Raw genomic sequence first — 221,530 nt, 5'->3', positions numbered from 1 at the left:
TGTCGCCGATCTCGTCGAGGAACAGCGTCCCGCCGTCGGCCAGCTTGAACTTGCCGTCGCGGCCCCTGCGGTCGGCGCCGGTGTAGGCGCCCGGTGCCACGCCGAAGAACTCCGCCTCCAGCAGCGTCTCCGGCACGGCCGCGATGTTCACGCTGACGAAGGGCCCGCGCGCGCGCGCCGAGGCGGCGTGGATCGCGTGCGCCAGCAGTTCCTTGCCGGTGCCCGTCTCCCCCAGCAGCAGCACGGGGCTGGAGGACTGCGCCGCCTTGCGCGCCTGCCGCTTCACCTCCACCGCCGCCGGGCTGTTGCCGACGAAGCTGGCCAGCGTGTGCTTGCTGCGGCGCTGCGTCGCCAGTTCGCGGCGGGCGTCGTCCAGGTCGCGCTGCAGGTTGGCGAACTTCTGGATCAGCGGCTGCAGCGTCGTCTCGGGATGGTCGAACAGCACGATGCCCAGCACGCCGATCACCTCGCCGCGCTCGTCGCGCAGGGGGATGCGGCTCACCACGAAGGTGCCGGCCTTGTTGGACAGCAGGTCGATCAGGATCGGCTTGCCGGTCTCCAGCACGCGGTCCATCAGCGTGTTGTGGATCACCTGCGAGACCGGCTTGCCGACGAAGTCCTCCTCGCGCGCGTAGCCCAGCGCCGGCAGGAAGCGCTTGTACTGCTCGTTGATCCAGACCACCCGCGCCTGCCGGTCCACCAGCACCATGCCCTCGCTCGCATTGGCGAACAGCTCGAACATGGACCGCGCGGCCAGCGCGAGGATGCGCTGGCCGTCCAGGGGCAGCGTGGCGTCTGTACTCATGCGGGGATGGTAACTGGCGCGTGGCGCGCAGAGAGAAATCGGACTACCGGACGCAGAGGTCGCAAAGGTTACGCAAAGGACGCAAAAAAGAAAAAAGCCTTTAAAGGTCTTCTTTTGCGACTTCTGCGCAACCTTTGCGACCTCTGCGTCCGGCTGTCCGCCTTCGGCTGTCCGGCTTCGGCTGTCCTACGCCGCCGCCATGGCACCCCGCCTCGCGGCGAAGTACTTCCAGGCGCGCGGCAGCACCAGCACCGCGAGGATCACGACGATCAGGCCCAGCGACATCGGGCGTTCCACGAAGACGCGCGGGCTGCCTTCGCCGATGGCGATGGCGTTGCGCATCTGCGCTTCGGCGAGCGGCCCCAGGATCATGCCCACCACCACGGGCGCCGTCGGGAAGTCGAAGCGGCGCATCAGCACGCCCAGCAGGCCGATGCCCCACAGCAGCACCAGGTCGAAGGCGCTCTGGCGCATGCCGTAGGCACCGACCGTGGCGAAGATCAGGATGCCGGCATAGAGCTGCGGCTTGGGGATCTTCAGCAGCTGCACCCACAGCTTCACCATCGGCAGGTTCAGCACCAGCAGCATCACGTTGCCGATGTACAGCGACGCGATCAGCGCCCACACCAGCGCGGCGGAGTTGGTGAACAGCTGCGGCCCCGGCTGGATGCCGTAGTTCTGGAAGGCGCCCAGCAGGATGGCCGTGGTGTTGGAGGTCGGGATGCCCAGCGTCAGCAGCGGGATCAGCGCCGCCGTCACCGTGGCGTTGTTGGCCGCCTCCGGCCCCGCCACGCCCTCGATGGCGCCGGCCGTGCCGAACTCCGCCTTGTCGCTGCCCTTGGCGAGCTTCTTCTCCACGGCGTAGCTCAGGAAGGTCGGGATCTCGGTGCCGCCCGCCGGGATGCAGCCGAAGGGCGTCCCGATGACCGTCGCGCGCAGCCAGGCGGGCACCGAACGACGCCAGTCGCGCTTCGTCATGTACACGCGGCTCATCGCGTTCTGCGTTTCGCGCACGCGGCCCTCGTACATCGCGAAGTACAGCACCTCGGCGACGGCGAACAGGCCCACGGCCACCAGCACGATCTCGACGCCGTCCAGCAGCTCCGGGACGCCCAGCGTGTAGCGCGGCTGCCCGGAGATCTGGTCCATGCCCACCAGCCCCAGCGCGAGGCCGAGGAACAGCGCCGTCATGCCGCGCAGCGTGCTCTGCCCCAGCACTGCGCTCACCGTGGTGAAGGCCAGCACCATGAGCAGGAAGTACTCCGGCGGCCCCAGCTTCACGGCGAAGTCGGCCACCACCGGCGCGAACAGCGTGACGAACACCGTCGCGATCGTGCCGGCGACGAAGGAGCCGATGGCCGCCGTGGCGAGCGCCGCGCCGGCGCGGCCGCTCTTGGCCATGCGGTTGCCCTCCATGGCCGTCACCATGCTGGCGGTCTCGCCCGGCGTGTTCAGCAGGATGGAGGTGGTGGAGCCGCCGTACATCGCGCCGTAGTAGATGCCGGCGAAGAAGATCATGGAGGCGGTGATGTCCACCTGCGAGGTGATGGGCAGCAGCATGGCCACGGCCACCGCCGGACCGATGCCGGGCAGCACGCCGACGGCGGTGCCCAGGATGCAGCCGACCAGGGCCCAGACCAGGTTGATCGGGCTGATCGCCGTGGCGAAGCCCTGCAGGAGCGCGGCGAAGATGTCCATGTCAGATCCAGCCGGTGCGCGTGAGGCCCGGGAGGTTGATGGCGAGGAACTGGGTGAACATCCAGAACACCGGGGCGGCGATGACGGCGCCGGAGACGGCGTCCACCGCCAGCGTGCGCGCCGCGATGGACTGGCCCTGCGCGCGCCGCAGCCCCTGCACCGCCAGCAGGTAGCACAGCGTGCAGCTGAGGATGAAGCCGATGGTCGTGATCAGCGCCGCGTTGGCGAGCAGGCCCGCGGTGACCCAGGCCAGGCCCGGCCACCAGGCCTTCTCCGCGCCCGAGGGCGGCTCCATGTCGCGGAAGCCGCCGGTGCGCGCCTCGCGCACGATCATCACGCCGCACACGAGCAGCACCACCGCCACCAGCCAGGGCAGGAAGTTGGGGCCGACGCCGCTGTAGCCGGCGGCGCCCGGGATCTGGAGTGCGCCCGCGCCCAGCGCGATCCCGGTGAGCGCGACCAGCGCGCCCACCAGGGTCTGGACCGTGCGCCGGGAAGATGCTTGTGTCATGGTTCTGGCCTCCGCAGGCACTCGGGAAAACAAAAAAACCGCCCGGCGCACCGGGCGGTCGGCGCGTGGCCGCGCAGGGTCAGACCATGCCGGCCTTGACCATGGTGGCCCGCAGCATGGCGAATTCGTTGTCGACGAACTTCTCGAACTCCGGGCCGTACATGAGGGCCGGGGTCCAGTCGTTCTTCTCCACGGCTTCCTGCCAGGTCTTCGTCTTCACGGCCTTCACCACCATGTCGGTGACGGCCTTGCGCTGGGCGGCGGTGATGCCGGGGGCGCCGTACACGCCGCGCCAGTTGCCCAGCTCGACGTTGATGCCCTGCTCCTTCAGCGTCGGGATGGCGATGCCCTTCAGGCGCTGCGGCGAGGTCACCGCGATCGGGCGCATCTTGCCGGCCTTGATGTACTCCTGGAATTCGCTGTAGCCGCTGCCGCCCACCGTGACGTTGCCGCCCAGGATGGCCGCGGTGGCTTCGCCGCCTCCACGGAAGGCCACGTAGTTGATCTTCGCCGGATCGACGCCGACTTCGCGGGCGATCATGCAGGCGGCGATGTGCTCGGTGGAGCCGCGCGAGCCGCCGCCCCACTTGACGCTGCCCGGGTCCTTCTTCAGCTGGGCGATCACGTCGGCCATCGTCTTGAAGGGCGAGTTGGCCGGCAGCACGTACACGTTGTACTCGCTGATCAGGCGCGCGATCGGCGTGGCCTGCGACAGGCTCACCGGCGGCTTGCCGGTGATGATGCCGCCCAGCATCACGGCGCCCATCACCATCAGCGCGTCCGGGTCGCCCTTGCTGGCGTTGACGAACTGCGCCAGGCCCAGCGCGCCGGCGGCGCCGCCCTTGTTGGTGTAGGTCACGCTGTCGGCGACCTTGGCGTCGACGAGCGCCTTGCCCAGCGCGCGGCCGGTGGTGTCCCAGCCGCCGCCCGGGTTGGCGGGGATCATCATCTTCAGGTCCTGGCCCGCGCGGGCGGCGAGCGGCAGCGCCCCGGCGGCGGCCAGGGCCGCCATCGACTTCAGGAATTCGTCACGACGCATCTCGTTGTCTCCAGTGGTTGGACCTGCGGATGGTGGACCGGCTCCCTGTCAATCGGCTGTCGCGGCCATCAGGGAAAATGCGGATATGGCGGTCCGTTTATCGTCGCGGGCATGAAGCTGCTGCTGGTGGAGGACGACCCGTCGATGCAGACGGCGCTGAAGCGCACGCTGCAGAACCGCGGCATGGCCGTCGAGGTGTGCAGCGACGGCCGCCAGGCGCTGGAGCGCTGGAAGGCGGCCCCGCCGGACGTGGTGCTGCTGGACCTCACGCTGCCCGGCATGGACGGCCTGCTGGTGCTGGAGCACGCGCGCCGCAGCGGGCTCGCGACGCCCGTGCTGATCCTCACGGCCCGAGGCACGGTGGGCGACCGCATCATGGGCCTCAACACCGGCGCCGACGACTACCTGGCCAAGCCCTTCGACCTCGACGAACTGGAGGCGCGGCTGCGCGCGCTGCACCGGCGCGGCGGCGGGGGCGGCGCGCCGGCAGCGGAGCCCACGCTGGGCGGCCTGCGGCTCGACCGGCAGAGCGGCGCCGTCCACTGGGGCGACGCGATCCTGGAGCTGGCGCCGCGCGAGGCGGCGCTGCTGCAGGCCCTGCTGGCGCGCCCCGGCCACGCCGTGCCCAAGGAGCGCCTGTTCGAGCTGGTGTTCCCCGGCGAGGCCGAGGTGCAGTACGAGGCGATCGAGGTGGTCGTCTACCGGCTGCGCAAGAAGCTCGCGCCCACCGGCGTGAAGCTGGTGACGCTGCGCGGCCTGGGCTACCTGCTCAAGGCGGGCGATTGAGCCGGGCGATGCGACTGCGCTCCGTCTCGCTGCGCACCTTCCTGCTCGCGGGCATCCTGCTGCCGGTGGGCGTGTTCGTGGCGCTGAACGCCGCGACCCTGTACGGCAAGACGCTGCAGGCGCTCAACACGGCCTACGACCGCACCCTGCTCGCGTCGGCCAAGTCCATCGGCGAGCAGCTGGACGTGCACGGCTACGACGAGGCCGCGGTGCTGCGCGCCACCGTGCCCTATTCCGCCCTGGAGGCCTTCGAGGCCGACGCGCAGACGCGCATGTACTACCGCGTCTCCGACCTGCGCGGCGAGCTCGTGTCGGGCTTCCAGGACCTGCCCTTCTGGCAAGGCCGCATCCCGCCCCAGCCGCCCTATGCCGCGCTGGTGGACTTCTACGACACCACCTTCCGCGACCGCGACGTGCGCGTGGCCGTGCTGCTGCAGCCGGTCGCCAGCCCCGTCGGCCGCGGCATGGCCGTGATCCAGGTGGCCGAGACGCTGGAGCTGCGCCGGCGCGCCACGCGCCGCGTGCTGATCGACTTCCTCTGGCAGCAGGCGCTGCTGGTGGCCGTGATCGCGCTGGTCGTGGTGCTGGTCGTGCAGGGCGCGACCCGTCCGGTGCGGCGGCTCAGCCGCGAGCTGCAGGAGCGGCCCGAGGGCGACCTCACGCCGCTCACCAGCGCCGATGCCCCGCGCGAGCTGCTGCCGCTGGTGGAAGCCACCAACGAGGTGATGAGCCGGCTGGCCCACCTGCTGGACAACCAGAAGCGCTTCGTGCGCGACACCTCGCACCAGCTGCGCACGCCCCTGGCGGTGCTGAAGGCGCAGGTGCAGTCGGCGCTGCGCGGCGACGTGGAGCCGCGCCAGGCGCTCGTCGAGATCAACGCGACGGCGGAACGGGCGACCGTGCTGGCCAACCAGATGCTGTCGCTCGCGAAGGTGGAGCAGCTGCGGCAGCAGGCCGACGCCGAGGTCACCGACCTCGCGGAATCCGTGCGGGCGGTGGCGCTGGACCTGGCGCCGCTGGTGGCCGACAAGGACATCGACTTCGACATCGAGACCGAGGCGGCGCCGGTGCTCGCGCACGAGTGGATGCTGCGCGAGCTGGCGCGCAACCTGCTGCACAACGCGGTGCGGCACACGCCGGCCGGCGGCGCGCTGTCGGTGCGGGTGCGGCGCGAGGGCGATACCGCCGTGCTGGTGGTGAGCGACAGCGGACCGGGCGTGCCGGCCGAGCTGCAGCCGCGCCTGTTCCAGCCGTTTTCCGCCGGCGACGTCCGAAGCGGCTCCGGGCTGGGCCTGGCCATCTGCCACGAGATCGTCCGCGCGCTCGGCGGCAGCATCCAGCTGGAAAACCGTGAAAAGGAACGGCGCACGGCCGGGCTCGACGCCACGGTTCGCCTCCCGCTGGCAGAAAATCAGGGCTGAATGGACCGGTTGCGGATCGACAAGTGGCTGTGGGCGGCGCGCTTCTACAAGACGCGCAGCTTGGCCACGGACGAAATCGACAAGGGCCGCGTCGCGATCAACGGCCAGGAAGCGAAGCCGGCGCGCGAGGTGAAGGTGGGCGACACCGTGGCCGTGCGCCGCGAGGGCGTCACGCGCACGGTGAAGGTGAAGGCCTTGTCGGACATGCGCGGGCCGGCGCCGGTGGCGCAGGAGCTCTACGAGGAAACGCCGGAAAGCGTCCAGGAGCGCGAACGCGCCGCCGAACAGCGCCGCATCGCCCGCGAGCCGGCGCTCGCCATCGAACATGGCCGCCCCACCAAGCGCGGGCGCCGCGAACTGGACCAGGCCCGCCAGGGCTGGGGCGACCGCTGGAGCGCGTCGCTGGACGACGAGAAGTAAGGAGCCTGTCAACCGGGTTCGGGCTTCCACTAGGCGACGCCGCACCGCCGCGATGGTCTACTCCCTCCCTCGTACCAATGTCGTACTGAGGAGAATTCCATGAGCATCCAGAAGTGGGGCGTCGCCCTCGCCGCGGCGGTGGCCTTCGCCGGCGCCGCGCACGCGCAGCAGTTCTTCCGCATCGGCACCGGCGGCACGGCCGGCACCTACTACCCCGTGGGCGGCATGATCGCCAACGCGGTGTCGCAGCCGGGCAAGATCATCGCGACCGCGCAAGCCAGCAACGGCTCGCTCGCCAACGTCAACGCGGTCGCCAGCGGCTCGATGGAAGCGGGCTTCTCGCAATCCGACGTCGCCACCTGGGCCTACACCGGCACCGGCGCCTTCGAGGGCAAGCCCAAGGTCACCGACCTGCGCGCCATCGCCAACCTCTACCCGGAGAGCATCCACCTGGTGGTGAAGAAGGGCTCCGGCATCAAGAGCGTGGCGGACCTCAAGGGCAAGCGCGTCGCGCTCGACGAGCCGGGCTCCGGCACGCTGATCGACGCCCGCCTGGTGCTGGCCGCCTACGGCGTGAAGGAGTCCGACATCAAGCCGGACTACATCAAGCCGAACCAGGCCGGCGACAAGCTCAAGGACGGCTCGCTCGACGCCTTCTTCTTCGTGGGCGGCGCGCCGGCCGGCGCCATCGCCGAACTCGCCTCCAGCGGCACCGGCATCGAGCTGGTCCCGCTCGGCGGCCCGCAGGCGCAGGCGCTGCTGAAGTCCAGCCCCTGGTTCGCCGCTGACCACATCCCCGCCGGCACCTACAAGGACGTCCCCGCGGTCGACACGCTGGCCGTCGGCGCGCAGCTGGTGACCAGCGCCAAGGTGAGCGCGGACACGGTCTACGAGATCACCAAGGCCATGTACGGCGAGAAGGCGCAGAAGGCGCTGCAGGCCGGCCACGCCAAGGGCAAGTTCATCACCAAGGAGAATGCCGTCAAGGGCATCGGCATCCCGTTCCACCCGGGCGCGGAGCGCTTCTACAAGGAAGTGGGCCTGCTGAAGTAGGCCCGCTTCCCGCCGCGAGGCGCACCGGCAGGGAGGCAGCGCCTCCCTGTTTTGTTTTGGAGGGGAATGCATGACCACGACCGCGGCGCTCGACGAGCGCAAGCTGCAGGAGCTGGAAGAGAAGTTCGACCCGGAGATGCGCTTCCGGCCCACGGTGCAGCCGGCCACGGCGATCGTGACGGTGCTGCTGGTCGCCCTCTCCTGCTTCCACTACTACACGGCCGGCTTCGGCCTGCTGCGCGAGACGACGCACCGCGGCGTCCACATGGCCTTCGTGCTGGGGCTGATCTTCCTCGTGTTCCCGCGCCACAAGCGCGCGTTCGCCTCGCCGGCGCGCGTCGGCTGGCATTCGCCCGGCGGCGTGCCGTTGACCGATTGGCTGCTCGCCATCGGCTGCGCGGTGAGCGTGCTCTACATCCCGTACATCTTCGACGACCTCGCCTTCCGCGTCGGCAACCCCGGCGTCGTCGACGTCGCGATGGGCTCGATCCTGTTCGTCACGCTGATCGAGGCGACGCGCCGCTCCATGGGCTGGCCGCTGCCGCTGATCGCGATCGGCTTCACCGCCTATGCGCTGGCCGGCCCGCTGTTCCCGGGCCTGCTGAAGCACGCCGGCTCCAGCTGGAGCCAGATGATCAACCACCAGTACCTCACCAGCCAGGGCATCTACGGCGTGGCCATCGGCGTGGTGGCGACCTACGTCTTCCACTTCGTGCTGTTCGGCGTGATGGCCACGCGCATCGGCCTGGGCCAGCTGTTCCTCGACATCGCGGCGAGCATCGCCGGCCGCTACGCCGGCGGCCCCGCCAAGGTGAGCGTGTTCGGCTCGGCGATGTTCGGCATGCTGTCCGGATCGTCCGTCGCCAACGCGGTGACGGTCGGCTCGCTGACCATCCCCGCGATGATCCGCGTCGGCTACCGGCGCGAGTTCGCGGGGGCCGTGGAGGCGGCCTCCTCCACCGGCGGGCAGATCACGCCGCCGGTGCTGGGCGCGGCGGCCTTCCTGATGATCGAGTTCCTGAACGTCCCCTACCAGACGATCATCGCGGCCGCCGTGGTGCCGGCCTTCATGCACTTCTTCGGCGTGTTCATGCAGGTGCACTTCGAGGCCAAGCGCTACGGGCTGCGCGGCCTGACCGACGAGGAAATGCCGAAGCTGCGCGAATCGCTCAAGCAGCGCTGGCCGACGCTGATCCCGCTGTTCCTGCTGGTCGGCATCCTGGTGTCGGGCCGCACGCCCTACCTGGCGGCCTTCACCGGCATCACCTCCTGCGCGATCGTCGGCCTCACCACGCAGGTGAGCGGCAACCGCCCGGCGAACTGGGCGGTGTGCGCGCTGCTGCACGCGATCCTGACGCTCATCGTCTTCTTCGACCTCGGCACGCACAGCGACCAGATCCGGCTCGGCCTGTTCGCCGCGGGCGTGGCGATCGCGCTGGGCGCGTGGAAGTTCGGCGGCGTCACCGGCCGCATCCGCCACGGCGTGCTGCTGGAAGCGGCGGAGACCGGCGCCAAGTACGCGCTGGCCGTCGGCGCGGCCGCGGCCACCGTGGGCATCGTGATCGGCGTGGTCACGCTCACGGGCGTCGGCTTCAAGATCAGCTACATCATCACCGGCTGGGCGCAGGCGATCGCCGGCGGCCTGGCCAGCGTGCTGCCGGCCGCGCTGACCGACATCAAGGCGCTGACGCTGTTCGCGGCGCTCGCGATGACGGGCGTCGTCTGCGTGCTCATGGGCTGCGGCATCCCGACGACGGCCAACTACATCATCATGGTCACGGTGGCCGCGCCCACGCTGGTGCAGCTCGGGGTGGAGCCGCTGGTGGCGCACTTCTTCGTCTTCTACTACGGGGTGCTCGCGGACATCACGCCACCGGTGGCCCTGGCCGCCTACGCGGCCGCGGGCATGGCGGGCAGCGATCCGTTCAAGACCGGCAACATGGCCTTCCGCCTCGGCATGGCGAAGGCGCTCGTGCCCTTCGTCTTCGTGTTCTCGCCGGCGCTGCTGATCGTGGCCAAGGGCTTCACGCTGCAGGACTTCGCCATCACCTTCGCCGGCTGCGTGCTGGGCATCGTGGTGCTGGCCGCGGCGCTCAGCCGCTTCTTCCTGGTCGAGATGAAGCGCTGGGAACAGCTGCTGTGCCTGGCCTCGGCGCTCTTGCTGATCGCGCCCGGCCTGTGGGTGTCGCTCGTCGGCGTGGCGCTCGCGGTGCCCGTGCTGCTGCGGCAGGTCGCCGCGCGCAAGCTGCAGCCCCCGCCCGTCGCGGCCGGGCTGGATGTCAGATACCGCTGACTTCGCGTCCCGCCCGGGGCTGGCAGATCGGCTGCCGGGCGCGTCCCATACTCCCTGTGTTGCGTCACACAGCAAGCAGTACAGGGATACGAACAATGAGCGAAACGAAGACGACGGAGATGCTGGAGCGCCTGCCGCGCATCCTGGCGGTCACCGCGTCCTCCTACGGCCTGAATCCGCAGGCCGCCGGGACGCGCAGGCCGGGAGTGGCAGGGGAGCGGCGCCAGCACGCACGCGAGCAGGGCAGCAAGCCCGCCGCGCAGAAATAGACAGGGAAGGATGTCCAGGGAGCGAAAGGCCGCCGCGAGGCGGCCTTTCTTTTTTGGCCGCTACTTGCCGGCTGCGCGGCGTTCGCGCGCGCGGCGCACCTGACGGCTCTCGCCGGCGCGGCGCTGCGCCTCGTCGCGCTGGCGGCGCTTCTCGCGCCACTTGCGCGAGAGCATGCGCGCGACGGTGAAGGTGACGGCGGAAGTGCCGACCAGCAGGAGCAGGCTGGCGAAGTCGGTGGGCATGGGCGCCTCACGGAAGAAAAAGGGCCGCTGCGCGAGCGGCCCGGGGATCCTGGCGGAGCGAGAGGGATTCGAACCCTCGATGCAGGTTTTGGCCCGCATACTCCCTTAGCAGGGGAGCACCTTCGGCCTCTCGGTCATCGCTCCGAAGTAGGTGGGATTATGCCTGAAGACGAGTTCGCATCGAGGTCCCGGCCTGCGCCGGGACGGCCGAGTACGCGCCGCAGGCGCTTTACTCGGCCGGCTGGTCGAGGTCGAACGCCTTGTGCAGCGCCCGCACCGCGAGCTCCATGTACTTCTCGTCGATCACCACCGAGGTCTTGATCTCGCTGGTGGAGATCATCTGGATGTTGATGCCCTCTTCCGACAGCGCGCGGAACATCTTGGAGGCGATGCCCACGTGGCTGCGCATGCCGATGCCGACGATCGACACCTTGCAGATGTGCGTGTCGCCCTCGACGCGTTCGGTGCCCAGCGAGGGCAGCACCTTCGTCTTGAGCACGTCCACCGTGCGCGCGTAGTCGTTGCGGTGCACGGTGAAGCTGAAGTCGGTCTTGCCGTCGTGGCTGACGTTCTGGATGATCACGTCGACCTCGATGTTGGCGTCGGCCACGGCGCCGAGGATCTGGTAGGCGATGCCGGGGCGGTCGGGCACGCCCAGGATCGAAACCTTGGCTTCGTCGCGGCTGAACGCGATGCCGGACACGATGGCTTGCTCCATTTTCTCGTCTTCCTCAAAAGTGATCAGCGTGCCCGAGGCCTCTTCTTCCTCCAGGGGGATGTCCCAGGGCGTGAAGCTCGACAGCACGCGCAGCGGGACCTTGTACTTGCCCGCGAATTCGACCGAACGGATCTGCAGGACCTTGGACCCCATCGAGGCCATCTCCAGCATTTCCTCGAAGCTCACCGTGGCCAGGCGCCGCGCCTGCGGCACGACGCGCGGGTCGGTCGTGTAGACGCCGTCCACGTCCGTGTAGATCAGGCACTCGTCGGCCTTCAGCGCCGCCGCGATGGCCACCGCCGAGGTGTCGCTGCCGCCGCGGCCCAGCGTCGTGACGTGGCCGTGGTCGTCGATGCCCTGGAAGCCGGTGATGATCACCACGCGGCCGGCCTCGAGGTCCTTGCGCACGCGCGCGTCCTCGATCGACTCGATGCGCGCCTTCGTGTAGGCGCTGTTGGTGCGCACGGGCACCTGCCAGCCGGCATAGCTGATGGCCGGGACGCCCTCGGCCTGCAGCGCCAGCGCCAGCAGGCCCACGGAGACCTGCTCGCCGGTGGACGCCAGCATGTCCAGCTCGCGCTGCGCGGCCGCGTCGGCGCGCGCCGGCTGCAGCTCCTTGGCCAGGCCCAGCAGGCGGTTCGTCTCGCCGCTCATGGCGCTGGGCACCACCACCATCTGGTGGCCGGCGCGGGCCCACTTGGCGACGCGCTTGGCGACGTTGCGGATGCGCTCGGTCGAGCCCATCGACGTGCCGCCGTATTTGTGAACGATCAATGCCATCGGAATGGGGAAAAGTCGCGGCCCTCGGAAGGGTGGCCCGTGGCGGGCCGGGGCGCGCGGAAAGGCCGGATTATACCGGCCGGGGTTCAGGCCGCCTCGTAGTGCAGGCGCTCCCCCCGCCGCTCCACGAAGCCCTCGCCCACCTTGATGCGGATGCGGTGCCCGCGCGTCGTGCAGTCGGCGACCTGGTCCAGCAATTCCTCCAGCTGCGCGGCACTTGCGCTCGCCGCGTGGGCCGTGCGCAGCCAGTGGCGCAGCACGTTGGCCTGGCGGGCGCGCGGCAGCATCTGCAGCGCCGTGAGCGCCGGCGTGCCGCCCATGCGCACAAGGTCCTCCTGCGCCACCGTCTCCAGCAGCTGCTGCGCCTGCGCCGCATGGCGCGCCGAGCGCGCGAAGGTCTCGCGGTACTGCGGGAAGCACTCCTGCAGCGCCGGCAGCAGCAGGTGCCGGATGCGGTTGCGGGTGAAGGCGACGTCGGCGTTGCTCGGGTCCTCGACGACGGCTACGCCCTGCTCCGCCACCCACTCGCGGATCGCCTCGGCCGGCAGCGCCAGCAGCGGCCGCACGAAGACCATGCCTTCGCGCTGGAACACCGGCGCCATGCCCGCGAGCCCCGGCAGGCCGGCGCCGCGGCTCAGGGCCAGCAGCAGGGTCTCGACCTGGTCGTCGGCGTGCTGTCCCAGCAGTACGGCCTTCAGGCCGGCGTCGCGCGCGGCGCGGGCGAGCGCCTGGTAGCGCGCCTGGCGCGCGGCGTCCTCGGGGCTTTCGCCGAGCGCGTTGCGCGCGTGCACGCGGCGCACCTGCAAGGGAATGCCGAGCGCGTCGCAGGTCGCGCGGCAGTGCGCCTCGAAGGCATCGGCCGCGTCCTGCAGCCCGTGGTGCACGTGGATGGCCTGCACCTGCCCGGGCCAGCGGCGGGCCGCGGCGAGCAGGAGCACGGTGGAATCGGCGCCGCCGCTGTAGGCGACGGCCAGGGGCAGCGGCAGCTCCAGCCCCGCGAGCGCGGCGGCGGCCGGATTGCCCGGCGGGTCAGCTGGCGTCGGCCTTGGTGTCGCTGAAGCGGCCATAGCTTTGCAGCCGCTCGTAGCGCCTCTCCAGCAGTTCGCGCACCTTCAGGTCGCCGACCTGGCGCCACGCGTCGTTGAGCGCGCGCTTGAGGAACGCGGCCATCTGCTTGTGGTCGCGGTGGGCGCCGCCGACCGGCTCGGTCACGATCTTGTCGACCAGGCCCAGCGCCTTCAGCCGGTGGGCCGTGATGCCCATCGCGTCCGCGGCGTCCTGCGCCTTGTCGGAGGTCTTCCAGAGGATGGAGGCGCAGCCCTCGGGGCTGATCACCGAATAGATCGAGTACTGCAGCATCAGCACCTGGTCGGCCACCGAGATCGCCAGGGCGCCGCCGGAGCCGCCCTCGCCGATGATGGTGGTGATGATCGGCACTTCCAGCTGCGCCATCTCGTAGATGTTGCGGCCGATGGCCTCGGACTGGCCGCGCTCCTCGGCGTCGATGCCGGGATAGGCGCCGGGCGTGTCGACGAAGGTGAACACCGGCAGCTTGAACTTCTCGGCCGTCTTCATCAGGCGCAGCGCCTTGCGGTAGCCCTCGGGCCGGCTCATGCCGAAGTTGCGCAGCGCGCGCTCCTTGGTGTCGCGGCCCTTCTGGTGGCCGATCACCATGCAGGCGTTGCCGTTGAAGCGGGCCAGGCCGCCGACGATCGACTGGTCGTCGGCGAAGTGGCGGTCGCCGTGCATCTCGACGAAGTCGGTGAAGATCTCGTTGACGTAGTCCAGCGTGTACGGCCGCTCGGGGTGGCGCGCGATCTTGGTGATCTGCCATGGCGACAGCTGGCTGTAGATGTCCTTGGTGAGCTGCTGGCTCTTCTTGCCCAGCTGCTCGATCTCCTCGGAGATGTCCACCGCGGATTCGGTCTGCACGTAGCGCAGCTCCTCGATCTTGGTCTCGAGCTCCGCGATGGGTTGCTCGAAGTCCAGGAAGGTCCGTTTCGCCAAGCGCTTTCTCCTCGGTTTGCCGCCTGCCGCGCCGTGCTCAATAGGCCACGGGCAGCGGGTCCAGCGATCTCCAAATATACCAAGTCGCCACCGAGCAGAAGGGATTCCAGGCGGCCGCGACCTCCCGGGCGTCGCTGCGGGACACGGGGTCGCCCGAGAAATAATTCTTGCTGATGCCCGTGATGAGCCCGACGTCGTCCAGGGGCAACACATTGGGCCGCATCAGGTGGAAGATCAGGAACATCTCGGCGGTCCAGCGGCCGATGCCCCGGATGCCCACGAGCTCGGCGATGATCTCCTCGTCCGGCATGTCGCGCCAGGCGTCGACGTGGATCGCGCCGGAGTCGAAGTGCAGCGCCAGGTCCACCAGGTATTCGATCTTGCGCGCCGACAGGCCCGCCGCGCGCATGTCGTCGACCTTGAGCTTCAGCACGCTGGCCGGCGTCATGCGGCGCGGCAGTGCGGAGAAGCGGTCCCACACGCTCTGCGCCGCCTTCACCGAGATCTGCTGGCCGACGATGCTGCGAGCGAGCGTGGTGAACGCGTCGCCGCGCGACTGCAGGCAGGCGCTGCCGAACTGCGGGATCAGGCGCTTCATCACGCGGTCGCGCCGGGTGAGGTGCTTGCGCGCCTCCTCCCAGTACTCGGGCGTAACGAGCTCGATCTCGTCGCTCACTGCTTCGCCTCCCAGGTCGTGCCGGTGGGCGAATCCTTCAGCACGATGCCCTGCTCCAGCAGTTCCTTGCGGATGCGGTCGGCGGCGGCGAAATCCTTCGCCGCCTTGGCGGCGGCGCGCTCGGCGATCCTCTGCTCGATCGACGCAGCGTCCAGCCCGGCGCCCGCCTGCAGGAAGGCCCGCGGGTCGCCCTGCAGGATGCCCAGCGTGCCGCCCAGGGCCTTCAGCAGGCCCGCGCGGTCGGCGGACTTCGTGCGGTTCACTTCCGCGGCCAGGTCGAACAGCACGGCGACCGCCTCGGGCGTGCCGAAGTCGTTGTCCATCGCCGCCGCGAAGCGCGCCGCGTACGGGTCGGCCCAGTCGATCGCCACCTGCGCGGGCGCGACGGCGTCGAGCGCGGTGTACAGGCGCTTCAGCGCGCCGCGCGCGTCTTCCAAGTGCACGTCGCTGTAGTTCAGCGGGCTGCGGTAGTGCGTGCGCACGATGAAGAAGCGCAGCGTCTCGGCGTCGAACTTCTCCAGCACCTCGCGGATGGTGAAGAAGTTGCCCAGCGACTTCGACATCTTCTCGTTGTCGATGTTGACGAAGCCGTTGTGCATCCAGACCTTCGCCAGGGGAACGCCGTTGGCGCCCTCGCTCTGCGCGATCTCGTTCTCGTGGTGCGGGAACTGCAGGTCGGCGCCGCCGCCGTGGATGTCGAAGGTGTTGCCCAGGAGCGCGCACGCCATCGCGCTGCACTCGATGTGCCAGCCCGGACGGCCGCGGCCGTAGTCGCTGTCCCACTGCGCGTCCGCGGGCTCGCCGGGCTTGGCGGCCTTCCACAGCGCGAAGTCCAGCGGGTCCTCCTTGCCTTCCAGCACCGCCACGCGCTCGCCCGCATGCAGTTCGTCGAGCGACTTGCCCGAGAGCTTGCCGTAGCCGGGGAAGCGCCGCACCGCGTAGTTCACGTCGCCGCCGGCGCGGTAGGCGAGGCCCTTTCCCTCCAGCTGGCGGACGATGGAAAGCATCTGCGGGACGTAGTCGGTGGCGCGGGGGTCGTGGGTCGGACGCTCGATCGCCAGCGCGTCGAAGTCGCGGTACATCTCGGCGATCATGCGGTCGGTCAGCGAGCGCACAGTCTCGCCGTTTTCCAGCGAGCGGCGGATGATCTTGTCGTCGATGTCCGTGATGTTTCGCACGAACGTGACGCGGTAGCCGCGCGCCTTCAGCCAGCGCTGCACGACGTCGAAGGCCACGTTGGCGCGGGCGTGGCCCACGTGGCACAGGTCGTACACGGTGATGCCGCACACGTACATCCGGACGTGCCCCGGCTCGAGCGGGGAAAAGTCCTCCAGAGCACGCGTGAGCGTGTTGTAGATGCGCAGGCTCATTGAAATTCTCGGTGCGCCGTCGGCGCCGCCAGCCGCGTGCAGGTGTTGTTCTGGGGAGATCGCTTGAGCCGCGGCGCGGCCCCACGGCTACAATCGGCACGCAGTATATCGCCCCCCTTTGCCGCATTGGCGGCAAGCGTTGGAACAAGAGGCCTCATGAAGCTCGCGCGCCCGAACATCCACAAGACCTTGGCCCTCGCGGTCCTCGCCGTCGCCCTCGCGGCGTCGGGCACGGCGCGGGCCGATGAGTACGGGGACGTGAACCAGTTGCTGCGCACGGGCAAGCTCACCGACGCCCTGAACAAGGCCGACCAGTACCTGGCCGCCAAGCCCAAGGATCCGCAGATGCGCTTCCTCAAGGGCGTCGTGCTCACCGAGGCGGGCCGCACCAACGAGGCGATCGCCACCTTCCAGAAGCTCACCGAGGACTACCCCGAGCTGCCGGAACCCTACAACAACCTGGCGGTGCTCTATGCCGGGCAGGCGCAGTTCGACAAGGCGCGCGCCGCGCTGGAGATGGCGATCCGCACCAACCCCAGCTACGCCACGGCGCACGAGAACCTGGGCGACGTCTACGCGAAGCTCGCGAGCCAGGCGTACAGCCGGGCGCTGCAGCTCGATGCCGGCAACACCGCCGTGCAGCCCAAGCTCGCCCTGATCCGCGAGCTGTTCTCCACCGGCACCCGCGCCGCCGCGGCGCCGCGCCCGGGCAGCAGCGTGGCCGTCGCCGCCGCGCCGGCGGCGGCCGCCCGTCCCGCGCCTGCGCCCGCTCCGGCCGCCGCTCCCGCTCCTGCGGCGCGCCCTGCTCCGGCACCGGCGCCCGCCGTGGCCGCCGCTCCCGCCCCGGCGCCCGCGGCCGCGCCCGCCGCATCCGCTTCGGCCGACGCCAGCAAGGACGTCGAGCAGGCCGTGCGCGCCTGGGCCGCCGCCTGGTCCGCCAAGGACATGGCCGCCTACCTGGCCGCGTACGGCAAGGACTTCGACCCGCCCGGCCGCCAGTCGCGCAAGGCCTGGGAAGAGGAGCGCCGCGCCCGCATCGTCAACAAGTCGAAGATCTCCGTGAAGATCACCGACCTGAAGATCACCGTGGACGGCAACAAGGCCACCGCCCGTTTCCGCCAGGACTACGACGCCGACACGCTGCACGTGAACAGCCGCAAGACGCTCGAACTGGTGAAGGCCGGCGACCGCTGGGCGATCGTGCGGGAGAGCACCGGCGCCTGACGGCGCCGCACAGGTCGAAGGTCTTGCAGTTGAACCTCACTCCTGGCTCCTCCCTCCTGACGAAGGCCCTGCTGGCGCTGTGCTGCGCGGCCGCGTGCGCGGGCGCCGCCGACGCCGGCCCCCGCTCGAAGTCCCGCCACACCGCGACGCAGAAGGCGCAGGCGCCGCGCGACGGCGAGGCCGAGGCCCGCCTGATCGCGATCTACAAGCTGATCGGCCAGGCGCAGACGCGCACCGCGCTCGCGCGCGCCGAGGCGCTGGTGCGCGACCATCCCAACTTCGCGCTGGCGCAGCTCGTGTACGGCGACCTGCTCATGGCGCAGCAGGGCCCGGTGCGCGCCTTCGGCGACGTGCCGGAGAGCGCCGCGCGTGACGCCGGCCAGGTGCTCGCCGAACTGCGCGAGGAATCGCAGCTGCGCATGCGCGCGCTGCGCGAGCGCCCCCCGGCCGGGGCGGTGCCGGCCCAGTTCCTGCAGCTGTCGCCCAGGAACAAGCACGCGATCGCCATCGACACCTCGCGCGCCCGCCTGTACCTGTTCCAGAACGGCCCCGAAGGCCTCAAGCTGATCGCCGACTACTACATCTCGGTGGGCAAGTCGGGCTGGGAGAAGGTGGCCGAGGGCGACCTGCGCACGCCGGTGGGCGTCTACTACATCACCAGCAACCTGGACCCGAAGTCGCTGAAGGACTTCTACGGCGTCGGCGCGCTGCCGATCAACTACCCCAACCCGTACGACGCGCGCCGCGGCAAGACCGGCCGGGGGATCTGGCTGCACGGCACGCCGCCCGACCAGTTCTCGCGCGCGCCCAAGGCCACCGACGGCTGCGTGGTGCTGGCCAACCCGGACCTCGAGCGCATCATCCGCACCGTCGAGATCCGCACCACGCCCGTGGTGATCGCGCCCTCGCTGCGCTGGGTGCCGCCGGCCAGCGTGCAGGCCGAGAACCGCCACTTCCACGACGTGCTGCAGGCGTGGCGCCAGGCCAAGGCCAGCGGCGACTTGAACCGCCTGCTCTCGTTCTACACGCCCGACTTCAGCGTCGACGGCAAGGCGCTGGCCGACGCCGCCCCGCTCATCAAGGTGGAGCTCGGCAAGATGCGCGGCCGCGCCATCGAGCTGAAGGACCTCTCCTTCCTGCGCTGGACCGACAGCGCCGACACCATGGTGGTAACCTTCGGCGAGGTGGCCGAGGGCGCCCGGGGCGGGCCGGTGAAGCGGCAGTACTGGGTGCGGCAAGGCCCGCAATGGAAGATCTTTTTCGAAGGAGTGATCGGTTGATGCCTGCCCTCACGCGCCGCCTGGCCGCCGCGACCCTGCTGCTCGGCTGCCTCGCCGGCGGCGCCTGGGCCGCCGACGCACCCCGCGTCAAGCTGGACACCACCGCCGGGGACATCGTGATCGAGGTCTACCCGGACAAGGCGCCCAAGACCGCCGCGAACTTCCTGCAGTACGTGCGCGACAAGCACTACGACGGCACGATCTTCCACCGCGTGATCGACCGCTTCATGATCCAGGGCGGCGGGTTCGACCGCAACATGGTCGAGAAGAAGACCCGCGCGCCCGTGCCGCACGAAGGCCGCGCGGCCTTCGCCAAGGGGCTGAAGAACGAGATCGGCACCGTGGCCATGGCGCGCACGAACGATCCCGACTCCGCCACCTCGCAGTTCTTCATCAACGTCGCGAACAACGCCTTCCTGGACCCGAAGGCCGACAATCCGGGCTATACCGTCTTCGGCCGCGTCGTCAGCGGCATGGACGTGGTCAACCGGATCAAGGGCGTGCAGACCGGCAATGCCGGCATGCACAGCGACGTCCCGCTGGCGCCGGTGGTGATCAACTCGGCGACCATCGTCAAGTAAGAGAGGCTTTCCCATGAACCCCAAGGTCGAACTGCACATCGCCGGCGGCGGCGTGATCACGCTGGAACTGGACGAGCAGAAGGCGCCCAAGACCGTCGCCAACTTCCTGAACTACGTGAAGAAGGGCCACTACGACGGCACCGTCTTCCACCGCGTGATCGACGGCTTCATGATCCAGGGCGGCGGTTTCGCCCCCGGCATGACGCAGAAGCGCACCGACGCGCCGATCGAGAACGAGGCGAACAACGGCCTGAAGAACCAGAAGTACAGCGTCGCCATGGCGCGCACCTCCGACCCGCACTCGGCGTCGGCGCAGTTCTTCATCAACGTCGCCGACAACGACTTCCTGGACCACAAGTCGCCCACGCCGCAGGGCTGGGGCTACGCGGTGTTCGGCAAGGTCGTGGGCGGGCAGGACGTGGTGGACCGCATCAAGGGCGTGGCGACGGGCAACCGCGGCGGCCACGGCGACGTCCCCAAGCAGGACGTCGTGATCGAGAAGGCGGTCGTCGCCTGAGCGCGGCCGCCGTGCCGGCAGCGCAGGAACTGCGCGCCGCCCCCGGCTGGCGCAGCGTCGAATGCATCTCCGACCTGCACCTGCAGGCGGCGGAGCCCTCCACTTTCGAGGTCTGGCGGCGCTACATGGGCGGCACCGGCGCCGACGCGCTCTTCATCCTCGGTGACCTGTTCGAGGCCTGGGTCGGCGACGACGCCGCGCAGGCCGAAGGCTTCGAGCGCGAATGCGCCGAGGTGCTGCGCGCGACGGCGCAGCGGCTGCCGGTGTTCTTCCTCGCGGGCAACCGCGACTTCCTGGTCGGAACCGGGCTCGCGCGGCAGACGGGCATCACGCTGCTGGAAGATCCCACGGTGTTCAGCTTCGGCGCGCGGCGCTGGTTGCTGTCGCACGGCGACGCTCTGTGCATCGCCGACACCGACTACCTCGCCTTCCGCGCGCAGGTGCGCGACCCCGCCTGGCAGCAGGCCTTCCTGGCGCAGCCGCTCGCGCGCCGGCAGGAACTCGCGCGCGGCATGCGGGCCGAGAGCGAGGAGCTGAAGCGCAGCGGCCGCGACTATCCCGACGTGGACACGGCCACGGCGCTGGACTGGCTGCGCGCGGCCAACGCCGAGGTGCTGGTGCACGGCCACACGCACAAGCCGGGCGACCATGCGATGGACGCCACGCACCGGCGCATCGTGCTGAGCGACTGGGATGCGGCCGCGGCGCCGCCACGGCTGCAGGCGCTGCGCCTGCACGCCGACGGCCGCAGCGAGCGCGTCGCCCTGGCCTGATGTGGGCCTGGCTGCGCCGGCGCCGCCGCGCGCCGGAACTGCCCGACGCGCTGTGGCGCGCGACGCTCGCGCGCTATCCCTTCCTCGCCGAACGCGCCGGGGCGCATGTCGACCGGCTGCGCGCGCTCGCCGCGGAGTTCCTCGCGCGCAAGGAATTCCATGGCGCCGGCGGACTGGCGATCACGGATGAAATCGCGCTGGCGATCGCCGCGCAGGCGGTGCTGCCGGTGCTGCACCTGGGGCTCGCCTGGTACGACGACTTCGTGACCGTGGTCGTGCACCCCGACGAGGTGGTGGCCCGGCGCACCGCGATGGACGAAGCGGGAGTGGTCCACGACTGGGACGAGGTGCTGGCCGGCGAGGCCATGGAGGGCGGCCCCATCATGCTGAACTGGCGCGACGTCGCGCAGGCGGGGACGACGGCGGAAAGCGGCTTCAACGTGGTGATCCACGAGTTCGTCCACAAGATCGACCTGCGCGACGGCGCGCCGGACGGCTGCCCGCCGCTGCGCTCGCGCGCGGCGCGGGAGCGGTGGTTGGGGGTGATGCAACCGGCGTACGAGCGCTTCCGCGAGCAGGTGACGATCGCCGAACGCTTCGGCGGCGAGCCGACCTGGCTCGACCCTTACGGCGCGACGGCGATCGACGAGTTCTTCGCCGTGGCGTGCGAAGCGTATTTCGTGAACCGCGGGCGGTTCATGCAGGAGTTTGCGGAGCTGACGGCGTTGTTCGACGGGTTCTATCTGCCGTCGGTGTGATGCTGGGGTTCGCCTTCGGCTCACCGCCAGCCTACCCGAGGGGCGGCGGGGCTTCGTAGGCTGGCGGTGAGCCGACAGGCGAACCCCAGCGCCGCCCCCTCACCGCCGCAACAGCGCCTTCAACGCATTCTGCAACCGCCGCGCCGCCCCGGCCTCGTGCGCCGTCGCGAGCACCTTGGCGACGTCCGCGCCCCAGGTCTCCTGCGGCGACGGCTCGTGCCGGCGCGTGAGCAGCTGCAACTGCATCTGCCGCCGCGCCGCGATCTGCTCCGCCGGCGTCGGCACGTCCGCGGCGATCTCCAGGCGCAGCAGCGCTTCCGAGGCGTCGCCGGCGCCCGGCTGGCCCAGCGCCTGCGTCCACCCCTGCCGCACCTGCGGGCTCACCACCTTGCCCAGCTCCTGGTGGCTGGGCACCTGCTCCGCGGAGCGCTGCTCCCAGGCCGTCATGAGCTGCGTGATCGCCTCGCCGTGCGCCTGCACGGCGAGCTTGCGCAGCGCGGCCTGCGCGTGCTCCAGCGCCTCGCGCTGCGCGCGGAAGGCGGCGTCGCCCAGGCGCGGGCCCCGGTCTTCACGACGGTCGTCGCGGTCGCCGCGGAAGCCGCCGCCGCGGCGGTCGTCGCGCGCATCGCGGCCGCCCGGTCCGGGACGGCGCGCGTCGAAGCGGCCGCCGCGCGCGGGCGCGGCCACCTCGGGCCGGCGCGCGCCCGGCCGGTCGTCGCCGCGCATGGCCACGACGGGCTTGGGCGGCGCCTTGGGCGCGGCGGCCGGCGCCGGGGCGGCTTCGCCCTCGGCCGCGGCCGTTTCGCCTTCGCCCGGCGCCGCGGCTTCGGCCGGTGCGCCTGCCGCTTCGGCCGAAGCGCCGTCCGCCGCAGCGGCGGGAGCGGGCGCGTTCGCCGGCGCGGCAGCCGCCGCATCGTCGCGGGCGCGCAGCGCCTGTTCCAGCGCCGCCATCGCCGCGCGGATCTTCTGCGCGTCGCCGCTGCGCGTGGCGTCCTCCACGGCGCGCGAGGCATCCAGCACCGCGCGGTCGCGCGCGCTCATCGAGGCGGCGGCCTTCTCGCGCTCGGCCGTCTTGCGGTTGAAGGCGTCGTCGATCGGCTTGCGGAACGTGTCCCACAGCTTCTGTTCCTGCTTGCGGTCCAGCGGCACGGACTGCGCCTCGGCCTGCCAGCGCTGCTGCAGCGACTTGACGGCGTCGATGCGCAGCACCGGCGCCTCGCCCAGCTGGCGCGCTTCCTCGATCATCGCGTTGCGCCGCTCGACGCTCTGCTTCTGCGCCGCCTCCAGCGGCGCGCCCGCGAGCGCCATCGCTTCCTTCCACTGCGGCTGCAGTTCGGCGAAGGCCTTCTCGCTCAGGTGCCCCGCCTCGCGCCAGCGGTCGGAGAACTGGTGCAGCGCGCGGTTGAAGGCCTTCCAGTCGCCCAGCGCCGGCTGCGGGTTCGCGGCCGCCCAGGCCTTCACTTCCTCGATCAGCGCCAGGCGCGCGGCGCGGTGCTCCGCCGCCTCGCTCTTGACCTTGTCCAGCCACTCCTGCACCACCTTGTAGGCTTCGTTGCAGGCCTCGTCGAAGCGCTTCCACAGGGCGTGGTTGGGCGGGCCGCCCTGGTCGACCTGCTTCCACTGCTCGCGCAGGCTGCGCAGCGTCTCCTGCATCTTGCGGCCGCCGTAGCGCGGCTTGCGGGCAGGCGGCGTGGCCGGCGCGGCGGCGGGCGACACCGCCTGCGCTTCGGCTTCGGCCGCAGCCTCGGTGCCGGCCGTCGCGGCCGCGGGCGCCGTCGCCGGCGGCAGCGGCTCGAACAAGGCCTCGGCCTTGGCGACGAGCTCCTGCCGCAGCTGGTCGGCGCGCCAGCGCTGCCAGCCCTCCAGCTCGGTGGCGGCGCCGAGCGCGGCGTGCGCCTGCGCTTCCAGCTTGTCGTCCACCAGCCGGCCGTGTTCCTTCAGCGCGTTGCGCAGCGCGTTCGCGGCGCCGGCGCTCGCCTTGCCGTGGCCCTGCCCCACTTCCTGTTCCAGCTTCGCCAGCGCCTCGCCGACCACCTGGTTGGCGCGCGCGCGCTGCTCGGGATCGACCTTGGGCCTGGCCGGCTTGGCCGGCACGTTCTCGGCCGGCAGGCCGCGGGCCTGGCGCAGTTCGTCGGCCCACACGGGCACCGGCGGCAGCGGCGCGTTCGCGTCCGTCGCGGCGGCGCTGGCCTGCGCCACGGCGCTCTGGAAGGCGTCCCACACCACCTGGAGCTGCCCGCGCGAGGCTTCCAGCAGCGGCGGGAAGCGCGGGTCCACGCTGCTCCAGTTCGGGTCTTCCAGCAGGGCGGCGGCCTGCGCCTGCCACTGCGGCACGTCGGCGCGCAGCGCTTCGGCGGCGGCTTCCGCGTCCTTCCAGGACTTGGTGGACAGCACCTCGATGCGCTGCGCCAGCAGGACGGCGGCCTCGCGCTGGACCTGCACCCGGTTCTGCAGGTCCTCGATGCCGCGGATGCGTTCGGCCAGCTGCGTCTTGACGGTGGCCAGCGGCTCGCGGCTGAGGGGCGCGCCCGCCTTGGCGGCGTCGCGCTGCCAGGCCATCGCGTCGGCAATGTTCAGGCGCGGCTGGGCGAGCAGGTGGCGGGCCTTCTCGGCCCATTCGGCGGCGATCGCCTCCTGGCCGCGCGCGCGCTTGATCTCGTCGAGCTTCTCCCGCAGCGGGCGGGCCGCCCCCTTGTCGCGCGCGCTCAGTTCGCGGAACACCTCCTGCATCTGGTCGGCGCTGGGTTCGGCGGCCAGCCATTCGCGCACGCGGGCGGCGCGTTCGCCGGAGGTCGGCGCGGAAAAGGCACCCCCGGTCAGCGCGTCCAGCGCCTGGGTGTCGTGGGTCTTCAAGGTGCTCACTGCAGGAATCGTCGTCGGAATGGAAAGCCCCCGGAAGGGGGGCGAAGACCCTATTCTCACCGCGATTCGCGGCGCGGCGTGCGCCGCCCCAAATGGAAAGCCCGGCCAGGAGCCTGAAGCTGCCTGCCGGGCTGGACGGTCCGACCCGATGTCGCTGCCGTCTGGGTTCGCAACACGGACCGGGTGTCCGCATTGCGCCGGAAGCAAAGATTGCTTCCAAGAGGGGCCGGGGCTGCCACGGGATGTGGCCCTACCGGCTGACACCCGATCACTCGGGTGCAGACAAGTTAGGTCAGGGTCCCCCGCTTTTCAAATGCGCGTTTTCAATCGCGCGGGGCGCCATGATTGGGCGCCGGGCGGCGGTCCCCGCCATTCCGGACAGGCGGCGGCCCGCCGCCCGCCGGCCGACGAGCGGCCGCCGAGCACGCCACCAACGGCGGGGCGCTACCGATTTGCTAGCGACGGACCGCTGTCAGCCCCCGCCTGACACGGGACGGCGGCCTCCTCCGACGCCAGGGCGCGATGGCTCAGCCTTAAATTTTCCCCATTCAACAGAACCACGACGAATAAGAAACCATGCAAACATCCTTGACCCGGCATTTAGCGCCTGCCTAGAATCCGCCCCGTTCCCGGGCCGCCGCCCGGGCCAGACCAGAACCCGCTGCCGAACCCGGCGAGCCGGGCCGTGACAGGACCCCTCGCGAACGAGGCCCTCCGGTCCGACGGCGTACCAATCCAAACGGGGAGCCGAGGTGACCTGCCGCCCCAGCGCGGCACCCCACCCGGATCCACGCGTAGAAAGGAAGTGCTATGACAGCGCTAGGAAAACTGGGCCGGGGCGTGCAGACCTTCGTCAGCGACGTCGCCCAGGGCTTTTTCGAGATCACGCACAACGGCTTCGCGGTGGTGGGGCTGGCGGTGGTGTTCTCCGCGCTCACCCTCCTCGCCCGGCCCGACCTGCGCCAGGCCAGCGAATCGCACCTCATGACCTGGCTGCATGCGCGCCAGGCGCAGGCGCTCGGCCTCGTGCCCGAGCTCGATGCCATCGACCGCGCCACGGCCCTCAACCCCAAGGACCTGCCCAAGCAGCAGGCCGCCGTCGCCTACTGGCTCAGCAAGAAGTACCGCGTCGCGCCCGAGCCCCTGAGCGCCCTGGTGGCCGAGGCCTACGAGATCGGCGGCCGCACCCGCATCGACCCGCTGCTGCTGCTCGCCGTGATGGCCGTGGAATCCAGCTTCAACCCCTTCGCCCAGAGCCCGGTGGGCGCCCAGGGCCTGATGCAGGTCATGACCGGCATCCACAGCGACAAGTACGAGAGCTTCGGCGGCAAGCTGGCCGCCTTCGACCCGGTGACCAACCTGCGCGTCGGCGCCAAGGTGCTGCAGGAGTGCATCCAGCGCGCCGGCTCGGTGCAGGCCGGCCTGAAGTTCTACGTGGGCGCGGCGCTGCTGCCCGAGGACGGCGGCTACGCCGAGAAGGTGCTGGCCGAGCACGCCCGCCTGCAGGCCGTGGCCGGCCTCCGCCCCATCCCGCTGCCGGCGCCCCAGCCGCTGCGCACCGTGGCGCCGGTCGAGACGCCGCCGGCCAAGCACGCCGACGCCGCGGCCCCCGCCGTCTGAACGGGTAAACTATCCACGTACGCGACTGGCGATAGGCGCGCCGCCGCAAGGCCGGCGCGCTGACGTGGATTCCCCGGGGCATCGCGCCCCGCCAAACCACGGGGGAGCGTGCCTCGTGTTCCGCCGTTCGCCTGGGCAGCCCTTGTCATTGCACAGGGACATCTTCAGGACTGCCACATGTACGACCGCCGCATCCTCATCGAACAGACCGACCCCGAACTCTGGGCCGCCATCCAGGCCGAGAACCGCCGCCAGGAAGAGCACATCGAGCTGATCGCCAGCGAGAACTACGCCTCGCCCGCCGTCATGGCCGCGCAGGGCACCCAGCTCACCAACAAGTACGCCGAGGGCTACCCCGGCAAGCGCTACTACGGCGGCTGCGAGTACGTCGACGTCGCCGAGCAGCTGGCGCTGGACCGCGTGAAGAAGCTGTTCGGCGCCCAGGCGGCCAACGTGCAGGCGCACTCCGGCGCCCAGGCCAACGAGGCCGTGTTCCTGGCCTTCCTGAAGCCGGGCGACACCATCATGGGCATGAGCCTGGCCGAGGGCGGCCACCTGACCCACGGCATGGCGCTCAACATGAGCGGCAAGTGGTTCAACGTGGTGAGCTACGGCCTGGACAAGGACGAAGCCATCGACTACGACGCGATGGAGCGCAAGGCCCACGAGCACAAGCCCAAGCTGATCATCGCCGGCGCCTCCGCCTATTCCCTGCGCATCGACTTCGAGCGCTTCGCCAAGGTGGCGAAGGATGTCGGCGCGCTCTTCATGGTGGACATGGCCCACTACGCCGGCCTGATCGCCGCGGGCGTCTACCCCAACCCCGTCCCGCACGCGGACGTGGTCACCTCCACCACCCACAAGAGCCTGCGCGGCCCGCGCGGCGGCTTCATCCTGATGAAGCCCGAGCACGAGAAGGCGATCAACAGCGCCATCTTCCCCGGCCTGCAGGGCGGCCCGCTGATGCACGTCATCGCCGCCAAGGCGGTGGCCTTCCAGGAGGCGCTGCAGCCCGAGTTCCGCGCCTACCAGCAGCAGGTGGCGCGCAACGCCCAGGTCGTCGCCGAGACCCTGGTCGAGCGCGGCCTGCGCATCGTGAGCGGCCGCACCGAGAGCCACGTGATGCTGGTGGACCTGCGCTCCAAGGGCATCACCGGCAAGGAAGCCGAGGCCGTGCTGGGCCAGGCCCACATGACCATCAACAAGAACGCGATCCCGAACGACCCGGAAAAGCCGATGGTCACCAGCGGCGTGCGCGTCGGCACGCCCGCCATGACGACCCGCGGCTTCAAGGAAGAGGAAGCGCGCCTGACCGCCAACCTGGTGGCCGACGTGCTGGACAAGCCGCGCGACGCCGCCAACATCGCCCGGGTGCGCGAGCAGGTCAGCGCCCTGACCCGCCGCTTCCCGGTCTACAAATAGGCCTGCCATGAGGTGCCCGTTCTGCGGCCACGCCGACACCCAGGTGGTGGAGACGCGCATGGCCGAGGACGGCGGCTTCATCCGCCGGCGCCGCCAGTGCGCGCACTGCGAGAAGCGCTTCACCACCTACGAGCGGCCCGACGTGGCCTTCCCGGCGGTGGTGAAGAAGGACGGCCGCCGCATCGAGTACGACCGCACCAAGCTGCTCGGCTCGATGAAGCTGGCGCTGCGCAAGCGGCCGGTCAGCACCGAGCAGATCGACAACGCCGTCGAGCGCATCGAGGAAAAGCTGCTCAACCTGGGCGTGCGCGAGATCCCCAGCTCGCGCATCGGCGAGCTCGTGATGCGCGAGCTCAAGAAGCTGGACAAGGTGGCCTACGTGCGCTTCGCCAGCGTCTACCGCAGCTTCGAGGACCTCGACGACTTCAAGCTGGTCGTCGACGAGATCCGGCGCTAGCCGCACGATTTCAATTTCACCTGCTGCGTCCGCGGCCGCCCGGTCGCGTTGATCACCACCTGCCGGCCCGTTCCGGGCTCGGGCGAAGCGCTGCACAGGGTCAGCGTGCCCGCCTGGAAGCCGCCGCCCGCCAGCTTGGTCGCGCCGCTGGGCGCATAGCTCACGTACTTCGCGACGCTGGAGGTGCCCGTCAACCTCAGCGAGCCGGCGAGCGCCGGCTGCACGTGCAGCAGGGGCTCGGCAGCGGACCGCTGGCCGTTGCCGTTGGCGTCCGCGAAGACGATCCAGCCCTGCTGCCAGCCGCCGGCGGCCGCGCACGACTGCCCGTCGGCGGACTTGCACATCACGACGCGCACGCGGCGCTTGATCGCCTCGCTGCGCGTGAGCAGCAGGCCCCCCAGCAGGTCGCTGCCGGCCGTGGACAGCTGCATGCGGCGCACCAGGAAGCCGAACGAGGGCACGGCCGCCGAAGCCAGCAGGGCCGCCACCGCCAGCACGATGACGCATTCGACGAGGGTGAAGCCGCGGGCCCGGTCCATGGCCGCCAATCTAGGCAGGCGCGCCGGCGGCCGGAAGCAAATCAGGCCGCCCGGTGGGCGGCCTGATTGCGCGGCGAGGATGCCGAAGACCGCACTAAACCGCTGCGGCCCCGGCGCGGAGCGCTACTTGCGGTACCAGTAGGTGCGCTTGAGGTTCTTCGGGATCACGGTGCCGATGTTGCAGTTCTCCAGGGCGGAGGTGCAGGGCGCGGTGTTGGTGCCGCCCGCCTGGGTGCCCGACATGCCGCAGCCGATGCAGAACTTCTCCTGCGTCTCGGTCTTGTTGCCGTTGGCGTCCGTCTCCGTGATCGTGATCAGGCCCGTCACCGCGCTGGGCGGCAGGCCGCCGCCGGACAGCTCGTTGCGCGTGATGCTGCCGGTGAAGGGGCTGATCGCGTACGCCCGGGCGGCGCCGAGGTTGGCCACGCAGGTGTTGGTCTTGTCCTTCGGCTGGTTGGTCGAGAAGAAGATCTGCCCGTTCACCGCCACCGGCGCGTTCACGCCCTTCTCGCCCAGCGTGGCCGTCTTGCTCGCGTCGGGCTTGTTGGTCGCGTCGTTCCAGCCGGCGCCGACGAAGTTGATGTAGAAGCCGTTCTTCGTCCCGTCGTAGGTGAGGTACGTGGCGTTGAACAGGTCGGTGTCGCTGGCCGTGACGTTCTCGGTGACCGTCCCCGTGCCCGACGTCGACGTCATCACGCTGGTGTTCACGTCCTTGACCATGAAGAACCGGTCCTGGACGTGGTACGCCGAGAAGGTGTTCGCCTCGTCGCGCAGCGGGTGCTCGCGGTCGCCGGACACGATGGACAGCGCGTCGTATGACTGGGGCGCGCCCGCGGCCCGCACGCTCAGCACCGCCGGCGGGAAGAAGAACTTCCGCGGCGTCGCGCCGGCCGCGCACTCGCCGGTGTTGCACCCCAGCTGGGCGATGCGCGTGACCTTCCAGTCGCCGACGGTGCCCATGCTCACGTCGGCGCGCCACAGGTTCCCGCCCAGGTCGCCCCAGTAGAACTTGTCGGTGAAGCCGTCGAGGTCGCGGTCGACGAAGGCGATGTCCGCCGGCGTCGCGTACTTCATGCCGCTCACCTGCCGGCAGTTGGCCGTGCTGGCGGGGCAGGAGACGCTGGCGCTGAACACCTTGGCGCCGGTGAGCGCGTCGATCACGAAGATGCCGCGGCCCATGGTGTCCCCGCTCGGCGGCTCGGCGTCCTGCGCCGGGTCGTAGCCGGCGCCGAAGACCAGCACCGGGGTGCGCACGAGCTTGCCGGCCACCATGGTGCCGTAGTTCTGCAGCAGCGTCAGGCGCGGGCGCGACCAGGTCTGGCCCAGTTCCTCGAAGCCGGTGGTCTGCTGGCTGATCGACCACAGCACCTTGGGCTGCAGCGGCTGCGTGACGTCGATCGCGTACATCAGGCGGCCGCCGCGGCGCATCGTCAGGTAGATGATCGCCTGCTCGATGCTGTTGTCCGGCTTCAGCTTCTGGTACACGCCGGTCGGCCCGTCCACGAAGTAGTCCTTGGGCTGGGCCGTGGACAGGAAGGAGCCGGGGAACTTCAGCTCCGGCGCGTTGGCGCGGTAGCGGTTGATCAGCTGGAAGTGCTCCGGCAGGATCAGGCCCCACAGCTCGCCGCCCGCGGGCACGGTGACGTCGCTGGTGACCGTGCCGGAGGTGACGGTGCCGGTGATCGCGTTTTCCTGGTTGCCGTTGACGGCGCGGTAGACACCGTCGTTGGAGCCGTAGAACACCACGATGCCGCGCGAGTCGCCGTAGTTGATCACCAGCGGCCGCGAGTGCAGCACGTCGCCGTGGACGGACGGGCGGACCGTCACGCCGTTGCCCGGGCCCTTCTCCTCGCCCTGGTTGTCCTGGCCGCGCAGCCACCGGATCATCACGTCCTTGTCGGGGGACGTGTTGCCGCTATAGGCCTGGATGTTGTTGCCCGTCGCCGGCGAGGCGGGGGTCAGCGGGATCGGGCCGTAGGTGAAGCTGCTGCAGCTCGTGTCGGCGCCGCAGTTGATCTGGAAGGTGCCGACGTAGCCGGCCTCGCTGGCCGGGGCGGCGCCCGACGCGGCGCTGATGTCCACCGTGGCGCCGTTCACGAAGGAGCCGCCGACCGTGACCATGCCCGTCACCGACGCCAGGTTGCCCGTGCGCTTGAGGTTGCCCGTGGCGATCGTGCCCGTCGCGCCGGCGCCCGGGACGCTCACGCTGCCGAAGCCGGTGGCGGCCTCGGGCGGCGTCGCCGTGATGTCGAACTGGAACGTGTTGCAGGTGCCGGTGCAGCGGATGGTCGCGCCGCTCACCAGGTAACCCGCTTCGTTCGGGAAGCTGCCGGTGCTGGTGATGTCCACCTTGTCGCCGTTGGCGAACCACTTGTCCGGGGCGCCGGTGGCGGTCGCCGAGGTGGCCGCCGTCGTGCCGTCGCGCTTCAGCGAGATGCTCTTGCCCGTGGTCGACGGCGCGACGCTGCCGGCGCCGCCCGACTTGGAAGCGTTGCCCGAGGGCGTGGCGATGGTGAAGCTCCGCAGGCCGGTCACCGAGGTGATGACCTGGGCGCCGACGTAGCCGCCGGTGTTGCCCTTGTAGTTGGACCCGGAGATCGTCACCGTCTGGCCCACGTGGAAGCCATGGTCCTGCGCCGTCTGGACGGTGTACGTCCCGCCGGAAAGGTCGATCGAGTTGATCGCCACCGACCGGGGCGAATGCACGGCCGTGTAGCTGTTCAGCGCCGGGCTGACCGGGTAGACGGGGATCGAGAAGGTGAACTTGTTCGCCGCCGGCTTGGTGGCGATCACCCAGGTGCCGTTGAAATCCGCCGGGGTCACGCCCGAGATGCGGATGGTCTGTCCCGCCGTGTACGGGGTGTCGACGGAGGTCGTCACCGTGACCGTCTCGCTGTTGGAGCCGGTGGTGGTGCTGGTCGTGCGCTTCAGGTCGGTGATCGTGTAGGTGCCCCCCGAGCCCGGCACGCTGACCGTGTACGGGATGGTCGACACCGGGTTCGGGTAGTCCGGCAGGCCGTCCATGGTGAACTGGGTTCCGTTCAGCACCGTTACCGTCTGCGTGCGGTTGTATTCCGGCTGCCCCGCGTTGCGGATCGTGACGATCGAGCCGGTGCGGAAGCCGTGGTTACCCACGGTGGTGATGGTGGCGGTCGTTCCGTTGCGCACGATGGACGACACAGGGACCGTCAGCGCCGAGCCGAAGGAGGCGGCGGCGATGTTCGTGTTGGTCGTCGAGAAGTCGTTGTCCGGGTGCGCCAGGTCCTTCTCGCACGGGTTCGTGATGTCGCCGTCGCCCTGCGGGCAGTAGGTGTACACCCGCCGCGGGTTGACGCTGGTGCCGCTGGCGCCCGCGAAGGTCGCCGTGAGGTTCTGCTTGCGCAGCTGCTGGGCGACGCCGCCCTTTTCCACCACCTCGCCGTCGGCCATGTCGTAGCCGTGCGGCGGCGTGCCCTTGGGGTCGTTGACGAAGAAGCCGCCCTTGCTGTCCGGCAGGGTGGCCGTGTCCTTGTAGGTCCAGAAGCTGATCGCGTCCGGCGCCAGGAAGCCCGTGCCGCCGGAGGTGATGGCGGGCTTCGGGCAGCCGGTGCCGGTGCAGGCGTCGCCCATCACCAGGTTGCCGGAGCTGTTGCGGATCAGCTGGTACTGCTTCAGGTTGCCCAGCCAGCGCGGCGCGCCGGAGGAGTCGGGGCGGAACATGCCCAGGAAGATCTGGTTCAGGTAGCTGCCCTCGGCGTTCACCGACACCGGCAGCGAGGCGGACGAGAACACGCTGTTGACCGCCTGCACCTCGTTCAGCGCCGACGCCAGCGCGGCCGCCATCTCGGACGCGTTGCCGACGCGGAAGTTCTTGCCGCCGCCCTTCTCCGCCATCTTCGACAGCAGCGCCGGGTAGTCCGCCGTGCACTGGTTGCTGTTGTTGTCGATGATGCCGATGGAGTAGGTGGTGATGTTCTGCATCCCCTCCTGCGTGCTGGTGCCCGCGTCCTGGGAGAACATCAGGCGGGCCCACTCGTCCGCCCAGTTCTCGGACCAGTCGTTGCTGTTGTTGGCGGCGGGCTTCGAGGTGATGTTCTTGGAACCGCAGATCGCCGGGTTGAAGGTCACCGTCTCCTTGATCTTGGCCTGCAGGGCGGTGCTCGCGCCGGCGGCCGCCAGCGCGCCCGTGCCGGAGTCGTTCTCGTTGGCCGGCGTCTTGTCCGTATTGCCGATGTAGATGATGAAGTTCTTCTGGCAGTCCTGCAGCAGCGAGGGCGAATAGGACTTGCCCGAGAGGCCGGTGCGGCCGTTGTAGTAGGCCCAGGCCTCCTGCATCATCGCGCCGGAGGCGGCGCTGTTGACGGTCACGTTGAAGGCGTTGCTGCCGCCGCTGTTGTCCTTCTGCCACTGCTTGACGAAGTTCGTGAGGCTCGCCTTGTTGTTGGTGTCCATCAGCGCGAGCTTGCGCAGCAGGCAGCCGCCGGTGCCGCCCTGGCAGACCTCGTGCCAGCCCAGGTTGGTGGTGGGCCGCGACTCGGTGGCGAAGTTGTTGGCGTTGCCGACCATGATGCCGATGTTCAGCGCGCCGTTGGGCAGCGAGTTGATCGCGTCGACCAGGGCGCACTGGATCACGCCGCCGGCCGTGCCGCTGCCGAGGGAGGGTGCCTCGTTCGTGCCCTGGTAGCCGCTGCAGCCGCCGCCGCCCCAGGTGGAGGCGATGTTCGAGCTGTTGTCGATCACGAACAGCACGTTCGGCGTGCCCGACGTGCCCGCGTTGTCGACGTAGATGTCGATGTCCTCCGCGCGCAGGTTCGTCGAAACGGCGGCCAGCCCGAGCGTGAGCAGCATCAGGAAGGCCTGGAAGATGGTTCGTAGTTTTTTCATGACAGCTCCTGCGCCCTTGCGGGCCTGCAAGATCACGGGCATTGCACCTCGGCTCCCACACGCACGGAGACGCCTTGCAGCAGCGTCGCCTTGCTCCCTGACCTGTCGTCGTCGACATCCGCCTGGATGTCCCATTGCTGGTCCTTGCAGGCGGTGGGGCTGGTGGTCAGCGTGTTGTTCGTGGTCACCAGCTTCTCGGTATCCGCGGTTTCGAAGCAGGCCAGGTCGCCCGTCTTGGTCGGGTCCAGGTCCGCGTTGTTGATCGGCTTGTTGTAGAGGCAGCCCGGCTTGCTGACGGCCACCGTGTAGGTGCCGCCACCCGTGGAGATGGTCGGGCTCTGGCTCGTGATGGTGCTGATGTTCGGCGACGTGTTGATCGTCTGGATCATCGACTCCAGCGCCACCTGCGCGGCGGAGACCGCCTCGGTCTCGGCCTGCACGTTGCCGGTGATCTTCAGGTTGATGTTGCCGAAGCGGATGGCCGACGCGACGATCAGCGTCAGCACCACCAGCATCACCAGCGCGACGACCAGCGTCATGCCCGCCTGGCGGCGTTGCCCGTTCATGGCTGCCTCCTGCCGCTGGGATTGACCAGGCGCACCGACTGCACGAAGGCGTGGCGCTTGTAGGCGTCGTTCTTGGGGCCGAACGCGGGGGAGGTTCCCATGTCGTAGGTCTTGTCGTCCGTGTAATCGGGGGACTTCTCCAGGCTGCGCGCCACCAGGTGGATGCGCAGGGCCATCACGTCGCCCATGTTCAGGTGCGTGAGGGCGCTGCCGTCCACGTCGCTGTCGGGGGCGCCGTCGCTGTCGGTGTCCAGGCCGTAGTCGATCTGCAGCGTGTCGATGCCTTCGGCGATGGTGACCGGGTCCGACCAGGCGGCGGCGCCGGACTCGGCCGCCAATTCGATCATCTTGAGCGTCGGGATCGGGTTGCCGTTGTCGCCGGCCGTGCAGCTGCCGGAGACCTGCACGCTGCATTTCGAGACGTAGTAGATGTGGGCCAGCACCCGGCGCACGGTCGCGGTGGTCACCTTGTCCTTGCGCTTCAGCGGGAAGTTGGTCGCGTTGGTCGTCGCGTCGGCGCCCAGGTGCATGGTGGACGCGAAGGCGGTGCCCGCGGTGTTCAGGCCCGTCTGCAGGTACGGCTGGCCCTCCACCAGCTTGCCGAGGTCCGGCAGGCCGCCGGTTTCCAGGGCGCTCGTGTCCGGGTCGGCGTGGCGGATCACCAGGATGTCGGTGCCGGGCAGCTGCTCCTTGACGCAGGAGGGCACGGCGCCGGAGGCCGGCGCGTCGAAACCCTGGATGTGCAGCTGCGTCGCCGCCTCGATGTCGGCGAGGGCCAGGCTGCACGGATCCGGCAGCGCCGTCAGCGCCGCCGTGGTCGGCACGCCATTGAGTTCGCCCCAGTAGCCGGCCAGCTGGATGTCGTCGGCCATCGCGCGGATCGCGTAGCGGCCGTTCTCGATCATGCGGCCGGCCCGGTCCACTTCGGCGCGGTTGCCGCTCTGCGAGGCGATGAGCGCGGCGATCGCGGCCACCATCAGCAGGCCGATGGTGATCGAGACCATGAACTCGATCAGGGTCAGGCCGCGCTGGCGGCTGCGCAAGGTCGGCTGGGAGGTCCGGAAGGAATTCATGATCAGCTCGCCACCGCCGGCAGGACGGTGATGCTCACGGCACGGCGCTGCGCGTCGTCCGAACCATAGGAACCGGTGCCGCAGGTGATGCCGGCCGGCGGCGCGCCGGCGGCCTGGCTGCCCTGCCACGCCACGCTGACCTGGAAGATCCCGGTGGCCGCGTCCTTCTGGATGCAGCCGCGGGCGCCCAGCATGGCGCCGACGTTCGAGCCGCCGCCGCTGGTTTCGGCACTGCCCTTCAGCAGGCTGTCCCACGCCTCCAGGTCCTCGTCGGCACGGGCCTGCTGGGTGCCGCTGCCGACGCCGCACGGCGGGATGGTGGGAGAACCCGTGCCCAGCGTGACCGCCACCGCGTAGCAGTCCGCCGCCACGCGGTTCGAGTTGATCCGGGCGGCCATGTCCTGCACCAGCAGCATCGCCTGGGCGCGCTGGTAGGACTCCAGCTGCGCCCGCTGGCTCTGGATCATCACGCCGATGAGCCCCAGCAGGCCGACCATCAGGATGATCAGCGCGACCAGGATCTCGATCAGGGTGGCGCCGCGCTGCCCGTGCAGCGGGCGGGGAGAAGGCGTGCTCATGGTGTCGGGCAGCTGGTGCTGGTCGTGTTCGGGACGCCGTCGCTGCGGATCGTCAGGCAGCGGACCTGCTTGGTATGGGCCGTGGCGAACTCGAAGCTGAGCGTCGTCGCCGGATCCAGGCGGCCATTGCCCTGGTACGACACCGCGGTCGTCGTCGACGGGTCGATCGGGGTGATGTCCACCGTCCCGAGCGAGCCCTGGGTCGACAGCGTCGTGCCCCCGCTCGCCACGGTCCAGCCGTTGCTCCAGCTGCCACCGGTCTGCGCCATCGTGACCGTCGCGTTGCGCTTGACGGCCTCGCTGCGGGCCAGCAGCAGCGCCGCGGCGAAGTCGAAGGCGGCGCCCTTGACCTTCTGGGTGGCCGTGAACTCGCGGAAGGACGGGATCCCGATGCCCATCAGGACCGCCGCGACCGTGAGCACCACGATCAGCTCGATCAGGGTGAAGCCGGACTGCCTGCGCACGACGGGCTCCCTCACCAGCAGTCGGCCGCGCCGCCGCTGGCCTCCTTTTCGCCGGTGTTCTTGAGCGTCAGCGTGCCGCACTTGCTGTCGTTGCCGATCTGGGCTCCCTTGGGGGTCGCCGTGAAGGAGTAGGTCGGGGGCGTCGCGGCGCTGTCGGCCGTGACGGTGATGTCGTAGGCGGAGGCCACGTCGGGCGGAACGGCGACCTTCAGGTCGGCCAGGGAGGTGGCGTAGCTGCGGGCGTTGAGCATGTACTGCTCCTGCCGGCTCGCCGCGGTCTGCATGATCGCCTGCGCGGCCGCGCGCTTGCCGCGGGCCACGTACCGGGTGTACGACGGATACGCGATCGACGCCAGGATGGCCACGATCGCCACCGTGATCATCAGCTCGATCAGCGTGAAGCCGCGCTGGGTTTTCAATGCTCTCTCCTGGTCCCGGAATGCTCGAATGGTCGCAACCTTATCGGACCCCCAGTTGGCATGCCATCGGGTGGGGACAACCGGTCGGATACGCAGCCCGAAAGGTGGAGCGGCCGCCGCATGGATGAGAATGGGGGGATGAACGCGCACGATCGCTGGCTCTGCAGGGCGCTCGAACTCGCGCGCCGCGCCGTCGGCCACACCGAACCGAACCCTCGCGTCGGCTGCGTTCTCGTGTCCGCCGACGGCACGCGCGCGCTGGGCGAAGGACACACGCAGCCGGCGGGCCAGGCGCACGCGGAGGTCGCGGCGTTGCGCGACGCTGCGGCGCGCGGCGAAGACGTGCGCGGCGCCACCGCGTACGTGACGCTCGAGCCCTGCGCCCACCACGGCCGCACCGGTCCCTGCTGCGACGCGCTCGTGGCCGCCGGCATCGGCCGCGTCGTCGCATCGCTCGCCGACCCCAATCCGCTGGTGGCCGGACAGGGCTTCGCCCGCTTGCGCGCCGCCGGCGTCGCCGTGGAGGTGGGGCCCGGCGCGGCCGAGGCACGCGCCCTCAACATCGGCTTCCTCAGCCGCATGGTGCGCGGGCGCCCTTGGGTGCGGATGAAGATCGCGGCATCGCTCGACGGCCAGACCGCGCTGGCGAACGGGCAGAGCCAGTGGATCACGGGCGAGGCGGCGCGCGCGGACGGCCACGCCTGGCGCGCCCGCGCCGGCGCGCTGCTCACCGGCATCGGCACGGTGCTGGAGGACGACCCGCGCCTCGACGTGCGCCTGGCGCCGGTCGGCAGCCAGCCGCCCCTGGTCGTCGTCGACAGCCGCCTGCAGTCCCCGGCGACGGCGGCGCTGTTCGACGTGCCCGGGCGGCCGGTGTGGATCTACGCCGCGGAACGGCATCCGAAGGCGGAGGAGCAGCTGCTCGCGCGCGGCGCGACCGTCACCCACCTGCCCGGCGCCGGCCACAAGGTGGACCTGGAAGCGCTGCTGAAGGACCTCGCGGGACGCGGCGTCAACGAACTGCACGTGGAAGCCGGGTTCAAGCTCAACGGCTCGCTGCTGCGCGAGGGACTGGTGGACGAATTCCTGGTCTACCTCGCGCCGAAGCTGCTCGGGACGGGGCAAGGCATGGTGAACATCGGGCCTCTGGCGGGGCTGGACGAGGCGGTGGGACTGGAGTTCGAGAGCGTGGAACGGGTGGGGGCGGACCTGCGGATCCTCGCCCGGATCCCCGGCCGCGCCGACTTCTAGCCACCGCCCTCACCCCGGCCCTCTCCCGCGAGCGGGAGAGGGGGCCTGAAGAACCTGCGAAAATGCCGGAATGTTCACCGGCATCATCACCGGCGTCGGGCGTATCGCCGCCATCGACGACCTCGGATCTTCCCAGCAGCACGGCAAGCGGCTCACCGTCACGGCGCCGGCCGGCTACCTGGACGATGTGGGGCTGGGGGACAGCATCGCGCTCAACGGCGCCTGCATGACGGTGACCTCGCTCGACGCCAACGCGGGCCACTTCACGATCGACATCTCCGCCGAATCCCTGGACAAGACCGCGGGCCTGGACCAGCCGGGCGCCGTCAACCTGGAAAAGGCCCTGCGCCCCCAGGACCGCCTGGGCGGCCACCTCGTGTCCGGCCACGTGGACGGCGTCGGCCGCGTGCTGAAGATGGAAGCCGTGGGCGAGAGCTGGGAGCTGCGCATCCTCGCGCCGAAAACACTCTCGAAATACCTGGCGTACAAGGGCTCGATCACCGTCAACGGCGTCAGCCTCACCGTCAACAGCATCGCCGACACCGCCGAAGGCACCGAGCTGAGCATCAACCTCATCCCCCATACCGTGCAGAACACCGCCCTCCACGCCCTCCAGCCCGGCGCGCGCGTCAACCTGGAAATCGACCTGATCGCCCGCTACGTCGAGCGCATGCTGGGCACGCAGGGGACGCAGCCATGAACGCCCGCGCGCCCGTGCCGGTCGCGCCGGTCGAGGAAATCGTCGCCGAGATCCAGGCCGGCCGGATGGTCATCCTCGTCGACGAGGAAGACCGCGAGAACGAAGGCGACCTGGTGCTCGCCGCCGAACACGTCACGCCCGAGGCGATCAACTTCATGGCCCGCTTCGGCCGCGGCCTCGTGTGCCTCACCCTCACGCGCGAACGCTGCGAACGCCTGCGCCTGCCGCCCATGGTGGCGCGCAACGGCACGAAGATGGGCACCGCCTTCACGGTGTCGATCGAGGCCGCCGAAGGCGTCACGACCGGCATCTCCGCCGCCGACCGCGCCCGCACGGTGCAGGCCGCCGTCGCCCGCGACGCGAAGCCCGAGGACCTGGTGCAGCCCGGGCACATCTTCCCCCTGCAGGCCGTCGAAGGCGGCGTGCTGATGCGCGCCGGCCATACCGAGGCCGGCTGCGACCTCGCCGCCCTCGCCGGGCTGACGCCCGCGGCCGTGATCTGCGAGATCATGAAGGACGACGGCACCATGGCGCGGCTGCCGGACCTGCAGCTGTTCGCCGCCGAACACGGCCTGAAGATCGGCACGATCGCCGACCTGATCGGCTACCGCAGCCGCACCGAAACCCTCGTGCGCAAGCTCGGTTCGCGCCCGCTGGCCACGGCCTGGGGCGAATTCATCGCCCACGCCTGGAGCGACCAGCCCACGCAGGACCTCCACCTGGCGCTCGTGCGCGGCCAGTGGGAACCCGGCCAGGTGGTGCCCGTGCGCGTGCACGAGCCGCTGTCGGTGCTCGACGCCCTGGAAGTGGACCGCACGATGCACTCGTGGAGCCTCGACGCGAGCCTGAAGCACATCGCCGCCGCGGGCTGCGGCGTGGCGGTGCTGCTCAATTGCGGCGAGAGCGCGGCGCAGCTGCTGGAGCAGTTCCAGGGCACGGCGCGCGCCGCCCAGGCGCCCGAGCGCGGCCGCATGGACCTGCGCACCTACGGCATCGGCGCGCAGATCCTGCGCGAGTGCGGCGTGCGGAAGATGAACCTCATGGGCACGCCCCGGCGCATGCCCAGCATGGCCGGCTACGGCCTGGAAGTGGCGGGCTTCACGCCCCGCCCCACCCGCTGACAAGGAAAGCAATGTTCGGAGCAGACAAGGGCACGGCCGACCGGCTGGACGGCAAGGAGCTGGTGATCGGCATCGTGCAGGCGCGCTTCAACCAGGGCGTGACCAACGCGCTGGCCAAGGCCTGCTGGGACGAGCTGCTGGCGCGTGGCGTGCAGGAGCGCAACATCGAGCACGTGCAGGTGCCCGGGGCGCTGGAGGTGCCGGTGGCCCTGCAGGCCATGGCGGAGAAAGGCGGCTACGACGCGCTGATCGCGCTGGGCTGCATCATCCGCGGCGAGACCTACCACTTCGAGCTGGTGGCCAACGAATCGGCCGCCGGCGTGACCCGCATCGCGCTGGACTACCAGCTGCCGATCGCCAACGCCATCCTCACCACCGAGAACATGGACCAGGCGATCGCCCGCCAGCTGGAAAAGGGCCGCGACGCCGCCCAGGTCGCGATCGAGATGGCCAATCTGCTGGACGACATCGGATGACCGCCGCTCCCCGCAAGACCTCGGCCAAGCCGCCGCGCAGCCGCGCCCGCGAGTTCGCGGTGCAGGCCCTGTACCAGCACCTGGTGGGCCGGCAGGACCCGCAGTCCATCGACCAGTTCACGCGCGGCCTCTCGGGCTTCCACAAGGCCGACGCGGTGCACTACGACGCGCTGCTGCACGGCTGCATCCGCGAAGCGGCAGAACTCGACGCCTTGATCACGCCCCTGCTCGATCGCAAGCTGGCGGAGATCTCGCCCATCGAGCACGCCGTGATGTGGATCGGCGCCTACGAGTTCCTGCACGCGCCCGACGTCCCCTGGCGCGTCGTGCTGAACGAGTGCATCGAGCTGGCCAAGGAGTTCGGCGGCACCGACGGCCACAAGTACGTCAACGGCGTGCTCAACGGCCTGGCGCCGCAGCTGCGCGCGCCCGAGGTCGAGGCCGACCGCGCGGCCGGAAAGGCGCGGCCCTGATGAAGATCGCGCGCCGGGCCGAGCGGATCGAGCCGTTCTACGTGATGGAGGTGGCCAAGGCGGCCTCGCAGCTCGCGCGCGAGTTCGCGCACAGCGGCCGGCCCATGATCTTCCTGAACATCGGCGAGCCGGACTTCACGGCGCCGCCCCTGGTGCAGGAAGCGGCGCAGCGCGCGATCCGCGACGGCCGCACGCAGTACACCGACGCGACGGGCCTGGAGGCGCTGCGAGAACGCATCAGCGGCTGGTACGCCCAGCGCTTCGGCGTCGCGGTGCCGGCGCGCCGCATCGTCGTCACGGCCGGCGCATCGGCGGCCCTGCAGCTCGCCTGCCTGGCGCTGATCGAGGCCGGCGACGAGATCCTGATGCCGGACCCCAGCTATCCCTGCAACCGGCATTTCGTGAGCGCCGCCGAGGGCGACGCCGTGCTGATCCCCACGACGGCGGCCGAGCGCTACCAGCTCTCCGCCGCCAAGGTGCAGGAGCACTGGGGCCCCAAGACGCGCGGCGTGCTGCTGGCCTCGCCGTCCAACCCCACCGGCACCTCGATCCACCCGGACGAACTGCGCCGCATCCACGCCTTCGTGCAGTCGCGCGGCGGCATCACGCTGCTGGACGAGATCTACCTGGGCCTGTCGTACGAGGACACCTTCGGCCACACGGCGCTCGCCATCGACGACCAGGTGGTGAGCATCAACAGCTTCTCCAAGTACTTCAACATGACCGGCTGGCGCCTCGGCTGGATGGTCGTACCCGAGGCGCTGGTGCCGGCCGTGGAACGGCTTGCGCAGAACCTGTTCATCTGCCCCAGCACCGTGGCGCAGCACGCGGCGCTCGCCTGCTTCGAGGCGGAGAGCATCGCCGAATACGAGCGCCGGCGCGCCGAGTTCAAGGCCCGGCGCGACTGGTTCATCCCGCAGCTGCAGGCCATGGGCCTGCAGGTTCCCGTGATGCCCGATGGCGCCTTCTACGCCTGGGCCGACTGCAGCGAAGCGGCCGGGCGCCTGGGCGTGGAGGGCAGCTGGGACTTCGCCTTCGAGGCGATGAAGCGCGCCCACGTGGCCGTGACGCCCGGGCGCGACTTCGGCCATGCCGAGACCAGCCGCTTCATCCGCTTCTCCACAGCCAACTCGATGGCGCAGCTGCAGGAGGCGGCGGCGCGCCTGAAGGAGGTGCTGGGTTGAGCCGCGTGTTCACCTGGCCGGTGCGCGTCTACTGGGAAGACACCGATGCCGGCGGCATCGTCTTCTACGCCAACTACCTGAAGTTCTTCGAGCGCGCGCGCACCGAGTGGCTGCGTTCGCTGGGCGTGTCGCAGGGCGCGCTGAAGGAGCAAGGCGGCGGCATGTTCGTCGTGAGCGAAACTTCCGTACGCTATCTCGCCCCCGCGCGGCTCGATGACGAACTTCTTGTTACGGCCCAGCTGGAAGCCAGCGGCCGCGCGTCTCTCATAATCGAACAGCAGGCACGCCGGGGCGACACGTTGCTGGCCGCCGGGACGATCCGCATCGGGTGGGTCGATGCGGCCACGCTGCGTCCGGGGCGCATCCCGGACGCGATCCTCGCAGTCCTCCAATGAAAGCATGAACCAAGACCTCTCGATCCTGCAGCTGGTGCTGGGCGCCAGCCTGGTGGTGCAGCTGGTGATGCTGCTGCTGCTGGCGGTGTCCGTCACCAGCTGGGCGGCCATCTTCCGCAAGCTGTTCGCCCTGCGCCGCGTGAACTCCCTCAACGACGACTTCGAGCGCGAGTTCTGGTCCGGCACCAGCCTGAACGACCTGTTCTCGGCCGCCGCGCAGAACGCCAGGCAGGCCGGCCCCATGGAGCGCATCTTCGCCTCCGGCATGCGCGAGTACCAGAAGCTGCGCGAGCGCCGCATCGGCGACCCCGGCACGCTGCTCGATGGCGCGCGCCGCGCGATGCGCGCGAGCTTCCAGCGCGAGCTCGATGCGGTGGAGACGCACCTGTCCTTCCTGGCCTCGGTCGGCTCCGTCTCGCCCTACGTCGGCCTGTTCGGCACCGTGTGGGGGATCATGCACGCCTTCACCGGCCTGGGCGCGCTGCAGCAGGTGACGCTGGCCACCGTCGCCCCCGGCATCGCCGAGGCGCTGGTGGCGACGGCCCTGGGCCTGTTCGCGGCGATTCCCGCCGTGGTGGCCTACAACCGCTTCGCCCGCGACATCGACCGGGTGGCGATCAAGCTGGAGACCTTCATCGAGGAGTTCTCCAACATCCTCCAGCGCAACCTGGGCGCGCAGGCCGCCACCGCCTCGGGGCACTGATGCCGCACGTCGCCCAACGCGGCCGCGGCCGCCGCACCATGAACGAGATCAACATGGTCCCGTTCATCGACGTGATGCTGGTGCTGCTGATCATCTTCATGGTGACGGCGCCGCTGATCACGCCCAGCCTGATCGACCTGCCCACCGTGGGCAAGGCGGCGCGCCAGCCGGACAAGGTGGTGCAGGTGCTCGTGGCCAAGGACGAACACCTGGAGCTGAAGAACGGCGACAAGACGACGGCCCTCACGCTCAAGGAAATCGCGCCGGCCGTGCTGCAGGCGCAGTCGGGCCAGCCGCCGGGCAGCGTAGCCGTTGTGATCAGCGCCGACCGCAACGTGAAGTACGAAGTCGTCGTGAAGGTGATGGACACCCTGCAGCGCGCCGGCGTCCAGCGCGTCGGCCTGTCGGTGAACGTCGCGCGTTAAGTCCCCATGCCCGCCGCCGCCGACCGCATCGAATTCGCGCCCCCGCCGCAGCCGGGGCTGCTGCGCGCGTTCGCGCTGGCCGTGCTGGCGCACCTGCTGCTGTTCCTGATGCTCACGCAGGGCCTGCGCTGGCAGCGCGAGACGCAGGACGCCGCCGTGGAGGCGGAACTGTGGTCCTCGCTGCCGGTGGAGGCCGCGCCCAAGCCCGAACCCGCGCCGCCCGCGCCGCCCGCGCCCCCTGCCCCGCCGCCGGAGCCGCCCAAGCCCGTCGTGAAGGCGCCGCCCCAGCCCGACCCCGAGGCGCTGCGCCAGGCGCAGATCGCGCTGGAGCGCGAGAAGGCCAGGCAGGAGGAAGAAGAACGCAAGCAGGCGGAGCTGGAGCGCCAGCGCGAGGAGCGCCGCAAGGCCGCCGAGGCGAAGAAGAAGCACGAGGCGGAGCTCGCGAAGAAGAAGCGCGAGGAGGAACTCGCGAAGAAGAAGCGCGAGGAGGAGCTCGCGCGCAAGAAGGCCGAGGAGCAGCGGATCGCCGAGGCCAAGCGCAAGGAGGCCGAGGAGAAGAAGCGCAGGCAGGAAGAGCGCGAAGCGAAGCTGCGCGAGCAGATCCGCAAGGACACCATGAGCCGGATCCAGAACATGGCCGGCACCGGCGCGCCCGACGCCGCCGGCACGGCCGCGCGGTCGGCGGGCCCCTCCAAGAGCTGGGCCGGCCGCGTGATCGCCCGCGTGCGGCCCAACATCGTCTACACCGAGGTGCTCACCGGCAACCCGGAAGCGGTCGTGGAAGTGCGCATGGCGCCCGACGGCACGATCGTGGGCAAGCGGCTGAAGAAATCCAGCGGAAATCGCAGCTGGGACGACGCCGTGCTGCGCGCCCTGGACAAGACCGAGGTGCTGCCCCGGGATCCGGAGACCGGGCGCGTGCCGAACAGCGCCGAACTGGTCTTCCGCCCGAAGGACTAGTTTTCGTAGACGATCTGCGCCCGCCCCTGGTCGGCCTGCGCCATCCAGCTCGCCAGCGCCGCGTCGCTCGGGAAGAACTTCGCGTCCTCTCCCAGCTGCAGTTCCGCCACCGCCTCCTCCCGCTGCACCAGCAGCCGCACCCCCAGCCCGCGCACCAGCTCGCCCTGGTCCGACATCTCGCGCTTGGGCGGAAAGTCCTGCAGCAGGCGCTGGATGTCCGGCGCCGTGCCGTTGACGGCGACCTTGAGGTACTTGCCGAAGCGGCAGCGGGCCGTCGCCAGGTCCCAGATCTGCTGCACGTTCAGGCGGAAGCCGCCGGAGAAGCGGTCCGGCTGCAGCTTGGCCATGACGACCACCAGTTCGTCGTCCTTGAACCAGGCGCGCGCCGGGTTGAACACCGATTCGTCGGCCGCGGCCTCGATCACGTCGGTCTTGTCGTCCAGCTTGAACAGCGCCAGCTTGCCGCGCTGCCCGTTGATCACGCGCAGGTCGTTCACGATGCCCGCGAGCAGCAGCGGCTCGCGCGTGTCCACCAGCTCCTCGATCGTGCGCTTGCAGAAGCGCCGCACCTCGCGCTCCACCTCGTCGAAAAGGTGCCCCGAGAGGTAGAAGCCGATCGCCGTCTTCTCCTGCGCCAGGCGCTCCTTGACGCCCCAGGGCGTGGCTTCCACCAGGTCGGGCTCCTGCGTGCTGGCACCATAGGAGTCTTCGCCTCCCATGTCGAACAGGCCGCCCTGGTTGGCGTTGGCCTCGGCGGCGTTGGCGAAGTCGAAGGCGCGGTCGATCGACGCGACCAGCGAGGCGCGGTTCATCTGCAGCGTGTCGAAGGCGCCGGCCTTGATCAGCGCCTCCACGGTGCGCTTGTTGATGCGCGATCGGTCGACGCGGCAGCAGAAGTCGTAGATGCTCTTGAAGGCGCCGCCCTCCTCGCGCGCCGCGACGATCGCCTCGATCGCGGACTGGCCCGTGCCCTTGATCGCGCCCAGCCCGTAGCGGATCACCTTGTCCGAGATCGGCTCGAAGCGCCAGGTGCCGCGGTTCACGTCCGGCGGCTCGAAGGTGAGGCCGAAGCGCTTGACGGCGTCCTCGAACAACACCTTCAGCTTGTCGGTGTTGTCCATTTCGATCGTCATGTTGGCGCAGAAGAACTCCGCCGTGTAGTGCACCTTCAGCCAGGCCGTGTGGTAGGCCAGCAGCGAGTAGGCGGCCGCGTGCGACTTGTTGAAGCCGTAGCCCGCGAACTTCTCCATCAGGTCGAAGATCTCGTCGGCCTTCTCCTGCGGGATGCCGTGCGTCCTGGCGGCACCCGCGCGGAAGCGCTCGCGGTGCTCGGCCATTTCCTCGGCCTTCTTCTTGCCCATCGCGCGGCGCAGCAGGTCGGCGCCGCCGAGCGAGTAGCCGCCCAGGATCTGCGCCGTCTGCATCACCTGCTCCTGGTAGACCATGATCCCGTAGGTCTCGCCGAGCATGTCCGCCACCGCCGGGTGCGGAAACTCCACCGGCTCGCGCCCGTGCTTGCGGGCCACGAAGCTGGGGATCAGGTCCATCGGGCCCGGCCGGTACAGCGCGTTCAGGGCGATCAGGTCCTCCAGGCGCGTCGGCCGCGCGTCGCGCAGCATGCCCTGCATCCCGCGCGATTCGAACTGGAACACGGCCTCGGTCTTGCCGTCGGTGAACAGCTTGTAGGTCTGCGGGTCGTCCAGCGGCACCTTCTCGAAGGCGAAGTCCTCCTGGCCCGGGTGGCGCTGGACGATGAACTGGCGCGCGAGCTCCAGGATGGTCAGCGTCGCCAGGCCCAGGAAGTCGAACTTCACGAGGCCGGCCGCCTCGACGTCGTCCTTGTCGTACTGGCTCACGGCCGAATCGCTGCCCGGCTGCTGGTACAGGGGCGTGAAGTCGGTGAGCTTGCCCGGGGCGATCAGCACGCCGCCGGCGTGCATGCCGACGTTGCGCGTCATGCCTTCGAGCTTCTGCGCGAGGTCCAGCAGCGTCTTGACCTCGTCCTCGCGCTCGTAGCGCTCGGCCAGGATCGGCTCCTGCTTCAGCGCGTCGGCGATGGTGATGTGCGTGCCCGGCTTGTTCGGGATCAGCTTGCTGATGCCGTCGCAGAAGGTGTAGCTCATGTCGAGCACGCGGCCGACGTCGCGCACCGCCGCCCGCGCCGCCATCGTCCCGAAGGTGGCGATCTGGCTCACCGCGTCGCGCCCGTACTTCTCCTTCACGTATTCGATCACGCGGTCGCGGTTGCCTTGGCAGAAGTCGATGTCGAAGTCGGGCATCGACACCCGCTCGGGGTTCAGGAAACGCTCGAACAGCAGGTTGTACTGCAGCGGGTCGAGGTCGGTGATCTTCAGCGCGTAGGCGACCAGCGAGCCGGCGCCGGAGCCGCGGCCCGGGCCCACGGGGCAGGCGTTCTGCTTGGCCCAGTTGATGAAGTCGCCCACGATCAGGAAGTAGCCGGGGAAGCCCATCTTGAGGATGGTCCCGAGCTCGAACTCCAGCCGCTCCTCGTAGCGCGGGCGCTGCTTCTCGCGCTCGGCTTCGTTCGGGAACAGGTGGACCAGGCGCTCCTTCAGGCCCTCGTGCGAGGCGTAGCGGAAGTACTCCTCGATCGGCATGCCGTTGGGCGTGGGGAAGTTGGGCAGGCGCGGCTTGCCCAGTTCCAGCACGAGGTTGCAGCGGCGCGCGATCTCCAGCGTGTTGGCGATCGCCGAGGGGATGTCGGCGAACAGTTCCACCATCTGCGCGGCGGACTTGAAGTACTGCTCGCGCGTGAAGCGGCGCACCCGGCGCGGGTTGCCCAGGATCTCGCCCTCGGCGATGCACACGCGCGCCTCGTGCGCCTCGTAGTCGTCTTCCCTGGTGAACTGCACGGGGTGCGTGGCCACCACGGGGAGGTTCAGGCGCGCGGCCAGCTGCACCGCCGCCGCGACGTGGACCTCGTCCTCGTTGCGGCCGGCGCGCTGCAGCTCGATGTAGAAGCGGTGCGGGAAGATGCCGGCCAGCTGCAGCGCCAGCTCGGACGCGCGGCTCTCGTCGCCCTGCAGCAGGGCCTGGCCGACGGGGCCGGCCTGCGCGCCGGACAGCAGGATCAACCCCTCGCCCAGCTCCTGCAGCCATTCGACCTTGCAGACGGCCTGGGCGCGCACGACGTTGCGCGTCCAGCCCCGCGCCAGGATCTCGCAGAGGTTCAGGTAGCCGCGGTGGCTCTGCACCAGCAGCACGATGCGAGAGATGGCGGCCGGGTCCGTGCCCAGGCCCTGCAGCATCAGCTCGCAGCCGATCACGGGCTTCAGGCCGACGCCGCGGGCACCCTTGTAGAACTTGATCGCCCCGAACAGGTTGTTCAGGTCCGTGAGCCCCAGCGCCGGCTGGTGGTCGCCGGCGGCCGCCTTCACGATCTCGTCGATCCGGTTGGTGCCGTCGACGACGGAGAATTCGCTGTGGAGGCGCAGGTGGACGAACATGCGTTCGATTGTAGGCCGCGGGCCCCCGGTGTCAGCCATCCCGCACAGCAGAAGGTTCACGGTTCCGGGTGACGGCCGGCCCGGCGGCGGCCAGCATGGGCGCATGAACGAAAGCAAGCACCACGAAATCCTGTGGGACCTGATCAAGGACACCCGCTTCTGCATGCTGTCGCATCGCCACGCGGACGGCACGCTGCACTCGCATCCGCTCACCACGCAGAACAAGACGCTGGAAGAGGACGCCTGCCTCTGGTTCTTCGTCTCGCGCAAGACCGAGCTGGGCCAGCGGCTGCAGGGGGACGGCAACGTCAACCTGGCCTACGCCAACCCGGACAAGGACACCTGGGTGTCGGTCACGGGCACGGCGCGCGTGCTGGAGGACGCCGCGAAGACGCGCGAGCTGTTCAACCCCATGGCCAAGGCGTGGTTCCCGGGCGGCCCGGAGGATCCCGACCTGCAGCTGGTGGAGATCCGCATCGACGAGGCCGAATACTGGAACGTCAAGGAGAACAAGCTGCTGCAGCTGCTCAAGATGGGCAAGGCGGCGGCCACGGGCCAGAAGCCGCGCAAGATGGGCGAGCACGAGGAAGTGAAGTTCCACTGAGCCCGCGGCGCGGGCTCAGGACATCGGCTCCGGCGGCTTGAAGCGCACCGGCGGCAGCGGGATGAACTCCTGGTCGTCGCCGGGGATGGTGCCCATGCGCATGGCCTCCCAGTCGGCGCTGGCCTGCAGGATGCGTTCCTTGCGGCTGGAGACGAAGTTCCACCACAGGTGGCGCGGCGCGTCGAGCGGATCGCCGCCGATCACGGCGAAGCGGGCTTCCTGCGCCGCGGTCACCCGGGCGCCCTGTCCCGGCGGGAGGACGGCCATCTCGCGCTCGGCGAGCGGCTCGCCATCGACCTGCACGGGACCGCGCACCGCATACACCGCCAGCTCCTGCGCCAGCGGTGGCAGTTCCATCGCGCCGCCGGCGGGCAGCGCCGCGTCGAGGTAGAGCGTGGGCGACAGCGCCGGCACCGGCGAGCGTTCGCCGAAGGCCTCGCCCACCAGCACGCGCACGCGCGCGTCGCCCACTTGGCGTTCGGGGATGGCATCGGCCGGCGTGTGCGAGAAGGAAGGATCCGTTTCCTCGTGCGCGAGTGGCAGCGCCGTCCACAGCTGCAGCCCGTGGTTCACGTAATTGGAATCTGACCCCAATTCCGGCTTCCGCTCCGAATGCACGATGCCGCGACCCGAGGTCATCCAGTTGATCGCGCCGGGCGCGATCAACTGCTGCGTGCCCAGGCTGTCGCGATGCATCATCGCGCCCTCGAAGAGGTAGGTGACGGTCGCGAGGCCGATGTGGGGGTGCGGGCGCACGTCGTGGCGTTCGCCCGGGCGCACCTCGGCGGGGCCGAAGTGGTCGAAGAAGATGAAGGGGCCGATGCTGCGGCGCTGCACGTGCGGGAGCAGGCGGCGGACCAGGAAGCCGCCGCCCAGGTCCTTCGGCGCGCCGCTCAGGCGTTGTGCGATGGGCATGGGCGCAGGTTAACGCTTCCAGCGCTCGGCCGCGGCGGCGATGCGCTGGCCGAACAGGCGCGCGGTCTCCAGGTCGCCGGGCGCCATCGCGTCGGCGCCGGCATCGGCCGGCGACTGCGCCATGGCGCCGCTGTACGACACCAGGTAGTTGGGATCGTCGCGCTTCGCCGCGCGCGTGTTGCTCGGCATCAGGCCTTGGCTCACCCAGACCATGCCGTGCTGCATGGCCAGCGTGAACAGGGTGACGAGCGTGTTGAACTTGTCGCCGCTCATGCCGGCGCTGTTGGTGAAGCCGGCGGCGAGCTTGTCCTTCCACTGCTGCGCGTACCAGGGGCGGGACGACGCGTCGGCGAATTTCTTGAACTGCCAGCTCACGCTGCCCATGTAGGTGGGCGCGCCGAACACGATCGCGTCGGCGGCGGCCAGGGTTTCCCAGCCGCCGGCCGGCAGGTTGCCATCGGCGTCGATGGCGAGCAGGCGGGCACCGGCGCCGTCCGCCACCGCCTGCGCCATGCGCTGCGTGTGCCCGTAGCCGGAGTGGTAGACGACGACGATGTCCGCCATGGATCAGACCGTGGCGCGGCGCCCGTCGATGCTCCAGCGGCCGGCGCCGAAGGCGGCGAAGGCGAGCAGGCCGGCGGCGATCGCCAGGTTCTTGGTGAAGTTCAGCTTCTGCATCATCTGCTGCGCTTCCGGCATCGCCCAGTAGTTGTGGAAGAAGAACGCGGCGACGACGGTGAACAGCGCCAGCGCGAGCGCGGCCCAGCGGGTCTTGAAGCCCACCAGCAGCATCAGGCCGCCGATCAGTTCGATGGCGAGGCCGATGGCCACCCCCACCTGCGGCATGGGCAGGCCGGCCGAGGTGGCGTAGCCCACCGTACCGGCGAAGCCGGCGATCTTGCCCCAGCCGGCGGGCACGAAGAACCAGGCGAGCACGATGCGCCCGATCAGCGCGAGCGTGTCCTGCAGTCCGGAAGCGGGCAAGGCGCCGCTGGGGGTGGTCAGGGTGGTGGTGGTGGCGGTGGCCATGGGTTCTCCTCTGTGGTGGAACGGTTGCAGAAAAATCAGTGCAGCGCCAGGTCGAAGACCAGCACCTCGGCGTCCTTGCCCTGCGCGAGCGAAACGGCGGTCTCGCCCTGCAGCTTGGCGGCGTCGCCGGCGGCCAGGCGCGTGCCGTTGACCTCCAGCTCGCCGCGCACCAGGTGCACGTAGGCGGCGCGCGTCGGGTCCAGCGGCAGCGTCGCGGATTCCGCCCCGTCGAACAGGCCGGCATACATCCGCGCGTCGGCGTGGATCAGCACGGAGCCTTCGGCGCCGTCGGGCGAGGCGACCAGGCGCAGCCTGCCGCGCTTCTCCTCGTCGCCGAAGCGCTTCTGTTCGTAGCCGGGCTCGATGCCGGTCACGTTGGGCTCGATCCAGATCTGCAGGAAGTGCGTCGTGCGGTCCTTCGCGTGGTTGAACTCGCTGTGCATCACGCCACTGCCGGCGCTCATGCGCTGCACGTCGCCGGGCGGGATGCCCTTGATGTTGCCCAGCGTGTCGCGGTGCGCCAGCTCGCCCGAGAGCACGTAGCTGATGATCTCCATGTCGCGGTGGCCGTGCGTGCCGAAGCCGGTGCCGGGGGCGATGCGGTCCTCGTTGATCACGCGCAGGTTGCCGAAGCCCATGTGCTCCGGGTCGTAGTAGCCCGCGAAGGAAAAGCTGTGGAACGACTTGAGCCAGCCATGGTCGGCATAGCCGCGGTCCTGGGATTTGCGAACACTCAGCATGGTCAATTCCTTTGAATGGATTCAAATGTAGGCGCCGCATGGCTCCTGACGTCCCCCCGGTTTTGATGGCATCATTCAAATGCTTTGAATCCTCGCGACGTCCTGACCCCCGATGCCCTGGGCCTCGTGCAGGCCGTGGCCGACCACGGCAGCTTCGCCGCGGCCGCCCGGCGGCTGGGCCTGGTGCCCAGCGCCGTGACCTACCGGATCCGGCAGCTGGAGGACGCGCTCGACGTCCTGCTGTTCGACCGCAGCTCGCGCCAGGCGCGCCTCACGGCGGCGGGCAACGAGCTGCTGTGCGCGGGCCAGCAGCTGCTGCAGGACATCGACGCGATGGCCAACCGCGTGCGGCGCGTCGCCACCGGCTGGGAGGCGGAGTTCACCGTCGCCGTCGACACGGCCCTGTCCTGTTCCACCGTGCTGGAACTCGCAGAGGCCTTCTACGCGCTCGCGCCCACCACGCGCCTGCGCCTGCGCGACGAGGCGCTGGCCGGCACGCTGGAGGCGCTGACCTCCGGCCGCGCCGACCTGGCGCTGGGCGTCCTGCTCGAACCGGGCACCACGCCGGGCGTGCAGAGCCATGACCTCGGCGACCTCGGCTTCGTCTTCTGCGTCGCCCCGCACCATCCGCTCGCGAGCGCGCCGGAGCCGATCCGCGACGAGGTGCTGGTGCGCCACCGCGCCGTCGCCGTGGCCGACACCACGCCGCAGCGCGGCCAGGCCATGACCTTCTCGCTGCTGCCGGGGCAGGACGTCTTCACCGTCGCCAACATGGCGGCCAAGCTCGATGCGCAGCTGCGCGGCATCGGCGGCGGCTTCCTGCCGGAGCCGCTCGCGCGCCCTTATCTCGAGAGCGGCCGCCTCGTCGCGCGCGAGCTCCAGCGCATCAGCCGGCGCGCCATCCGCCTGGGCTACGCCTGGCGCACCGGCGGCAACCTGGGACCGGGGCGCGCGCTGCAATGGTGGCTGGCGCAGCTGGAAAGCCCCGCCACGCGCGAGGCGCTGCTGCACCGCCATCGTCCCGCCTGAGGCCATGGCCGGCTACCGCGGACGTTTCGCGCCTTCGCCGACCGGGCCCCTGCACGCGGGTTCGCTGGTCGCGGCGCTGGCCAGCTGGCTCGATGCGCGCGCGCACGGCGGCACCTGGCTGGTGCGCATCGAGGACGTGGACACGCCCCGCTGCGTGCCCGGCGCGGACCAGGAGATCATGCGCCAGCTCGCCGCCTGCGGGCTGCAGCCGGACGAGCCGCCGCAATGGCAGTCGCGGCGCGGAGCGCTGTACCAGCAGGCGCTCGACCGGCTCGTGGCCGAAGGCCTGGCCTATCCCTGCGCCTGCTCGCGCAAGGACATCGCCGAAGCGCTGCACGCGCTGGGGCGCGAGCGCACGCGCCATGGGGAACTCGTGTATCCGGGCACCTGCCGCGAGGGCCTGCAGGGCAAGGCGGCGCGCGCCTGGCGCTTCCGCGTCGAGCCGGGCGTGCTCCCTTGGCAGGATCGCCGCCTCGGCGCACAGGCGCAGGACGTGGCGGCGGCCGTGGGCGACTTCGTGCTGAAGCGCGCGGACGGGCTGTTCGCGTACCAGCTGGCCGTGGTGGTGGACGACGCCGAGCAGCGCATCACCCACGTCGTGCGCGGCGAGGACCTCGCGGACAACACGCCGCGGCAGATCCTGCTGCAGCACGCGCTGGGTTTCTCCACGCCCGCCTACCTGCACACACCGCTGGTGCTGGGCGCCAACGGGGAGAAGCTCTCCAAGCAGAACGGCGCGGCGGCGCTGGAACTGCGCGACCCGCTTGCCGCGCTCGCGCAGGCCGCATCCGTGCTGGGCTTGCAGGTGCCTCCGGCCACCTCGCTGGCCGACTGGCTGGCCGCCGCCGTGCGCGCCTGGTCGGGGACAATCGGCACATGAGCGATCCCGAGAACACGCCCGAGAGCGTGCCCCCCCGGCGCGGCATCCGCAGCTTCGTGCTGCGCACCGGCCGCACCACCACGGGCCAGGCCAAGGCCATCGAGACCCTGGGCCCGACGTACGTGCTGCCCTACCAGCCGCAGCCCGTCGACCTCGCGCAGGTGTTCGGCCGCGCGGCGCCCACGGTGCTGGAGATCGGCTTCGGCATGGGCGAGGCGACGGCGCACATCGCCGGGCTGCTGCCGGAGAAGAACTTCCTCTGCTGCGAAGTGCACACGCCGGGCGTCGGCGCCTTGCTCAAGCGCATCGGCGAACAGGGCCTCACGAACATCCGCATCGTGCAGCACGATGCGGTGGAGGTGCTGGAACACATGCTGCCGCCGGCGTCGCTCGCCGGCGTGCACATCTTCTTCCCCGATCCCTGGCACAAGGCGCGGCACAACAAGCGGCGGCTGGTGCAGCCGGCGTTCGTGGCGAAGCTGCTGCCGCGGCTGCAGCCGGGTGGATACATCCACTGCGCGACGGACTGGGAGCCGTATGCGCAGCAGATGCTGGAGGTGCTGTCGGCGGAGCCGGCGCTGCGCAACACGGCGGAGGGATTCGCGCCGAAGCCGGCCTACCGGCCGCTCACGAAGTTCGAGAACCGCGGCTTGAAGCTGGGCCACGGCGTGTGGGACGTGGTGTTCCGCAAGGTCTGAACCTGCTCCCTCTCCCGCTCGCGGGAGAGGGAGGAATTCCGGTCAGGCCTTCAGCTCGCGCGCCGTGATCTGGTACTTGAAATCGTCCGGCGCATACGAGTCGAACCGTCCCTGCTCGTCCTCCGCCACCGGATACATCAGGAAGCCCAGCTTGCCCAGGCGCGAGCCGGGCAGCGCGACGTCGTGCGCCATGTTGAAGCCGACCCAGTTGCCTTCCCAGCCGCCGTACAGCGCCTGGTACACGGGCGCGACCAGCGGATCCTTGACCGACTTGATCCAGCTGCCCGTTTCCTCGCGCATCACCTTGGCCACGTCCGCCGGGTCCATCGCCACCCAGCCGTGGGCCTGCAGGAAGACCTCGGAGCGGCAGTGCTGCGAGCCCTTCAGGTTGGACGGGTTGCCGCCCAGCGTGCGATAGCCCGAGGCCGAGGGCGCCAGGCGCACGCCGTAGACGTCGCGCGCCGGCACGCCGGCCGCGCGGCACAGGCCCACGAACAGCGCGTTGATGTCGGCGCACTTGCCGCCCAGGTTGCCCGTCTCCAGCATGGTCTTGACGTCGCCCTCGCCGCAGCCGCGCACCTGCGGCTCGCGCCAGGCGTTGCCGACCACCCAGTCGTAGATGCGCCGGACCTTCTCCTCGTCGGTCCGCGCGTTGCCGGTCGCCTTGAGCGCCGTCTCGCGCACGATGCCGTCGGTGGGGATCAGCGTCGTCGGGCGCGTCCACCAGGCGCGGCTCGCGGCATCCATCTGCTCCGGCGTCTTGCGCTGCCAGTCGACCGCGCGGTCGCGCGTCTGCACGCGGCTGGTCAGCTCCACGAAGGGCTGCTCCGTCTTCGCGTCGAAGTCGACCTGCAGGATGCCGGCGCCTTCCTGGCCGTCGGCGATGCGGTCGGCCTGGCCGTTGCTGGTGAAGCTGCTTTCCAGCGAGCGTTGCCAGGGCGTGTTCACCGAGGGCATCGGCAGCCACACGCGCGTGGCGCCCTGCGACATGTTGACGTCCACGCGCGTGGTGACGTCGAAGGTGCGCCAGCGGCCCGGCTGCAGCACGACCTGTCGCTGCTGCGCGAAGGCGAGCGGGGAGGACGCGAGGACGCCGCTGGCGGCGGCGAACTGGAGGAAGTGGCGGCGGGTGCTCATGGCGCGGATTATCCGGTCAGCGCCAAAGCCCTTCCACCAACTTGCCTGCTTCGGTGCTGCTCCAGTCGTATTCGCCGACGACGCGCCAGCGGGGGCGCCCCTGGGCGTCGAAGCCGATCGTGGTCGGGAACACCTTGACGCCCCAGGCCTGCGCGCCGGCCCCGGTGGGATCCAGCAGCACCGGCACGGTCCACGCCGAGTTGCGCACGTGGCGCTGCACCGTGTTGGCGCGTTCCTTGAAGTTCACCGCCTGGAGCACCAGGCGGTCGCTGTAGAAATCCGCCATCTGCTGCAGCAGCGGCATCTCGGTGCGGCACGGCTCGCACCAGGACGCCCAGAAGTTCACCACCGTCGGCTTGCCCGAGGCGGGGATGGGGTGGGACCGGCCTTCGAGGTCGAGGGCTTGCCAGGGAGGCAGCGGCGTCGACGGGGAGAGCTGTTCGAGCTTGCCTTGGGCGTGCAGCGCCGGCAGGAAGAAGCCCAGGGCACCCGCGACGACGAGCCGCCGCGACACTCCCTGCCCCTCACCCCGGCCCTCTCCCCGAAGGGGAGAGGGAGAACGTCCGGTCATACCCGCTCCGCGACCCATTGCTGCACCGATTGCAAGGCGCCCGGCAGCTTGCTCGCGTCCGTGCCGCCGGCCATCGCGAGGTCCGGCTTGCCGCCGCCCTTGCCGCCGACCTGTTGCGCCACGAAATTGACGAGTTCGCCGGCCTTGACCTTGCCCATGCTGTCGGCCGTGACGCCCGCGGCCAGCTGGACCTTGGCGCCGTCGACCGTCGCCAGGACGATCGCGGCGGACTTCAGCTTGTCCTTCAGCTTGTCCATCGTGTCGCGCAACGCCTTGGCGTCCACGCCTTCCAGGCGGGCGGCCAGCACCTTCACCCCCTTGACGTCCACCGCCTGGGCGACCAGCTCGTCGCCCTGCGAGGACGCCAGCTTGCCCTTGAGCTGCGCGACTTCCTTTTCCAGCGAGCGCACCTGCTCCAGCACCTGCGACACGCGGCCCTGCAGTTCCGTCGGCGCCGCCTTCAGCGATCCGGCGACCGTCTGCACCGTGGACTCCAGCTGCTGCAGGTAGGCCAGCGCGTTCGCGCCGGTCACCGCCTCGATGCGGCGGATGCCCGCGGCCACGCCGCCTTCGCTCACGACCTTGAACAGGCCGATGTCGCCGGTGCGCTGCACGTGCGTGCCGCCGCACAGTTCGCGGCTGGAGCCGATGTCCAGCACGCGCACGGTCTCGCCGTACTTCTCGCCGAAAAGCATCATGGCGCCCGTGGCCTTGGCCGACTCGATGTCCATCACGCGCGCCTGCGTCGCGTGGTTCTCCAGGATCTCCGCGTTCACGCGGGCCTCGATCTCGCGCACCTGCTCCGGCGTGACCGGCGCGTTGTGCGTGAAGTCGAAGCGCGTCTTCTCGGCGTCGACCAGCGAGCCCTTCTGCTGCACGTGCCCGCCCAGCACCTCGCGCAGCGCCTTGTGCATCAGGTGCGTGACGCTGTGGTTGCGCATGGTCGCCGCGCGGCGCTTCATGTCCACCTTGGCGACGACCTGGTCGCCCACTTTCAGCACGCCCTGCGCCAGGTGGCCGTGGTGGCCGAAGACGTCGGCCTTGATCTTCTGCGTGTCCTCCACCTCGAAGCGGAAGCCGCCGAACTCCAGCACGCCGGCGTCGCCGACCTGGCCGCCGCTCTCCGCGTAGAACGGCGTGGTGTCCAGCACCACGATGCCGTCCTGGCCGGCGCGCAGTTCGTCCACCGCCGTGCCCTCGGCGTACAGGGCCACCACGCGGGCGCCCTCTTCCAGCTTCTCGTAGCCGACGAACTTGTTGACCTCGCCCGCGTACTCCAGCACGCGGTCCATCTTGAACTTGCCGGCGGCGCGGCCCGCGGCCTTCTGCTTGTCCATGGCGGCGTCGAAGCCGGCCACGTCCACCGTCACCTCGCGCTCGCGGCAGACGTCCTGCGTCAGGTCCAGCGGGAAGCCGTAGGTGTCGTGCAGCTTGAAGGCGACTTCGCCGGGGAACACCTTCTGGCCGCCGGCGAGCGCCGCGTCCAGGATCTCCATGCCGTTGGCGAGCGTCTCGTAGAAGCGCTCTTCCTCCGCCTTCAGCACCTCCATCACGCGCTGCTGCGCGGCGGCCAGGTGCGGATAGGCCTCGCCCATCAGCTTCACGAGGTCGGGCACCAGCTTGTGGAAGAAGGGCTTCTTCTGGCCCAGCTTGTAGCCGTGGCGGATCGCGCGGCGGATGATGCGCCGCTGCACGTAGCCGCGGCCCTCGTTGGACGGGATCACGCCGTCGACGACCAGGAAGGACGTGGCGCGGATGTGGTCGGCGATCACGCGCAGCGAGGGGTTGACAAGATCCCTGGTCTTCGTCTCGCGCGCGGCGGCCTGGATCAGCGCCTCGAAGATGTCGATCTCGTAGTTGCTGTGCACGTGCTGCAGGATCGCCGCCAGCCGCTCCAGGCCCATTCCGGTGTCCACGCAGGGCGCGGGCAGCGGCTTCACCGACCCGTCCGGCTGCATGTCGTACTGCATGAACACGTGGTTCCAGATCTCGATGTAGCGGTCGCCGTCGGCGTCCGGGCTGCCGGGCGGGCCGCCGGGGATCTCCGGGCCGTGGTCGTAGAAGATCTCCGAGCAGGGGCCGCAGGGGCCCGTGTCGGCCATCATCCAGAAGTTGTCGCTGGCGTACCTGGCGCCCTTGTTGTCGCCGATGCGCACCACGCGCTCGGGCGGCAGGCCGATTTCCTTGGTCCAGATGTCGTAGGCCTCGTCGTCGTCGATGTAGACGGTGGCCCAGAGCCTTTCCGCCGGCAGCTTGTAGACCTGCGTCAGCAGTTCCCAGCCCCACTTGATCGAGTCGCGCTTGAAATAGTCGCCGAAGGACCAGTTGCCCAGCATCTCGAAGAAGGTGTGGTGCCGCGCCGTGTAGCCCACGTTCTCCAGGTCGTTGTGCTTGCCGCCCGCGCGCAGGCAGGCCTGCACCGAGGCCGCGCGCACGTACGGGCGCTTGTCGGTGCCGAGGAACACGTCCTTGAACTGCACCATGCCCGAGTTGGTGAACATCAGCGTCGGGTCGTTCGCCGGCACGAGCGGGCTGGAGGCCACCACCGTGTGACCCCGGTCCTTGAAGAAGTCCAGGAAGGTCTGGCGGATGTCGGCGACGGTGAATTTCGGTGCGGTCATGGGGGGTCCAACTGAACCTTTGATTATAGGTTTCGGGACCTGCCGCGCCTGTCCACAAGGGCTCTCCCTCCGCCGTGGCCCGCTTCCGTCGCGCTGGTCCGGCGGCTGCGACAAGGCCGAGTTATACTGCGCCTCTTCCGATCCGCAGTATAACCAGGTTATACTGCCAACTTCATCGATCGCAGGATAACCATGGCCGAGCCTGCCCGCCTCTTCACGGACCTGTCGCCCGCGGCTCAGACCAATTTCGCCGAGCTCTTCGAGCAGGTGCAGGCGGCCGCCTTCGACCGCTCGCTGAGCGACCTGCCCGGTTCGTTCCATCGCAAGACGGTGAAGGGGCGCGACTACTGGTACTGGCAGGTGCGCGACCTGCAGGGCGTGAATCGCCAGATCTACCTGGGCCCCGACGACGACCGGCTCGCCCGCCTGATCCGCCTTCATGGCGAAGGCAAGTCGCGGCCTCCGCGCGACCTGGGCGGCCTGGCCGGTGCCTGCGCCGCGCTGGGATGCATGACGGTCATCGCCCAGCACTTCGCGGTGGTGAACCGCATGGCCGAGCACGGATTCTTCCGCGCCGGCGGCGTCCTCATCGGCACCCACGCCTTCATCGCGATGGCCAACATGCTCGGGGTGCGCTGGGCCAGCAGTTGGCGCACCAGCGACGTCGATGTGGCCCATGCCGGCAAGAACGTCTCGATCGCGCTTGCGGAGAATGCGCGCGCCGACATGCACGACGCGATCACCTCCCTGGAGATGGGCCTGCTGCCACAGCATTCCCTCACGGCGGGGCCCGCGGCCACCTATATCTCGGCGCGCAAGGACATCCGCGTCGACCTGCTCACCACGGCCGGCCGCAAGGACGACGCCTACCTGTACGAGCCCCTCAACGTCAACCTGCAGCCACTGAAGTTCATGGAGTTCTCGCTGGAGCACACCACGCAGACGGTGCTCATTTCCGGCGAGCAGGCCGTGCTGGTGAACATCCCCTCGCCCATGCGCTATGCCATGCACAAGCTGGTGATCATGGGCGAGCGCGAGCAGGCCTTCCGCACCAAGATCGTCAAGGACGCCGGCCAGGTGGCCGCCCTCGCGCAGTACGGACTGCAGCGCTCGCCGGCGGCGCTGCAGGCGGCTGCCAGCGACCTCATGAGCCGCGGGCCGGGATGGCGCAGCAGGGCCGCGGAGGGGGTGCGCCACGTGGCCGCGTCCTTCCCCGACATAGCGCAGCAGCTCGGCGAAATCCTGAAAGCGTCGGCGCCCCGCGGCGGCAAGAGCCCGGCAGCCGCGAGGTCGAAAGCCCCGGCACGGCGCTGAAGGAGGCGCGCCTCGGTCCATGGCGCGTCCGGCAGGATCGAATGCGGGGCGCCGGAGAGGGAGACAGCGGTCGTGGCTGGCTCCCGGGGTTCAGCCGCGGGCCCTGGGCCGCCGCACGGCGCGCACCTTCCCGCTGCCGCCGCCTCCCGCGTAGAAGAGGTCGCCGCCGTCCGACTCGAGCCCGCTCACGAACGCGCCTTCCGGCATCTGCAGGCGCTCCAGCACGGCGCCGCTCTCCGGGTCGATGCGGCGCAGCTCGCTCTCGTCGCCTTCCCAGGTGGCGTGCCACAGCTCGCCTTCGGCCCAGGTCACGCCGGTGACGAAGCGGTTGGATTCGATGGTCCGCAGGATGGCGCCGGTCTCCGGGTCCACCTGGTGGATCTTGCGGCCGCGGTAGTGGCCCACCCACAGGCTGCCCTCGGCCCAGGTCAGGCCCGAGTCGCCGCCCTCCGCGGGCGCGGGAATCGAGGTCAGCACCCGGCCGGTCGCGGGATCGAGCTTGTGGATGCGCGCCTGCGCGATCTGCCACAGGTGCTTGCCGTCGAAGGCGGTGCCGGCGTCGCTGGCGCAGGGCAGCGAGCGCGTGACCTCGCCGGACCGCGGATCGATCGCCAGCAGCTGCGTGCCGGCGGCCGCCCAGACGGCGTGGCCGTCGTGGCTCACGCCGGCGATCGAGCTGGCCCCCGCGAAGGGACCGAACTCGCGCACGACCTCGGCGCGGCGCGCCGGGGGGTACGAAGCGGGGTTGGGGGCCAGCGCCTGGCCGGGGGTGGTGTCGGGCATCTCGGGTTCCTCTCGTGCCTGCGCTCAGGCGGTGGAAAGGACTCTACGCACCGGGCAGCGAAGCGGGGAGTAACAAGATTGTCGTGAAATCCACGAGCGGCGCCGCGACCCAGCGGCGCGCCCGCGCCTGCCCGATGGCGCGCACCTGGCCGGCCGCCTCGAGCTCGGCGACCGCGCGCTGCACCGTGCGCTGGCTCGCGTCGAGCGCGAGCGCGAGGGCCGACGTGGACCAGGCGCGCGCCGTCGGACAACAGCGCCACCACCGAAGCCTGCTCGCCATCGATGGGAGGTGCGAGCACCACCACCTCCGCCGCGTCCCGGGGCCGCAGCACGAAGCCGCGCGGCGTCGCCTCGATGCCCGCCATGCCCTTGACCAGCGCGCGCAGGCGGCCGATCTCCACGCGCAAGCGCGCGCGGTGCGTCTCGTCGGGCCGGCGGGTTCGGAACGCCGTGGCGATCAAGGCATCGCGCTCCACGTCGGCCGGCCAGGCTTCCGCCAGCATGCGCGCCAGCGCGAACAGGATCGGCCGGCGCACCAGCGGCTGCCAAGCGCCGCCGCGCGCCAGCCCGCGGCGGCAGGCGTCCAGCACCAGGGCATCGGACGCGAGCAAGGCTTCCACCTCGTGCAGCTGCAAGGGGACCGCGGCGCCGGCGGCGACGCGCCGCGCGGCCGGCCGCTCCAGGGCGCTGCGCGCCTGCGCCACTTCCGCGATCAGCGCGGGAATGCCCGCGCGGAACGCCGCCTGGTGCGCCCGCCCCAGCGCCGCGCGCGCCGCGCCGCAGCGCAACGAGCGCAAGGCCAGTTCGGCGGCCGCGAGTTCGGCCACCGCGGCCTGCGTCGGCGACAGGCTGGCGGCATCCACCGACGCCAGCAGGCCACCCGCTTCCGCCAGGCGCCCCATCAGCAGCGCACGGCGCGCCGCCAGCAGGCGCGCATGCAGCGCGTTGCCGCGGTCGCCGTATTTCTCGAGCGTCGCCGACGCGGCCTCGAGCGCACGCGAAGACCCGCCCAGCTCGCGCATGGCCAGCGCCACCTCGGCCTCGGCAAGAACGCAGCGCGCGCGGGCCAGCTGCTCGTGCGGACCGAAGGCCCGCGCGGCGCGCCGCAGCAGCTCGCGCGAGCGCGCGTGCTCGCCCAGCTGCGCCATCGCGATGCCGCGCAGCGCCAGAGCCGCCGGGTCGTCGCGCAGCGCGACGCGCTTGAGCGCGCCGAGCGCGTCGCCGGCGGCCAGCGCACGGGCGGAGGCGGAGATCAGGGAGTCCATCGGTGCTCGAGGATAAGGGTCATGGTGCCGGCGCTAACATCGGGCCAGACCCAGACCCCCGGAGCCAGCCATGGACATGAAGACCTCTCCCCTCTCCCTGTTGAAGGACCCCAGCCTGCTGAAGACCGACGCGCTCGTCGGCGGCCAGTGGCTCAAGGGCGCCTCGCGCTTCGCCGTGCACGACCCCGCCACCGGCGCCAAGCTGGCCGACGTGGCCAACCTCGGCGCGAAGGAAGCCGAGCAGGCGATCGCCGCCGCCAACGCGGCCTGGCCGGCCTGGCGCAGCAAGACCGCCAAGGAGCGCAGCCTGGTCCTGCGCAAGTGGTACGAGCTGCTGATGGCCAACCAGGAAGACCTGGGCCGCCTGATGACGGCCGAACAGGGCAAGCCCTTCGCCGAGGCGAAAGGCGAGGTCACCTACGGCGCCAGCTTCGTCGAGTGGTTCGCCGAGGAAGCCAAGCGCGTGCAGGGCGAGACCCTGCCCACCTTCGACAACAACAAGCGCGTGCTGGTGATCCGCCAGCCGATCGGCGTCTGCGCCGCCATCACGCCCTGGAACTTCCCGCTGGCGATGATCACCCGCAAGGTCGCCCCGGCGCTGGCCGCCGGCTGCCCGGTGGTGATCAAGCCGGCCGAGCTGACCCCGCTCACCGCCCTCGCCGCGGCCGAACTGGCGATGCGCGCCGGCATCCCGGCCGGCGTGCTCAACCTGCTCACGGCCGACGGGGCCAACAGCATCGCCATCGGCAAGGTGTTCTGCGCCAGCGACACGGTGCGCCACATCAGCTTCACGGGCTCCACGGAAGTCGGCCGCATCCTGATGGCGCAGAGCGCGCCCAGCATCAAGAAGCTCTCGCTGGAACTGGGCGGCAACGCGCCCTTCATCGTGTTCGACGACGCCGACCTGGACTCCGCCGTCGAGGGCGCCATGGCCAGCAAGTACCGCAACGCCGGCCAGACCTGCGTGTGCGCCAACCGCCTCTACGTCCAGGACGGCGTGTACGACGCCTTCGTGCAGAAGCTCGCCGCCAAGGTCAAGTCGCTCAAGGTCGGCAACGGGTTCGAGGAAGGCGTGCTGCAGGGCCCGCTGATCGAGGAAGCCGCCGTCGACAAGGTGCAGCGCCACATCGCCGACGCGCTGGACAAGGGCGGCAAGGTGGTCGTGGGCGGCAAGAAGCTGCAGGGCCAGTTCTTCGAGCCGACGGTGATCGCCGACGCGAAGCAGGACATGCTCTGCGCGCGCGAGGAGACCTTCGGCCCGGTGGCGCCGGTGTTCCGCTTCAAGACGGAGCAGGAGGCGATCGACGCCGCGAACAACACCGAGTTCGGCCTGGCCAGCTACTTCTACAGCCGCGACGTCGGCCGCATCTTCCGCGTGAGCGAAGCGCTGGAGTACGGCATGGTGGGCATCAACACCGGCCTGATCTCGACCGAGCACGTGCCCTTCGGCGGCGTGAAGCAGTCGGGGCTGGGCCGCGAAGGGTCCAGCCACGGCATCGACGAATACGTCGAGATGAAGTATCTCTGCCTGGGGGACGTGCTCAAGTAGGCCGGCCGGCCGGCGCGAGCCGGCTGCCCGCGATCTCGGCGACGCGCCGCACGTGGTCTTCGGCGGCCTGCTGCGCCGCCTGCGCATCGCGCTTGCGCAGCGCCTTCAGGATGCGCTCCATCTCCGACGCCGCTTCCTTCTGCCGCCCCGGCGAGCTGATGGTCATGAGGCGCAGGCGGTTGATGCGCGCATTGAGCGACTGCACGATGCCCCAGGCCATCGCGAGGCCGGCGGCGGCGAACAGTGCCTCGTAGAACGCCGTCGTGCGCGCCACGACCTCGTGGAAGTCGCCGGCGTCGAAGGCCTGCTGGATGCGCGCATTGAACTCGGCCAGCTGCTTCAGCGCGGCATCGCTGGCGCGCTCCGCGCACAGCCTGGCCGCATGGCCCTCCAGCAGCGCGCGGATCTCGTAGATCTCGGCGGCCTGGTCGGCGCTCAGCGACGCGACCACCGGCCCCTGGTGCGGGATGGACTCCACCAGCCCCTCGGCCTCGAGGTGGCGCAGCACCTCGCGCACGATGGAGCGGCTGACATCCAGCTGCTCGCACAGGCTGCGCTCCACCAGCCGCTCGCCCGGCTTGAAGTGCCCGCCCAGGATGGCGGAGCGCATCTTCTCCAGCGACAGCGCGCGCAGCGTCTTGGCGCTGCGATCGACCTTCAGCAGGGGAGCCGGCGCGGTGGACATGGGCCGCGATTATGCGGCTTCGCCCGACAGGAACGCACGCAGCGAAGCGTTGACGCGCGCCGGATGCGTCACGTTCATCATGTGGCGCGCGCCTTCCAGCACCTCGACGCGCCCGCGCGGCGCCAGCTGCGCCATCGCGCGCGACATCTCTGGGCTGGAGTTCTGGTCGTGCTCGCCGGTGAAGAACAGCGCCGGCATCGCGAGCTCCGCCAGCCGCCCCGCGTGCGCGCGGTCCGAAGTCGCGAACAGGCGGTAGGTGCGCGCGTAGCCGGTGGGATTCACCGAGCGCAGCAGCCTTTCTGTCTCGGCGGCGGCCTCCTGCAGGTGCGGCGGCGGCGGGTCGCCGAACCAACGCTGCAGCGTCGGCGCGATCGTGCTGGCGAGGCCGCTGGTGGCGAGCGCGTCGGCGCGCGCGAGCACGGCGGCGCGCTGCTCCGGCGTGCGCCGGAACACCGCGTTGAGCGCCGCGACGCGCAGCGTGCGCCGCGGATAGGCCAGCGCGAACTCCAGCGCCACCAGCGCGCCCATCGAGTGGCCGACGACGTTGGCGGCAGGAATGTCCAGGTGGTCCAGCAGCGCCGCGAGCTGGGCGGCGTACTGCGCCAGCGTCACGCCTTCCGGCGGGATGTCGCTGTCGCCGTGCCCCAGCATGTCGTAGCTGATCACGCGGAACTCGCGCGCCAGCGCCTGCACCTGCGGCGCCCAGATCGCGCGCGCCATGCCGACGCCGTGGACCAGCACCACGGGCTCGCCCGAGCCGGCGACGGTGTAGGCCGTGCCGCCCGCCTTGGCGGAGACGGTGCCGGGCTCAGGCTTCATTGCTGCCCAGGTCCTTGAGGTCCTGGTAGCGGTCGCCGATGCGGTGGTGCGGCCGGCCGCCGATGGATGCGCCCAGGGCGACCACGATTTCATCGGGCGCCGGCGCGTCGTTGATCGCGAACTGCACGGTGAGGTAGTGCGAGCGCATGCCCTCGTCGCCCTTGTGCATCATCGGGATGGAGATCGCGCAGTTGGGGCCGCCGCGCACGTTGGTGAAGCTCAGGTAGCTCTTCGCGCCCACGGCGCGCCGGTAATGGTTGCCGAAGCGCAGCGTGTGGATCAGCGCCGACGCATGCTCCACCTCGCCGGCGGTGCCGACGACGGCGGCCTTGCCGTAGCCCTCGATCGCGTCGCCGGAGCCGGCCAGCGCGAGGATGCGCGCGGTGAGCAGCTCGCCCAGCACCGGCGCGATGGCCTGGATCTCGGGCTTCAGGTCCTCGACGAAGCCGCGCCCCGCCCAGGGATTGCGCAGCACCGCGGCGGCGGCGAACAGCTTCAGCGGGCGCGGTGCTTCCTTGCCGCCCTCGATCAGCGTTTCCTCGGTGTAGTGGACGATCTTGCGGATGCCGTGGTTCATGGTGTCGCTCTGGCGGGTCATTCGGCGGTGATGTGGGCGGCCTTGACGACGGCCTGGTACTTCTCGACTTCGGCGGCCATGAACTTGCGCAGCGCATCGGCGGAGGCGCCGGACGCGCTCAGGCCCAGGTCGGCCAGCTTCTTGCGCACGGCCGGATCGGCCATCACCTGCTGCGTGGCGGCTTCCACCTTGCGCTCGATGTCCGACGGCGTCTTCGCCGGCAGGAACAGGCCGAACCACACGCCCAGGTCGAAGCCCTCGAGGCCCTTCACCTGGCCCAGCGCCGGCAGGTCGGGCGCCAGCTCGGAGGGCTTGGCGCCCGTGACGCCGTAGGCCTTCAGCTTGCCGGAGCGGATGTAGGGCTGCGCGGCGCTGAGCGTCGAAACGGCCAGGTCCACCTGCCCGCCCATCACGTCCACCAGCGCGGGCGAGGCGCCGCGATAGGGCACGTGCGTCATCTGGATCTGCGCGCGCATCTTCAGCAGCTCGCCCGCCACGTGCATGGGCGTGCCGTTGCCGGCCGAGGCGTAGCTCAGCGCGCCGGGGCGACTGCGCGCGTACTGGATCAGGTCGGGCACGTTGGCCGGCGGCAGGCCCGGCTTGCCTACCAGCACCATCGGGCCGGTGGCGATGAAGGTGACCGGCGTCAGGTCGCGGATGCCGTCGTAGGACAGCTTGGGATTGATCACCTTGTTGATCAGGATCTCCGAGCCGGAGCCCACCAGCATGGTGTAGCCGTCCGGCGCGGCGCGCACCGCGCGCTGGGTGCCCAGCACGCCGCCGGCGCCGCCGACGTTCTCGATCACGATGGGCTGGCCCAGCTTTTCGGACAGCAGCGGCGCGATCGTGCGCGCCACGTTGTCGGAGCTGCCGCCCGGTGCGAAGGGCACCACGAGCGTGATCGGCTTCTCCGGCCAGGCGGCCAGGGCGGCCTGGCTGGCCAGCAGGGCGGCGGCGCAGGCGGCGAGCCCGCGGACGAAGGTCTTGCCGCCGGCGAGGCGGCGGGCCTGGGAAAGCATGCTCATGGAGTCTCCGGGAGGGCGGTGGGATGTATTCTGTCCGATGGTATACCATCATCCAGCGTTTGGCGAGCGAATCCACGGCCGGGCGGCGCCGCCCGCCGCAGCGCGCTCCTACAGCCAACGCTTTACAAAGCCGACGCGGCCGGGCGGCGCCGGGGACGAGAGTGTGAGGAAGTCCACAAAACCTCTCTGGAGATTTCCATGCCCGTCCAGGTCACTGAATGGAGCGACGCGATGTTCACATCGCTCGCGGCAGCGATGGCCCTGCTGTTCTCGGCCATCCCGAAGATCATCGGCTTCCTGCTGATCATCGTCGCCGGCTGGTTCATCGCCTCGCTGATCGAGCGAGGGCTGGCGGCCGTCCTGCGCTCGATCCACTTCAACGACCTGTCGCAGCGGGCGGGCCTGACCGACTTCATCCGCAAGATGGGGATGAACACCGACGCCGCCGGCATGATCGGCCTCGTCGTCAAGTGGTTCGTTCGCCTGATCGCACTGGTGGTGGCCTTCGACGCGCTGGGCCTGCCCGCGGTGTCGGAAGTGCTGCGGCAACTGCTGCTGTGGCTGCCGAACGTGGTCGTGGCGCTGGTGGTGCTGGTGATCGGCGGCCTGGCGGCGCGCGGCCTGAGCAACGTCGTGCGCGGCGCGGCCAGCGAAGCAGGCCTGAGCAACGCCAACTTCCTGTCCAAGGCCGCCTCGGTGGTCGTGTGGGCCTTCGCGATCGTCGTCGCGGTGAACCAGCTGGGCATCGCCACCGAACTGGTCAACACGCTGTTCATGGCGGTGGTGGGCGCGCTGGCCCTCGGCTTGGGCCTGGCCTTCGGGCTGGGCGGGCGCGAGACCGCCGCGGAGATCCTGAACAAGTGGTACGCCAAGGGCAAGGAGAAGTCCGGCGAGATGCGGCAGATGGCGCAGAACATGGGCGACCAGGCGCGGGAACGCACCGAGCCCGGCGAGTGGCCCACCGGCGGCTACCCGCAGGGCGGCGGCATGCCGGGCGGCAGCACGCCGATGCCGGCGGACAAGCGCCACGACAGCGAAGGCGGCTGAGCCCCGGCGAAGCGACACGGAAGGGCCCCCACGCGGGGCCCTTTTTCTTGCCACACTCCGCCCATGGCCTCCGCACCCGTGATCCAGAGCCTGCTGGACACCGACCTCTACAAGTTCACCATGTGGCAGCCGATGCTGCACCGGCACCCGCAGACGCAGGCGCTGTACCGCTTCGTCTGCCGCAACGAGCCGGCGTATCCGCTCGCGCAGCTGGTGGACGAGGTGAACGCGGAGCTCGACGCGCTATGCGACCTGCGCTTCCGCCGCGACGAGCTGGACTTCCTGGGCGGGCTGCGCTTCATCCGCAGCGACTTCGTCGACTTCCTGCGCATCTTCCATTTCCAGCGCGACTTCATCCGTGCCTGGGCCGACGGCGAGCACCTGCGCATCGAGGCGCGCGGGCCGCAGGTGCACGTGATGGCCTTCGAGATCTTCGTGCTGGCGATCGTCAACGAGCTGTACTTCCGCCGCTTCGACGCGGCCGCGGCGCTGGCCGAAGGCCGCCGGCGCCTCGCCGCCAAGCTGGCGCAACTGCGCGCCTTCGCGGCGGAGCCACCGCTGGCGAACCCCTTCGAGTTCTTCGACTTCGGCGTGCGCCGGCGCTTCGGCCGCGACTGGCAGCGCGAGGTGGTGGGCACGCTGGCGCGCGAGCTGCCGGCGCTCTTCAAGGGCACCTCCAACGTGCTGCTGGCGCGCGACCTGGACATCGTGCCGATCGGCACCATGGGCCACGAGTACCTGCAGACCTTCCAGGCGGTGGGCGTGCGGCTGCGCGACTTCCAGCGCGCGGCGCTGGAGGAGTGGGTGCAGGAGTACCGCGGCGACCTGGGCATCGCGCTGACCGACACGGTGGGCATGGACGCCTTCCTGGCCGACTTCGACCTCTACTTCGCCAAGCTGTTCGAGGGCCTGCGCCACGACTCCGGCGACCCGGTCGCGTGGGGCGAGAAGGCGCTGGCGCACTACGAGAAGCTGCGCATCGACCCGCAGCGCAAGCGCCTGGTCTACTCCGACAGCCTCGACGTGCCCAAGGCGATCGCGCTGTACCGCCACTTCGGCGACCGCGTGCAACTGGGCTTCGGGATCGGCACGAACCTGACCAACGACGTCGGCCTGCAGCCGCTGAACATCGTGATGAAGCTGGTGGAAGCGAACGGGCAGCCGGTGGCGAAGCTGTCGGACACGCCAGGCAAGACGCTGGCCACCGACGAAACCTTCCTGGCCTACCTGCGCCAGGTCTTCAGCGTCACTGCCTAGGCCGACGGCCTCTCCGCTCCCTTGCGCAAATGCTCGCGCACCCTCTCCGCCTCATTCCCCACGGCCTTCACCGCCTCCTTCACCCTCTTCTCGCTCACATTGAAGTGCCGCGCCCAGGCGCAGACGGCGTAGTCGTAAGTGACGTCGATGCGCTCCGACTTCCGCCCGGGCGCACCAGGATGATGGGGAATGGTCGTGTTGCTCATCGCGCCATGCTACGCACCGTCCCCCACCGCGCGGTGTAGGAAGAATCCGATGAAGCCGGGCCCGGTGTCATGATGCGGGCTCACGAGGAGGCAGCATGGAGACGAAGAACAAGGCAGGCCTGATCGGCCTGGGCGCCATGGGCGCGGGCATGGCGAAGACGTTGCGCACGCGCGGCTACGAAGTGCATGTGTGCGACGTCCGCCCCGGCGTGGCGGCCGCCTTCGCCGAGCAAGGCGGCGTGGCCTGCGCCACCCCGGCCGAGGTGGCCCGCGCCTGCCAGGTCGTGGTCAGCGTGGTCGTCAACGCGCAGCAGACCGAGGAAGTCCTCTTCGGCCCGGACGGCGCCGCCGCCGCGATGGCGCCCGGCAGCGTCTTCGTCATGTGCTCCACCGTGGACCCGAACTGGTCGATCGCGCTGGAGGCGCGCCTGAAGGCGCTGGGCATCCACTACGTCGACGCGCCCATCTCCGGCGGCGCCGCCAAGGCGGCCAGCGGCCAGATGACCGTGATGAGCGCGGCCAGGCCCGAGGCCTACGCCGTGGCAGACCCCGTCCTCGACGCCATGGCCGGCAAGGTCTACCGCCTGGCCGACCGCGCCGGCGCCGGCAGCAAGGTCAAGATCATCAACCAGCTGCTGGCGGGCGTGCACATCGCCGCGGCCGCGGAAGCCATGGCGCTCGGCCTGCGCGAGGGCGTGGACCCGGAGGCGCTGTACGACGTCATCACCCACAGCGCCGGCAACAGCTGGATGTTCGAGAACCGCATGGCCCACGTGCTCGCGGCCGACTACACCCCGCTCTCGGCCGTGGACATCTTCGTGAAGGACCTGGGGCTGGTGCTGGACACGGCGCGGGCGAGCAAGTTTCCGTTGCCGCTGGCGTCGACGGCGCACCAGATGTTCATGCAGGCGTCGACGGCGGGATTCGGGCGGGAGGATGACAGCGCGGTGATCAAGATCTTCCCGGGGATCGCGTTGCCGGCGAAGTGAGCTGCGGCATGCAATGGCCGCGCGCTGGTCAGGTGCGTGGTGTGCAGTCGATCCCATTACAACGGCCGGGCTGTGATGCCGGTTCGCACGGGTGCGAGACAACCCGCGCGCCGCGAGGGGCTTGGCGTCTTGCCGCAAGCGTGACAGCATGAACGCGACGTCCTGAGGCTGCCCACGAGCCGCGAGGACGCAGCGGAGCCCGGCGAGGAGACCCCGGTCCACACGCACGAGCGCTCGTACATGTGGTACGCGATCGCCGGCGCGCCGCTGCACATCTTCGACGAGCATGGCAAGGACTGCGGCGTTTTCGACGTGCCGACCGGCGGCGTCTTCGAACTGAAGGTCCAGGACGGCGTCATCGAAGTGATGTCCGAGATCGGCAGGGGCGTGAAGGTCCCCGCGACCCACAAGGCGCGCAACATCGGCCCGACCGCGTACCGGGAGGTCCTGGTCGAGTGGAAGTGAAGTTGCGGGAACGAGGGGATGGAGCGGGCGATGGGAATCGAACCCACGTCTTGAGCTTGGGAAGCTCAGGTCCTGCCATTGAACGACGCCCGCGGGACAGGAGCGGATTCTAAGCGGGATTGCGGGGAGTCCTCCACCGTCGGGGCCAGGGCTGGCGTGCCGTCCGATGATCCCGCGGCATCGGCCTGCTCCCGGCCGCGACCAGCCGCCGTAAGCTCGTGGGCATGCCCTCCCCTGGACGACTGCTCATGCTCGCCCTGGCCGCCGCTGCGCTTGCCCTCTGGTGGGGCAACAGGGACCTCCCGCCGGACCCTCGTGCCCGTGCCACCTTGTTCGCGCATCGCGGCATCGCGCAGCGTTTCGACGAACGCGGACTGAAGAACGACACGTGCACCGCGGAGCGGATGCTGCCGCCGCAGCACGCCCTGCTGGAGAACACGTTGCCCTCGATCCGCGCGAGCTTCGCGGCCGGCGCGAATGTCGTCGAGATCGATGTCCATCCGACCACGGATGGCCAGTTCGCCGTGTTCCACGACTGGACTCTCGATTGCCGCACGAACGGGCACGGCGAGACACGCGCCCACACCATGGCGCAACTGAAGCAGCTCGATGTCGGCTACGGCTACACGGCCGACGGCGGCAGGACGTATCCGTTCCGAGGGCGGGGCGTCGGCTTGATGCCGTCGCTGGACGAAGTGCTCGCGACCTTCCCCGGGCGCCGCTTCCTGGTCAACGTGAAGAGCCGGGACCCGAGCGAAGGCGCCAGGCTGGCGGCGGCCCTGGGCAAGTACCCGGCGGCACGGCGCCGGATGCTGGCCGTGTACGGAGGCGACGAGCCGGTCGGGCGCGTCCGCGACTTGCTGCCCGGCGTGCGGACCAGCTCGCGCGCGAGCCTCCAATCCTGCCTGCTCGGCTACCTCGCCCTGGGCTGGAGCGGACATGTTCCGCGCGCTTGCAGGCATTCCGTCGTGCTGGTGCCCGTCAACCTCGGCTTCCTGCTGTGGGGCTGGCCCGGCCGGCTCCAGCAGCGCCTGGAGCGTGCGGACAGCGAACTGGTTGCGATCGGCCCCTACGCCGGCGGATTCACGTCGGGCATCGACACGCCGGAGGATCTTGCCCGCTTGCCGCACGGCTACGCGGGAGGGATCTGGACGAACGAGATCGAGTGGCTGTCCCGCTCCCTCGGGGAGCGTTGACGCCTCGGCGGCCCGACTGCCCCGCCGCGGCGCGTGCCGTACTCGGCCGATCCGGAATTTCGTTACCTCGGCCCCCCGGCTCCGGCGCCCACTTGCAAAATCCACGGCTCTCCCGAGGACCCCTCATGCCGCAAGGACTGCTCGAAAAAGCGAAGCGCTTCGACCGAACCCGCCCCAACATCCCCGGCGAGCACTGGCTCGCCCTCGCCGCCGGCCTGGGGCTCTGGCTCGCCACGCGGCGGCACCCCTCCATTCCAGTGCGCATCGCCGCTTCCATCGCGGGAACGCTCCTCGTGGCCCGGGCCGCCAGCGGAACCGACGTTCCGCCGCTGCTCCGGCGCCTGCCCTTCGCCAGCCGGCCGCCGCGGCGGCATGACTGGATCGGTTGACTGGGGCGGCCAGACGAAGACGCGTCGCGACCCGGCGACTCAGTCCGCGTACCCCGGCATCTCCCGGTCCAGCACCCGCATCATCGCGGCGAAGTAGAGCTCTTCCCGCTCCGCGCGCGAGTGGCTGTCGTGCGGGTTCGGCGTCTCGACCTTCTTCACCATCGCCTCGTCCAGCAGCGCGAGCGGCCGGCCCGTCGACATCGCCAGCACCTGGGCGCGGCAGACCCGCTCCAGCTTGTAGAGGCGCCGGTACGCCTGCGCGACGGTGTCGCCGACGACCAGCACGCCGTGGTTCTTCATGAACAGGATCTGCTTGTCGCCCAGCACGGAGGCGAGGCGCTCGCCTTCGCCCAGCGAATCCGCCAGCCCCGTGTACCCGTCGTCGTAGGCGATGTGCCGCGTCATGAACGCGGCCGTCTGGCTCCCTGGAAGGAGACGGTTGTCCTCGAGCATGTTCAGCGCCAGCGCCCAGGTCTGGTGGGTGTGGAGGATGACGTTCGCGCCCGTGATCCGGTGCAGCGGCGCGTGGATGCTGAGCGCGCTCAGTTCCAGGGTTCCGTCGCCTTCCAGCACCTCGCCTGCCTCGTTGAACACGATCAGGTCGCTGGCCCGCGCCTCGGACCAGTGCAGCCCGAAGGGCAGGACCAGGTAGCGGTCCTCCTGGCCCGGGACGCGCATGGTGAAGTGGTTGTCGATGCCCTCCTCCAGGTCGTCGTAGACCGCCAGGCGGTTGGCCGCGGCCAGGTGGACGCGCGCGCGCCAGGTCTCGTCCGTTTCGTGTTTCATCTCTCGTTCTCCTGCAGTGTTTCGGTCGAGGCGCGCCGCTCCGCCCGCAGCGACACGCTGAACGCCACCAGCGCGACCAGCGCCACGCCCGTCAGGGCGAGGGCCGAGGCCAGCGCCGGATCATCGCCCAGTGCCGCCAATGACGTGGACACCGCCCCCGATGCCATCTGCGAAAAGCCGTACAGGCCCGCCGCCGCGCCCGTCAGGCGCGGGTCGACGCTGATCGCCTTGCCCAGGGCCGCGGGGCTGGTCATGCCGATGCCGCTGGTGAAGAGCAGCAGCGCCGCGATGACGTTCCACACCGCCATCGTGTCGGTGACCACGAGGGCCAGGTACGCGGAGGCCGCGGCCAAGGCCACGCCGTTGCCGATGCGCAGCAGCACTTCGCCGGGCACGCTGCGGATCAGCCGGCCCGTGATCGCGTTGCCGATCCCCATGCCGAACAGGATGATCCCCGCGTACAGGCCGATCGCGTGCGCCGGCTCGTGCAGCTCGTTGGTGAGGATGAAGGGAAAGGCGGCGAGGAAGGCGTAGATGCAGGTCGTGAGCATGCCCCCGCCCAGCGCGTAGCCCACGAAGCGCCGCGAGCGCAGCAGCTCGGCGTAGTCGCGCAGCATCACACGCAGGCCGAAGGTGCCGGTGGGCCGGCCGGTCTCGGGCAGGCGGCGCCAGGCGAAGAAGACCGTCACGGCGCCGCCGGCCGCCAGCACGACGAAGATCGCGCGCCAGCCCAGGGCCGAGGACACGGCGCCACCCACCATGGGCGCGAGGCCCGGCCCCACCATGATGATCAGGTTCAGCAGCGCCAGCTGGCGGATCGCGCCTTCGGGGGCCGAGGTGTCGCGCACGATGGCGCGCCCGAGCGCCAGGCCGGCGCAGCCGCCCAGGCCTTGCACGAGGCGCGCCGCGAGCAGCGTCGTGAGGTTGGGCGCGAGCGCGGCGGCCAGCCCGCCGGCGGCGTACATGGCCAGGCCCCACAGCAGCGTGGGGCGGCGCCCGTGCGCGTCGGAGAGCGGCCCGTAGACCAGCTGGCCGCCGGCGAGGCCGATGATGTAGATGCTGATCGCCATCTGCATCTCGCCCGCCGTGGTGCGCAGGCCGCGCGCGGCGTCGGGCAGGGCGGGCACGAACATGTGCATCGCCATGGTGCCGCTGATGGTGATCAGGACCAGCAGCCACAGCGGTGGCCGGGACGGAACGGTCATGAAAGGTGCGGTCGGCCCGCGGACATGAGGCCCGCGGGACGAGGCGGATTCTACGGGCGTGGCAAGCGGACCTACCCTTCCCTGGCCTGCCGCCGGCTGGGGCTAGACTCGCGCCGCGGCCGTCCGGGCCCGCGAGAACAAGGGAGTCATGGATTTCTCGGACGCTTCTTTCCAGCGCTTCATCGACCTCATCTACGACGCGGCGGAACACCCCGGGCGCTGGCGCCGCGTCTACGACGAACTGCAACCCGCCCTCGACGTGAAGTCGATCCACATGCTGGCGATCGACCGGCACCACGGCACGCTGTCGTACAGCGACGGCGCCAACATGCCGGTGGAAGGCGAGCTGGCCTACATCCAGAAGTACCGCTTCATGGACCCGCGCTGGTCGGCCATCGTGGAGAAGGACGTCGGCCAGTGGACGCACTGCCAGGACGTGGTCACCGAGGAGGAGGTGGCCACCAACCCGTTCTACCAGGAGTTCCTGGTGCCCTACGACCGGCGCTACATGACGGCCTGCAAGCTGGTGGAGACGCCCGACGCGACGGTGGTGTTCTCCACGCTGCGCGGCGTCGCGCAGGGGCCGCTGCCGGCCGCGGCGCAGGAGTTCCTCGACCGGCTGCTGCCGCACCTGCAGCGCGCCTGCCGCATCGGCATCCGCAACTTCGTCTATTCCACGCAGGCGCTGGTGGGGCACCTGCTGGTGAACAAGCTGCGCCAGCCGGTGGTGCTGATGACGCCGGGCGGCGAGGTGATGCACAGCAACGAGGCGGCGCGGGAACTGCTGCGGTCGACCCGACTGGTGCGCGTGGTCGAGGGGCGCCTCGAATTGCCGAAGCGGCAGCTGCAGCAGCTGCTGCAGGGCGCGGCCGAACTGGAGCGCGAGTTGAAGAAGGCCGCCGCCGAAGCCGACGTGGCGCCGGCCGGGCCGGTGGCGAGCGACTTCCGCTCGCTGCACGTCACGCCGGAAACGGGCGAGGAATCGCTCTATGCCTTCTACACGGTGCTGTCGCCGCAGGGGGCGATGGGCACCTTCGGGCTGCGGCCGGTGGTGATGCTGCTGTTCTACCACCCGGGCTCGGCGCCCGCGATCGACTCGGGCCTGCTGTACGCGGTGTTCGGGCTGACGCCGGCCGAGTGCCGCATCGCGACGCTGCTGGCCGAGGGCCTGTCGCTCAAGCAGATCGCGCAGGCGCAGGGGACGCAGCACGAGACGGTGCGAAAGCAGTTGCGGTCGATCTACCAGAAGACGTCGACGAACCGGCAGCCGGAGTTGATCCGGTTGTTGCTGCATCTGCCGCATAACGCGCTGCAGCAGTAGGCTCAGTGGAAATCGCGTGAGCTGCTGCCATGCCGCCCCAGCCGCCCCAGCAGCGGCGTCAGGTCCTCCAGCTGCTCGGCGATCAGGTGCCGCACCTGGCCGCCGCTGTCCACGTCGCGCTGCCAGACGCCGCGCACGGCCATCAGCTTCGAGTGCAGCAGCGCGTCGCGCTGGCGCTCGCGCACGTGCTTCCACACGATCACGTTCACCGGGCCGGTCTCGTCCTCGATGGTGACGAAGATCGTGCCGTTGGCCGTCTGCGGCTGCTGGCGCACGGTGACGATGCCGCAGGCGCCCACGCGGCGGTCGTGCGGCAGGTCGTGCAGCTCGCGCGCGCTCAGCAGCTTCATGCGCGCGAGACGCGCGCGCAGCAGCGCCACCGGATGGCGGCGCAGCGTGAAGCCGAGGGACGCGTAGTCGAAGAAGATCTCCTCGCCCTCCTTCGCCGGCGGCAGCGCCAGCGGCTGCTCGCGGATCGGCGCCTCGCGCAGCATGCCCGGCGCCTTCTGCTGCGCGGCGGCCTGCCACACCTGCTGGCGGCGGTGCCCGGCGAGGGATTGCAGCGCATCGGCCGCGGCGAGGGCGTTGAGGTCCTTCACGTCGAGCTGCGCGCGCAACGCCAGGTCCTCGACATCCTCGAACGGCCGCTGCGCGCGCGCGGCGACGATGCGCCGCGCGCCGGCTTCGCCGAGGCCGCCGACCATGCGCAGGCCGAGGCGCACTGAATTGGGGTCAGATTCCAATTTCGTCGCGATGAAATTGGAATCTGACCCCAATTTGCACAATTTGCAGTCCCAGTCCGAGAACGACACATCGGCCGGCAGCACCACCACCCCATGCCGCTGCGCGTCCTGGATCAGTTGCGCGGGGGCGTAGAAGCCCATGGGCTGCGAGTTGAGCATGGCGGCGAGGAAGCAGGCGGGTTCGTGGCACTTGAGCCAGCTGGAGTCGTAGGCGAGCAGCGCGAAGCTGAAGGCGTGGCTTTCGGGGAAGCCGTATTCGCCGAAGCCCAGGATCTGCTGGAAGATGCTCTCGGCGAACTCGCGGCGGTAGCCCTTGGCGAGCATGCCGCTGATCAGGCGGTCCTGGAACTTGTGGACGCCGCCGTGGCGCTTCCACGCGGCCATCGAGCGGCGCAGCTGGTCCGCTTCGTCGGCGGAGAAGCCGGCGGCGATCATCGAGATCTGCATCACCTGCTCCTGGAAGATCGGCACGCCCAGCGTGCGCTCCAGCGCCGGGCGCAGCGCCTCGCTCTCGTAGTGCACGGCCTGGCCGTTGCGCAGGCGCTCGCGCGCCTTCAGGTACGGATGGATCATGCCGCCCTGGATCGGCCCCGGCCGCACGATCGCGACCTCGATCACCAGGTCGTAGAACACGCGCGGCTTCAGGCGCGGCAGCATGGACATCTGCGCCCGGCTCTCGATCTGGAACACGCCCACGGTGTCGGCGCGGCAGATCATGTCGTAGGTGGCCTGGTCCTTGTCGGGAATGTCGGTCAGCGCGAAGGGCGCGCCGCGCCGCTGGCCCACGAACTCCAGGCAGCGGCGGATCGCCGTCAGCATGCCCAGGGCGAGGATGTCCACCTTCAGCAGGCCCATCTCGTCCAGGTCGTCCTTGTCCCACTGGATCACCGAGCGGTCCTTCATCGCCGCGTTCTCCACCGGCACCAGGCGCGTGAGCTTGCCCTGCGTGAGCACGAAGCCGCCCACGTGCTGGCTCAGGTGGCGCGGGAATCCCATCAGCTCCTCCGAGAGCTCCATCCACAGCGCGAGCGACTTCGCCGGCGCGGCGACGCCGAGGCCCGCCGCCAGCTCGCCCAGCTTCTGCTCGCGCAGGCCGCGCTCGTCGAACCAGAAGTGGTCCTTGGCGAAGGCGTCCACCAGCGCGTCGGGAATGCCCATCGCCTTGCCGACGTCGCGGATCGCGCTGCGCGTGCGGTAGGTCGCCACCACGGCGGCGATGGCGGAGCGCTCGCGGCCGTACTTGCGATAGATGTACTGGATCACCTCCTCGCGCCGCTCGTGCTCGAAGTCCACGTCGATGTCGGGCGGCTCCTTGCGCGCGCGGCTGATGAAGCGCTCGAACAGCAGGTCCGAGCGCGTGGGGTCCACCGCCGTGATGCCCAGGCAGTAGCACACGGCGGAATTCGCCGCCGAGCCGCGGCCCTGGCACAGGATGCCCTGGCCGCGCGCGTAGCCGACGATGTCGTGCACCGTCAGGAAGTACATCTCGTAGCCGCAGTCGGAGATGAGGTCCAGCTCGCGCACCAGCTGCCGCCGCACGGACCAGGGCACGCCCTGCGGATAGCGGCCGCGCGCGCCCTCGATGGTGAAGCGGCGCAGCGCCTGGCGCGGCGTCAGGCCCGCGGGCACGGTCTCCAGCGGGTACTGGTACTTGATCTCCTCCAGGCTGAAGCTGCAGCGGTCGGCCACGTCCAGCGTGCGCGCGAGCAGCTCCGGCGGATAGACCGTGGCCAGGCGCATGCGGTGGCGCAGGTGGCGTTCGGCGTTGGGCTGCAGCGCGAAGCCGCATTCGGCCACGGGACGGCCCAGGCGCACGGCCGTCATCACGTCCTGCAGCGGCTTGCGCGAGCGCGCGTGCATGTGCACGTCGCCGGCGGCCACCAGCGGCACGCCGGTGGCGTCGCCCGCCTGCTGCAGGACTTGCAGGCGCAGTTCGTCGTCGCCTTCCAGCAGCAGTTCGACGGCCAGCCACAGGTGCGTGCCGAAGCGCTGCTGCGCCCAGTCGAGGCGCTCGCACAGGTCGTCGAGGGAGATGCCGGGCCCGGGCGCGAGCAGGATCTCGCAGCCGGCCAGCAGCGTGAAATCGCTATGCTCCCGGCTGCAAACGTACTCGCCTTTCTCCGCCTCGCGGCGCGCCCGCGTGATGAACTCGCAGAGATTGCCCCAGCCGGTGACGTCGCGCGCCAGCGCCACGAGACGGAAGCCGTCGAGCGCGAACTCGGCGCCCAGCAGCAGCTTCAGCCCGAGCTTCTTCGCTTCGGCGTGCGCGCGCACGACGCCGGCCACGGAGCATTCGTCGGTGATGGCGAGGGCCGTGTAACCCAGGGCATGCGCGCGCTGCACCAGTTCCTGCGGGTGCGAGGCGCCGCGCTGGAAGCTGAAGTTGGAGAGGCAGTGCAGCTCCGCGTAATCGGGCAGCCAGGACATGATGGGGACGAACCTTCAGGCGTAGAGGCCGTGCAGGAACCACTGCGCGCGATCCTGGTCGGCGGCGAGCCGCTCGCGGAAGATCCACAGCAGGCCCGCGCTCGCGCTGCGGGCGATGAAGTAATCGCGCAGCACCGGCGCGGCGGCCTCCGGATCCCACCACGCGGCCTCGAGCCGGCGCGCGCGCGTGAGCAGTTGCAGCGGGCCCTGGTAGCAGGGCTTGTCGCCCTTGACCTGCAGGCGCAGGGGTTCGCGCAGCAGCCATGGCGGCAGGAAGGCATCGGTCGGGATTCCGGACTTCGTGCCTTTCGCAGGCTGGCGGTGAGCGCAGCGAACCCCAGCGCTTTCGCGCATCGCTGGGGTTCCTTCGTCACCCCAGCCTACGAAGACTTCCCGACGCTCCGGGCGATGGTCTTCCATGGGTTTCGCGACGGTCACATTGTCTTGCCCCAACCGCACGCTCAACCGCTCCACCAGCTGGTGCAACCGCTCCCCCGGCCGGTTCTCCTCCGGCAACAAGCTGGTCGTGATGCCGCCCCAGGGCACCGTCTCCAGCGTGCGCAGCCGCAACTGGTTCGCCGGCGCCGAGATCGCCGTGCGCGCCAGCTGCTCGGAAGCCAACCGCCGCAGGTGCTGCATGTCCTGCGTCGGCTGCGCCGTGCGCAACTCGATCCGCTCCGTCGGCGGCAGCGGCTTGCCGTCGATGCGGCGCAGGTCCAGCGTCCATTCGAATTCCACCGCCAGCACGCCCAGGTTGCGCCCCTGCAGCCAGGCCTGCAGCCGCGTGAGCAGGTGCTGGCCCGTGAACAGCAGTTCGGGCGCCGCGCTCGCCAGCGCCGGCAGTTCCAGCTTCTGGTCGAAGCCCGCGGGCAGCGTGATCCAGGGATAGCGCTCCGGCCGCTGCCCCGCCGCGCAGTCCAGCGCCTGCAGCAGCTCCGCACCGAAGCGGCGGCTCAGCCCCGCGCGCGGCAGCGCCCGCAGCTGGCCGAGCGTCGTGCAGCCGATGCGCTCCAGCGTCGCCAGGTGCGGCCGCGCGGCCGTGAACACATCGAGCGGCAAGGCGTCGGGCAGCGGCTCGCCCGGCTTCTCGCCACGGCGCTTCAGCCGCAGCAGCGCCAGCGCGGCGAGCGCCGTCGGCCCGCTCGCCCAGGCCGCGCACTCCAGCCCGGGCTGGCCTTGCAGCAGCGCGCGCAGCAGCTTGCGCCGCCCGCCGAACAGGCGCTCGGACGCGCCCGCCTCCAGCAAGACGGCTTCGTCGACGAAGGCGACCCGGGGGGTGAACTGCAGGCAGCGCCAACCCCAGGCCGTCGCGTCTTCATCCCGCGAGGCTTGCAGTGCGATCCAGTACATGCGACGCGGGAGTGGTGGGGGCGACGGCGCCGCGCCGCGCCTTGCGCGCGGCCAGCAGCGCCGACAGTTGCGGCGGGTGCGAGCGCAGCGCCAGCGGCTGCAGCAGCGGCGGGCCGCGCCGCTTGAGGATCTGCACGGCGAGTTCCTCGCCGTCCTGCACCGCCAGGCGCAGGCGCGCCGGCGAGGACTGCTCGCGCACGGCCAGCGGCCGGAACACGACCAGCAGCTTCTCGCCGGCCTGCGCGCACAGGTGCAGCCGGCGCAGGTCTTCGGCGCGCGCCTGCGGCAGCCAAGCCAACACGGCGCAGACGTCGGCGCAGCGCAAGGCCTGCTCCGCGGCCCACAGGCGCGCGGACGGCTTCTCCGCCTGCACGCACAGCAGGTGCTCGGGCACGATGCCCTGCTCGCGCAGCGCCGGCCCGTAGGGCTGGTAGGGCGGATGCACCAGCACCGCCGGATCGCCGCGCTCGCGCATGGCCTGCGCGAGCCCCGGGCCGGCGAGCTGCCAGACGTGCTGCTGCGCCTGCTTCTGCAGGATCTCGACCAGGTGGCCGAGCGGCCAGCCGCCCCCGGGCAACTGCGCGTCCAGCGCGGCGTGGCCCGTGGGGAGCGTGCGCTCCTGCGCCTGCGCCAGCTCGCGGCCGCGCCAGACCTGGGGCGGCAGGGCGAGTTCGGCGGCGGCGTGGAGGGCGTTCATGGCGGGGTGGTTGGCCTGGTTATTTATACAGTGTTTTTCCCGCCGACTCCACCCGCCTGCCCCTGCCCGCGCATCGAAGGGGCGATTCCGGCAATACTGCCGATGCGGCCGCTGTCCGCGTTTTCCCCGGAGACTTTCGTTGTATCGGCTGTTCGAGAAACTGCTTCACCCCTATCCCGAGGCCGAGCCTCCGGAGCTGCCCAAGACCTTCTTCTCCTTCGTGTGGGCCTGCACCGCCGGCATGCGCGGCTACCTGGTCCTGCTGGCCTTCCTGAGCGCCGCCATCTCCACCTGGGACGCCTGGCTGTTCGCCGTGCTCGGCCGCGTGGTGGACTGGCTGGCCCGCACGCCGCCCGAACTGCTGTGGCAGCAGGAGCGCGGCGCGATGGCGGTGTTCGTGCTGATCCTGTTCTCCAGCGTCGCCCTGGTCGGCTTCCACACCTTCGTGAAGCACCAGACGCTGGCCATCAACTTCCCGCTGCGGCTGCGCTGGAACTTCCACCGCATGATGCTGGGGCAGAGCCTGAGCTTCTACGCCGACGAATTCGCCGGCCGCATCACGACCAAGGTGATGCAGACGGCGCTGGCCGTGCGCGAGATGCTGTTCACCACCACCGAGGTGATCATCGGCATCGGCGTCTACTTCATCACCATCCTCGGGCTGGCGGCGAGCTTCGACACGCGGCTGGTGATCCCGCTGCTCGGCTGGCTGGCCTGCTACGCCCTGTCGTGCATCTACTTCGTGCCGCGGCTGGGCCGCGTCGGCAAGGCGCAGGCGGACGCGCGCGCCATGATGACGGGCCGCATCACCGACGCCTACACCAACATCTCCACCGTCAAGCTGTTCTCTCACACGCAGCGCGAGGCCGGCTTCGCGCGCCAGGCCATGACGGAGTTCATGACCACCGGCTACCGGCAGATGCGGCTGGTCAGCAGCTTCGAGATCGTCAACCACACCCTGGTGGTGTCGCTGATCGTCGCCACCGCCGGCTACGCCGTGTGGCTGTGGACGCGCGGCCAGATCGGCCCGGGCGCCGTCGCGGCCGTGACCGCGATGACGCTGCGCGTGAGCGGCATGTCGCACTGGATCATGTGGGAGATGGCCTCGCTGTTCGAGAACATCGGCACGATCCAGGACGGCATCGCCACGCTCACGCGGCCGCGCCAGGTGCTGGACGCGCCGGACGCCAAGCCGCTGGAGGTGTCGCGCGGCGAGGTGCGCTTCGAGCACGTGCGCTTCGGCTACGGCAAGCCGCAGGCGGTGATCGACGACTTCAACCTGGTGGTGCATCCCGGCGAGAAGGTCGGCCTGATCGGCCGCTCGGGCGCCGGCAAGTCCACGCTGGTGAACCTGCTGCTGCGCTTCTACGACCTGGAGGGCGGCCGCATCCTGATCGACGGGCAGGATGTTGCGCACGTCACGCAGGACAGCCTGCGCGCGAGCATCGGCATGGTCACGCAGGACACCTCGCTGCTGCACCGCTCGGTGCAGGACAACATCCTCTACGGCCGGCCGACGGCGAGCGTCGAGGAGATGGTGCAGGCGGCGAAGCGCGCGCAGGCGCACGAGTTCATCCAGAAGCTCACGGACCCGCAGGGCCGCACGGGCTACGATGCGCACGTGGGCGAGCGCGGCGTGAAGCTCTCGGGCGGACAGCGCCAGCGCGTGGCGATCGCCCGCGTGATGCTCAAGGACGCGCCCATCCTGCTGCTGGACGAGGCGACCAGCGCGCTCGATTCGGAAGTGGAGGTCGCGATCCAGGCCAGCCTGCACACGCTGATGCAGGGCAAGACGGTGATCGCGATCGCGCACCGCCTGTCCACCATCGCGGCGCTGGACCGGCTGGTGGTGATGGACCAGGGCCGCATCGTCGAACAGGGCACGCACCGCGAACTGCTGGCGCAGGGCGGCCTGTACGCGGCGCTGTGGGCGCACCAGAGCGGCGGCTTCCTGGGCGAGACGGAGGAGGAACTGGTGGATGCCTAGGAGGCTACGGCCGGCGGACTTCGCCGGCAACGCGCCGGAAATGGCGCAGGCCCTGATCGGGGCGGTCTTGCTGGTGGACGGCGTCGGCGGCCGCATCGTCGAGACGGAGGCGTACGACCGGGAGGACCCGGCATCGCACAGCCATTCCGGGCCGACGCCGCGCAACAAGGCCATGTTCGGGCCGCCGGGGCGGGCGTACGTGTACCGCTCCTACGGCATCCATTGGTGCCTGAACTTCGTCTGCCGCGAGGAAGGACATGGCGCGGGGGTGCTGATCCGCGCGATCGAGCCGCTGGAGGGGATCGAGACGATGCGCGAGCGGCGCGGGCTGCACGATGTGCGCCTGCTCTGCTCGGGGCCGGGGCGCGTAGGGCAGGCGCTGGCGATCGTGCATGCGTTCAACGGCCACCGGCTGGACCAGAAGCCTTTCGAGGTGCTGGCGGCGGAGCACGACCACGAGCTGGTGGTGGGGCCGCGCATCGGGATCAGCAAGGCCGCGGACGTGCCGTGGCGCTTCGGGCTGGCCGGATCGAAGTTCGTGAGCCGGCCGTTCCCGAAGACTGCCGCTCCCTCTCCCTCTCCCTCTCCCTCTCCCGCTCGCGGGAGAGGGTTGGGGTGAGGCTCGGGGCGCGCCTGCCCCTCACCCCAGCCCTCTCCCCGAAGGGGAGAGGGAGAAAGACATCACTCGCGCACGATGTTGATGCTGCCGCCGCGCTGGATGATTGTCAGCGGCGGGTCGCGCATCTCGGTGATCACGGTTTCCTGGCGCGCCCGCGCCGGTGCCGGGCCGGCGCCCAGGACCGTGGTGTCCACCACGGCTGCCGGTGCGCGGGCGAGCGCCGTCTCCGAGGGGATCACGCTGAAGGTCGGGATGTCGACCCGCGCCGCCGCGCTGCCCGGCACGACGGCGACGCCGGCCGAGGCGACGGTGTAGGGCAGGTTCTGCCGCTGCGCCGTCTCGATGTCGGTGAACAGCGGCGCGGCGCTCGAAGGCGACAGCTGCCGGCCCGTGCGCTCCATGCGGATCGTGTTGGGCGGGATCGTCCCAGCGGTGGGGCGCGCGGCCTGCGCCACGCTCACCGGCGTGCAGGTCGCGGCCTGGTCGAACACCATGCTGGCGCCGGCCGGGTAGCGCTGCGCCAGCGCCTGGTGCAGCGGCAGGCTCATGTCCACCGGCGCGTCGTGGCCGCGGTAGACCACCCGGTTGTTGGCGTCGTAGACCGTGTAGCAGGCCATCGCGTTGGCGCCCGCCAGCAGCAGCCCGCACAGAACCATCATCTTCGCTTTCATGTCTTGCCTTCCGCGCGCCCGGGGACGCCCAATCCTGATGGCCGCATGATGAGCACGCCGGCGTGCCCGGTGCGCAGGCCAAGCCTGTCACCCGCTGTCAGCGTCCTTCCCGCGACGCCAGTGGAACTTACCAGCGTGCCGGCGAATCACCCGGCCGCTCCGACGGCCGGATCCACGCGGCCGGCGTGCGGCCGAGCTGGGCACTGTGCCGGGTGCCGCGCAGCACGCCCCAGGCCGAGGGGCTGTCTTCCAGGAAGGGCTCCGGGCCGGGCGGCGTGACGGCGAAGCCGTTGGCCACGCGCCCGAGCCCGCGCAGCCAATGGCCGGTCTGCGCCAGCGAGACCTGGACGTGCCAGCTGCCGCCTTCCTGCTGCTGCCGCGCCAGCGCGGCGGCGGCCCCGAAGGCGATGAGGTAGCCGGTGGCCTGGTCGAGGATCTGCATGGGCAGCGCGCGGGGCCGCGTCGCGTCGCCGGCCGCTTCGGCTTCGGCCAGGTTGAAGCCCGTGGCGGTCTGCACCAGCGAGTCGAAGCCGCGCCGTCCTTGCCAGGGCCCCTGCGGCCCGTAGGCGGAGAGGGAGACGCAGACGATGCCGGGGCTGCGCTCGGCGAGCGCCTCGGGTCCGTAGCCCAGCTGCTGGAGCGCGCCGGGGCGGTAGCCCTGCACGAAGACGTGCGCGCCCTGCACCAGCGCGTCCATGGCCGCGCGGCCGGCCGGGTCGCGCAGGTCCACGAGGGCCGAGCGCTTGCCGCGGCTGGTGTCCGCGATCGCCTCGATGTTGGGCAGCTGCGGCGCGTTGACGAGCATCACGTCGGCGCCGTAGGCGGCGAGCGCACGGCCGCCCACCGGGCCCGCGAGGATGCGCGTGAGGTCGAGCACGCGCACGCCGGTGAGCGGGCGCTGGTCGGCCGCGAGCGGCGGCAGTTCGCGCGGCGGCGCCTCACCGATGCGCGTGAGCGTGAACAGCGGCTGCGCCGCGATGGCGCGTCCCGGCTCGCTCGCGTCCCATTCGGCGAAGCTGCGCAAGGCGGAGGCGACCAGGCCGGCTTCGGCGGCGGCCGTCTCGAAATCCACGGCGTTCCAGCCCAGCATCGCCTGCTCCGCCGCCTTGCGGTCGGCGGTGGCGGGGTCCAGGCCCAGCAGGCGCAGGGCGCCGTCGCGGTGGTGGGCGAAGTTGGCGTGCACGCGCACCCAGCCGTCGCGGGCGCGGTAGAGGCCGGAGAACTTGTCCCAGAGCTCGGGGGCGCGGCCGTCGAGGCTGAACCAGCCGAGGCATTCGGCCGAGGCGTGGATCGCGTCGACCGAGACCGATTGGCGCGGCGTGCCGCGCACGTGGGCGAGTTCGCAGGCGGCGAGGGCCGCGGCGGCGATGGTGGTTTGGGCGGCGGTGGCGACCGGGAAGGAGGAGGGGTAGACCGGGTCGGTGCCGGTGAGGTGGGCGTGGGTGAGGGCAGCGGGCGGCAGGCCGGCGAGGTGCCAGAGTGCCGCCAGGGGGCCGCTGGGGATCGCTGCGCTCACCGCCAGCCTACGAAGCCATCATGAAAGCAGCTTCACGCCGGTCTTCGATTGCACGAAGTCCAGCGTGACGCCGGGTGCGAGTTCGACCACCTTCAGGCCCTTGGGCGTGACGTCCAGCACCGCCAGGTCCGTGATGATCCGGTCGACCACGCCCACGCCCGTGAGCGGCAGCGTGCACTCGGGCAGGATCTTCAGGTCCTCGGTGCCGTCCTTCTTCTTCGCCACGTGCTCCATCAGCACGATCACGCGCGGCACGCCGGCGACGAGGTCCATGGCGCCGCCCATGCCCTTGACCATCTTGCCGGGGATCATCCAGTTGGCGAGGTCGCCCTTCTCGCTGACCTGCATGGCCCCCAGGATGGACAGGTTGATCTTGCCGCCGCGGATCATCGCGAAGCTGTCGTGGCTGCCGAAGATGGCCGAGCCCTTGATCGTGGTCACGGTCTGCTTGCCGGCGTTGATCAGGTCGGCGTCGACCTCGTCGTCGGTCGGGAAGGGGCCGATGCCCAGCATGCCGTTCTCCGACTGCAGCCAGACTTCCTTGTCGCCGGTGAAGTTGGCCACCAGCGTCGGGATCCCGATGCCGAGGTTCACGTAGAAGCCGTCCTGCAGTTCCTGCGCCGCGCGCGCGGCCATCTGGTCTTGGGTCCAGGGCATGTTGTTCTCCTTACGCGGGCCGGGTGGTGCGCTTCTCGATGCGCTTCTCGGGACTCGGGTTGTGCACGATCCGGTGCACGTAGATCCCCGGCAGGTGGATGTCGTCGGGGGCGAGCTCGCCCACTTCCACGATCTTCTCCACTTCGACGATGCAGACCTTGCCCGCCATGGCGGCGGCCGGGTTGAAGTTGCGCGCCGTGAGGCGGAAGCGCAGGTTGCCGCTCTTGTCGGCCACGTGGGCCTTCACCAGCGAGACGTCGGGCACCAGCGAACGCTCCATCACGTAGGTCTGGCCGTCGAACTCGCGCAGCTCCTTGCCTTCGGCGACGATGGTGCCGACGCCCGTCTTGGTGAAGAAGGCCGGGATGCCGGCGCCGCCGGCGCGCAGCTTCTCGGCCAGAGTGCCCTGGGGCGTGAACTCCAGCTCCAGCTCCTTGGCGAGGTACTGGCGCTCGAACTCCTTGTTCTCGCCGACGTAGGAGGAAATCATCTTCCGGATCTGCCGCGTCTGCAGCAGCTTGCCCAGGCCGAAGTCGTCGACGCCGGCGTTGTTGGAGATGACGGTGAGGTCCTTCGCGCCGCTGGCCTGCACCGCGTCGATCAGGGCTTCGGGGATGCCGCAGAGGCCGAAGCCCCCGACGGCGAGCAGCTGGCCGCTGCGCACGACGCCGGCGATGGCCGCCTTCGCATCGGGATAGATCTTGTTCACTGCGCTCTCCTGCTGGAACGGGGACGCCGGCCCGCGAAGGGGGCCCGCACTCGGCGCTACGATACTACCTAGGATGTTACGTAGTACTTCGTAGAGGATGACCCGATGGACGTCGATTACCGGCTCGCCTTCGAGCTGGCGCCCGTGGGCCTGTGCGTCTCGCGCAACCGGGCGATCGTGGACTGCAACCAGCAACTGTGCGACATGTTCGGCTGGTCGCGCGAGCTGCTGGTGGGCCAGTCCTTCCTGGTGCTGTACCCGAGCGCCGAGGAATACGAGCGCCTGGGCCGGCGCATGGTCCCGATCCTGAACGCGAAAGGCCACTACGCCGACGACCGCATCATGAAGCGCGCCAGCGGCGAGGTCTTCTGGTGCCACGTGACGGGACGCGCGCTGAACCGCGCGCTGCCGCACGCCTCGGGCATCTGGGCCTTCGAGGACCTGAGCGCGCAGCGGCCAGTGAAGGCGGAGCTGACGGCGCGCGAGCGCGAGGTGGCCGCGCGGCTGCTGGATGGCCTCACCTCCAAGGAAATCGGCAAGACGCTGGCGATCAGCCACCGGACGGTGGAGATCTACCGGGCGCGGCTGATGCGGAAGTACCGGGCGAACACCACGGCGGACCTGGTGCACAAGCTGATGGCCGGGGCGTAGGCTCCTAGAACTCCTCGAGCAACTGCGCCCTGCGCTGCGCATACCACCGCCGCAGGCACCCCTCGTCACGGCACGCATCGCGCTGCGCGATCGCGCGCGCGTCGCGCTGGCGCATGCCGCCCGGGTCGCGGCTCACGGCGCTCGCCTGCGCGTGCAGGCGCTGCAGGTCGCGGTCGAGCTGCGAGAGGTCCGGGTCGCTGCGCACCAGCGCGCTCGCCGAGCCCATGGTGCGCGTGCTGCGCGGCTCGGCGCCGCTGTCCTCCAGCGGCTGCTCGGCACTGACCGTGGTGGCCCGCGCCGAAGGCCTCTGCCGCAAGGCCGCGCGCAACGTCTCGGGCTCGCGGACGGAGGCCAGGCGCTGCTCGGCGATGCGCGTCTTGGAAGCGTTCTTGCCGAGCGCCGCCGCATAGGCCTTGGCGCTTTCGGCGAACAGCGACGACGCGCGCTGCAGCAGCCCCTCGCGGGCGCTGTCCGTGCCCTCCTCGGCCGCCAGGATCACGTAGTGCTGGCCCATCTGCGACTTCACGTCGGCGACAGGCGCCGACTGCACGCCCGAGGACTGCTCGGCGGCATGGCAGGCGGCCATCAGGGCGATCTCGGCGTCACGCACGCGGCCCTGCTCGGCGACTTCCTTGGCCACGGCGAGGAAGGCATCCGGGTCGGCCTGCGCGGACGCCAGCGCCTGCGGCAGGAACTGGCCGTCGCCGTCGGTCTTCGCCACGGCCAGCGGCTGCGAGGGACAGCTGCTGGCCACGGCCGCCGTCGGCTGTGGCTGCGCGGGCGCGGCCAGCGGCAGCGCGGCCGGCTGCGGGGCCGTCGCGAACGTCCGCACCGGGGGCGCGGGCTGCTCGCGCGGGGCGAACCAGGTCATCCACGCGGCGAAGACGACCGCGCCGCCGGCGATCGCTCCCGCCGCGAACATCGTGGTGCTGCGCCATTCGCGGGTCATGGTTCACCATAGCTGCTGCCCCGCTTCCCCGCAGCACGTTGTGACAAAACGCTGCAGGCGTCACATCCCGAGACGCCAGCGCTGAGCCAGGAAGTGCTACTTGGCGTCGACCACTTCGGCGCCCGTGCGGAACGCGTCCAGCGCCGCCGGGAAGCCGCAGTAGACGCTCGCGTGCAGGAAGATCTCCTGCAGCTCCTCGGGCGTCACGCCGTTGTTCAGCGCGCCGCGCACGTGGATCTTCAGCTCGTGCATCTTGCCCGCGCCCACCAGCATGGCGACGGTGACGATGCTGCGCGTGCGCAGGTCCAGCCCCGGGCGCTGCCAGGTGTTGCCCCAGGCGTGCTTGGTCACGAGCTCCTGCAGCGGCTCGGTGAACGGCGTGAGCTTGGTGAGCGCGGCATCGACGTAGGCGTCGCCCAGCACCTTGCGGCGGGTGGCGAGTCCGGCTTGCGTTTCGGGGTCGTCCGACAGCGGCATGGCGTCTCCTTATGATGAGGGGCAACAGCATACGCGCAGGAGACGCCATGGACCGCTACCCGATGCCCGAACTGAAGGACCTGCCCGAGGACATGCGCCAGCGCATCCTCGAGGTGCAGGAAAAGAGCGGCTTCGTGCCGAACGTGTTCCTGGCGCTCGCGCGCCGGCCGGCGGAGTGGCGCGCCTTCTTCGCCTACCACGACGCCCTGATGCTCAAGGAGACCGGCTCGCTCACCAAGGGCGACCGCGAGATGATCGTCACCGCCACCAGCGCGGCCAACGAGTGCCTGTACTGCGTGGTGGCGCATGGCGCCATCCTGCGCATCTACGAGAAGAAGCCCCTGGTGGCCGACCAGGTGGCCGTGAACTACCGCAAGGCCGACATCACGCCGCGCCAGCGCGCGATGCTCGACTTCGCCATGAAGGTCTGCCTGCGCGCGCAGGAGATCGAGGACAGCGACTTCGAGGCGCTGCACGCCCACGGCTTCGACGACGAGGACGCCTGGGACATCGCCGCGATCACCGCCTTCTTCGGCCTGTCGAACCGGATGGCGAGCTTCTCGAACATGATGCCGAATCCGGAGTTCTATCTGATGGGGCGGGTGCCGCGGGAGAAAAAGTAGAAGACAGGACTACCGGACGCAGAGGTCGCAAAGGTTACGCAAAGGTCGCAAAAGGACAGCCAAAAAGGTTTCTTTTGCGACCTTTGCGTACTTTTGCGACCTTTGCGTACTTTTGCGACCTTTGCGTCCGGATGTCCGCTTCCGGTTTCCTTACGCGACCAACTCCCGGAACCACCCCGGCATCGGCACCGACTTCTGCTTCGGGAAGTCCACCCAGACCGTCGTCGCGCCGCCGGACGCGTAGACCACGCCGGGGTCGTCCACGCGTTCGATGGTCGCCCAGCTTTCGAAGCTGCTGCGGCCCGGGTCGCTGGCGTACATCTTCACGACGATGTCGCCCGGGTATTCGAGCTGCTTGTGGAAGTTGCAGAAGGCGTTGACGATCAGCGGGCCCACGCCCTGCGGGTTGACCGGGCAGCCGATCTTCACGAACCAGTCGATGCGCGCGACCTCCAGGTAGCGGAAGTACAGCGTGTTGTTGACGTGGCCCATGGCGTCCATGTCGCCCCAGCGGATGGGCATCTGCAGGGAGTGGACGAGCTTCTTGTTTTCGGGAAGTTCCAGTTTCATGCGTTCAAATGGCGAAGCCGTCGTCCGCGGCGATCACCGCCCCGTTGACGAAGTGGCTCTGGTCCGAGGCCAGCATCACGATCAGCGCGTCGAGGTCGCCGGGCTTGCCCAGGCGCTTGCGCGGCAGCATCTGCACCAGCTTCTGGCCCTGTTCCGTGTCCCAGTGGTGGTGGTTGATCTCGGTGTCGATGTAGCCGGGGCACAGCGCGTTCACGTTGATGCCGAAGCGGCCCCACTCCAGCGCCATGGCGCGCGTCATCTGCACGACGGCCGCCTTGCTGGTGGCGTAGACGCCGATCTGCGGCAGCGGCCGCAGCCCGGCCATCGAGGCGATGTTGATGATGCGCCCGCCGGTGTAGGTGCCCGGCGCCGCGCCCTTGGCGCGCGCCAGCATGCGCTTGCCGACTTCCTGGGCGACGAAGAAGGCGCCCTTGACGTTGGTGTCGAAGACGTAGTCGAAGTCCTCCTCCGTGACGTCCTGGATGCGCTGCGTGGTGCTGACGCCGGAGTTGTTGACCAGGATGTCGATGGAGCCGACCTCCGTCTCCGCGTGCGCCACGGCGGCGCGGATGCTCGCGAGGTCCGTCACGTCCAGGCCGACCACGTGCGCGTCGCCGCCCTCGCCCTCGATCTGCGCGCGCAGGTCCTTCAGCTTCTCGATGCGGCGCGCGGCCAGCACGACCGCGGCGCCGGAGCGCGCCAGCACGCGGGCGAACTGGGCGCCGAGGCCGCTGGATGCGCCCGTGACGAAGGCCACGCGCCCGGACAAGTCGATGCTGTATGCCACTGGATCCTCCCTGGAGTGCGAAGCGCGCGGCCGCTCGCCGCCGCGCGGCAGCCGCATAGAATGCGGCAGCCCCGCGGGCCGGCGCGCACGCGCGCGAGTGCAACCCATTATCGACGACACCCATGACGCAAGAAGAAATCCTGGCCCAGTACGGACCGCGCGAAGCGATGGAATACGACGTGGTGGTGGTCGGCGGCGGGCCGGCCGGCCTGGCCGCCGCGATCCGCCTGAAGCAGCTCGCCGCCGAGGAAGGCAAGGACGTCTCGGTGGTCGTGCTCGAGAAGGGCTCCGAGCCCGGCGCGCACATCCTCTCCGGCGCGATCGTGGACCCGCGCGCGCTCACCGAGCTGATCCCCGACTGGAAGGAGAAGGGCGCGCCGCTGAACGTGCCGGTCACGGAAGACATCTTCCTGTTCCTCGGCGAGAACGGCGCGAAGCGCGTCCCCAACTTCCTGCTGCCGCCCAACTTCGGCAACCACGGCAACTACATCGTGAGCCTCGCCAACGTGGTGCGCTGGATGGCGCAGCAGGCCGAGGCGCTGGGCGTGGAGATCTTCCCCGGCTTCCCGGCCGCCGAGGTCCTCTACAACGAGGATGGTTCGGTGAAGGGCGTGGCCACCGGCAACATGGGGGTGGGCAAGGACGGCGAGCCGACCGACAACTTCCAGCTCGGGATGGAGCTGCACGCCAAGTACACGATCTTCGCCGAGGGTTCGCGCGGCCACCTGGGCCGGCAGCTGATCGAGCGCTACAAGCTCGACGCCGGGCGGGACCCGCAGAGCTACAGCATCGGCGTCAAGGAAGTGTGGGAGATCGATCCTTCGCGCCACCAGCCCGGCCTCGCCCTGCACAGCGCCGGCTGGCCTCTGGACGAGATGACCTACGGCGGCTCCTTCCTGTACCACATGGAGAACAACCAGATCTCCATCGGCTTCGTCGTGGGCCTGGACTACGCCAACCCCTATCTCTCGCCCTTCGAGGAGTTCCAGCGCTTCAAGACGCACCCCAACATCCGCTGGTACTTCGAGGGCGGCACGGCCAAGCGCCTGGGCTACGGCGCCCGCGCGCTCACCGTGGGCGGCATCCTGTCGCTGCCGAAGACGGTGTTCCCCGGCGGCGCGCTGGTCGGCGACGACGCCGGATTCCTGAACGCCTCGCGCATCAAGGGCAGCCACGCCGCGATCAAGACCGGCATGCTGGCCGCCCGCGCCGCGTTCGACGCCGTCACGGCCGGCCGCCAGCACGACGAGCTCACGGCCTATCCGGAAGCGTTCGAGAAGTCCTGGCTGCACGAGGAACTGAACAAGGCGCGCAACTTCAAGCAGTGGTTCAAGAAGGGCCGCTCGGTCGCGACCTTCATGACGGGCATCGAGCAGTTCCTGCTGCGCGGGAACATCCCCTGGACGCTGCACCGCGACCGGCCCGACCACACCTACCTGAAGCCGGCGGCGCAGTGCAAGCCCATCGCCTACCCCAAGCCTGACGGCAAGCTGACCTTCGACCGGCTTTCCTCGGTGTTCATCTCCAACACCAACCACGAGGAAAACCAGCCGGCGCACCTGACGCTGAAGGACCCGACGGTCCCCGTGCGCATCAACCTGCACGAGTACGCCGGGCCTGAGGGGCGCTACTGCCCGGCGGCCGTCTACGAGTTCGTGAAGACCGAGGACGGCGGCGACCGCCTGCAGATCAACGCCCAGAACTGCGTGCACTGCAAGACCTGCGACATCAAGGACCCGACGCAGAACATCGTGTGGGTCACGCCGGAAGGCGGAGGCGGGCCGAATTACACGAACATGTGAGTGGATCCCGGGTCAAGCCCGGGATGACAAGGCAAGGCTATCCGGGGGAACCCTGAGCTCGACTTTGGCATGATGTCGCCCTGCCCTTTCGCACAACCCGCAGGAGTCCCTTCTTGAAGTACACCAAGCTCTTCGCCATGCTGGCCGCCGGCCTGCTCGCCACCTCGCTGGCTTCCGCCCAGACGGTGATGAAGATCAGCATCTCGACGTCCCAGAACTCGCACCAGGGCGTCGCCATCGACACCTTCGCGAAGGAAGTCGCCGCGCGCACCAACGGCCGCTACAAGATCGAGACCTTCTACAACGGCGCGCTCGGCGGCGAGCGCGAGTCGATCGAGTCCGTGCAGCTGGGCACCCAGGCGCTGGCCTTCTCGTCCACCGGCCCGGTGCCGAACTTCGTGCCCGAGACCAAGATCCTCGACGTGCCCTTCCTGTTCCGCGACAAGGCGCACGCCCGCGCGGTGCTCGACGGCCCGATCGGCGACGAGCTGCTGAAGAAGTTCGAGTCCAAGGGCTTCAAGGCGCTGGCCTGGGCCGAGAACGGCTTCCGCCACATGACCAACAGCAAGCGGGACGTGAAGCTGCCCGCCGACCTGAAGGGCCTGAAGATGCGCACCATGGAGAACCCGGTGCACATCACGGCCTACAAGGCCTTCGGCATCATCACCACGCCCATGGCCTTCCCGGAAGTGTTCACCGCCCTGCAGCAGGGCACGGTGGACGGCCAGGAGAACCCGCTGTCGGTGATCATCTCCGCCAAGTTCGACCAGGTGCAGAAGCACCTGTCGCTGACGGGCCACGTGTACTCGCCCTGCATCTTCGTGATGAACAAGGCGATGTTCGACAAGCTGTCGCCCGCCGACCAGAAGGCCTTCATCGAGGCCGCCAAGGAAGGCACCAAGGCCAACCGCGCCCGCGTGGACGAGGACGACGCCAAGGGCGTGGCCGACCTGCGCGCCAAGGGCATGACCGTGATCGACAACGTCGACAAGGCCGCCTTCGTGAAGGCCCTGGCCCCGGTCAGCGCCGAATTCGAGAAGCAGTTCGGCAAGGCCAACCTGGACCGCATCCGCAACTACAAGTGACATGCCTCGCCGTGCCGCAGGCACGGCATGGCATGTCATCCCGGCGCAGGCCGGGATCCAAGGCCCGCACGTGCGGGCCTTTCCATTCCGAGGAAGACATGAGAGACACCTTCCTGCGCATCGAGCGCTTCACCAGCGGCCTGGCCATGGCCGGCGCCTGCCTGATGCTGGTCGTCGCCAGCTCGCTGGGCATGTTCCAGATCGTCACCCGCTTCGTGCTGGAGCAGCCGGCCGAGTGGAGCGAGATCCTGATCCGCCTGTCGCTGATCTGGATGGTGTTCCTGGGCATCCCCACGGCGTTCCGCCAGGGCGCGATGGTGAGCGTGGACGTGCTGTACCGGCTGGTGCCGGCCACGCCGCGCAGGGTGCTGGACTGGGTCGTGGCCGCCGCCTCGCTGCTGCTGATCGGCCTGATCCTCTGGTGGGGCTGGGACTACGCGGTGCGCGGCAAGGTGCAGTCCATGGCGGGGCTGGAATCGATCTCGATGTTCTGGGGCTACCTGGCCCTGCCGGTGGGTGCCCTCTTCTGCATCCTCGGCATCGTCGGCAACCTGCTGGATCCCCAGCGCAACGAACTGGAGACCGCGCAATGACCAGCGCCATGCTCGCGACCATGGTGCTGTGCTTCGCGCTCAGCGTCTCCGTCGCCGTATCCATCGGGCTGTCGGCCATCCTGGGCATCCAGGTGACCGGCGCCCACATGCTCATCTCCGTCAAGGAGATGTTCAACTCGATCAACAAGTTTCCGCTGGCGGCCATCCCCTTCTTCATCCTGGCCGGCAACCTGATGGAAACGGGCGGCATCTCGCGCCGCCTCGTCGAATTCGCCAAGAGCATCGTCGGCGGCATCCAGGGCGGCCTGCCCATGACCTGCGTGCTGACCTGCCTGATCTTCGCCGCCGTGTCCGGCTCCTCGGTCGCCACGACCTTCGCGATCGGCGCGATCCTGATCCCGGCGCTGATCAAGCACGGCTACCCCACCAGCTACGCCGCGGCCCTGCAGGCCACCAGCGCGGAGCTGGGCGTGATCATTCCGCCCTCCATCCCGCTGATCCTCTACGGCGTGAGCGCCGAGGTCTCGATCGGCGAGCTGTTCATCGCCGGCTTCGGCCCGGGCGTCCTGATCGGCGGCTCGCTCATGTTCTTCGTGTGGGCCTGGTGCAAGTGGAAGGGCTGGGGCAAGAACGACGGGGAGGGCCGGCTGCCCTTCGGCCGCGCGCTGCTGCAGGCCGGCTGGGCGCTGCTGATGCCGGTGATCATCCTGGGCGGCATCTACGGCGGCATCTTCACGCCGACCGAGGCCTCCGCCGTCGCGGTGTTCTACGCCCTGGTCGTGGGCGTCTTCATCTACCGCGAGCTGGACGTGCGCGACCTGTACGCCGTGCTGCGCAAGTCGGTGATCTCCTCGGCGGTGATCATGTTCATCATCGCCAACGCGGGCCTGTTCGCCTTCCTGATCACGCGCGCCGGCGTGCCGGAGGCCATCGGCCACTGGCTGGAGGCCGTGCTCAAGAGTCCCGGCATGTTCCTGCTGGGGGTGAACGCGGCGCTCTTCATCATCGGCATGTTCATCGAGACCAGCGCCGCGATCATCGTGCTGGGACCGATCCTGGCGCCGGTGGCGCAGCACTTCGGCATCGACCCGGTGCACTTCGGCCTGATCATGGTGGTGAACCTGGCGCTGGGCATGATCACGCCGCCCTTCGGCGTGAACCTGTTCGCGGCCTGCACGGTGGCGAAGATCTCCCTGGACCGCATCATCGGCCAGCTGATCCCCTTCGTGCTGGTGATCCTGGCCTGCCTGATGGTGATCACCTACGTGCCTTCCCTGTCGCTCACCTTCCGGGACCTCGTGTACGCGAAGTGACCGCAGCGTCCCCGTAGGCTGGCGGTGAGCGCAGCGAACCCCAGCGCTTCGCGCTTCGCTGGGGTTCGCGCTGCGCGCTCACCGCCAGCCTACGGACGAGCAGTTGCCGGCCCCGCGCACGGCCCCGCCCATCGTGTGTACGATGGCCCTTCGCGCACCGTGGAGCACCTGTGTCCGCCCCTGCAGAAGAGCTACAGAAGACACCCCTGCATGCCCTGCACCTCGAACTGGGTGCGCGGATGGTTCCCTTTGCCGGCTATTCCATGCCGGTGCAGTACCCCGCGGGCCTGATCGCCGAGCACAGGCACACCCGCGCGGCCGCGGGCCTGTTCGACGTGTCCCACATGGGCCAGCTGACGCTGGCCGGCCCGCAGGCCGCCGCCGCCTTCGAGACGCTCATGCCCGTGGACGTGATCGACCTCGCGCCCGGGCGGCAGCGCTACGGCCTGCTGCTCACCGACGAAGGCACGATCATCGACGACCTGATGTTCGCCAACCGCGGCACCGACCTGTTCGTCGTCGTCAACGGCGCCTGCAAGGTCGGCGACATCCAGCACATGCAGGAGCGCATCGGCAGCCAGTGCGAGCTGACGCCCCTGCCCGATCGCGGCCTGCTGGCCCTGCAGGGCCCGAAGGCCGTGGACGCGCTGGAGCGCGTGCTGCCCGGCGTGGGCAAGCTGGTGTTCATGACGGGCGCCACCTTCCGCTGGCAGGGCGCCGAGCTGTTCGTCACCCGCAGCGGCTACACCGGCGAGGACGGCTTCGAGATCTCGGTGCCCGGCGCGCACGCCGAGGCGCTGGCCCGCGCGCTGCTGGCGCAGCCCGAGGTGCAGCCGGTCGGCCTGGGCGCGCGCAACTCGCTGCGCCTGGAAGCGGGCCTGTGCCTGTACGGCAACGACATCGACACCACCACGACGCCGGTCGAGGCCGCGCTGAACTGGGCGATCCAGAAGGTGCGGCGCATCGGCGGCGAGCGCGCCGGCGGCTTCCCCGGCGCGGACAGGGTGCTGGCGCAGCTGGAGGGCGCCGAGCCCATCGCCCGCAAGCGCGTCGGCCTCATGGCCCTGGAGCGCATCCCGGTGCGCGAACACACCGAACTGCACGACACGCAGGGCCTGCGCGTCGGCGAGGTGACCAGCGGGCTGCTCGGCCCCACGGTCGAACGGCCCATCGCGATGGGCTATGTCCCGCCGCAGCTGGCCCAGCCCGCCACCCGCCTGCAGGCCATGGTGCGGGGCAAGCCCGTGCCCATGGCCGTGAGCCCCACGCCCTTCGTTCCCAACCGTTACTACCGCGGCTGAAGCCCGCCCAGGAAGGAGAGACCCATGACCGTCAAGTACACGCCCGAGCACGAGTGGATCCAGCTCGAGGACCATGAGGCCGCCGTCGTCGGGATCACCCTGCATGCGCAGGACGCGCTCGGCGACGTCGTCTTCGTGGACCTGCCGGAGGTGGGCAAGACCTACGCCCGGGGCGAGGTCGCGGGCGTCGTCGAATCGGTCAAGGCCGCGGCCGACGTGTTCATGCCGATCTCGGGCGAGGTGACGGAGGTCAACGAGGACCTGCGGGCCGACCCGTCCATCGCCAACAAGGACCCGATGGGCACCGGCTGGTTCTTCAAGATCCTGATCAAGGACATGAGCGAATTCGACGTGCTGATGGACGAACCGGAGTACGCGAAGTTCGTCAAGGCCAACGCCTGACCCGACGATGCCAGCCGTGCGGCCCCTCGCGGAACTGGAAGACACCAAGGAATTCATCCCGCGCCACGTCGGCGTGACGGAGGCCGACGAGCGCCACATGCTCTCGGTGATCGGCGAGGCTTCGCGCCGCTCGCTGGTGGAGAGCATCGTCCCGCGTTCGATCGCGCGCGGCGAGCCGATGCGCCTGCCGCCGCCGGCCACGGAAGCCGCGGCGCTGGCGGAACTGCGCGCGATCGCGCGGCGCAACCAGGTGTTCCGCAGCTTCATCGGCCAGGGCTACTACGGCACCTTCACCCCCGCCGTGATCCTGCGCAACGTGCTGGAGAACCCGGCCTGGTACACGGCCTACACGCCCTACCAGGCCGAGATCAGCCAGGGCCGCATGGAGGCGCTGGTCAACTTCCAGACCATGGTGTGCGACCTCACGGCCATGCCCATCGCCAATGCCTCCATGCTGGACGAGGCCACGGCGGCGGCCGAGGCGATGGCGCTCGCGAAGCGCAGCGTGAAGAGCAAGAGCAACACCTTCGTCGTCGCCGGCGACTGCCACCCGCAGACCATCGAGGTGGTGCAGACGCGCGCGGCGCCGCTGGGCATCGAGGTCGTGCTGGCGAATTCCGCCGACGAATGGGCGCAGCGGCTCCAGGGCGACTACTTCGCCGTGCTGGTGCAATATCCGTCCACCAGCGGCAGCCTGCACGACCTCCGCGCCGACGCGCAGCAGGTGCACGGCAAGCAGGCGGCGTTCATCGTCGCCGCCGACCTGCTGGCGCTGACGCTGCTGCTGCCGCCCGGCGAGTTCGGCGCCGACATCGTGGTCGGCACGACGCAGCGCTTCGGCGTGCCCATGGGCGCGGGCGGCCCGCATGCGGCCTACCTCGCCTGCCGCGACGAATTCAAGCGCTCCATGCCGGGCCGTCTGGTCGGCGTCAGCGTGGACGTGCATGGCAAGCCCGCCTACCGGCTCGCCCTGCAGACCCGCGAGCAGCACATCCGGCGGGAGAAGGCGACATCGAATATCTGCACGGCGCAGGTGCTGCCGGCGGTGGTCGCCAGCATGTACGCCGTCTACCACGGCCCGCAAGGCCTGCGCCGCATCGCGCAGCGCGTGGCGAGCTACGCCGCGATCCTGGCCAGGGGGCTCGAGCAGCTCGGGTACAAGCCGCACAAGCCGGCGTTCTTCGACACGGTGGCCCTGCGCACGGGCGAGGCCACCGACGCGCTGATCGCCAAGGGCCATGCCCTGCGCTGCAACCTGCGCAAGGACTGGGACGAATACATCACCATCGCGCTCGACGAGACGACCACGCGCGAGGACCTGCGCCTGCTGTGGAGCATCTTCGCGAAGCCGGGGCAGGCGCTGCCGGACTTCGCGGCCTTCGAGCAGGGCGTGGAGCCGGCGATCCCGCCGGAACTGCGCCGCACCAGCGACTTCCTGACGCACCCGGTCTTCAACACGCACCACAGCGAGACCGGCATGCTGCGGTATCTCCGCAGCCTCTCCGACAAGGATCTCGCGCTGGACCGCACCATGATCCCGCTGGGCAGCTGCACGATGAAGCTGAACGCGACCAGCGAGATGATCCCCATCACCTGGCCCGAGTTCGCGCACGTGCACCCCTTCGCGCCGCGCGACCAGCTGCAGGGCTACGCCGAGCTCGACGCCCAGCTGCGCGCCTGGCTTTGCCAAGCGACCGGCTATGCCGACATCAGCCTGCAGCCCAACGCCGGCTCCCAGGGGGAGTACGCGGGACTGCTGGCGATCCGCGCCTGGCATGCGAGCCGGGGCGAGTCGCACCGCAACGTGTGCCTGATCCCCTCCTCCGCCCACGGCACCAACCCGGCCAGCGCGCAGATGGCCGGCATGCAGGTGGTGGTGACGGCCTGCGACGACAACGGCAACGTGGACCTGGCGGACCTGCGGGCGAAGTGCGAGCAGCACAGCGCCAACCTCGCCTGCATCATGATCACCTATCCCAGCACGCACGGCGTGTTCGAGAAGCAGGTGAAGGAGCTGTGCGAGCTGGTGCACGGTCATGGCGGCCGCGTGTACGTGGACGGCGCCAACATGAATGCCCTGGTCGGCCTGGCCGCGCCCGGCGCCTTCGGCGGCGACGTGAGCCACCTGAACCTGCACAAGACCTTCTGCATCCCGCACGGCGGCGGCGGGCCCGGCGTCGGGCCGGTCTGCGTGGTCGAGGACCTCGTCCCCTTCCTGCCCGGGCACCGCACCGGCGGCCTGCCGGAGCATCCGGTGGGCGCGGTGTCGGCGGCGCCGCTCGGCAACGCCTCGGTGCTTCCCATCAGCTGGATGTACTGCCGCATGATGGGCGCCGAGGGCCTGCAGCGCGCCACCGAGGCGGCGATCCTCAGTGCCAACTACATCAGCGTGCGGCTGCGCGAGCACTACCCCACGCTCTACGCGAGCGAGAACGGGCACGTCGCGCACGAGTGCATCCTGGACCTGCGGCCGCTGAAGGAGACGAGCGGCGTCACCGCGGAGGACGTCGCCAAGCGCCTGATGGACTACGGCTTCCACGCGCCCACGCTGTCCTTCCCCGTGCCCGGCACGCTGATGGTGGAGCCCACCGAGAGCGAGACGCTGGACGAGATCGACCGCTTCATCGAGGCGATGGTCGCCATCCGCGAGGAGATCCGGCGCATCGAGCGCGGCGAATGGCCCCAGGACGACAACCCGCTGAAGAACGCGCCGCACACGGCGGCGGCGCTGGTGCAGGCCGAGTGGCCGCATCCCTATCCGCGCGAGGTGGGCGCGGCGCTGCTGCACGAGCGCCGGCACATGAAGTACTGGCCGCCCGTGGGCCGCGTGGACAACGTCTACGGCGACCGCAACCTGTTCTGCAGCTGCGTGCCGGTGTCGGCGTACGAGTAGGCGCCCGGCCTCCCCTTGAAAAGCGCGGCGGGCGAACCCAATTCCGGTTCCCCGTACGCTGGAAAAGGAGAAGCCATGAGTCCCCTGTTCCTTTCGTCCGCGGACCTGTTCGCGGACCTCAACCGCATGCAGACGCTGATGGACCAGCTGTTTCCGGGCCGCAGCGCCAGCATCCGTTCCCAGGCCGCCGGTTTCCCGGTGCTGAACGTGGGCACGACGCCCACCTCGATCGAAGTGCAGGCGCTCGCGCCCGGGCTCGACCCGTCCAGGCTGGAGATCACGGTCGACCGCGGCCTGCTGATCATCGCGGGCGAGCGCCCCAGCGAGCTGCCGCAGGACGAGCGCACCAGCGTCTACGCGCGGGAGCGCTTCTCGGGCAAGTTCCGGCGCGTGGTGAGCCTGCCCGAGGACGCCGATCCCGCTGCCGTCCAGGCCAGCTACCGCGACGGCCTGCTGCGCGTGAGCGTCAACAAGCGGGCGTCGTCCCTGCCCCGCCGCATCGAAGTGAACTGAAGGAGCACGCCATGAACAACGCTGTCCAGACGATCCCTTCCGACACCGACCGCGCCCAGCCCGCGGCGCAGCAGCAGGAGCAGCAGAAGCAGCAGCCCTTCGTCGTGCCGCCGGTCGACATCTTCGAGGACGAGCACGCGATCACGCTGCTGGCCGACCTGCCCGGCGTGCAGCGCGACCAGCTGCACCTGCGCGTCGACGGCGACACCCTGCTGCTCGAGGCCACGGCCCGGACGAGCGGGCCCGGCGACATGCAGCTGGTGTACGGCGAGGCGCAGTGCCCCAACTACCGGCGCCAGTTCACCCTGAGCCGCGAACTCGACACGCAGCGCGTGGAAGCGCAGTTGCGCGACGGCGTGCTGCGCCTGACCATCCCGAAGGCCGAGGACGCCCGCCCGCGCCGCATCCAGGTGCAGGTGGGCTGACGCGCAACACCCGGGGGCCGCGCGCGTCGCGTGCGGAGGCCCTTGGGTGCACAATGCTTCCCGCGGCGGCGCACCGCGCCGCGCGAGGAGGAGCTGTTTGGCGCTGAAGGCATTCCTGGTGGAAGACCAGCCTGCGGTCCGGGACAGCCTGCTGGAAGCGCTATCGGAAATCGCCGGGATCGCGCCGGCCGGTTGGGCCGCAACCGAGAAGCAGGCGGTGGCCTGGCTGCGCGATGCCGCCAACGACTGGGACATCGCCATCGTGGACCTCGTGCTCGAGCCGGGCGGCGGCAGCGGCTTCGGCGTCCTGCAGGCGCTGCGCGACCGCGATCCCCTGCGCAAGATCGTCGTGCTCACCGGCACCGCGAACCCGCAGGTGCGCCGCCACTGCGAGGCCATGGGCGCCGACGGCGTGTTCGACAAGGCAATGGAGACCGAGGCGATGCTCGATTACTGCGTCAAGCTCGCCCGGGCGGCCGGGGGGCACTGATCGCGGCTGGTGGGGTTCGCTGCGCTCACCGCCACCCTACGCTTCCGACGCGATCTGCCGCAAGGCCTGCTCGAACACCTCGGGCGGCTGTCCGCCCTGGATCAGGTGGCGGTTGTTGACGATGACCGAAGGCACGGCGTGGATGCCCAGCTGCTGGAAGTGGCGCTCGCGTTCGCGCACTTCGTCGGCATAGCGGTCGCTCGCCAGCACGGCCTCGGCCTGCGCGCGGTCCAGGCCGACCGAAGCGGCAGCGTCCGCCAGGGCGGCGTGGTCGGCCGGGCTGCGGCCCTCACCGTGGTAGGCCTTCAGCAAGGCCATCTTCAGCGCCCGCTGCTTGTCGGCGCCCTGCTCGCCGGCCCAGGTGAGCAGGCGGTGCGCGTCGAAGGTGTTCCACACGCGCCCGCGCCCTTCCTTGCGGAATTCGAAGCCCACAGCCGCGCCCCGTTGCGCGATGCCGGCGCGCGATTGCGCCTGCTGCTCGGGCGTGGAGCCGTACTTCTCGGTCAGGTGCTCCGTGACGTCCTGCCCCTCCGGCCCCATCTGCGGATTGAGCTCGAAGGGCTGGAAGGCGAGGTCGACGGCGACCTCGCCTTCCAGCTTGCGCAGCGCCTGCTCGAGGGAGGCCAGGCCGACGGCGCACCAGGGGCAGGCGACGTCGGAGACGAAGTCGATGTGGAGGGGTTTCATGCCCTCCATTCTGTCAACTCCCCACAGACCCTGTGACCGGCAGGACGATCCCCGTGATGTAGCTGGAGCAGACCGGCGACGCCAGGAACACGTAGGCCGGCGACAGCTCCTCCGGTTGGGCCGGGCGCTTGTAGTCGGTCTGCTTGCCGAACTCCACGATCTCCTTGGCGCTCTGGTCGGCCGGGTTCAGCGGCGTCCACACGGGCCCGGGGGCGACGGCGTTCACGCGGATGCCTTTGTCGATCAGGCTGGAGGCCAGCGACATCGTGAACGCGTGGATCGCGCCCTTGGTCGCCGAGTAGTCCAGCAGCTTGGCGCTGCCGCGCAGGCCCGTCACGGACCCGGTGTTGATGATGCAGGAGCCCTGCTTCAGGTGCGGCAGGGCGGCGCGCGCCATGCGCATGTAGCCCAGGATGTTGGTGGTGAAGGTCTCTTCCATGCGCTCGTCGGTGATGTCCGCGAGCGAATGCGCGTGCTCCTGGAAGGCCGCGTTGTTCACCAGGATGTCCAGCCCGTCGAACTGCGCGACGGTCTTTTCCACCGCCTGCTTGCAGAAGGCCGAGTCCTTCACGTCGCCGGCGATCAGCAGGCAGCGCCGGCCCTCCGCCTCGACGCAGCGCCTGGTCTCCTCCGCGTCCTCGTGCGAGGAGAGATAGACGATCGCGACGTCCGCGCCCTCGCGCGCGAAGAGCACGGACACAGCGCGGCCGATGCCGGAGTCGCCGCCGGTGATCAGCGCGACCATGCCCTTGAGCTTGCCGCTGCCGCGGTACTCGCGCGCCATGAACTGCGGCTTGAGCTCCATGTCCGCTTCCTGGCCCGGCTTGGGCAGGTGCTGGGCCGGCATGTCGCTCGGGTACTTCTGCGCGCTGGTCTGCGGCGGCTCCTTCTCCTTGCCGCCGCCGGAGCCCTCCTTCGGCTCCTTGCGGTCCTGTTCGCGCTGGATCTCGCGCTGCTTCTCGGCAGCGGCTTCGTTGCTGGAGCTGCGGGCGTTGTCCTTCGCAGCGGGTTTCTTGTCCATGAAGGCCTCCTGTGGCAAGCCTCCATCGTGCGGCGCAGGAGCGTCCGCGTCCCGCGGAGAACGGCGGACGCGCCCGTGGGAAGCGGCCTACAGGTGGCCGAGCACCGGGTGCGGCTCGTACGCCGCCTCGAGCTTGCGCACTTCCTCGTCGCCGAGCGTCGTCTCCACGGCGGCCACGGCCTGCTCGAGCTGGTACGGCTTGCTCGCGCCGATGATGGGCGCGGTGACGCCCTTGCGCAGCAGCCAGGCATAGGCGAGCGTCGCGTTGCTCACGCCGCGCTCGCGCGCCAGCGCGCCCAGCGCCTCCACCACCTTGAAGTCGCTGTCGCGGTAGTAATACTTCTGCGCGATGTCGTCGGTCTTCGCGCGCGAGGTTTCGCCGCCTTCCTTGTCGCCGCGCTTGCGGTTGCCGGCGAGGAAGCCGCGCGCCAGCGGGCTCCAGGGAATCAGGCCCACGCCCTGGTCGCGGCACAGCGGGATCATCTCGCGCTCCTCCTCGCGGTAGGCCAGGTTGTAGTGGTTCTGCATGCTCGCGAAGGGCGTCCAGCCGTGCTCCTTCGCCACCTGCTGCATCTTCGCGAACTGCCACGCGTACATGCTGCTCGCGCCGATGTAGCGGGCCTTGCCGGCCTTCACCACGTCGTGCAGCGCCTCCATCGTCTCCTCGATCGGCGTGTCGTGGTCGAAGCGGTGGATCTGGTACAGGTCGATGTAGTCGGTGCCCAGGCGCTGGAGGCTCTCGTCCACGGCATGGAAGATGCGCTTGCGCGACAGGCCGCTCTGGTTCGGCCGCTGCGGCGGCTTCACGCCGAGCGCGGCGCCGCCCTTGAAGCCGAGGTCGACAGGGTAGAAGAGCTTGGTGGCGATCACCACCTCCTCGCGCCGGCAGAACTCGCGCAGGAAGCGGCCGGTGAGGACCTCGCTCTCGCCGCCGGAGTACATGTCGGCGGTGTCGAAGAAATTGATGCCCAGCTCGACGGCCTGGCGCACCAGCGGACGCGAGGCTTCCTCATCCAGCACCCAGTCGCGCCACTGCGGCGTGCCGTAGGTCATCATGCCCAGGCAGATGCGGGAAACCTTCAGGCCCGTGCGGCCCAGTCGCGTGGTCTGCATTGCTCCTCCTCCCGGCGCCGGAGAGCCGGCGCGCCATGCGTTGTCAGTGCGTCTTGTCCGCCTTGTTGCGCAGGTAGCGCTCCACTTCCTGCACCTGGTGCCCTGCGTGGTGGACGGCGTCGCGCAGCTCGTCCATGCTCACGTCGAACACGCGGCACCAGAACTGCACGTCCGTCTGCCGGGTCAGGTCGATCAGGCGGGGGGTGTCGGCAGGGTCTGTCGTGTTGTCCATCGCGAATCCTCCATGCCAGACACGCCATCATGACGCGATTCGCGCCGGCGTGCAGCGGGAGAAACCTCAGGCCCGCGCGCTGTCGCGCGCGATGCGCCGGCGCGCGTCCGCCGCGTAGGCCTGCCGCTCGAAATGGTTCTCGCGATAGGGATTGCGGCCGCGCAGCAGCTGCACAAGGCTCGACAGGAAATAGGCCGGCAGGAACAGCGGACCCCAGCGCTCGTACTGCCGCACGTGCACGTGTTCGTGCAGCCGCAGCTGCGCCAGCGCGGAGCGGTCCACGGCCAGGATCACGTGGCCCAGCGTCATCGCGGAAAAGCCGAGCACCGGCGGCAGGTGCGCGATCGCCGCGCCGATGCGGCCGCCGCAGATCTCCACGACGCCGCGGTGGCGCCGCGCCCTGGCGCCGAACAGCATGGCCACGCCGCCCAGGGCGAGCCCGAGGGCCGTGTACGGGGCCGCCCACGCGTAGCGGCAAAGGCGTGCAGCCTGGAGCATGGCCGCATTGTGCTGCGGCGGCGGGATTCCTGCTGGCCCGGGGCGCCCTGTCCCGGCGTCAGACGGGAACCGGGCCGCCTTCCAGCCGGCGCACGCGGCGGGCGCAGTACAGCGCCACCAGGCCCAGCACGGCCGAGACGGCGTACATCGCGCGGAAACCCCACAGGTCCGCAATGACGCCACCAGCCAGCACGCCGGCCACGCCGCCGAAGCCGTAGCCCGTGACGGTGAAGAGCGCCTGCCCGCGGCCGCGCATGCGCCCGGGGAAATGCTTGCTGACCATGGCGATGCAGGCCGTGTGGTGCGTGGCGAAGCTCAGCGCATGCAGCACCTGCGCGACGAACAGTGCCACGAGCCACTGGCCCATCCCCGCCGTCATGGCCATGCGCACGACGGTCGCGACGGCGCAGATCACCAGCCATTTCTCCATGGGGAAGCGGCCCATCAGCCGGCCCTGCGCATAGAACCAGGCGACCTCCACCAGCACGGAGACCGCCCAGAGCGCCCCGATGGTCGCCTTGCTGTAGCCCAGGGCGTCCAGGTACAGCGACAGGAAGGCGTAGATGGAGAAGTGCGCCATCACGTGGAACAGCAGCGAGGCGAAGAACCAGCGCACCACCGGCCGCCGCAAGGCCTCGGCGATGGGCTCGCCCGCGGCGTGCGCGTGCTGGGGCGCCTCCTTCATGTCGGGCAGCCACCAGGTGCACAGCAGCACGGCGGCCAGCGTGAGCGCGGCCCAGGCCGGGAAGCTGCCCATGCCGAAGCGTTCGAACCATGCGCCGGCGGCGAACACCGTCACCATGAAGCCGATCGAGCCCCACACGCGCACGCGCCCGTAGCGGCCCCAGTCGCCGGCGACCAGGTGGGCCATCGCCGCTTCGGTGAGCGACATCATCGAACTGGTGTGCGTGAACAGCACCAGCAGCACGACGGCGATCCAGCCGGCCCCACCGGGCCACCAGAGCCCCGCCGACGCGACCAGCGCCACGGCGGCGCTGATGCGCAGCAGCCGCACGCGCTCGCCGGTGTGGTCGGACAGCGCGCCCCAGGCATAGGGCGCGAACACGCGCGTGAGCGACTGCACCGAGGCCAGCAGGCTGATCGCCGTGAGCGGCAGGCCCAGCGACTTCAGCCACAGCGGCAGGTAGGGGTTGAAGAAGCCGATGTGGGCGAAATAGGTGGCCGACAGCGCGGCGAAGGGCACCAGGGGACGGCGCGCGACCCCCGCGAGGATGGCGCTCATTCAGAGGAAGGAGGAGGAGGCGATCGGGGCGAGCGGCGCGGCGACGTCGCCGCACTGCGCTCGGTGCTCCAGCGCGAGGTCCATCACGACCAGCGCCAGCATCGCCTCGGCGATGGGCGTCGCGCGGATGCCCACGCAGGGGTCGTGCCGGCCCTTGGTGACGACCTGCGTGGGCTCGCCGTTCACGTCGATGGTGTCGCGCGGCGTCAGGATGGAGCTGGTGGGCTTCACCACGAAGGAGACTTCGAGGTCCTGCCCGGTGCTGATGCCACCCAGCACGCCGCCCGCGTTGTTGCTGGCGAAGCCTTGCGGCGTGAGCGAGTCGCCATGGACGGAGCCGCGCTGCGTCACGCTGGCGAAGCCGGCGCCGATCTCCACGCCCTTGACGGCGTTGATGCCCATCATGGCGTAGGCGACCTGGGCATCCAGCTTGTCGAACAGGGGCTGGCCCAGGCCGACCGGCATGCCGGTGGCGGTGACGCGGATGCGGGCGCCGCAGGAGTCGCCGGACTTGCGCAGGCGGTCCATGTAGGCCTCCAGCGCCGAGACGTCGGCGACCGGGGCGAAGAACGGGTTGTTCGGGACGTGGTCCCAGCTCTCGAACGGGATCTCGATCTCGCCGACCTGCTGCATGCAGCCGCGGAAGACGGTGCCGTGCTTCAGTTGAAGCCACTTCCTGGCGATGGCGCCGGCGGCCACCATGGGCGCCGTCAGCCGCGCGGAGGAACGGCCGCCGCCGCGCGGGTCGCGCAGGCCGTACTTCTGCAGGTAGGTGTAGTCGGCGTGGCCGGGGCGGAACTTCTGGGCGACCTCGGAGTAGTCCTTGCTGCGCTGGTCGGTATTGCGGATCAGGAGGCAGATGGGCGTGCCGGTGGTCCTGCCCTCGTAGACGCCGGAGAGGATCTCCACCTTGTCCTCTTCCTGCCGCTGGGTGACGTAGCGGCTGGTGCCGGGACGGCGGCGGTCGAGATCGGGCTGGATGTCGGCCTCCGACAGCTCCATCCCGGGCGGACAGCCATCCACCACGCAACCGACGGCCGGCCCGTGCGATTCGCCGAAATTGGTGACCGCGAATAGCCTGCCGAAGGTGTTGCCGCTCATAGGAGCACGATTATCGCTTGCGGAGCGAGTGCCCAGGAATGCGGACAGCCGGACGCAAAGGTCGCAAAAGAAGAACAGCCAAAGTCGCAAAAAGCTTCAAGGTTTTCTTTTGCGACCTTTGCGCACCCTTTGCGACTTTTGCGTCCGGCTGTCCGCTCCCGAATTCAAAGCTGCGCGCTCGGCTGCGAGTCTTCCGAGGAGGGCCAGTCGCGGATGTAGGCCTTGAGCATCCGGTTTTCGAAGTTCTGGCTGTCCACCACCGCCTTGGCGACGTCGTAGAAGCTGATCACGCCCATCAGCACCCGGGCGTCCATCACCGGCATGTAGCGCGCGTGGCGCTCCAGCATCATGCGGCGCACTTCGTCGAGCTCGGTTTCCATCGTGCAGGTCAGCGGGTGGTCGTCCATCGCGGTGCGCACGACCGTGCTGCCCACCTGGTGCTGGTTGGCCACGATGCACTGGATCACCTCGCGGAAGGTGAGCATGCCCACCAGGTCGCCGTGGTCCATGACCACCAGCGAGCCGATGTCCTTCTGCGCCATGGTCTCCATCGCGCGGGCCAGGGGCTCCTCGGGCGACACCGTGTAGAGGGTGTTGCCCTTGACGCGCAGGATGTCGCTGACCTTCATGGCTTGCTCCTTGCCCGGGCCGCCCACGGCCGGGTCGGAATGAATATAGCCCACAATCCGGGGCAGTTCCATAGAGGAGGCGTCCGCCCCATGCCTGGCTATTCCGACCCCGGTTTCGACACGCTGGCCCTGCACGCCGGCGCCGCGCCCGACCCCACCACGGGCGCCCGCGCCCTGCCGATCTACCTCAGCACCTCCTTCGTGTTCGAGTCCAGCGACCACGCGGTGGAGCTGTTCAACCTGGAGCGCTCCGGCCACGTCTATTCGCGGCTCAGCAACCCCACCAATGCCGTGCTCGAACAGCGGGTGGCGGCGCTGGAAGGCGGCGTCGGCGCCATCGCCACGGCCAGCGGCCAGGCGGCGCTGCACCTGGTGATCGCCACGCTGATGGGCGCCGGCTCCCACATCGTGGCCAGCACGGCGCTGTACGGCGGCTCGCAGAACCTGCTGCACTTCACGCTGCGCCGCTTCGGCATCGACACCACCTTCGTGAAGCCGGGCGACATAGCCGGCTGGCGCGCCGCGATCCGGCCCAACACCAAGCTGTTGTTCGGCGAGACGGTCGGCAACCCGGGGCTGGAAGTGCTGGACATCCCCACCGTCTCCGCCATCGCGCACGAGGCCGGCCTGCCGCTGCTGGTGGATTCGACTTTCACCACGCCTTACCTGATGAAGCCCTTCGAGCTGGGGGCGGACCTGGTCTACCACTCGGCGACCAAGTTCCTGTCGGGCCACGGCACGGTGATCGGCGGCGTGGTGGTCGACGGCGGCAGCTTCGACTGGGAGCGCTCGGGCCGCTTCGCCGAACTGACGGCGCCCTACGACGGCTTCCACCAGATGGTGTTCAGCGAGGAGTCCACCGTGGGCGCCTTCCTGCTGCGCGCCCGGCGCGAGGGGCTGCGCGACTTCGGCGCCAGCATGAGCCCGCACACGGCCTGGCTGATCCTGCAGGGCATCGAGACGCTGCCGCTGCGCATGGACCGGCACATGGCCAACACGCGCAAGGTCGTGGAGTTCCTGGCCTCGCATCCCTTCGTGGCGCGGGTCGGCCACCCGATGCTGGAATCGCATCCCAGCCACGCGCTGGCGCAGAAGCTGCTGCCGCGCGGCGCCGGCTCCGTCTTCAGCTTCGACCTGAAGGGCAGCCGCGAGCAGGGCAAGAAGTTCATCGAGAGCCTGAAGCTCTTCAGCCACCTCGCGAACGTGGGCGACTGCCGCTCGCTGGTGATCCACCCGGCCAGCACCACGCACTTCCGCATGAGCGACGAGGCGCTGGCCGCCGGTGGCATCGGCCCCGGCACCATCCGCCTGTCGATCGGGCTGGAGGATCCGGCCGACCTGGTGGACGACCTCAAGCGCGCCCTCAAGGCGGCGGAAAAGGCCTGAGGAGCAGCGCATGGAACTCACCGTCAACGGCGCCAGGACCTTCTGCTACACGGGCGGCAAGCCCTTCGATGCCAGCAAGCCCACCGTCGTCTTCCTGCACGGCGTGCTCAACGACCACAGCGTCTGGATCCTGCAGACGCGCTGGTTCGCGCACCACGGCTACAGCGTGCTGGCGCCCGACCTGCCGGGACATGTGCGCAGCGAGGGCGAGCCGCCGGCGAGCGTCGAGGAAGCGGCCGCCTTCGTGCTGGCGCTGCTCGATGCAGCGAACGTGGAGAGCGCGGTGCTGGTGGGCCACAGCTTCGGCGCGCTCGTGGCGCTGGAAGCCGCGGCGCGCGCGCCGCAGCGCGTGACCAAACTGGCGCTGGTGGGCGTCGCCTTCCCGATGAAGGTGAGCCCGGCGCTGCTGGAAGCCTCGCAGCACGAGCCGATGAAGGCGATCGGCATGGTCAACGTCTTCTCGCATTCGCTGCTGGCGCCGCCGCCCTCGGCGCTCGGGCCCGGCACCTGGCTCTATGGCGGCTCGCGCGCGCTGATGCGGCGCGTGCTGGCCAGCAACCCGCGCGTGAACGTGTTCCACCGCGGCTTCGTCGCCTGCGACAGCTACGCGGGCGGCGAGGCCGCGATGGCGAAGGTGGCCTGCCCCGTGCTGTTCCTCCTTGGAAAGAACGACGCGATGACGCCTCCGCGCGCCGCGGCTTCGCTGCAGCAGAAGGCGCGCGACGGCCGCACGGTGGTGGTCGACGGCGGCCACCAGATGATGACCGAGGCGCCGGACGCGACGCTGTTCGCGCTGCGCGACTTCGTGCGGGGGTGATGGCGATGCAGGTCACGCCGGCGATGACGCCAGAGCGGGCGCGGGAGATCGCCGCGTCCCTGGACCTGCGCGCCCTGCCCGCCGACTTCTACAGCAATCCCTTCCCGGTGTACGCCGCGCTGCGCGAGGCGCAGCCGGTGCGCGCCATGCCCGACGGCTCCTGGTTCCTCACGCGCTACGCGGACCTCGTGGCCGTGTACCGCGACGCGCAGGGCTTCAGCTCCGACAAGAAGGTGGAGTTCACCCCGAAGTACGGGGCGGGCTCGCCGCTGCTCGCGCACCACACGACGAGCCTGGTGTTCAACGACCCGCCGCTGCACACGCGCGTGCGCAAGCTGATCATGGGCGCGCTCACGAGGCGCGCCATCGCGGAGATGGAGCCCGGCCTGGTGCAGCTGGTGGACCGGCTGCTCGATGCGATCGAAGCGAAGGGCGGCGGCGACCTGGTGGAGGACTTCGCCTCGGCCATCCCGGTGGAGATCATCGGCAACCTGCTGGGCGTGCCGCACGCGGACCGCGGGCCGCTGCGCGGCTGGTCGCTCGCGATCCTGGGCGCGCTGGAGCCGAAGCTCACGCGCGAGCAGGAGGACTTGGGCAACTGCAGCGTCCGCGAATTCACCGACTACCTGCGCCTGCTGGTGGCGGACCGCCGCCAGCACCCCGGCGATCCGGAGCACGACGTGCTGACGCGCCTGATCCAGGGCGAGGAAGCGGGCGAGACGCTCAGCGAAGAGGAGCTGCTGCAGAACTGCGTGTTCATCCTCAATGCGGGGCACGAGACCACCACCAACCTGATCGGCAATGCGCTGGTGGCGCTGGAGGAGTGGCCGCAGGAGAAGGAACGGCTGCTGCGCGCGATCGGCACGCGGCCGGACTGGAACGCGCTGGAGCCGGTGATGACGCTGGCCGTGGACGAATTCCTGCGCTTCGAATCCTCCAACCAGCTGGGGAACCGGCGCGCGCTGCGCGCCTGCGAAGTGGGCGGCGTGGCGCTGCCCGAAGGCGCGCTGGTGACGCTGTGCATCGGCGCGGCGAACCGCGATCCGGCGCAGTTCGAGCGGCCGGACGTGCTGGACCTGGCGCGCGAGAACAACCGGCACCTGGCCTTCGGCTTCGGGATCCACCAGTGCGCGGGCTTGAGCCTCGCGCGGCTGGAAGGGCGCGTGGCGATCGGGCGCTTCCTGGCGCACTTCCCGGGCTACCGCCTCACGGCGCCGCCGACGCGCGGCGGGCGGGCGCGGTTCCGGGGCTTCCTGCGCGCGCCGTTTTCCATCTGACCTTCTCCCTCTCCCCCTTGGGGGAGAGGGTCGGGGTGAGGGGGTGGCGCGGCACGGCCCTCACCCCTGCCCTCTCCCGCGAGCGGGAGAGGGAGTCTCAGAGCACATCCTGCAGGTACAGCGCCGACAACCGCCCCGTCTGCCACAGCTTCGCCGTCGCCTCGCTCGCCGGCAGCAGCAAATGCCGCATCAGCGGCTCCAGGGCGGTCGACTGCGTGTCGGCCAGCAGCACGAAGCGGGTGGCTTCCTGGTCGTCGAGTTCGTTGAGGCGGCCGATCCAGTCCAGTTGCACCAGCGTCTGCAGCACCGGTTCCAGCTGCAGGCTGTCGACTTCCATCAGGCCCGCGAGCTCCGTCGCCGTGAGGCCGCGGCGCGCACCGGTGCGCGCCCGGTGCAGGTGCTGCAGCACCTCCAGCGCCAGCTGGAACTGCCAGCCGTGCCCCCCGCCGCGCCGCCGCGCGCCCGCGAGCAGCGCGGGCAGATAGGCGGCGATCACCGCGCCGAGCAGCACCACCACCCAGGCGATGTAGATCCAGACCAGCAGGATGGGCACCGCCGCGAACGCGCCGTACACCATCGAATAGGTCGGCACCTTGCCGATGTACCAGGCGAGCACGCGCTTGGCGAGCTCGATGCCGACGGCGGCGAACAGGCCGCCGGCGATCGCGTGCGTGCGCTTCACCGGCGTGTTGGGAACGAACCGGTACAGCGCCGCGAGCCCGCCCGCGAGCAGCAGGAACTCCACGACGTCCAGAAGGAAGGCCAGTTGCCCGGGCAGCGAACGCACCAGGCCGCGGCTGGCGGAGATCACGTAGGAGGTGCTGCCCAGGCTCGCCGCGAGCACGAGCGGGCCGAGCGTGATCGCCGCCCAGTAGATCAGGACGCGCTCGCCCAGCGGCCGCGGGCGGCGCACGCGCCAGATGCCGTTGAGCGTGCGGTCGATGGTCAGCACCAGCGCGATCGCGCTCACCACCAGGGCCGCGAGGCCGACGCCGCCCAGGCGGCTCGCCTTGCCGGCGAACTGCGTGAGGTAGCCGAGCACCTGGCGCGCGATCGCGTCGGGCACCAGGCTCTGCACCAGCCAGGCCTGCAGGTTGGCCTGCAGCTTGCCGAAAATGGGAAAGGCGGTGAACAGCGCCAGCGCCACCGTGAAGAAGGGCACCAGCGCGATGGTCGTGGTGAAGGTGAGGCTGCTGGCGGACAGGCCCAGGCGGTCCTCGCGAAAGCGTTCGCGCAGCGTCAGCGCTGTGGACAGCCAGGGGAAGTGCGCGAGGTCGGCGAGCAGCTGGCGCAGGTTCATCGCTCGCTATGATGCCATCCACCATGCCCATCGCCGATGCCGCCGCCGTCCCGCCTGCCGTGGAAACAACACGCTGGGTCGCCGTCGCGAGCCTGGCGGGCCTGATCGCGCTGGCGCTCGCCTGGGAGCTGTGGCTGGCGCCCGTGCGCCCGGGCGGATCGTGGCTGGCGCTGAAGGCCCTGCCCCTGTGCATCCCGCTGCCCGGGCTGCTGAAACGCCGCATGTACACCTACCGCTGGACCAGCCTGCTGGTCTGGCCGTATTTCGCCGAAGGCGTCGTGCGCGCCACCAGCGGCGGCGCCGCGGACCGGCCGCTCGCCGCGCTGGAAGTCCTGCTGACCCTCGTCCTCTTCGCCGCCTGCGCGCTGCACGTGCGCGTGCGCCTGCGGCACGCGAAACCATGAACGCATTGATCGAACGACTCCGCGGCGCCGTCGGCGCCGCCAACGTGCTCACCGACGGCGACCTGAGCGCCTGGGAGATGGACTGGCGCAAGCGCTCGCGCGGCAAGGCGCTGGCCGTGGTGCGCCCCGGCTCCACCGACGAAGTGGCGGCCGTCGTGCGCGCCTGCGCCGAGGCCGGCGCGCCCATCGTCCCGCAGGGCGGCAACACCGGCCTCGTGGTGGGCGGCGTGCCCGACGACTCCGGGCGCGAAGTCGTCCTGAGCCTCGCGCGCATGAACAAGGTCCGCGCCATCGACCCGGGCAACATGACGGTGACGGTGGACGCCGGCTGCGTGCTGCAGAACCTGCAGCAGGCGGTGGAGGACGCCGGCCTGCTGTTCCCCCTGAGCCTCGCGGCCGAGGGCAGCTGCACCATCGGCGGCAACCTGGCGACCAACGCCGGCGGCACGCAGGTCGTGCGCTACGGCAACACGCGCGAGCTGTGCCTGGGCCTGGAGGTGGTGACGGCGCAGGGCGAGGTCTGGAACGGCCTCACCGGCCTGCGCAAGGACAACACGGGCTACGACCTGCGCGACCTGTTCATCGGCAGCGAAGGCACGCTGGGCGTGATCACCGGCGCCACGATGAAGGTCTATCCGCAGCCCGCGGCGAGCCTGACGGCCTGGGCGGCCGTGCCGTCCATGGATGCGGCCGTGAGGCTGCTGGGGCTGGCGCACAAGCACCTGGGCGCGGGGCTCACCGGCTTCGAGGTGATGGGGCAGTTCGCGCTCAGCCTCGTGGCGAAGCACTATCCGCAGCTGCGGGTGCCGCTGTACGACCAGCATCCCTGGTGCGTGCTGCTGGAGAACTCGGACACCGAATCGGAGGCGCATGCCCGCGGGCAGTTCGAGCGCCTGCTGGAAGCGGCGCTGGAGGACGGCTGCGTGGCCGACGCCGTGGTGGCCGAGAACATCGCCCAGGCGAAGCAGCTTTGGCACATGCGCGAGGCGATCCCCCTGGCGCAGGCCGAGGAAGGCCTGAACATCAAGCACGACATCTCGGTGCCCGTGTCGCGCATCCCGGCCTTCTGCGCCGAGACCGATGCCCTGCTGAAGCGCGAGATCGCCGGCGTGCGCCTGGTCAACTTCGGCCACCTGGGCGACGGCAACCTGCACTACAACGTGCAGGCGCCCGAGGGCGGCGACATGAAGGCCTTCCTGCGCGACCAGGAGGAGCGGGTGAACGACATCGTCTACCGGCAGGTGAGGAAATACGAGGGTTCGATCTCGGCCGAGCACGGCATCGGCGCGCTGAAGGCGGGCAAGCTGCCGGACTACAAGTCGCCGGTGGCGCTGAAGATGATGCACGCGCTGAAGAAGGCGCTGGATCCGCAGGGCCTGTTCAATCCGGGGCGGGTGGTGGCACGCTAGCGCCCCTCACCCCAGCCCTCTCCCCGGTGGGGAGAGGGAGCCATAATTGCCCCATGGCCCGCCCCGTCCGCTCCCAGTACGAAGACTTCATGCGCCATGTGTACACGCATGGCACGCCCAAGACCGACCGCACGGGCACCGGCACGCGCAGCGTGTTCGGCTACCAGATGCGCTTCGACCTCGCCGAAGGCTTCCCGCTGGTGACGACCAAGAAGGTCCACCTGAAGTCCATCATCCACGAACTCCTCTGGTTCCTGGCGGGCTCCAGCGACAACAACTGGCTGAAGGAACGCGGCGTCACGATCTGGGACGAGTGGGCGCGCGAGGACGGCGACCTGGGCCCCGTGTACGGCGTGCAGTGGCGCAGCTGGCCGACGCCGGACGGCGGCCACGTCGACCAGATCGCCGAAGCCGTGAAGACGATCAAGACCAACCCGGACTCGCGCCGCATCATCGTGAGCGCCTGGAACGTGGCCGACATCCCGAAGATGGCGCTGGCGCCCTGCCACGCGTTCTTCCAGTTCTACGTGGCGGACGGCAAACTCTCCTGCCAGCTGTACCAGCGCAGCGCGGACATCTTCCTGGGCGTGCCCTTCAACATCGCGAGCTACGCCCTGCTCACGCACATGATCGCGCAGCAGTGCGACCTGGCCGTGGGCGACTTCATCTGGACCGGCGGCGACTGCCACATCTACAGCAACCACCACGAGCAGGTGGAACTGCAGCTCTCTCGCACGCCCTACCCCTACCCCACGCTGAACATCAAGCGCAAGCCCGCTTCCATCTTCGACTACCAGTACGAGGACTTCGAGGTGCTGGACTACCAGTGCCACGGTCCGATCAAGGCGCCGGTGGCGGTATGAAGCTGGGCCTGATCTGGGCCCAGGCGCGCAACGGCGTGATCGGGCGGGACGGCGTGCTGCCCTGGCACCTGCCGGAAGACCTGGCGCACTTCAAGCGCACCACCCTGGGCGCGCCGGTGCTCATGGGCCGCAAGACCTGGGACTCGCTGCCACCGCGCTTCCGCCCCTTGCCCGGCCGGCAGAACATCGTGATCACCCGCGATCCGCAGTGGCAGGCGCCGGGGGCCGATCGCGCCGGCACGCTGGACGAGGCCCTGGCGCTGTGCGACCAGGCGGAGATGGCCTGGGTGACCGGCGGCGCGGAGATCTTCCGGCTGGCGCTGCCGCGCGCGCACCTCGCCGTCGTCACCGAGATCGACGCCGACTTCGCCGGCGACACGCACGCGCCCGCCCTGGGCCCGGCCTGGCAGGAGACGGCGCGCGAGCGGCACGTCGGCGCCGCCGGCATTCCCTTCAGCTTCGTCACGTACCGGAACACGCAAGCCCCCGCATGAAGATCACCACCTGGAACGTCAATTCCCTCGCCGCCCGCCTGCAGCACGTCCTGGACTGGACGGCCGCCAACCCGGTGGACGTGCTGTGCATCCAGGAACTGAAGCTCACGGACGACAAGTTCCCGCTCGACGTGCTGCGCGGCGCCGGCTACGAGCACTGCGCCGTGTTCGGGCAGAAGACGTACAACGGCGTCGCCGTCATGAGCCGCTTCCCCGTGCGGGACATCGTGAAGAACATCGTCGGCTTCGACGACGACAACTCGCGGCTGCTGTCGGTGACGCTGGACACGCCGCAGGGCGAGCTGCGCCTGGTCAACGGCTACTTCGTCAACGGACAGGCGCCGGGCACCGAGAAGTTCGACTACAAGATGTCGTGGCTGCGCGGCCTGCGCGACTACCTGCGCGAGGAGCTGGCGCACCATCCGCGGCTGGCGCTGGTGGGCGACTTCAACATCGCGCCGGAGGACCGCGACTCCTTCGACCCCGAAGGCCTGCGCGAGACCATCCACCACACGACGGAGGAACGCGACCACTTCCGCAAGCTGCTCGAGCTCGGCCTGGTGGACAGCTTCCGCCTGTTCGAGCAGCCGGAGAAGAGCTTCAGCTGGTGGGACTACCGGATGCTCGGCTACCAGAAGAACCGCGGCCTGCGCATCGACCACATCCTGGTGAGCGAGCCGCTGAAGGCCCTCGTGAAGGCCTGCAGCATCGACCGCGCGCCACGCAAGTGGAAGCAGCCGAGCGATCACGCGCCGGTGACCGTGGAATTCTGATCTCTGCTACTCCCTCTCCCGCTTGGGGAGAGGGTGGGGGTGAGGGTCGTGGTGCGCCTGCCCCTCACCCCAACCCTCTCCCCAGAGGGGAGAGGGAGAAAGAGAGTCAATGCACCTGGATCACCGTCGGATCGTCCGCGAACTCCAGCAGCAGCTTGCGCACCCTCTCCTGCCAGAGCGTCCGGAACAGCGCCTGCTGTTCCTCCGTCGCCCGCCCCATGATGCACAGGGGCAGCAGCTCGCCCATCCTCGCGTCCCCGGGCACGCGCGAGAGCTGGGCCGAGACCGTGACGCTGCGGCCGTCGTCGACGCGCGTGAAGCGCAGCTGCCCGTCGATCTCCGCGCCGTACGCGAGCAGCTGCCGCCGGTCGAAGCGGCCGCCCAGGCCCTTGAAACCGGTGTCCACCGTCGCGCCGGTCAGCAGCGCGGCGACGTTGGCGATCAGGCCCGTGACGCCCTCGGTGTGCGGGTCGCGCAGCTCCACGCGCACGCCCCCGCGCTCCGGCAGTTCGTCGCCGTACAGCGCCGCCAGCGCGGCGCGGGTCATCAGGTATGCCGAGGCGACGGTCGGGCACGAGTGGCCCGCCAGCCGCACGGCGTCGGCATAGCCGTAGTCCAGCACGCCGTCCTGCGCGGCGCCGAGGAAGGCCGCCAGCGGGTCGCGCATGCGGATGCGCGGCGCCTGCGCGAAGAAGGCGGGAAGAACCTCCGCGGGTGCAGGGCTCACGACTTCACCACGAAGTCGATCGCGATCGCGCCGGGCTCGCGCTGGCGATAGACGATGTCGACGCCCTCGCCGTAGCGCGCCTTCAGCTGCTGCAGAAGCGGCAGCGGGTCGTGGTCGTTGACGAAGCGCATGGTCTCGCCCGGTTCCAACGAATCCAGCGCGCCGAAGATCGCGGCGTGGCGGAAGCGCTTGGCGACGCCGCGGGCGTCGAAGGGGTAGATCGCGTCGGGGGAGAGGTGCACGTGCGGTTGCGACATCGGGAGGCTCCTAAAGATGCATTGTTTGTGCATCTATTATGGCGGCGCGCTCGTGCCTTGCGAATGCGGGCCATGGCGCCCGCAGGGGAATTCAGGTGCGCGCGGGGACGCGCCGCGCCGGCGCGCGCGCGTCCGGCTTGATGCGGATCACGACGCCCTCGCCCTTGCGGGCGCCCTTGGCCGGCGGCGCGACGAGGTCGGCGAGCGTGGCCGAGTCGAGTTCGCGGAAGTAGGCGGACAGCGCCGAGTCCAGCAGCCGCTTCATGCGGCACGTGGGCGACATGATGCAGGTGTTGGTGGCCTCGTCGAAGCACTCGACGAGACGGAAGTCGGTCTCGGCCGCCCGGACGATGTCGCCGACGCGGATGTCCTGCGGCTTCTTCACCAGGCGGATGCCGCCGCCGCGGCCGCGCGTGGTCTCCAGCACGCCCTGGCGGCCCAGGTCGTTGACGATCTTCATCAGGTGGTTCTTGGACACGGCGTGGCTGTCCGCGATTTCGGCGATCGTGACCAGCCGCTCCGGGTTGGCGGCGCAGTACATCAGCACCCGCAAGGTGTAGTCGGTGTATTCAGCGAGTCGCATGACGGTGGATTCCGTGGATATTGACCGAATGGTATTGCGTCGCCGGGCGGCGGCGAATAAGATGCATCCATTGTGCATCTTTCAGCGGGGGCCCGCCAGCCCCTTTCCAGCACCGTGAATCCTTCCACCATTCCCATCGCCCCCCTGCGCGCCGGCCCCGCCGCGCCCGCGCCATCCGGCCTGCCCCTGCTGCGCCTGGGCTTCCGCCCCTTCTACCTCGGCGCCGCGGCGCTCGCCGCCCTGGCGGTGCCCCTGTGGATTGCCTCCTGGCTCGGACTCGCGGCCTGGCAGCCGCCCGTCGCGCCCATGCTGTGGCACGCGCACGAGATGCTGTTCGGCTTCGCGGCCGCGGTGATCATGGGTTTCCTGCTCACGGCGGGGAAGGCCTGGACCGGCCTGCCGACGCCGCGCGGGGCAGCCCTCGGCGCGCTGACGCTGCTGTGGCTCGCCGCCCGCGTCGCCGGCCTCACGGGCCCCTGGATCGCCTACGCGGTGCTGGACGCCGCCCTGCTGCCCATCGTGGCGCTGGCCTTCGCGACCGTGCTGGTGCGGGCGAAGAACTGGCGCAACCTGCCGCTGGCCGGCATCCTGCTGCTGCTGGGCATCACGAACCTTTGCTTCCACCTGGCCGTGGCCGGCGTGTCGCCCCACGGGCCGGTGTCGCCGCTGACGCCGCTGCACGCGGCGCTCGGGCTGATCATCGTGATCGAATGCGTGATCGCCGGCCGCGTCGTGCCCAACTTCACGGCCAACGCGACGCCGGGGCTGCGCATCGTGGCGCATCCGCGGCTCGGCTGGTCCGCGGTGATCGCGACCGTCGTGGCGTTGGCGCTCTGGGTGTTCGCGCCGCCGACCGTGATCGGCGGGATCGCCTGCCTCGTGGCCGCCGGCCTGCAACTGGCGCGCCAATGGCACTGGCGTCCCGGCGTGACGCGCGGGCGGCCGATCCTCTGGATCCTGCACGTCTCCTATGCCTGGATCGCCGTCGGCTTGGCGCTGCTGGGCCTGGAGCAGTTCGGGTGGATCGCCGGCTCGCTGGGCCTGCACGCCTTGGCTGTCGGTGCGACGGGAGGCCTCATCGTCGGCATGATGACCCGCACGGCACGCGGCCACACCGGCCGGCCGCTGCTGGTGCAGCGCCCCGAAGTGGCGGCCTATGGGCTGGTGCTCGCCGCCGCCGTGCTGCGCGTGCTGGTGCCGCTGGCCGCGCCGCAATGGACGGCGTGGGCCGTGCCCGCGGCGGCGCTGGCCTGGAGCGCGGCTTTCGCGATCTACCTGTGGATCTACACGCCGTGGCTGCTGCGCACGCGCATGGACGGGAAGGACGGCTGAGACATGGGCGCCGGCATGGATGCGCCCGAGCACACGCCCTGGCGCGCCCTGATCGAACCCTATTTCGCACCGGCGCGGCTGGCCGCCTTCGAGCCCGTGGCGCGGTCGGTCGCGCGCGAGCGCGTCGCCGCCCTGCCCGCCGGCGAAGTGGAATGGATGGACGCCTTCGCCGAGGAATGCGGCGTGCGCCTGCTGTGCGGCTTCATGGGCTGGGGCCCGGAGCTGCACGAGCCGCTGCGCGCCTGGGCGCGGCGCAACCAGGCCGCCACGCTGGCAGGCGACCGCGCGGTGATGGCGCAGATCGCCTTCGAGTTCGACGGGCACATCCGCTCGCAGCTGGACCTGCGCCGGCAGGAAGGCGGCCACGGCGACGACGTCACCAGCCGGTTACTGCGCGAGACCATCGAAGGCCGGGCGCTGCGCGACGAGGAGATCGTCAGCATCGTGCGCAACTGGACGGTCGGCGAGCTGTCGACGCTGGCCGCGAGCCTGGGCATCCTGGCCCAGTTCCTCGCGACCCACGCCTCCGTGCAGGCGCAACTGCGGGCCGACCCGGGCCTGCTGCCCGCAGCCATCGACGAGATCCTGCGCATCCACCCGCCCCTCATCTCCAATCGGCGCGTCGTGCGCGAGCCGGCCACCGTGGCAGGGCGCAGCTTCGCGCCGGGCGAGCGCGTCACGCTGATGTGGGCTTCGGCGAACCGCGACGAAGCGGTGTTCGGCGACCCCGATGCCTTTCGCCTGGACCGCGACCCCTCGCTCAACCTCCTGTATGGCGCGGGCGTGCACGTGTGCCCCGGCGCGACGCTCTCGCGCATGCAGCTGCGCGTCGTGATGGAGGAACTGCTGGCCACCACGCGCGACATCGCCCTCGTGCCGGGGCAGGAGGGCGTGAAGGCGCGTTACCCCGCCAGCGGCTGGTCCCTGCTGCCGCTGCGCGTGGAGAAGTGAGGCTCAGGCCCCGGAGCCGAGCGCGAGGAAGCTCGCGAGCGTCGCCGGGATCTGCCGCACGGCGCCGAGCGTGCCGCTTTCGGGCACCCGGCTGAGGTCCACGACGGCGACGCCGAGGCCGCGGTCGGTCTCCAGGTGCAGCTGGGCGACGTTGAGGCCCGCGCCCGCCAGCACCGCATTGAGCTGCGACATCACGCCGGGCTGGTCCCGGTGCAGGTGCACCAGCCGCGCCGCGCCGCGCAGCGGGCCGGCGCCCAGTTCGGGCAGGTTCACGCTGCCGTGCACCGCGCCGAGCTGCAGGTAGTCGCGCAGCTTCTCCGAGACCTCGACGCCCAGGTTGCGCTGCGCCTCCACCGTGGAGCCGCCCACGTGGGGCGTGAGGATCACGTTGTCCAGCGAGCGCAGCGGCGACTCGAAGGCCTGCTTGGCGGAAGCGGGCTCCACCGGGAAGACGTCGATCGCGGCGCCGCGCAGGCGCCCGCTCGCGAGCTCCTTGCAGAGCGCATCGATGTCCACAGCCTGGCCGCGCGCGAGGTTCAGCAGCACGGCGTCGTCCTTCATCTGCGCCAGGCGTTCGGCGTCGATCAGGTGGCGCGTCTGCGGCGTCTGCGGCACGTGCAGCGTCACCACGTCGGCCTCCTCCAGCAGCGCCTGCAGGCTGGGCATGGCGACGGCGTTGCCCAGGGGCAGCTTGGCCTCGATGTCGTGGAACACCACGCGCATGCCGATCGCCTCGGCCAGCAGCCCGGTCTGCGTGCCGATCTTGCCGTAGCCCACGATGCCCAGCGTCTTGCCGCGGATCTCGTTGGAGCGCTTCGCGTCCTTCATCCACTCGCCGCGGCGGGCGGCGGCCTGGCGCTCGGGGATGCGGCGCAGCAGGTGGATCGAGTGGCCGATCACCAGCTCGGCGACGGAGCGCGTGTTGGAGAAGGGGCCGTTGAAGACGGCCACGCCGCGCTCGGCGGCGGTCTTCAGGTCGATGTTGTTGGTGCCCGTGCAGTAGGCGCCGACGGCGCGCAGGCGGGGCGCGGCCGCCAGGGCCGCGGCGTCGAGCTGGGTGCGGGAGCGCAGGCCCAGGATGTCGACGTCGGCCAGCAGGTCCTTCAGTTCGGCGGCGTCCGGCGCGTGGCGCAGGCGCCGGATGGCGGCGCCGGGAATGGGGGTGAGCACGGGATCGGCGCTGGCGTGCACGTCTTCCAGCAGCAGGATGTTCAGGGGCATTCAGTCAGACAGAGTCGAAAAAAAATGGATCACATGCCCAGCGCGAGCTGCGCTGCTTCGGACATGCGGGAGCGGTCCCAGGGCGGGTCGAACACCATGTCGACGTTGACCTCGCCCACTTCGTCGAGGGCCAGCACCTTGTCGGCCACTTCCTGGGCCAGCGACTCGCCCATGCCGCAGCCGGGCGCGGTGAGCGTCATCTCGATGGACACGCGCGTGCGGCCGTCCGGCAGTTCCGACATCTCGCACGAATAGACGAGGCCCAGCTCCACGATGTCCACCGGGATCTCCGGGTCGTAGCAGGTGGCGAGCGTGCGCCAGATGCGCGTCTTCAGGTCCAGCGGCGCGCCGTCGTCGTCGAGGACGGCCGACTTGGGCTCGGGCTTGCCGATCGCGTCGGCGTCGCTGCCCTTCAGCCGGACCAGCTGGCCTTCGACGTGCAGGGTGAAGTTGGTGCCCAGGGCCTGCGTGACCTGGCCCATGGTGCCGGGCTCCAGCTCGAAGGGCATGCCGTCGGGGATGCGCTCCACCGTCACGCGGCGGCGGATGATGATGGGTTCGCGCCGCCTCATGGCGCGGGCTCCTTCACCGGCTCCTGCAGCGCGTGCATCAGCGCGTGCCATCCGAGCAGCGCGCACTTGATGCGGCTGGGATAGCGGCGCACGCCGGCCAGGCTCACCAGCTTGCCGAGCGAGGCTTCCTCCGGTTCGGCCTGGCCGGTGAGCACGGCGCGGAAGTGCTGCTGCAGGTCGCGCACCGCGGCCTCGTCCTTGCCGAGCACCGCCTCGGTCATCATCGAGGCCGAGGCCATGCAGATCGCGCAGCCCTGGCCGTGGAAGCGGATGTCGCGCACGACGCCGTCGTCCAGCTTCAGCTGCACTTCCACGTCGTCGCCGCACTGCGGGTTGCGGCCGCGCGCCTCGTGCGTCGGCGCCTCCAGCGTGCCGAAGTGGCGCGGCGCGCGCTTGTGCTCCACCACGACTTCCTGGTACAGGTCGTCCACCAGCGCGCTCATTGCAGGATCTCCAGGGCTTGCGCGACGCCGTCGACCAGCCGCTCGACCTCGTCGTGCGTGTTGTAGAGCGCGAAGGACGCGCGCGTCGTCGGGCCCACGCCCAGGCAGGCGAGCAGCGGCTGCGCGCAATGGTGGCCGGTGCGCACGGCGATGCCCTGCGTGTCCAGCAGCGTGCCGAGGTCGTGCGGATGCACGCCGCGGACGATGAAGGAGGCGATCGCGGAGCGGTCGGCGTGCGGCGCGAGCACCGTCACGTCCGGCAGCGCGGACAGGCCGGCCACGGCATGCGAGCGCAGCGCGCGCACGTGCGCGTCGATCGTTTCCAGGCCGAAACCTTCGATGAAGTCCGCGGCCGCCGCCATGCCGACGGCGCCGGCCACGTTCGGCGTGCCGCCTTCCAGGCGCGCGGGCAGCTCGGCGAAGCTGGCTTCGGTCTCGCTGACCCACTCCACCATGTCGCCGCCCAGCCGCAGCGGCGCGAGCTGTTCCAGCGCGCTGCGGCGGCCGACGAGGGCGCCGGTGCCCATGGGCCCGTACATCTTGTGGCCCGAGAAGGCCATGAAGTCGCAGGCGAGCTCGCGCAGGACGGGAACCTCGTGCGCGACGGCCTGGGCGGCGTCGAGGACGGTCAGCGCGCCGGCTTCGGCCGCGAGCGCCAGCAAAGTCTCGTAGGGCGGTCGATCGCCGGTGGCGTTGGCGCAGGCGGTCAGCGCGAACACGCGGGTGCGCGGGCCCAGCAGATGCGCCAGGTCGTCGGGGTGCAGGCGGCCCTGCGCGTCGGGGCGCAGCACCAGCAGGTCGGCGCCGCTGCGGCGCGCGGCGAGTTGCCAGGGCACCAGGTTGGCGTGGTGCTCCAGCGCGGTGACGACGATCTCGTCGCCGGGCTGCAGCACGGCACCGCCGTGGGCGGCGTCGGAGAGGCCCTGTGCCACCATGTTGAGCGATTCGGTGGTGCCGGAGGTGAAAACCAGCTCGTGCTGCAAGCCGGCGCCGACGAAGCGCTTGAGCGTCTCGCGCGCCGCCTCGAAGGCATCGGTGGAGCGCTGGCTGAGCGTGTGCACGCCGCGGTGGATGTTGGCGCGGCTGCGCTCCTCGAAGGCCTGCATGGCATCGATCACGGGGCGCGGCATGTGCGTCGTCGCCGCGTTGTCGAGGTAGGCGAGCGGATGGCCGTTGACGCGCTGCGCGAGCCCGGGGAACTGGCTGGCCAGGCTGGCGGGCTTGAGCATGTCACCCATGGCGGGGCTCCTCCTCTACTTCGTCATTCCCGCGGAGGCGGGAACCCAGGGCTTCCCAAACACGCGCTTCGCGCGTGCTCTGGGTCCCCGCCTGCGCGGGGATGACGAAGCCGGATACGGCAGTGGCGAGCTGGCGCTCGAAGCCTTCCCCCAGGTCGCCGACGGCGCGCGTCAGCGCCGCCCGCGCCAGTCCTTCCAGGATCAGCGCCTTCGCCGCCTCTTCGTCCAGCCCGCGCTGGCGGGCGTGGAACAGCGCCTCCTGCGGCAGCGCGCCCCACGTCGCGCCGTGCTCGGCCTGCACGTTGTCGTGCAGGATCTCCAGGTGCGGGCGCAGCACGATGCGGGGCTGGCCGCCGGTGGGGATGCCGGCCAGGCGCTGGCGCACGTCGGCTTCGTCGGAACCGGCGGCGATGCGGGTGTGGGCGTTGGCGACCACGCGGGCCGCGCCGCTGGCGAGCGCCAGCACTTCGTTGCTGCTGGCGGTGCGGGCCGCCGTGTGGCGCGAGCGCACCTGCTGCTCCAGCGCGTTGCCCGCGGCCAGCAGCACACCGCCGCTGCGCACGCTGGCGCCCTCGCCTTGCAGATCGAAGACGTTGCGCTGCAGGTGGTAGCCGCTGCCGCTGGCAAGCAGTGCCTGGAGGTAGCGCGCGTCGCGCTGCAGTTGCCCGTGCACGTGGTGCGCGACGCGATCCTCCGCCCCCGGTGCGGCCACGCGCAGGTGCTGCAGCTGCGCGCCCTCGGCGAGCTTCACGTGCACCTGCAGGTTCTGCGCGACGGCGGGGCCGTCGGTGCGTTCATGGGTTTCGAGCAGCACGCACTGCGCGCCCGGGAGCAGTTCGATCACCAGCAGCGGCGCTTCGGCCGCACTGCTTGGGCGGTGCGCCAGATGCAGGCGGGCGGGCGCGGCGCCGGGCGCGATGCGCAGGCGCAGGCCTTGCCGCACCAGCGCACGATGCGCCCAGGCAAAGGGGGCGGCTTCGTCGTCGCCGGGTGCGGGCAGGCCGGCGAACAGCTCGGCGCGCTGCGCGACGTCGGTGGTGTCGAACCAGCGCACTTCCACGTCGGCCGGGGCGGCGTCGGCCACCGGGAGCAGCGACCAACCGTCTGCGAGCGCGGCGGCCTCGTCGAAGGGCGCGGCCTCGGCCAGCCACTGCGCCGCAGGCGGCGGCGGAATGTGCCGGAAGGATTCGGCCTTGCGCGCGATCCAGCCCTGGGCGTCCAGGTGCCTGCGGGCCGCGAGCGCGTCGGCGTGGGGAGCGTCCATGCTCAGGCCTCCGCCGGTTCGCTGGCCCGCGCGTAGCCGGAGCGGCCGATCTCGCGCGCGAGCTCCAGGCCGCCGGTCTCGGCGATGCGTCCGCCGTCCAGGCGCAGCACCGTGTCGGGCTGCAGGGATTCGATCAGGTGCAGGTAGTGCGAGACCACGAGGAAGGAGGTGCCCTGCGCCCGCAGCGCCGCCACCAGTTCCAGGGTCGCGCGCACGCCATCGACGTCCATGCCGGAGTCGATCTCGTCCAGGATCGCGAGCTTCGGCTTCAGCAAGCACAGCTGCAGCAGCTCGTTGCGCTTGCGCTCGCCGCCGGAGAAGCCGTCGTTGACCGGGCGGTTCAGCATCGCGTCGGGCAGGCCCAGGCGCGAGGCCGCGGCGCGCGCTTCCCCGAGGAAGTCGAAGGCGTCCAGCGGATCCTCGCCGCGCGACTCGCGCACGGCGTTCACGGCGGTGCGGATGAACAGGTTGTTCTTGACGCCGGGAATGTCGGGCGGCGACTGGAAGGACAGGAACAGCCCGGCGCGGGCACGCTGCTCCACGTTCAGCGCCAGCAGGTCCTGGCCCGCGAAGCGGACGCTGCCGCCGGTGACCTGGTAGCGCGGATGACCCGCGAGCGCGAGGCCCAGCGTGCTCTTGCCGCTGCCGTTGGCGCCCATCAGCACGGCGACGGAGCCGGGCGCGACCTCCAGCGAGACGGATTGCAGCACTTCGCGGCCGGCGATCGCGACGCGCAGGTCCTGCACCTGCAGCAAGGCTTGGGATGTGTTCATGGTTCTTCGTGGACTGAAATTGGAATCTGACCCCAATTAGCCGACCGCTCCTTCGAGGGAGACGGCGAGCAGCGCGCGCGCCTCGAGCGCGAACTCCATGGGGAGTTCTTCGAGGACGGACTGGCAGAAGCCGCCGACGATGAGGGCGGTGGCTTCCTGGGCTTCGATGCCGCGCTGCTGGCAGAGGAACAGGCGCTCCTCGGAGATGCGGGTGGTGGTGGCTTCGTGTTCGACGACGGCGTCGTCGCGCGCGGCTTCCACGTAGGGGAAGGTGTGGGCGCCGCAGTGCGGGCCGATCAGCAGCGAGTCGCACTGCGTGTGGTTGCGCGCACCCTCGGCCATGGGACCCATGCGGACCAGGCCGCGGTAGCTGTTGTGCGCGTGGCCGGCGCTGATGCCCTTGCTGACGATCCGGCTGGTGGTGTTGCGGCCCAGGTGGATCATCTTGGTGCCCGTGTCCGCCTGCTGGAAGTGGTTGGACACGGCGATGGAATGGAACTCGCCATTGGACTCGTCGCCGCGCAGCACCACGCTCGGGTACTTCCAGGTGATGGCCGAGCCCGTCTCGATCTGCGTCCAGGCGATGCGCGAGCGCTTGCCGGCCGCGAGCCCCCGCTTGGTCACGAAGTTGTAGATGCCGCCGCGGCCGCGCTCGTCGCCGGGGTACCAGTTCTGCACCGTCGAATACTTGATGGAGGCGTCGTCGTGCGCGACCAGCTCCACGACGGCCGCGTGCAGCTGGTGCTCGTCGCGCTGCGGCGCCGTGCAGCCTTCCAGGTAGCTCACCGTGCTGCCCGGCTCGGCGATGATCAGCGTGCGCTCGAACTGCCCGGTGTTCTGGGCGTTGATGCGGAAATAGGAAGACAGCTCCATCGGGCAGCGCACGCCCTCGGGCACGTAGACGAAGGAGCCGTCGGAGAACACGGCGGAGTTGAGCGCCGCGTAGAAGTTGTCGCCGGGGGGCACCACGCTGCCCAGGTACTTCTCGATCAGCTCCGGGTGGTTCTCCACCGCGTGCGAGAAGGAGCAGAAGATCACGCCGACTTCGGCGAGCTGTTCCCGGAAGGTGGTGCCGACGGAGACGCTGTCGAACACCGCGTCCACCGCGACGCCGGCCAAGCGCGCGCGTTCGTGCAGCGGCACGTTGAGCTTCTCGTAGGTCTCCAGCAGCTTGGGATCGACCTCGTCCAGGCTCTTGGGGCCGTCCTTCAGCGACTTGGGCGCCGAGTAATAGGACTGCGCCTGGAAGTCGACCGGCTCCATGCGCAGGTGCGCCCAGTCGGGCTGCTCCATCTTCGTCCAGCGCTCGAAGGCAGCGAGCCGCCAGCGCAGCAGGAACTCGGGCTCGCGCTTGCGGCGCGAGATCTCGCGGATGACCTGCTCGTCGAGGCCGGGGGGCAGCGCATCCGATTCGATGTCGGTGACGAAGCCATGCTTGTAGGGCTGGCTCAACGCCTGCGCGAGGGGCGCTTGCTGGTCTGCGCGTGGGGATTGCATAAGATGCATTATGCGTGCATCTTTGTTGCGGTGGGGCTTGCCCCTTCGGGTGTTGGGGATGCCGTGGGGGGATGCCCCTCACCCCAGCCCTCTCCCCGGAGGGGAGAGGGAGCAATGCAGTTCTCCCTCTCCCGCTTGCGGGAGAGGGCCGGGGTGAGGGCCTGCGAGTGGCCCTACTCCAATCCGAGTTCCTGGATCTTCCGCGTGATCGTGTTGCGCCCGATGCCCAGCTTCTGCGCCGCCTCGATGCGGCGGCCGCGGGTGTTGTGCAGGGCGGTGAGGATCAACTTGGATTCGAACCGGCGCGTGAGCTGCTCCCACACGTCGGTGTGGCCGCTCTCGAGCAAGGCGAGGATCTCGGCTTCGAGCCCCTGCTCCCAGTTCGCGGTCTTCACGCCCTCCCCCCCTGGGGGAGGGTTGGGGTGGGGGCTCTCCAACGAAGGCACTGGCGCGGGCGTGCCCCTCACCCCAGCCCTCTCCCCAGGGGGGAGAGGGAGCAGGTCCGAGACTTCCGGGGGGAGGTCTTTCGCTTCCACCACTTGCGCCGGCGCCATCACCGTCAGCCAGTGGCAGATGTTCTCCAGCTGCCGCACGTTGCCGGGAAAGGGGAAGCTCACCAGCCGGTCCAGCGCCGCCTCGGAGATCCGCTTCGGCTCCACGCCCAGTTGCTGCGCGCTCTGCTGCAGGAAGTGGCGCGCCAGCATGGGGATGTCCTCGCGCCGTTCACGCAGCGCCGGCAGGCGCAGGCGGATCACGTTCAGGCGGTGGAACAGGTCTTCGCGGAAGTGCCCTTCCTTCACCCGCTGCTCCAGGTCCTGGTGCGTCGCGGCGATCACGCGCACGTTGGCCTTGATCGCGTTGTGGCCGCCGACGCGGTAGAAGTGGCCGTCCGACAGCACGCGCAGCAGGCGCGTCTGCAGGTCGAAGGGCATGTCGCCGATCTCGTCGAGGAACAGCGTGCCGCCCTCGGCCTGCTCGAAGCGGCCCCGGCGCATCGTCTGCGCGCCGGTGAAGGCGCCGCGCTCGTGGCCGAACAGCTCCGACTCCAGCAGGTCCTTGGGGATGGCCGCGGTGTTGATCGCCACGAAGGGCCCGCTTGCGCGCGGCGAGTGCTTGTGCAGGGCCCGCGCCACCAGCTCCTTGCCCGAGCCCGACTCGCCGGTGATCAGCACCGTGACGTTGCTCTGCGACAGCCGCCCGATCGCGCGGAACACGTCCTGCATCGCCGGTGCCTGCCCCAGCATCTCGGGCGCGGCGGCCATGCGCTCTTCCGCGACCTGCTGGCGCTGGCCCTCCTCCACGGCGCGGCGGATCAGCTCCGTCGCCTTCGCGAGGTCGAAGGGCTTGGGCAGGTATTCGAAGGCGCCGCCCTGGAAGGCCGACACGGCGCTGTCGAGGTCCGAGTAGGCCGTCATGATGATGACGGGCAGGTCGGGATGCTTCTCCTTCACCCGCGTCAGCAGGTCCAGCCCCGATCCGCCCGGCATGCGGATGTCGCTCACCAGCACCAGGGGCGCGTCGTCGTCGCCCGCCGCCTCCAGCGCCTGCAGCATGTCGCGCGCGTTGGTGAAGCTGCGCGTGGGCAGCTCCTCCCGCAGCAGCGCCTTCTCGAGCACGAAGCGGATGGATTGGTCATCGTCAACGATCCAGATCGGCTTCATGGTCCTCGTTTCTTCAGGTCTTCGGTCTCAGGGCAGCGGGATCAGGATCTTGAAATCCGTCCGGCCCGGCACGCTGTCGCATTCGATCAGGCCATGATGCTGCTGCACGAAGGTCTGCGCCAGCGTGAGCCCCAGCCCCGAACCGCCCTCCCGCCCCGACACCAGGGGAAAGAAGATGCGGTCCTTGATCGCCTCGGGCACACCGGGCCCGTTGTCGATCACATGCAATTCCAGTGCCAGTCGGTAGCGCTGCTTGCCGAAGGTGACCTGGCGGCCGGCGCGCGTGCGCAGCGTGAGCTGGGCGTCGCCGGCGGCGATGCGCTCCGAAAGCGCCTGGCAGGCGTTGTGCGCCACGTTCAGCACGGCCTGGATCAGCTGCTCGCGGTCGCCGCGGAACTCGGGCAGCGAGGTGTCGTAGTCGCGCACCACCTTCAGGCCCTTGGGGAATTCGGCGAGCACGAGCGAGCGCACGCGCTCGCACACCTCGTGGATGTTCACGTCGCCCACCACGTGCGGGCGCCGGTGCGGCGCCAGCAGCCGGTCCACCAGCGTCTGCAGGCGGTCGGCCTCGTGGATCACGACGCGGGTGTACTCCTTGAGCCCCGGCCCGATCTCCATCTCCAGCAGCTGCGCCGCCCCGCGGATGCCGCCCAGCGGATTCTTGATCTCGTGCGCCAGGTTGCGGATCAGCTCCTTGTTGGCCTGCGCCTGGTCGACCAGGCGCTCCTCGCGGTCCTGGCGCGCCTGCGCCTCCAGCGGCAGCAGCTCCAGCACGAACTCGTCGGGCGTGTCGGTCTGCGCCAGCACCACGTGCACCGGCATGGGCTCGGCCTGCAGGCGCAGCAGGTGGGCGTCGTAGCGCAGGGCCGCGTATTCGTTGCTCCGCGCGCCGGCCAGGGCGGTGCGCAGCACGTTGGGTTCGGCGAACAGGGGCAGCGCGCTGGCGCCGACGATGGTGCGGCGCGAGGCGCCCAGCGCGTCTTCCAGCGCCGAATTGGCGAACAGCACGGTGCCGTCGCCGCGCACCACGGCCACGAGCGTGGCCAGCAGGTCGAAGGCCTGGAAGCGGGGGTCGGGCGCGAAGGGCTGGGTCAAGCCCTTATTTTGGGGCCGTGACGGGCGGAACCGCCGAGCGGCTCAATTCGCGCCGCAGGCCGGCGATGTCCTGGGCGTTGCGTTCGATCGACGACTTGAGCTCGGCGACCCGGTCCAGGTACTTCTGGTAGTTCTTGTGCTCGGGGCCGATCTTTTCCGGCTCGCCGTTGTTGTATTCCTTCAGCAGGTCGGCCTGGCGCGCCTCGGCCTTCTTCAGCTCCGCCTCCAGGATGGCCCGCGCCTCGCTGTCGCGCGCCTTCTGCTCGCCCGCGTCCACCCGCTGCGAACCGGTCGGCGGCGCCGTCGCCACGCTCACGCTCTTGTTGGCGCCGTTCACCCGGGTGCCCTGCACGACGGTGACGTTGCCGCCTTCCACCAGCTTGCAGCCCTTGACCTGGGCTTCCTTCTCGTTGTTCGTGTACGAATTGCCACAACGCCAGATGGAAGTCTGGGCGGAAGCGCTCGCCACCAGGGCGAAGACAGCAAAGGGAATCAGCGCGTAACGGGTCTTCATGCGGCTCTCCAGGCATCGGGGATGCGCAGGGCGGCCTTTCAGTATGACCCAATCCCTGCAGATTGCCAATTAAGCCGTTGATTTAAAAAGAAAAGGGGCGACTTTTGTCGCCCCCTTGCCGCTCCCGGCCGGGTTTGGTTACAGGGAGTAGTACATGTCGAACTCGATCGGGTGCGTCGTCATGCGGAAGCGGGTCACTTCCTGCATCTTCAGCTCGATGTAGGCGTCGATCATGGCGTCGGAGAACACGCCACCCTTGGTGAGGAAGGCGCGGTCGTTGTCCAGGTACTCCAGGGCCTGGTCCAGGCTGTGGCACACGGTCGGGATCTTCGCGTCCTCTTCCGGCGGCAGGTGGTAGAGGTCCTTGGTGGCGGCCTCGCCCGGGTGGATCTTGTTCTCGATGCCGTCCAGGCCGGCCATCAGCATGGCGGCGAAGCCCAGGTAGGGGTTCATGGTCGGGTCGGGGAAGCGCACCTCGATGCGGCGGCCCTTGGGGTTGGCCACGTAGGGGATGCGGATCGACGCCGAGCGGTTGCGCGCCGAGTACGCCAGCTTGACCGGTGCCTCGAAGCCGGGCACCAGGCGCTTGTAGCTGTTGGTGCCGGGGTTGGTGATGGCGTTCAGCGCCCGGGCGTGCTTGATGATGCCGCCGATGTAGTACAGCGCGAACTCGGACAGGCCCGCGTAGCCCTCGCCGGCGAACAGGTTCTTGCCGTCCTTCCACACGGACTGGTGCACGTGCATGCCGGAACCGTTGTCGCCCACGATCGGCTTGGGCATGAAGGTGGCCGTCTTGCCGTAGGCGTTGGCCACGTTGTGGATGATGTACTTCTGCAGTTGCGACCAGTCGGCGCGCTGCACCAGCGTGCTGAACTTGGTGCCGATCTCGTTCTGGCCGGCGCCCGCCACCTCGTGGTGGAACACCTCCACCGGGATGCCCATCTGCTCCAGCAGCAGCGCCATCTCGGCGCGCATGTCCTGCGTGCTGTCGATCGGCGGGACGGGGAAGTAGCCGCCCTTGGTGGTGGGACGGTGGCCCTTGTTGCCGCCCTCGATCTTCTTGCCGGTGTTCCAGGGCGCCTCGTATTCGTCGATCTCGACGAAGCAGCCGCTGGGGCCGGCGCTCCAGCGCACGTCGTCGAAGATGAAGAACTCGGGCTCGGGGCCGAAGAAGGCCGTGTCGCCCAGGCCGGAGGCCTTGAGGTAGGCCTCGGCGCGCTTGGCGATCGAGCGCGGGTCGCGGTCGTAGGCCTTGCCGTCGCCCGGCTCCAGCACGTCGCAGGTGAGGATCAGCGTCGTTTCCTCGTAGAAGGGGTCGACGTTGGCCGTGGCCGGATCGGGCATCAGCAGCATGTCGGAGGCCTCGATGCCCTTCCAGCCGGCGATGGAGGAGCCGTCGAAGGCGTGGCCGCCGCTGAACTTGTCCTCGTCGAAATGGGAGACGGGCACGGTCACGTGCTGCTCCTGGCCGCGGGTGTCGGTGAAGCGGAAGTCGACGAACTTGACTTCGTTGTCCTTCACCATCTTCATGACGTCTGCGACGGTCTTGGCTGCCATCGGGTTCTCCTGGGGATGGTTGGTTGTTGGCGGATGTGCGGAACGGGAATGCAGGTTCTGTGCCAAAGCTGGTGCATGCCGGCCGGCGCGAAACCGGCGATTTTGCGCGTCCCGGCCGGGTTTGCCAGCCGCCGCGCAGCCGAAAACGCACCGTCGAGGTGCAAAAGGGCCGTGCACCGGCCTGGTGCAGCTCAGCTACGCACCAGTTCGGGGCCCAGCTTGACCTTCAGGCCGGCGAGGCCGTCCAGCAACAGGCGGTAGGCCGGCTCCACGGCGGCGGGCTCGCCCTTGACGCCCAGGTCGATGTGGCGGCCGTACGTGGGGTGGTCCACGCTGGGCAGGCTGAACACCTTCACGCCCGGGTGCTCGCGCTCGACCTGCTCCATCAGCGGCGTGAGCGTGGCCTCCATGGAACCGAAGACGATCACGGATTTCTCGAGATAGGCGCCGCGCTGGAACAGGTGGGCGTAGCGGCCGTCCAGGATCCACTCCATCATCGGCCAGGCCATCACCGGGAAGCCGGGGGTGAAGTGCACGTCGCCGACGCTGAAGCCCGGGATCTTGTTGTACGGGTTCGGGATGATGGTCGCGCCCTTCGGGAACACGCCCATGTTCAGGCGGTGGATGTTGTCCGGCCGGTCCGGCTCGTAGGGAACGCCCTGCTCCCGGGCCGTGTCCTGCATGCGCTCGCGGATCAGGGCTTCGGCCTGCGGGTGCAGTTCCAGCTCGCGGCCCAGGGCCCTGGCGGCGCACTGGCGGGTGTGGTCGTCGGGCGTGGCGCCGATGCCGCCGGTGCAGAAGACGATGTCGCCGGAAGCGAACACGCGCCGGAGCGTCTCGGTGATCCGCTCCGGCTTGTCGCCCACGTATTCGGCCCATCCGAGCTGCAGCCCGCGGGCGTTCAGCAGCTCGATCAGCTTGGGCAGGTGCTTGTCGGCGCGCTTGCCGGAGAGGATCTCGTCGCCGACGATGATCAGGCCGATGTCAGGGCGGTTCATGCGTGGAATCGTCATCCCCGCGGAGGCGGGGACCCAGGGCATTGTGGCATTCCCGCGCCGCGGGAATGCAAATTCACGGGGGCCCCGGGCCCCCGCCTGCGCGGGGGTGACGGGAAGGCGGCGGCAGAAGCTACCATTCCTTCCATGGCCTCCATCACCCCCGTCATCCTCTGCGGCGGCTCCGGCACGCGGCTCTGGCCCCTGAGCCGCAAGAGCTTTCCCAAGCAGTTCGTCCCGCTGGTGGGCGACAAGAGCCTGCTGCAACTGACGCTGGAGCGCGTCGCCGGCCTCGGGACGCGGGCCCTCTGCGTCGCGGCCGAAGACCACCGCTTCCTGGTGGCCGACAGCTTGCGGCTCGCCGGGCTGCAGGGCACGGTGATCCTGGAGCCGGCCGCGCGCAACACCGCCGCCGCCATGGCGCTGGCCGCCGTGCAGGCGAAGCCCGAGGACTTCCTGCTGTTCTGCCCCGCCGACCACCACATCCCCGATGCGGCCGCGTTCGCCCGCACCATGAAGGAAGGCCTGACCGCCGCGGCCAACGGAATGATCGTGACCTTCGGCGTCGTCCCCAGTTTCCCCAGCACCGCCTACGGCTACATCCGCCAGGGCGCCCTGCGCGCCGACGGCAGCCAGCAGGTGGCCCAGTTCATCGAGAAGCCCGATGCGGCGCGGGCGCAGCAGCTGCTGCTCCAGGGCGACGTGCTGTGGAACGCGGGCATCTTCCTCGCGCAGGCCCGCTTCTTCATCGAGGCGCTCGAGCAGCACGCGCCGGACATCCTGCAGTCCTGCCGCGCCGCGCTGGCCGACGCGAAGACCGAGGTGCCGGGCGCCGCGGCGGAAGGCGCCACCTTCCTGCGGCCCGGCCGCGCGGCCTTCGAGGCCTGCCGCGCCCAGAGCATCGACTACGCGGTGATGGAGCGGCATGCCGACGTGGCGGTGCTGCCCTTCCGCGGCCAGTGGAGCGACGTGGGCAGCTGGAACGCCGTCGCCGACCTGGCGCAGGGCGACGCCCAGGACAACCGCGTGCAGGGCCAGGGCTGGGTCCACAACGCCCGCAACACCTTCATCCACGCGCCGCACCGGCCGGTGGTGGCCCTGGGGACGCAGGACCTGCTGATCGTCGACACGCCCGACGCCGTGCTGGTGGCGCAGCGCGACTGCGCCGAGCAGGTGAAGGACGTGGTGGCGCGCCTGGAGCAGGGCCACGCCAGCCAGGCCGCCATCCACCGCAAGGTGGTGCGCCCCTGGGGCTGGTACGACAGCGTGGACGCCGGCGAGCGCTTCCAGGTCAAGCGCATCGGCGTGAAGCCGGGCGCGTCGCTGAGCCTGCAGAAGCACCACCACCGGGCCGAGCACTGGGTCGTGGTGCGCGGCACCGCCGAAGTCACGCGCGGCAGCGAGACCTTCCTCCTGAGCGAGAACCAGTCCACCTACATCCCGATCGGCGAGGTGCACCGGCTGCGCAACCCCGGCAAGATGGAACTGGAGATGATCGAGGTGCAGTCCGGCGCCTACCTGGGCGAGGACGACATCGTGCGGCTGGAAGACAGCTACGGCAGGAGCTGAACGCCCTGGGTCCCCGCCTGCGCGGGGATGACCGGGGCCGCGCGCAGGGCCGCCAGCGCCCCCAGGCAATAGTGCGCGAACCACAGCGACGAGAACGCGAACACCAGCGTGTAGATCCAGATCGCCACCGGGATCAGCACCGGGAAGGCCGCCGCGAAGAACCAGCCCGAGGCCCACACGATGCTGGGCGCCGCCCCCAGGTAGCCGGTGGCGATGCCGATGAGCAGCAGCCAGGTGCGGTGGCCGCGGAAGACCCGCCGGCGCTCATCGCCGCTCGCGTGTTCCGCGAGCGCGTCGAAGGCCATCACGCGGTAGGTGAGCCAGCCCCAGATCAGGGGCGGCAGCACCAGGATCAGCGGCGGGATCAGCCACAGGGGCAGCGACACGATCATCGCCAGGAGCGCCAGCAGCATGGAGCCGAGCGACCAGAACGCGCCGCGCACGAAGGAGGCGCCGTGCTTGCGCTCCAGCTCCGGGAAGCGCCGGCGGCCCACCAGGTTCACGATGGCCGGCGTCATGAGCAGCGCGACGAAGAACAGCACCAGGATCACCAGCACCGGCGTGACGGCGAAGATCACCAGCAGCGGTGCCAGCGCGTTCTTCAATCCGTCCATGCCCATCATGGCGAGCCAGTGCCCGAGCTGCTCCATCCAGGACGTGGATTCCAGCCAGGTGAACACGCCGTTGACGGCGCTGTCCCAGTAGAAATAGCCGAGGCCGCCGGCGATCAGCACCATCGCGACCAGCGGCAGCAGCGACAGCAGGATCACCCGCGGGTGCAGGCAGTAGGCGACGGCGCGCCAGAAGGAGTCCAGGAACAGGGACATGGCCCCCATCGTAGCGGCCCGCGGCGGTATGCTCGCGGGCTGGCCAGGCGAACGAGACCATGAAGATCCTCCTCACCGGCGCGGCCGGTTTCATCGGCATGCACACCGCCCTGCGGCTCCTGGAGCGCGGCGACGAAGTGGTGGGCGTGGACAACCTCAACGACTACTACGACGTGGGCCTGAAGGAGGCGCGCCTGGCACGCCTGCGGCCGTCTCCCCGCTTCCGCTTCCACCGCGTGAGCGTGGAGGATCGCGAGGCCATGGCCGGGCTGTTCGCGAGCGAGCGGCCGCAGCGCGTGATCCACCTGGCGGCGCAGGCCGGCGTGCGCTACTCGCTCACCAACCCCCACGCCTACATCGACGCGAACCTGCAGGGCTTCATGAACATCCTGGAGGGCTGCCGCCACAACGGCGTGGAGCACCTCACCTACGCCAGCAGCTCCAGCGTGTACGGGGGCAACACCCGCATGCCCTTCTCCGAACACCACGACGTCGACCACCCCGTGAGCCTGTACGCGGCGACGAAGAAGGCCAACGAGCTGATGGCGCACACCTACAGCCACCTCTTCCGGCTGCCGACCACGGGCCTGCGCTTCTTCACGGTGTACGGGCCCTGGGGCCGGCCCGACATGGCGCTGTTCCTGTTCACGCGGGCCATGCTGGAAGGCCGGCCCATCGACGTGTTCAACAACGGGCAGATGGTGCGCGACTTCACCTACATCGACGACATCGTGGAAGGCGTCGTGCGGGTCAACGACAAGCCGGCCACGGCCGCGGCGCACTTCGATTCAGACGCGCCCGATCCCGCGACCAGCAATGCGCCCTACCGCGTCTTCAACATCGGCAACAGCCAGCCGACGCCCCTGATGGACTACATCCACGCGCTGGAGAAGGCCTCGGGGATCACGGCGCAGAAGAACTTCCTGCCCATGCAGCCCGGCGACGTGCCGGCCACCAGCGCCGACACCACGGAGCTCGACAAGTGGGTCGGCTTCAAGCCGGATACGCCCGTGGACGTGGGGGTGGCGCGCTTCTTCGCGTGGTATCGCGAGCACTACAAGGCCTGAGCGCCCTCAGGCCCGCCCCAGCAGGCGCAGCACGCCCAGCCACTGCTGCGCCCAGAAGCCGCGGCCATAGTCGCGCCCGCCTTCCACCTGGTCGCGCACGCCGGTGGGTTCGTAGCGCAGCTCGAAGTTGGCGGTGCCGAACAGCATGTCCCACCAGGGCAGCAGCACGCCGAAGTTGTGGCCGCCCAGGGCCGGGCTGCGGCCGTCGCGCAGCGGTGCGCCGGCCCCGCGGCGCTCGTGCCCGATGCCCACGCTGTGGTGCAGGCGGTGGTAGCGCGGGCTGATCCACAGGCGCTCGCCGATGCGGCCGAAGTGCAGGCGCACGTTGGCGTGCTGCAGGCTCTCGCTCAGCTGGGCGATGGCGACGATGGCGACGAACTGCCCCGGCCCGACGCCGATCAACTGGCCGAGCACCACCAGGATGCTGTCGCGGATCACGTCGTCGAGCAGGTGGTTGCGGTTGTCGCTCCACATCGTCAGCTGCCGCTGCGAGTGGTGCAGCGAGTGCAGGCTCCACCACCAGTTCCACCCGTGCTGGCCGCGGTGGATCCAGTAGTCCACGAAGTCGAAGACCACCAGGTACAGCAGGAAGCTGGCGAAGGGATGGTCCGTGACGCCGGCCACGAACTGGTCGATGTGCACGGTGCCGAAGCCGGCCACGCGCAGAATGCCGAACAGCGTGTCGAACAGGGGTTCGACGCTGAAGAACAGCACCACGCGGAACAGGCCCAGCCGGTGGACCAGGGTGTAGATCACGTCGGTGCGCACGCTGGCGGCGTCCACCATGGGCTCCACGGGCCGCCAGCGCTGCAGCGGGCCGATGATGGCCAGCATGACGGCGATCTGCATCAGCCCGACCAGCAGCCAGCCGGTGGCCGTGTAGCCGTCCTCCAGGTACTGGGCCATGCCAAAGGAAAACATCACCGGCTGGATGGCCAGTTCGAACAGCCCCTGCTGGGCCCAAGCGAACAAGTCCTGGATGGCTTGCATGTCTTACCTGACGCGCGCGATCCACCCGCGGTAGGACGGATGGTCGCGCAAGGTGGCGAAACAGAACCCCTTGGCCTTCAGCCCGACGATCAGCGGCTCCAGCACGGCCGGCGCCCACGGGTCCTTGCGCGACCAGATGCCCAGGTGCGCCAGCAGGATGTCGCCGGGGCGGATGTCGCGCAAGGCCTTCTTGAGGAGCGCCTGGTTGCTCACGGATTCGCTGGGCAGCTCGTCGCCGAGGAAGCCGGCCGGCGACCAGCCCACCTGCTGCCACCCGCACGCACGCGCGGCGGCCAGCAGCCTGGGCGAAGTCTTGCCACCGGGGGCACGATACAGCGGCAGCGGCTTGCGGCCGGTGATCTGCTCCAGCCGCGCGGCCGAACGCGCGATCTCCGCGCAATATTCCGCAGCCGTCCACGTCCGCTCCACGCCGGCCTGCGGTCCCGCCGAAGGCCGCATGCGGAAGCGCGGCGGGTTGCCCGGCAGGTCGGCGCGCCAGTACACGTGGTCGAAGGTATGCGAGGCGAATTCGTGGCCCTCGGCCGCGCGCGCCTTCCACCAGGGCGCCCAGAAGTCGCCGAGGCTGCCGTCGCCCTCCTTCGTCTTCTCGTTGGCGGCGAAGAAGGTGACCTTGACGTCCTGCCGCTTCAGCACGTCGGCAACGAGGTTGGCCACGCCCATGTGGCCGGTGTCGAGCGTGAGGTACACGGGCCTGGTGCAGGCGGGCTGGGCCGCGGCGGCCGTCGCCGCGACGGCCAGCAGCAGGCTTGCAAGCAGCCGCACCCGCATCACTGCCTCGGCGCGTGGTCGAGCGTCCACACCCCGTGCGGCGACTTGCCGACGCGGACCTGCTTGATCACCTCGCCGGTGTCGGTGTCGATGATCGTCAGCCGCTTCGCCCAGCGCGAGGTGGTGAGCAGGTAGCGGCCGCCCGCCAGCACCTCCATGCAGTCGGGGCCGCCCGGCGCCGGGTAGGTGTCGACCACCTGCAGCGTCTGCAGGTCGATCTTGCTGATGGTGTTGGCGACGCGGTTGCTCAGGAACACGTGGCGGCCGTCGCCCGCGGCGCGGAAGGCGTGGGCGCCGGCGCCCGTCTTGATGCGGCGCACGGACTTGGGGACGGGGCCGCTCACGTCGAACACCTCCACCGAGTCGCTGCCGGTCAGCCCGACCAGCAGCAGCTTGTCATCGGGCGAGCCGAACACGTCGGCCGGCATGGGGCCGGTCTTGATGCGCCACTTGATCTCCTGTCGGGCGAGGTCGATGGCCACCAGTTCGTCGCTGTCCTGCATGGTGGAGTAGGCCGTGGTGCTCTTGCTGTCGATCCACAGGTGGCTCGGCGTCTTGCCCGTGGGAATGCGCTTCGCCAGCGTGAGTTCCGCACCGTCCCAGCGGTAGAGGTCCACGTGATTGAGGCGGTTGCCGTTCGTCACCAGCCACTTCATGTCGGGCGAGAAGCGCAGGTGGTACGGATCCATCACGCCGCGCACGACGCGCTGCACCTCGGCCGTGCGCGGGTCGATGAAAGTGAGCGAATCGGCGAGCGCGTTGGCGACGATGATGGACCGCTCGTCCGGCGTCATGTAGAGGTGGTGCGGCTCCTTGCCCGTGGGGATGCGCCGGACCTCCTTCCAGGTGGAGGGATCGATGACGCTCACGTCCGCGTCGAGCGAATTGAGGACGAAGACGGGGGCGGCGTGGGCGGCGGCGAGGCCGAGGACGGACAGCAGGGACGCCGCCAGCCAGGCCCGGCACTGGGAAACGAGGGTCACTTCGGCAAACAAACTCAGGTGTGGCGCTCTACAACGCGCGGCGGGGGCCGGCGGACGACGGGAAACGGAGCCTATTGTCCCTGTAATCCCTCACCCTTTGGCTCCGTCATTCCCGCGCAGGCTTCTCCCCGTCATTCCCGCGGAGGCGGGAACCCAGGGCTTCCAGCTCCCCCGCCCCCAGCCACCGCCACCCACCCGGCGCCAGGTCCGCCGGCAGCTCCAGCCCGCCGATCCGCGACCGATGCAGGCCGGTGACCCGGTTCCCCACCGCCGCCAGCATCCGCTTCACCTGGTGGTACTTCCCTTCCGTGAGCGTCAGGTCCAGGGCATTCGGCCCCGTGCGCACGCAGGCCGCCGCCCGCACCGGCCTGGGGCTGTCGTCCAGCACCACGCCTTCCAGCAGCCTCTCGACCTGGCGCGTGTCGACGGGGTCGGCGGTGACCACCTGGTACACCTTGGGCACGTGGTGCTTCGGCGAGCTCATCCTGTGGATGAAGGCGCCGTCGTCGGACAGCAGCAGCAGGCCCGTCGTGTCCTGGTCCAGGCGGCCGATGGCCTGCACACCCGGCTGGCCGCCCTTGACGGGGCGCTGCCGCAGCGGAGCGGGCAGCAAGGTGTAGATGCTCGGCCATGCGGAGGGCTTCTGCGAGCACTCGTAGCCGGCGGGCTTGTGCAGCATCAGGTAGGCCTTGCCGTGATAGGACCAGGCCTTGCCTTCGACGGTGAAGCGCAGGCCTTCGGGGACGAAGTCCTGGTGCGGATCCGTCACCGGAACGCCGTCGACAGTGACGAGTCCCTGCTGGACCAGACCGAGGCAGGTGCGGCGCGCGCCGAAGCCTTGCGAGTAGAGGATCTCCTGGAGTTGCATGGGCGGGGGGAGGCTAACACGCGGTGCTCCGTTGCTTCGCCGTGCATCGCCACGTTCGAATGTTCGGCCGGAGATCCGTTTGCACATGCTCGACGGTACGAACAACTGTTGTCGAAGATGAAGAACTTCGCCCACGCGCAGCTTCAGCTGGGGTACGCTTCGCACCCTCACTGAGCGGCACGCAACAACGCACTGCGTGTACCGACGCAGGACCGTGCGCAACAGTGACGCGCATCGGCGAAACAGACGGCGCATGGAGGACGTGGAGCAACACATGGACCTTGGCGGAAAGACTCTTGCAATCGTCGGCCTCGGTTATGTCGGCTTGCCGCTTGCCGTCGAATTCGGCAAGCGGCGCCCGGTCATCGGATTCGACATCAATCCGAAGCGGATCGCGGAACTGCGCTCGGAGGAAGACCACACGCTCGAGTGCAGCCGCAGCGAACTCAAGGCTGCCCGGCAACTTCGGTTTTCGTCCGACCCATCCGAACTGCGGCAGGCGCAAGTGTTCATCGTCACCGTCCCGACGCCGGTGGACCAGGCCAATCGGCCCGACATGACTGCGCTCGTCAAGGCCAGCGAAATCGTGGGCCACGCGCTGAAGAAGGGGGACGTCGTGATCTACGAATCCACCGTCTATCCCGGCGCCACGGAGGAAGTGTGCGTTCCGGTCCTGGAACGCACCAGCGGGCTGCATTTCAACGTCGACTTCTTCTGCGGGTACAGCCCCGAGCGGATCAATCCCGGCGACAAGGAGCATCGCCTTCCTTCGATCCGGAAAGTGACGAGCGGCAGTACGGAGGAAGTCGCGCATGCCGTCGACGACCTCTATGCGGAGATCGTCACGGCCGGCACCCACATGGCCAGCAGCATCAAGGTGGCCGAGGCGGCGAAGGTGATCGAGAACACGCAACGCGACGTGAACATCGCGCTCATGAACGAACTGAGCCTGATCTTCCGTCGCCTCGGCATCGATACCCTGGAAGTGCTGCAGGCCGCCGCCACGAAATGGAACTTCCTTCCGTTCCGTCCGGGGCTGGTAGGCGGGCACTGCATTGGCGTGGATCCCTACTACCTGACGCACAAGGCACAGGAACTGGGTTACCACCCCGAGGTCATCCTGGCGGGACGGCGCATCAACGACAACATGGCCAGGCACGTCGCGGATGAAACGGTGAAGCTGATGCTGCGCAAGGGAATTCCGGTTCTCGACAGCAGGATCCTCGTGCTCGGGCTGTCCTTCAAGGAGAACTGCCCCGACGTGCGCAATACGAAAGTCGTGGACATGATCCGGACACTGCAGGGCTACAACGCGCGCGTCGACGTCTACGACCCATGGGTGGACGTGGAGGAGGCGGAGCACGAATATGGCTTGAAATGCCTTCGTGAGCTACCGGCCCTTGGCGCGTATGCGGCGATCGTCCTTGCAGTCGGGCACCGCCAATTCGCAGAACTCGGGGAATCGGGCGTGCGCGCCTTCGGCCAGCCCGGAGCCGTACTGTTCGACGTCAAGGGCATACTGCCGCCGGGGGCCGCTGACCGGCGACTGTAAGGACAAGATGGCACACGCCAGGTCGGCCCTCTCGTTCGGCGCACCGCCGCAGTCCCTGAAGAAGATCACGTTCCGTGCTCTGGGATGGGCGGGCGTCGGTTCGGCCCTGTCGGTGGCCATCACGTTCACCCGGCTGGCCATCCTCTCGCGGCTCCTCACCCCCGCGGACTTCGGCATCTTCGCCGTCGGGAATTCGCTCGTCACCTTTCTCGCCGGGCTTGCGCAGGGCCTGTTCGCGGCTGCGCTGTTGCAGGACCGCGTCGGCACCCGCGACAACAGCAGCGCTGCGTCGGGTCTGGCTTGCTCCGTCCTGTTCGGACTCTTGTGCGCGTCCGTGCTGCTGCTGTTCCCGGGGCAGCTGGGCGCAGCCTATCGCATCGAGAGCTACAGCGCCGTCTTCATGTACATGGCGCCCGTGGTCGTCCTGCGATGCATGGCGCAGGTACCGTGGGCGGTGCTGCAGCGGGAACTCCGCTTCCGGACCGAATTCGCATGCACCGGCGCCGCGCTCCTGACCGGCACGATCGTGTCGGTGGCAATGGCATGGCACGGTGAGGGATTCCGCGCACTCGTCGCTGGGCTCGTGGCCGAAGCGGCCGTGCTGGCTCTCGCCACGCTTTCCGCGAGCTGGAGGAGCATTGCCGCGCGGCCGACGGCGCAGGCCGCGCTGGGGCTGGTGCTGCGGTTTGGTGGTTCCTATTCGGTGACCTTCGTCAGCGGGATCATGAACCAGGGTGTTCAGTATTTCCTCGTTTCGATGCGCGAATCTGCCTTTTCCCTGGGCCTCTTCTCTCGCGCCCAGGCCCTGCACGAGGCCTTCTCGGGCAGCGTCTTCGGCGCGTTCATCAACAGGCTGTTTCGCATATTCCCCCTGATGAATGGGGACACGCAAAGGCTCGGCAAGGCCATGGCGGTTTCGATCGAGCTCGTCGCGCTCATCACCCTTCCCGTCACCGCCATGCTGTTCTTCTCCGCCGATACGATCGTGCGGATCCTGCTCGGTCCCGACTGGAGCCAGGCGGCCGTCCTGTTCGCGATCTTCTCGCTCGGCCTCATGCCGCGTCTTTGCTACAAGGTGACCGAGTTCATTTCGTATGCGCTGGGCCGCGCGTTCAGCACCAGCATCCGCTCGGTTGCCAATCTCGCCGCCGTCGCCGCGGCCATCCTCCTGGCCGCGCCTTTCGGCCTCACCTGGATCGTCGCTGCCGTGGCCGGAGTCGCGGCCCTGAACTATCTCACCTCGGCAGCGATTGCGGTCAAGGGGCTCGGCTGGACCTGGACGGCGTTCTCGGTTCTCCACCTGCGTGGAATGGTCCTTGCGACGGTGATCGTTGTCGTTTTCCTCCTCCAGCCGAACCATTCCGTGCTGCCCGGCGTTCTGGCGGACATCGTTTCGTGCGCCATCGGGACGCTGCTCGTCCTTGCCTGCTGCTGGGCATTCCCCACCGTCCTCCTTGGAGAACGCATCCTGGATCTGTCGCCGAAACTGCGTCGCTGGGTGCGCTGCTGACCCTTAGACGCGAGCACCATCATGAGACTCGACCCTCTGCACAAGCGCGTACCGAAGCTGACGCTGGTCAGGATGTTCGGCGCGGCCGGTTACGCCAACATCATGGCGAGCATGTACCGCACGCTGCCTTCGCGCGCGAAGACGCATCGCGTCCGCTTCCGTACCGTCGACGACCTGATCGTGGCGAGCGATGGCAGCGACGAGATCTACTTCTGCGTTCCCGAGCGCGCCACCCGCTACATCTGGAACGAGGGGCCGCTGCACATTGCCGACCTACTCTGGTCGCGCTACGTGGGCAGCGACTACGAGCCGATCCGGGACGAGGTCCTGATCGACGTCGGCGCCAACGTCGGCGAGTTCTCGGCCGCCGGGGCGCGCCGCGGGATGAAGGTCCACGCGTTCGAACCGGACGCCGCCGCGTTCGGCGCCCTGAGCAGGAACCTCCGGGCGGTTCCAGGTGCCGTGGCGAACTGCGTCGGGCTCGGCGATGCGCGCACCGAACGCACGTTCTACGTCGCAACCGGGCAGGCGGATTCCTCCTTCATTCGCCCCGAGCGTTTCAGCTCCTCCATGGTCCTGAAACTGGTGCCGCTGGACGAATACATCGCCGAAAAGGGGATCGATTCCATTGGCCTGCTCAAGATCGAGGCGGAGGGCTTCGAGCCGGAGGTGCTCGCGGGCGCGCGGCATGCGCTGACCGTCTCACGCTACGTGAGCATCGACTGCAGCCCCGAACGGCAGGGAGCCGACACTGTCGCGGAGTGCCAGGAAGCCCTGCTCCGGGCCGGCTTGCGCGTCGAGCGAAGCGGGTGGATCCTGCGCGGGGTGCGTGGACGTTGAAGCAGCCCGACATGAAGACAACCGCCAAGCGCCGCATCCTCGTCGTCCAGCCTGTGGTGACCCACTACCGGGTGCCGTTCTTCCGTCTCGTGCAGCAGGCACCGGATCTCGAGGTCATCGTGGCCGCAGCAGACCGGTTCATGGGATTCCAGTCCGATCCGACGTTCGCCAGGGCCGCGGCGCCCATCCGCGCGTTTCCGGGTGCAAGGCTGTTCTGGCAATCCATCGACCTGTCCAACCTGCGCGGCGGCGACGGAGTCATCTTTTCGGGGAACGCACGCTTCCTCAACCTGCTGCCCGACATGGCAGCGGCGAAGCTGCGTGGGCTGAGGGTTGGCTGGTGGGGACACTGGCGCTCCTCGGGAGGCCGCAAGGCGCTGGCGGGAATCCGCCGGGCCGTCAGCCGGCGGGCCGACATGGTGCTCGCCTACAGCGCGGCGGAAAGAAGCGAGGCGATCGCAGCCGGCGTGCCGGCTGAAAGCGCTTTCGCCGCACCCAACACGATCGACGACCGCAACATCAGGCAGATGATGGCCAGGAGGCTGGAGGCGCCTCCTCGATTCGATCCCCCATTCCCCGACGGCAAGCCTTACTTCCTCTCGATAGGCCGGCTGATCCCTTCCAAGAGGGTGGACCTGTGCATTCGCGCGCTCGCGGGCATGCAGCAGTTCGACGCCGGCCTGTTGATCGTCGGGGACGGCCCCGAGCGCGAAGCGCTGGAAACGCTGGCATCTTCGCTCGGTGTATCGGCCCGGGTGCGATTCATGGGGTCTCTCACGAACGACGAAGACCTGCAACCCCTCTTTGACGGTGCGCTCGCATCCGTCTCCGCCGGACCGATCGGACTGGCTGCGCCGCACTCGCTGGCGTTCCATGTCCCGGTGATCTTCGTCGACACCTGCAACGGTCCCGAGGAGCACTTCCTGGTGCATGGCAGGAACGCTCTGCGCTGCGTGCAGTCGGAGGAAGGGCTCCGCTCCGCGATGGTGACTCTCGCATCGGACCCCCAGGCGCTGCGCCACCTCAGGGACGGTGCCCGTGAGAGCGCCGAGCGTGAGGTGCCGATCAGCAACATGGTCGAGGGCTTCCTCGCCGCCTGCCGATACCTCGTCGCCAGGGGAGGAGCCGAAGATCCTGCATCAGGGCCGGTCGCCTCGAGCCTGGGCCCCCAGAACCAATGACCCCCCTGCGAATGCCGACGTCCGTCCTCCGGTCCGCGTATGGTTTCCTGCCGGTCTTCCTGCAGGAAGCCGTGTTCTCGGCGGCCGGGGCCTTGCGCGCGCGTCAGCGGTATGGCCCGGAATTCCGCGCCCGACTCGCCGAACTCTTGCGCAGCGAATGGTGGGATGCGGATCGCATCGCGGAGTACCAGCTCGCCGCCCTGAACCGCATCTTCAGCGAATCGGTGATGGATGCTCCCTTGTACCAGCGAAAGTATGCCGGGATCCGGGGGGCAGGCCGGCCGTTCCGCAGCCTGGACGAACTGCGGGAACTTCCGATCCTGCGCAAGGAAGAGGTCGCATCGGATCCGCAGTCCCTGCGGCCCGCCCACCTCGCCCGGACCAGGCTGATCGCCGGCCTGACCAGCGGAACCACGGGGACACCACTGCCCGTTCACCTGACGCCTGCAGCGATTCAGGCGCAATGGGCGGTGTGGTGGCGGTTTCGCGCACGCTTCGGCATCGCGCCTGGCGACCGCTTCCTCACCGTCGGAGCGCGCGTGCCATTGCCCGCGAACCAATCCGAGCCGCCTTACTGGCGCTGGGATTGGGCCAATAACCGCTGCTATCTCAGTTCCTACCACCTTCAGCCGGAGCGCCTGGGCGCGATCGCGAGATTCGTCGCGGAGACGCCCTTCGAATTCCTCACCGGATATCCTTCCGCGTTGGTCCTCGTGGCCAGCCACATGCTCGAGCACGGGATCAGGCCGCACTACCGGCCGAAAGCAGTACTCACCGGATCCGACGCCTTGCTGCCGGGCTTCGAGCAGTGCATCGCCGAGGTCTTTCAGTGCCCGGTGAGCGATCAGTACGGAATGGCGGAGTTCGCGGGAAATCTCTCCCGTTGTCCGGCTGGCAATTACCACGAGGATTTCGAGTGCGGCATCGTCGAGCTCGAGCCGATGCCGGGGTTCGCCGACGGCCGCGGCAGGCTGATCCTGACCGGGCTGCTGAACACCGCCATGCCTCTCGTTCGATACGACATCGGCGACAGCGCGGTGCCGCTGGGGGGACCGTGCTCGTGCGGGCGGCACTCGCGCGCGTTCAGCGCAATCCACGGACGCCTGGAGGACTACATCCTGGCGCCGGATGGCCGGCGGATCATCGGCATGAACCAGGTCCTGGAGTACGGCGGCCCCATGCGCGAGGCCCAGATCCGCCAGACGGCCGCCGACAGGCTCTCCATCCTGTATGTCACGCGCAATGGCGGACAGGATATCGACCGCGCAGCGATTCTCCGCGAGCTGCACCTGCGCGGAATCGGCGGCGCTTTCGCCATCGACTTCCAGCGGGTGCAGGCGGTGCCTCGCGAAGCGAATGGCAAGTTCCGCGCGGTGGTCTGCGAGATTTCCGCGGACGCGCGCCCCGATCACTGGCGCCCCTCCGCCCAGCAGGACCGTCACGGGGTGAGCGCATGAAGGTCGTCCACACCCTCTTTGCGTACGACCATGGCCGTTTCCGCGGCGGCGTCACCAAGGCGGCGGCCGAGTTGGCGGCGGCCCAGGCCTCCATCGGCCTGGACGTGGAGATCTGGGCCCCGCACAGGGGGCCGGAACTTCTCGTCAGCCGCCATGAGCAGACCACCGTGCGTCAATTTCCCGGCCACGCCATCGGGAGCGTCACCTGGTCCGAAAGCCTGGGAAAGGCCCTCCTGAACCTGCCCGCCGGAACTGTGCTGCATGCGCACAGCATTTTCGACCCGGTGAACTGGCAGACCGCCCGCGCTGCCAGGAAGGCGGGATTGCCGCTGTTCGCGCATTGCCACGGCGCCGTCGCTCCGGAATTGATCCGGACCTCCGATCCCAGGGGTCTCAAGAAGAGAACCTACTCGCATTTCATCGAAATCCCGAACCTGAACTCGGCGCAGGCGGTGTTCGCGCTCACCGAAATGGAGCGCAGCAGGATTGCCGCCTGCAACGTCAAGGCGCCGATCCAGGTGGTTCCCAACGGAGTCGTCCTGCCGCCCGTGCCAGGTGGCGGCGCGGGCCGCGACCTGCGGGCGGAACTGGGCCTGCGTGCCTCCGATCCCATCGTCCTCTTCCTCGGGCGGATCAATCCGATCAAGCAGATCGAGGACATCATCGATGGCTTCGCCCTTGCCGCGCGCGACAATGCAAGCCTCCATCTGATCATCGCGGGAAGCGCGACGACCGCACAGCACTACGCGCGCACCCTGCGCGAGCGGGCCGCCGCCCTCCCCTGCGCCGCACGGGTCCACTGGATCGGCCATGTCCACGAAGCCGACAAGCAGGCCGTCTTCGCGGCAGCCGACCTGTTCGTCCACGCATCCCGCTCCGAGGGCATGTCGATGGCGATTCTCGAGGCCATGTCTTTCGGCAAGTGCGTGATCGCCACGCCGGGGTGCCACATGGAGGCCGCCGCCGACGCCGGCGCCCTCGTGGAGGTGCCTGGCACGCCGGAAGCCCTGGGTCGCGCATTCTCGTGGCTGGCGGGTGCCCACGAGCGACGTGCAAGCATCGGTGCGCTGGCCCGAGAACACGTCGCGCGCCAGCACGACTGGAAGGCGATCGCATCCCGGGTCGCCGGCTTCTACGAGCGTGCATCCGGGGCGGCGACGCGGCGAGGCGACGACCAGCCCGCGGCCGACGTCATCCTGCGCGACGACCCGAACCCGGCACGCGCGCTGCGGGTCGCTGTCTGGTACCCGCGACTGGCAACCTCCGGCTACTCGGGACCGAGCGCCAACTTCCTGCGGCTTTTCTCCGAGGGGTCCGACAAGATCCAGTTCACGCTCGTCACTTCGGCGCACGAGACAGGGACGCTTCCGCCCGGGATGGGGCTTCGTCAGGTTGCCCGGCTCCCTGGGCCGCTGCGGAAACACCAGCAGGTTGTGCTGATCCTCGCCCTTCTTCGCTGGATCGCCGTGCACCGCCGGACCTTCGACGTGTTCTACGGACTGTCCACTTTCCACTACTCCGTGGTGCCGGCGTTTTTCGCCCACCTGCTGGGGCTCAAGGCGGTGGTCCGGCCTGCCGGCCTGTTCGACTATGCCCCGCGGCCCGTCACGCCTTTGGGGCGTCTCGCAGCGCGGATGAAGCTGGCCATGCTGCGCAGACTCGATGGCGTCGTCGCGATCAACACCCACATCCGTGACCAGTTCATCCAATACGGCGTGCCCCCCACGCGCGTTTGCCTCGCACCCAATGCCGTGGACGTCGCGCGCTTCGCTCCCGTGCCCGGCAGGCCCGGAAGGAACCCGCTGGTCCTGGTCCACGTGGGCGGATGGACTGCACGCAAGCGCTTGCACGTGCTGGTGGAAGTCCTGCGGCTCACGCGTGCAGCCGGCGCGGATGTCCGTGTCATTTCCGCGGGGCCGCGCGACGACCCGCGCTACGCCGCGATGATCGAGGCCCGGGTGGAGGAGTGCGATCTGGCCGACTGCTTCCACTGGGTCGGACAGGTCGCCGACATCGAGAACATCTACCGGGCCGGGCACATCTTCTGCCTGCCATCGGCCGCCGAGGGCATGCCGAACGCGATGATCGAAGCGATGGCGTGCGGCTTGCCCGCGGTCGTGACACATCTTCCCGGCACGGCAGACGTCGTCCGAGACGGCATCGACGGATTCATCTTCCCGCAGCCCCGCGACGACGCGGAGCTGGCCGAGCAGATCGCCGCCTGCGCGCTCCGGTATGCAGCCGATCCGGAACTGCTGGCCCGCCATGGCGAATCCGCCCGCCTGCGGGTCGTGCAGACGTTCAGCAGGGATATCGCGAAAGCCAGGATCGAGGATTTCCTGGTGACTGTCAGCGCGTAGCAAGTCATGCAGCCACCCTCCACACTCATGCTGCAGGCGGGCGCGCCTGCCAGACCACGTCCCGCCTCGGGCGGGAAGCTGACCGACGCAACGACCGATCTGATGGTCGCCGTGCTGATCGTCGGCTTTCCGGTGGCATTCGCAGTCCAGGTACTACTCGGCCTGGAAGAAAACCTCCTGACCGTGGCCATTCGCGCGGTCACGGTCGGTCTTTCCGTTGCGGTCCTCGCCTTGCGCGGCCCCCGGTTCACGCGCACCACCGGCCTGGCCATGGCCGCGCTGGTCGCCTTCGCCGCCATGTACGGCAAGACGATGGTGGACGTCCTGCTCGTGGAGGAGCAGGACAGCCTCGCCTCGCCGACGGTGATGTTCGGCCTGTTCCTCGGGATCGGGATCATCCCGTCGTTCGTCATCCTCCTCTGCCAGGTCGGCTATGACGAAGGTGGCAGGCGCATGCGTTCCGTGCTGCGCGTGCTGTTGCTGCTCAACACGCTCTTCCTGGCCGTCGCACTGTTCAACGGGCGCGACCTGCTCGGGACGGATTTCGGGCGCTTCAAGGTCGAGGGCGGGATCAACCAGATCTACATGGGCCACATGGGCGTGCTCAACCTGTATGTGGTTTTCTTTTTGGCCGTGCTGGAGCGCGCGACGCTGTCCCTGGCGACGAAGGGCTTCATGGCGGGCGCAGTGATCATCAGTTGCGTGATGATCATCCTTGCCGGCTCCCGCGGCCCGTTCGTCGCGCTCTACGTGACACTGCTTTACATCGTCGTGTCCCGCATCAGGAGGACTTCCGGGATCATGCTCGGCATCCTCGGCATCAGTTCCATGGCCGCGTTCGTGATGCTCGTCGACCCCTATCAGTTCCGCGAATGGACCGGGAGCAGCCTGCTCATCCGGATCTTCGAGGACGAGGACTTCGCGGACGAGGCGCGCCTCACTACCTACCAGATCGCCTGGGAGAATTTCATGGCCCATCCGCTGGTCGGGCGCGAACTGCTCGTGTTCGGAACGTATCCGCACAATTTCCTGCTCGAAATCCTGATGGCCACGGGACTTTCCGGGATGGCCCTGTTCCTCGTGATGTACCTGCGCGCATTGAAGGAGTGCCTGGCGGCATGCTTTGGTGGCCGCCTCACCTTCTTCCATGTGTTCCTGGTGCACACGTCGGTGATGTTCATGTTCTCCGGGGCCGTCTGGGGAATGCACATGCTCTGGACGGCCCTCGCGCTCGTGCTGGTGATCCACGCCCGGCAGGTCCAGGCGCGCAGACGGCCGCGCCCAGTGAAGTTGCGTTCGAGACCCGAGGAAATGCGATGCTGAGCCCTGCCCCGCGCGACGAGATTTCCCGCTGCCTCGCGGGCGAAAAACTGTACGGCGAGGACCTGAGTCCGCCGGAACTGGAGGCCTGGCTCGCCTCCGAGAAGGAAGGCTACGCCGAGCTCGGCGCATCGGACCGGTCGAGGTATGCGTACAAGTACCACGCGCTCAACGTGTACCACCATTACCGCCACCTGCCCGACGCGCGCTTCCCACGCGCCTTGGGCCTGGGAAGCGCCTATGGGGACGAACTCGCGCCCATCGCCGAGCGCCTTGACCACATCACGATCCTGGATCCGTCCGACGCGTTCGCCGGCAGCACGACGCTTTTCGGGCGGCCGTGCGACTGGGTGAAGCCGCAAGCGAGCGGTGATCTACCGTTCGCGTCCGGCACTTTCGACCTCATCACGTGCTTCGGCGTCCTGCATCACATCCCCAACGTGACGCACGCGATCGTCGAATGCCATCGCGTGCTGGCGCCCGGTGGCTACTTCCTCCTGCGTGAGCCCATCGTATCGATGGGCGACTGGCGACGGGAAAGGCCTGGCCTCACGAAGAACGAACGCGGCATCCCGCGGCCGATCTTCGAACGCGTGATCCGGGAAGCCGGGTTCGTCGTCGTGAGCAAGTCGCTTTGCAACTTCCGGCCGATCGCCATGCTCTCAGCCCGGGCGGGTGTGCCGGCTTTCAATCATTCCGGGCTGGTGCGGGCCGACGCTCTGTTCAGCTGGCTCTCCGGCTGGAACTATACCTACCACCGCACCAGGACGGCCCAGAAGCTCGCGCCCGCGTCCATGGCCTTCGTCCTGCGCAAGTGAGACCTCGATGAAACAGATCGCTCGGCGGCATGGAGCCGCTTTCCGGCGCCCACCGGCGGAGGTGTACAGGTGAGGCAAGTGATCCAACGATTCTCGAACGGCGGGACGGAGATCCTGGACGTGCCCTCGCCGGTTCGCAAGCCTGCGCACGTTCTGGTGCGGACGTCGGCCTCCCTCATCTCCTCCGGCACGGAGCGGATGCTGGTCGGCTTCGGCCGGGCCAACTGGCTCGAAAAGGCGCGGCAGCACCCGGACAAGGTGAAGCAGGTGCTCCAGAAGGCGAAGTCGGACGGCGTCGTCGCGACAGTCGAGGCGGTCCGCACGAAACTCGACCAGCCGATCGCACCAGGCTACTGCAACGTGGGCCGTGTGCTGGAGGTGGATCCCGGCGTACCGGGCCTGGCCGTCGGGGACCGGGTCGTGAGCAATGGCAGCCATGCCGAAGTCGTGACCGTTCCGCAGATGCTGTGCGCCCGCGTACCCGACGGTGTCAGTGATGAGGCGGCAGCGTTCACGGTGGTCGGGGCCATCGGCCTGCAGGGGATCCGCCTTGCGCAAGCGACGCTGGGGGAATGCGTGGTGGTGATCGGCCTGGGGCTGATCGGCCTTCTGACCGTGCAGATGCTTCGTTCGCAAGGCTGCCGGGTCCTCGGCATCGACTTCGATGCGCATCGGCTTGCGCTGGCGCGCGACTTCGGCGCAGAGGTCGTGGATGGCCGCGCCGCGGACGTTCTGCTCGCAGCCGCGGCATTTTCCCGCGATCGCGGCGTGGATGCCGTCCTGGTCACGGCAGCGACCAGCAGCAACGAGCCCATCAGCCAGGCCGCACGGATGTGCCGCAAACGGGGCCGCATCGTGCTGGTGGGGGTTGCCGGCCTGGAGCTGTCGCGCGCGGACTTCTACGAGAAGGAGCTGACCTTCCAGGTCAGCTGCTCCTACGGTCCGGGCCGGTACGACGTAGCCTACGAGGAGCGCGGGCAGGACTATCCGGCCGGCTTCGTGCGCTGGACAGCCCAACGCAATTTCGAGGCCGTGCTGGACCTGATGGCCTCCGGAGCGCTGGACGTCCAGCCCTTGATCTCACACAGGTTCGACATCGGGCAGGTGGAAGCCGCCTATGATCTGCTCACCTCCGGCGAACAATCGCTCGGCATCCTTCTGCAATACCCCGCGGACGACCAAGCCAGCCCGCCGACGGCGCACAGCGTCCAGCTTGGCGCCGATCCGGTCCGCGTGGGCCGCGGCACCGTGGTCTTCCTGGGTGCCGGAAACTACGCCGGTCGCGTGTTGATTCCGGCATTTGCCTCGGCCGGCGCCAACCTGAGGACCGTGGTGAGCGGCGGCGGGCTCAGCGCCGCCTACATCGGCAGGAAGCACGGCTTCCATCGGGCCGCGACCGACGACGCGGCGGCCATCGTCGATCCCGTGGCGGACACGGTCGTCATCGCCACCCGCCATAACGAGCACGCCCGCCAGGTGCTCGCCGCTCTCCGCGCCGGCAAGCACGTGTTCTGCGAAAAGCCCTTGTGCCTGCGTCTGGACGAACTGTCCGAGATCGAGAGCGCTGCGCGCGAACATCCCGGCCAGCTACTGATGCTTGGCTTCAATCGCAGGTTCGCGCCCCAGGTCGTCCGCATGAGGGAACTCCTGGAAGCCGTGCCCGAGCCCAAGAGCTTCGTCATGACGGTGAACGCCGGCGAGATTCCGGCGGACCACTGGACCCAATCGCGCGAGATCGGCGGTGGACGCATCATCGGCGAAGCCTGTCATTTCGTGGACCTGTTGCGGCATCTCGCCGGCGCTCCGATCGCGAGCCACCGCGTCGCCGCCCTGGGCCGGGGGGCCGCGCTGGGTTCCACCAACGACAACGTGAGCATCACGCTGGAGTTCGCGGACGGATCGGTCGGCACCATTCACTACCTGGCGAATGGAAACAAGGGATTCCCGAAGGAACGCCTCGAGGTTTTCTGCGGCGGTCGCGTGCTGCAGCTGGACAACTTCCTGAGGCTCAGGGGCTGGGGCTGGCGGGGATTCCGCAGCGCGAACCTCTGGCGGCAGGACAAGGGCACCACGCAATGCGTCGAGGCCTTCCTGAAAGCCGTCCGCGGCGAGGCGCCGGCGCCGATTCCAGCCGCGGAGATCTTCGAAAGCAGTCGCGTTGCCATTGAAATTGCGGAGACCCTCACATGACCTGGACGGTGCAACGGCTGGATGGCCTGCTCTATCCCGAATACACGCGCAACTGGGACGACCGGATGTTCCGGGAGCGCATCCTGCGCCACCTCGATGCGACAAAGGTCGTGCTCGACCTGGGAGCGGGTTCGGGCAACGTGAAGGAAATGAACTTCCGGGGACTCGCCGCGCGGGTTTGCGGCGTTGACCTCGACCCCCGCGTCGCGGCCAACCCGATGCTGGACGAGGGTCGGGTCGCGGACGCCGCCGGAATCCCGTATCCGGATGCGATGTTCGATGTCGTATTTGCCGACAACGTCGTGGAGCACCTCGAAGATCCCGTGCGGGTGTTCCAGGATGTCCTGCGCGTGCTCAAGCCCGGCGGCGTTTTCCTGTTCAAGACGCCGAACAAGACCCACTACATGCCCGTGATGGCCCGGTTGACCCCTCACAGGTTCCACCAGTTCGTGAACCGGCTGCGCGGGCGCGCGGAACTCGACACGTTCCCGACCAAGTATCGGGCGAATTCCGTCGCGGACGTCCGCCGTGTGGCCGCGGCCGCCGGCTTCGAGATCACGCGACTGGAGCGCGTCGAAGGCCGGCCGGAGTATCTCCGCCTTTCCGGCCTCACTTACCTGTTTGGCGCAGCCTACGAGCGGCTGGTCAACTCCAGCGAGCTGTTTTCGATGTTCCGCATCCTGCTGATCGCGGAACTGCGGAAGGCCCCCTGACCCGACGCCCCTTCTTCCACCGGAATCGAGCCTTGGTCGGCATCGCCCGTCTCGACCGATACTGGCACACCGTGCGTCACCTGCGGCCCGTGCAGATCTATGGGCGAGTGTGGTTCTGGGTGGCCCGTCCCGGAGTTCGCCGCACCCCCGCTCCGTCCCTCCGCAGGCAAGGCGGCGTCTGGCAAGCACCGGCACGGCGCCTGCCGACTCTCATCGGGCCCGGTGAGTTCCAGTTCCTTGGCGCACGCGGGACGCTTGCGGAGCTGGGTTGGGAAGGACCGGAACGCGACCGCCTGTGGCGCTACAACCAGCATTACTTCGATGACCTGAACGCTTCCGACGGGGAGGCCCGCACTCCCTGGCACGTCGCGTTGCTGCAGGACTGGGTGGATCGGAACCCTCCTTTCCAGGGAACAGCCTGGGAGCCGTATCCGACTTCGCTGCGCATCGTGAACTGGATCAAGTGGGTGCTGGCGGGACATGAACTGCCCGTCGCCTGCGTGGACAGCCTGGCGCTGCAAACGCGCTGGCTCGCCGCCAGGCTGGAGACACACCTTCTCGGAAACCACCTTCTGGCCAATGCCAAGGCCCTCGTCTTCTCGGGTCTGTTCTTCGAGGGGCCGGAGGCGGACCGCTGGCTGGCGAAGGGACTGGAAATCCTGGCGCGGGAGATCCCGGAACAGATCCTGCCGGACGGCGGCCATTTCGAACGGACCACCATGTATCACGCGCTCGCGCTCGAGGACGTGCTGGATCTCTGCAACGTGGCCACCGCCTTGCCTGGCTCACGGGCACCCGGGGCGGACCAGGTGGCATGCTGGCGCGAATGCGTGCTCCGCATGCGCCGGTGGCTCGACATCATGTGCCACCCGGATGGGCGAATCTCGTTCTTCAACGACGCCGCCTTCGGCATCGCGCCGGAGATGGAGGAATTGAACGGTTATGCGGACAGGATCCTGGGCAGGCCAGGGTCACTGCACCCGACAACCGGGGGTCGCCCGAGTCCCTGCGCATTGCATCTGCGGGACAGCGGCTACGTACGTGTCGACTGCGCGAATGCCGTCGCACTGCTGGACGTCGGCCGCGTAGGGCCCGACTACCTGCCCGGGCATGCGCACGCCGACACGCTCAGCTTCGAGTTTTCTGTCGACCGGCAGCGGGTGTTCGTCAATGGCGGAACCTCCATTTACGGAACGAGCGCCGAGCGGCTGCGCCAACGCGGAACGGCTGCGCACAACACGGTGGTGGTCGGCGGTCACGATTCCTCGGAGGTGTGGTCAGGATTCCGCGTGGCGCGCCGTGCCCTTCCGTTCGGGCTGGAGATCCGCCAGAGCGCCCTCCCTTCCGGCACGCCATCCACGCTCGTGCGGTGCGCGCATGACGGATACATGCGCCTGCCCGGCCGGCCGGTGCACGAGAGGACCTGGCGGTTCGAGCCCGAATCCATGACCATCGAGGACACGGTCTCGGGAGGGGTTGCCGCCGAGGCCCGGTTCCACGTTCATCCCGGGGTGGCAGTCCATCCCGATCGGAACCCGGCGAGCGGGACGCTCCTGCTGCCCGGGAACCGTCGCCTCCGATGGTACGTAAGTGCCGGTGTCCCTCGGATCGAAGCCAGCACCTGGCACCCGCAGTTCGGCTCGAGCGAAGCGAACAAGTGCATCGTCGTGAGCTTGACAGGAGGGCGCGCTCGCCTGCGCATCGAGTGGCCGCGCGATGGAGCGCAAGGAGACCCGGCACAAGGAGCACCATGCACATCCTCTTCCTGACGGACAATTTCCCCCCCGAGGTGAATGCCCCGGCGAGCCGCACCTTCGAGCACTCGCGCGAATGGGTGAAGGCGGGGCACCAGGTCACCGTCATCACGTGCGCGCCGAACTTTCCGCAAGGCGAGGTTTACCGGGGCTACAGCAACAGGCTTTTCCACGAGGAGGAGATGGAGGGGATTCGCGTCGTTCGCGTCTGGACCTACATCACGGCCAACGAGGGCTTCCTCCGGCGCGCGCTCGATTACCTGAGTTTCATGGTGTCTGCGATCCTGGCCGCCCCGTTCATCCGCGGGGTGGACGTGGTCGTCGGCACCTCGCCGCAGTTCTTCACCGCGTGCGCGGCGTACGTGGTGGGCAGCTCGAAGCGGGTTCCCTGGATTTTCGAACTGCGCGACATCTGGCCCGAGTCCATCAGGGCGGTCGGCGCGATGAAGCAATCCGCGCTGCTCGACGCGCTCGAGAGGATCGAGCTGTTCCTGTATCGCAAGGCGACCCGCATCGTCGCCGTCACGCACGCCTTTCGCGAGACCCTTTCGGGGCGGGGTGTCGACCCGCGCAAGATCGAGGTGGTCACCAATGGAGTGGACATGCGGCGCTTCACCCCGCGCGAGAAGGATGGCGAACTGCTGGAGCGGCACGGGTTGCGAGGCAAGATCGTGGCGGGCTACATCGGGACGCATGGCATGGCCCATGGACTCGACACCGTGCTGGATGCGGCGGCCATGATGAAGGACGCACCCGATGGCGAGCGCTACCGCTTTCTCCTCCTTGGCGACGGAGCCGCCAAGGCCAGCCTCACGGACAGGGCACGGAGGCAGGGGCTCACGAACGTGATCTTCGTCGACTCCGTTCCCAAGGCGGACGTCGCGCGTTACTGGTCACTGCTCGACGCGGCGATCATCCATCTCAAGAAGTCCACCCTGTTCGAGACCGTCATCCCGTCGAAGATGTTCGAGTGCATGGGAATGGGAATCCCGATCCTGCATGGAGTCGCCGGCGAATCGGCTGACATCGTGCGCAGGGAAGGCGTCGGCCTGCCGTTCGAGCCTGAAGACGCGCAGGCACTTGTCGGCGCCTTGCGCCGACTGACCACCAACCCCTCCCTGCTGCGCGAGATGAAGGAAAACGGCCCGCGCGCGGCCAGTCACTACGATCGATCCATGCTTGCCTCGCGGATGCTCACCGTCCTGGAGGAGGCCGCGAAGGAACCGCAGCATGCCACCGCCTAGTGCCGGGTCGCGACCACCATCATCTTGTTTCGCACCGGCAGCACCGCCAGCAGGGCGGCCGCCACCGGATTCGCCACGCGACGCAGGAACTCCCCCTTGATGATGCGGCGCATGTAGAAATCGACCGGAAAGCTCAGCTCGAATTTTTCCTCGATTTCCATGTCCGCGAATCCGGCGGCCGCGAGCATCGTGCGCATGTCCCGCTTGCGGAAGATCTGCTTGTGGCCGAATGGCGAAGCGCCATACTGCACTCCCATGGTGCTCAGCATCTGCCCCCGTGACAACCGCGCCGTCCAGTCGCCAAAGACGTAGAGGAAGCCGTCACGGGTGGGCGTATCCATGAAAAGCTTGCCTCCCGGTCGCAGGAGATCATGCGCGCGCCTGGTCAGGGCCAAGGGGTCGTTCACGTGCTCGATCACGTCCCACAAGGTGATCACGTCGAACGTGTGCCCATTCCAGAACGGGTCTTCCAACGGCTTCTCGAGAACCTCCAGCCCGGAACGCCTGCAGAACTCCGCCCGGGTGGGCTCCAGCTCGACGCCGAATTTCTGGAATCCGTCGATGTGCGCGAGGAACCCGCCGGCACCGCAACCCACGTCGAGCAGCGTTCCCGACGTGAAGAAACTCTTCACGAGGCGTGCATTCTCCGCAATCCGCTGCCTGTTGGCCTCGAGCCCCATTTCCGCGTAAGCCTTCAGCGCGGAGAGGGTCGCCTCGGTCGGCGGATCGAACGCGTCCGGCCGGTCGACATAGTCGGTAAACCGGAACCCGCAGTCGCTGCACTCGAGCAGCCTGCACTCTGCAGGTCCCTGGCGGATCGCATAAATCGGCTGAGAGTTCGCGCCACAAAGTTTGCAGCCAAGAGACATCTCGCACCATTTGGACATGCATCGATGATAAGCAGAACGCCGCGTCACGGGGGCGCCCGCGGCGTGCCGAACTAGGCCGGCTTCCCGGCCGCATCAACCCAGCGGGAGCCCGTCCACCAGACCGGACGGCCCAGGTCCACATCGAAGAACATGTGGCCCGGGGAAGCTCCCCGTGGCCGTTGGGAGGATGCTCCGGCCTCTGTTTCCTGCAAGACGCCGCCGTCCCCGTCGGATGCCGGTGCCACGCGCGCGACTCGCAGCCGACCGCGCCCATCGGCCCAGATGCGAGTGTCGTTCAGGCGGAGTCCCCGCATCGGCCCGCTTCTGTCGAGATGAAGGCCGGCGTTGCTGATGGTCAGATAGTGCGGGTTCGCCCAGGACAGCGACGCGGCCGCGGCATCTCCGTCCCCCTGGCGCTCGGGAGCCCTGAAGCGGAAGGCGAAACTCGCGAAATCGAGGCGTATGGCGGGGTTCGCTGCGCCCGCCGGATTGGTGCGAGCATCGCGCTTGCCGGCCGGCGCAAAGACATCGAGCCGATTGACAGCGTCGCCACCCTGCCACTCGGCGGCAGTGGCTCCCGCGGCGGTCAGCATGCGATGCCAGTAGCCATCGCGGCCGCTCAGACGCGCGTTGTAGCAGGAGAACGAGGAGACGGCATTCTGCGCCCAGCTTCCGATTTCCGACTGGATCACCCAGCCTCCACCCGGATCCGCGTCCACCAGGCGTGCACCCGCCGCGCCGATCCCGCAGCCGACGAGGCACACGCCTCCCTTCGAAAGCACCTTCACCATGCCTGGGCGGGCGTTCTCGAACCTGCAGTTCAGGAGGGTGTTGCGGGGACCTCCGAACCGGAAGATCTGCTGCATGGAGCGGCCTTCACAGTTCACGCCGACGAAGGTCCAGCCATTGGCTCCCTTGCTTCCGTCGAAGCCGCGCGTGTCATCTGCGACGTACGGGCTGTCATTGCGCATCAGACCGCCTATCCAGGTGTTCTGGTTCACGTAACCGGTGGCACCGTTTCGCGTCTCCAGGACCTGTGTCCTGTTGTTCCTGGCATAGATCGTGTAGACGTTTCCGACGTGTGCGCCCCCTGCGGCATAGCCCGCGTCCACGCCGAGGAGTTCGATGCCCACGCAGAAGCCGACGGCATACAGATCGTGCTGGCTGTAGCGCTGGTTGACCATCTGGATGCCGACCGACCGCACGTCCGCCCTCCCCGCGGCGTCGTGCCATCGGATGTCCTTCTTCGCCACGCGAATGACGTTGCGCCGCTGCGCCTGCGCCGAGGCATAGGATTCTGCCGGGCCATCGGCGGCGCCGGGTTCCACCCGCACGGCCGTTCCGCCGCCGTGGTAGACAAGGCTGGATCCATCGCCCATCCTCAGGGTAGCCCCCGTCGGCACCGTGACCAGGGCCGTGGTCCTGTAGTCCGTATTCGCCCGGGTCAGCACCGTGCCGGATCCTGCGCGCGCGGCGGCCGCCAGCGCGTCGTTGAAGGCCTTCGTGTCGTCGGCCTCGCCGTCGCCGACAGCGCCGAAGTCCTCGACCGTGACCGGGTCGACGGGCATCTGGCTTCGCCTGGGTCCGACGCCTGCCGCATCGCGATGAGGTGCCGTCGGCTCACCAGACGCAGGCATCTGGGCGTACACGGTTGGGATCAGGAAAGCCGGCAGCGGTCGCCTGATGAGATCGCGTCGAGAGGGCATGTCGATCCAATGCAACGGGTTGGGCCCATTGTCAACCAGAGATGAGAGCGAGGGCGCCGAGGCGCGCCCGCCTCAGTCGAGCCGGCGCAGCACGACTCGCACGACGTCGTCGGCCAGCCGACTGGCCATGGCCGGTGACAGGTGGCTGCCGTCATACAGCCGGAGATGGCCTCCGTCGACGACCGGACACTTGTCGCCCACGCAGAACAGTCCGCGGCCGTCCACCTCGTCAAAGGAGACCCCATCCAGACCGGACAGGAGGAGGCCACGGACGCGAGTGGCTTCGTCGAAGTCGGCGTAGTCCTGGCGCGTCAGCCCGAAGAAGAGCTCCTTGCGCGTCTTGCGGAAGTTCTTCAGCAACGGATGAGGCGTGATGGTGACGACGTGCGTCCGCTCGGGAATCGCCCTGATCGTGTCCCGCAATCGGCCGGGAAGAAACTGCTGGGGTGACAGTGCAGGCTGATCCCTGTCCAGAAGGACCGGCTCCCCGCGATCGTTCTTGCCATCGAGATACCACTGGTACGCACTCGTCAGGATGGCGACGTCGAACTTCCCCGTCTGGAGGGCCTGGAGCGCCTGGCGGTTGTGCTCTTCGCAATCGGCGCCAAACCGTCCGCCCAGCCGTCGCGGCTCGTTGCGGACCGTTCCCAGAAGAGAGGGGCAACTGTGCTTCACGAAAAGAAAGAGGGAGATGTTGTGCTTTCTCAGCCGGTCCGCCAGACGCCGGGCGAACGCGTCCGCGTAGCTGTCGCCCCAGAGCGCCACGCGATAGCGTGCGTCGCGGACGGCGAAGCAGTTGGCCACGTTCGCATTGCACCGGCCGCCCGTTTCCTCGCGCTCGACATCCGGCTTGATCATGCTGGCGCCGGCGCCACCCACCATCAGGAACATGGCTGTGGTCGCAAGCGAAAACCGGAACAGCAACGGGCGGCTCACGCGGGCACGATCGCGAAATGGCTGCTCGATGAAGCGCCAGGTCAGGTGGGACAGGACGAAGACCAGCACGCAGAGCGCGCCATACAGCACGGGCCCCGGATCGTCGATGGCGCGGTGGCGTGCGAACGCGAATACCGGTTGGTGCCACAGATAGGCGCTGTAGCTCATCAAACCCAGTTTGACCAGATACCGTCCCGAGAGGAGCTTGCCCACGGCAGTATCTCCTCTCGCAAACAGGATGATGGAGGCGGTTCCGAGGGTGGGCAGGAGCAGTTGAAATCCGGGGACAGGCGTCGAGCTGTCGAACAGGCCGATGGCGCCGAGCACGCAGGCAAGGCCCACGGCACCGCTCACGTTCCGGAAGGCGACACTGGAGCCGGCGGCTGGATGGTTTCGAAGATACACCGCGACAATGGCGCCGACCAGCAACTCCCAGGCACGGGTCGGAAGCAGGAAGAAAGCCGCGGAGGGCCTGCTGGCTGCCGCCCAATCCGCCAGAACGATGCTGGCGACAGCAGCAATGATCAGGACGGGGAGAACAGCCCGTTTGCCGATGCGCCAGAGCACCATGAGGAGCAAGGGAAACAGCACGTAGAACTGCTCCTCGACCGCGAGGCTCCACGTGTGCAGCAATGGCTTCAATTCGGCCGCCGAATCGAAGTAGCCGCTTCCGCTCCAGAACAGGATGTTCGACGCGAAAAGCGTGACCGCCGCGACGCTTTGCGCAAACTCCTTGCGGTCCTCGGGCACCAGCCACAGGGCGGCAAATGGGGCGCACACGACCATGACGGTGAACAGCGCCGGGAGGATCCGCCTCGCCCGCCGTTCATAGAAAGTCGCCAGCGAGAACTGACCCGTGTCGAGAGCAGTGGCGATGATGTCGGTGATCAGGTAGCCGCTGATCACGAAGAAGACATCGACGCCGACAAAACCGCCGCTGAAGCGGGGGAAGCCCGCGTGAAAAAGAATGACGGCCCCAACCGCTATTGCACGCAAGCCATCGATCTCAGGACGGTGTTTCACCTGAGTTGCTCCCTATCAGGGAGTCGGATTCTAGAGATGCGCGCGAAGGTTGTGCGCCAATTCGATGGTTTTCCTCATCACGAATGGCCGAGCTGGCTGTCCGTGCGGCGCCACCGAGGACCTCTGAACTCCTCCGACGCAGCGTCCCCCTCCGGCGGCGCGGCACTCCATAATCCGGTCCGCGCCAGGGAGATGCCATGTTTTGCCATCGTTGCGGAATCCACGGAAACCCGGTTCGCCTGAAGTGGTGGCACAGGCTGATCCCGTTCGTCCGCCGCTATTACTGCGCGGGCTGCGGAAGAAAATACCTGCGCCTGGGGATCGTGAACCACTCTCCGGCACGCCCGGAATAGAGCCCCGGGGTCGCTCCCGGTAGACTTGCACGTGCCAGGCTCCCGGCCTCCAGGCCCGGAGCCTCTTTACGCCGAGTTCACACCCGCGCCCGACAATCGGCGCGAATTTCCCGCCCTCCCCGGCGCGTCCCAGCATGGTCCTTCTGCCCTCTTTCGCCCGCACCGCCGCCGCCCTGCTGCTGGCCGGCCTGCTCGCCGCCTGCTCGGGTGGCAAGGATGCGGCCGCTCCGCCCGCGCTACCCGAGGTCGGATACATCACCGTGACGACCAAGCCCCAGGTCGTCCACACCGAACTGCCCGGGCGCACCCGCGCCGCCGTGAGCGCCGAGGTGCGGCCCCAGGTGGGCGGCATCGTGAAGAAGCGCCTGTTCACGGAAGGCAGCTGGGTCAAGGCGGGGCAGGTGCTCTACCTCATCGACGACCGCAACTTCGAAGCCACGGTGCGCAGCGCCGAGGCGGCCGTCGCCAAGGCGCGCGCCGTCGCGAGCCGGGCCCGCTCGATGGCCCAGCGCAGCGCGGTCCTGGTGAAGGAGAACGCGGTGAGCCGCCAGGAGTACGAGGACGCGCAGGCGCAGGCCGCGCAGGCGCAAGCCGAGGTCACGGTGGCGGAGGCCGCCCTCGCCAATGCGCGCATCAACCTGCAGTACACGCGCGTCACGGCCCCCATCGGCGGCCTGGCCGACCTGTCGTCCGTCACCGTGGGTTCGCTGGTGGCGGCCGGGCAGCCGCAGGCGCTCACCACGATCACGCAGCTGGACCCCATGTACGTGGACATCACGCAATCCAGCACCGAGCTGCTGGAGCTCAAGCGCAAGTTGCAGGCGGGTGAGTTCGGCAAGGTCGAGGGCGGCACCGCCCGGGTGCGCCTGGTGCTGGAGGATGGCAGCGACTATCCCCACGAGGGCCGGCTGCAGTTCACCGGCGCCTCGGTCCGCAGCGATACCGGCGCCATCACGCTGCGTGCGTCCTTTCCCAACCCCAAGCGGCTGCTGATGCCCGGCATGTACGTGCGGGCGCAGCTGGCCACGGGGCGCAACGAGCGGGCGATCCTGGTGCCGCAGCAGGCGGTGCAGCGCGATCCGGCCGGCCAGCCCAGCGTGCAGGTGATCACGAAGGACAACAAGATCGAGAAGCGGCGGATCGAGGTGGGCCAGGCCGTGGGCAACCAGTGGCTGGTCACGCAGGGCCTGCACGCGGGCGAGCGCGTGATGGTCGACGGCTTCCAGGCCGCGCGGCCGGGCCAGGAAGTGAAGCCGGTGGAGTTCCGCGGGCGCGCCTCCGGGCCCGTCGCCACCACCACCGGCCCCGTGCGGCCCTGAGCGCCGCGCACCGCCCCACCGCAGGACTTCCCGCACCATGGCCCAGTTCTTCATCGACCGCCCCGTGTTCGCGTGGGTGCTGTCCATCATCGTCATGCTGGCCGGTGCGTTCTCGGTCGCCACGCTGCCGCTGGAACAATATCCCGACATCGCGCCGCCGCGCGTCACGATCAACACCACCTACACCGGCGCCTCCGCCGAGACGGTCAGCAACTCCGTCACCCAGCTCATCGAGCAGGAGCTCAAGGGGATCGACAACCTCCTGTACATGAGCTCCACCAGCGACGCCGCCGGGCGCTCGCGCACCACCCTCACCTTCGCGCCGGGCGCCAACATCGACGTGGCACAGGTGCAGGCGCAGAACAAGCTGCAGTCCGCCACCAGCCGCCTGCCGGAGGCCGTCAAGAGCCGCGGCGTGTTCGTCAACAAGGGCGGCCAGGACTACTTGGTCACCTACGTGTTCACCTCGCCCGACCCGAACGTCAGCGCCGTCGCCGTCGGCGACTACCTCACCAGCAACGTGCTGGACGTGATCGGCCGCATCGACGGCGTGGGCGACGTGCGCGTCTTCGGCACCAGCTACGCCATGCGCATCTGGATGGATCCGGCCAAGCTGGACCGCTTCGCGCTGATGCCCTCGGACATCGTGACCGCGCTCAACGCCCAGAACGCGCAGGTCTCCGCCGGCCAGCTGGGCGCGCTGCCGGCCGTGGGCGAGCAGATGCTCAACGCGCCGATCACGGCGCGCACCAAGCTGGAGAGCGTCGAACAGTTCCAGGCCATCGTGCTGAAGTCCGCCCCCGACGGCTCGGTGGTGACGCTGGGCGACGTCGCGCGCGTGGAGCTGGGCCCCGACAACCTCACCATCAAGGCGATGCTGGACGGCCGCCCCGGCGCCGGCCTGGGCATCGTGCTGGCCGACGGCGCCAACGCGATGCAGGTCGCCGAGGCGGTGGCGCAGAAGATGCGCGAGCTGCAGCCCTACTTCCCCGACGGCATCACCGGCGTGATCAGCTCCGACTCCACGCCCTTCGTGCGCGCCTCCATCAAGGAGGTGGTGGTGACGCTGTTCGAGGCCATGGTGCTGGTGGTCATCGTCATGTTCGTCTTCCTGCAGAACCTGCGGGCGACGCTGATCCCGGCGATCGCCGTGCCGGTGGTGCTGCTGGGCACCTTCGGGGTGCTCTCGGCGCTGGGCTACTCGGTCAACATGCTGACCATGTTCGCCATGGTGCTGGCGATCGGCCTGCTGGTGGACGACGCGATCGTGGTCGTCGAGAACGTCGAGCGCGTGATGAACGAGCAGGGCCTGCCCGCCAAGGAGGCCACGCGCAAGTCGATGAAGGAGATCACGCCCGCGCTGGTCGGCATCGGCCTCACGCTGGCGGCCGTGTTCGTGCCCATGGCGTTCTTCGCCGGTTCGGTGGGCGTCATCTACCGGCAGTTCTCCATCACCATCGTGGCGGCGATGGGCTTCTCGGTGCTGGTGGCGCTGACGCTCACGCCGGCGCTGTGCGCCAGCATCCTCAAGCCCACCGCGCACCACCACGGCGGGCCACCGCGGCGCGGCCCCTTCGGCGTGCTGGATCGCTTCTTCCGCTGGTTCAACGCGGGCTTCGACCGCAACGCCACCCGCTACCAGGGCGTCGTGGGCCGGCTGCTGCTGCGCACCCGCCGCACGCTGCTGGTGTACGTGCTGATCCTGGCGGGCGTGGCGGTGCTGTTCATGCGCCTGCCGACGTCCTTCCTGCCCGACGAGGACCAGGGCTTCATCACCGCCTCGATCACCCTGCCGCCCGGCGCGACGGACATCCGGCTGCAGCAGGTCTTCACGGACGTGCGCGACTATTTCCTGACCCGCCCGGAAGTGCTGCGGGTCAACGCCATCTCGGGCCTGGACGGCAACCAGAACTCCGGGCGCGTGATCGTGCGCCTGAAAGACTGGGCGGAGCGGCCGGATGCCGACCAGTCCGCCGACGCCATCGCGCGCAAGGCCACCCAGGACCTGAAGCACATCCGCGATGCGCGCATCTACGTGACGATGCCGCCGGCGGTGCGCGGCCTCGGCTCCAGCGCCGGCTTCAACTTCATGCTCAAGGACCTGAACGGCCTGGGCCAGGCGGCGCTGTACGAGGCCAAGGACCGCCTGCTGGAGCTGGCCGCCAAGCGGCCGGAATTGGTGAGCGTGCGCACCACCAACTTCGACGACACCTCCGAGCTGAAGGTGCTCATCGACGACCGCAAGGCGGCGGCGCTGGGGATCGCCACCAAGGACATCAACGACGTGCTGTCCAGCGCCATGGGCGGCACCTACGTCAACGACTTCGTGCACAACGGGCGCGTCAAGCGCGTGTACATCCAGGGCGACGCGCCCTACCGCATGCTGCCGCAGGACATCGCGGACTGGTCGGTGCGCAACAAGAATGGGCAGATGGTGCCCTTCTCGTCCTTCGCCAGCACGCGCTGGTCCAGCGGTTCGCCGCAGCTGCTGCGCTACAACGGCAGTCCCGCGGTGGAGATCGTCGGCAGCGCGGCCCCCGGGGTGAGCTCGGGCGACGCCATGCGGGCGATCGAGGAGATCATGCGCGAGATGCCACCCGGCATCGGCTACGAATGGACGGGTGCCTCGCTGCAGGAACGCCAGTCGGGCGCGCAGGCGCCGCTGCTGTATGCCGTGTCCATCCTGTTCGTGTTCCTGTGCCTGGCGGCCCTGTACGAGAGCTGGAACGTGCCGTTCTCGGTGATGCTGGCCGTGCCGCTGGGCGTGGTCGGCGCGCTTCTCTTCACGAGCCTGCGCGGGCTGTCGAACGACGTGTACTTCCAGGTGGGCCTGCTCACCACGGTGGGCCTGGCGTCGAAGAACGCGATCCTGATCGTGGAGTTCGCGGTGCAGCTGATGGAGCGCGGGCTGAGCCTGCACCAGGCGACGGTGCAGGCCGTGCGCATGCGCCTGCGGCCGATCCTGATGACGTCCATGGCCTTCGGCTTCGGCGTGCTGCCGCTGGCGCTGGGTACGGGCCCCGGCGCGGGCGGGCGCAACGCGATCGGCACCGCCGTGCTGGGCGGCACGGTGCTCTCCACGATCCTGGGGCTGTTCTTCGTGCCGGTGTTCTTCGTGGTGGTGCGCAGCCTGGCGAGGGGCCGGCGCGCGGCGGCGGAGACGGAGGTTGCGGAACCGACGGCCGCGTGAACGGCGGGCCGCAATGAAAAAGGCCGTCGGGTGGAATGCACCCGACGGCCTTTGCCTTTGTAGTGGTGGAGCTGGCGGGAATTGAACCCGCGTCCGCAAGCCTTCAACGAACAGTTCTACATGTTTAGCGCTCTGTTTTGTGTCTCGCCACCTTCACCGCGCAGGCGCACGCTGGAAAGGCAGCCAGTACCCTATTTTCTCGCCCCGGGCCAAGGTACCCGATCCGGAGCCAGCCAATGTAGATCACCTTGCAGCTCGGGGATTGCTCCCTTTGCCCGGCCCATCGGCCAACCGTTGCAAGGCTCACGCGCAATTAAGCGGCGAGGGCGTACGAAGAATCGTTCGCAGTTAGTTTGTTTCAGATGGATTTACGAGGTGACTGATCCTCGACATGCCCTGCTGCGTGTCCGAACCCACGTCGAAACCGGTGCAGCCCCAGGAGGACGTAGTTTACGGCAGGGGACCGGATTTCAAGAGGCCCCGCGCTAGAGGCCCGCTATAGTCGGCGGGAACATGGCACAGCAGCAGACCGGCGTCCCCATCCTCCTGACCGGCGGCGCCGGCTACATCGGCAGCCACACGGCGGTCGCGCTGCACGAGGCGGGGTTCGCGCCCGTCCTCCTCGACAACTTCGCCAACAGCCATCCGGCCGTGCTGGAGCGGCTGGAAAAGATCACGGGCCGGCCACTGGCGCTGGAACAAGGGGACGTGCTGGACACGCCCTGGGTGGAAGAGGTGCTGCGCAGGCACCGTCCCGCCGGGGTGATCCACTTCGCCGGCGACAAGGCCGTGGGCGAGAGCGTGGCCCAGCCGCTGAAGTACTTCCACCACAACATCGGCGGCGCGGTCAGCCTGCTGCGGGCGATGGAGGCGGCGGCCGGGGACAGCCCGACTCTCGTGTTCTCCAGCAGCGCCACCGTGTACGGGGATCCGGCGTCGGTGCCCATCACCGAGGACTTTCCGCGCAGCCACACCAACCCCTACGGCCACACCAAGCTCGTCATCGAGGACATGCTGCAGGCCCTGCGGCAGGCGAGGCCGGCCTGGCGCATCGGCGTCCTCCGCTATTTCAATCCCGTCGGCGCCCACCCCAGCGGGCTCATCGGCGAAGACCCGGCGGGCATCCCCAACAACCTGATGCCCTACGTCACGCAGGTGGCGGTGGGCCTGCGTCCCCACCTCAACGTCTTCGGCGACGACTACCCCACGCCGGACGGCACCGGCGTGCGCGACTACATCCACGTGCAGGACCTCGCGGCCGGCCACGTGGCGGCGCTGCGCAAGCTGCTGGCCGCGCCGGAGAGCTTCACCGTCAACCTGGGCACGGGTCGCGGCTACAGCGTGCTGGAGGTCGTCCGCGCCTTCGAGGAGGCCAGCGGAAGGCCCATTCCCTATCGCGTCGGGCCGCGCCGCGATGGCGACGTCGCCCAGTGCTATGCCGACCCATCTCTCGCCCGCCGCCTGCTGGGGTGGGAAGCGCGCCACAGCCTGCGCGAGATGTGCGCCGACGCATGGCGCTGGCAAAGCGCGAATCCCCAAGGCTACCGATCCGTGTGAGCATCGGCGCGTGCCGACCACCCGCTTCCTCCTGCGTACCGCCCTGCTCGCCACGGCCCTGCTGCTCGGGCTCTCCCTGCTCCTGCCGCACAGCACGCTGGTGCACGTGGCCCAGCGCTTCACCTGGGTCGGCCGGGGCGACGCCTGGCTGCTCGCCGTCGTGCCGGGATGGGACCTCGACCACTTCGCCGCCTTCGGCGCGTTCGGGCTCATGGCCGCGCTGGCGGGCGTCCGCGCCGGTCCCGGCAGGGCAGCGCTGTGGCTGCTCGGGATCGCGTTGCTGACGGAAGCGCTGCAGGCGTGGGTGCCGGGACGGTCGCCGCAGCTGCGCGACGTGGTGCTGGACGTCGCTGGCGGGATGACGGGGTATGTGGTCGGCAGTGTGCTGGCGCGGCTGGCCCTCGGCCGGGCCCTCACCCCTGCCCTCTCCCGCGAGCGGGAGAGGGAGTAAAAGCCTCAGGCGGCCTGGCGGAAGCGCAGCAGGGGCAGCAGGGCCAGCGGCGTCGAGATCTGCACGTCGGCGCCCCATTCCTTGACGTCGGTGGCGCCCAGGTAGCCATAGGTCGCCGCCACCGTGCCCATGCCGGCCGCTCGGCCCGCCTGCACGTCGCGCAGGTCGTCACCGACGTACACGCAGTCGATCGGCCGCACGCCGACCTGCCGCGCCGCTTCCAGCAGCGGGGCCGGATGCGGTTTCGGGTGGGGCGTCGAATCGCCGCCCACCACGGTGCGGGCGGTGGAGAACAGGGGCATGCCCTTCGTCAGCGGCGCCGTGAAGCGCATCGACTTGTTGGTCACCACGCCCCAGGGGATCTCGCGCTCCACCAGCGAGGCGATCAGCTGCGCCACGCCCTCGAAGACGTAGGTGCGCTGGGTCATGCACGACTCGTAGTTGCGGAAGAACTCCTCGCGCATCTCCGGGAACTCGGGGTGGTCCGGCGTGATGCCGAAGGCCACGCCCAGCATGCCGCGGGCGCCGGCGCCGGCGAAGGGGCGGTACTTCTCGTAGGGCAGCGAGGCCAGGCCGCGGTCGACGCGCATCTTGTCGGCGGCCGCGCCGAGGTCGGGGGCGCTGTCGATCAGCGTGCCATCCAGGTCGAACAGGACCGCCTTGACGTCTTGGGTGATCATCACATCCTGCGGGCGGCCGCCAGGTAGTTGACGCTCGTGTCGCCGGAGAGCCAGTAGCGGCGCGTGAGCGGGTTGTATTCCATGCCCTGCGTCTGCAGCACGTCCAGCCGCGCCTGGCGGCACCAGGACGCCAGCTCGCTGGGCTTGATGAACTTCAGGTATTCGTGGGTGCCGCGCGGCAGCAGGTTCAGCACATACTCGGCCCCGACGATCGCGAACAGGAAGCTCTTGGGGTTGCGGTTGATGGTGGAGAAGAACACCCAGCCGCCCGGCTTTACCAGCTCGGCGCAGGCCTGCACCACGGATTCCGGCCGCGGCACGTGTTCCAGCATCTCCATGCAGGTGACCACGTCGAAGCTGCCCGCCTGCTCGCGCGCCAGCGCCTCGGCGCTCACCTCGCGGTATTCCACGTTGGGCGTGGCGGCCTCCAGCGCATGCAGCTGCGCCACGCGCAGCGCCTTGGTCGAGAGGTCGATGCCCAGGACGTTCGCGCCCTTGCGCGCCATGGAGTCGGAGAGGATGCCGCCGCCGCAGCCGATGTCCACCACCCGCTTGCCGGCCAGGCCGGCCAGCCCGTCGATCCACTGCAGGCGCAGCGGGTTGATGGCGTGCAGCGGCCCGAACTCGCTGTCCGGGTCCCACCAGCGGTGGGCCTGCTCGGAGAACTTGGCCAGTTCCGCAGGGTCGGCGTTCAGGGTTTCGTCCATGGCTGGGGCAGATTGTGCGGCCGGTGGCTCGTCAGCAAATGAAAAAAGGGCCCGCCAGGCGGGCCCTTCGTGCAGCTTTTCTCGCCGGTGTTCAGCGGTTGGCGCGGGTGCCGACCACTTCGATTTCCACGCGGCGGTTCTTCGCGCGGCCTTCGGCGGTGCGGTTGTCCGCCACGGGCTGCTTCTCGCCCTTGCCTTCGGTGTACACGCGGTTCTTCTCGATGCCCTTGGAGACCAGGTAGGCCTTCACGGCTTCGGCGCGGCGCACGGACAGGCGCTGGTTGTAGCTGTCGGAACCCACGCTGTCGGTGTGGCCGACGGCGATGATCACCTCGAGGTTGATGCCCTGGATCTTGGAGACCAGGTCGTCGAGCTTGGCCTTGCCTTCGGGCTTCAGGACCGACTTGTCGAAGTCGAAGAAGGCGTCGGCGGCGTAGGTCACCTTGGTCGCGGCGGGCGGCTGCGGAGCGGGGGCCGGGCGGGCGGCCGGGGCGGGCGCCGGGGCCGGGACGACCACGCGCGGGGCGGGCGCCGGGGCCGGGACGACGGCACGCGGGGCCAGGGCGCCGTCGCAGCCGGCGGCGGCGGTGGCGGGGGTCCAGTTGGCATCGCGCCAGCACAGTTCGGCGGTGCCGTTGCGCCACACGTATTCGCCGGTGCCGTTCTGCCAGTTGTCGACGACGGTACCGCCGTTGGCAGCAGTCACGCGGCCGGGGCTGGCGACGGTCGTGGGGGTCATGACGCCGCAGCCGGCCAGCAACGCAGTCGAAGCAAACATCAGCGCCACTTTGTTCAGTTTCTTCATGGTTCTCCTCTTGGGGAAAAGTCGCAGCAGCGCTGCGCCAACAATACGTCCTGCGTGACCTATTCACCAGTTACGTCGGAGGGATTGTGCCATAGGGGCTTTGTCAATCAACGGCTCTGCCAGGGCGAGTTCGTAGGACGAAACCGCAAATCAGGGCTCTGTTGCCCTGTCGCAACGTGACGACAAAAACGTAAAATCTTCGGTTTCGTGCCTCGATGCGGGACCCAATGACCTCCTTCGCCAAAGAAACCCTGCCTGTCAGCCTCGAGGAGGAAATGCGGCGCAGCTACCTCGATTACGCCATGAGCGTGATCGTGGGGCGCGCCCTGCCGGACGCCCGCGACGGCCTGAAGCCCGTGCACCGCCGCGTGCTGTACGCGATGCACGAGCTCAACAACGACTGGAACCGGCCGTACAAGAAGTCCGCCCGCATCGTGGGCGACGTGATCGGCAAGTACCACCCGCACGGCGACCAGTCGGTCTACGACACCATCGTCCGCCTGGCGCAGGACTTCTCCATGCGCCACATGCTCGTGGACGGCCAGGGCAACTTCGGCTCGGTCGACGGCGACAACGCCGCGGCCATGCGCTACACCGAGATCCGGCTGGCCAAGATCGCGCACGAGATGCTGGCCGACATCGACAAGGAAACGGTCGATTTCGGGCCCAACTACGACGGCAGCGAGAAGGAACCGCTGGTCCTGCCGTCGCGCCTGCCCAACCTGCTGGTCAACGGCTCGGGCGGCATCGCGGTGGGCATGGCCACCAACATCCCGCCGCACAACCTCAACGAGGTGGTCGACGCCTGCCTGCACCTGCTGCGCAACCCCGAGGCGACGATCGACGAGCTGATGGAGATCATCCCGGCGCCCGACTTCCCCACGGCCGGCATCATCTACGGCAGCTCCGGCGTGAAGGAGGGCTACCGCACCGGCCGCGGCCGCGTCGTGATGCGCGCCAAGTGCCACTTCGAGGAGATCGACCGCGGCCAGCGGCAGGCGATCATCGTCGACGAGCTGCCCTACCAGGTCAACAAGAAGACCTTGCAGGAGCGGATGGCCGAACTGGTCCACGAGAAGAAGATCGAGGGCATCAGCCACATCCAGGACGAGAGCGACAAGTCGGGCATGCGCCTGGTGATCGAGCTCAAGCGCGGCGAGGTGCCCGAGGTCGTCCTGAACAACCTGTACAAGCAGACCCAGCTGCAGGACACCTTCGGCATCAACATGGTGGCGCTGGTGGACGGCCAGCCCAAGCTGTGCAACCTGAAGGACCTGGTGCAGGTCTTCCTGCAGCACCGCCGCGAGGTGGTCACGCGCAGGACGGTGTTCAACCTGCGCAAGGCCCGCGAGCGCGGCCACGTGCTGGAGGGCCTGGCCGTCGCCCTGGCCAACATCGACGAGTTCATCCGCATCATCCGCGAGTCGCCCACCCCGCCGGTGGCCAAGACCGAGCTGATGAACCGCGCCTGGGACTCGTCGCTGGTGCGCGAGATGCTCACCCGCGCCCGCGAGGACGGCAGCGTGATCAGCGCCGACGACTACCGGCCCGAGGGCCTGGAGCGCCAGTACGGCCTGCAGGCGGATGGCCTGTACCGCCTCTCGGACACCCAGGCCGGCGAGATCCTGCAGATGCGGCTGCAGCGCCTGACCGGCCTGGAGCAGGACAAGATCGTCTCGGAATACCGCGAGGTGATGGCCGAGATCGAGGACCTGCTGGACATCCTGGCCAAGCCGGCCCGCGTCTCGACCATCATTTCCGAGGAGCTGACGGCGCTCAAGCAGGAGTTCGGCCAGTCGAAGCTCGGCACGCGCCGCTCGGTCATCGAGCACAACGCGCAGGACCTGGCCACCGAGGACCTGATCACGCCCACCGACATGGTGGTGACGCTCTCGCACTCGGGCTACATCAAGAGCCAGCCGCTGTCGGAATACCGGGCGCAGAAGCGCGGCGGCCGCGGCAAGCAGGCGACCCAGACCAAGGAAGACGACTGGATCGACCAGCTCTTCATCGCCAACACGCACGACTACCTGCTCGCCTTCTCCAACCGCGGCCGGCTGTACTGGCTGAAGGTGTGGGAGGTGCCGGCGGGTTCGCGCGGCTCGCGCGGCCGGCCCATCGTCAACATGTTCCCGCTGCAGGAAGGCGAGAAGATCAACGTGGTGCTGCCGCTCACGGGCGAGTTCCGCAGCTTTCCGGCCGACCACTACGTGTTCATGGCCACCTCGATGGGCACGGTCAAGAAGACGGCGCTGGACGAGTTCAGCAACCCGCGCAAGGCCGGCATCATCGCCGTGGACCTGGACGCCGGGGACTTCCTCATCGGCGCGGCGCTCACCGACGGCAAGCACGACGTCATGCTGTTCTCCGACGGCGGCAAGGCCGTGCGCTTCGACGAGAACGACGTCCGCCCCATGGGCCGCAACGCCCGCGGCGTGCGCGGCATGACGCTGGAGGAAGGCCAGGGCGTGATCGCCATGCTGGTGGCCGAGGACGAATCGCAGAGCGTGCTGACGGCCACGGAGAACGGCTTCGGCAAGCGCACGCCGATCGGCGAGTACACCCGCCACGGCCGCGGCACCAAGGGGATGATCGCGATCCAGCAGAGCGAGCGCAACGGCAAGGTCGTGGCCGCCACGCTGGTCCGCGCCGACGACGAGATCATGCTGATCACCGACCGCGGCGTGCTGGTGCGCACCCGCGTGAGCGAAATCCGCGAACTGGGCCGCGCCACGCAGGGCGTGACGCTGATCAACCTGGACGAGGGCTCCAAGCTGAGCGGGCTGCAGCGGATCGTGGAGAACGATGCGGGCAACGGCGATGGCGAGGGCGACGAGGCGGGCTCCGGCCCGGCGAAATAGCAGGGCCTTGTCATGCCGGGCTCGACCCGGCATCCATCGCGGCGCACCACCATGGATCCCGGGTCAAGCCCGGGATGACATGAGGCTATAGTTGACCCCTTCCCCGCCATGCCCAAGTCCCTCTCCGAACTCCGCACCAGCATCGACCAGGTCGACCGCGATCTCCTGGCCCTGCTGAACCGCCGCGCGGCGCTCGCCAACGAGGTCGGCGAGATCAAGCGCGACGAGGGCTCGCCGGTGTTCCGGCCCGAGCGCGAGGCGCAGGTGATCAACGGCCTGCAGTCCGGCAACGCCGGGCCGCTGAAGCCGGACAACATCGCCCACATCTGGCGCGAGATCATGTCCGCCTGCCGGGCGCTGGAGGCGCCGCAGCGCGTCGCCTACCTGGGCCCCGCCGGCACCTTCAGCGAGCAGGCCGCGCTTCAGTTCTTCGGCTCCAGCATCGACCACGTGCCCTGCGTCAGCATCGACGAGGTCTTCCGCGCCACGGCCGCCGGCACCGCCGAATACGGCGTGGTGCCGGTGGAGAACTCCACCGAGGGCGTGGTCGCCCGCTCGCTCGACCTGTTCCTGCAGACGCCGCTGCACATCGTCGGCGAGACCAGCCTGCTGGTGCGCCACAACCTGCTGCGCAAGACGCTCTCGCAGGACGACGTCGAGGTCGTGCTCGCCCACCCGCAGGCGCTGGCCCAGTGCCAGGGCTGGCTCAACAACCACCTGCCGGAGGCCGAGCGCCGCGCCGTCTCCAGCAACGCCGAGGGCGCGCGCCTGGCCGCCGGCAACCCGGCCTGGGCGGCGATCGCCAGCGACCGCGCGGCCACCGAATTCGGCCTGCACATCGCGGCCCACGCCATCCAGGACGACGCCTTCAACCGCACCCGCTTCGCCGTGGTCTGCCTGCCGCAGACGCTGGCGGCGCCCGAGGCCTCGGGCAAGGACTGCGTGAGCCTGATCGTCTCGGTGCCCAACCGGCCCGGCGCGGTGCACGACATCCTGGTGCCGCTCAAGCAGCACGGCGTGTCGATGACGCGCTTCGAGTCGCGCCCCGCCCGCTCGGGCCAGTGGGAATACTATTTCTACATCGACCTGCAGGGACACCCCTCGCAACCGCACGTGGCGGCGGCGCTGAAGGACCTGCAGGCCCTCTGCGCCTTCTACAAGGTGCTGGGCACCTACCCCCTGGGCGAATAAGAGAACGAAGAATCAAGACATGGCGGCGATGTTCGAGCAGTTGGGATTGATCGGGTGCGGCCTCATGGGCGGCTCCTTCGCCCTGGCCATGAAGCGTGCCGGCCTCGTCAAGCGCGTGGTGGGCTACAGCAAGTCGCCCTCCACGACCGAGCGCGCCCGCCAGATGGGCGTGATCGACGTCGAGGCGCCCTCGGCCCTGCTGGCCGTGTCCGGCGCGGACATCGTGCTGCTGGCGGTGCCGGTGGCGGCGACGGAAGCGACCTTCAAGGCCATCCGCCACCTCGTCACGGCCAACATGCTGGTGATGGACGTGGGCTCCACCAAGCGCGACGTCGTGGACGCCGCCCGCAAGGTGCTGCGCGACCACGTCGGCTCCTTCGTGCCCGCGCACCCCATCGCAGGCAAGGAAGTCTCGGGCGTGGATCACGCGGACCCGGACCTCTACACCGGCAAGCAGGTGATCCTCACGCCGATCGACAGGACGCAGCCCGCCCACCTGAAGAAGGCGCAGGACCTGTGGGAGGCGCTGGGCTGCCACGTGCAGCAGATGGCGCCGGAGTCGCACGACGCCGCCTTCGCCGCCGTGAGCCACCTGCCGCACCTGCTGGCCTTCGCGCTGATGCACTCCATCGTCAACCAGGGCCAGGGCAAGGACTTCCTGCAGCTGGCGGGCCCCGGCTTCAAGGACTTCACGCGCATCGCGGCCAGCGACGCCAACATGTGGCGCGACGTGCTGCTGGCCAACCGGCTGGAGCTCGTGGAGCAGGCCAAGATCTTCCAGCGCAGCCTGCACAACATGCTGCAGCTCGCCGAGGACAACAACGGCGAGAAGCTCGAAGAGATGATCTCCCAGGCCAGCCAGGCGCGCGCGCACTGGCGCATGGCCGTCAAGAAGTAGGCCGTGTTCGCCACCGACTTCCTGGACCTCGCTCCGCTCGAGGAGGCTGGAGGCACCGTGGTGCTCCCCGGCTCCAAGAGCATCTCCAACCGCGTGCTGCTGCTGGCGGCGCTGTGCGAAGGGACCACGGTCGTCCACGACCTGCTGGACTCCGATGACACGCGGGTGATGCTGGATGCGCTCCGGGCGTTGGGGTGCGGCGTGGTGCATCGCGATTCCGCCGTCGAAATCACCGGATTCCGTAGGCTGGCGGTGAGCAACGCGAACCCCAGCTTGCCGGCGGCCGAAGCTGGGGTTCGCTCCGCTCACCACCAGCCTACGAAAACCGGCTTCGGCCCCAGGCGCCTCTTCCTCGGCAACGCCGGCACCGCCATGCGCCCGCTCACCGCCGCTCTGGCCCTCCTGGGCGGAAGCTACGAGCTTTCGGGCGTCGCGCGCATGCACGAGCGGCCCATCGGCGACCTGGTCGATGCCCTGCGGCAGCTGGGCTGCGACATCGAGTACCTGGGCACCACCGGCTACCCGCCGCTGAAGATCCGCCCTGCCCCGGCCCTGAAGCTGGACGCGCCCATCCCGGTCCGCGGCGACGTCTCCAGCCAGTTCCTCACCGCGCTGCTGATGGCCCTGCCCCTGGTGGCCACGCGCGACATCGTGATCGAGGTGGTCGGCGAGCTGATCTCGCGCCCCTACATCGAGATCACGCTGAACATGCTGCAGCGCTTCGGGATCACCGTGCGGCGCGAAGGCTGGCAGCGCTTCACCATCCCGGCCGGCAGCAGCTACGTCTCGCCCGGCGAGATCCACGTGGAGGCCGACGCCTCCTCGGCCAGCTACTTCGTCGCCCTCGGCGCGATCGCGGCGACGCGGCAGCCGGTCCGCATCGAGGGCGTGGGCGCCAGCTCGATCCAGGGCGACATCCGCTTCATCGACGCCGCCCGGCGGATGGGCGCCGACGTCACGAGCGGCCCCAACTGGCTGGAAGTCCGCCGCGGGGCCTGGCCGCTGAAGGCGATCGACCTGGACTGCAACCACATCCCCGACGCCGCCATGACGCTGGCCGTGATGGCGCTCTACGCCGACGGGCCCAGCACCCTGCGCAACATCGCCAGCTGGCGCGTGAAGGAAACCGACCGCCTCGCCGCCATGGCCACCGAGCTGTGCAAGCTCGGCGCGGACGTGGAAGAAGGCGCGGACTTCCTGCGCGTGACGCCGCCCGCGACGTGGAAGCCCGCGGCCATCGCCACCTACGACGACCACCGCATGGCCATGTGCTTCGCGCTGGCCGCCTTCAACCCGGCCGGCGCGCACGTGCGCATCCTCGATCCGAAGTGCGTCGCCAAGACCTTCCCGGATTACTTCGAGGCCCTGTTCTCCGTATCCCGCACCGATGCCCCGCACATCCCGGTGATCTGCGTGGATGGCCCGACGGCCTCGGGCAAGGGCACGCTCGCCTCGGAGGTCGCCCGCCGCCTGGGCTTCCACTACCTCGATTCGGGCGCCCTGTACCGCATCACCGGCCACGCCGCCACCCAGGCCGGCCTGGCGCTGGACGAGGCGCACGAGCACACGATCGCGAAGATGGCCGAGACCCTGCCCATCACCTTCGTGGACGGCCGGGTGCTGCTGGACGAGATCGACGTGACCGACGCGATCCGCACCGAACAGGCGGGGATGAACGCCTCGAAGGTGTCCGCCCTGCCCGCCGTCCGTACGGCCCTGGTCGCGCTGCAGCAGGGCTTCCGCAAGCTGCCGGGCCTGGTGGCCGACGGCCGCGACATGGGCACCGTGATCTTCCCCGACGCCCCGCTCAAGGTCTACCTGACCGCGAGCGCCGCCCAGCGCGCCGAGCGCAGGCATAAGCAGTTGAATCTAAAGGGGATTTCGGCTACACTTTCCGACCTTCGCGCCGACCTCGAGGCGCGCGACCTGCGGGACTCGTCCCGCGCGGTGGCGCCCCTGAAGCCGGCCGAGGATGCCCTCCTGCTGGATAACTCGGGCCAGACCGTCGAAGAATCGGTCACCCAGGTCCTCCGCTGGTGGGAAGGGAAACGGGCGTTTCCCGGCTGACTGGCCCCCGACACTCCCTCCGCGCAGCAGCGCACCGGTGGCGGGGATCGACAACTTCAACCCGCGGTTCACGCCGCAAACTCAATGTCTGAATCTTTTGCCGCCCTGTTCGAGGAATCGTTGCAACGCGCCGAAATGCGCGCCGGCGAAGTCATCACCGCCGAAGTGGTGCGCGTCGAGCACAACCACGTCGTGGTCAACGCCGGCCTGAAATCGGAAGCCTACATCCCGATCGACGAATTCAAGAACGACCAGGGCGAAGTCGAGGTGCAAGCGGGCGACTTCGTGTCCGTGGCCATCGACGCCATCGAAAACGGCTACGGCGACACCATCCTGTCGCGCGACAAGGCCAAGCGCCTGGCTTCCTGGATGAGCCTCGAGAAGGCCCTGGAATCCGGCGAATTCGTCACCGGCACCACCACCGGCAAGGTGAAGGGCGGCCTGACCGTCCTGGTCAACGGCATCCGCGCCTTCCTGCCCGGCTCGCTGATCGACACCCGCCCCATCAAGGACCTGTCTCCGTTCGAGAACAAGACGATGGAGTTCAAGGTCATCAAGCTGGACCGCAAGCGCAACAACGTGGTGCTGAGCCGCCGCGCCGTGGTCGAAGCGTCCATGGGCGAAGAGCGCGCCAAGCTGATGGAAACCCTCAAGGAAGGCTCCATCGTCCGCGGCGTGGTCAAGAACATCACCGAATACGGCGCGTTCATCGACCTCGGCGGCATCGACGGCCTGCTGCACATCACCGACATGGCCTGGCGGCGCGTGCGCCACCCCTCCGAGGTGGTGCAGCCCGGCCAGGACATCACGGCCAAGATCCTCAAGTTCGACACCGAGAAGAACCGCGTCTCGCTGGGCCTCAAGCAGATGGGCGACGACCCGTGGCTGGGCGTCTCGCGCCGCTACCCGCCCGGCACGCGCATGTTCGGCAAGGTCACGAACATCGCCGACTACGGCGCGTTCGTGGAACTCGAGCCCGGCATCGAAGGCCTGGTGCACGTCTCCGAGATGGACTGGACCAACAAGAACGTGGCCCCGTCCAAGGTCGTGTCCCTGGGTGACGAAGTCGAGGTCATGGTCCTCGAGATCGACGAGGACAAGCGCCGCATCAGCCTGGGCATGAAGCAGTGCAAGGCCAACCCCTGGCAGGAATTCGCGCAGAACACCAAGCGCGGCGACCGCGTCAAGGGCCCGATCAAGTCGATCACCGACTTCGGCGTGTTCGTCGGCCTGGCGGCCGGCATCGACGGCCTGGTGCACCTGTCCGACCTGTCCTGGAACGAGCCCGGCGAGCAGGCCGTGCGCAACTACAAGAAGGGCCAGGAAGTCGAGGCGATCGTGCTGGGCGTGGACGTCGACCGCGAGCGCATCTCCCTGGGCATCAAGCAGCTCGATGGCGACCCGTTCGCCACCTTCACCTCGGTGCACGACAAGGGCTCCGCGGTGACGGGCAAGGTCAAGACCGTCGACCCGAAGGGCGCCGAGATCGACCTGGGCAACGACATCGTCGGCTACCTGCGTGCCTCCGAGATCAGCCGCGACCGCGTGGAAGACGCGCGCAACGTGCTGAAGGAAGGCGACGAGGTCACCGCGGTGGTCGTGAACATCGACCGCAAGACCCGCAACATCCAGCTGTCGATCAAGCAGAAGGACATGCTCGACGAGCAGGGCGCCATGGCGCAGCTGTCGCAGCAGTCCTCCCGCGAACAGGCCGGCACCACCAGCCTGGGCGCCCTGCTGCGCGCGAAGCTGAACGACCAGGACAAGTCCTGAAGACAGACCGTGTCATTGCGGGCTTGACCCGCAATCCATGCTCCCGGGCGTGGATCCCGGCTCGAGGCCGGGATGACATGGCAAGGTGACCTATGACCCGATCGGACCTCGTCGAAGAACTGGCCTCCCGGTTCAGCCAACTCACCCATCGCGACGCCGAGTACGCGGTCAAGACCATTCTTGACGCGATGAGCGACGCGTTGGTGCGCGGCCACCGGATCGAGATCCGCGGCTTCGGCAGCTTCTCGATCAATCGCCGCCCGCCCCGCATGGGCCGCAACCCCCGCTCCGGCGAGAGCGTGCACATCCCCGAGAAGCGGGTGCCGCACTTCAAGCCGGGGAAGGCGCTGCGCGAGGCGGTGGACCAGCGGACGAAGGAACTGGAGGCGCGCTGACCGCGCCCCGTACAATTCCTCGGCAGCGAGGAGCCCCATGAAATATCTTGCATGGCTGCTCAAGGCAGCCATTTTTTTTACCCTGTTCGCCTTCGCGCTGAACAACCAGCAGGACGTCACCGTCCACTTCTTCTTCGGCACCCACTGGACGGCGCCGCTGGTCCTCGTGGTGCTGGCCGTGTTCGCCGCCGGGCTGGTGATCGGGGCGCTCGGCATGGTGCCGCGCTGGTGGAAGCACCGCAAGGCGGCGCGCGCGCCCTCGCCCGACACCCTGGCCGCGCCCAGCACGCTGATCGGACAGGGCACGCCGCCCACGCATGGACTTTGACCTCACCTGGCTGCTGTGGGGCCTGCCCATCGCCTTCGGGCTGGGCTGGTTCGCCTCGCGGCTGGACTTGCGGCAGCTGCGCATCGAGAACCGGCTGGCGCCCAAGGCCTACTTCCGGGGCCTCAACTTCCTGCTGAACGAACAGCAGGACCAGGCGATCGACGCCTTCATCGAGGCGGTGCAGAACGACCCGGACACCTCCGAACTGCACTTCGCCCTGGGCAACCTGTTCCGCCGTCGCGGGGAGTACGAGCGCGCAGTGCGTGTGCACGAGCACCTGCTGTCGCGCGCCGACCTCTCCCGCGCCGACCGCCACCGCGCCCAGCACGCGCTGGCCCTGGACTTCCTGAAGGCCGGCCTGCTCGATCGCGCCGAGGAGGCGCTGCGCAAGCTGGAAGGGACGGCCTACGAGGAGCAGGCGCTGCTGGCCCTGCTGGCGATCTACGAGCGTTCGCGCGACTGGGTGCAGGCCAGCGAGATCGCGCGCAAGCTCGACGCCGGCGCAGCCGGCCAGTTCGCCGGCCGCCAGGCGCACTACCTGTGCGAGCAGGCCGCCGGTGCCGGCCCGGCCGCCGCCGAGGAGCTGCTGCAGAAGGCCATCAAGGTCGCCCCGCACGCGCCGCGCCCGCGCATGGAGCTCGCCGCGCTGCGCCGCCGCGCCGGCGATGCCCGCGCCGCCTACGACCTGCTGGTGGAAGCCGGACGCGCCGTGCCGACCGCGATCCCCCTGCTGGCGGGGCCCCTGAGCGAAGCGGCCGCCGCGTGCGGCCGCGGCGACGAGGCCATGGCGCTGCTGCGCGACGCCTACGAGCACAACCCCTCGCTCGACGTGCTGGACGGCATCACGGCGCTGGAAGGCGACGCGGAGACGGCGCGCCGCTGGTACGTGCAGCACCTGCAGCGGGAACCTTCGCTGGTGGCCGCGTCCAAGTGGATCGCGGGCGAGAAGCTGGAACACGAGCAATACCATCCCGACGTCCAGCGGGCCCTCGACCATGCCGTGAAGCCCCTCACCCGCTACCGCTGCGCCGCCTGCGGCTTCGAGGCCAAGCAGCACTTCTGGCAATGCCCCGGCTGCCAGGCCTGGGACAGCTACCCGGCGCGCCGCGTCGAAGAACTCTGAACATGAATCCAAGCAAGCAAAGACTCGCCAAGGCGCGCGTGCTGGTGGTCGGCGACGCGATGCTGGACCGCTACTGGCACGGCGCCGTCGACCGCATCTCGCCGGAAGCGCCGGTGCCCGTCGTGAAGGTCGCGCGCGAGGAAGAGCGCATCGGCGCCGCCGCCAACGTGGCCTACAACGTCAGCACGCTGGGCGCGCAGGCGAGCTTCCTGGGCGTGGTCGGCGACGACGAGCCCGGGCACCGGCTCGAGGCGCTGCTGCAGTCCACGGGCATCCGGGCCCACCTGAAGCGCGACCCCGGCCTGCGCACCACCGTCAAGCTGCGCGTGATCGGCCGGCAGCAGCAGCTGCTGCGCATGGACTTCGAGAACGAGCCGGACCACGAGGTGCTGGCCCTGCAGAACGCGAGCTTCGTGCAGCTGCTGGGCCAGCAGGACGCGATCCTGTTTTCCGACTACGGCAAGGGCGGCCTCGCGCACATCCCGGCGATGATCGAATCGGCGCGCGCGGCGGGCAAGCCGGTGCTGATCGACCCCAAGGGTTCGGACTACCGCCGCTACCGCGGCGCCACGGTGATCACGCCCAACCGCGCCGAGCTGCAGGAAGTGGTGGGCCGCTGGCAGGACGAGGACGACCTGGGCCGGCGCGCGCAGGAGCTGCGCAAGTCGCTGGACCTGCAGGCGCTGCTGGTGACGCGCAGCGAGGAAGGCATGACGCTGTTCGACGACGCCGGCCACCTGCACGTGACGGCGCAGGCGCGCGAGGTGTTCGACGTCACCGGCGCCGGAGACACCGTGATCGCCACGATGGCGGCCATGGTCGCGGCGGGCCTGTCGCTGCGCGACGCGCTGCCCATCGCCAACCGGGCCGGCGGCATCGTGGTGGGCAAGTTCGGCACCGCCACCGTTTCCTACGAGGAGCTGTTCGCATGACGCGCGTCGTGGTCACCGGCGCTGCCGGCTTCATCGGCAGCAATATCGTGAAGGCGCTGAACGCGCGCGGCATCGACGACATCGTCGCCGTCGACGACCTGCGCCAGGGCGACAAGTTCCGCAACCTGGCGGACCTGCGGATCGCCGACTACGTCGACGCCGGCGCCTTCTACGAGCGCTTCGCCGAGGGCGTGTACGGCAAGGTCGAGGCCGTGTTCCACGAGGGCGCGTGCAGCGACACGATGGAGCAGGACGGCCGCTACATGATGGACAACAACTACGGCGTGTCCTGCGCGCTGTTCGCCGCCTGCCAGCAGCGCGGCACGCGGCTGCTGTACGCGTCGTCGGCGGCGGTGTACGGCGGCTCGGCGACCTTCCGGGAGACGCCGGAGTTCGAGCTGCCGCTGAACGTCTACGGCTACAGCAAGCTGCTGTTCGACCAGCGCATGCGGCGCGAGCTGGGCCCGGATTTCAGGAAGGCGAAGCGCCAGGTGGTGGGCTTCCGCTACTTCAACGTCTACGGCCCGCGCGAGCAGCACAAGGGCCGCATGGCGAGCGTGGCCTTCCACCAGTTCAAGCAGTTCCGGGCGGACGGCAAGGTGAAGCTGTTCGGCGAGTACGGCGGCTACGGCCCGGGCGAGCAGGTGCGCGACTTCGTGTTCGTGGACGACGTGGTGGCGGTGAACCTCTGGTTCTTCGACCACCCGGAGAAGTCCGGCATCTTCAACCTCGGGACCGGACGGGCGCAGCCCTTCAACGACGTGGCGTTGGGGGTGATCAATGCGCTGCATCCGGGCGGCGTGCAGGACGCGGCGACGGCGGCGGACCTGGGGCTGCTGGAGTACATCCCCTTCCCGGACGCGCTGCGCGGCAAGTACCAGTGCTACACGCAGGCGGATTTGACCGCGCTGCGGGCGACGGGGTGCGAGCACCAGTTCGCCGACGTCGCGACGGGAGTGGCGTCGTACATGCAGGCGCTCGGCAAGACCTGACTCCCTCTCCCCCTTTGGGGGAGAGGGAGCGTCACTTGCGGTCAACGTCGCGGCCGCGTCCTCCGTTGAATGCATCGACTCATCGCGGAGGCCCCATGCTCAAGCCACTCCTCGCCGCCCTCGCCCTCCTCCACGCCGCGGCCGCCTTCGCCGCCGTCGACGTCAACAAGGCGAGCGCCATGGATCTCGACGGCATCAAGGGCATCGGCCCGGCGATGTCCACGCGCATCCTCGATGCGCGCAAGCAGGGCGACTTCAGGAACTGGGACGACCTGCTCGCCCGCGTGAAAGGCATCGGCCAGGCCAACGCCGCGAAGTTCTCCGCGGGCGGCCTCACCGTGAACGGCGAGCCGTTCGGCACTCCCGCGAAGAAATAGCACTTCGTCACCCCCGCGAAGGCGGGGGCCCAGGGCTCCCCCTAGCCGCCGAACCCCCCGCCCCCTGGCGTGTGGATCTCGAACACGTCGCCGGGCTGCATCTCCGCCGAGCCGATGTGCTCCAGCGGCTCGACGCTGCCGTCCGCCCGCACCACCCGGTTGATGCCCACCTGCCCCGGCTGCCCGCCTGCCATGCCGAACGAAGGAACCTTGCGCCCGTTCGAGAGGATGCTCGCCGTCATGGGCTCGAGGAAGCGCACGCGCCGCACACCCCCGCATCCGCCCTGCCAGCGGCCCGCGCCGCCGGAGCCGGCGCGGATCTCGTAGCTTTCCAGCCGAACCGGGAAGCGGAACTCCAGAACCTCGGGGTCCGTCAGGCGCGAGTTGGTCATGTGCGTCTGCACGACGCTGGTGCCCTCGAAGCCGCCGCACAGCTTGCCCTGCTCGTCGTACAGGCCGCCGGCGCCGCTGCCGCCCGAGATCGTCTCGTAGTACTGGTAGCGGGCGTTGCCGAAAGTGAAGTTGTTCATCGTGCACTGGCTCGCGGCCATGACGCCGAGCGCGCCGTACAGCGCGTTGGTGATGCAGCTGGAGGTCTCCACGTTGCCCGCAACCACCGAGGCCGGCGGGTTGGGGTTGAGCATGCAGCCCTCGGGCACGATCACCTCCAGCGGCTTCAGGCAGCCGGCGTTGAGCGGGATCTCGTCGCTCACCAGCGTGCGGAAGACGTAGAGCACGGCCGCCATGCAGACAGCCCGCGGCGCGTTGAAGTTGTTGACCTGCTGCGGCGAGGTGCCCGTGAAGTCGATCACGGCGCTGCGCGCGGCCGCATCGACGCGGATCGCCACCTTGATCTGCGCGCCGTTGTCCAGCGGCAGCGTGAATTCGCCGTCCTTGAGGCGCGTGATCACGCGTCGCACGGACTCCTCGGCGTTGTCCTGCACGTGGCGCATGTAGGCCTGCACGACGTCCAGCCCGAACTGGTCGACCATGCGCCGCAGCTCCTGCACGCCCTTCTCGTTGGCGGCGATCTGCGCCTTCAGGTCGCCGAGGTTCTGCTCGGGGTTGCGGCTGGGGTACTTGCCGCTGCGCAGCAGGGCGAGCATCTCCTGCTCGCGCAGGTGGCCGCCGTCCACCAGCTTGAAGTTGTCGATCTCCACGCCCTCTTCCTCGATGCGCGTGGAGAAGGGCGGCATGGAGCCCGGGGTGGTGCCGCCGATGTCGGCGTGGTGGCCGCGGGAGCCGACGTAGAAGAGGGGTTGGTCGGAGCCGCCCTCACCCCCGCCCTCTCCCGCAAGCGGGAGAGGGAGCGATGCAGGACTCCCTCTCCCGCTGGCGGGAGAGGGTTGGGGTGGGGGCCGCCGCAGGTACACGGGCGTGATCACCGTCACGTCCGGCAAATGCGTCCCGCCGTGGTACGGATCGTTCAGCACGTACACGTCGCCCGGCTTCATGGTGGCGCGGTTCTCGCGGATGACGGTCTTGATGCTCTCGCCCATGCTGCCCAGGTGCACCGGCATGTGCGGGGCGTTGGCGATCAGGTTGCCTTCGGCGTCGAAGAGCGCGCAGGAGAAGTCCAGCCGCTCCTTGATGTTCACCGAGTAGGCGGTGTTCTGCAGCTGCAGGCCCATCTGCTCGGCGATGTTCATGAACAGGTTGTTGAACACCTCCAGCAGCACCGGGTCCACCTGCGTGCCGGCCGCGAAGGTCTGGGCGCGGGGCACGGTGCGGTCCAGGACGATGTGGTCCAGCGCCGTGATGCGGGCGCGCCAGCCGGGCTCCACGACGGTCGTCGCGTTCTGTTCCGCCACGATCGCCGGGCCCGCGATGACGTCGCCCGGGCGCAGGTCCTCGCGCACGCACAGCGCCGCCTCGTGCCACCGGCCGCCCGAGTACATGCGCACGGTCTCGCGCCGCGGCACTTCGCGCGGCGCGTGCTCCTCGTGCCGCGGCTCAGCGGGCGCGTCGCCGGCGACGATCGCCTCGACCGACACGGCCTCCACGATCATCGGCTTGGCCGGCATCAGGAAGGAGAAGCGCTGGCGATAGGCCGACTCGAAGCCGGCGACGATCTCGTCCAGCGTCCCGAAGGGCACCACCAGCGCCGAATCCGTGCCCTGGTAGCGCACGTGCACGCGCCGGCGCACCTGCACCGCGCCGCCGCTCACCTGCTGGCGTTCCAGTTCGGCCTGCGCCGCCGCCGCCAGCGCATCCAGCGTCTCGGCCACCTGCGGCAGCTGCCCGGGCGCGAGCAGCACTTCCACGGCCTGTTCGCGGATCACGTTCTGGTCCGCCAGCCCCATGCCATAGGCCGACAGCACGCCCGCCAGCGGATGGATGAAAACCCGCGACATGCCCAGCGCATCCGCCACCAGGCAGGCATGCTGGCCACCGGCGCCGCCGAAGCACTGCAGCGTGTAGCGCGTGACGTCGTAGCCCCGCGCCACCGAGATCTTCTTGATCGCATTGGCCATCTGCTGCACCGCGATGGCGATGAAGCCCTCGGCCACGTCCTCGGCGCTGCGGCCGGTCTGGCGCGCCAGTTCGCCGAAGGGGCCCGCGACCGCCTCGACGCTCAGCGGCTCGTCGGCCTTCGGCCCGAACACCTTGGGGAAGTACTTCGGCTGGATCTTGCCGACCATCACGTTCGCGTCGGTCACGGCGAGCGGGCCGCCGCGCCGGTAGCTGGCCGGCCCCGGGTTGGCTCCGGCGCTGCGGGGTCCCACGCGGAAGCGGGCGCCGTCGAACTCGAGGATCGAGCCGCCGCCGGCGGCCACCGTATGGATGCTCATCATGGGCGCGCGCATGCGCACGCCCGCCACCTGCGTCTCGAACTCGCGTTCGAACTCGCCGGCGAAATGCGAGACGTCGGTCGACGTGCCGCCCATGTCGAAGCCGATCACCTTGCCGTGACCCGCCAACGCCGCGGTGCGCGCCATGCCGACGATGCCGCCGGCCGGCCCCGACAGGATCGCGTCCTTGCCCTGGAAGGCGTGCGCGTCGGTCAGGCCGCCGGACGATTGCATGAAGAACAGCTTCACGCCCGGCATCTCCGCCGCCACCTGCTCCACGTAGCGGCGCAGGATAGGCGAGAGGTAGGCGTCGACCACCGTGGTGTCGCCGCGGCTCACCAGCTTCATCATCGGGCTGGTCTCGTGCGAGGTGCTGACCTGCGTGAACCCCGCATCGAGCGCGAGCCGCTTCGCGGCCTGCTCGTGCGCCGTGTAGCGGTAGCCATGCAGGAACACGATGGCGACGCTGCCCAGGCCGCGCTCCCGCGCGGCGCGCAAGGCCTCGCGCAGGTGCGGCTCGTCCAGCGCCTCGATCACGTCGCCGTGCGCGCCGACGCGCTCCCGCGCCTCCACCACCTCGCTGTACAAGAGCTCCGGCAGCACGATGTGCCGGTCGAACAGGCGGGGCCGGTTCTGGTAGGCGATGCGCAGCGCGTCGCGGAAACCGCGCGTGGTGACCAGCAGGGTCGGCTCGCCCTTGCGTTCCAGCAGGGCGTTGGTGGCGACGGTCGTTCCCATCTTCACGCACTCGACGACGTCCGGCGTGATGGCCTGCCCCGCGGGAAGGCCCAGCAGGTGGCGGATGCCCGCGACGGCGGCGTCAGGGTACTGCTCGGGGTTGTCCGAGAGCAGCTTGTGCGTGACGAGCGTCCCGTCGGGGCGCCGTCCCACGACGTCCGTGAAGGTGCCGCCGCGGTCGATCCAGAACTGCCATTTGCGGGTGGGGGAAGCCATGGGGTGATTATGGAAGAACAGCCCCTACACTCGTCGCCCATGCGAAGACTGCTGAACTTCCTCTACGACGGCTCCGCCTGGCTGGCGGCGCTGGCCATGATCGTCGTGCTGGTGATGGTGCTGCTGTCCATCGTCAGCCGGCAGCTGGGCTTCCACGTCCCCGGCACCGACTCCTATGCCGGCTACGCCATGGCGGCAGCGGGTTTCCTGGCCCTGGCGCACACGCTCAAGCGCAACGAGCACATCCGCGTCACCCTGGTGCTGCAGCACCTGAAGGGCCGCGCCCGGCACGGGCTGGAGATGTGGGCGCTCAGCGCCGGCGTGCTGCTCGCGGCGCTCTTCGCCTGGTACTCGGTGCGCCTCGCCTGGGTCTCGCGCGCCCTCAACGACATCTCCACGGGCAACGACGCCACGCCGCTGTGGATCCCGCAGCTGACGATGGCGCTCGGCGCGGTGGTGCTGCTGATCGCGCTGGTCGACGAATGGGTGCTGGAATTCCGCGGCCAGCGCCAGGCCGTCGCGAGCGAAGAGGCCTTGCACAATGAATGACGTCCTCGTCACCACGCTGCTGATCGTCTCGCTGTTCCTGCTCCTGGGCAGCAGCGTCTGGATCGGCCTCACGCTGTCGGGCGTCGCCTGGATCGGCATGCAACTGTTCTCGTCGCGGCCCGCCGGCGACGCGATGGCCGTCACCGTCTGGAGCGCGGCCTCGAGCTGGACGCTCACCGCCCTGCCCCTGTTCATCTGGATGGGCGAGATCCTGTTCCGCACGCGCCTGAGCGAAAGCATGTTCCGCGGGCTCGCGCCCTGGGTTTCGCGCCTGCCGGGGCGGCTGCTGCACACCAACGTGATCGGCTGCACCATCTTCGCGGCCGTCTCGGGCTCGTCGGCGGCGACCTGCGCGACGATCGGCAAGATGACGCTGCCCGAGCTGGGCAAGCGCGGCTACCCGGAGGACATCACCATCGGCTCGCTGGCCGGGGCCGGCACGCTGGGCCTGCTGATCCCGCCCTCCATCATCATGATCGTGTACGGCGTGATGGCCGACGTGTCCATCGCGCGCCTGTTCGTCGCGGGCATCCTTCCCGGCGTCGTGCTGGCGGGCCTGTTCTCTGGCTACCTGGGCGTGTGGTCGGCGCTGAACCGCCATCGCGTGCCGCCGCCGGACCAGGCCATGCGCTTCGGCGAGAAGCTGCACGAGTCGCGCCACCTGATCCCGGTGGTGCTGCTGATCGCGGCGGTGCTGGGCTCGATCTACACCGGCATCGCGACGGCGACGGAAGCGGCGGCCGTCGGCGTGGTCGGCTCGCTGCTGCTGTCGGCGGCGCAGCGCTCGCTCACCTGGGCGACCTTCCGCGAGTCGCTGCTGGGCGCCACGCGCCTCTATTGCATGATCGCGCTGATCCTGGCGGGCGCGTCCTTCCTGACGCTGTCCATGGGCTACATCGGCCTGCCGCGGCACCTGGCGGAGTTCGTCGGATCGATGGGGCTGTCGCCCTTCGGGCTGATGGTGGCGCTGGCCGTCTTCTACATCGTCCTCGGCTGCTTCCTCGACGGCATCTCGATGGTGGTGCTCACCATGGGCGTGATCCTGCCGACGGTGCAGGCCGCCGGCTTCGACCTGATCTGGTTCGGCGTCTTCATCGTGGTCGTCGTCGAGATGGCGCAGATCACGCCGCCGGTGGGCTTCAACCTGTTCGTGCTGCAGGGCATGACGGGCAAGCAGATCACGTGGATCGCCAAGGTGACGGCGCCGTTCTTCCTGCTGATGTGCGGGATGGTGCTGCTGTTGTGGTTCGTTCCGCAGATGGCGACGTGGTTGCCGTCGCATATGTGAGCTGGGGTTCGCCTTCGGCTCACCACCAGCCTACGAATGCACCGTACGAGCGACGAATGTACGCCCGTAGGCTGGCGGTGAGCCGCCAGGCGAACCCCAGCTAAACCTCCACCCCGACATCCAGCTCCTGCACCCACGCCGCCACCTCGCGCGCGACGAGCTCCGTCCCGCCCGCGATGTCGCCGTGCAAGGCCAGCAGGTGGTCCATCCCCTCCACGATCTCCAGCCGCGCGTCCGGCCGTGACGCGTGCAGCAGGCGCGCCTCGTCCACGTTCACCTGCGCGTCGGCCGTGCCCTGCAGCAGCAGCACCGGCCGGTCCAGTTCCGCCAGCACCCGCGCCGGGTCGTGGCGGAACCAGGAGATGAGGTAGGGTTGCACGGTCGGGCGGAACAGCAGCACCAGCGCACCGGGGACCTCCTCCACGCGCTCGCCGCGCTCCAGCGCATTCAGCGCGCCCAGCGCCGGCTCGGCCAGGTCGGCGGGCAGGTTGGCCTGGATCTGCCGCCGCATCAGCGCCGACGCCCGGCTGCCGGCGCCGGCGACGGACACCACGCCCTGCGCATTCGCTTCCCCGGCAGCGAGGGCGGCGATCAGGGCGCCTTCGCTGTGGCCCACGAGGCTCACGCGCGCGATGCGGTCGTCGCCCTGCAGCCGCTGCGCCCAGGCGACCGCATCCTCCACCAGGTGCTCGAAGCGCAGCGCCTCCTCGCTCAGGCCGGGGAAGGTGCTGCCGCCGATGCCGCGCTTGTCGTAGCGCAGGCTGGCGATGCCGCGCGCCGCCAGCGCCTGCGCGAGGCGCTTGAGGTTGTCGATGGGCGCGGGCAGCAGGGGGGTGTTGCCGTCGCGGTCCGTCGGGCCGGAACCTGCCACCAGCAGCACGCCCGGCCAAGGTCCGCGGCCGGGGGGCAACAGCAGGCTTCCGGCCAGCCGGCCCCAGTCGGTGGGCAGTTCGAGCTCCAGTTCAGGCATCGGCCCACTGTAGCAGCGCGCATCGGCGGGCCGCGTCGGACGGCGCTGCGTGCGCGCATGCGCGACTCGGGAAAGACCGCATCTGCCGGACGGGAAGAGCACGTAAGCTCCGGGCCTCAGAACCTCATCCTCCCGGAGTTCCCGATGAAACTCGCACTCGCCCTTCCGCTGGCCGCGCTCGCCTTCGCCGGCCAGGCCTTCGCCCAGACCAAGTGGGACCTCCCCGCCGCCTACCCCGCGAGCAACTTCCACAGCGAGAACCTCGTCCAGTTCGCCAACGACGTGGACAAGGCCAGCGGCGGCAAGCTCAAGATCACCGTGCACCCGAACGCCTCGCTGTTCAAGGCGCCCGACATCAAGCGCGCGGTGCAGGGCAACCAGGCCCAGATCGGCGAGATCCTGCTGGTGAACTTCCAGAACGAGTGGCCCATCTTCGGCGCCGACGGCATCCCCTTCCTGGCCGACAGCTACGACGAGGCCGCCAAGCTCTGGCGCGCGCAGAAGCCGCTGATCGACAAGAAGCTGGCCGAGCAGGGGATGATGGTCCTCTACGCCGTGGCGTGGCCGCCGCAGGGCATCTACACGAACCGCACGCTCAACTCGGCCGCCGACATGAAGGGCCTCAAGTGGCGTGCCTACAGCCCGGCCACGGCCCGCATCGCCGAACTGGTCGGCGCCCAGCCGGTGACGGTGCAGGCGGCGGAGCTGTCGCAGGCCATGGCGACGGGCGTGGTCGATTCGTACATGTCCTCCGGCTCGACCGGCTACGACACCAAGACCTACGAGCACATCAAGAAGTGGTACGACACGCAGGCCTGGCTGCCCAAGAACGCGGTGATCGTCAACAAGTCCGCCTTCGACGCGCTCGACAAGCCCACGCAGTCCGCGCTGCTGAAGGCGGCCGCGGACGCCGAGGCGCGTGGCTGGGCCATGAGCAAGAAGACCAACACCGAGGTGCTGGAGAAGCTCAAGGCCAACGGCATGCAGATCATCACGCCCTCGGCGCAGCTGAAGGCCGACATGAAGAAGGTCGGCGACACGATGCTGAAGGAATGGCTGGAGAAGGCGGGGCCGGAGGGCAAGCAGCTGGTGGATGCCTACCGGAAGATGTAAGGCCTACTTGCGCCTGAGCGCCTCCAGCTCCTCGAGCAGCAGGCGCACGCGCAGCGGCACCAGCCGCGCGCCCGGATAGACGATCGAGACCGGCGCCCGCTCCGGACGGGCGCCGGGCAACACCTCCACCAGTTCGCCCCGCGCCAGTTCCTGCTCCACGAAGGAGTCCGGCAACTGCGCCAGCCCGAGGCCCAGCCGGGCCGCCTCCACCAGCGCTTCCCCGTCGTTGATGCGCACCCGCGAAGTCGGGTGCAGTTCCACCGCCTGCCCGCGCTGCCGGAACTGCCAGGGCCGGTCGCGCCCCGTGCTGGGCATGCGGAACAGCAGCGCGTCGTGGCCCGCGAGCTGGTCGAGCCGCTTCGGCGTTCCCCGCGCCTCGAGATACGCGGGGCTCGCCACCAGCACCATGCCTTGCGTGCCGAAGCGGCGCGCCACCAGGCTGGAATCCCGGAGCGCGCCGACGCGCACGGCGACGTCGATGCCCTCCTTCACCAGGTCCACGTAGCCATCCTGCAATCGCAGGTCCAGCGCCAGCGCCGGATGGCGCTGCGTCATGCGCGCGAGCAGCGGCAGCAGCAGGCGCCGGCCGATCACGATGGGAACGTCGATGCGCAGCGTGCCGCTGGCGGCTTCGCGCACGCCGGACGCGTCGGCGTGGAGCTCCTCGATTTCGGCGAGCAGGCGCTGGCAGCGGCCGAACAGGCGCTCGCCGTCGGGCGTCAGGCTGACCTGGCGCGTGGTGCGGTGGAACAGCTTGACGCCCAGCGCCTGTTCCAGCCGCGCGACTGCCTTCGCCAGGGTGGAGGGGGCGCTGCCGGTCTCGCGCGCGGCGGCGGCGAAGCTGCCGTGCTTGGCGGTCTCGGTGAAGGCGGCGAGCTGCTGCAGCGACTGCATCGGCGGATTGAGGAAGGAATGCCGTCAATGTTACGGCACCCGCGCATCTTGCGCCTCACGCGGACCGCACGGAAACTGGCCTCACGCCGGCGCCGCGCGTACCCGCCATCCCCATCCAGGAGTCCCGACATGACCGTTTCCGCCTTCGTCCTCGAGCAGCCCCGCCCGGAACCGACGCCCATCCCGGGCGTCGCGCACGCCACCTGGGCCGGCAGCCGCGAAGGGCTGCGCTCCCTCAGCCTGTGGCGCCAGTCGCTCGCGCCCGGCGGCGCCACGCCGCCGCACTCGCACAACTGCGAGGAGATCGTGCTGTGCCTCGCCGGCCGCGGCGAGGTGCACATCGACGGGCGCGTGCACGCCTTCGGGCCGCAGCAGACCCTCCTGCTGCCGGCGGGCGTGCCCCACCAGATCTTCAACGTCGGCACCGAACCGCTGGAAACCACCGCCGTCTTCGCCGCCACGCCGGTTCAGGTGACGCTGCCGGACGGGACCGCGCTGGAAGTGCCCTGGCGGAGTTGAACGTGACACCCCCTCTCCCGCTTGCCGGAGAGGGTTGGGGTGAGGGTCACCCCCGCGGCGCGATCAGGAAGGCGCCGCACCGGGCGCATTTCTCACCCGAACAGCTCGCGAAGCAATTCTTCGCGCGACAGCTCCCGCGCGGCCGCCACCTCAGCGAGGATGGCGGCCAAGGTCCCGATCCTCAGCGGATCGTGCAAGGGAATCGTCACGTGGTGTTCCGAAGGCGCTTCGCAGGTCAGCCTGACATGGCTGCCGGTCTGCCGGGTCGGGTGATATCCAAGCTTGGCAAGTGCCCGAATGAGCTGAGCGCCCGTCAGGTCACGCGGCAGTTTCATGCCGTCAGCAGTTCGTCCCGGATGAAATGCAGCCGGATCACTGTCGGCCCGGTTCCTTCATCGAAATGGCATCGGACGGAGTCCACCACGGCAGTCCTCAGAGCTTCGACCGAGTCCCCCTCGGTGAAGATCGCTTGCCCGAGCGCGCGCGCGGTGTAGCCCCCTTCAGGGGCCTCCTCCACCACGAATACGATTTCCTTCATGCAGCGCTCCAGGGGATGACTCGAGGTCTGTTGTCGCAAGTATGCCTCGGAACGGAATGGAGGGCGAGTGCCCCTCGATGGCAAGGATCAGCCGCGCTTGCGCGAAGCGCCGTCCGGCACCGCGCACACAATCCCGCCCGGATCGTTCGCCTGCACCGCGCGCAGGTTCTTCGCCTGCGCCACTTCCATGTCGCGCGGCAGCGTGACGCCGTTCTTCACGGCGAGGATCTCCGCCATGATGCTCACGGCGATCTCCGGCGGCGTCTTGCTGCCGATGAACACGCCGATCGGCCCGCGCAGCCGCTGCAGGTCCGCCGCCGTGAGGCCGAAGTGTTCGACCATGCGCTGGTGCCGCGCCTCGTTGTTGCGGCGGCTGCCGATCGCGCCGACGTAGAAGGCCTCGGTCTTCAGCGCCTCCAGCAGCGCCAGGTCGTCGAGCTTGGGGTCGTGCGTGAGCGCGACGACGCAGGTGCGGCGGTCCGGCCGCAACGCCGTCACCACGTCGTCGGGCATGTCGCTCACCACCTTGGCGCCGGGCACGCTCCAGGCACCGCGGTATTCCTCGCGCGGGTCGCACACCGTCACGGCGAAGCCGCTGAACAGCGCCATGGTCGCCAGGTACTCGGTGAGCTGGCCCGCGCCGATCAGCAGCATGCGGTACTCGGGCCCGAAGGTGTTGACCAGCACGGACGCGTCCAGCGCCAGTTCTTCCGGCGCCTGCGCCTCCTCCAGCGTGACGACGCCGTCCGCCAGGCGCACGGTGCGGCGCATCAGGCGGCCCGCCTCCAGCGCCTCGACGAGGCGCGCCAGCGCGTCGGCATCCGGGTCGTACTCCAGCAGCAGTTCCAGCGTGCCGCCGCAGGGCAGGCCGAAGCGGTGCGCCTCGTCGGCCGTCACGCCGTACTTCACGAAGGACGGCGGCCCGGACGGGATCTGGTGCCCCGGCTCCTGGCCGGAGTAGGCCTGCGTGTGGCGGTAGATCAGGTCGTCCTCGATGCAGCCGCCGGAGACCGAGCCGACCACCGCACCGTCCTCGGCCAGCGCCATGATGGAGCCGACCGGCCGCGGCGACGAGCCCCAGGTGCGCACGACCGTCGCGAGCAGCGCCCGCTTGCCGGCCCGGCGCCAGTCGCGCAGGGTGCGCAAGACCACCACGTCCAGGTTTTCCATGGCCTCTCCTTGCCCGATCAGAACGCGTAGGCCGCGTTCACGCCGACCAGCCAGGTGCGCCCCGGCGCCGGTTCGAAATAGCGCTGGTTGCCTTCGTTGACGATCACCGAGCCCACGTAGTTCCGGTCGGCGAGGTTGTCCAGCCGCAGGAACTCCCGGAAGGTCCAGCCCTGCCGATTCTGCGCCAGGCTCAATCGCAGGTTGAACAGTGTGGCTTTGGCCGTGAAGTCGCTGTTGCGGTCGTCCACGGCGATGCGGCCGATGTGCCGCATCTCCACCGCGGTCTCCAGGCCCCAGGGGCGGTGGCGCCAGGCGACCTCGGCATAGGCGGTCAGGCGCGGGATACCGGGGATGCGGTTGCCGGCGGCGACGTCGCCGCTGGGTGTGCTGAACGGCGTCCGGTACGTCGCGTCGAGCCAGGTCAGCGCAGCGTAGGTGGACCAGTCCCGCGCCCAGCGGCCCGCCAGCGCCGCCTCGAAGCCGCGGCGCAGGGTGCTGCCGGCATTGCGGAACGTGCTACGCCCGCCGCTGTTGGTGTCCACGACGATCTCGTCCGTCGTACGCGCCTGGAACAGGGCGGCATTCACCCGCCAGTCCGGCAGCGGCTCGGCCTTCACGCCGATCTCGTATTGCCGGCTCTTCGCCGGCTGCAGGTCGAAATTCAGGCCCGGCACGCCGCCGGGGCGATAGGAAACTTCATTGAAGGTCGGCGTCTCGAAGCCCTTGCCCGCAGCCGCATAGAGGTTCAGCGCATCGCTCGCGTGCCAGACGATCCCCAGCACCGGCGTCGTCGCCTCGTAGCGCGCCGAGCCGCTGTCGTCGCCGTTGCCCGGCGCGATGAAGCGGTCCTCGGAGCGGAAGCGCACGACCGAATGGCGCAGCCCGGCCGTGAGGCTCAGGCGCTCGCTGGTCCACGTGCCCTGCGCATACTGGTCGAAGCTGCGCACCCGGTTGTCCTCGTCGCGGCGCAGCGCGCCCTTGACGCCCAGCGTGGGCCCCACGAAGTTCTGGAAGCCGCGCCGGTGCTCCTTCAGTTCGTCGGCCATCACGCCCGCGGTCAAGGTGAGCGGTCCGCCGAAAGCGCGCGTGCGGGCGATCCATTGCGCGTCCAGGCCCTGGTAGTCGCGGTCCAGGTCGATCACGCCGCCCGGCTGCGTGGGCGAGGCCTGCACGAAGGTCGGAATGGACTGGAACTGCTCCGTGCCCCGCTGCCCGCGCCAGGTCGTGAGCTTCAACCCGTGCACCTCGTTCAGCTGGTGCTCGAGGATCACGCCCAGCTGCTGCTGGTCGACGGACTTGCGCGTGTTGAACGTCAGCGCCACGGGCGTCGCCCGGTGCGGATCCGCCTCGAGCTCCGCCCGCGTGAGCCCCAGCGGATCCTGCACCTCGGGCATGTCCACCGCGTTCGCCACCAGCGTGAGCTTCGTGTCGGCGGTGGCCTTGAACCGGAGCTTGCCGTTGAAGCCCGTGCGGCTGGCCGCGCTGTGTTCGCGGAAGCCGTCGGTCTCGAAGTGCGTCGCGCCGACGTTCCAGTTCCAGGCGCCCTGCTCGCCCGCGAAGCGCGCGTTCTGCCGCCGCACGCCGTCCGCGCCGAACGCGGCGCCCGCCTCGGCCTGCACGCCCGGCTCGCCGTCGGCGGTGAAGATGCTGATGACGCCGCCCGACGAGTTGCCGTAGAGCGCCGAGAACGGCCCCCGGAGCACCTCGACCCGCCCGCCCGTGGCCAGGTCGAAGTGCGAGACCTGGCCTTGGCCGTCGGGAGCGGTGGCGGGGATGCCGTCCGAATAGAGGCGGATGCCGCGCACGCCGAAGGTGGAGCGGGCGCCGAAGCCGCGCACGGAGATCTGCAGGTCCTGCGCGTAGTTCTGGCGGTTGAGCGCCACCACGCCGGGAACGCGCACCAGCGGCTCCGACATGTTCACCAGCAGCTGCGCGTCGTGCAGCTGCTCGCCCGAGACGACGTCCACCGACGCGGGCGTGTCGAAGGCGTCCTGCGCCACGCCGGGCGTGGGCGTCACGACCACGGGGCGCAGCGTGCGTTCCGCTTCGGGGGCCGTCTGCGCCACGGCCTGCAGGGCCGCGAGCGCCGCGGCGGCCAGCACTTGCTGTTTCATGCTCCCCTCCTCCGGCTCGGCCCCAAGCCTACTCCCTTCCGCGCCGCGGCGCGCCCCGCTGCGGGTCGTAGCCCCACAAGGCCAGCGCGAAGAAGGCGACGGTGCAGCCCGCGACCACCGCCAGGCTGGAAGCGAGCCACTGCCCGTACAGGACGAAGCGGATCGCCTCCACCGCATGCGTGAACGGGTTGAAGCGCGCCAGCCCGTGGACGACCCAGGCGCCCGACTCCTGCAGCTTCCACAGCGGATACAGCGCCGTGCTGAGGAAGAACATGGGGAAGATCACGAAGTTCATCGTGCCCGCGAAGTTCTCCAGCTGCTTCACGTAGACCGACAGCACCAGGCCCAGCGCCCCCAGCATCAGCGCCGCGAGCAGGAAGACCGGCAGCGCCGCCGGCAGCCACCGCAGTTGCAGGTCGATGCCGAAGGCCCACGCCGCCACGAGGAAGGCGAGCATCTGCGCGAGCGACAGCACGGCGCCGCCCAGCAGCTTGCAGGCCAGGATCCACCAGCGTGGGAGAGGCGCGGTGAGCAGCAGGCGCATCACGCCCATCTCGCGGTCGTACACCATCGCCAGCGAGCTCTGCATGCCGTTGAACAGCGCGATCATCCCCAGCAGCCCCGGCACCAGGTACACGCGGTATTCGATGTAGGTGTCATAAGGCGGCGTGATCGCGACCCCGAACACGTTCTGGAAGCCGGCGGCGAACACCAGCAGCCACAGCAGCGGCCGCACCAGCGCGGACAGCAGCCGCCCCGGCTGGCGCGCGAAGCTGTGGAGCTCGCGGCCCGCCACGGCCTTGAGCGCCCGCGCCGCGTGCGCCGCCCTCATCGGGCCTTGCACCCGCTCTCGGGTGCGTCGTAGCCCAGGGTGTCGAGCGTGCTGCGCGGATGCAGGAAGCCTTCCAGCGGCGCGATGTCCGCGACGCCGTTGCCGAAGGCGAGCAGCAGCGGCTGGCGCAGCTGGCCGTCCCAGCCGCGGAAGCTGAGGCGCTGGCCCTTGTAGCCGTCCAGGCCCACGGCGCCCTGCCGCAGCGCCTGCAATTGCTGCGCGACGGTCGCCTTGTTGAAGGCGCCCGCCACTTCCGCCGCGGCGCGCGCGGCCACCCAGGTCGCCCAGTCGTAGCTGCCCATGGGCCGCCCGGCGCGCCGCTCGAAGCGGCGCGACAGCTGCGGCGCGCCGTTGCGCTCGTAGTACGGGCTCCAGGCCTGCGCCACCAGGCCGTTGCTGCCCAGGACCGGGCGGGGCGCGACGGTGCGATAGGGCACGTCGCGCGCGAACTCGCCCTGCGCATCGAGCACCACGACCGCGTCGTAGTCGCGCTCGGACGTGAGCAGGCGCACGTTGCCCTGCTCGCGCTCGCGCGGGTCGTTGGACAGCTTGAAGGCGCGTTCGGCCACCGGCTTCAGGCCGAAGCGCTTCGCGCTGCGCCGGAAGGCGGCCAGCAGCGGCGCGTCGGCCGGCGTCGTCCCGTACAGCAGCAGCGGGCGGTTCCACTTGCGCGCCACCAGCAGCTGCGCGATGGCGTCCATCTGCATCGCCTGGCTGGGGAGCGTGTGCAGCAGGTGGGGCGCGCACTCGGCGGCGCGCAGCACGTCTTCCGGGGCCGCGGCGTTGAACAGGATCGCGTCCTTGCCGCGCGCCGCGTCCGCGACGGCGGCCACGCTGTCCGCCGGCAGTTCCAGCACGATGTGGTGCACGCCCTGCTGCAGCAGCTGCTGCAAGGCCGCCGGCAGCGCCGCCGCGTCGGCCGCTTCCACCGCCTGCAGGTGCGTGGACGTCCAGCCGGACATCTGCAGCCGGAAGGCGCTGTCGTTCAGGGCGATCTGCGCGGCCGGCAGCGAGCGTCCGGACGGCCCGTCGGGGAAGCCCTTCAGCAGGGTCTGCGGGTCGTAGCGCGGGTCGTCGGCCTGGGTGAGCAGGCCCAGCACGAAGGATCGGTCCTGGGCGCGCACGGGCGCGGCCGCGGCGGCGCCGGCGAGCAGCAGGGCGCGGCGGGTGAGGGGCAGGCGGCGCTCAGTCATCGACCACCACGGAATGCGGCACGCGGCCGACGCGGATCGTGCGGGTGGCCTTCATGCGGCCGGTGTCGACGATCGTGAGGTCGTCCGACAGGCCGTTGGCGACGTACAGGCGCTGGCCGTCGCGCGACAGGCCCAGGCCCCAGGCGCGCCGCCCGACCAGCACGTAGCCCTTCACCTCGCGCGTGGGCACGTCCACCACGGCCACGTGGTTGGCGCGCCCCAGGCCCACGTAGGCGGTCTTGCCGTCGGGCGAGAGGACCATGCCCACGGGCGTCACGTTCTCGGGCCGCATGCCGGGCGGCAGGAAGCGCACCGTGCCCTGCACCGTGTGGTCGCTGGTGCGGATGATGCTCACGCTGCCATCGAGCTCGTTGCTCACCCACAGCTCGCCGCCCGCGAGCAGGAAGCGCCGTGGGCGCTTGCCGACGGGGATGTTCTTCACCAGCTTGCGCGTTCCGGTGTCGATCACGTGCACCAGGCTCTCCACCTCCGAGGTCACGTAGACGAGGCGGCCATCGGCGCTGACCTTCACGCCTTCGGGCTCGCCGCCCACCTTCACCTCGTAGGCCTTCTTGCGGGAGGCGAGGTCGTAGGCGGTGAGCGCGGAATCCTCCTCGTTGGAGACGTAGAGCATGCGGCCGTCCGGGCTCAGGTCGAACATCTCCGGATCCTCGCCCACGTCCAGGCGCGCCGCGACCTTGTTGCCCGCGATGTCCCACACGAGCACGCGATGGTCGTCGCTGCAGGCGACGTAGAGCTGCCGGCGATCGGGCGACAGCTGCATGTGGCGCGGGCGCTTGCAGAGAGGCGGCGAGGCGACCACTTCGGCCTTGGCGACGTCGATGACGGCCATGGCGTTGTCCTTTTCGGACGAGACGAAGATCCTGTTGGTGTCCTTCGCTCCGGCGGGGGAGTGCAGTGCAAAGAGAGGAACGCAGAGGACGCAAAGGTTGCGCAGAGAACGCAGAAAAGAATTCAAAAGGGTTTCCTCTGCGTTCTCTGCGTGACCTCTGCGCCCTCTGCGTTCTCGCTCCATGCGCACCCGAACATCAAGCCTCATGTCGCTCTCCTCCGGTCAATCGCAGGAACGCCTCCTGCAGCGTGCCCTGCCCCTGCTGTTCGCACAAGCCCTGCGCCGGACCGTCCCAGCGCACGCGGCCCTTGTGCAGGATGATCACGCGTTGGGCGCGTTCGGCTTCGTCCACGAGGTGCGTCGCCCACAGCACGCCCAAGCCGCGCTCGGCGCGCGTGCGCAGTACTTCGTCCAGCAGCTGCGCCCGCGAGGCCGGATCCAGCCCCACCGTGGCCTCGTCCATCAGCAGCAGGCGCGGCTCGTGCAAAAGCGCGCGCAGCAGTTCGACCTTGCGGCGGTTGCCGCCGGAGAGCTGGCGTCCCGGCTGGCGGGCCGCCTCGGCGAGGCCGAAGCGTTCCAGCAGCGCGTCGATGCGCGGACGCGAGACGGACCCGGGCAGGCCGTGCAGGTCCGCATGGAAGCGCAGGCTGGCGCGCACCGAGAGGTTCAGGTCCAGCGCCGGCTGCTGGAACACGACACCCAGCCGCGCCAGCGCCCGCACCGGCTCGCGCCGCATGTCGGCGCCCAGCACCTCCACGCTGCCGCTGTCGGCGACGAACAGGCCCGTGAGCAACTGGAACAGCGTGGTCTTGCCGGCGCCGTTGGGCCCCAGCAGGGCGACCATCTCGCCCGGGAAGACGGTGAGCGACACGGCGTCCAGCGCCTGCGTGCGGCCATAGCGCTTGCCCACCTCGCGGCAGGCCAGCACCGGTGCGCCGTCCGCCCCGCTCATTCCCCGCGCACCGTCGCCAGGCCCAGGCGCGCCAGCAGCGCGCGCTCGTGCGCGCTCACCTCGCGCACCGAACGCGCGTAGTCGGCCGTGTCCAGGTATTCCGGCTCCTGGTCGTACTTCGCCAGTTCGTGCACGTGGACCGGGTCGAACAGCGCGGCGCGGAAGGCGTCGTGCAGCTTGCGCACGATCGCGGCGTCGGTGCGGGCCGGCGCGCCGATGCCGTAGGGCGAGGTGTAGACCGCGTCGGCGTAGCCCAGCTCGCGCATGGTGGGCACCTGCGGCCAGCGCTGGCTGCGCTGCGCGTCGAAGGTGGCCAGCAGGCGCAGCTTGCCGGTCTCCACGTAGGGCGCGAAGCCGGTGGAGTTGACGCCCACCATCAACGTACCCGTGGCCACGGCGATCATCTGGTCGGCCGTGCCCTTGTAGGGCACGTGGATGTAGCCCACGCCCTCGCGCGACAGCACGTCCTCCATGGCGAGGTGCGCGGTGCTGCCGATGCCGGTGGAGCCCACCGTCAGCCGGGCCGGATGCGCGCGGCCCCAGGCCACCACGTCGGCGAAGCTGCGGAAGGGGCTGTCGGCCGGCACGACGATGCCGAAGGTGACGCCCGAGATCTGGATCACCGGCGCGATGTCGCGCAGCGGATCCCAGGCCACCTTGCGCTGCAGCGGCGCGCGGTAGACGGTGATCGGCACCTGGCCGATCACGTAGCCGTCCGGCGCGGCGGCGCGCAGCGCCGGGGCGACCAGCGTGCCGGCCGCGCCCGGCCGGTTCTCCACGATCACGGCCTGGCCCAGCCGGCGGCCGGCCAGGTCGGCGAGGATGCGCATCGTGATGTCGGTCTGCCCGCCGGCCGGCCAGGGAACGATCAGCGTGACCGGCCGCGAGGGATAGCTCGCCGGCTGCGCCAGCGCGAAGGCGGGCAAGGCGACCGCGCCGGCCGCGGCGCCCAGCAGGGCGCGGCGGCTGCAACGGAGCATGCGCGGTGCGGCCATCGTTCAGCGGATCAGGAGCAGCAGCGCGACGACGACCACCACGCCGAACACGATCCACATCCAGGTGGGCAGGCGGCCCTGCGGTGCGCCGGCCACCGCGACGCCGGGAATGCGGTCCATGCCGGCCGCGCCCGTGCCGGCGCCGGCGGCCGCGGCCATTGCGGCGGCATCCGCGGCGCGGGACACGTCGGAAGTCCCGGCCGCCTCCTCGCGCGGATAGCGCCGCTGCATCTCCTCGTCGAAGCGGCGGAAGAAATCCTCGGCCATCGACTTCGCCACGCCGTCCACGAGCCTCTGCCCGACCTGCGCGATCTTGCCGCCCACCTGCGCCTGCGCGGTGTAGTCCAGCTGGCAGCCGAGGCCTTCGGCCAGCGGCGACAAGCGCACCTTCGCGGAGCCCTTGCCGAAACCGGCGGCGCCGCCCTGCCCGTCGAATTGCATCGTGTAGCTTTCCGGGGGCACCACGTCCTGCAGCTGGATGCGGCCGTTGAAGCGCGCCGACACCGGGCCGACGCGCACGCTCATGCCCAGCGCGTACTGGTTCTCGCCGGTGGCCTCGACCTTCTCGCAGCCGGGGATGCAGGCCTTCAGCACCTCGGGGTCGTTCAATGCATCCCAGGCCTGCTGCTGCGTCACCGCCAACTGGCGGCTGCCTTGCATGTCCATGGTGTTCCTTTCTCGTTCTAGCGGTCGAGCAGGGCCGCGAGGCTGGCGGCCAGGTCCTGCAGCTTCGCGATGTTGTGCACCGCGAGCATCGCATGCGCGTGGCGGTGCAGCACGGCCGCGCCGCGCGCCAGGGGAGCATAGCCCTCATAGCGCAGCAGCGGGTTGAGCCACAGGAGCCGGCGACAGCGATGCGTCAGCCAGTCGAGCTCGCGCGCCAGGTCCTCCGGCTCGCCGGTGTCCAGGCCGTCGCTGATGATGAGCACGAGGCTGCGCCGTCCCACCAGCCGGCGCGCATGCCGCTGCCGCAGCGTCGCCAGCGACGCGCCCAGGCGCGTGCCGCCCGCGTAGTCGTCGATGGCGGCGCTGGCCGCGGCCAGCATGGCGTCGGTGTCACCGATCCGGAAGGCGGGCGTGAGGTCCGTCAGGTGCGTGCCGAAGGCGAACACGTCGCGCCGCCGGTGCTCGCGCGTGGCCGCGTGCAGGAAGGCGAGCAGCAGGCGCGCGTAGCGCTCCATCGACCCGGAGATGTCGACCAGCACCAGCAGCGGCAGCGGTTCGCGCCGGCGCTGCATGCGGCGCAGCACCAGCAGCTCGCCGCCGGTGTGCGCGGCGTGGCGCAGCGAGCGCGCCCAGTGCAGGCGCGGGCCCTGCATGCCGGGGCGCATGCGGCGCATCTGCAGCTGCGGCACCGGCAGTGCGATGTCGCGCGCGAGGCGCTCGACCAGGTGGAACTCGCTGGCGGTGAGCGCGTTGAAGTCGGCGTGCTTCAGGCGCGCCAGCTCGCTGGCCGTCATGGCGGCGTCGAACTCGATTTCCTTGTCCGGCTTGCGCTGCGCGTCGCCGAAGCGCTTCTGCGGCGCCAGCGCCTCGCTCACCCGCGGCCGGCGCTTGCCGGGCTCGCGCTGGCCCTGCGCGGTGGGCAGCATCTGCGCCAGCAGCTTGTGCGCGAGCTCCGGGTCGCGGAAGTAGGCCTCGAACAGCTCGCGGAACACGGCGCGCTCGGGCTCGCGGCTGACCAGCACAGCCTCCATCGCGGCGCCCAGGTCGTCCTTGCTGTGCACGCCGACCAGTCGCGCGGCTTCCTGCGCCAGCGCGATGCGGGCGCTGTCCACGCGCAGGCCGGCACGGCGCAACGCGCGGCCGAAGCCGGCGATGTTGTCGGCCAGCTTGCCGCTGCGGGCGTCCCCCAAGGTAGCCATGGCGGGGCCCTTCAGGCCGCCTCGGCCTCGGGCTTGAGCAGGTCGGCGGCCATGTCGTGCGTGAGGGCGTTCACGTCCTCGCGCTGCTTGAACAGGATGCCCGCGGTGTCGGTGACGACCTCGGGGTCCAGCGCCAGCGTGTCCAGCGCCACCAGCGCCTTGGCCCATTCCACGCTTTCGGCGATGCCGGGCGCGCGCTGGAAGGCGTTGGCGAAGGGTTGGCTGCGCAGCCGGCCGACGAACTCCGCGACCTGCTTCGACAGGGCGTCGCCGGCCTCCGGCACGCGGGCGCGGACGATGGCCAGTTCGCGCTCGCGCTCCGGGTAGTCCAGCCAGTGGTACAGGCAGCGGCGCTTCACCGCGTCGTTCAGCTCGCGGGTGCGGTTGCTGGTGAGGATGGTGACCGGCGTCGCCTGCGCGCGGATGGTGCCGATCTCGGGGATGCTCACCTGGTACTCGCCGAGGTATTCCAGCAGGAAGGCCTCGAAGGGTTCGTCGGCCCGGTCGACCTCGTCGATCAGCAGCACGGCGCCGGGCTCGGGCGCCTGCAGCGCCTGCAGCAGCGGGCGGCGGATCAGGTAGCGGTCCTGGTAGACCTCGCGCTCGATCTGGTCGGCGCTCTCCTTGCCTTCGGCGGCGCGCATGTGCAGCAGCTGCGCCGCGTAGTTCCATTCGTAGAGCGCTTCGCGCAGCTCCAGCCCGTCGTAGCACTGCAGCCGCAGCAGCGCGCGCTGCAGGGCGACGGCGAGCGCCTTCGCCAGCTCCGTCTTGCCGACGCCCGGCTCGCCTTCGAGCAGCAGCGGCCGCTGCAGCTTGAGGGCCAGGAACACCGCCGTGGCGAGCCGGCGCTCGGCGAAGTAGCCGGCGGACTGGAGGGCGGCCTGGAGGGCGTCGATGGAGGGGAAGGTCATGTCGGTATTGTCCCCCTCAAGCCAACTCCCTCTCCCGCTTGCGGGAGAGGGCGGGGGTGAGGGTCGGGGCGCGCCTGCCCCTCACCCCAACCCTCTCCCCGCAGGGGAGAGGGAGCAGGAGGGAGGGAGGAAGTCAGGAGGCCTTCGCCACCGCCCGCTGCGTCAGCACCGACACCAGGTTGGCCCGGTACTCCGCGCTCCCGTGCAGGTCGCTGGACAGCTCGCCCGGATCGATCTTCACCGTGGCCGCCGCCTCCGGCGTGAAGCTCTTGGTGAGCGCCTGCTCCAGCCCCTGGTGCCGGAACACGCCGTTGCCGCCGCCCGTGACCGCCACGCGCACGCCGCCGTCGGTCTGCGCGACGCACACGCCGATCAGCGCGAAGCGCGAGGCCGGCTGCTTGAACTTCACGTAGGCCGCGCGCTTCGGGATCGGGATGCTCACCGCCGTGATCAGCTCGCCCTCTTCCAGCGCCGTGGCGAACAGGCCCTGGAAGAAGTCGTCCGCCGCGATCTTGCGCCTGGTGGTCTGGATCGTGCCGTTCATGGCCAGCACGCCCGCCGGATAGCAGGCCGCCGGGTCGTTGTTCGCGAGCGAGCCGCCGATGGTGCCCAGCGCGCGCACCTGCCGGTCGCCGATGCCGCCGGCCAGTTCCGCCAGCGCGGGGATCGCGGACTTCACGTCCGCGCTGGCCGCCACGTCGGCATGGCGCGTCATGGCGCCGATCACGAGCGCGTTGCCCTCGCGGCGGATGCCCGCCAGCTCGGCGATCGCGCCCAGGTCGACCAGCGTCTCGGGATTGGCGAGCCGCAGCTTCATCGACGCCAGCAGCGTCTGGCCGCCGGCCAGCACGCGGGCGCCGCCGGCCTGCGCCGCGCGCTGCGCGTCGGCCAGGGAGGAAGGACGTTCGAAGGTGAATGCATACATGGTTCGTCTCCTTCAGGCCTTCGCAGCCTGGATCGCCTGCCACACGCGGCTGGGCGTGGCGGGCATGTCGAGGTCCTTCACGCCCAGGTCCTTGAGCGCGTCGAGCACGGCGTTCATCACCGCCGGCGGCGAGCCGATGGCGCCGGCCTCGCCGCAGCCCTTGGTGCCCAGCGGGTTGTGCGTGCAGGGCGTGCAGACGGTGTCGAGCGTGAACTTCGGGAAGTCGTCGGCGCGCGGCATCGCATAGTCCATGAACGAGCCGGTCAGCAGCTGCCCGCTTTCCTTGTCGTACACGCACTGCTCCAGCAGCGCCTGGCCCAGGCCCTGCACGACGCCGCCGTGCACCTGGCCCTCGACGATCATCGGGTTGATGATGGTGCCGAAGTCGTCCACCGCCGTGAAGCGGTCCACCCGCACCTGGCCGGTGGCCGGGTCGACTTCCACCTCGCAGATGTAGGTGCCGGCCGGGAAGGTGAAGTTGGTCGGGTCGTAGAAGGCCGTCTCGTTCAGCCCGGGCTCCAGCTTGTCCAGCGGGTAGTTGTGCGGCACGTAGGCCGTCAGCGCCACCTGCCCGAAGGTCACCTTCTTGTCGGTGCCCTTGATGCGGAACTCGCCGTCGCTGAACTCGACGTCGCCCTCGCCGGACTCCATCAGGTGCGCGGCGATCTTCTTGGCCTTGGTCTCGATCTTGTCGAGCGCCCGCATGATCGCGGCGCCGCCGACCGAGATGGAGCGCGAGCCGTAGGTGCCCATGCCGAAGGGGATGCGGCCGGTGTCGCCGTGCACCACGTCGACGTTCTCCACCGGGATGCCCAGGCGCGCCGCGACGACCTGCGCGAAGGTGGTCTCGTGGCCCTGGCCATGGCTGTGGGCGCCGGTGAACACCGTGACGCTGCCGGTCGGGTGCACGCGGACCTCGCCGCACTCGAACAGGCCGGCCCGGGCGCCCAGCGCGCCGGCGATGTTGGAGGGCGCGATGCCGCAGGCCTCGATGTAGCTGCTGTAGCCGATGCCGCGCTTGAGCCCCTTGGCCTCGCTCGCCTTGCGGCGCTGCTCGAAGCCCTTCACGTCGGCCAGCGCGTTCGCCTTGAAGAGGGCGCCGTGGTAGTCACCGGTGTCGTACTGCAGCGCGACGGGCGTCTGGTACGGGAACTTGCTGATGAAGTTGCGCTCGCGGATCTCGTCCTGCGGGATGCCCAGCTCCCAGGCGCAGCGCGTGACCAGCCGCTCCAGCAGGTAGGTGGCTTCGGGGCGCCCCGCCCCCCGGTACGCGTCGACCGGCGCCGTGTTGGTGAACCAGGCGTCCACCTCCACGTAGATCTGCGGCGTCGTGTACTGGCCGGCCAGCAGCGTGGCGTACAGGATGGTCGGCACCGCCGTCGCGAAGGTCGAGAGGTACGCGCCCAGGTTCGCGTCGGTGTGCACGCGCAGGGCCAGGAACTTGCCCTGGCTGTCCAGCGCCATCTCGGCGTGGGTGACATGGTCGCGGCCGTGCGCGTCGCACAGGAAGGCTTCGCTGCGCTCGGCCGTCCACTTGATCGCGCAATTGAGCTGCTTCGCGGCCCAGGTGAGCGCCACGTCCTCGGCGTACAGGTAGATCTTGGAGCCGAAGCCGCCGCCCACGTCGGGCGCGATCACGCGCACCTTGTGCTCGGGCAGGCCCAGGACGAAGGCCGTCATCAGCAGCCGCTCGACGTGCGGGTTCTGGTTGGCGACGTAGAGCGTGTACTCGTCGGTCGCGCGGCTGTAGGCGCCGATGGCGCTGCGCGGCTCGATCGGGTTGGGCACCAGGCGGTTGTTGGTGAGGTCCAGCTTCGTGACGTGCGCCGCCTTGGCGAACACCGCGTCCACCGCCGCCTTGTCGCCGATCGCCCACTTGTAGCAGCGGTTGTCCGGCGCGATGTCGTGCAGGGCCGTCGCATGGGCGGCATCGCGCACGTCCACCACGGCCGGCAGCACGTCGTACTCGACCTCCACGGCCTCGGCCGCGTTGCGCGCCTGCTCCACGGTGTCGGCCACGACCATGGCGACGTGGTCGCCGACGTAGCGCACCTTGTCCTGCGCCAGCACGGGATGCGGCGGCTCCTTCATGGGCGTGCCGTCGGTGCTGGTGATCAGCCAGCCGCAGGGCAGGCCGTTGACCTTGCCCGCGATGTCCTGGCCGGTGAAGATGCGCGCCACGCCCGGCATGGCCTCGGCGCGGGACGTGTCGATGCGGCGGATCGTCGCGTGCGCGTGCGGCGAGCGCACGAACACCGCGTAGCGCTGGTTCGCCAGGTTGATGTCGTCGGTGTACTGGCCGTTGCCGGTCAGGAAGCGGTAGTCCTCCTTGCGGCGGACGGCCTCGCCGATGTGCGGCAGCTTCGCGAAAGTGTCGTTGGCACCCATGGCGTTCTCCTCACGGCTTGGCGGCCATCGCGGCAGCGCCCTGCTGCACGGCCTTGACGATGTTCTGGTAGCCCGTGCAGCGGCACAGGTTCCCGTCGAGCTGTTCCCGGATCTGCTGCTCGCTCGCGTTCGGCATGCGCTGGCACAGGTCGACCGCGCTCATGACCATGCCGGGCGTGCAGAAGCCGCATTGCAGGCCGTGGCATTCCTTGAAGGCCGCCTGCATGGGGTGCATCGTGCCGTCGGCCGCGGCCAGCCCTTCGATGGTGGTGATCTCGGCGCCGGGGTGCTGGACGGCGAGCGTGTTGCAGGACTTGATGGCGCGGCCGTTCACCATGACCGTGCACGCACCGCACTGGGCCGTGTCGCAGCCGACGTGGGTGCCCGTCAGTTTCAGGTGTTCGCGCAGCGCGGTGACCAGCAGCGTGTTGGGCGCGACGTCGACGCTCGCCGCCTTCCCGTTGACCTTGAGTGATACCAGCATGTCGTGCCTCTCCGTGAGTGGGTCGGGGGAGGGTCATTGTTGAATTCGTCCCCGCGCACCTCCCTAGGCGAAACCCTAGGTGGCGCGGCCACTGGCGGGAAATTCTCAAAATGGAACAATGCAGGCATGAGCTTCGCCGCCGCCACCGCCGCGCAGGATCGCCTGCTGCAGATCGCGCAGGCCCGCCGGGCCGTGATGGAGGAGGGGCGTTCGCTCACGGATGTGCTGGTCTCCCACTGGTACGAGGGCGCATGGATCGAGCGCTCCTGGCGCCGCTGCCTGGAAAGCGGCCGGCGACCGCAGGAACGCGTGGCCTTCGACCTCGTGCCCGAGCAGCACATGCGGCGCACGGCCGAGGCCAACCACGTGCTGGTGGGCGCGGCCCGGCCGGTGCTGCAGCAGCTGGGCCATGCGATCGCGAGCACGCGCTACTTCGCGATCCTCACCAACGAGGACGGCGTGGTGGTCGACGCGCACGGCCCCATCGACCGCGGCGACCGGCGCGCCTCTCTGATCACGCGGGTCGGCGTGGATCTCTCGGAACGCAGCGTCGGCACCACCGCGATCGGCGCGGCGCTGGCGGAGCTGCAGCCGGTCTGGCTGCATCGCGGCGAGCACTTCTTCGACGACACCGGCTGCTACAGCTGCGCGGGCGCGCCGTTGTTCGGCCCGGACGGGCGCTGCGTCGGCATGCTGGACCTGACCGGCATCGACACCGCGGAGCGGCCCGAGCTGAAGCACCTCGTCGCGCAGGCGGCGCGCAGCATCGAGAACGCGCTCGCGTTGACCCGGCCGCACCGGCTGGTGCTGCGATTGAACTGGCCCGGCCGCCTGCTCGGCGACGATGACGACGCCCTGCTCTGCCTGGATGCCGACGGCTGGGTGACCGGCAGCAACAGCGCGGCGCGCCAGATGCTCTCCGGCCTGGCGCACGCCGCGCAGGCGCCGGTGCATTGCAGCGAACTGTTCGCGCAGCCCTGGGAGCCGCTGTTCGACCGGGCGCGGCGGCAGGACCAGGTGCCGGTGGACCTGCCCCTGTGGTCCGGGCTGCACCTCGCCTGCCTGGTGCAGCCGGCCGGCGAAGCGCACGCCGGCGCGCAGCCGCGCCCGCCGCTGCGGGACGTCGAGATCGCGCTGATCCGCCAGGCGGTGCACGAGGCGCGCGGCAACGTCATGGAAGCCGCGCGGGCGCTGGGCATCAGCCGCGCGACGGTGTACCGGAAGCTGGCGCAGAAGGGCAAGTGATCCTGCGCCGTCTTCTCCTCGGCCTCGCGCTCTTCGCCGCCATCGCCGCCCACGCCGGCGAGGTGCAGGTCGCGGCCGCCGCGAACCTGGGCCCCGCCATCCAGCAGCTCGCGTCGGCCTTCCGGCGCGCCACCGGCCACCAGGCCGTCGTCGCGCTCGCTTCCACCGGCAAGTTCTACGCGCAGGTGCGCAACGGCGCGCCCTTCGAGGTGCTGCTGGCGGCCGACGAGGAGACGCCGCGCCGGATGGAGGCCGAGGGGCTGGCGGTCGCGGACTCGCGCTTCACCTATGCGACGGGGCGGCTGGTGCTGTGGAGCGCGCAGGCGGGCGTGGTCGACGACGAGGGCGCGATCCTGCGCCGCGCACCGCGCGGCAAGCTGGCCATCGCCGATCCGCGGCTCGCGCCCTACGGCGCCGCGGCGATCGCGACGCTGCAGAAGCTCGGCGTGCTCGCCGCCTGGGAGCCGCAACTGGTGCAGGGCGAGAACATCGCGCAGGCCTACCAGTACGTCGCCACGGGCAATGCCACCCTCGGCTTCGTGGCGCTTTCGCAGCTGATGGCCGCCAAGGGCTCGCGCTGGATCGTGCCGGAGACCCTGCACCCGCCGCTGAAGCAGGACGCCGTGCTGCTGCGGCACGGGGCGGGCAATCCCGCCGCCACCGCCTTCCTCGCCTGGCTGCGCGGCGATGCGGCGCGCGCCATCCTGCGCCGCGCGGGCTACGCCGCCTGATGGCGATGCCGTTCAGCCCCGGCGACCTGCAGGCGATCTGGCTCACCTTCCGGCTGGCGCTGGCCACTACCGTGCTCCTGCTGCTGCTCGCGACACCGCTCGCGTGGTGGCTCGCGCGCACGCATTCGCGCTGGCGGGCGCCGGTCGCCGCGCTCGTGGCGCTGCCGCTGGTGCTGCCCCCCACGGTGCTGGGCTTCTACCTGCTCGTCGTGTTCGGGCCGCTCGGCTGGGGCGGGCAGCTGACGCAGGCCCTGGGCCTCGGGCTGCTGCCCTTCACCTTCGGCGGCCTGCTGCTCGGGTCCATCCTCTACTCGCTGCCCTTCGCCGTGCAGCCGCTCGCCAATGCGTTCGAGGCCGTCGGCCGGCGGCCGCTGGAAGTGGCGGCGACCCTGCGCGCCGGCCCGCTCGCCACCTTCTTCGAGGTGGTGCTGCCGCTCGCGCGCGCCGGCATCGTGCAGGCGGCCGTCCTCAGCTTCGCCCACACCGTCGGCGAGTTCGGCGTGGTGCTGATGATCGGCGGCAACATTCCCGAGCGCACCCGCGTCGTCTCGACGCAGATCTACGGGCACGTCGAGGCGCTGGAATACACGCAGGCGCACGCGCTGTCCGCCGGCATGGTGGTCTTCTCCTTCGTGGTGCTGCTGGCGCTGGCCCGCCTGAACCGCCGCAGCACGCGGGTGGTCGGATGAGCGCGGAGACGATCGCGCTGCGCATGCGGCTGCCGCGCGGCAGCTTCGTGCTGGACGTGGACCTGCTGTTGCCCGCGCGCGGCATCAGCGCGATCTTCGGGCCCTCCGGCTCGGGCAAGACGACGCTGCTGCGCTGCGTGGCCGGCCTGGAGCGGCCGCAGCAGGCGCGCATCGTCGTCGCCGGCGAGACCTGGGCCGACGGCGAGCGCGGCGTGCACCTGCCCACGCACCGGCGGCCGCTCGGCTACGTGTTCCAGGAAGCGAGCCTGTTCGACCACCTGGACGTGCAGGGCAACCTGCGCTTCGGCCAGCGGCATGCGCGCAGCGCGGCGCCGCTCGACGACCTGTTGCGCCTGCTCGGCATCGAGGCGCTGCTGCACCGCCGCCCCCACGAGCTCTCGGGCGGCGAGCGCCAGCGCGTCGCGATCGCCCGCGCGCTGGCGACGCAGCCGCGCATCCTGCTGCTGGACGAGCCGCTGGCCGCCCTCGACCAGCAGCGCAAGCGCGAGATCCTGCCCTGGCTGGAGCGCCTGCGCGACGAGCTGCGCATCCCCATGCTGTACGTCACGCACTCGGGCGACGAGGTCGCCCGCCTCGCGGATCACCTCGTGCTGCTGGAGGAAGGCCGGGTGCGCGCCTCCGGGCCGCTGGCGGAAACGCTGGCGCGGACCGACCTGCCGGCCGTGCCGGGCGAGGAAGCCGGCGTGCTGCTGCACGGCACGGTGGCCGAGCGCGACGCGCGCTGGCACCTCGCGCAGGTCCGTTTCGCCGGCGGCGCCCTGTGGCTGGCGGATGCGGGGCTCTCCGAGGGCCAGGCGGTGCGCGTGCGCGTGCTCGCCCGCGACGTCAGCCTGGCGGCGTCAGCGCCGGAACGCAGCAGCATCCAGAACGCCCTGCCCTGCACCGTGCGCGCCATCGCGCCGGGCGCCCACCCCTCGCAGGCGCTCGTGCAGCTGGCCTGCGGCGACGCCTTGCTGCTCGCGCGGGTGACGGCGCGCGCCGTTCATGCGCTCGAGCTGTCCGAGGGCGCCAGCGTCTGGGCGCAGATCAAGTCGGCCGCGCTCGTCTCCTGACGTGTTGCGGCGCGGCCCCTCCATGTCATTGCGGGCTTGACCCGCAATCCACTGCATGCGTGGTGCCACGCCGCCATGGATCCCGGGTCAAGCCCGGGATGACAAATTCGCCGTCATTGGTTCGCGTTCGGGAAGAACAACTGCTCCCCCCCGATCCTGTACGCCGCGATCGCCCCCTGCCCCGCCGGCGAGATCACCCAGTCCACGAACTTCTGCGCCTCCGCCGCCTTCACGTGCGGAAACTTCTTCGGGCTCACCACCATCACGCCGTACTGGTTGAACAGGCGCCTGTCGCCCTCCACCAGCACCTTCAGCTCGCCGCGGTTGTGGAAGTTCAGCCACGTGCCGCGGTCGGTGATCGCGTAGGCGTTGGCCGAAGACGCGATGTTCAGCGCCGGGCCCATGCCGCAGCCGCATTCCCTGTAGCCGCTGCCCTTGTCGCCGCCGGCCAGCTTCCAGTAGCGCAGCTCCGCCGCGTTGGTGCCGCTCTTGTCGCCGCGCGAGATGAACTGCGCGTCGTGCACCGCGAGCTTCTTCAGCGCCGCGACGATGTCCTTGCCGGCCACGCCGGCCGGATCGGCCCTGGGGCCCACCAGCACGAAGTCGTTGTACATGACCGGGTAGCGCTTCTCCGCATAACCCTCGCCGACGAACTTCTCCTCCGCCACCTGGTCGTGCACGAACAGCACGTCGGCGTCGCCGCGCCTGGCCATGTCGATCGCCTGGCCGGTGCCCACGGCCACGACCTTCACGTCGATGCCGGTCGCGGCCTTGAAGGCGGGCAGCAGGTGCCCGAACAGGCCGGACTGCTCCGTGGACGTGGTGGACGCCATCACGATGGATTGCGCGAAGGCGCCGGCGGCGCCGGCCAACGCGAGCAGGCCCATGCAGAGCCGGTGGCGGAACTTCATCCCAGTTCTCCCTTGACGAACAGCGCGGCCTCGCGCGAGGTTTCCCCGAGCGGGCCCTGGAAGAAGGCCTGCACGGGCAGGTCCGCGAGGATGCGGCCCTGCTCCATGTAGACCACGCGCGTGGCCAGGCGCTTGACCTGGCCGAGGTTGTGGCTGGCGAACACCAGCGTCATGCCGGCGTCGGCGAACTCCTCCATCAGCGCCTCGACCTCGCGCTTGGCGTGCGGGTCCAGGCTGGCCGTGGGCTCGTCGAGCAGCAGCACGTGCGGCCGCAGCGCCCAGGCGCGCGCCAGCGCCATGCGCTGCAGCTGCCCGCCCGAGAGCGTGCGCGCGTTGCGCAGCGCCACCGAGGCGAGGCCGACGCGAGCCAGCGCCTGCAGCGCCTGCTCCCTGGCCTCGCGCCAGGAGGTGCCGAGCAGCCAGGGCCCCAGCGCCACGTTGGTGGCGGCGGACAGGCGCAGCGCGAACGGCCGCTGGAACAGCATGGCCTGGCGCATGCCGCCGTCGCGCAGCACCGAGCCGGCGCCCGGTTTCAGCAGCCCATGCAGCACCCGCAGCAGCGTGCTCTTGCCGCTGCCGTTGGCGCCGATCAGGGCGACGCGCTCGCCGGCGGCGATGCGCAGGTCGATCCCGCGCAGCGCCGCGACCGATCCGAAACGCAGGTCCACACCCTTCAGTTGCACCCAGCCGCTCATCCCGTGGCTCCCGCGAGCACCACACCCTCCGCATGCGCGCCGCGCCACCGCGCGACGAGCGCGATCGCCGCGTTCAGCACCAGCACGATCCCCAGCAGCAGCAGGCCCAGCGCCAGGGCCAGGGGCAGGTCGCCCTTGCTCGTTTCCAGCGCGATGGCCGTGGTCATCACCCGCGTGAAGCCTTCGATGTTGCCGCCAACGATCATCACCGCGCCCACTTCCGAGATCGCGCGGCCGAAGCAGGTGAGCAGCACCGTGAGCAGCGCGTAGCGCTCGTCGAAGGCGAGCAGCAGGCTGCGCAAGGCGCCGCCGGCGCCCAGCGACTGCAGTTGCTCGCCGTTGGCGCGGTCGGCGTCCTCCACGACCTGGCGCGTGAGCACGGTGCACACGGGCAGGACCAGCAGCACCTGGGCCACGACCATGGCGGGAAAGGAGAACAGCCAGCCCAGGAAGCCGAAGGGCCCCGAGCGGGAAAGCAGCAGGTAGACGACCAGGCCCACCACCACCGAGGGCACCGCGAGGAAGGTGTTGAGCACCGTGATCAGCGCCCCGCGCGCGGGAAAGCGCGCGACGGCCAGCCAGCCGCCCAGCACGAGGCCCAGCACGCAGCCGATCACCGTGGCCGTGGCGCTCACGGAGACCGAGCGGCCGACGATGGAATACAGGAGGGGGTCCGCGTCCGCCACCAGCCGCAGGGCGCGCGCGAAGCTCTCCTGGAAGGTGTTCATGGCGGGCGATCCTATGCGCTCGCGCGCGGGCGCGCCCTCGGGTGTTGCGAGCTATGAAGGCGCGTGCATAGCCACGACCTTGCGCAGGAGTTCCTCGATCGCGGCCAGCGTGAGCGGCTTGACCAGGTGCTCTTCGAAACCGGCGGCGAGCGCCCGCTCGCGATCCTGCGGGGAACCATAGCCGGTGAGCGCCACGAGCCGCGCCTCCAGCCCGGCGGCCTGGCGCAGGCGGCGCGCCGTTTCGTATCCGTCCATGCCCGGCAGGCCGATGTCGAGCAGGACCAGGTGCGGCTCGAAGGCCGGCGCCATTTCCGTGGCCCGCGGGCCGTCGTGGGCGATGCGCACGTCGGCACCGAGGCGTCCGATCAATGCGGCGATGGTTTCGGCGGCGTCCTTGTTGTCGTCGACGACCAGCACCCGCGGCCGCGCGCCCTGCGCGAGGATGGGGCCGGCCGGCGGGGCCGGGGCGGGTGCCGCTCCCGGCGCGCGGGTGCCGTGGACGACGTGCAGGAGCGGCAGGCTGATGGTGAAGGTGCTGCCTTGCCCGGGGCCGCGGCTGTAGGCCGAGGCGCGGCCGCCATGCAGTTCCACCAGCCGGCGCACCAGCGTGAGGCCGATGCCCAGCCCGCCCACCCGATGGTCCTGCCGTGGCGCGACCCGGGTGAACATGTCGAACACGCGCGCCAGCATGTCCTGCGGGATCCCGATGCCGGTGTCCTGCACCACGACCGAGACCCGGTGCTGGTCAGGCACGATCGACAGGGTGATGCGGCCGCCCGGGTCCGTGTACCGGGCGGCATTCTCGAGGAGGTTCGCGAAGACCTGGGTCAGCCGGACCCGGTCCGCGCTCACCTGCACCGGCCGCGCCGGCGTGCGCACCAGCGCGTGGCGGCGCTCCTCCAGCAGCGGAAGCGCCGCCTGGACCGCATCGTCCAGGACGTCCTGCAGCAGCACCTGCTCGCGCCTCAGCGCGATCAAGCCGCGGCTCACGCGCGAGACGTCCAGCAGGTCGTCCACCAGCCGCGTGAGCTGCTGCAGCTGGCGCGTCATGACGTCCAGCTGGCGCATGGTGACCGCGCGCTCGAGATCGCCGAAGCGCAGCAGTTCCACGGAGTGGACCAGCGGCGCCAGCGGATTGCGCAGCTCGTGCGACAGCATCGCGAGGAATTCGTCCTTGCGCTCGTGCTCCTGTCGCAGCTGCAGGTTCAGTTCCGCCGAGGCCGCGCGCGCGCGGTCCAGCGCCCGTGCGAGCTCGTGCGCCTGCGCGGCGGCGCCGCGCGCTTCCATGGCTTCGGCGCGCTCGAGGCGCAGTGCTTCCTGCGCCACCAGCACGGCGGACAGCAGCGGCAGCTCCCGCTCGACTTGCGCCAGCAGCCCGGCGTCCGGCGGCCCGCCGAGGAGGACCAGCGCGGCGCCGCCGCGCACGATGGCCTGCGCGGCGACCTCCTCCCCCGGCCCCAGGTCCACGGTGCCGGCCGGCTCGGACGCGACGAGGCAGCGGCGCAGGAACTCGCGCCAGCGGGGCCCGCCGGCAAGCGTCTTGGGCATCCCGCAAGCGGGCAGCATGACGTCGAGCTGCGGGTCCTTCACGTACAGCAGGACCGCGGCGACCCCGAGGGCCTCGGCCAGTGCCTGCGCGGCACTCGCCCGCTCGCCGGGGCTCGCCAGCGCGTGCAGCAGGGGTTCGGCGCGAGGTGCCCCCGCGCTCACTCCGGCAGGACGCACACGACGGCCGTGCAGTTGTGGAAGCCGTTGAACTGGCCTTCCGCGCGGGCGATCTGCCCGTAGGTGTTGCAGCCGACGAAGCCGGCGGGGGCGAGCAGGCGGGCGCAGCCATCGAGCTCGGTTTCGAATTCGGGTCCGAGGCGCAGCCGGGTGGCGACGCAGTCGAACACGAAGGCCGCGGCCGGTGCGGCGCCGGCCAGCCCGCGCAATGCCTCGCCGGTCGCCTGGCGCGCGGCCAGGGCCGCCGAAGACGCCGAGGACTTCATGATGTGGACCACCGCGCCCTCGGGCACTGCCGCCGCGCACAGGATCGCACCGTCGTCTTCCACGCTGAGCGGCACCCGCAGCCGGTACGCCTCGCCGCTGCGGATCCCGATCACGTTGTGCAGGAAATAAGGCAGGGGATCCTTCAGGTTCAAGCGCTGTCCGGCGCGCTCGGCGTGCTCCTGGAAGGCATGCACGGCCGGACTTCCGTTGAGGCCCACGAGGCGGTTGCCCACGGACTCCGTGACGCGCATGCCCGGGCCCGCGGGCTCCCAGCCGTGCGCGACACCGACGCCCACCGGCCGGGCCGACAGGATTTCCAGCGCCACGACGGCATCCGTGTGCGGGGTGCGGCCGGCGAACACGTGGGTCTGCTGGAAGCGGCCGTCGTCGCCCGCGCCGCCGCCGAAGAACGTGTAGTTGCCGGCGGTGCGCAGCGTCAGCTCCTCCACCAGCGGATCGGTGTGGCCGGCGAGCGCGTCCGTCATCACGAGCGCGCTGCGATACGGCAGGGACGCGCCTTCGACGCCGCGGAACCCCTGCACGACCTGCGCCGCCGCGGTGCGGGCGTCGCCGCTGACGCCCTTGCCCAGGCCGACGGAGAACAGCATGCTGTCCGAGCGCAGGCCCATGGCGCAGACACTGCCTTCCCGGCGGCTCCTCTGGGTGAACTCGCCGGCCGAGGATGCGCCGACGATCGTCTCCGTGCCGGCCTCCTCGGCCAGCCCCGCCAGCAGGGCGGCGTAATCGTGCTGCGCGGAAGCGAACACGGCCACGGCGTCGGCCGCGGTGCCGCGGAAGGCCTGGCGGATGGCTGCTCCGAGCGCGCGCCCGGCGCGCTCGCTGTCGGTTTCTTCGCTGATGGTGATGTGGGTCTCGGTCATGGTGGCTCCGCGGGGGGCCCTACTGTCGCGAATCTGCCCCCTTTGCGGTGTAGGACGCGGCCGCCATCCCGAAGGCGCGGTGTCCGGCACGACGTGCTCCATACTCGCCGCATGCGCCACGTCGAGCTCTCCTACGACTTCGCACCGCGCCGGCACGACGGCTGGGTGCGCAACGCGCTGGTGGACCTGCTGCACGCCGTCCAGGAACAGGGCTCGATCTCCGGGGCGGCCAAGGTGCTGGGCTTCTCCTACCGGCATGTCTGGGGCGAGCTGCGGCGCTGGGAAGTGAAGCTGGGCCACCCTCTGCTGGTCTGGGAGAAAGGCCAGCGCGCGCGCCTCGCGCCCCTGGGCGAGAAGCTGCTGTGGGCCGAGCGCCAGGCGCAGGCGCGGCTCGCGCCGCAGATCGAGGCGCTGCAGGCGGAGCTGGAGCGCGCCTTCGCCGTCGCCTTCGACGAGGCGGCGCAGGTGCTCACGCTGTTCGCCAGCCACGACGACGGCCTGACGCTGCTGCGCGGCTACGCGGCGCGGGAGGCGCAGCTGCACCTGGACGTGCGCTTCTGCGGCAGCGTGGACGCCATCGCGGCGCTCAACGCCGGCCGCTGCACGCTGGCGGGCTTCCACAGCTCGGAGCAGCCGGGCCTGGGCAGCCAGACGCAGCGGGCCTACCAGCCGCTGCTGCAGCCGGGCCGGCACAAGCTGATCGGCTTCGCCGAACGCAGCCAGGGCCTGATGGTGGCCGAGGGCAATCCCATGCGCCTGCGGTCCTTCGCCGACCTCGTGCGGCGCCAGGCGCGCTTCGTCAACCGGCGCCCGGGCAGCGGCACGCGGCTGCTGTGCGACGAGCTCCTGGAGCGCGAAGGCATCGCGGCTTCGGACCTCCCCGGCTACGACCGCGAGGAGCCCTCGCACGCGGCGGTGGCGCAGGCGGTGGCATCGGGCAGCGCCGACGCGGCCCTGGGGATCGAGGCGGCGGCGCGGGCGCGGGGGCTGGGCTTCGTGCCGCTGCTGCAGGAGCGGTACTACCTCGTGTGCCTGAAGGACGCGCTGGACGAACCGCCGATCGCGACGCTGCGGAAGATGTTGCAGGCGCAGGGGTGGCAGCGGGAACTGGCGGCGCTGGCGGGGTATGCGCCGTGGCGCAGCGGCGAGGTGTTAAGTCTCAAGGCGCAGTTGCCCTGGTGGAAGTTGCCGCCGAAGCGGTGAGTTCGGTGGGGTTCGCTCCGCTCACCGCCACCCTACGACCAGGATAGTTTGCTGGGGTTCGCCTGCGGCTCACCACCAGCCTACGGGAACCCTCCGCCCTCGTAGGCTGGTGGTGAGCGAAGCGAACCCCAGCTCTTCCCGTAGGGTGGCGCGGCTGCGGCCGCGGGCGGTGAGCGCAGCGAACCCCACCGTCTTCAAATCGCGCAAGTGCGGAACCCGAAAAACCCATCATCCCGCTCCGCCACCGCCCACGCCCGCGCCCTTGGATGCCGCATGCGCGAGCGGCTGGCGAAGGAGGCGCCGCGCAGCACGCGGGCCGTGCCGAACAAGGCCTGCGCATCCAGCTCCGCCTGCGGCGCCCACGCATCCGCGCGGAAGCCGGCGAAGGGGCGCAGCGTGCCGGCGGTCCATTCGCGCACGTCGCCCCAGCGGAAGCCGCGCCGCCCCGCCTGCAGCGCCGCGATCTCCCATTCGGCTTCGGTCGGCAGGCGGCGGCCCGCCCAGCGCGCCCAGGCGTCGGCTTCCCACCAGCTCGCGTGCATCACGGGCTGCGTCGCGCCCATGCGCGTAGGCTTGCCGAACACCGATTGCAGCACCGCGCCGCTGGCCACGCCGATCTGCTCCACGTGCCGCGGGCCGCGGCGGCCTTCGGCCGACTGGCGCTGCAGCCAGTCCCAGCCGCGCGGGTCCCACAGCTCGGGCCGGTCGTAGCCGCCGTCGGCGATGAACTCCACGTACTGCGACCAGGCGACGGGCTGCGCGTCGATCTCGAACTCCGGCACCTGCACCGGCTCGTGCCCGCGCTCGATGTCCAGCGCGAAGCTCGCATCGTCCGACCAGCCCAGGTGCCAGCGCGCCGCCGGCAGCAGCAGCGGCTCCCGCAGCGCCGCGCCCTGCGGCAGCACCAGCCCCAGGGGCGCGCCCACGGTCTGGGCGATCGTCACCAGTTCCTCGCCGCGGAGGTCCTCGTGGAACAGCGCCATGCGGAAGAAGTACAGCGCGTCGTCCTCGTCGGGCGCGTGCTCCAGCAGCTCCAGCGTCGTTTCGACCGTGTCCAGCAGGTAGGCGCGGATCGCCTCCGCGCCGGGCAGCGGCAGCGACCAGCGCGCCGCGTGCGGCGCGAGCCCCGGGTCGAACCACTGGTCCGCCTCGGGCTCCACGGAGGCGAGCCGCACGCCGTCCGCGGGGCAGCGGGGACCGAGCCCGCGCTGCGGGTTGCGGCCGATCCAGTACTCCGCGACCCAGGCCACGTGCCCCGCGAGCCACAGCGGCGGCACCGTTTCGTCGGAAGGCGGCACGCGCAGCGCGGGGCCCAGGCCCTGCTCCAGGCGCGCGAGCAGCTGCAGCGTGTAGTTGCGCGCGTCCATCAGGGCCAGCGACAGCTGCTCGCGGCTCGCGCGGCGCATGTCGGGCGTGTCGATGCTGGGGGATGTGGCGTTCATGACGAAGGATCTTAGAATTTCCTTCTTATATCCAACTCTAGCGGACAATCACGGGTTTTGCTCGGCCCCGAAGACGGAGAAAACAAGCATGCGCTTCCTACTCAGGCTCTCGAGCGCCATCGACTGGCTGAACGCACAGGTGGGCAGGTGGGTGATCTGGCTGATCCTCGGCTCCACCGTCATCAGCGGCGTCAACGCGATGGTGCGCAAGGCCTTCAACACCAGTTCCAACGCCTACCTCGAGGTGCAGTGGTACCTGTTCGCGGCGGCCTTCCTGCTCGCGTCGGGCTTCACGCTGCTGCACGGCGAGCACGTCCGGATCGACGTGGTGTCCAGCCGGCTGTCCAAGCGCAAGCGCATCTGGATCGACGTGATCGGCTTCGCCTTCTTCCTCACGCCCATGTGCCTGGTGATCCTGTACTTCGCCATCCCCTTCTTCCTGCAAGGCTTCCACTCGGGCGAGATGTCCAACAACGCCGGCGGCCTGATCCGCTGGCCGGTGTACCTGATGATGCCCATCGGCTTCGTGCTCCTGCTCCTGCAGGGCCTCTCGGAGCTGGTCAAGCGCATCGCCTTCCTGCGCGGGCTGATCCCGGACCCGACCGAGAAGGTGCAGATGCGCAGCGCCGAGGAGGAGCTGGCCGAGGAGATCCGCCGCCAGGCCGAACGCGCCGGCAAGGCCTGACGCGGAGCACGCCATGACCCAGTTCATCGCCCAAAACCTCGCCCCGATCATGTTCGTGGGCCTGATCTGCTTCCTGCTGTTCGGATTCCCGGTGGCCTTCAGCCTCGGCGCCTGCGGCCTGTTCTTCGGCTTCATCGGCATCGAGATGGGCGTGCTGCCCGAGTCGCTGCTGCAGGCGCTGCCGCTGCGGATCTTCGGCATCATGCAGAACGACACGCTGCTGGCCGTCCCCTTCTTCACGCTCATGGGCCTGATCCTGGAGCGCAGCGGCATGGCCGAGGACCTGCTGGACACCATCGGGCAGCTGTTCGGCCCGGTGCGCGGCGGCCTGGCCCTGGCCGTGGTGTTCGTCGGCGCGCTGCTGGCCGCCACCACCGGCGTGGTCGCCGCCTCGGTGATCTCGATGGGCCTGATCTCGCTGCCCATCATGCTGCGCTACGGCTACGACCGGCGCCTGGCCACCGGCGTGATCGCCGCCTCGGGCACGCTGGCGCAGATCATCCCGCCCTCGCTGGTGCTGATCGTCCTGGCCGACCAGCTCGGTCGCAGCGTCGGCGACATGTACAAGGGCGCCTTCATCCCCGGCTTCATGCTCATGGGCATCTATGCGGCCTACGTCATCGGCTGCGCGATCTTCAAGCCGTCCTGGGCCCCGGCCCTGCCGCTGGAGGCGCGCACGATCCGCGAGGACAACGGCAAGGCCGGCCTGACCTCGCTGTTCGTGCTGACGGTGATCTCCGTCATCGCGGCCGTCACGCTGGGCGAGCACTGGGCGAACGTCGTCAGCTGGTGGAAGGGCACGGAAGTCACCTCGGTGCCGACCGACGAGACCATCGTCGTCTCGCTGTGCGCCGGCGTGCTGCTGGCCTTCCTGGTCGCCGTGGTCAACAACGTCACCCGCATGGGCCTGCTGTCGCGGATGGCCGAGCGCGTGACCTTCGTGCTGATCCCGCCGCTGCTGCTGATCTTCCTGGTGCTGGGCACGATCTTCCTGGGCATCGCCACGCCCACCGAAGGCGGCGCCATGGGGGCGCTGGGCGCCTTCGTCATGGCGGTCGCGCGCCGGCGCCTGTCGTTCTCGCTGCTGAAGCAGGCGCTGACCACCACGACCAAGCTGTCGTCCTTCGTGGTCTTCATCCTGATCGGCTCCACGGTGTTCAGCCTGACCTTCCAGGGGGTGGACGGCCCGCGCTGGGTGGAGCACCTGCTCACCAGCGTGCCGGGCGGCCCGACGGGCTTCCTGATCGTGGTGAACATCCTGATCTTCTTCCTGGCCTTCTTCCTGGACTTCTTCGAGCTGTCCTTCATCGTGGTGCCGCTGCTGGCGCCCGTGGCGGAGAAGCTGGGGATCGACCTGATCTGGTTCGGCGTGCTGCTGGGCGTGAACATGCAGACCTCGTTCATGCACCCGCCCTTCGGCTTCGCGCTGTTCTACCTGCGCAGCGTCGCGCCGGACAAGGAGTACATCGACAAGGTCACGCACAAGCCGGTGGCGCCGATCTCGACGATGCAGATCTACTGGGGCGCCGTGCCCTTCGTGATCATCCAGGTCGTCATGGTGAGCCTGATCATCGCCTTCCCGCAGATCGTGGCGCACGACAAGGCGCTGAACATCGACCTCGACAAGGTGAAGATCGAGATGCCCATCGAGATGCCGAACTTCGGCCCGCCGGTGGACCCGTTCGCGCCCCCGCCCAACCTGCAGCCGGGCCCGACGCCCGACGCCGGCGCCATGCCGGTACCGGAGCCGATGCCGTCGGCCTCGGACGAGCAGAAGGCGATGGACGAGTTGTTCAAGCAGAAGTGAAAAGGGGCCCGTTGGGCCCCTTCTGCTGCACTGCTGTCCGGAAACCCTTCGGGTCACCGAAATAACCCCGGCTGAAGCGCGTCGTGGATCGCCTGTCGGTGTCG

General features: G+C 69.8%; 206 protein-coding genes, 2 tRNA genes, 1 other RNA gene, 1 pseudogene and 1 riboswitch (1 of these 211 cut by a window edge). Of the genes and pseudogenes, 102 read left to right on the top strand and 108 right to left on the bottom strand.

The window, feature by feature from the left end:
• The 4 genes from ACY0MJ_RS07275 to ACY0MJ_RS07260 all read right to left on the bottom strand — a co-directional run.
• A protein-coding gene (locus tag ACY0MJ_RS07275; protein ID WP_462637683.1) for a sigma-54 interaction domain-containing protein crosses the window boundary here: on the bottom strand, positions 1-805 show its 5' portion. It extends 647 nt beyond the left edge of the window; the window shows 805 of its 1,452 coding nt (coding positions 1-805); it begins with the start codon at positions 803-805; its stop codon lies off the left edge, out of view.
• 186 nt (positions 806-991) lie between these two features.
• On the bottom strand, positions 992-2,503 hold the full coding sequence (locus tag ACY0MJ_RS07270; RefSeq protein WP_462637682.1) for a tripartite tricarboxylate transporter permease: 1,512 nt from the start codon (positions 2,501-2,503) through the stop codon (positions 992-994).
• Between the two features lies 1 nt (position 2,504).
• Complete coding sequence (locus ACY0MJ_RS07265; RefSeq protein ID WP_462637681.1) at positions 2,505-3,014, bottom strand: tripartite tricarboxylate transporter TctB family protein; 510 nt, start codon at positions 3,012-3,014, stop codon at positions 2,505-2,507.
• A 79-nt stretch (positions 3,015-3,093) separates the two neighbouring features.
• The gene (locus ACY0MJ_RS07260) at positions 3,094-4,053 is read right to left on the bottom strand and encodes a Bug family tripartite tricarboxylate transporter substrate binding protein (protein WP_462637680.1); all 960 of its coding nucleotides are present in this window, start codon (positions 4,051-4,053) and stop codon (positions 3,094-3,096) included.
• A 111-nt stretch (positions 4,054-4,164) separates the two neighbouring features.
• Between ACY0MJ_RS07260 and ACY0MJ_RS07255 the strand changes: the two genes are divergently transcribed.
• The 6 genes from ACY0MJ_RS07255 (at position 4,165) to ACY0MJ_RS07230 (ending at position 10,295) form a co-directional block, all read left to right on the top strand.
• The gene (locus tag ACY0MJ_RS07255) at positions 4,165-4,839 is read left to right on the top strand and encodes a response regulator transcription factor (protein WP_462637679.1); all 675 of its coding nucleotides are present in this window, start codon (positions 4,165-4,167) and stop codon (positions 4,837-4,839) included.
• Between the two features lie 8 nt (positions 4,840-4,847).
• Positions 4,848-6,260 carry a sensor histidine kinase gene (locus ACY0MJ_RS07250; protein WP_462637678.1) on the top strand — a complete coding sequence of 471 codons (1,413 nt, stop codon included), beginning with the start codon at positions 4,848-4,850 and terminating at the stop codon, positions 6,258-6,260.
• Positions 6,261-6,680: an RNA-binding S4 domain-containing protein gene (locus ACY0MJ_RS07245; RefSeq protein ID WP_462637677.1), complete on the top strand. Its 420-nt coding sequence runs from the start codon at positions 6,261-6,263 to the stop codon at positions 6,678-6,680. It abuts the gene before it with no gap.
• Between the two features lie 99 nt (positions 6,681-6,779).
• Complete coding sequence (locus ACY0MJ_RS07240) at positions 6,780-7,733, top strand: TAXI family TRAP transporter solute-binding subunit (protein ID WP_462637676.1); 954 nt, start codon at positions 6,780-6,782, stop codon at positions 7,731-7,733.
• A 70-nt stretch (positions 7,734-7,803) separates the two neighbouring features.
• Positions 7,804-10,026: a TRAP transporter permease gene (locus ACY0MJ_RS07235; protein ID WP_462637675.1), complete on the top strand. Its 2,223-nt coding sequence runs from the start codon at positions 7,804-7,806 to the stop codon at positions 10,024-10,026.
• Between the two features lie 95 nt (positions 10,027-10,121).
• On the top strand, positions 10,122-10,295 hold the full coding sequence (locus tag ACY0MJ_RS07230; RefSeq protein WP_462637674.1) for a hypothetical protein: 174 nt from the start codon (positions 10,122-10,124) through the stop codon (positions 10,293-10,295).
• Between the two features lie 60 nt (positions 10,296-10,355).
• Here the strand turns inward: ACY0MJ_RS07230 and ACY0MJ_RS07225 are convergent, their stop codons facing one another.
• From ACY0MJ_RS07225 to cysS, 7 genes are all read right to left on the bottom strand, one after another.
• The gene (locus ACY0MJ_RS07225) at positions 10,356-10,538 is read right to left on the bottom strand and encodes a hypothetical protein (protein WP_462637673.1); all 183 of its coding nucleotides are present in this window, start codon (positions 10,536-10,538) and stop codon (positions 10,356-10,358) included.
• Between the two features lie 50 nt (positions 10,539-10,588).
• Positions 10,589-10,682, bottom strand: a tRNA-Ser gene (locus ACY0MJ_RS07220).
• An 85-nt stretch (positions 10,683-10,767) separates the two neighbouring features.
• Positions 10,768-12,036: an aspartate kinase gene (locus ACY0MJ_RS07215; RefSeq protein WP_462637672.1), complete on the bottom strand. Its 1,269-nt coding sequence runs from the start codon at positions 12,034-12,036 to the stop codon at positions 10,768-10,770.
• An 86-nt stretch (positions 12,037-12,122) separates the two neighbouring features.
• The gene (gene tilS / locus ACY0MJ_RS07210) at positions 12,123-13,103 is read right to left on the bottom strand and encodes a tRNA lysidine(34) synthetase TilS (protein ID WP_462637671.1); all 981 of its coding nucleotides are present in this window, start codon (positions 13,101-13,103) and stop codon (positions 12,123-12,125) included.
• Positions 13,066-14,043 (bottom strand): acetyl-CoA carboxylase carboxyltransferase subunit alpha, encoded by a 978-nt coding sequence (locus ACY0MJ_RS07205; RefSeq protein WP_462637670.1) that lies wholly within the window; start codon positions 14,041-14,043, stop codon positions 13,066-13,068. The genes tilS and ACY0MJ_RS07205 overlap by 38 nt, the downstream gene beginning before the upstream one ends.
• Positions 14,044-14,080: 37 nt before the next feature.
• Positions 14,081-14,719 (bottom strand): DNA-3-methyladenine glycosylase family protein, encoded by a 639-nt coding sequence (locus ACY0MJ_RS07200; RefSeq protein WP_462637669.1) that lies wholly within the window; start codon positions 14,717-14,719, stop codon positions 14,081-14,083.
• Positions 14,716-16,089, bottom strand: coding sequence for a cysteine--tRNA ligase (gene cysS, locus ACY0MJ_RS07195; RefSeq protein WP_462637668.1), 1,374 nt, complete (start codon positions 16,087-16,089; stop codon positions 14,716-14,718). Before cysS ends, ACY0MJ_RS07200 begins: the two co-directional genes overlap by 4 nt.
• Before the next feature lie 156 nt (positions 16,090-16,245).
• On the opposite strand from cysS, the gene ACY0MJ_RS07190 reads away from it, so the two are divergent.
• From ACY0MJ_RS07190 to ACY0MJ_RS07165, 6 genes are read left to right on the top strand one after another with little or no spacing between them, the layout of a single operon-like run.
• The gene (locus ACY0MJ_RS07190; protein ID WP_462637667.1) at positions 16,246-17,313 is read left to right on the top strand and encodes a YybH family protein; all 1,068 of its coding nucleotides are present in this window, start codon (positions 16,246-16,248) and stop codon (positions 17,311-17,313) included.
• 29 nt (positions 17,314-17,342) lie between these two features.
• Entirely contained in the window at positions 17,343-18,593 is a 1,251-nt protein-coding gene (locus ACY0MJ_RS07185) for a L,D-transpeptidase family protein (RefSeq protein ID WP_462637666.1), read from the top strand.
• Complete coding sequence (locus tag ACY0MJ_RS07180; RefSeq protein ID WP_462637664.1) at positions 18,593-19,174, top strand: peptidylprolyl isomerase; 582 nt, start codon at positions 18,593-18,595, stop codon at positions 19,172-19,174. The genes ACY0MJ_RS07185 and ACY0MJ_RS07180 overlap by 1 nt, the downstream gene beginning before the upstream one ends.
• A 13-nt stretch (positions 19,175-19,187) precedes the next feature.
• Entirely contained in the window at positions 19,188-19,691 is a 504-nt protein-coding gene (locus ACY0MJ_RS07175) for a peptidylprolyl isomerase (protein WP_462637663.1), read from the top strand.
• An 11-nt stretch (positions 19,692-19,702) separates the two neighbouring features.
• The gene (locus tag ACY0MJ_RS07170; RefSeq protein WP_462637662.1) at positions 19,703-20,464 is read left to right on the top strand and encodes a UDP-2,3-diacylglucosamine diphosphatase; all 762 of its coding nucleotides are present in this window, start codon (positions 19,703-19,705) and stop codon (positions 20,462-20,464) included.
• Positions 20,464-21,222, top strand: a complete 759-nt coding sequence (locus tag ACY0MJ_RS07165; RefSeq protein ID WP_462637661.1) for a M90 family metallopeptidase — start codon at positions 20,464-20,466, stop codon at positions 21,220-21,222. The genes ACY0MJ_RS07170 and ACY0MJ_RS07165 overlap by 1 nt, the downstream gene beginning before the upstream one ends.
• Positions 21,223-21,321: 99 nt before the next feature.
• On the opposite strand, the gene ACY0MJ_RS07160 is transcribed toward ACY0MJ_RS07165, so the two are convergent.
• On the bottom strand, positions 21,322-24,084 hold the full coding sequence (locus ACY0MJ_RS07160) for a DUF349 domain-containing protein (RefSeq protein ID WP_462637660.1): 2,763 nt from the start codon (positions 24,082-24,084) through the stop codon (positions 21,322-21,324).
• Between the two features lie 810 nt (positions 24,085-24,894).
• Here ACY0MJ_RS07160 and ACY0MJ_RS07155 point away from each other — a divergent pair.
• The 3 genes from ACY0MJ_RS07155 (at position 24,895) to nrdR (ending at position 27,583) form a co-directional block, all read left to right on the top strand.
• On the top strand, positions 24,895-25,704 hold the full coding sequence (locus ACY0MJ_RS07155; RefSeq protein ID WP_462637659.1) for a lytic transglycosylase domain-containing protein: 810 nt from the start codon (positions 24,895-24,897) through the stop codon (positions 25,702-25,704).
• 11 nt (positions 25,705-25,715) lie between these two features.
• Positions 25,716-25,848, top strand: a riboswitch (ZMP/ZTP riboswitch).
• A 33-nt stretch (positions 25,849-25,881) separates the two neighbouring features.
• A complete protein-coding gene (gene glyA, locus ACY0MJ_RS07150; protein ID WP_462637658.1) occupies positions 25,882-27,126 on the top strand; it encodes a serine hydroxymethyltransferase in 1,245 nt (414 codons plus the stop codon).
• 7 nt (positions 27,127-27,133) lie between these two features.
• On the top strand, positions 27,134-27,583 hold the full coding sequence (gene nrdR, locus ACY0MJ_RS07145) for a transcriptional regulator NrdR (protein ID WP_462637657.1): 450 nt from the start codon (positions 27,134-27,136) through the stop codon (positions 27,581-27,583).
• On the opposite strand, the gene ACY0MJ_RS07140 is transcribed toward nrdR, so the two are convergent.
• The 7 genes from ACY0MJ_RS07140 to ACY0MJ_RS07110 form a co-directional block, all read right to left on the bottom strand.
• On the bottom strand, positions 27,580-28,122 hold the full coding sequence (locus tag ACY0MJ_RS07140; protein ID WP_462637656.1) for a GspH/FimT family pseudopilin: 543 nt from the start codon (positions 28,120-28,122) through the stop codon (positions 27,580-27,582). The two genes, nrdR and ACY0MJ_RS07140, sit on opposite strands and share 4 nt — an antisense overlap.
• 123 nt (positions 28,123-28,245) lie before the next feature.
• Positions 28,246-32,985, bottom strand: coding sequence for a PilC/PilY family type IV pilus protein (locus ACY0MJ_RS07135; protein ID WP_462637655.1), 4,740 nt, complete (start codon positions 32,983-32,985; stop codon positions 28,246-28,248).
• A 32-nt stretch (positions 32,986-33,017) separates the two neighbouring features.
• Positions 33,018-33,551: a PilX N-terminal domain-containing pilus assembly protein gene (locus ACY0MJ_RS07130; RefSeq protein WP_462637653.1), complete on the bottom strand. Its 534-nt coding sequence runs from the start codon at positions 33,549-33,551 to the stop codon at positions 33,018-33,020.
• Positions 33,548-34,624: a PilW family protein gene (locus tag ACY0MJ_RS07125; RefSeq protein WP_462637652.1), complete on the bottom strand. Its 1,077-nt coding sequence runs from the start codon at positions 34,622-34,624 to the stop codon at positions 33,548-33,550. Before ACY0MJ_RS07125 ends, ACY0MJ_RS07130 begins: the two co-directional genes overlap by 4 nt.
• 2 nt (positions 34,625-34,626) lie before the next feature.
• Positions 34,627-35,202 carry a type IV pilus modification protein PilV gene (pilV, locus tag ACY0MJ_RS07120; RefSeq protein WP_462637650.1) on the bottom strand — a complete coding sequence of 192 codons (576 nt, stop codon included), beginning with the start codon at positions 35,200-35,202 and terminating at the stop codon, positions 34,627-34,629.
• Positions 35,199-35,666: a GspH/FimT family pseudopilin gene (locus tag ACY0MJ_RS07115; RefSeq protein WP_462637649.1), complete on the bottom strand. Its 468-nt coding sequence runs from the start codon at positions 35,664-35,666 to the stop codon at positions 35,199-35,201. The genes pilV and ACY0MJ_RS07115 overlap by 4 nt, the downstream gene beginning before the upstream one ends.
• Positions 35,667-35,677: 11 nt before the next feature.
• On the bottom strand, positions 35,678-36,085 hold the full coding sequence (locus ACY0MJ_RS07110; RefSeq protein ID WP_462637648.1) for a type IV pilin protein: 408 nt from the start codon (positions 36,083-36,085) through the stop codon (positions 35,678-35,680).
• A gap of 138 nt (positions 36,086-36,223) precedes the next feature.
• Here ACY0MJ_RS07110 and ribD point away from each other — a divergent pair, with 138 nt between their 5' ends.
• The 10 genes from ribD to tolA all read left to right on the top strand — a co-directional run bounded on the left by ribD (position 36,224) and on the right by tolA (position 43,773).
• Positions 36,224-37,336 carry a bifunctional diaminohydroxyphosphoribosylaminopyrimidine deaminase/5-amino-6-(5-phosphoribosylamino)uracil reductase RibD gene (gene ribD / locus ACY0MJ_RS07105; RefSeq protein ID WP_462637647.1) on the top strand — a complete coding sequence of 371 codons (1,113 nt, stop codon included), beginning with the start codon at positions 36,224-36,226 and terminating at the stop codon, positions 37,334-37,336.
• Positions 37,337-37,406: 70 nt separating this feature from the next.
• Entirely contained in the window at positions 37,407-38,036 is a 630-nt protein-coding gene (locus ACY0MJ_RS07100; RefSeq protein ID WP_462637646.1) for a riboflavin synthase, read from the top strand.
• Positions 38,033-39,157 (top strand): bifunctional 3,4-dihydroxy-2-butanone-4-phosphate synthase/GTP cyclohydrolase II, encoded by a 1,125-nt coding sequence (gene ribBA / locus ACY0MJ_RS07095; RefSeq protein WP_462637645.1) that lies wholly within the window; start codon positions 38,033-38,035, stop codon positions 39,155-39,157. The genes ACY0MJ_RS07100 and ribBA overlap by 4 nt, the downstream gene beginning before the upstream one ends.
• Before the next feature lie 11 nt (positions 39,158-39,168).
• Positions 39,169-39,633 carry a 6,7-dimethyl-8-ribityllumazine synthase gene (gene ribH, locus ACY0MJ_RS07090; protein ID WP_462637644.1) on the top strand — a complete coding sequence of 155 codons (465 nt, stop codon included), beginning with the start codon at positions 39,169-39,171 and terminating at the stop codon, positions 39,631-39,633.
• Positions 39,630-40,106 carry a transcription antitermination factor NusB gene (gene nusB / locus ACY0MJ_RS07085; protein WP_462637643.1) on the top strand — a complete coding sequence of 159 codons (477 nt, stop codon included), beginning with the start codon at positions 39,630-39,632 and terminating at the stop codon, positions 40,104-40,106. The genes ribH and nusB overlap by 4 nt, the downstream gene beginning before the upstream one ends.
• Positions 40,106-41,290 (top strand): pyridoxal phosphate-dependent aminotransferase, encoded by a 1,185-nt coding sequence (locus ACY0MJ_RS07080; protein WP_462637642.1) that lies wholly within the window; start codon positions 40,106-40,108, stop codon positions 41,288-41,290. Before nusB ends, ACY0MJ_RS07080 begins: the two co-directional genes overlap by 1 nt.
• Positions 41,287-41,685 carry a tol-pal system-associated acyl-CoA thioesterase gene (gene ybgC, locus ACY0MJ_RS07075; RefSeq protein ID WP_462637641.1) on the top strand — a complete coding sequence of 133 codons (399 nt, stop codon included), beginning with the start codon at positions 41,287-41,289 and terminating at the stop codon, positions 41,683-41,685. Before ACY0MJ_RS07080 ends, ybgC begins: the two co-directional genes overlap by 4 nt.
• A gap of 4 nt (positions 41,686-41,689) precedes the next feature.
• Complete coding sequence (gene tolQ, locus ACY0MJ_RS07070; protein ID WP_462637640.1) at positions 41,690-42,388, top strand: protein TolQ; 699 nt, start codon at positions 41,690-41,692, stop codon at positions 42,386-42,388.
• Positions 42,388-42,813: a biopolymer transporter ExbD gene (locus ACY0MJ_RS07065; protein ID WP_462637639.1), complete on the top strand. Its 426-nt coding sequence runs from the start codon at positions 42,388-42,390 to the stop codon at positions 42,811-42,813. The genes tolQ and ACY0MJ_RS07065 overlap by 1 nt, the downstream gene beginning before the upstream one ends.
• A gap of 6 nt (positions 42,814-42,819) precedes the next feature.
• Positions 42,820-43,773 carry a cell envelope integrity protein TolA gene (gene tolA, locus ACY0MJ_RS07060; protein ID WP_462637638.1) on the top strand — a complete coding sequence of 318 codons (954 nt, stop codon included), beginning with the start codon at positions 42,820-42,822 and terminating at the stop codon, positions 43,771-43,773.
• Here tolA and dnaE read toward each other — a convergent pair.
• Positions 43,770-47,240: a DNA polymerase III subunit alpha gene (dnaE, locus tag ACY0MJ_RS07055; RefSeq protein ID WP_462637637.1), complete on the bottom strand. Its 3,471-nt coding sequence runs from the start codon at positions 47,238-47,240 to the stop codon at positions 43,770-43,772. The genes tolA and dnaE overlap by 4 nt on opposite strands.
• A 103-nt stretch (positions 47,241-47,343) precedes the next feature.
• Here dnaE and ACY0MJ_RS07050 point away from each other — a divergent pair, with 103 nt between their 5' ends.
• Entirely contained in the window at positions 47,344-47,844 is a 501-nt protein-coding gene (locus tag ACY0MJ_RS07050) for a pyridoxamine 5'-phosphate oxidase family protein (RefSeq protein ID WP_462637636.1), read from the top strand.
• A 15-nt stretch (positions 47,845-47,859) separates the two neighbouring features.
• On the opposite strand, the gene ACY0MJ_RS07045 is transcribed toward ACY0MJ_RS07050, so the two are convergent.
• From ACY0MJ_RS07045 to ACY0MJ_RS07030, 4 genes are read right to left on the bottom strand one after another with little or no spacing between them, the layout of a single operon-like run.
• The gene (locus ACY0MJ_RS07045; protein ID WP_462637635.1) at positions 47,860-48,759 is read right to left on the bottom strand and encodes a pirin family protein; all 900 of its coding nucleotides are present in this window, start codon (positions 48,757-48,759) and stop codon (positions 47,860-47,862) included.
• A 9-nt stretch (positions 48,760-48,768) separates the two neighbouring features.
• The gene (locus ACY0MJ_RS07040; RefSeq protein WP_462637634.1) at positions 48,769-49,323 is read right to left on the bottom strand and encodes a flavodoxin family protein; all 555 of its coding nucleotides are present in this window, start codon (positions 49,321-49,323) and stop codon (positions 48,769-48,771) included.
• A 3-nt stretch (positions 49,324-49,326) separates the two neighbouring features.
• The gene (locus tag ACY0MJ_RS07035; protein WP_462637633.1) at positions 49,327-49,788 is read right to left on the bottom strand and encodes a DoxX family protein; all 462 of its coding nucleotides are present in this window, start codon (positions 49,786-49,788) and stop codon (positions 49,327-49,329) included.
• A 35-nt stretch (positions 49,789-49,823) separates the two neighbouring features.
• Positions 49,824-50,528, bottom strand: a complete 705-nt coding sequence (locus ACY0MJ_RS07030) for a pirin family protein (RefSeq protein WP_462637632.1) — start codon at positions 50,526-50,528, stop codon at positions 49,824-49,826.
• 84 nt (positions 50,529-50,612) lie between these two features.
• Between ACY0MJ_RS07030 and ACY0MJ_RS07025 the strand changes: the two genes are divergently transcribed.
• From ACY0MJ_RS07025 to trmB, 3 genes are read left to right on the top strand one after another with little or no spacing between them, the layout of a single operon-like run.
• On the top strand, positions 50,613-51,557 hold the full coding sequence (locus tag ACY0MJ_RS07025) for a LysR family transcriptional regulator (RefSeq protein WP_462637631.1): 945 nt from the start codon (positions 50,613-50,615) through the stop codon (positions 51,555-51,557).
• 4 nt (positions 51,558-51,561) lie between these two features.
• Positions 51,562-52,437 (top strand): tRNA glutamyl-Q(34) synthetase GluQRS, encoded by an 876-nt coding sequence (gene gluQRS / locus ACY0MJ_RS07020; protein WP_462637630.1) that lies wholly within the window; start codon positions 51,562-51,564, stop codon positions 52,435-52,437.
• The gene (gene trmB, locus ACY0MJ_RS07015) at positions 52,434-53,135 is read left to right on the top strand and encodes a tRNA (guanosine(46)-N7)-methyltransferase TrmB (protein ID WP_462637629.1); all 702 of its coding nucleotides are present in this window, start codon (positions 52,434-52,436) and stop codon (positions 53,133-53,135) included. Before gluQRS ends, trmB begins: the two co-directional genes overlap by 4 nt.
• Before the next feature lie 42 nt (positions 53,136-53,177).
• Here trmB and ACY0MJ_RS07010 read toward each other — a convergent pair whose 3' ends face one another.
• From ACY0MJ_RS07010 to alaS, 3 genes are read right to left on the bottom strand one after another with little or no spacing between them, the layout of a single operon-like run.
• On the bottom strand, positions 53,178-54,272 hold the full coding sequence (locus ACY0MJ_RS07010; protein ID WP_462637628.1) for a transglutaminase-like domain-containing protein: 1,095 nt from the start codon (positions 54,270-54,272) through the stop codon (positions 53,178-53,180).
• A gap of 16 nt (positions 54,273-54,288) precedes the next feature.
• A complete protein-coding gene (locus ACY0MJ_RS07005; RefSeq protein ID WP_462637627.1) occupies positions 54,289-54,786 on the bottom strand; it encodes a TlpA family protein disulfide reductase in 498 nt (165 codons plus the stop codon).
• 53 nt (positions 54,787-54,839) lie between these two features.
• A complete protein-coding gene (alaS, locus tag ACY0MJ_RS07000) occupies positions 54,840-57,464 on the bottom strand; it encodes an alanine--tRNA ligase (protein ID WP_462637626.1) in 2,625 nt (874 codons plus the stop codon).
• 192 nt (positions 57,465-57,656) lie between these two features.
• Here alaS and ACY0MJ_RS06995 point away from each other — a divergent pair, with 192 nt between their 5' ends.
• The gene (locus ACY0MJ_RS06995; RefSeq protein WP_462637625.1) at positions 57,657-58,778 is read left to right on the top strand and encodes a GSU2403 family nucleotidyltransferase fold protein; all 1,122 of its coding nucleotides are present in this window, start codon (positions 57,657-57,659) and stop codon (positions 58,776-58,778) included.
• Positions 58,779-58,868: 90 nt separating this feature from the next.
• Here the strand turns inward: ACY0MJ_RS06995 and ACY0MJ_RS06990 are convergent, their stop codons facing one another.
• Together ACY0MJ_RS06990 and ACY0MJ_RS06985 are read right to left on the bottom strand one after the other, a co-directional pair.
• Positions 58,869-59,561, bottom strand: coding sequence for a Vgb family protein (locus tag ACY0MJ_RS06990; RefSeq protein ID WP_462637624.1), 693 nt, complete (start codon positions 59,559-59,561; stop codon positions 58,869-58,871).
• A 43-nt stretch (positions 59,562-59,604) separates the two neighbouring features.
• A pseudogene (locus tag ACY0MJ_RS06985) lies at positions 59,605-60,826 on the bottom strand (helix-turn-helix domain-containing protein).
• A gap of 70 nt (positions 60,827-60,896) precedes the next feature.
• On the opposite strand from ACY0MJ_RS06985, the gene ACY0MJ_RS06980 reads away from it, so the two are divergent.
• Positions 60,897-62,375, top strand: a complete 1,479-nt coding sequence (locus ACY0MJ_RS06980; RefSeq protein ID WP_462637623.1) for an NAD-dependent succinate-semialdehyde dehydrogenase — start codon at positions 60,897-60,899, stop codon at positions 62,373-62,375.
• On the opposite strand, the gene ACY0MJ_RS06975 is transcribed toward ACY0MJ_RS06980, so the two are convergent.
• The 4 genes from ACY0MJ_RS06975 to ACY0MJ_RS06960 are packed head-to-tail and all read right to left on the bottom strand — an operon-like array spanning position 62,368 to position 65,481.
• Entirely contained in the window at positions 62,368-63,060 is a 693-nt protein-coding gene (locus ACY0MJ_RS06975) for a GntR family transcriptional regulator (protein WP_462637622.1), read from the bottom strand. The two genes, ACY0MJ_RS06980 and ACY0MJ_RS06975, sit on opposite strands and share 8 nt — an antisense overlap.
• 9 nt (positions 63,061-63,069) lie before the next feature.
• Positions 63,070-63,879 carry an alpha/beta fold hydrolase gene (locus ACY0MJ_RS06970; protein WP_462637621.1) on the bottom strand — a complete coding sequence of 270 codons (810 nt, stop codon included), beginning with the start codon at positions 63,877-63,879 and terminating at the stop codon, positions 63,070-63,072.
• Positions 63,869-64,456, bottom strand: coding sequence for an amino acid synthesis family protein (locus ACY0MJ_RS06965; RefSeq protein WP_462637804.1), 588 nt, complete (start codon positions 64,454-64,456; stop codon positions 63,869-63,871). Before ACY0MJ_RS06965 ends, ACY0MJ_RS06970 begins: the two co-directional genes overlap by 11 nt.
• A 17-nt stretch (positions 64,457-64,473) precedes the next feature.
• Positions 64,474-65,481, bottom strand: a complete 1,008-nt coding sequence (locus ACY0MJ_RS06960; protein ID WP_462637620.1) for a Bug family tripartite tricarboxylate transporter substrate binding protein — start codon at positions 65,479-65,481, stop codon at positions 64,474-64,476.
• A gap of 198 nt (positions 65,482-65,679) precedes the next feature.
• Here ACY0MJ_RS06960 and ACY0MJ_RS06955 point away from each other — a divergent pair, with 198 nt between their 5' ends.
• Together ACY0MJ_RS06955 and pncB are read left to right on the top strand one after the other, a co-directional pair.
• On the top strand, positions 65,680-66,528 hold the full coding sequence (locus ACY0MJ_RS06955; protein ID WP_462637619.1) for a mechanosensitive ion channel family protein: 849 nt from the start codon (positions 65,680-65,682) through the stop codon (positions 66,526-66,528).
• Positions 66,529-66,591: 63 nt separating this feature from the next.
• Complete coding sequence (pncB, locus tag ACY0MJ_RS06950; protein WP_462637618.1) at positions 66,592-67,785, top strand: nicotinate phosphoribosyltransferase; 1,194 nt, start codon at positions 66,592-66,594, stop codon at positions 67,783-67,785.
• Here pncB and ACY0MJ_RS06945 read toward each other — a convergent pair.
• Entirely contained in the window at positions 67,782-67,991 is a 210-nt protein-coding gene (locus tag ACY0MJ_RS06945; protein WP_462637617.1) for a DUF3606 domain-containing protein, read from the bottom strand. The genes pncB and ACY0MJ_RS06945 overlap by 4 nt on opposite strands.
• A 95-nt stretch (positions 67,992-68,086) precedes the next feature.
• Here ACY0MJ_RS06945 and ltnD point away from each other — a divergent pair, with 95 nt between their 5' ends.
• Positions 68,087-68,980, top strand: a complete 894-nt coding sequence (gene ltnD / locus ACY0MJ_RS06940; RefSeq protein WP_462637616.1) for an L-threonate dehydrogenase — start codon at positions 68,087-68,089, stop codon at positions 68,978-68,980.
• 240 nt (positions 68,981-69,220) lie between these two features.
• Entirely contained in the window at positions 69,221-69,445 is a 225-nt protein-coding gene (locus ACY0MJ_RS06935) for a hypothetical protein (RefSeq protein WP_462637615.1), read from the top strand.
• A 19-nt stretch (positions 69,446-69,464) separates the two neighbouring features.
• Here the strand turns inward: ACY0MJ_RS06935 and ACY0MJ_RS06930 are convergent.
• Positions 69,465-69,538 (bottom strand) — tRNA-Gly (locus ACY0MJ_RS06930).
• A 155-nt stretch (positions 69,539-69,693) separates the two neighbouring features.
• Between ACY0MJ_RS06930 and ACY0MJ_RS06925 the strand changes: the two genes are divergently transcribed.
• Positions 69,694-70,641: a glycerophosphodiester phosphodiesterase family protein gene (locus ACY0MJ_RS06925; protein WP_462637613.1), complete on the top strand. Its 948-nt coding sequence runs from the start codon at positions 69,694-69,696 to the stop codon at positions 70,639-70,641.
• A gap of 125 nt (positions 70,642-70,766) precedes the next feature.
• Positions 70,767-71,030, top strand: a complete 264-nt coding sequence (locus tag ACY0MJ_RS06920; RefSeq protein ID WP_462637612.1) for a hypothetical protein — start codon at positions 70,767-70,769, stop codon at positions 71,028-71,030.
• Positions 71,031-71,069: 39 nt separating this feature from the next.
• Here ACY0MJ_RS06920 and ACY0MJ_RS06915 read toward each other — a convergent pair whose 3' ends face one another.
• Positions 71,070-71,816 (bottom strand): class II aldolase/adducin family protein, encoded by a 747-nt coding sequence (locus tag ACY0MJ_RS06915; protein ID WP_462637611.1) that lies wholly within the window; start codon positions 71,814-71,816, stop codon positions 71,070-71,072.
• The gene (locus ACY0MJ_RS06910; RefSeq protein ID WP_462637610.1) at positions 71,813-73,021 is read right to left on the bottom strand and encodes a multidrug effflux MFS transporter; all 1,209 of its coding nucleotides are present in this window, start codon (positions 73,019-73,021) and stop codon (positions 71,813-71,815) included. The genes ACY0MJ_RS06915 and ACY0MJ_RS06910 overlap by 4 nt, the downstream gene beginning before the upstream one ends.
• Positions 73,022-73,169: 148 nt before the next feature.
• Here ACY0MJ_RS06910 and ACY0MJ_RS06905 point away from each other — a divergent pair, with 148 nt between their 5' ends.
• Positions 73,170-74,342 (top strand): helix-turn-helix transcriptional regulator, encoded by a 1,173-nt coding sequence (locus ACY0MJ_RS06905; protein WP_462637609.1) that lies wholly within the window; start codon positions 73,170-73,172, stop codon positions 74,340-74,342.
• A gap of 2 nt (positions 74,343-74,344) precedes the next feature.
• Here ACY0MJ_RS06905 and ACY0MJ_RS06900 read toward each other — a convergent pair whose 3' ends face one another.
• From ACY0MJ_RS06900 to imuA, 3 genes are read right to left on the bottom strand one after another with little or no spacing between them, the layout of a single operon-like run.
• Positions 74,345-77,512 (bottom strand): error-prone DNA polymerase, encoded by a 3,168-nt coding sequence (locus ACY0MJ_RS06900; protein ID WP_462637608.1) that lies wholly within the window; start codon positions 77,510-77,512, stop codon positions 74,345-74,347.
• 15 nt (positions 77,513-77,527) lie between these two features.
• A complete protein-coding gene (locus tag ACY0MJ_RS06895) occupies positions 77,528-78,862 on the bottom strand; it encodes a Y-family DNA polymerase (protein WP_462637607.1) in 1,335 nt (444 codons plus the stop codon).
• A complete protein-coding gene (gene imuA, locus ACY0MJ_RS06890; protein ID WP_462637606.1) occupies positions 78,828-79,559 on the bottom strand; it encodes a translesion DNA synthesis-associated protein ImuA in 732 nt (243 codons plus the stop codon). Before imuA ends, ACY0MJ_RS06895 begins: the two co-directional genes overlap by 35 nt.
• 139 nt (positions 79,560-79,698) lie before the next feature.
• Here imuA and ACY0MJ_RS06885 point away from each other — a divergent pair, with 139 nt between their 5' ends.
• Positions 79,699-81,546: an ABC transporter ATP-binding protein gene (locus ACY0MJ_RS06885; protein ID WP_462637605.1), complete on the top strand. Its 1,848-nt coding sequence runs from the start codon at positions 79,699-79,701 to the stop codon at positions 81,544-81,546.
• Entirely contained in the window at positions 81,539-82,165 is a 627-nt protein-coding gene (locus ACY0MJ_RS06880) for a DNA-3-methyladenine glycosylase (RefSeq protein ID WP_462637604.1), read from the top strand. Before ACY0MJ_RS06885 ends, ACY0MJ_RS06880 begins: the two co-directional genes overlap by 8 nt.
• A gap of 62 nt (positions 82,166-82,227) precedes the next feature.
• Here the strand turns inward: ACY0MJ_RS06880 and ACY0MJ_RS06875 are convergent, their stop codons facing one another.
• From ACY0MJ_RS06875 to ACY0MJ_RS06860, 4 genes are all read right to left on the bottom strand, one after another.
• Positions 82,228-82,836, bottom strand: a complete 609-nt coding sequence (locus ACY0MJ_RS06875; protein WP_462637603.1) for a hypothetical protein — start codon at positions 82,834-82,836, stop codon at positions 82,228-82,230.
• Between the two features lie 127 nt (positions 82,837-82,963).
• Complete coding sequence (locus ACY0MJ_RS06870; protein ID WP_462637602.1) at positions 82,964-84,352, bottom strand: CoA transferase; 1,389 nt, start codon at positions 84,350-84,352, stop codon at positions 82,964-82,966.
• An 18-nt stretch (positions 84,353-84,370) separates the two neighbouring features.
• Positions 84,371-85,009, bottom strand: coding sequence for a 3-oxoacid CoA-transferase subunit B (locus tag ACY0MJ_RS06865; RefSeq protein WP_462637601.1), 639 nt, complete (start codon positions 85,007-85,009; stop codon positions 84,371-84,373).
• Positions 85,010-85,019: 10 nt separating this feature from the next.
• A complete protein-coding gene (locus tag ACY0MJ_RS06860) occupies positions 85,020-85,718 on the bottom strand; it encodes a CoA transferase subunit A (protein WP_462637600.1) in 699 nt (232 codons plus the stop codon).
• A 105-nt stretch (positions 85,719-85,823) separates the two neighbouring features.
• Between ACY0MJ_RS06860 and ACY0MJ_RS06855 the strand changes: the two genes are divergently transcribed.
• Complete coding sequence (locus ACY0MJ_RS06855; RefSeq protein WP_462637599.1) at positions 85,824-86,369, top strand: LuxR C-terminal-related transcriptional regulator; 546 nt, start codon at positions 85,824-85,826, stop codon at positions 86,367-86,369.
• A gap of 4 nt (positions 86,370-86,373) precedes the next feature.
• Here ACY0MJ_RS06855 and ACY0MJ_RS06850 read toward each other — a convergent pair whose 3' ends face one another.
• Positions 86,374-87,318, bottom strand: coding sequence for a lysozyme inhibitor LprI family protein (locus ACY0MJ_RS06850; RefSeq protein WP_462637598.1), 945 nt, complete (start codon positions 87,316-87,318; stop codon positions 86,374-86,376).
• 96 nt (positions 87,319-87,414) lie between these two features.
• Positions 87,415-87,795 carry a carboxymuconolactone decarboxylase family protein gene (locus ACY0MJ_RS06845; RefSeq protein WP_462637597.1) on the bottom strand — a complete coding sequence of 127 codons (381 nt, stop codon included), beginning with the start codon at positions 87,793-87,795 and terminating at the stop codon, positions 87,415-87,417.
• A gap of 47 nt (positions 87,796-87,842) precedes the next feature.
• Here ACY0MJ_RS06845 and ACY0MJ_RS06840 point away from each other — a divergent pair, with 47 nt between their 5' ends.
• Positions 87,843-88,418, top strand: a complete 576-nt coding sequence (locus ACY0MJ_RS06840) for a peroxidase-related enzyme (RefSeq protein ID WP_462637596.1) — start codon at positions 87,843-87,845, stop codon at positions 88,416-88,418.
• Positions 88,419-88,568: 150 nt separating this feature from the next.
• Here the strand turns inward: ACY0MJ_RS06840 and ACY0MJ_RS06835 are convergent, their stop codons facing one another.
• Both ACY0MJ_RS06835 and ACY0MJ_RS06830 read right to left on the bottom strand, forming a co-directional pair.
• Positions 88,569-88,988 (bottom strand): acyl-CoA thioesterase, encoded by a 420-nt coding sequence (locus ACY0MJ_RS06835; RefSeq protein ID WP_462637594.1) that lies wholly within the window; start codon positions 88,986-88,988, stop codon positions 88,569-88,571.
• 4 nt (positions 88,989-88,992) lie between these two features.
• A complete protein-coding gene (locus ACY0MJ_RS06830; RefSeq protein ID WP_462637593.1) occupies positions 88,993-89,775 on the bottom strand; it encodes an SDR family oxidoreductase in 783 nt (260 codons plus the stop codon).
• A 122-nt stretch (positions 89,776-89,897) separates the two neighbouring features.
• Here ACY0MJ_RS06830 and ACY0MJ_RS06825 point away from each other — a divergent pair, with 122 nt between their 5' ends.
• The 10 genes from ACY0MJ_RS06825 to ACY0MJ_RS06780 all read left to right on the top strand — a co-directional run bounded on the left by ACY0MJ_RS06825 (position 89,898) and on the right by ACY0MJ_RS06780 (position 100,553).
• A complete protein-coding gene (locus ACY0MJ_RS06825) occupies positions 89,898-91,577 on the top strand; it encodes an electron transfer flavoprotein-ubiquinone oxidoreductase (protein ID WP_462637592.1) in 1,680 nt (559 codons plus the stop codon).
• 113 nt (positions 91,578-91,690) lie between these two features.
• Positions 91,691-92,662 carry a TRAP transporter substrate-binding protein gene (locus ACY0MJ_RS06820; RefSeq protein ID WP_462637591.1) on the top strand — a complete coding sequence of 324 codons (972 nt, stop codon included), beginning with the start codon at positions 91,691-91,693 and terminating at the stop codon, positions 92,660-92,662.
• Between the two features lie 98 nt (positions 92,663-92,760).
• Complete coding sequence (locus tag ACY0MJ_RS06815; protein WP_462637590.1) at positions 92,761-93,255, top strand: TRAP transporter small permease; 495 nt, start codon at positions 92,761-92,763, stop codon at positions 93,253-93,255.
• Positions 93,252-94,529, top strand: a complete 1,278-nt coding sequence (locus tag ACY0MJ_RS06810) for a TRAP transporter large permease (protein WP_462637589.1) — start codon at positions 93,252-93,254, stop codon at positions 94,527-94,529. The genes ACY0MJ_RS06815 and ACY0MJ_RS06810 overlap by 4 nt, the downstream gene beginning before the upstream one ends.
• A gap of 170 nt (positions 94,530-94,699) precedes the next feature.
• The gene (gene gcvT / locus ACY0MJ_RS06805) at positions 94,700-95,830 is read left to right on the top strand and encodes a glycine cleavage system aminomethyltransferase GcvT (protein WP_462637588.1); all 1,131 of its coding nucleotides are present in this window, start codon (positions 94,700-94,702) and stop codon (positions 95,828-95,830) included.
• A gap of 24 nt (positions 95,831-95,854) precedes the next feature.
• Positions 95,855-96,232 carry a glycine cleavage system protein GcvH gene (gene gcvH / locus ACY0MJ_RS06800; RefSeq protein ID WP_462637587.1) on the top strand — a complete coding sequence of 126 codons (378 nt, stop codon included), beginning with the start codon at positions 95,855-95,857 and terminating at the stop codon, positions 96,230-96,232.
• A 7-nt stretch (positions 96,233-96,239) separates the two neighbouring features.
• Complete coding sequence (gene gcvP, locus ACY0MJ_RS06795; RefSeq protein ID WP_462637586.1) at positions 96,240-99,125, top strand: aminomethyl-transferring glycine dehydrogenase; 2,886 nt, start codon at positions 96,240-96,242, stop codon at positions 99,123-99,125.
• 75 nt (positions 99,126-99,200) lie between these two features.
• Positions 99,201-99,638, top strand: a complete 438-nt coding sequence (locus ACY0MJ_RS06790; protein WP_462637585.1) for an Hsp20/alpha crystallin family protein — start codon at positions 99,201-99,203, stop codon at positions 99,636-99,638.
• 11 nt (positions 99,639-99,649) lie between these two features.
• The gene (locus tag ACY0MJ_RS06785) at positions 99,650-100,063 is read left to right on the top strand and encodes an Hsp20/alpha crystallin family protein (protein WP_462637584.1); all 414 of its coding nucleotides are present in this window, start codon (positions 99,650-99,652) and stop codon (positions 100,061-100,063) included.
• A 97-nt stretch (positions 100,064-100,160) separates the two neighbouring features.
• Positions 100,161-100,553, top strand: coding sequence for a response regulator (locus tag ACY0MJ_RS06780; RefSeq protein ID WP_462637583.1), 393 nt, complete (start codon positions 100,161-100,163; stop codon positions 100,551-100,553).
• Positions 100,554-100,589: 36 nt separating this feature from the next.
• On the opposite strand, the gene ACY0MJ_RS06775 is transcribed toward ACY0MJ_RS06780, so the two are convergent.
• The 8 genes from ACY0MJ_RS06775 to ACY0MJ_RS06740 all read right to left on the bottom strand — a co-directional run bounded on the left by ACY0MJ_RS06775 (position 100,590) and on the right by ACY0MJ_RS06740 (position 107,077).
• Positions 100,590-101,240 carry a DsbA family oxidoreductase gene (locus tag ACY0MJ_RS06775; RefSeq protein WP_462637582.1) on the bottom strand — a complete coding sequence of 217 codons (651 nt, stop codon included), beginning with the start codon at positions 101,238-101,240 and terminating at the stop codon, positions 100,590-100,592.
• 13 nt (positions 101,241-101,253) lie between these two features.
• Positions 101,254-102,261, bottom strand: a complete 1,008-nt coding sequence (locus ACY0MJ_RS06770) for an SDR family oxidoreductase (protein ID WP_462637581.1) — start codon at positions 102,259-102,261, stop codon at positions 101,254-101,256.
• A gap of 87 nt (positions 102,262-102,348) precedes the next feature.
• On the bottom strand, positions 102,349-103,374 hold the full coding sequence (locus ACY0MJ_RS06765) for an aldo/keto reductase (protein ID WP_462637580.1): 1,026 nt from the start codon (positions 103,372-103,374) through the stop codon (positions 102,349-102,351).
• Positions 103,375-103,417: 43 nt separating this feature from the next.
• Entirely contained in the window at positions 103,418-103,606 is a 189-nt protein-coding gene (locus tag ACY0MJ_RS06760; RefSeq protein WP_462637579.1) for a DUF3606 domain-containing protein, read from the bottom strand.
• A 66-nt stretch (positions 103,607-103,672) separates the two neighbouring features.
• Positions 103,673-104,104, bottom strand: a complete 432-nt coding sequence (locus ACY0MJ_RS06755) for a signal peptide prediction (RefSeq protein ID WP_462637578.1) — start codon at positions 104,102-104,104, stop codon at positions 103,673-103,675.
• A gap of 58 nt (positions 104,105-104,162) precedes the next feature.
• Entirely contained in the window at positions 104,163-105,347 is a 1,185-nt protein-coding gene (locus tag ACY0MJ_RS06750) for an MFS transporter (RefSeq protein ID WP_462637577.1), read from the bottom strand.
• Positions 105,348-106,448, bottom strand: coding sequence for a chorismate synthase (gene aroC / locus ACY0MJ_RS06745; protein WP_462637576.1), 1,101 nt, complete (start codon positions 106,446-106,448; stop codon positions 105,348-105,350). It lies immediately after the preceding gene.
• A gap of 164 nt (positions 106,449-106,612) precedes the next feature.
• Positions 106,613-107,077 carry a CBS domain-containing protein gene (locus ACY0MJ_RS06740; protein ID WP_462637575.1) on the bottom strand — a complete coding sequence of 155 codons (465 nt, stop codon included), beginning with the start codon at positions 107,075-107,077 and terminating at the stop codon, positions 106,613-106,615.
• Positions 107,078-107,167: 90 nt separating this feature from the next.
• On the opposite strand from ACY0MJ_RS06740, the gene ACY0MJ_RS06735 reads away from it, so the two are divergent.
• The 3 genes from ACY0MJ_RS06735 to ACY0MJ_RS06725 are packed head-to-tail and all read left to right on the top strand — an operon-like array spanning position 107,168 to position 110,557.
• Complete coding sequence (locus ACY0MJ_RS06735) at positions 107,168-108,463, top strand: O-acetylhomoserine aminocarboxypropyltransferase (RefSeq protein WP_462637574.1); 1,296 nt, start codon at positions 107,168-107,170, stop codon at positions 108,461-108,463.
• A gap of 10 nt (positions 108,464-108,473) precedes the next feature.
• Positions 108,474-109,280: an alpha/beta fold hydrolase gene (locus ACY0MJ_RS06730; RefSeq protein WP_462637573.1), complete on the top strand. Its 807-nt coding sequence runs from the start codon at positions 108,474-108,476 to the stop codon at positions 109,278-109,280.
• Entirely contained in the window at positions 109,280-110,557 is a 1,278-nt protein-coding gene (locus tag ACY0MJ_RS06725) for a cytochrome P450 (RefSeq protein ID WP_462637572.1), read from the top strand. Before ACY0MJ_RS06730 ends, ACY0MJ_RS06725 begins: the two co-directional genes overlap by 1 nt.
• Before the next feature lie 97 nt (positions 110,558-110,654).
• Here the strand turns inward: ACY0MJ_RS06725 and ACY0MJ_RS06720 are convergent, their stop codons facing one another.
• Positions 110,655-111,857: a YihY family inner membrane protein gene (locus tag ACY0MJ_RS06720; RefSeq protein ID WP_462637571.1), complete on the bottom strand. Its 1,203-nt coding sequence runs from the start codon at positions 111,855-111,857 to the stop codon at positions 110,655-110,657.
• Positions 111,858-111,880: 23 nt separating this feature from the next.
• Between ACY0MJ_RS06720 and ACY0MJ_RS06715 the strand changes: the two genes are divergently transcribed.
• Genes ACY0MJ_RS06715 through xth form a run of 5 tightly spaced genes read left to right on the top strand, consistent with a single transcriptional unit; the run spans position 111,881 to position 115,800 of the window.
• Positions 111,881-112,261: a DUF2069 domain-containing protein gene (locus tag ACY0MJ_RS06715; RefSeq protein ID WP_462637570.1), complete on the top strand. Its 381-nt coding sequence runs from the start codon at positions 111,881-111,883 to the stop codon at positions 112,259-112,261.
• Positions 112,258-113,670, top strand: coding sequence for an FAD-binding oxidoreductase (locus ACY0MJ_RS06710; protein WP_462637569.1), 1,413 nt, complete (start codon positions 112,258-112,260; stop codon positions 113,668-113,670). The genes ACY0MJ_RS06715 and ACY0MJ_RS06710 overlap by 4 nt, the downstream gene beginning before the upstream one ends.
• A gap of 53 nt (positions 113,671-113,723) precedes the next feature.
• On the top strand, positions 113,724-114,533 hold the full coding sequence (locus ACY0MJ_RS06705) for a thymidylate synthase (protein WP_462637568.1): 810 nt from the start codon (positions 113,724-113,726) through the stop codon (positions 114,531-114,533).
• Positions 114,530-115,027, top strand: coding sequence for a dihydrofolate reductase (locus ACY0MJ_RS06700; protein ID WP_462637567.1), 498 nt, complete (start codon positions 114,530-114,532; stop codon positions 115,025-115,027). Before ACY0MJ_RS06705 ends, ACY0MJ_RS06700 begins: the two co-directional genes overlap by 4 nt.
• The gene (gene xth / locus ACY0MJ_RS06695) at positions 115,024-115,800 is read left to right on the top strand and encodes an exodeoxyribonuclease III (protein WP_462637566.1); all 777 of its coding nucleotides are present in this window, start codon (positions 115,024-115,026) and stop codon (positions 115,798-115,800) included. The genes ACY0MJ_RS06700 and xth overlap by 4 nt, the downstream gene beginning before the upstream one ends.
• A gap of 106 nt (positions 115,801-115,906) precedes the next feature.
• On the opposite strand, the gene ACY0MJ_RS06690 is transcribed toward xth, so the two are convergent.
• The 3 genes from ACY0MJ_RS06690 to ACY0MJ_RS06680 form a co-directional block, all read right to left on the bottom strand.
• Positions 115,907-116,467 (bottom strand): hypothetical protein, encoded by a 561-nt coding sequence (locus ACY0MJ_RS06690; RefSeq protein ID WP_462637803.1) that lies wholly within the window; start codon positions 116,465-116,467, stop codon positions 115,907-115,909.
• 56 nt (positions 116,468-116,523) lie between these two features.
• Entirely contained in the window at positions 116,524-116,784 is a 261-nt protein-coding gene (locus ACY0MJ_RS06685; RefSeq protein WP_462637565.1) for a DUF2249 domain-containing protein, read from the bottom strand.
• A 91-nt stretch (positions 116,785-116,875) separates the two neighbouring features.
• Positions 116,876-117,367, bottom strand: a complete 492-nt coding sequence (locus ACY0MJ_RS06680; protein WP_462637564.1) for an RrF2 family transcriptional regulator — start codon at positions 117,365-117,367, stop codon at positions 116,876-116,878.
• Between the two features lie 114 nt (positions 117,368-117,481).
• On the opposite strand from ACY0MJ_RS06680, the gene ACY0MJ_RS06675 reads away from it, so the two are divergent.
• Entirely contained in the window at positions 117,482-118,699 is a 1,218-nt protein-coding gene (locus ACY0MJ_RS06675) for an NnrS family protein (RefSeq protein WP_462637563.1), read from the top strand.
• 3 nt (positions 118,700-118,702) lie between these two features.
• Positions 118,703-119,650, top strand: coding sequence for a cytochrome P450 (locus ACY0MJ_RS06670; RefSeq protein WP_462637562.1), 948 nt, complete (start codon positions 118,703-118,705; stop codon positions 119,648-119,650).
• Positions 119,651-119,653: 3 nt separating this feature from the next.
• Here the strand turns inward: ACY0MJ_RS06670 and serA are convergent, their stop codons facing one another.
• The 12 genes from serA to ACY0MJ_RS06610 all read right to left on the bottom strand — a co-directional run bounded on the left by serA (position 119,654) and on the right by ACY0MJ_RS06610 (position 132,483).
• The gene (gene serA, locus ACY0MJ_RS06665; RefSeq protein WP_462637561.1) at positions 119,654-120,871 is read right to left on the bottom strand and encodes a phosphoglycerate dehydrogenase; all 1,218 of its coding nucleotides are present in this window, start codon (positions 120,869-120,871) and stop codon (positions 119,654-119,656) included.
• Between the two features lie 29 nt (positions 120,872-120,900).
• On the bottom strand, positions 120,901-121,443 hold the full coding sequence (gene sufT / locus ACY0MJ_RS06660; RefSeq protein ID WP_462637560.1) for a putative Fe-S cluster assembly protein SufT: 543 nt from the start codon (positions 121,441-121,443) through the stop codon (positions 120,901-120,903).
• Positions 121,440-121,886 carry a Fe-S cluster assembly sulfur transfer protein SufU gene (gene sufU / locus ACY0MJ_RS06655; RefSeq protein ID WP_462637559.1) on the bottom strand — a complete coding sequence of 149 codons (447 nt, stop codon included), beginning with the start codon at positions 121,884-121,886 and terminating at the stop codon, positions 121,440-121,442. The genes sufT and sufU overlap by 4 nt, the downstream gene beginning before the upstream one ends.
• Entirely contained in the window at positions 121,883-123,124 is a 1,242-nt protein-coding gene (locus ACY0MJ_RS06650; RefSeq protein ID WP_462637558.1) for an aminotransferase class V-fold PLP-dependent enzyme, read from the bottom strand. The genes sufU and ACY0MJ_RS06650 overlap by 4 nt, the downstream gene beginning before the upstream one ends.
• Complete coding sequence (locus ACY0MJ_RS06645) at positions 123,117-124,388, bottom strand: SufD family Fe-S cluster assembly protein (RefSeq protein ID WP_462637557.1); 1,272 nt, start codon at positions 124,386-124,388, stop codon at positions 123,117-123,119. Before ACY0MJ_RS06645 ends, ACY0MJ_RS06650 begins: the two co-directional genes overlap by 8 nt.
• Before the next feature lie 2 nt (positions 124,389-124,390).
• On the bottom strand, positions 124,391-125,161 hold the full coding sequence (gene sufC, locus ACY0MJ_RS06640) for a Fe-S cluster assembly ATPase SufC (protein ID WP_462637556.1): 771 nt from the start codon (positions 125,159-125,161) through the stop codon (positions 124,391-124,393).
• A gap of 36 nt (positions 125,162-125,197) precedes the next feature.
• Positions 125,198-126,658 carry a Fe-S cluster assembly protein SufB gene (gene sufB / locus ACY0MJ_RS06635; RefSeq protein WP_462637555.1) on the bottom strand — a complete coding sequence of 487 codons (1,461 nt, stop codon included), beginning with the start codon at positions 126,656-126,658 and terminating at the stop codon, positions 125,198-125,200.
• Between the two features lie 173 nt (positions 126,659-126,831).
• The gene (gene ntrC / locus ACY0MJ_RS06630) at positions 126,832-128,319 is read right to left on the bottom strand and encodes a nitrogen regulation protein NR(I) (RefSeq protein WP_462637554.1); all 1,488 of its coding nucleotides are present in this window, start codon (positions 128,317-128,319) and stop codon (positions 126,832-126,834) included.
• A gap of 27 nt (positions 128,320-128,346) precedes the next feature.
• Positions 128,347-129,414: a nitrogen regulation protein NR(II) gene (gene glnL, locus ACY0MJ_RS06625; protein WP_462637553.1), complete on the bottom strand. Its 1,068-nt coding sequence runs from the start codon at positions 129,412-129,414 to the stop codon at positions 128,347-128,349.
• 4 nt (positions 129,415-129,418) lie between these two features.
• On the bottom strand, positions 129,419-129,928 hold the full coding sequence (locus tag ACY0MJ_RS06620; RefSeq protein ID WP_462637552.1) for a hypothetical protein: 510 nt from the start codon (positions 129,926-129,928) through the stop codon (positions 129,419-129,421).
• A 138-nt stretch (positions 129,929-130,066) separates the two neighbouring features.
• A complete protein-coding gene (gene glnA, locus ACY0MJ_RS06615; RefSeq protein WP_462637551.1) occupies positions 130,067-131,485 on the bottom strand; it encodes a type I glutamate--ammonia ligase in 1,419 nt (472 codons plus the stop codon).
• Positions 131,486-131,676: 191 nt separating this feature from the next.
• Positions 131,677-132,483, bottom strand: coding sequence for a competence/damage-inducible protein A (locus ACY0MJ_RS06610; protein ID WP_462637550.1), 807 nt, complete (start codon positions 132,481-132,483; stop codon positions 131,677-131,679).
• A gap of 144 nt (positions 132,484-132,627) precedes the next feature.
• On the opposite strand from ACY0MJ_RS06610, the gene ACY0MJ_RS06605 reads away from it, so the two are divergent.
• Complete coding sequence (locus ACY0MJ_RS06605) at positions 132,628-134,049, top strand: mannose-1-phosphate guanylyltransferase/mannose-6-phosphate isomerase (protein ID WP_462637549.1); 1,422 nt, start codon at positions 132,628-132,630, stop codon at positions 134,047-134,049.
• Here ACY0MJ_RS06605 and ACY0MJ_RS06600 read toward each other — a convergent pair.
• Positions 134,034-134,876 carry an EI24 domain-containing protein gene (locus ACY0MJ_RS06600; protein ID WP_462637548.1) on the bottom strand — a complete coding sequence of 281 codons (843 nt, stop codon included), beginning with the start codon at positions 134,874-134,876 and terminating at the stop codon, positions 134,034-134,036. The two genes, ACY0MJ_RS06605 and ACY0MJ_RS06600, sit on opposite strands and share 16 nt — an antisense overlap.
• A 59-nt stretch (positions 134,877-134,935) precedes the next feature.
• Between ACY0MJ_RS06600 and ACY0MJ_RS06595 the strand changes: the two genes are divergently transcribed.
• Positions 134,936-135,943, top strand: coding sequence for an NAD-dependent epimerase (locus ACY0MJ_RS06595; protein WP_462637547.1), 1,008 nt, complete (start codon positions 134,936-134,938; stop codon positions 135,941-135,943).
• A 6-nt stretch (positions 135,944-135,949) separates the two neighbouring features.
• On the opposite strand, the gene ACY0MJ_RS06590 is transcribed toward ACY0MJ_RS06595, so the two are convergent.
• The 4 genes from ACY0MJ_RS06590 to ACY0MJ_RS06575 all read right to left on the bottom strand — a co-directional run bounded on the left by ACY0MJ_RS06590 (position 135,950) and on the right by ACY0MJ_RS06575 (position 139,573).
• Entirely contained in the window at positions 135,950-136,933 is a 984-nt protein-coding gene (locus tag ACY0MJ_RS06590; protein WP_462637546.1) for a sterol desaturase family protein, read from the bottom strand.
• A 3-nt stretch (positions 136,934-136,936) separates the two neighbouring features.
• Complete coding sequence (locus tag ACY0MJ_RS06585; RefSeq protein ID WP_462637545.1) at positions 136,937-137,722, bottom strand: polysaccharide deacetylase family protein; 786 nt, start codon at positions 137,720-137,722, stop codon at positions 136,937-136,939.
• Positions 137,722-138,675: a YVTN family beta-propeller repeat protein gene (locus tag ACY0MJ_RS06580; protein ID WP_462637802.1), complete on the bottom strand. Its 954-nt coding sequence runs from the start codon at positions 138,673-138,675 to the stop codon at positions 137,722-137,724. Before ACY0MJ_RS06580 ends, ACY0MJ_RS06585 begins: the two co-directional genes overlap by 1 nt.
• 136 nt (positions 138,676-138,811) lie before the next feature.
• Entirely contained in the window at positions 138,812-139,573 is a 762-nt protein-coding gene (locus ACY0MJ_RS06575) for a pseudouridine synthase (protein ID WP_462637543.1), read from the bottom strand.
• 274 nt (positions 139,574-139,847) lie between these two features.
• Between ACY0MJ_RS06575 and ACY0MJ_RS06570 the strand changes: the two genes are divergently transcribed.
• The 12 genes from ACY0MJ_RS06570 (at position 139,848) to ACY0MJ_RS06515 (ending at position 156,512) form a co-directional block, all read left to right on the top strand.
• Positions 139,848-141,125: a nucleotide sugar dehydrogenase gene (locus ACY0MJ_RS06570; protein WP_462637801.1), complete on the top strand. Its 1,278-nt coding sequence runs from the start codon at positions 139,848-139,850 to the stop codon at positions 141,123-141,125.
• 7 nt (positions 141,126-141,132) lie between these two features.
• Entirely contained in the window at positions 141,133-142,635 is a 1,503-nt protein-coding gene (locus ACY0MJ_RS06565; protein ID WP_462637542.1) for an oligosaccharide flippase family protein, read from the top strand.
• A 21-nt stretch (positions 142,636-142,656) separates the two neighbouring features.
• Positions 142,657-143,475 carry an FkbM family methyltransferase gene (locus ACY0MJ_RS06560; RefSeq protein ID WP_462637541.1) on the top strand — a complete coding sequence of 273 codons (819 nt, stop codon included), beginning with the start codon at positions 142,657-142,659 and terminating at the stop codon, positions 143,473-143,475.
• An 11-nt stretch (positions 143,476-143,486) separates the two neighbouring features.
• Positions 143,487-144,656 carry a glycosyltransferase family 4 protein gene (locus ACY0MJ_RS06555; protein ID WP_462637540.1) on the top strand — a complete coding sequence of 390 codons (1,170 nt, stop codon included), beginning with the start codon at positions 143,487-143,489 and terminating at the stop codon, positions 144,654-144,656.
• Between the two features lie 11 nt (positions 144,657-144,667).
• Positions 144,668-146,113, top strand: a complete 1,446-nt coding sequence (locus ACY0MJ_RS06550; RefSeq protein WP_462637539.1) for a phenylacetate--CoA ligase family protein — start codon at positions 144,668-144,670, stop codon at positions 146,111-146,113.
• Complete coding sequence (locus ACY0MJ_RS06545; protein WP_462637538.1) at positions 146,110-148,473, top strand: glycosyltransferase family 4 protein; 2,364 nt, start codon at positions 146,110-146,112, stop codon at positions 148,471-148,473. The genes ACY0MJ_RS06550 and ACY0MJ_RS06545 overlap by 4 nt, the downstream gene beginning before the upstream one ends.
• Before the next feature lie 27 nt (positions 148,474-148,500).
• On the top strand, positions 148,501-149,796 hold the full coding sequence (locus ACY0MJ_RS06540; protein ID WP_462637537.1) for an O-antigen ligase family protein: 1,296 nt from the start codon (positions 148,501-148,503) through the stop codon (positions 149,794-149,796).
• A complete protein-coding gene (locus ACY0MJ_RS06535; RefSeq protein WP_462637536.1) occupies positions 149,790-150,611 on the top strand; it encodes a class I SAM-dependent methyltransferase in 822 nt (273 codons plus the stop codon). The genes ACY0MJ_RS06540 and ACY0MJ_RS06535 overlap by 7 nt, the downstream gene beginning before the upstream one ends.
• 78 nt (positions 150,612-150,689) lie before the next feature.
• On the top strand, positions 150,690-152,801 hold the full coding sequence (locus tag ACY0MJ_RS06530) for a bi-domain-containing oxidoreductase (RefSeq protein ID WP_462637535.1): 2,112 nt from the start codon (positions 150,690-150,692) through the stop codon (positions 152,799-152,801).
• Positions 152,798-153,514 (top strand): class I SAM-dependent methyltransferase, encoded by a 717-nt coding sequence (locus ACY0MJ_RS06525; protein WP_462637534.1) that lies wholly within the window; start codon positions 152,798-152,800, stop codon positions 153,512-153,514. The genes ACY0MJ_RS06530 and ACY0MJ_RS06525 overlap by 4 nt, the downstream gene beginning before the upstream one ends.
• 32 nt (positions 153,515-153,546) lie before the next feature.
• A complete protein-coding gene (locus ACY0MJ_RS06520) occupies positions 153,547-155,283 on the top strand; it encodes a heparinase II/III family protein (RefSeq protein WP_462637533.1) in 1,737 nt (578 codons plus the stop codon).
• Positions 155,265-156,512 (top strand): glycosyltransferase family 4 protein, encoded by a 1,248-nt coding sequence (locus tag ACY0MJ_RS06515; protein WP_462637532.1) that lies wholly within the window; start codon positions 155,265-155,267, stop codon positions 156,510-156,512. The genes ACY0MJ_RS06520 and ACY0MJ_RS06515 overlap by 19 nt, the downstream gene beginning before the upstream one ends.
• Here the strand turns inward: ACY0MJ_RS06515 and ACY0MJ_RS06510 are convergent.
• The 3 genes from ACY0MJ_RS06510 to ACY0MJ_RS06500 form a co-directional block, all read right to left on the bottom strand.
• Positions 156,509-157,399: a class I SAM-dependent methyltransferase gene (locus tag ACY0MJ_RS06510; protein WP_462637531.1), complete on the bottom strand. Its 891-nt coding sequence runs from the start codon at positions 157,397-157,399 to the stop codon at positions 156,509-156,511. The two genes, ACY0MJ_RS06515 and ACY0MJ_RS06510, sit on opposite strands and share 4 nt — an antisense overlap.
• A 53-nt stretch (positions 157,400-157,452) precedes the next feature.
• Positions 157,453-158,949, bottom strand: a complete 1,497-nt coding sequence (locus ACY0MJ_RS06505; RefSeq protein WP_462637530.1) for a hypothetical protein — start codon at positions 158,947-158,949, stop codon at positions 157,453-157,455.
• Between the two features lie 210 nt (positions 158,950-159,159).
• Positions 159,160-161,046, bottom strand: coding sequence for an acyltransferase family protein (locus tag ACY0MJ_RS06500; RefSeq protein ID WP_462637529.1), 1,887 nt, complete (start codon positions 161,044-161,046; stop codon positions 159,160-159,162).
• A gap of 487 nt (positions 161,047-161,533) precedes the next feature.
• Here ACY0MJ_RS06500 and ACY0MJ_RS06495 point away from each other — a divergent pair, with 487 nt between their 5' ends.
• Positions 161,534-162,718, top strand: coding sequence for an efflux RND transporter periplasmic adaptor subunit (locus ACY0MJ_RS06495; RefSeq protein WP_462637527.1), 1,185 nt, complete (start codon positions 161,534-161,536; stop codon positions 162,716-162,718).
• 37 nt (positions 162,719-162,755) lie between these two features.
• Positions 162,756-165,908, top strand: a complete 3,153-nt coding sequence (locus tag ACY0MJ_RS06490; protein ID WP_462637526.1) for an efflux RND transporter permease subunit — start codon at positions 162,756-162,758, stop codon at positions 165,906-165,908.
• A gap of 63 nt (positions 165,909-165,971) precedes the next feature.
• Here the strand turns inward: ACY0MJ_RS06490 and ssrA are convergent.
• Positions 165,972-166,345, bottom strand: a transfer-messenger RNA (tmRNA) gene (ssrA, locus tag ACY0MJ_RS06485).
• 76 nt (positions 166,346-166,421) lie between these two features.
• Here ssrA and galE point away from each other — a divergent pair.
• Positions 166,422-167,465 (top strand): UDP-glucose 4-epimerase GalE, encoded by a 1,044-nt coding sequence (gene galE / locus ACY0MJ_RS06480; RefSeq protein ID WP_462637525.1) that lies wholly within the window; start codon positions 166,422-166,424, stop codon positions 167,463-167,465.
• A gap of 10 nt (positions 167,466-167,475) precedes the next feature.
• A complete protein-coding gene (locus tag ACY0MJ_RS06475; protein WP_462637524.1) occupies positions 167,476-167,916 on the top strand; it encodes a VanZ family protein in 441 nt (146 codons plus the stop codon).
• A 5-nt stretch (positions 167,917-167,921) separates the two neighbouring features.
• Here the strand turns inward: ACY0MJ_RS06475 and gph are convergent, their stop codons facing one another.
• From gph to ompA, 3 genes are all read right to left on the bottom strand, one after another.
• A complete protein-coding gene (gene gph / locus ACY0MJ_RS06470; protein ID WP_462637523.1) occupies positions 167,922-168,596 on the bottom strand; it encodes a phosphoglycolate phosphatase in 675 nt (224 codons plus the stop codon).
• Entirely contained in the window at positions 168,596-169,303 is a 708-nt protein-coding gene (gene ubiG, locus ACY0MJ_RS06465) for a bifunctional 2-polyprenyl-6-hydroxyphenol methylase/3-demethylubiquinol 3-O-methyltransferase UbiG (protein ID WP_462637522.1), read from the bottom strand. Before ubiG ends, gph begins: the two co-directional genes overlap by 1 nt.
• Positions 169,304-169,394: 91 nt before the next feature.
• On the bottom strand, positions 169,395-170,108 hold the full coding sequence (ompA, locus tag ACY0MJ_RS06460) for an outer membrane protein OmpA (protein ID WP_462637521.1): 714 nt from the start codon (positions 170,106-170,108) through the stop codon (positions 169,395-169,397).
• A 227-nt stretch (positions 170,109-170,335) separates the two neighbouring features.
• On the opposite strand from ompA, the gene gyrA reads away from it, so the two are divergent.
• The 11 genes from gyrA (at position 170,336) to ACY0MJ_RS06405 (ending at position 183,045) form a co-directional block, all read left to right on the top strand.
• Positions 170,336-172,969: a DNA gyrase subunit A gene (gyrA, locus tag ACY0MJ_RS06455; protein WP_462637520.1), complete on the top strand. Its 2,634-nt coding sequence runs from the start codon at positions 170,336-170,338 to the stop codon at positions 172,967-172,969.
• Positions 172,970-173,077: 108 nt separating this feature from the next.
• Positions 173,078-174,160 carry a prephenate dehydratase gene (gene pheA / locus ACY0MJ_RS06450; RefSeq protein ID WP_462637519.1) on the top strand — a complete coding sequence of 361 codons (1,083 nt, stop codon included), beginning with the start codon at positions 173,078-173,080 and terminating at the stop codon, positions 174,158-174,160.
• A 28-nt stretch (positions 174,161-174,188) separates the two neighbouring features.
• A complete protein-coding gene (locus ACY0MJ_RS06445) occupies positions 174,189-175,058 on the top strand; it encodes a prephenate dehydrogenase (protein WP_462637800.1) in 870 nt (289 codons plus the stop codon).
• A gap of 3 nt (positions 175,059-175,061) precedes the next feature.
• Positions 175,062-177,125, top strand: a complete 2,064-nt coding sequence (locus tag ACY0MJ_RS06440) for a bifunctional 3-phosphoshikimate 1-carboxyvinyltransferase/cytidylate kinase (RefSeq protein ID WP_462637518.1) — start codon at positions 175,062-175,064, stop codon at positions 177,123-177,125.
• Positions 177,126-178,898 carry a 30S ribosomal protein S1 gene (rpsA, locus tag ACY0MJ_RS06435; RefSeq protein WP_462637799.1) on the top strand — a complete coding sequence of 591 codons (1,773 nt, stop codon included), beginning with the start codon at positions 177,126-177,128 and terminating at the stop codon, positions 178,896-178,898.
• A gap of 92 nt (positions 178,899-178,990) precedes the next feature.
• Positions 178,991-179,293, top strand: coding sequence for an integration host factor subunit beta (locus tag ACY0MJ_RS06430; protein ID WP_462637517.1), 303 nt, complete (start codon positions 178,991-178,993; stop codon positions 179,291-179,293).
• A 37-nt stretch (positions 179,294-179,330) separates the two neighbouring features.
• Positions 179,331-179,621 carry a LapA family protein gene (locus ACY0MJ_RS06425; protein WP_462637516.1) on the top strand — a complete coding sequence of 97 codons (291 nt, stop codon included), beginning with the start codon at positions 179,331-179,333 and terminating at the stop codon, positions 179,619-179,621.
• Entirely contained in the window at positions 179,611-180,744 is a 1,134-nt protein-coding gene (lapB, locus tag ACY0MJ_RS06420; protein ID WP_462637515.1) for a lipopolysaccharide assembly protein LapB, read from the top strand. The genes ACY0MJ_RS06425 and lapB overlap by 11 nt, the downstream gene beginning before the upstream one ends.
• 2 nt (positions 180,745-180,746) lie before the next feature.
• Entirely contained in the window at positions 180,747-181,676 is a 930-nt protein-coding gene (gene rfaE1, locus ACY0MJ_RS06415; protein ID WP_462637514.1) for a D-glycero-beta-D-manno-heptose-7-phosphate kinase, read from the top strand.
• The gene (gene rfaD / locus ACY0MJ_RS06410) at positions 181,673-182,668 is read left to right on the top strand and encodes an ADP-glyceromanno-heptose 6-epimerase (protein WP_462637513.1); all 996 of its coding nucleotides are present in this window, start codon (positions 181,673-181,675) and stop codon (positions 182,666-182,668) included. Before rfaE1 ends, rfaD begins: the two co-directional genes overlap by 4 nt.
• Before the next feature lie 95 nt (positions 182,669-182,763).
• Positions 182,764-183,045: a ComEA family DNA-binding protein gene (locus tag ACY0MJ_RS06405; protein WP_462637512.1), complete on the top strand. Its 282-nt coding sequence runs from the start codon at positions 182,764-182,766 to the stop codon at positions 183,043-183,045.
• 41 nt (positions 183,046-183,086) lie between these two features.
• On the opposite strand, the gene ACY0MJ_RS06400 is transcribed toward ACY0MJ_RS06405, so the two are convergent.
• Entirely contained in the window at positions 183,087-186,791 is a 3,705-nt protein-coding gene (locus ACY0MJ_RS06400) for a hydantoinase B/oxoprolinase family protein (RefSeq protein WP_462637511.1), read from the bottom strand.
• A gap of 39 nt (positions 186,792-186,830) precedes the next feature.
• Here ACY0MJ_RS06400 and ACY0MJ_RS06395 point away from each other — a divergent pair, with 39 nt between their 5' ends.
• A complete protein-coding gene (locus tag ACY0MJ_RS06395; protein ID WP_462637510.1) occupies positions 186,831-187,340 on the top strand; it encodes a TRAP transporter small permease in 510 nt (169 codons plus the stop codon).
• The gene (locus ACY0MJ_RS06390) at positions 187,333-188,628 is read left to right on the top strand and encodes a TRAP transporter large permease (RefSeq protein WP_462637509.1); all 1,296 of its coding nucleotides are present in this window, start codon (positions 187,333-187,335) and stop codon (positions 188,626-188,628) included. Before ACY0MJ_RS06395 ends, ACY0MJ_RS06390 begins: the two co-directional genes overlap by 8 nt.
• Positions 188,629-188,728: 100 nt before the next feature.
• Here the strand turns inward: ACY0MJ_RS06390 and ACY0MJ_RS06385 are convergent, their stop codons facing one another.
• Positions 188,729-189,598: an alpha/beta hydrolase gene (locus ACY0MJ_RS06385; protein ID WP_462637508.1), complete on the bottom strand. Its 870-nt coding sequence runs from the start codon at positions 189,596-189,598 to the stop codon at positions 188,729-188,731.
• Positions 189,599-189,742: 144 nt separating this feature from the next.
• On the opposite strand from ACY0MJ_RS06385, the gene ACY0MJ_RS06380 reads away from it, so the two are divergent.
• The gene (locus ACY0MJ_RS06380) at positions 189,743-190,711 is read left to right on the top strand and encodes a TRAP transporter substrate-binding protein (protein WP_462637507.1); all 969 of its coding nucleotides are present in this window, start codon (positions 189,743-189,745) and stop codon (positions 190,709-190,711) included.
• A 3-nt stretch (positions 190,712-190,714) separates the two neighbouring features.
• Here the strand turns inward: ACY0MJ_RS06380 and ACY0MJ_RS06375 are convergent, their stop codons facing one another.
• Positions 190,715-191,605: a LysR family transcriptional regulator gene (locus ACY0MJ_RS06375; RefSeq protein ID WP_462637506.1), complete on the bottom strand. Its 891-nt coding sequence runs from the start codon at positions 191,603-191,605 to the stop codon at positions 190,715-190,717.
• A 129-nt stretch (positions 191,606-191,734) separates the two neighbouring features.
• Here ACY0MJ_RS06375 and ACY0MJ_RS06370 point away from each other — a divergent pair, with 129 nt between their 5' ends.
• A complete protein-coding gene (locus tag ACY0MJ_RS06370; protein ID WP_462637505.1) occupies positions 191,735-192,124 on the top strand; it encodes a cupin domain-containing protein in 390 nt (129 codons plus the stop codon).
• 92 nt (positions 192,125-192,216) lie between these two features.
• Here the strand turns inward: ACY0MJ_RS06370 and ACY0MJ_RS06365 are convergent, their stop codons facing one another.
• From ACY0MJ_RS06365 to ACY0MJ_RS06295, 15 genes are all read right to left on the bottom strand, one after another.
• Positions 192,217-192,459, bottom strand: a complete 243-nt coding sequence (locus ACY0MJ_RS06365) for a type II toxin-antitoxin system HicA family toxin (protein ID WP_462637504.1) — start codon at positions 192,457-192,459, stop codon at positions 192,217-192,219.
• Positions 192,456-192,662, bottom strand: coding sequence for a hypothetical protein (locus tag ACY0MJ_RS06360; protein ID WP_462637503.1), 207 nt, complete (start codon positions 192,660-192,662; stop codon positions 192,456-192,458). The genes ACY0MJ_RS06365 and ACY0MJ_RS06360 overlap by 4 nt, the downstream gene beginning before the upstream one ends.
• 87 nt (positions 192,663-192,749) lie before the next feature.
• Positions 192,750-193,832, bottom strand: coding sequence for an XdhC family protein (locus ACY0MJ_RS06355; protein WP_462637502.1), 1,083 nt, complete (start codon positions 193,830-193,832; stop codon positions 192,750-192,752).
• A gap of 17 nt (positions 193,833-193,849) precedes the next feature.
• Entirely contained in the window at positions 193,850-195,946 is a 2,097-nt protein-coding gene (locus tag ACY0MJ_RS06350) for a TonB-dependent receptor family protein (RefSeq protein WP_462637501.1), read from the bottom strand.
• Between the two features lie 28 nt (positions 195,947-195,974).
• Positions 195,975-196,778, bottom strand: coding sequence for an ABC transporter permease (locus ACY0MJ_RS06345; RefSeq protein ID WP_462637500.1), 804 nt, complete (start codon positions 196,776-196,778; stop codon positions 195,975-195,977).
• Positions 196,775-197,971 carry a type 1 periplasmic-binding domain-containing protein gene (locus ACY0MJ_RS06340; RefSeq protein WP_462637499.1) on the bottom strand — a complete coding sequence of 399 codons (1,197 nt, stop codon included), beginning with the start codon at positions 197,969-197,971 and terminating at the stop codon, positions 196,775-196,777. Before ACY0MJ_RS06340 ends, ACY0MJ_RS06345 begins: the two co-directional genes overlap by 4 nt.
• Positions 197,964-198,890: a PQQ-dependent catabolism-associated beta-propeller protein gene (locus ACY0MJ_RS06335; RefSeq protein ID WP_462637798.1), complete on the bottom strand. Its 927-nt coding sequence runs from the start codon at positions 198,888-198,890 to the stop codon at positions 197,964-197,966. Before ACY0MJ_RS06335 ends, ACY0MJ_RS06340 begins: the two co-directional genes overlap by 8 nt.
• Positions 198,891-199,020: 130 nt before the next feature.
• Entirely contained in the window at positions 199,021-199,776 is a 756-nt protein-coding gene (locus ACY0MJ_RS06330) for an ABC transporter ATP-binding protein (protein ID WP_462637498.1), read from the bottom strand.
• On the bottom strand, positions 199,773-200,756 hold the full coding sequence (locus ACY0MJ_RS06325; protein WP_462637497.1) for a tripartite tricarboxylate transporter substrate binding protein: 984 nt from the start codon (positions 200,754-200,756) through the stop codon (positions 199,773-199,775). Before ACY0MJ_RS06325 ends, ACY0MJ_RS06330 begins: the two co-directional genes overlap by 4 nt.
• An 18-nt stretch (positions 200,757-200,774) precedes the next feature.
• The gene (locus ACY0MJ_RS06320; RefSeq protein WP_462637496.1) at positions 200,775-201,437 is read right to left on the bottom strand and encodes a CoxG family protein; all 663 of its coding nucleotides are present in this window, start codon (positions 201,435-201,437) and stop codon (positions 200,775-200,777) included.
• Between the two features lie 17 nt (positions 201,438-201,454).
• Positions 201,455-202,636, bottom strand: a complete 1,182-nt coding sequence (locus ACY0MJ_RS06315; protein ID WP_462637495.1) for a vWA domain-containing protein — start codon at positions 202,634-202,636, stop codon at positions 201,455-201,457.
• An 11-nt stretch (positions 202,637-202,647) separates the two neighbouring features.
• Entirely contained in the window at positions 202,648-203,547 is a 900-nt protein-coding gene (locus tag ACY0MJ_RS06310; protein ID WP_462637494.1) for an AAA family ATPase, read from the bottom strand.
• Positions 203,548-203,680: 133 nt separating this feature from the next.
• On the bottom strand, positions 203,681-204,472 hold the full coding sequence (locus ACY0MJ_RS06305; RefSeq protein ID WP_462637493.1) for an FAD binding domain-containing protein: 792 nt from the start codon (positions 204,470-204,472) through the stop codon (positions 203,681-203,683).
• A gap of 12 nt (positions 204,473-204,484) precedes the next feature.
• Complete coding sequence (locus tag ACY0MJ_RS06300) at positions 204,485-206,860, bottom strand: xanthine dehydrogenase family protein molybdopterin-binding subunit (RefSeq protein ID WP_462637492.1); 2,376 nt, start codon at positions 206,858-206,860, stop codon at positions 204,485-204,487.
• 10 nt (positions 206,861-206,870) lie between these two features.
• Complete coding sequence (locus ACY0MJ_RS06295) at positions 206,871-207,344, bottom strand: (2Fe-2S)-binding protein (RefSeq protein ID WP_462637491.1); 474 nt, start codon at positions 207,342-207,344, stop codon at positions 206,871-206,873.
• A gap of 126 nt (positions 207,345-207,470) precedes the next feature.
• Between ACY0MJ_RS06295 and ACY0MJ_RS06290 the strand changes: the two genes are divergently transcribed.
• Genes ACY0MJ_RS06290 through modC form a run of 4 tightly spaced genes read left to right on the top strand, consistent with a single transcriptional unit; the run spans position 207,471 to position 211,082 of the window.
• On the top strand, positions 207,471-208,589 hold the full coding sequence (locus tag ACY0MJ_RS06290) for a helix-turn-helix domain-containing protein (protein ID WP_462637490.1): 1,119 nt from the start codon (positions 207,471-207,473) through the stop codon (positions 208,587-208,589).
• On the top strand, positions 208,586-209,320 hold the full coding sequence (gene modA, locus ACY0MJ_RS06285; RefSeq protein ID WP_462637489.1) for a molybdate ABC transporter substrate-binding protein: 735 nt from the start codon (positions 208,586-208,588) through the stop codon (positions 209,318-209,320). Before ACY0MJ_RS06290 ends, modA begins: the two co-directional genes overlap by 4 nt.
• 5 nt (positions 209,321-209,325) lie before the next feature.
• Positions 209,326-210,009, top strand: a complete 684-nt coding sequence (gene modB, locus ACY0MJ_RS06280) for a molybdate ABC transporter permease subunit (RefSeq protein WP_462637797.1) — start codon at positions 209,326-209,328, stop codon at positions 210,007-210,009.
• Positions 210,006-211,082, top strand: coding sequence for a molybdenum ABC transporter ATP-binding protein (gene modC / locus ACY0MJ_RS06275; protein ID WP_462637488.1), 1,077 nt, complete (start codon positions 210,006-210,008; stop codon positions 211,080-211,082). The genes modB and modC overlap by 4 nt, the downstream gene beginning before the upstream one ends.
• Before the next feature lie 113 nt (positions 211,083-211,195).
• On the opposite strand, the gene ACY0MJ_RS06270 is transcribed toward modC, so the two are convergent.
• From ACY0MJ_RS06270 to ACY0MJ_RS06250, 5 genes are read right to left on the bottom strand one after another with little or no spacing between them, the layout of a single operon-like run.
• Positions 211,196-211,993 (bottom strand): ABC transporter substrate-binding protein, encoded by a 798-nt coding sequence (locus ACY0MJ_RS06270; protein ID WP_462637487.1) that lies wholly within the window; start codon positions 211,991-211,993, stop codon positions 211,196-211,198.
• Positions 211,990-212,688 (bottom strand): ABC transporter ATP-binding protein, encoded by a 699-nt coding sequence (locus ACY0MJ_RS06265; protein ID WP_462637486.1) that lies wholly within the window; start codon positions 212,686-212,688, stop codon positions 211,990-211,992. The genes ACY0MJ_RS06270 and ACY0MJ_RS06265 overlap by 4 nt, the downstream gene beginning before the upstream one ends.
• Positions 212,685-213,416, bottom strand: coding sequence for an ABC transporter permease (locus ACY0MJ_RS06260; RefSeq protein ID WP_462637485.1), 732 nt, complete (start codon positions 213,414-213,416; stop codon positions 212,685-212,687). The genes ACY0MJ_RS06265 and ACY0MJ_RS06260 overlap by 4 nt, the downstream gene beginning before the upstream one ends.
• Before the next feature lie 51 nt (positions 213,417-213,467).
• Positions 213,468-215,126: a hybrid sensor histidine kinase/response regulator gene (locus tag ACY0MJ_RS06255; RefSeq protein ID WP_462637484.1), complete on the bottom strand. Its 1,659-nt coding sequence runs from the start codon at positions 215,124-215,126 to the stop codon at positions 213,468-213,470.
• Complete coding sequence (locus ACY0MJ_RS06250) at positions 215,123-216,289, bottom strand: FIST signal transduction protein (protein WP_462637483.1); 1,167 nt, start codon at positions 216,287-216,289, stop codon at positions 215,123-215,125. The genes ACY0MJ_RS06255 and ACY0MJ_RS06250 overlap by 4 nt, the downstream gene beginning before the upstream one ends.
• Before the next feature lie 111 nt (positions 216,290-216,400).
• Here ACY0MJ_RS06250 and ACY0MJ_RS06245 point away from each other — a divergent pair, with 111 nt between their 5' ends.
• Entirely contained in the window at positions 216,401-217,492 is a 1,092-nt protein-coding gene (locus ACY0MJ_RS06245; RefSeq protein ID WP_462637482.1) for a substrate-binding domain-containing protein, read from the top strand.
• Positions 217,493-217,686: 194 nt separating this feature from the next.
• Here ACY0MJ_RS06245 and ACY0MJ_RS06240 read toward each other — a convergent pair whose 3' ends face one another.
• Entirely contained in the window at positions 217,687-218,934 is a 1,248-nt protein-coding gene (locus ACY0MJ_RS06240) for an SUMF1/EgtB/PvdO family nonheme iron enzyme (protein WP_462637481.1), read from the bottom strand.
• Positions 218,935-219,022: 88 nt separating this feature from the next.
• Here ACY0MJ_RS06240 and ACY0MJ_RS06235 point away from each other — a divergent pair, with 88 nt between their 5' ends.
• The gene (locus tag ACY0MJ_RS06235) at positions 219,023-219,619 is read left to right on the top strand and encodes a TRAP transporter small permease subunit (protein ID WP_462637480.1); all 597 of its coding nucleotides are present in this window, start codon (positions 219,023-219,025) and stop codon (positions 219,617-219,619) included.
• 13 nt (positions 219,620-219,632) lie between these two features.
• Complete coding sequence (locus tag ACY0MJ_RS06230) at positions 219,633-221,426, top strand: TRAP transporter large permease (RefSeq protein WP_462637478.1); 1,794 nt, start codon at positions 219,633-219,635, stop codon at positions 221,424-221,426.
• The last annotated feature ends 104 nt before the right edge of the window (positions 221,427-221,530 follow it).

It is taken from the genome of Ramlibacter sp. bp-362, assembly GCF_054956735.1.
The sequence above is the reverse complement of the archived record's forward strand: the minus strand, read 5'-3'. Positions and strand labels throughout refer to the sequence as shown.

Coding starts and splice junctions, on each gene's coding strand:
- ACY0MJ_RS06430 (WP_462637517.1), top strand. CDS start 178,991: ATGACCCGATCGGACCTCGTCGAAGAACTGGCCTCCCGGTTCAGCCAA.
- tilS (WP_462637671.1), bottom strand. CDS start 13,103: ATGGCCGCTTCAGCGACACCAAGGCCGACGCCAGCTGACCCGCCGGGC.
- ACY0MJ_RS06790 (WP_462637585.1), top strand. CDS start 99,201: ATGAGTCCCCTGTTCCTTTCGTCCGCGGACCTGTTCGCGGACCTCAAC.
- ACY0MJ_RS06770 (WP_462637581.1), bottom strand. CDS start 102,261: ATGGACAAGAAACCCGCTGCGAAGGACAACGCCCGCAGCTCCAGCAAC.
- ACY0MJ_RS06965 (WP_462637804.1), bottom strand. CDS start 64,456: ATGAACCACGGCATCCGCAAGATCGTCCACTACACCGAGGAAACGCTG.
- ACY0MJ_RS06680 (WP_462637564.1), bottom strand. CDS start 117,367: ATGCGACTCGCTGAATACACCGACTACACCTTGCGGGTGCTGATGTAC.
- pheA (WP_462637519.1), top strand. CDS start 173,078: ATGCCCAAGTCCCTCTCCGAACTCCGCACCAGCATCGACCAGGTCGAC.
- sufC (WP_462637556.1), bottom strand. CDS start 125,161: ATGAACACATCCCAAGCCTTGCTGCAGGTGCAGGACCTGCGCGTCGCG.
- modB (WP_462637797.1), top strand. CDS start 209,326: ATGCCGTTCAGCCCCGGCGACCTGCAGGCGATCTGGCTCACCTTCCGG.
- nrdR (WP_462637657.1), top strand. CDS start 27,134: ATGAGGTGCCCGTTCTGCGGCCACGCCGACACCCAGGTGGTGGAGACG.
- ACY0MJ_RS06775 (WP_462637582.1), bottom strand. CDS start 101,240: ATGAAACCCCTCCACATCGACTTCGTCTCCGACGTCGCCTGCCCCTGG.
- ACY0MJ_RS06585 (WP_462637545.1), bottom strand. CDS start 137,722: ATGCGGGTGCGGCTGCTTGCAAGCCTGCTGCTGGCCGTCGCGGCGACG.
- ACY0MJ_RS06385 (WP_462637508.1), bottom strand. CDS start 189,598: ATGCCTGAACTGGAGCTCGAACTGCCCACCGACTGGGGCCGGCTGGCC.
- gcvH (WP_462637587.1), top strand. CDS start 95,855: ATGACCGTCAAGTACACGCCCGAGCACGAGTGGATCCAGCTCGAGGAC.
- ACY0MJ_RS06270 (WP_462637487.1), bottom strand. CDS start 211,993: ATGAAGTTCCGCCACCGGCTCTGCATGGGCCTGCTCGCGTTGGCCGGC.
- ACY0MJ_RS06920 (WP_462637612.1), top strand. CDS start 70,767: ATGCCGCAAGGACTGCTCGAAAAAGCGAAGCGCTTCGACCGAACCCGC.
- ACY0MJ_RS06390 (WP_462637509.1), top strand. CDS start 187,333: ATGAATGACGTCCTCGTCACCACGCTGCTGATCGTCTCGCTGTTCCTG.
- ACY0MJ_RS07135 (WP_462637655.1), bottom strand. CDS start 32,985: ATGAAAAAACTACGAACCATCTTCCAGGCCTTCCTGATGCTGCTCACG.
- ACY0MJ_RS06340 (WP_462637499.1), bottom strand. CDS start 197,971: ATGACTGAGCGCCGCCTGCCCCTCACCCGCCGCGCCCTGCTGCTCGCC.
- ACY0MJ_RS07045 (WP_462637635.1), bottom strand. CDS start 48,759: ATGCCCATCGCACAACGCCTGAGCGGCGCGCCGAAGGACCTGGGCGGC.
- ACY0MJ_RS06265 (WP_462637486.1), bottom strand. CDS start 212,688: ATGAGCGGCTGGGTGCAACTGAAGGGTGTGGACCTGCGTTTCGGATCG.
- rfaD (WP_462637513.1), top strand. CDS start 181,673: ATGACGCGCGTCGTGGTCACCGGCGCTGCCGGCTTCATCGGCAGCAAT.
- ACY0MJ_RS06290 (WP_462637490.1), top strand. CDS start 207,471: ATGAGCTTCGCCGCCGCCACCGCCGCGCAGGATCGCCTGCTGCAGATC.
- ACY0MJ_RS06840 (WP_462637596.1), top strand. CDS start 87,843: ATGGACCGCTACCCGATGCCCGAACTGAAGGACCTGCCCGAGGACATG.
- ACY0MJ_RS07230 (WP_462637674.1), top strand. CDS start 10,122: ATGAGCGAAACGAAGACGACGGAGATGCTGGAGCGCCTGCCGCGCATC.
- ACY0MJ_RS07190 (WP_462637667.1), top strand. CDS start 16,246: ATGAAGCTCGCGCGCCCGAACATCCACAAGACCTTGGCCCTCGCGGTC.
- ACY0MJ_RS07175 (WP_462637663.1), top strand. CDS start 19,188: ATGAACCCCAAGGTCGAACTGCACATCGCCGGCGGCGGCGTGATCACG.
- ACY0MJ_RS07130 (WP_462637653.1), bottom strand. CDS start 33,551: ATGAACGGGCAACGCCGCCAGGCGGGCATGACGCTGGTCGTCGCGCTG.
- ACY0MJ_RS06400 (WP_462637511.1), bottom strand. CDS start 186,791: ATGGCTTCCCCCACCCGCAAATGGCAGTTCTGGATCGACCGCGGCGGC.
- ACY0MJ_RS07080 (WP_462637642.1), top strand. CDS start 40,106: ATGAAGATCGCGCGCCGGGCCGAGCGGATCGAGCCGTTCTACGTGATG.
- dnaE (WP_462637637.1), bottom strand. CDS start 47,240: ATGTTCGTCCACCTGCGCCTCCACAGCGAATTCTCCGTCGTCGACGGC.
- ACY0MJ_RS06685 (WP_462637565.1), bottom strand. CDS start 116,784: ATGTCGCAACCGCACGTGCACCTCTCCCCCGACGCGATCTACCCCTTC.
- ACY0MJ_RS06725 (WP_462637572.1), top strand. CDS start 109,280: ATGGCGATGCAGGTCACGCCGGCGATGACGCCAGAGCGGGCGCGGGAG.
- ntrC (WP_462637554.1), bottom strand. CDS start 128,319: ATGAAGCCGATCTGGATCGTTGACGATGACCAATCCATCCGCTTCGTG.
- ACY0MJ_RS06360 (WP_462637503.1), bottom strand. CDS start 192,662: ATGAAGGAAATCGTATTCGTGGTGGAGGAGGCCCCTGAAGGGGGCTAC.
- ACY0MJ_RS06825 (WP_462637592.1), top strand. CDS start 89,898: ATGACGCAAGAAGAAATCCTGGCCCAGTACGGACCGCGCGAAGCGATG.
- ACY0MJ_RS06715 (WP_462637570.1), top strand. CDS start 111,881: ATGCCCATCGCCGATGCCGCCGCCGTCCCGCCTGCCGTGGAAACAACA.
- ACY0MJ_RS07245 (WP_462637677.1), top strand. CDS start 6,261: ATGGACCGGTTGCGGATCGACAAGTGGCTGTGGGCGGCGCGCTTCTAC.
- ACY0MJ_RS06565 (WP_462637542.1), top strand. CDS start 141,133: ATGGCACACGCCAGGTCGGCCCTCTCGTTCGGCGCACCGCCGCAGTCC.
- gcvP (WP_462637586.1), top strand. CDS start 96,240: ATGCCAGCCGTGCGGCCCCTCGCGGAACTGGAAGACACCAAGGAATTC.
- sufU (WP_462637559.1), bottom strand. CDS start 121,886: ATGAGCGCGCTGGTGGACGACCTGTACCAGGAAGTCGTGGTGGAGCAC.
- ACY0MJ_RS06765 (WP_462637580.1), bottom strand. CDS start 103,374: ATGCAGACCACGCGACTGGGCCGCACGGGCCTGAAGGTTTCCCGCATC.
- rfaE1 (WP_462637514.1), top strand. CDS start 180,747: ATGAATCCAAGCAAGCAAAGACTCGCCAAGGCGCGCGTGCTGGTGGTC.
- ACY0MJ_RS06785 (WP_462637584.1), top strand. CDS start 99,650: ATGAACAACGCTGTCCAGACGATCCCTTCCGACACCGACCGCGCCCAG.
- ACY0MJ_RS06735 (WP_462637574.1), top strand. CDS start 107,168: ATGCCTGGCTATTCCGACCCCGGTTTCGACACGCTGGCCCTGCACGCC.
- xth (WP_462637566.1), top strand. CDS start 115,024: ATGAAGATCACCACCTGGAACGTCAATTCCCTCGCCGCCCGCCTGCAG.
- ACY0MJ_RS06515 (WP_462637532.1), top strand. CDS start 155,265: ATGCACATCCTCTTCCTGACGGACAATTTCCCCCCCGAGGTGAATGCC.
- ACY0MJ_RS07010 (WP_462637628.1), bottom strand. CDS start 54,272: ATGAGCACCCGCCGCCACTTCCTCCAGTTCGCCGCCGCCAGCGGCGTC.
- ACY0MJ_RS06260 (WP_462637485.1), bottom strand. CDS start 213,416: ATGAACACCTTCCAGGAGAGCTTCGCGCGCGCCCTGCGGCTGGTGGCG.
- ACY0MJ_RS06505 (WP_462637530.1), bottom strand. CDS start 158,949: ATGCCCGTCGACCCGGTCACGGTCGAGGACTTCGGCGCTGTCGGCGAC.
- ACY0MJ_RS06960 (WP_462637620.1), bottom strand. CDS start 65,481: ATGAGCATGCTTTCCCAGGCCCGCCGCCTCGCCGGCGGCAAGACCTTC.
- ACY0MJ_RS06235 (WP_462637480.1), top strand. CDS start 219,023: ATGCGCTTCCTACTCAGGCTCTCGAGCGCCATCGACTGGCTGAACGCA.
- ACY0MJ_RS06865 (WP_462637601.1), bottom strand. CDS start 85,009: ATGCCCTGGACCCAAGACCAGATGGCCGCGCGCGCGGCGCAGGAACTG.
- ACY0MJ_RS06905 (WP_462637609.1), top strand. CDS start 73,170: ATGGATTTCTCGGACGCTTCTTTCCAGCGCTTCATCGACCTCATCTAC.
- ACY0MJ_RS06240 (WP_462637481.1), bottom strand. CDS start 218,934: ATGAACGCCACATCCCCCAGCATCGACACGCCCGACATGCGCCGCGCG.
- aroC (WP_462637576.1), bottom strand. CDS start 106,448: ATGAGCGGCAACACCTTCGGCAGGCTATTCGCGGTCACCAATTTCGGC.
- ACY0MJ_RS07040 (WP_462637634.1), bottom strand. CDS start 49,323: ATGGCGGACATCGTCGTCGTCTACCACTCCGGCTACGGGCACACGCAG.
- ompA (WP_462637521.1), bottom strand. CDS start 170,108: ATGAAGAAACTGAACAAAGTGGCGCTGATGTTTGCTTCGACTGCGTTG.
- ACY0MJ_RS06325 (WP_462637497.1), bottom strand. CDS start 200,756: ATGCTCCGTTGCAGCCGCCGCGCCCTGCTGGGCGCCGCGGCCGGCGCG.
- ACY0MJ_RS06895 (WP_462637607.1), bottom strand. CDS start 78,862: ATGTACTGGATCGCACTGCAAGCCTCGCGGGATGAAGACGCGACGGCC.
- serA (WP_462637561.1), bottom strand. CDS start 120,871: ATGCCCCTGAACATCCTGCTGCTGGAAGACGTGCACGCCAGCGCCGAT.
- ACY0MJ_RS07270 (WP_462637682.1), bottom strand. CDS start 2,503: ATGGACATCTTCGCCGCGCTCCTGCAGGGCTTCGCCACGGCGATCAGC.
- ACY0MJ_RS06445 (WP_462637800.1), top strand. CDS start 174,189: ATGTTCGAGCAGTTGGGATTGATCGGGTGCGGCCTCATGGGCGGCTCC.
- pilV (WP_462637650.1), bottom strand. CDS start 35,202: ATGAGCACGCCTTCTCCCCGCCCGCTGCACGGGCAGCGCGGCGCCACC.
- ACY0MJ_RS07140 (WP_462637656.1), bottom strand. CDS start 28,122: ATGGACCGGGCCCGCGGCTTCACCCTCGTCGAATGCGTCATCGTGCTG.
- ACY0MJ_RS06490 (WP_462637526.1), top strand. CDS start 162,756: ATGGCCCAGTTCTTCATCGACCGCCCCGTGTTCGCGTGGGTGCTGTCC.
- ACY0MJ_RS06955 (WP_462637619.1), top strand. CDS start 65,680: ATGCCCGTCCAGGTCACTGAATGGAGCGACGCGATGTTCACATCGCTC.
- lapB (WP_462637515.1), top strand. CDS start 179,611: ATGGACTTTGACCTCACCTGGCTGCTGTGGGGCCTGCCCATCGCCTTC.
- ACY0MJ_RS06230 (WP_462637478.1), top strand. CDS start 219,633: ATGACCCAGTTCATCGCCCAAAACCTCGCCCCGATCATGTTCGTGGGC.
- tolQ (WP_462637640.1), top strand. CDS start 41,690: ATGAACCAAGACCTCTCGATCCTGCAGCTGGTGCTGGGCGCCAGCCTG.
- ACY0MJ_RS06970 (WP_462637621.1), bottom strand. CDS start 63,879: ATGAAGCCTGAGCCCGGCACCGTCTCCGCCAAGGCGGGCGGCACGGCC.
- ACY0MJ_RS07165 (WP_462637661.1), top strand. CDS start 20,464: ATGTGGGCCTGGCTGCGCCGGCGCCGCCGCGCGCCGGAACTGCCCGAC.
- ACY0MJ_RS06375 (WP_462637506.1), bottom strand. CDS start 191,605: ATGCAGTCGCTGCAGCAGCTCGCCGCCTTCACCGAGACCGCCAAGCAC.
- ACY0MJ_RS06370 (WP_462637505.1), top strand. CDS start 191,735: ATGACCGTTTCCGCCTTCGTCCTCGAGCAGCCCCGCCCGGAACCGACG.
- ACY0MJ_RS06740 (WP_462637575.1), bottom strand. CDS start 107,077: ATGAAGGTCAGCGACATCCTGCGCGTCAAGGGCAACACCCTCTACACG.
- glnA (WP_462637551.1), bottom strand. CDS start 131,485: ATGGCAGCCAAGACCGTCGCAGACGTCATGAAGATGGTGAAGGACAAC.
- ACY0MJ_RS06670 (WP_462637562.1), top strand. CDS start 118,703: ATGGGCGCCGGCATGGATGCGCCCGAGCACACGCCCTGGCGCGCCCTG.
- ACY0MJ_RS07035 (WP_462637633.1), bottom strand. CDS start 49,788: ATGGCCACCGCCACCACCACCACCCTGACCACCCCCAGCGGCGCCTTG.
- ubiG (WP_462637522.1), bottom strand. CDS start 169,303: ATGGACGAAACCCTGAACGCCGACCCTGCGGAACTGGCCAAGTTCTCC.
- ACY0MJ_RS06510 (WP_462637531.1), bottom strand. CDS start 157,399: ATGTCCAAATGGTGCGAGATGTCTCTTGGCTGCAAACTTTGTGGCGCG.
- ACY0MJ_RS06850 (WP_462637598.1), bottom strand. CDS start 87,318: ATGACCCGCGAATGGCGCAGCACCACGATGTTCGCGGCGGGAGCGATC.
- ACY0MJ_RS06380 (WP_462637507.1), top strand. CDS start 189,743: ATGAAACTCGCACTCGCCCTTCCGCTGGCCGCGCTCGCCTTCGCCGGC.
- ACY0MJ_RS06925 (WP_462637613.1), top strand. CDS start 69,694: ATGCTCGCCCTGGCCGCCGCTGCGCTTGCCCTCTGGTGGGGCAACAGG.
- gph (WP_462637523.1), bottom strand. CDS start 168,596: ATGATCACCCAAGACGTCAAGGCGGTCCTGTTCGACCTGGATGGCACG.
- ACY0MJ_RS06495 (WP_462637527.1), top strand. CDS start 161,534: ATGGTCCTTCTGCCCTCTTTCGCCCGCACCGCCGCCGCCCTGCTGCTG.
- modC (WP_462637488.1), top strand. CDS start 210,006: ATGAGCGCGGAGACGATCGCGCTGCGCATGCGGCTGCCGCGCGGCAGC.
- ACY0MJ_RS07250 (WP_462637678.1), top strand. CDS start 4,848: ATGCGACTGCGCTCCGTCTCGCTGCGCACCTTCCTGCTCGCGGGCATC.
- ACY0MJ_RS06355 (WP_462637502.1), bottom strand. CDS start 193,832: ATGGAAAACCTGGACGTGGTGGTCTTGCGCACCCTGCGCGACTGGCGC.
- ACY0MJ_RS06755 (WP_462637578.1), bottom strand. CDS start 104,104: ATGCTCCAGGCTGCACGCCTTTGCCGCTACGCGTGGGCGGCCCCGTAC.
- ltnD (WP_462637616.1), top strand. CDS start 68,087: ATGGAGACGAAGAACAAGGCAGGCCTGATCGGCCTGGGCGCCATGGGC.
- ACY0MJ_RS06315 (WP_462637495.1), bottom strand. CDS start 202,636: ATGGCTACCTTGGGGGACGCCCGCAGCGGCAAGCTGGCCGACAACATC.
- ribH (WP_462637644.1), top strand. CDS start 39,169: ATGTTCGGAGCAGACAAGGGCACGGCCGACCGGCTGGACGGCAAGGAG.
- glyA (WP_462637658.1), top strand. CDS start 25,882: ATGTACGACCGCCGCATCCTCATCGAACAGACCGACCCCGAACTCTGG.
- ACY0MJ_RS07180 (WP_462637664.1), top strand. CDS start 18,593: ATGCCTGCCCTCACGCGCCGCCTGGCCGCCGCGACCCTGCTGCTCGGC.
- ACY0MJ_RS06750 (WP_462637577.1), bottom strand. CDS start 105,347: ATGAGCGCCATCCTCGCGGGGGTCGCGCGCCGTCCCCTGGTGCCCTTC.
- ACY0MJ_RS06545 (WP_462637538.1), top strand. CDS start 146,110: ATGAAGGTCGTCCACACCCTCTTTGCGTACGACCATGGCCGTTTCCGC.
- ACY0MJ_RS06900 (WP_462637608.1), bottom strand. CDS start 77,512: ATGTCCTGGCTGCCCGATTACGCGGAGCTGCACTGCCTCTCCAACTTC.
- ACY0MJ_RS06525 (WP_462637534.1), top strand. CDS start 152,798: ATGACCTGGACGGTGCAACGGCTGGATGGCCTGCTCTATCCCGAATAC.
- cysS (WP_462637668.1), bottom strand. CDS start 16,089: ATGAGCCTGCGCATCTACAACACGCTCACGCGTGCTCTGGAGGACTTT.
- ACY0MJ_RS06595 (WP_462637547.1), top strand. CDS start 134,936: ATGAAGATCCTCCTCACCGGCGCGGCCGGTTTCATCGGCATGCACACC.
- ACY0MJ_RS07235 (WP_462637675.1), top strand. CDS start 7,804: ATGACCACGACCGCGGCGCTCGACGAGCGCAAGCTGCAGGAGCTGGAA.
- ACY0MJ_RS06875 (WP_462637603.1), bottom strand. CDS start 82,836: ATGAAAGCGAAGATGATGGTTCTGTGCGGGCTGCTGCTGGCGGGCGCC.
- ACY0MJ_RS06815 (WP_462637590.1), top strand. CDS start 92,761: ATGAGAGACACCTTCCTGCGCATCGAGCGCTTCACCAGCGGCCTGGCC.
- ACY0MJ_RS07125 (WP_462637652.1), bottom strand. CDS start 34,624: ATGAATTCCTTCCGGACCTCCCAGCCGACCTTGCGCAGCCGCCAGCGC.
- ACY0MJ_RS06600 (WP_462637548.1), bottom strand. CDS start 134,876: ATGTCCCTGTTCCTGGACTCCTTCTGGCGCGCCGTCGCCTACTGCCTG.
- tolA (WP_462637638.1), top strand. CDS start 42,820: ATGCCCGCCGCCGCCGACCGCATCGAATTCGCGCCCCCGCCGCAGCCG.
- ACY0MJ_RS06980 (WP_462637623.1), top strand. CDS start 60,897: ATGGACATGAAGACCTCTCCCCTCTCCCTGTTGAAGGACCCCAGCCTG.
- ACY0MJ_RS06300 (WP_462637492.1), bottom strand. CDS start 206,860: ATGGGTGCCAACGACACTTTCGCGAAGCTGCCGCACATCGGCGAGGCC.
- ACY0MJ_RS06620 (WP_462637552.1), bottom strand. CDS start 129,928: ATGAAGACCCGTTACGCGCTGATTCCCTTTGCTGTCTTCGCCCTGGTG.
- ACY0MJ_RS07215 (WP_462637672.1), bottom strand. CDS start 12,036: ATGGCATTGATCGTTCACAAATACGGCGGCACGTCGATGGGCTCGACC.
- gyrA (WP_462637520.1), top strand. CDS start 170,336: ATGACCTCCTTCGCCAAAGAAACCCTGCCTGTCAGCCTCGAGGAGGAA.
- ACY0MJ_RS07065 (WP_462637639.1), top strand. CDS start 42,388: ATGCCGCACGTCGCCCAACGCGGCCGCGGCCGCCGCACCATGAACGAG.
- ACY0MJ_RS06935 (WP_462637615.1), top strand. CDS start 69,221: ATGTGGTACGCGATCGCCGGCGCGCCGCTGCACATCTTCGACGAGCAT.
- sufB (WP_462637555.1), bottom strand. CDS start 126,658: ATGCAATCCCCACGCGCAGACCAGCAAGCGCCCCTCGCGCAGGCGTTG.
- ACY0MJ_RS06645 (WP_462637557.1), bottom strand. CDS start 124,388: ATGGACGCTCCCCACGCCGACGCGCTCGCGGCCCGCAGGCACCTGGAC.
- trmB (WP_462637629.1), top strand. CDS start 52,434: ATGAGCGATCCCGAGAACACGCCCGAGAGCGTGCCCCCCCGGCGCGGC.
- ACY0MJ_RS06350 (WP_462637501.1), bottom strand. CDS start 195,946: ATGAAACAGCAAGTGCTGGCCGCCGCGGCGCTCGCGGCCCTGCAGGCC.
- ACY0MJ_RS06910 (WP_462637610.1), bottom strand. CDS start 73,021: ATGACCGTTCCGTCCCGGCCACCGCTGTGGCTGCTGGTCCTGATCACC.
- ACY0MJ_RS06310 (WP_462637494.1), bottom strand. CDS start 203,547: ATGACCTTCCCCTCCATCGACGCCCTCCAGGCCGCCCTCCAGTCCGCC.
- ACY0MJ_RS06835 (WP_462637594.1), bottom strand. CDS start 88,988: ATGAAACTGGAACTTCCCGAAAACAAGAAGCTCGTCCACTCCCTGCAG.
- ACY0MJ_RS06365 (WP_462637504.1), bottom strand. CDS start 192,459: ATGAAACTGCCGCGTGACCTGACGGGCGCTCAGCTCATTCGGGCACTT.
- ACY0MJ_RS06710 (WP_462637569.1), top strand. CDS start 112,258: ATGAACGCATTGATCGAACGACTCCGCGGCGCCGTCGGCGCCGCCAAC.
- ACY0MJ_RS07155 (WP_462637659.1), top strand. CDS start 24,895: ATGACAGCGCTAGGAAAACTGGGCCGGGGCGTGCAGACCTTCGTCAGC.
- ACY0MJ_RS06705 (WP_462637568.1), top strand. CDS start 113,724: ATGGCCCGCCCCGTCCGCTCCCAGTACGAAGACTTCATGCGCCATGTG.
- ACY0MJ_RS06700 (WP_462637567.1), top strand. CDS start 114,530: ATGAAGCTGGGCCTGATCTGGGCCCAGGCGCGCAACGGCGTGATCGGG.
- ACY0MJ_RS06305 (WP_462637493.1), bottom strand. CDS start 204,472: ATGTATGCATTCACCTTCGAACGTCCTTCCTCCCTGGCCGACGCGCAG.
- ACY0MJ_RS06650 (WP_462637558.1), bottom strand. CDS start 123,124: ATGGGTGACATGCTCAAGCCCGCCAGCCTGGCCAGCCAGTTCCCCGGG.
- ACY0MJ_RS06760 (WP_462637579.1), bottom strand. CDS start 103,606: ATGGACAACACGACAGACCCTGCCGACACCCCCCGCCTGATCGACCTG.
- sufT (WP_462637560.1), bottom strand. CDS start 121,443: ATGAGGCGGCGCGAACCCATCATCATCCGCCGCCGCGTGACGGTGGAG.
- ACY0MJ_RS06845 (WP_462637597.1), bottom strand. CDS start 87,795: ATGCCGCTGTCGGACGACCCCGAAACGCAAGCCGGACTCGCCACCCGC.
- ACY0MJ_RS06720 (WP_462637571.1), bottom strand. CDS start 111,857: ATGAACCTGCGCCAGCTGCTCGCCGACCTCGCGCACTTCCCCTGGCTG.
- ACY0MJ_RS06535 (WP_462637536.1), top strand. CDS start 149,790: ATGCTGAGCCCTGCCCCGCGCGACGAGATTTCCCGCTGCCTCGCGGGC.
- ACY0MJ_RS07240 (WP_462637676.1), top strand. CDS start 6,780: ATGAGCATCCAGAAGTGGGGCGTCGCCCTCGCCGCGGCGGTGGCCTTC.
- ACY0MJ_RS06810 (WP_462637589.1), top strand. CDS start 93,252: ATGACCAGCGCCATGCTCGCGACCATGGTGCTGTGCTTCGCGCTCAGC.
- ACY0MJ_RS06975 (WP_462637622.1), bottom strand. CDS start 63,060: ATGTCCACCGCGCCGGCTCCCCTGCTGAAGGTCGATCGCAGCGCCAAG.
- ACY0MJ_RS06570 (WP_462637801.1), top strand. CDS start 139,848: ATGGACCTTGGCGGAAAGACTCTTGCAATCGTCGGCCTCGGTTATGTC.
- ACY0MJ_RS06555 (WP_462637540.1), top strand. CDS start 143,487: ATGAAGACAACCGCCAAGCGCCGCATCCTCGTCGTCCAGCCTGTGGTG.
- galE (WP_462637525.1), top strand. CDS start 166,422: ATGGCACAGCAGCAGACCGGCGTCCCCATCCTCCTGACCGGCGGCGCC.
- ACY0MJ_RS06855 (WP_462637599.1), top strand. CDS start 85,824: ATGGACGTCGATTACCGGCTCGCCTTCGAGCTGGCGCCCGTGGGCCTG.
- ribD (WP_462637647.1), top strand. CDS start 36,224: ATGAACGCGCACGATCGCTGGCTCTGCAGGGCGCTCGAACTCGCGCGC.
- ACY0MJ_RS07255 (WP_462637679.1), top strand. CDS start 4,165: ATGAAGCTGCTGCTGGTGGAGGACGACCCGTCGATGCAGACGGCGCTG.
- ACY0MJ_RS06880 (WP_462637604.1), top strand. CDS start 81,539: ATGCCTAGGAGGCTACGGCCGGCGGACTTCGCCGGCAACGCGCCGGAA.
- pncB (WP_462637618.1), top strand. CDS start 66,592: ATGGCCTCCGCACCCGTGATCCAGAGCCTGCTGGACACCGACCTCTAC.
- alaS (WP_462637626.1), bottom strand. CDS start 57,464: ATGACCGCACCGAAATTCACCGTCGCCGACATCCGCCAGACCTTCCTG.
- imuA (WP_462637606.1), bottom strand. CDS start 79,559: ATGAACGCCCTCCACGCCGCCGCCGAACTCGCCCTGCCGCCCCAGGTC.
- ACY0MJ_RS06575 (WP_462637543.1), bottom strand. CDS start 139,573: ATGCAACTCCAGGAGATCCTCTACTCGCAAGGCTTCGGCGCGCGCCGC.
- ACY0MJ_RS06295 (WP_462637491.1), bottom strand. CDS start 207,344: ATGCTGGTATCACTCAAGGTCAACGGGAAGGCGGCGAGCGTCGACGTC.
- ACY0MJ_RS07225 (WP_462637673.1), bottom strand. CDS start 10,538: ATGCCCACCGACTTCGCCAGCCTGCTCCTGCTGGTCGGCACTTCCGCC.
- ACY0MJ_RS06320 (WP_462637496.1), bottom strand. CDS start 201,437: ATGGACATGCAAGGCAGCCGCCAGTTGGCGGTGACGCAGCAGCAGGCC.
- ACY0MJ_RS06690 (WP_462637803.1), bottom strand. CDS start 116,467: ATGCGCGACCCGCTGGCGGCCTTCCTCGGCGCCGCGCAGGACGGCGTG.
- ACY0MJ_RS06245 (WP_462637482.1), top strand. CDS start 216,401: ATGCGCCACGTCGAGCTCTCCTACGACTTCGCACCGCGCCGGCACGAC.
- ACY0MJ_RS07030 (WP_462637632.1), bottom strand. CDS start 50,528: ATGCTGAGTGTTCGCAAATCCCAGGACCGCGGCTATGCCGACCATGGC.
- ACY0MJ_RS06395 (WP_462637510.1), top strand. CDS start 186,831: ATGCGAAGACTGCTGAACTTCCTCTACGACGGCTCCGCCTGGCTGGCG.
- ACY0MJ_RS07100 (WP_462637646.1), top strand. CDS start 37,407: ATGTTCACCGGCATCATCACCGGCGTCGGGCGTATCGCCGCCATCGAC.
- ACY0MJ_RS06730 (WP_462637573.1), top strand. CDS start 108,474: ATGGAACTCACCGTCAACGGCGCCAGGACCTTCTGCTACACGGGCGGC.
- nusB (WP_462637643.1), top strand. CDS start 39,630: ATGACCGCCGCTCCCCGCAAGACCTCGGCCAAGCCGCCGCGCAGCCGC.
- ACY0MJ_RS06995 (WP_462637625.1), top strand. CDS start 57,657: ATGGCCGAGCCTGCCCGCCTCTTCACGGACCTGTCGCCCGCGGCTCAG.
- ACY0MJ_RS06605 (WP_462637549.1), top strand. CDS start 132,628: ATGGCCTCCATCACCCCCGTCATCCTCTGCGGCGGCTCCGGCACGCGG.
- gluQRS (WP_462637630.1), top strand. CDS start 51,562: ATGGCCGGCTACCGCGGACGTTTCGCGCCTTCGCCGACCGGGCCCCTG.
- ACY0MJ_RS07050 (WP_462637636.1), top strand. CDS start 47,344: ATGAACGAAAGCAAGCACCACGAAATCCTGTGGGACCTGATCAAGGAC.
- ACY0MJ_RS06590 (WP_462637546.1), bottom strand. CDS start 136,933: ATGCAAGCCATCCAGGACTTGTTCGCTTGGGCCCAGCAGGGGCTGTTC.
- ACY0MJ_RS06345 (WP_462637500.1), bottom strand. CDS start 196,778: ATGAGGGCGGCGCACGCGGCGCGGGCGCTCAAGGCCGTGGCGGGCCGC.
- ACY0MJ_RS06915 (WP_462637611.1), bottom strand. CDS start 71,816: ATGAAACACGAAACGGACGAGACCTGGCGCGCGCGCGTCCACCTGGCC.
- ACY0MJ_RS07265 (WP_462637681.1), bottom strand. CDS start 3,014: ATGACACAAGCATCTTCCCGGCGCACGGTCCAGACCCTGGTGGGCGCG.
- ACY0MJ_RS06330 (WP_462637498.1), bottom strand. CDS start 199,776: ATGAGCGGGGCGGACGGCGCACCGGTGCTGGCCTGCCGCGAGGTGGGC.
- ACY0MJ_RS06990 (WP_462637624.1), bottom strand. CDS start 59,561: ATGCCCGACACCACCCCCGGCCAGGCGCTGGCCCCCAACCCCGCTTCG.
- ACY0MJ_RS06550 (WP_462637539.1), top strand. CDS start 144,668: ATGCCGACGTCCGTCCTCCGGTCCGCGTATGGTTTCCTGCCGGTCTTC.
- ACY0MJ_RS06560 (WP_462637541.1), top strand. CDS start 142,657: ATGAGACTCGACCCTCTGCACAAGCGCGTACCGAAGCTGACGCTGGTC.
- ACY0MJ_RS06250 (WP_462637483.1), bottom strand. CDS start 216,289: ATGACCGAGACCCACATCACCATCAGCGAAGAAACCGACAGCGAGCGC.
- ACY0MJ_RS06610 (WP_462637550.1), bottom strand. CDS start 132,483: ATGAACCGCCCTGACATCGGCCTGATCATCGTCGGCGACGAGATCCTC.
- ACY0MJ_RS06405 (WP_462637512.1), top strand. CDS start 182,764: ATGCTCAAGCCACTCCTCGCCGCCCTCGCCCTCCTCCACGCCGCGGCC.
- ACY0MJ_RS06425 (WP_462637516.1), top strand. CDS start 179,331: ATGAAATATCTTGCATGGCTGCTCAAGGCAGCCATTTTTTTTACCCTG.
- ACY0MJ_RS06945 (WP_462637617.1), bottom strand. CDS start 67,991: ATGAGCAACACGACCATTCCCCATCATCCTGGTGCGCCCGGGCGGAAG.
- ACY0MJ_RS07260 (WP_462637680.1), bottom strand. CDS start 4,053: ATGCGTCGTGACGAATTCCTGAAGTCGATGGCGGCCCTGGCCGCCGCC.
- ribBA (WP_462637645.1), top strand. CDS start 38,033: ATGAACGCCCGCGCGCCCGTGCCGGTCGCGCCGGTCGAGGAAATCGTC.
- ACY0MJ_RS06540 (WP_462637537.1), top strand. CDS start 148,501: ATGCTGCAGGCGGGCGCGCCTGCCAGACCACGTCCCGCCTCGGGCGGG.